General features: G+C 60.7%; 184 protein-coding genes, 2 tRNA genes and 1 pseudogene. 86 read left to right on the top strand and 101 right to left on the bottom strand.

Annotated features, from left to right (window positions below; translation table 11 throughout):
• The 3 genes from N3C12_11205 to N3C12_11195 form a co-directional block, all read right to left on the bottom strand.
• On the bottom strand, positions 1–1,041 hold a 1,041-nt coding region (locus tag N3C12_11205; protein ID MCX8073005.1), incomplete at its 3' end, for an NAD-dependent malic enzyme.
• 115 nt (positions 1,042–1,156) lie between these two features.
• Positions 1,157–2,389 carry an acetyl-CoA acetyltransferase gene (locus tag N3C12_11200; protein ID MCX8073004.1) on the bottom strand — a complete coding sequence of 411 codons (1,233 nt, stop codon included), beginning with the start codon at positions 2,387–2,389 and terminating at the stop codon, positions 1,157–1,159.
• Positions 2,390–2,474: 85 nt separating this feature from the next.
• Positions 2,475–3,782: a 3-hydroxyacyl-CoA dehydrogenase family protein gene (locus N3C12_11195; protein ID MCX8073003.1), complete on the bottom strand. Its 1,308-nt coding sequence runs from the start codon at positions 3,780–3,782 to the stop codon at positions 2,475–2,477.
• 334 nt (positions 3,783–4,116) lie between these two features.
• Between N3C12_11195 and N3C12_11190 the strand changes: the two genes are divergently transcribed.
• The gene (locus N3C12_11190; GenBank protein MCX8073002.1) at positions 4,117–6,120 is read left to right on the top strand and encodes a protein meaA; all 2,004 of its coding nucleotides are present in this window, start codon (positions 4,117–4,119) and stop codon (positions 6,118–6,120) included.
• Between the two features lie 37 nt (positions 6,121–6,157).
• On the opposite strand, the gene N3C12_11185 is transcribed toward N3C12_11190, so the two are convergent.
• The 4 genes from N3C12_11185 to N3C12_11170 all read right to left on the bottom strand — a co-directional run bounded on the left by N3C12_11185 (position 6,158) and on the right by N3C12_11170 (position 11,435).
• Positions 6,158–8,461, bottom strand: coding sequence for a PBP1A family penicillin-binding protein (locus N3C12_11185; GenBank protein MCX8073001.1), 2,304 nt, complete (start codon positions 8,459–8,461; stop codon positions 6,158–6,160).
• Between the two features lie 53 nt (positions 8,462–8,514).
• Positions 8,515–10,017 carry a DegQ family serine endoprotease gene (locus tag N3C12_11180; protein MCX8073000.1) on the bottom strand — a complete coding sequence of 501 codons (1,503 nt, stop codon included), beginning with the start codon at positions 10,015–10,017 and terminating at the stop codon, positions 8,515–8,517.
• Between the two features lie 86 nt (positions 10,018–10,103).
• Positions 10,104–10,544, bottom strand: a complete 441-nt coding sequence (locus N3C12_11175; GenBank protein ID MCX8072999.1) for a DUF1844 domain-containing protein — start codon at positions 10,542–10,544, stop codon at positions 10,104–10,106.
• Positions 10,545–10,580: 36 nt separating this feature from the next.
• Positions 10,581–11,435, bottom strand: coding sequence for a zinc metalloprotease HtpX (locus N3C12_11170; GenBank protein MCX8072998.1), 855 nt, complete (start codon positions 11,433–11,435; stop codon positions 10,581–10,583).
• A gap of 501 nt (positions 11,436–11,936) precedes the next feature.
• Between N3C12_11170 and N3C12_11165 the strand changes: the two genes are divergently transcribed.
• The 9 genes from N3C12_11165 (at position 11,937) to N3C12_11125 (ending at position 20,641) form a co-directional block, all read left to right on the top strand.
• Entirely contained in the window at positions 11,937–12,290 is a 354-nt protein-coding gene (locus N3C12_11165) for an NADH-quinone oxidoreductase subunit A (protein MCX8072997.1), read from the top strand.
• Positions 12,291–12,370: 80 nt separating this feature from the next.
• Positions 12,371–13,462: an NADH-quinone oxidoreductase subunit H gene (locus N3C12_11160; GenBank protein ID MCX8072996.1), complete on the top strand. Its 1,092-nt coding sequence runs from the start codon at positions 12,371–12,373 to the stop codon at positions 13,460–13,462.
• Positions 13,463–13,466: 4 nt separating this feature from the next.
• Positions 13,467–13,976: an NADH-quinone oxidoreductase subunit J gene (locus N3C12_11155; protein MCX8072995.1), complete on the top strand. Its 510-nt coding sequence runs from the start codon at positions 13,467–13,469 to the stop codon at positions 13,974–13,976.
• Entirely contained in the window at positions 13,973–14,281 is a 309-nt protein-coding gene (gene nuoK / locus N3C12_11150; protein ID MCX8072994.1) for an NADH-quinone oxidoreductase subunit NuoK, read from the top strand. The genes N3C12_11155 and nuoK overlap by 4 nt, the downstream gene beginning before the upstream one ends.
• A gap of 4 nt (positions 14,282–14,285) precedes the next feature.
• On the top strand, positions 14,286–16,229 hold the full coding sequence (nuoL, locus tag N3C12_11145) for an NADH-quinone oxidoreductase subunit L (protein ID MCX8072993.1): 1,944 nt from the start codon (positions 14,286–14,288) through the stop codon (positions 16,227–16,229).
• A 17-nt stretch (positions 16,230–16,246) separates the two neighbouring features.
• Positions 16,247–17,797, top strand: coding sequence for an NADH-quinone oxidoreductase subunit M (locus N3C12_11140; protein MCX8072992.1), 1,551 nt, complete (start codon positions 16,247–16,249; stop codon positions 17,795–17,797).
• Positions 17,794–19,251 (top strand): NADH-quinone oxidoreductase subunit N, encoded by a 1,458-nt coding sequence (locus N3C12_11135; protein ID MCX8072991.1) that lies wholly within the window; start codon positions 17,794–17,796, stop codon positions 19,249–19,251. Before N3C12_11140 ends, N3C12_11135 begins: the two co-directional genes overlap by 4 nt.
• A gap of 164 nt (positions 19,252–19,415) precedes the next feature.
• Positions 19,416–19,628, top strand: a complete 213-nt coding sequence (locus N3C12_11130) for a dodecin family protein (protein MCX8072990.1) — start codon at positions 19,416–19,418, stop codon at positions 19,626–19,628.
• A gap of 29 nt (positions 19,629–19,657) precedes the next feature.
• A complete protein-coding gene (locus tag N3C12_11125; GenBank protein ID MCX8072989.1) occupies positions 19,658–20,641 on the top strand; it encodes an MBL fold metallo-hydrolase in 984 nt (327 codons plus the stop codon).
• A 67-nt stretch (positions 20,642–20,708) separates the two neighbouring features.
• Here N3C12_11125 and N3C12_11120 read toward each other — a convergent pair whose 3' ends face one another.
• Entirely contained in the window at positions 20,709–21,356 is a 648-nt protein-coding gene (locus N3C12_11120; GenBank protein MCX8072988.1) for a peroxiredoxin, read from the bottom strand.
• Positions 21,357–21,463: 107 nt separating this feature from the next.
• Positions 21,464–21,916, bottom strand: coding sequence for a methylglyoxal synthase (locus N3C12_11115; GenBank protein ID MCX8072987.1), 453 nt, complete (start codon positions 21,914–21,916; stop codon positions 21,464–21,466).
• Between the two features lie 212 nt (positions 21,917–22,128).
• Between N3C12_11115 and N3C12_11110 the strand changes: the two genes are divergently transcribed.
• Complete coding sequence (locus N3C12_11110; protein ID MCX8072986.1) at positions 22,129–22,950, top strand: DsbA family protein; 822 nt, start codon at positions 22,129–22,131, stop codon at positions 22,948–22,950.
• Between the two features lie 265 nt (positions 22,951–23,215).
• Entirely contained in the window at positions 23,216–24,208 is a 993-nt protein-coding gene (locus N3C12_11105; protein ID MCX8072985.1) for a nitronate monooxygenase, read from the top strand.
• Here N3C12_11105 and N3C12_11100 read toward each other — a convergent pair.
• Positions 24,205–25,281: an AI-2E family transporter gene (locus N3C12_11100; GenBank protein ID MCX8072984.1), complete on the bottom strand. Its 1,077-nt coding sequence runs from the start codon at positions 25,279–25,281 to the stop codon at positions 24,205–24,207. The two genes, N3C12_11105 and N3C12_11100, sit on opposite strands and share 4 nt — an antisense overlap.
• A 53-nt stretch (positions 25,282–25,334) precedes the next feature.
• Between N3C12_11100 and N3C12_11095 the strand changes: the two genes are divergently transcribed.
• The 15 genes from N3C12_11095 to N3C12_11025 all read left to right on the top strand — a co-directional run bounded on the left by N3C12_11095 (position 25,335) and on the right by N3C12_11025 (position 39,407).
• The gene (locus N3C12_11095; GenBank protein MCX8072983.1) at positions 25,335–25,880 is read left to right on the top strand and encodes a shikimate kinase; all 546 of its coding nucleotides are present in this window, start codon (positions 25,335–25,337) and stop codon (positions 25,878–25,880) included.
• Positions 25,881–26,403: 523 nt separating this feature from the next.
• Positions 26,404–26,475, top strand: a tRNA-Val gene (locus N3C12_11090).
• A gap of 40 nt (positions 26,476–26,515) precedes the next feature.
• On the top strand, positions 26,516–28,420 hold the full coding sequence (gene thrS, locus N3C12_11085) for a threonine--tRNA ligase (GenBank protein ID MCX8072982.1): 1,905 nt from the start codon (positions 26,516–26,518) through the stop codon (positions 28,418–28,420).
• 24 nt (positions 28,421–28,444) lie between these two features.
• Positions 28,445–28,642 carry a 50S ribosomal protein L35 gene (gene rpmI / locus N3C12_11080; protein ID MCX8072981.1) on the top strand — a complete coding sequence of 66 codons (198 nt, stop codon included), beginning with the start codon at positions 28,445–28,447 and terminating at the stop codon, positions 28,640–28,642.
• Between the two features lie 67 nt (positions 28,643–28,709).
• Positions 28,710–29,072, top strand: a complete 363-nt coding sequence (gene rplT / locus N3C12_11075) for a 50S ribosomal protein L20 (protein ID MCX8072980.1) — start codon at positions 28,710–28,712, stop codon at positions 29,070–29,072.
• A gap of 93 nt (positions 29,073–29,165) precedes the next feature.
• Complete coding sequence (gene pheS, locus N3C12_11070) at positions 29,166–30,191, top strand: phenylalanine--tRNA ligase subunit alpha (protein MCX8072979.1); 1,026 nt, start codon at positions 29,166–29,168, stop codon at positions 30,189–30,191.
• Between the two features lie 12 nt (positions 30,192–30,203).
• Complete coding sequence (pheT, locus tag N3C12_11065) at positions 30,204–32,606, top strand: phenylalanine--tRNA ligase subunit beta (protein MCX8072978.1); 2,403 nt, start codon at positions 30,204–30,206, stop codon at positions 32,604–32,606.
• 30 nt (positions 32,607–32,636) lie between these two features.
• A complete protein-coding gene (locus N3C12_11060; GenBank protein MCX8072977.1) occupies positions 32,637–32,960 on the top strand; it encodes an integration host factor subunit alpha in 324 nt (107 codons plus the stop codon).
• Between the two features lie 140 nt (positions 32,961–33,100).
• Positions 33,101–33,409: a hypothetical protein gene (locus N3C12_11055; GenBank protein MCX8072976.1), complete on the top strand. Its 309-nt coding sequence runs from the start codon at positions 33,101–33,103 to the stop codon at positions 33,407–33,409.
• 78 nt (positions 33,410–33,487) lie between these two features.
• Positions 33,488–33,561 (top strand) — tRNA-Pro (locus tag N3C12_11050).
• A gap of 63 nt (positions 33,562–33,624) precedes the next feature.
• Positions 33,625–34,374 (top strand): 5'/3'-nucleotidase SurE, encoded by a 750-nt coding sequence (gene surE / locus N3C12_11045; protein MCX8072975.1) that lies wholly within the window; start codon positions 33,625–33,627, stop codon positions 34,372–34,374.
• A gap of 148 nt (positions 34,375–34,522) precedes the next feature.
• On the top strand, positions 34,523–35,275 hold the full coding sequence (locus tag N3C12_11040) for a M23 family metallopeptidase (GenBank protein MCX8072974.1): 753 nt from the start codon (positions 34,523–34,525) through the stop codon (positions 35,273–35,275).
• A gap of 47 nt (positions 35,276–35,322) precedes the next feature.
• Entirely contained in the window at positions 35,323–35,853 is a 531-nt protein-coding gene (locus tag N3C12_11035; protein MCX8072973.1) for an adenine phosphoribosyltransferase, read from the top strand.
• A 17-nt stretch (positions 35,854–35,870) separates the two neighbouring features.
• The gene (locus N3C12_11030) at positions 35,871–37,268 is read left to right on the top strand and encodes a class II fumarate hydratase (GenBank protein ID MCX8072972.1); all 1,398 of its coding nucleotides are present in this window, start codon (positions 35,871–35,873) and stop codon (positions 37,266–37,268) included.
• A gap of 48 nt (positions 37,269–37,316) precedes the next feature.
• A complete protein-coding gene (locus tag N3C12_11025; protein MCX8072971.1) occupies positions 37,317–39,407 on the top strand; it encodes an adenylate/guanylate cyclase domain-containing protein in 2,091 nt (696 codons plus the stop codon).
• Positions 39,408–39,438: 31 nt separating this feature from the next.
• Here N3C12_11025 and N3C12_11020 read toward each other — a convergent pair whose 3' ends face one another.
• The 4 genes from N3C12_11020 to N3C12_11005 form a co-directional block, all read right to left on the bottom strand.
• Positions 39,439–40,434 carry a dihydroorotate dehydrogenase-like protein gene (locus N3C12_11020; GenBank protein MCX8072970.1) on the bottom strand — a complete coding sequence of 332 codons (996 nt, stop codon included), beginning with the start codon at positions 40,432–40,434 and terminating at the stop codon, positions 39,439–39,441.
• Positions 40,431–44,021, bottom strand: a complete 3,591-nt coding sequence (gene nifJ / locus N3C12_11015; GenBank protein ID MCX8072969.1) for a pyruvate:ferredoxin (flavodoxin) oxidoreductase — start codon at positions 44,019–44,021, stop codon at positions 40,431–40,433. Before nifJ ends, N3C12_11020 begins: the two co-directional genes overlap by 4 nt.
• An 80-nt stretch (positions 44,022–44,101) precedes the next feature.
• On the bottom strand, positions 44,102–44,896 hold the full coding sequence (locus N3C12_11010; GenBank protein ID MCX8072968.1) for a CPBP family intramembrane metalloprotease: 795 nt from the start codon (positions 44,894–44,896) through the stop codon (positions 44,102–44,104).
• A gap of 10 nt (positions 44,897–44,906) precedes the next feature.
• Entirely contained in the window at positions 44,907–45,533 is a 627-nt protein-coding gene (locus tag N3C12_11005) for an ATP-dependent Clp protease proteolytic subunit (GenBank protein MCX8072967.1), read from the bottom strand.
• Between the two features lie 260 nt (positions 45,534–45,793).
• On the opposite strand from N3C12_11005, the gene N3C12_11000 reads away from it, so the two are divergent.
• The 11 genes from N3C12_11000 to groL all read left to right on the top strand — a co-directional run bounded on the left by N3C12_11000 (position 45,794) and on the right by groL (position 61,542).
• Positions 45,794–46,486, top strand: a complete 693-nt coding sequence (locus N3C12_11000; protein MCX8072966.1) for a hypothetical protein — start codon at positions 45,794–45,796, stop codon at positions 46,484–46,486.
• A gap of 202 nt (positions 46,487–46,688) precedes the next feature.
• Positions 46,689–47,282: an aminoacyl-tRNA hydrolase gene (gene pth / locus N3C12_10995; GenBank protein MCX8072965.1), complete on the top strand. Its 594-nt coding sequence runs from the start codon at positions 46,689–46,691 to the stop codon at positions 47,280–47,282.
• Positions 47,283–47,447: 165 nt separating this feature from the next.
• Positions 47,448–47,990 carry a bifunctional pyr operon transcriptional regulator/uracil phosphoribosyltransferase PyrR gene (gene pyrR, locus N3C12_10990; GenBank protein ID MCX8072964.1) on the top strand — a complete coding sequence of 181 codons (543 nt, stop codon included), beginning with the start codon at positions 47,448–47,450 and terminating at the stop codon, positions 47,988–47,990.
• A 1-nt stretch (position 47,991) separates the two neighbouring features.
• Positions 47,992–48,981 (top strand): aspartate carbamoyltransferase catalytic subunit, encoded by a 990-nt coding sequence (locus N3C12_10985; GenBank protein ID MCX8072963.1) that lies wholly within the window; start codon positions 47,992–47,994, stop codon positions 48,979–48,981.
• Positions 48,978–50,285 carry a dihydroorotase gene (locus tag N3C12_10980; GenBank protein MCX8072962.1) on the top strand — a complete coding sequence of 436 codons (1,308 nt, stop codon included), beginning with the start codon at positions 48,978–48,980 and terminating at the stop codon, positions 50,283–50,285. Before N3C12_10985 ends, N3C12_10980 begins: the two co-directional genes overlap by 4 nt.
• Positions 50,282–51,406, top strand: a complete 1,125-nt coding sequence (gene carA, locus N3C12_10975; GenBank protein ID MCX8072961.1) for a glutamine-hydrolyzing carbamoyl-phosphate synthase small subunit — start codon at positions 50,282–50,284, stop codon at positions 51,404–51,406. The genes N3C12_10980 and carA overlap by 4 nt, the downstream gene beginning before the upstream one ends.
• Before the next feature lie 12 nt (positions 51,407–51,418).
• Positions 51,419–54,670, top strand: coding sequence for a carbamoyl-phosphate synthase large subunit (gene carB, locus N3C12_10970; protein ID MCX8072960.1), 3,252 nt, complete (start codon positions 51,419–51,421; stop codon positions 54,668–54,670).
• A gap of 1,114 nt (positions 54,671–55,784) precedes the next feature.
• Entirely contained in the window at positions 55,785–58,811 is a 3,027-nt protein-coding gene (locus tag N3C12_10965) for a transglycosylase domain-containing protein (protein ID MCX8072959.1), read from the top strand.
• A 147-nt stretch (positions 58,812–58,958) separates the two neighbouring features.
• On the top strand, positions 58,959–59,411 hold the full coding sequence (locus N3C12_10960; GenBank protein ID MCX8072958.1) for an Hsp20/alpha crystallin family protein: 453 nt from the start codon (positions 58,959–58,961) through the stop codon (positions 59,409–59,411).
• A gap of 182 nt (positions 59,412–59,593) precedes the next feature.
• On the top strand, positions 59,594–59,887 hold the full coding sequence (groES, locus tag N3C12_10955) for a co-chaperone GroES (GenBank protein ID MCX8072957.1): 294 nt from the start codon (positions 59,594–59,596) through the stop codon (positions 59,885–59,887).
• A gap of 32 nt (positions 59,888–59,919) precedes the next feature.
• Entirely contained in the window at positions 59,920–61,542 is a 1,623-nt protein-coding gene (gene groL, locus N3C12_10950) for a chaperonin GroEL (protein MCX8072956.1), read from the top strand.
• Positions 61,543–61,739: 197 nt separating this feature from the next.
• On the opposite strand, the gene N3C12_10945 is transcribed toward groL, so the two are convergent.
• From N3C12_10945 to N3C12_10925, 5 genes are all read right to left on the bottom strand, one after another.
• Positions 61,740–62,585, bottom strand: coding sequence for a metal ABC transporter permease (locus N3C12_10945; GenBank protein ID MCX8072955.1), 846 nt, complete (start codon positions 62,583–62,585; stop codon positions 61,740–61,742).
• The gene (locus N3C12_10940) at positions 62,582–63,343 is read right to left on the bottom strand and encodes an ABC transporter ATP-binding protein (protein ID MCX8072954.1); all 762 of its coding nucleotides are present in this window, start codon (positions 63,341–63,343) and stop codon (positions 62,582–62,584) included. The genes N3C12_10945 and N3C12_10940 overlap by 4 nt, the downstream gene beginning before the upstream one ends.
• Positions 63,340–64,464 (bottom strand): metal ABC transporter substrate-binding protein, encoded by a 1,125-nt coding sequence (locus tag N3C12_10935; GenBank protein ID MCX8072953.1) that lies wholly within the window; start codon positions 64,462–64,464, stop codon positions 63,340–63,342. The genes N3C12_10940 and N3C12_10935 overlap by 4 nt, the downstream gene beginning before the upstream one ends.
• 12 nt (positions 64,465–64,476) lie before the next feature.
• On the bottom strand, positions 64,477–66,033 hold the full coding sequence (locus N3C12_10930) for a hypothetical protein (protein ID MCX8072952.1): 1,557 nt from the start codon (positions 66,031–66,033) through the stop codon (positions 64,477–64,479).
• Between the two features lie 633 nt (positions 66,034–66,666).
• Positions 66,667–67,104 (bottom strand): hypothetical protein, encoded by a 438-nt coding sequence (locus N3C12_10925; GenBank protein MCX8072951.1) that lies wholly within the window; start codon positions 67,102–67,104, stop codon positions 66,667–66,669.
• Positions 67,105–67,247: 143 nt separating this feature from the next.
• Here N3C12_10925 and N3C12_10920 point away from each other — a divergent pair, with 143 nt between their 5' ends.
• Together N3C12_10920 and N3C12_10915 are read left to right on the top strand one after the other, a co-directional pair.
• A complete protein-coding gene (locus N3C12_10920) occupies positions 67,248–67,844 on the top strand; it encodes a DUF3365 domain-containing protein (GenBank protein ID MCX8072950.1) in 597 nt (198 codons plus the stop codon).
• A gap of 66 nt (positions 67,845–67,910) precedes the next feature.
• Positions 67,911–69,017 (top strand): hemolysin family protein, encoded by a 1,107-nt coding sequence (locus N3C12_10915; GenBank protein ID MCX8072949.1) that lies wholly within the window; start codon positions 67,911–67,913, stop codon positions 69,015–69,017.
• On the opposite strand, the gene N3C12_10910 is transcribed toward N3C12_10915, so the two are convergent.
• Together N3C12_10910 and N3C12_10905 are read right to left on the bottom strand one after the other, a co-directional pair.
• Positions 69,014–69,571, bottom strand: a complete 558-nt coding sequence (locus N3C12_10910) for a TlpA family protein disulfide reductase (GenBank protein MCX8072948.1) — start codon at positions 69,569–69,571, stop codon at positions 69,014–69,016. The genes N3C12_10915 and N3C12_10910 overlap by 4 nt on opposite strands.
• Positions 69,559–70,710: a hypothetical protein gene (locus N3C12_10905; GenBank protein MCX8072947.1), complete on the bottom strand. Its 1,152-nt coding sequence runs from the start codon at positions 70,708–70,710 to the stop codon at positions 69,559–69,561. Before N3C12_10905 ends, N3C12_10910 begins: the two co-directional genes overlap by 13 nt.
• Here N3C12_10905 and N3C12_10900 point away from each other — a divergent pair.
• The gene (locus N3C12_10900) at positions 70,709–72,061 is read left to right on the top strand and encodes an ATP-binding protein (protein ID MCX8072946.1); all 1,353 of its coding nucleotides are present in this window, start codon (positions 70,709–70,711) and stop codon (positions 72,059–72,061) included. The genes N3C12_10905 and N3C12_10900 overlap by 2 nt on opposite strands.
• Positions 72,058–72,615, top strand: a complete 558-nt coding sequence (locus tag N3C12_10895) for a response regulator (GenBank protein ID MCX8072945.1) — start codon at positions 72,058–72,060, stop codon at positions 72,613–72,615. The genes N3C12_10900 and N3C12_10895 overlap by 4 nt, the downstream gene beginning before the upstream one ends.
• 118 nt (positions 72,616–72,733) lie before the next feature.
• Here the strand turns inward: N3C12_10895 and N3C12_10890 are convergent, their stop codons facing one another.
• The 6 genes from N3C12_10890 to N3C12_10865 form a co-directional block, all read right to left on the bottom strand.
• Positions 72,734–73,702: a diiron oxygenase gene (locus N3C12_10890; protein MCX8072944.1), complete on the bottom strand. Its 969-nt coding sequence runs from the start codon at positions 73,700–73,702 to the stop codon at positions 72,734–72,736.
• 172 nt (positions 73,703–73,874) lie between these two features.
• Complete coding sequence (locus N3C12_10885; protein MCX8072943.1) at positions 73,875–75,179, bottom strand: carbohydrate porin; 1,305 nt, start codon at positions 75,177–75,179, stop codon at positions 73,875–73,877.
• Positions 75,180–75,333: 154 nt separating this feature from the next.
• Entirely contained in the window at positions 75,334–76,089 is a 756-nt protein-coding gene (locus N3C12_10880; GenBank protein ID MCX8072942.1) for an enoyl-CoA hydratase-related protein, read from the bottom strand.
• A 22-nt stretch (positions 76,090–76,111) separates the two neighbouring features.
• On the bottom strand, positions 76,112–78,100 hold the full coding sequence (locus N3C12_10875; GenBank protein MCX8072941.1) for a biotin/lipoyl-binding protein: 1,989 nt from the start codon (positions 78,098–78,100) through the stop codon (positions 76,112–76,114).
• Between the two features lie 15 nt (positions 78,101–78,115).
• Positions 78,116–79,711 carry an acyl-CoA carboxylase subunit beta gene (locus N3C12_10870; protein ID MCX8072940.1) on the bottom strand — a complete coding sequence of 532 codons (1,596 nt, stop codon included), beginning with the start codon at positions 79,709–79,711 and terminating at the stop codon, positions 78,116–78,118.
• Between the two features lie 11 nt (positions 79,712–79,722).
• A complete protein-coding gene (locus N3C12_10865) occupies positions 79,723–80,880 on the bottom strand; it encodes an acyl-CoA dehydrogenase family protein (protein ID MCX8072939.1) in 1,158 nt (385 codons plus the stop codon).
• A 125-nt stretch (positions 80,881–81,005) separates the two neighbouring features.
• On the opposite strand from N3C12_10865, the gene N3C12_10860 reads away from it, so the two are divergent.
• The 5 genes from N3C12_10860 to N3C12_10840 all read left to right on the top strand — a co-directional run bounded on the left by N3C12_10860 (position 81,006) and on the right by N3C12_10840 (position 86,999).
• The gene (locus N3C12_10860; GenBank protein MCX8072938.1) at positions 81,006–82,322 is read left to right on the top strand and encodes an acyl-CoA dehydrogenase family protein; all 1,317 of its coding nucleotides are present in this window, start codon (positions 81,006–81,008) and stop codon (positions 82,320–82,322) included.
• 1,456 nt (positions 82,323–83,778) lie between these two features.
• Positions 83,779–84,228, top strand: a complete 450-nt coding sequence (locus N3C12_10855) for a hypothetical protein (protein ID MCX8072937.1) — start codon at positions 83,779–83,781, stop codon at positions 84,226–84,228.
• Between the two features lie 197 nt (positions 84,229–84,425).
• On the top strand, positions 84,426–84,575 hold the full coding sequence (locus N3C12_10850; protein ID MCX8072936.1) for a hypothetical protein: 150 nt from the start codon (positions 84,426–84,428) through the stop codon (positions 84,573–84,575).
• Positions 84,576–84,741: 166 nt separating this feature from the next.
• Positions 84,742–85,641 carry an ROK family protein gene (locus N3C12_10845; protein ID MCX8072935.1) on the top strand — a complete coding sequence of 300 codons (900 nt, stop codon included), beginning with the start codon at positions 84,742–84,744 and terminating at the stop codon, positions 85,639–85,641.
• A 20-nt stretch (positions 85,642–85,661) separates the two neighbouring features.
• The gene (locus N3C12_10840; protein ID MCX8072934.1) at positions 85,662–86,999 is read left to right on the top strand and encodes a DUF2029 domain-containing protein; all 1,338 of its coding nucleotides are present in this window, start codon (positions 85,662–85,664) and stop codon (positions 86,997–86,999) included.
• Here N3C12_10840 and N3C12_10835 read toward each other — a convergent pair.
• From N3C12_10835 to N3C12_10825, 3 genes are all read right to left on the bottom strand, one after another.
• Complete coding sequence (locus N3C12_10835) at positions 86,996–87,610, bottom strand: YbhB/YbcL family Raf kinase inhibitor-like protein (GenBank protein MCX8072933.1); 615 nt, start codon at positions 87,608–87,610, stop codon at positions 86,996–86,998. The two genes, N3C12_10840 and N3C12_10835, sit on opposite strands and share 4 nt — an antisense overlap.
• Positions 87,611–87,686: 76 nt before the next feature.
• Positions 87,687–89,087 (bottom strand): TIGR01777 family oxidoreductase, encoded by a 1,401-nt coding sequence (locus N3C12_10830; protein MCX8072932.1) that lies wholly within the window; start codon positions 89,085–89,087, stop codon positions 87,687–87,689.
• A gap of 127 nt (positions 89,088–89,214) precedes the next feature.
• Complete coding sequence (locus tag N3C12_10825; protein ID MCX8072931.1) at positions 89,215–90,402, bottom strand: primase C-terminal domain-containing protein; 1,188 nt, start codon at positions 90,400–90,402, stop codon at positions 89,215–89,217.
• A 104-nt stretch (positions 90,403–90,506) separates the two neighbouring features.
• Between N3C12_10825 and N3C12_10820 the strand changes: the two genes are divergently transcribed.
• Positions 90,507–91,361, top strand: a complete 855-nt coding sequence (locus tag N3C12_10820; protein MCX8072930.1) for a MaoC/PaaZ C-terminal domain-containing protein — start codon at positions 90,507–90,509, stop codon at positions 91,359–91,361.
• A gap of 93 nt (positions 91,362–91,454) precedes the next feature.
• Here N3C12_10820 and N3C12_10815 read toward each other — a convergent pair whose 3' ends face one another.
• The gene (locus tag N3C12_10815) at positions 91,455–93,605 is read right to left on the bottom strand and encodes a DUF3604 domain-containing protein (GenBank protein ID MCX8072929.1); all 2,151 of its coding nucleotides are present in this window, start codon (positions 93,603–93,605) and stop codon (positions 91,455–91,457) included.
• A gap of 49 nt (positions 93,606–93,654) precedes the next feature.
• Positions 93,655–94,695: a HupE/UreJ family protein gene (locus N3C12_10810; GenBank protein MCX8072928.1), complete on the bottom strand. Its 1,041-nt coding sequence runs from the start codon at positions 94,693–94,695 to the stop codon at positions 93,655–93,657.
• Between N3C12_10810 and N3C12_10805 the strand changes: the two genes are divergently transcribed.
• On the top strand, positions 94,694–96,118 hold the full coding sequence (locus tag N3C12_10805) for a hypothetical protein (GenBank protein MCX8072927.1): 1,425 nt from the start codon (positions 94,694–94,696) through the stop codon (positions 96,116–96,118). The genes N3C12_10810 and N3C12_10805 overlap by 2 nt on opposite strands.
• 58 nt (positions 96,119–96,176) lie before the next feature.
• On the opposite strand, the gene N3C12_10800 is transcribed toward N3C12_10805, so the two are convergent.
• Together N3C12_10800 and N3C12_10795 are read right to left on the bottom strand one after the other, a co-directional pair.
• A complete protein-coding gene (locus N3C12_10800) occupies positions 96,177–97,028 on the bottom strand; it encodes a peptidylprolyl isomerase (GenBank protein ID MCX8072926.1) in 852 nt (283 codons plus the stop codon).
• A gap of 7 nt (positions 97,029–97,035) precedes the next feature.
• Positions 97,036–98,691, bottom strand: a complete 1,656-nt coding sequence (locus N3C12_10795) for an isovaleryl-CoA dehydrogenase (protein MCX8072925.1) — start codon at positions 98,689–98,691, stop codon at positions 97,036–97,038.
• A 154-nt stretch (positions 98,692–98,845) separates the two neighbouring features.
• On the opposite strand from N3C12_10795, the gene N3C12_10790 reads away from it, so the two are divergent.
• Positions 98,846–99,235, top strand: coding sequence for a DoxX family membrane protein (locus N3C12_10790; protein ID MCX8072924.1), 390 nt, complete (start codon positions 98,846–98,848; stop codon positions 99,233–99,235).
• A 7-nt stretch (positions 99,236–99,242) separates the two neighbouring features.
• A complete protein-coding gene (locus tag N3C12_10785) occupies positions 99,243–99,716 on the top strand; it encodes a flavin reductase family protein (GenBank protein ID MCX8072923.1) in 474 nt (157 codons plus the stop codon).
• A gap of 289 nt (positions 99,717–100,005) precedes the next feature.
• Here the strand turns inward: N3C12_10785 and N3C12_10780 are convergent, their stop codons facing one another.
• The 3 genes from N3C12_10780 to N3C12_10770 all read right to left on the bottom strand — a co-directional run bounded on the left by N3C12_10780 (position 100,006) and on the right by N3C12_10770 (position 102,285).
• The gene (locus N3C12_10780) at positions 100,006–101,379 is read right to left on the bottom strand and encodes an AarF/UbiB family protein (GenBank protein ID MCX8072922.1); all 1,374 of its coding nucleotides are present in this window, start codon (positions 101,377–101,379) and stop codon (positions 100,006–100,008) included.
• Positions 101,380–101,795: 416 nt separating this feature from the next.
• Positions 101,796–101,936, bottom strand: a complete 141-nt coding sequence (locus tag N3C12_10775) for a hypothetical protein (GenBank protein ID MCX8072921.1) — start codon at positions 101,934–101,936, stop codon at positions 101,796–101,798.
• Entirely contained in the window at positions 101,920–102,285 is a 366-nt protein-coding gene (locus N3C12_10770) for a hypothetical protein (GenBank protein ID MCX8072920.1), read from the bottom strand. Before N3C12_10770 ends, N3C12_10775 begins: the two co-directional genes overlap by 17 nt.
• A 669-nt stretch (positions 102,286–102,954) precedes the next feature.
• Here N3C12_10770 and N3C12_10765 point away from each other — a divergent pair.
• The 3 genes from N3C12_10765 (at position 102,955) to N3C12_10755 (ending at position 105,601) form a co-directional block, all read left to right on the top strand.
• Positions 102,955–103,656, top strand: coding sequence for an isoprenylcysteine carboxylmethyltransferase family protein (locus tag N3C12_10765; GenBank protein ID MCX8072919.1), 702 nt, complete (start codon positions 102,955–102,957; stop codon positions 103,654–103,656).
• An 84-nt stretch (positions 103,657–103,740) separates the two neighbouring features.
• Positions 103,741–104,784, top strand: coding sequence for a thioredoxin domain-containing protein (locus N3C12_10760; protein ID MCX8072918.1), 1,044 nt, complete (start codon positions 103,741–103,743; stop codon positions 104,782–104,784).
• Between the two features lie 46 nt (positions 104,785–104,830).
• The gene (locus N3C12_10755) at positions 104,831–105,601 is read left to right on the top strand and encodes an outer membrane lipoprotein-sorting protein (protein MCX8072917.1); all 771 of its coding nucleotides are present in this window, start codon (positions 104,831–104,833) and stop codon (positions 105,599–105,601) included.
• Positions 105,602–106,410: 809 nt separating this feature from the next.
• Here N3C12_10755 and N3C12_10750 read toward each other — a convergent pair.
• The 8 genes from N3C12_10750 to N3C12_10715 form a co-directional block, all read right to left on the bottom strand.
• A complete protein-coding gene (locus N3C12_10750; protein ID MCX8072916.1) occupies positions 106,411–106,623 on the bottom strand; it encodes a type II toxin-antitoxin system HicB family antitoxin in 213 nt (70 codons plus the stop codon).
• A gap of 690 nt (positions 106,624–107,313) precedes the next feature.
• Positions 107,314–108,597 (bottom strand): tetratricopeptide repeat protein, encoded by a 1,284-nt coding sequence (locus tag N3C12_10745; GenBank protein MCX8072915.1) that lies wholly within the window; start codon positions 108,595–108,597, stop codon positions 107,314–107,316.
• The gene (rsfS, locus tag N3C12_10740; GenBank protein MCX8072914.1) at positions 108,594–109,004 is read right to left on the bottom strand and encodes a ribosome silencing factor; all 411 of its coding nucleotides are present in this window, start codon (positions 109,002–109,004) and stop codon (positions 108,594–108,596) included. The genes N3C12_10745 and rsfS overlap by 4 nt, the downstream gene beginning before the upstream one ends.
• A 5-nt stretch (positions 109,005–109,009) precedes the next feature.
• A complete protein-coding gene (nadD, locus tag N3C12_10735) occupies positions 109,010–109,687 on the bottom strand; it encodes a nicotinate-nucleotide adenylyltransferase (GenBank protein MCX8072913.1) in 678 nt (225 codons plus the stop codon).
• 17 nt (positions 109,688–109,704) lie between these two features.
• Entirely contained in the window at positions 109,705–110,961 is a 1,257-nt protein-coding gene (locus N3C12_10730) for a glutamate-5-semialdehyde dehydrogenase (protein ID MCX8072912.1), read from the bottom strand.
• A 69-nt stretch (positions 110,962–111,030) separates the two neighbouring features.
• Complete coding sequence (locus tag N3C12_10725) at positions 111,031–112,611, bottom strand: AarF/UbiB family protein (GenBank protein MCX8072911.1); 1,581 nt, start codon at positions 112,609–112,611, stop codon at positions 111,031–111,033.
• 79 nt (positions 112,612–112,690) lie between these two features.
• Entirely contained in the window at positions 112,691–113,857 is a 1,167-nt protein-coding gene (locus N3C12_10720) for an acetyl-CoA acetyltransferase (protein ID MCX8072910.1), read from the bottom strand.
• Positions 113,857–114,282, bottom strand: coding sequence for a Zn-ribbon domain-containing OB-fold protein (locus N3C12_10715; GenBank protein ID MCX8072909.1), 426 nt, complete (start codon positions 114,280–114,282; stop codon positions 113,857–113,859). The genes N3C12_10720 and N3C12_10715 overlap by 1 nt, the downstream gene beginning before the upstream one ends.
• Before the next feature lie 140 nt (positions 114,283–114,422).
• On the opposite strand from N3C12_10715, the gene N3C12_10710 reads away from it, so the two are divergent.
• The 5 genes from N3C12_10710 (at position 114,423) to N3C12_10690 (ending at position 121,041) form a co-directional block, all read left to right on the top strand.
• Positions 114,423–115,886 (top strand): transglycosylase SLT domain-containing protein, encoded by a 1,464-nt coding sequence (locus N3C12_10710; GenBank protein ID MCX8072908.1) that lies wholly within the window; start codon positions 114,423–114,425, stop codon positions 115,884–115,886.
• A gap of 178 nt (positions 115,887–116,064) precedes the next feature.
• Positions 116,065–117,753, top strand: coding sequence for a HAMP domain-containing histidine kinase (locus N3C12_10705; GenBank protein ID MCX8072907.1), 1,689 nt, complete (start codon positions 116,065–116,067; stop codon positions 117,751–117,753).
• A gap of 262 nt (positions 117,754–118,015) precedes the next feature.
• The gene (locus N3C12_10700) at positions 118,016–118,447 is read left to right on the top strand and encodes an OB-fold domain-containing protein (GenBank protein MCX8072906.1); all 432 of its coding nucleotides are present in this window, start codon (positions 118,016–118,018) and stop codon (positions 118,445–118,447) included.
• Positions 118,448–118,461: 14 nt separating this feature from the next.
• Positions 118,462–119,601 carry a thiolase family protein gene (locus tag N3C12_10695; GenBank protein ID MCX8072905.1) on the top strand — a complete coding sequence of 380 codons (1,140 nt, stop codon included), beginning with the start codon at positions 118,462–118,464 and terminating at the stop codon, positions 119,599–119,601.
• Between the two features lie 120 nt (positions 119,602–119,721).
• Positions 119,722–121,041 carry an amidohydrolase gene (locus tag N3C12_10690; GenBank protein ID MCX8072904.1) on the top strand — a complete coding sequence of 440 codons (1,320 nt, stop codon included), beginning with the start codon at positions 119,722–119,724 and terminating at the stop codon, positions 121,039–121,041.
• A gap of 170 nt (positions 121,042–121,211) precedes the next feature.
• Here N3C12_10690 and N3C12_10685 read toward each other — a convergent pair whose 3' ends face one another.
• The 3 genes from N3C12_10685 to N3C12_10675 all read right to left on the bottom strand — a co-directional run bounded on the left by N3C12_10685 (position 121,212) and on the right by N3C12_10675 (position 126,315).
• Positions 121,212–123,110, bottom strand: a complete 1,899-nt coding sequence (locus tag N3C12_10685) for a type IIA DNA topoisomerase subunit B (protein MCX8072903.1) — start codon at positions 123,108–123,110, stop codon at positions 121,212–121,214.
• Positions 123,107–125,446 carry a DNA topoisomerase IV subunit A gene (locus N3C12_10680; protein ID MCX8072902.1) on the bottom strand — a complete coding sequence of 780 codons (2,340 nt, stop codon included), beginning with the start codon at positions 125,444–125,446 and terminating at the stop codon, positions 123,107–123,109. The genes N3C12_10685 and N3C12_10680 overlap by 4 nt, the downstream gene beginning before the upstream one ends.
• 398 nt (positions 125,447–125,844) lie before the next feature.
• A complete protein-coding gene (locus N3C12_10675; GenBank protein MCX8072901.1) occupies positions 125,845–126,315 on the bottom strand; it encodes a peroxiredoxin in 471 nt (156 codons plus the stop codon).
• Between the two features lie 89 nt (positions 126,316–126,404).
• Between N3C12_10675 and N3C12_10670 the strand changes: the two genes are divergently transcribed.
• Positions 126,405–128,312, top strand: a complete 1,908-nt coding sequence (locus N3C12_10670; GenBank protein ID MCX8072900.1) for a hypothetical protein — start codon at positions 126,405–126,407, stop codon at positions 128,310–128,312.
• Between the two features lie 57 nt (positions 128,313–128,369).
• Complete coding sequence (locus N3C12_10665) at positions 128,370–129,335, top strand: alpha/beta hydrolase (GenBank protein ID MCX8072899.1); 966 nt, start codon at positions 128,370–128,372, stop codon at positions 129,333–129,335.
• Between the two features lie 48 nt (positions 129,336–129,383).
• Here N3C12_10665 and N3C12_10660 read toward each other — a convergent pair whose 3' ends face one another.
• Genes N3C12_10660 through N3C12_10650 form a run of 3 tightly spaced genes read right to left on the bottom strand, consistent with a single transcriptional unit; the run spans position 129,384 to position 131,401 of the window.
• Positions 129,384–129,689: a hypothetical protein gene (locus tag N3C12_10660; protein ID MCX8072898.1), complete on the bottom strand. Its 306-nt coding sequence runs from the start codon at positions 129,687–129,689 to the stop codon at positions 129,384–129,386.
• On the bottom strand, positions 129,686–130,483 hold the full coding sequence (locus N3C12_10655; GenBank protein MCX8072897.1) for a ferritin-like domain-containing protein: 798 nt from the start codon (positions 130,481–130,483) through the stop codon (positions 129,686–129,688). Before N3C12_10655 ends, N3C12_10660 begins: the two co-directional genes overlap by 4 nt.
• A gap of 33 nt (positions 130,484–130,516) precedes the next feature.
• Positions 130,517–131,401, bottom strand: a complete 885-nt coding sequence (locus N3C12_10650; GenBank protein MCX8072896.1) for a ferritin-like domain-containing protein — start codon at positions 131,399–131,401, stop codon at positions 130,517–130,519.
• Between the two features lie 734 nt (positions 131,402–132,135).
• On the opposite strand from N3C12_10650, the gene N3C12_10645 reads away from it, so the two are divergent.
• Both N3C12_10645 and N3C12_10640 read left to right on the top strand, forming a co-directional pair.
• Positions 132,136–132,642, top strand: a complete 507-nt coding sequence (locus tag N3C12_10645) for a DUF456 domain-containing protein (protein ID MCX8072895.1) — start codon at positions 132,136–132,138, stop codon at positions 132,640–132,642.
• A gap of 11 nt (positions 132,643–132,653) precedes the next feature.
• Positions 132,654–133,697, top strand: a complete 1,044-nt coding sequence (locus N3C12_10640; GenBank protein ID MCX8072894.1) for a zinc-binding dehydrogenase — start codon at positions 132,654–132,656, stop codon at positions 133,695–133,697.
• Between the two features lie 26 nt (positions 133,698–133,723).
• Here the strand turns inward: N3C12_10640 and N3C12_10635 are convergent, their stop codons facing one another.
• The 3 genes from N3C12_10635 to N3C12_10625 form a co-directional block, all read right to left on the bottom strand.
• Positions 133,724–133,924: a hypothetical protein gene (locus N3C12_10635; protein ID MCX8072893.1), complete on the bottom strand. Its 201-nt coding sequence runs from the start codon at positions 133,922–133,924 to the stop codon at positions 133,724–133,726.
• A gap of 287 nt (positions 133,925–134,211) precedes the next feature.
• Entirely contained in the window at positions 134,212–134,619 is a 408-nt protein-coding gene (locus N3C12_10630; GenBank protein MCX8072892.1) for an EVE domain-containing protein, read from the bottom strand.
• 9 nt (positions 134,620–134,628) lie between these two features.
• Positions 134,629–135,351: a glutathione S-transferase N-terminal domain-containing protein gene (locus N3C12_10625; GenBank protein ID MCX8072891.1), complete on the bottom strand. Its 723-nt coding sequence runs from the start codon at positions 135,349–135,351 to the stop codon at positions 134,629–134,631.
• A 139-nt stretch (positions 135,352–135,490) separates the two neighbouring features.
• On the opposite strand from N3C12_10625, the gene N3C12_10620 reads away from it, so the two are divergent.
• The gene (locus N3C12_10620) at positions 135,491–135,931 is read left to right on the top strand and encodes a VOC family protein (GenBank protein MCX8072890.1); all 441 of its coding nucleotides are present in this window, start codon (positions 135,491–135,493) and stop codon (positions 135,929–135,931) included.
• A 186-nt stretch (positions 135,932–136,117) separates the two neighbouring features.
• Positions 136,118–137,152 carry an OmpA family protein gene (locus tag N3C12_10615; protein MCX8072889.1) on the top strand — a complete coding sequence of 345 codons (1,035 nt, stop codon included), beginning with the start codon at positions 136,118–136,120 and terminating at the stop codon, positions 137,150–137,152.
• A gap of 82 nt (positions 137,153–137,234) precedes the next feature.
• On the opposite strand, the gene N3C12_10610 is transcribed toward N3C12_10615, so the two are convergent.
• The 7 genes from N3C12_10610 to N3C12_10580 form a co-directional block, all read right to left on the bottom strand.
• The gene (locus N3C12_10610; protein ID MCX8072888.1) at positions 137,235–138,914 is read right to left on the bottom strand and encodes a tetratricopeptide repeat protein; all 1,680 of its coding nucleotides are present in this window, start codon (positions 138,912–138,914) and stop codon (positions 137,235–137,237) included.
• A 131-nt stretch (positions 138,915–139,045) separates the two neighbouring features.
• Positions 139,046–140,431: an insulinase family protein gene (locus N3C12_10605; protein ID MCX8072887.1), complete on the bottom strand. Its 1,386-nt coding sequence runs from the start codon at positions 140,429–140,431 to the stop codon at positions 139,046–139,048.
• Between the two features lie 15 nt (positions 140,432–140,446).
• Entirely contained in the window at positions 140,447–141,820 is a 1,374-nt protein-coding gene (locus N3C12_10600; GenBank protein ID MCX8072886.1) for an insulinase family protein, read from the bottom strand.
• Positions 141,793–142,497, bottom strand: a complete 705-nt coding sequence (locus N3C12_10595; GenBank protein MCX8072885.1) for a PqiC family protein — start codon at positions 142,495–142,497, stop codon at positions 141,793–141,795. The genes N3C12_10600 and N3C12_10595 overlap by 28 nt, the downstream gene beginning before the upstream one ends.
• Positions 142,494–143,426, bottom strand: a complete 933-nt coding sequence (locus N3C12_10590; protein ID MCX8072884.1) for an MlaD family protein — start codon at positions 143,424–143,426, stop codon at positions 142,494–142,496. Before N3C12_10590 ends, N3C12_10595 begins: the two co-directional genes overlap by 4 nt.
• Positions 143,416–144,198, bottom strand: a complete 783-nt coding sequence (locus N3C12_10585; GenBank protein ID MCX8072883.1) for an ATP-binding cassette domain-containing protein — start codon at positions 144,196–144,198, stop codon at positions 143,416–143,418. Before N3C12_10585 ends, N3C12_10590 begins: the two co-directional genes overlap by 11 nt.
• A gap of 7 nt (positions 144,199–144,205) precedes the next feature.
• Positions 144,206–145,333: an MlaE family lipid ABC transporter permease subunit gene (locus N3C12_10580; GenBank protein MCX8072882.1), complete on the bottom strand. Its 1,128-nt coding sequence runs from the start codon at positions 145,331–145,333 to the stop codon at positions 144,206–144,208.
• A gap of 781 nt (positions 145,334–146,114) precedes the next feature.
• On the opposite strand from N3C12_10580, the gene N3C12_10575 reads away from it, so the two are divergent.
• Genes N3C12_10575 through N3C12_10560 form a run of 4 tightly spaced genes read left to right on the top strand, consistent with a single transcriptional unit; the run spans position 146,115 to position 154,798 of the window.
• A complete protein-coding gene (locus N3C12_10575) occupies positions 146,115–147,482 on the top strand; it encodes a TolC family protein (GenBank protein ID MCX8072881.1) in 1,368 nt (455 codons plus the stop codon).
• On the top strand, positions 147,469–148,923 hold the full coding sequence (locus tag N3C12_10570; GenBank protein MCX8072880.1) for an efflux RND transporter periplasmic adaptor subunit: 1,455 nt from the start codon (positions 147,469–147,471) through the stop codon (positions 148,921–148,923). Before N3C12_10575 ends, N3C12_10570 begins: the two co-directional genes overlap by 14 nt.
• Positions 148,904–152,323 (top strand): CusA/CzcA family heavy metal efflux RND transporter, encoded by a 3,420-nt coding sequence (locus N3C12_10565; protein MCX8072879.1) that lies wholly within the window; start codon positions 148,904–148,906, stop codon positions 152,321–152,323. Before N3C12_10570 ends, N3C12_10565 begins: the two co-directional genes overlap by 20 nt.
• 30 nt (positions 152,324–152,353) lie before the next feature.
• Positions 152,354–154,798, top strand: a complete 2,445-nt coding sequence (locus N3C12_10560; GenBank protein MCX8072878.1) for a heavy metal translocating P-type ATPase — start codon at positions 152,354–152,356, stop codon at positions 154,796–154,798.
• Positions 154,799–154,815: 17 nt separating this feature from the next.
• Here the strand turns inward: N3C12_10560 and N3C12_10555 are convergent, their stop codons facing one another.
• The 9 genes and pseudogenes from N3C12_10555 to N3C12_10515 all read right to left on the bottom strand — a co-directional run bounded on the left by N3C12_10555 (position 154,816) and on the right by N3C12_10515 (position 165,528).
• On the bottom strand, positions 154,816–156,372 hold the full coding sequence (locus N3C12_10555; protein ID MCX8072877.1) for a PQQ-dependent sugar dehydrogenase: 1,557 nt from the start codon (positions 156,370–156,372) through the stop codon (positions 154,816–154,818).
• A gap of 372 nt (positions 156,373–156,744) precedes the next feature.
• Positions 156,745–157,968: a bifunctional glutamate N-acetyltransferase/amino-acid acetyltransferase ArgJ gene (gene argJ / locus N3C12_10550; GenBank protein ID MCX8072876.1), complete on the bottom strand. Its 1,224-nt coding sequence runs from the start codon at positions 157,966–157,968 to the stop codon at positions 156,745–156,747.
• 66 nt (positions 157,969–158,034) lie between these two features.
• Positions 158,035–158,184 (bottom strand): SEC-C metal-binding domain-containing protein, encoded by a 150-nt coding sequence (locus N3C12_10545; protein MCX8072875.1) that lies wholly within the window; start codon positions 158,182–158,184, stop codon positions 158,035–158,037.
• A 78-nt stretch (positions 158,185–158,262) separates the two neighbouring features.
• A pseudogene (gene secA, locus N3C12_10540) lies at positions 158,263–161,667 on the bottom strand (preprotein translocase subunit SecA).
• A gap of 198 nt (positions 161,668–161,865) precedes the next feature.
• Positions 161,866–162,690, bottom strand: coding sequence for a glutamate racemase (murI, locus tag N3C12_10535; GenBank protein ID MCX8072874.1), 825 nt, complete (start codon positions 162,688–162,690; stop codon positions 161,866–161,868).
• Between the two features lie 2 nt (positions 162,691–162,692).
• Positions 162,693–163,772, bottom strand: a complete 1,080-nt coding sequence (locus N3C12_10530) for a radical SAM protein (GenBank protein MCX8072873.1) — start codon at positions 163,770–163,772, stop codon at positions 162,693–162,695.
• Positions 163,769–164,311 carry a hypothetical protein gene (locus N3C12_10525; protein ID MCX8072872.1) on the bottom strand — a complete coding sequence of 181 codons (543 nt, stop codon included), beginning with the start codon at positions 164,309–164,311 and terminating at the stop codon, positions 163,769–163,771. Before N3C12_10525 ends, N3C12_10530 begins: the two co-directional genes overlap by 4 nt.
• Entirely contained in the window at positions 164,308–165,177 is an 870-nt protein-coding gene (locus N3C12_10520) for a glycosyltransferase family 2 protein (GenBank protein MCX8072871.1), read from the bottom strand. Before N3C12_10520 ends, N3C12_10525 begins: the two co-directional genes overlap by 4 nt.
• 108 nt (positions 165,178–165,285) lie before the next feature.
• Positions 165,286–165,528 (bottom strand): hypothetical protein, encoded by a 243-nt coding sequence (locus N3C12_10515; GenBank protein ID MCX8072870.1) that lies wholly within the window; start codon positions 165,526–165,528, stop codon positions 165,286–165,288.
• A gap of 133 nt (positions 165,529–165,661) precedes the next feature.
• Between N3C12_10515 and polX the strand changes: the two genes are divergently transcribed.
• Positions 165,662–167,452: a DNA polymerase/3'-5' exonuclease PolX gene (gene polX / locus N3C12_10510; protein MCX8072869.1), complete on the top strand. Its 1,791-nt coding sequence runs from the start codon at positions 165,662–165,664 to the stop codon at positions 167,450–167,452.
• Between the two features lie 28 nt (positions 167,453–167,480).
• Positions 167,481–167,963, top strand: a complete 483-nt coding sequence (locus tag N3C12_10505; GenBank protein MCX8072868.1) for a hypothetical protein — start codon at positions 167,481–167,483, stop codon at positions 167,961–167,963.
• 11 nt (positions 167,964–167,974) lie between these two features.
• Here the strand turns inward: N3C12_10505 and N3C12_10500 are convergent, their stop codons facing one another.
• Genes N3C12_10500 through N3C12_10485 form a run of 4 tightly spaced genes read right to left on the bottom strand, consistent with a single transcriptional unit; the run spans position 167,975 to position 172,038 of the window.
• Complete coding sequence (locus N3C12_10500) at positions 167,975–168,781, bottom strand: glycerophosphodiester phosphodiesterase (GenBank protein MCX8072867.1); 807 nt, start codon at positions 168,779–168,781, stop codon at positions 167,975–167,977.
• Between the two features lie 59 nt (positions 168,782–168,840).
• Entirely contained in the window at positions 168,841–170,616 is a 1,776-nt protein-coding gene (locus N3C12_10495; GenBank protein MCX8072866.1) for a GMC family oxidoreductase, read from the bottom strand.
• Positions 170,617–170,625: 9 nt separating this feature from the next.
• Positions 170,626–171,570 (bottom strand): gluconate 2-dehydrogenase subunit 3 family protein, encoded by a 945-nt coding sequence (locus N3C12_10490; GenBank protein MCX8072865.1) that lies wholly within the window; start codon positions 171,568–171,570, stop codon positions 170,626–170,628.
• Between the two features lie 9 nt (positions 171,571–171,579).
• Entirely contained in the window at positions 171,580–172,038 is a 459-nt protein-coding gene (locus tag N3C12_10485; GenBank protein ID MCX8072864.1) for a hypothetical protein, read from the bottom strand.
• 446 nt (positions 172,039–172,484) lie between these two features.
• Here N3C12_10485 and N3C12_10480 point away from each other — a divergent pair, with 446 nt between their 5' ends.
• Positions 172,485–174,104, top strand: coding sequence for an ATP-binding protein (locus N3C12_10480; GenBank protein MCX8072863.1), 1,620 nt, complete (start codon positions 172,485–172,487; stop codon positions 174,102–174,104).
• Entirely contained in the window at positions 174,101–175,531 is a 1,431-nt protein-coding gene (locus tag N3C12_10475) for a sigma-54 dependent transcriptional regulator (GenBank protein MCX8072862.1), read from the top strand. The genes N3C12_10480 and N3C12_10475 overlap by 4 nt, the downstream gene beginning before the upstream one ends.
• Positions 175,532–175,600: 69 nt before the next feature.
• Here N3C12_10475 and N3C12_10470 read toward each other — a convergent pair whose 3' ends face one another.
• The gene (locus tag N3C12_10470; protein MCX8072861.1) at positions 175,601–175,969 is read right to left on the bottom strand and encodes a metallopeptidase family protein; all 369 of its coding nucleotides are present in this window, start codon (positions 175,967–175,969) and stop codon (positions 175,601–175,603) included.
• 312 nt (positions 175,970–176,281) lie between these two features.
• Here N3C12_10470 and N3C12_10465 point away from each other — a divergent pair, with 312 nt between their 5' ends.
• A complete protein-coding gene (locus tag N3C12_10465) occupies positions 176,282–176,977 on the top strand; it encodes a hypothetical protein (protein ID MCX8072860.1) in 696 nt (231 codons plus the stop codon).
• A gap of 68 nt (positions 176,978–177,045) precedes the next feature.
• Here N3C12_10465 and sucC read toward each other — a convergent pair whose 3' ends face one another.
• The 3 genes from sucC to N3C12_10450 form a co-directional block, all read right to left on the bottom strand.
• Positions 177,046–178,218: an ADP-forming succinate--CoA ligase subunit beta gene (gene sucC, locus N3C12_10460; GenBank protein MCX8072859.1), complete on the bottom strand. Its 1,173-nt coding sequence runs from the start codon at positions 178,216–178,218 to the stop codon at positions 177,046–177,048.
• A 22-nt stretch (positions 178,219–178,240) separates the two neighbouring features.
• Positions 178,241–179,182: a malate dehydrogenase gene (mdh, locus tag N3C12_10455; GenBank protein ID MCX8072858.1), complete on the bottom strand. Its 942-nt coding sequence runs from the start codon at positions 179,180–179,182 to the stop codon at positions 178,241–178,243.
• Between the two features lie 111 nt (positions 179,183–179,293).
• Positions 179,294–179,962 (bottom strand): hypothetical protein, encoded by a 669-nt coding sequence (locus N3C12_10450; GenBank protein MCX8072857.1) that lies wholly within the window; start codon positions 179,960–179,962, stop codon positions 179,294–179,296.
• A 136-nt stretch (positions 179,963–180,098) separates the two neighbouring features.
• Here N3C12_10450 and N3C12_10445 point away from each other — a divergent pair, with 136 nt between their 5' ends.
• Positions 180,099–181,586, top strand: coding sequence for a glycosyltransferase (locus tag N3C12_10445; protein MCX8072856.1), 1,488 nt, complete (start codon positions 180,099–180,101; stop codon positions 181,584–181,586).
• Here the strand turns inward: N3C12_10445 and N3C12_10440 are convergent.
• Positions 181,536–181,763, bottom strand: a complete 228-nt coding sequence (locus N3C12_10440) for a hypothetical protein (GenBank protein ID MCX8072855.1) — start codon at positions 181,761–181,763, stop codon at positions 181,536–181,538. The genes N3C12_10445 and N3C12_10440 overlap by 51 nt on opposite strands.
• 424 nt (positions 181,764–182,187) lie before the next feature.
• Between N3C12_10440 and N3C12_10435 the strand changes: the two genes are divergently transcribed.
• Positions 182,188–182,991 (top strand): glycosyltransferase family 2 protein, encoded by an 804-nt coding sequence (locus N3C12_10435; protein MCX8072854.1) that lies wholly within the window; start codon positions 182,188–182,190, stop codon positions 182,989–182,991.
• A gap of 139 nt (positions 182,992–183,130) precedes the next feature.
• Here N3C12_10435 and N3C12_10430 read toward each other — a convergent pair whose 3' ends face one another.
• Positions 183,131–185,122 carry an ATP-dependent helicase gene (locus tag N3C12_10430; GenBank protein MCX8072853.1) on the bottom strand — a complete coding sequence of 664 codons (1,992 nt, stop codon included), beginning with the start codon at positions 185,120–185,122 and terminating at the stop codon, positions 183,131–183,133.
• Between the two features lie 64 nt (positions 185,123–185,186).
• Here N3C12_10430 and N3C12_10425 point away from each other — a divergent pair, with 64 nt between their 5' ends.
• The 3 genes from N3C12_10425 (at position 185,187) to infC (ending at position 186,836) form a co-directional block, all read left to right on the top strand.
• Entirely contained in the window at positions 185,187–185,459 is a 273-nt protein-coding gene (locus tag N3C12_10425; GenBank protein MCX8072852.1) for a sulfurtransferase TusA family protein, read from the top strand.
• A gap of 84 nt (positions 185,460–185,543) precedes the next feature.
• Complete coding sequence (locus N3C12_10420; protein ID MCX8072851.1) at positions 185,544–186,095, top strand: hypothetical protein; 552 nt, start codon at positions 185,544–185,546, stop codon at positions 186,093–186,095.
• Between the two features lie 105 nt (positions 186,096–186,200).
• Entirely contained in the window at positions 186,201–186,836 is a 636-nt protein-coding gene (gene infC, locus N3C12_10415; GenBank protein ID MCX8072850.1) for a translation initiation factor IF-3, read from the top strand.
• 126 nt (positions 186,837–186,962) lie between these two features.
• On the opposite strand, the gene purN is transcribed toward infC, so the two are convergent.
• On the bottom strand, positions 186,963–187,634 hold the full coding sequence (gene purN / locus N3C12_10410; protein ID MCX8072849.1) for a phosphoribosylglycinamide formyltransferase: 672 nt from the start codon (positions 187,632–187,634) through the stop codon (positions 186,963–186,965).
• A 327-nt stretch (positions 187,635–187,961) separates the two neighbouring features.
• Here purN and N3C12_10405 point away from each other — a divergent pair, with 327 nt between their 5' ends.
• Positions 187,962–189,053: a ferritin-like domain-containing protein gene (locus N3C12_10405; GenBank protein ID MCX8072848.1), complete on the top strand. Its 1,092-nt coding sequence runs from the start codon at positions 187,962–187,964 to the stop codon at positions 189,051–189,053.
• Here the strand turns inward: N3C12_10405 and N3C12_10400 are convergent.
• Together N3C12_10400 and N3C12_10395 are read right to left on the bottom strand one after the other, a co-directional pair.
• On the bottom strand, positions 189,022–189,657 hold the full coding sequence (locus N3C12_10400) for a hypothetical protein (GenBank protein MCX8072847.1): 636 nt from the start codon (positions 189,655–189,657) through the stop codon (positions 189,022–189,024). The genes N3C12_10405 and N3C12_10400 overlap by 32 nt on opposite strands.
• Positions 189,624–191,384 carry a hypothetical protein gene (locus N3C12_10395; GenBank protein MCX8072846.1) on the bottom strand — a complete coding sequence of 587 codons (1,761 nt, stop codon included), beginning with the start codon at positions 191,382–191,384 and terminating at the stop codon, positions 189,624–189,626. The genes N3C12_10400 and N3C12_10395 overlap by 34 nt, the downstream gene beginning before the upstream one ends.
• 132 nt (positions 191,385–191,516) lie before the next feature.
• Between N3C12_10395 and N3C12_10390 the strand changes: the two genes are divergently transcribed.
• Entirely contained in the window at positions 191,517–191,936 is a 420-nt protein-coding gene (locus tag N3C12_10390) for a YkgJ family cysteine cluster protein (GenBank protein MCX8072845.1), read from the top strand.
• Here the strand turns inward: N3C12_10390 and N3C12_10385 are convergent.
• Entirely contained in the window at positions 191,933–192,148 is a 216-nt protein-coding gene (locus tag N3C12_10385) for a hypothetical protein (GenBank protein MCX8072844.1), read from the bottom strand. The genes N3C12_10390 and N3C12_10385 overlap by 4 nt on opposite strands.
• A 116-nt stretch (positions 192,149–192,264) precedes the next feature.
• On the opposite strand from N3C12_10385, the gene N3C12_10380 reads away from it, so the two are divergent.
• Entirely contained in the window at positions 192,265–192,801 is a 537-nt protein-coding gene (locus N3C12_10380; GenBank protein ID MCX8072843.1) for a Slp family lipoprotein, read from the top strand.
• 150 nt (positions 192,802–192,951) lie between these two features.
• On the opposite strand, the gene N3C12_10375 is transcribed toward N3C12_10380, so the two are convergent.
• The gene (locus N3C12_10375) at positions 192,952–193,287 is read right to left on the bottom strand and encodes a hypothetical protein (protein MCX8072842.1); all 336 of its coding nucleotides are present in this window, start codon (positions 193,285–193,287) and stop codon (positions 192,952–192,954) included.
• A 10-nt stretch (positions 193,288–193,297) separates the two neighbouring features.
• Positions 193,298–194,473: an alpha/beta fold hydrolase gene (locus tag N3C12_10370; protein MCX8072841.1), complete on the bottom strand. Its 1,176-nt coding sequence runs from the start codon at positions 194,471–194,473 to the stop codon at positions 193,298–193,300.
• A gap of 237 nt (positions 194,474–194,710) precedes the next feature.
• Here N3C12_10370 and N3C12_10365 point away from each other — a divergent pair, with 237 nt between their 5' ends.
• The 4 genes from N3C12_10365 to N3C12_10350 all read left to right on the top strand — a co-directional run bounded on the left by N3C12_10365 (position 194,711) and on the right by N3C12_10350 (position 200,661).
• Positions 194,711–196,561, top strand: a complete 1,851-nt coding sequence (locus N3C12_10365; protein ID MCX8072840.1) for a hypothetical protein — start codon at positions 194,711–194,713, stop codon at positions 196,559–196,561.
• Positions 196,562–196,961: 400 nt separating this feature from the next.
• Complete coding sequence (locus N3C12_10360; GenBank protein MCX8072839.1) at positions 196,962–198,284, top strand: hypothetical protein; 1,323 nt, start codon at positions 196,962–196,964, stop codon at positions 198,282–198,284.
• A 24-nt stretch (positions 198,285–198,308) separates the two neighbouring features.
• Complete coding sequence (locus tag N3C12_10355; protein MCX8072838.1) at positions 198,309–199,385, top strand: ATP-binding protein; 1,077 nt, start codon at positions 198,309–198,311, stop codon at positions 199,383–199,385.
• Positions 199,372–200,661: a VWA-like domain-containing protein gene (locus N3C12_10350; protein MCX8072837.1), complete on the top strand. Its 1,290-nt coding sequence runs from the start codon at positions 199,372–199,374 to the stop codon at positions 200,659–200,661. The genes N3C12_10355 and N3C12_10350 overlap by 14 nt, the downstream gene beginning before the upstream one ends.
• Positions 200,662–200,666: 5 nt before the next feature.
• Here N3C12_10350 and N3C12_10345 read toward each other — a convergent pair whose 3' ends face one another.
• The 15 genes from N3C12_10345 to N3C12_10275 all read right to left on the bottom strand — a co-directional run.
• Positions 200,667–202,397 (bottom strand): TM1812 family CRISPR-associated protein, encoded by a 1,731-nt coding sequence (locus N3C12_10345; protein MCX8072836.1) that lies wholly within the window; start codon positions 202,395–202,397, stop codon positions 200,667–200,669.
• Between the two features lie 11 nt (positions 202,398–202,408).
• Positions 202,409–203,341 carry a CRISPR system precrRNA processing endoribonuclease RAMP protein Cas6 gene (gene cas6 / locus N3C12_10340; GenBank protein MCX8072835.1) on the bottom strand — a complete coding sequence of 311 codons (933 nt, stop codon included), beginning with the start codon at positions 203,339–203,341 and terminating at the stop codon, positions 202,409–202,411.
• On the bottom strand, positions 203,341–204,402 hold the full coding sequence (gene cmr1 / locus N3C12_10335) for a type III-B CRISPR module RAMP protein Cmr1 (protein ID MCX8072834.1): 1,062 nt from the start codon (positions 204,400–204,402) through the stop codon (positions 203,341–203,343). The genes cas6 and cmr1 overlap by 1 nt, the downstream gene beginning before the upstream one ends.
• A 4-nt stretch (positions 204,403–204,406) precedes the next feature.
• A complete protein-coding gene (cmr6, locus tag N3C12_10330; GenBank protein ID MCX8072833.1) occupies positions 204,407–205,678 on the bottom strand; it encodes a type III-B CRISPR module RAMP protein Cmr6 in 1,272 nt (423 codons plus the stop codon).
• 68 nt (positions 205,679–205,746) lie between these two features.
• The gene (gene cmr5, locus N3C12_10325) at positions 205,747–206,103 is read right to left on the bottom strand and encodes a type III-B CRISPR module-associated protein Cmr5 (GenBank protein MCX8072832.1); all 357 of its coding nucleotides are present in this window, start codon (positions 206,101–206,103) and stop codon (positions 205,747–205,749) included.
• Between the two features lie 15 nt (positions 206,104–206,118).
• On the bottom strand, positions 206,119–207,075 hold the full coding sequence (gene cmr4, locus N3C12_10320) for a type III-B CRISPR module RAMP protein Cmr4 (protein ID MCX8072831.1): 957 nt from the start codon (positions 207,073–207,075) through the stop codon (positions 206,119–206,121).
• 14 nt (positions 207,076–207,089) lie between these two features.
• Entirely contained in the window at positions 207,090–208,244 is a 1,155-nt protein-coding gene (locus tag N3C12_10315) for a hypothetical protein (protein MCX8072830.1), read from the bottom strand.
• 3 nt (positions 208,245–208,247) lie between these two features.
• Complete coding sequence (gene cas10 / locus N3C12_10310) at positions 208,248–211,301, bottom strand: type III-B CRISPR-associated protein Cas10/Cmr2 (GenBank protein ID MCX8072829.1); 3,054 nt, start codon at positions 211,299–211,301, stop codon at positions 208,248–208,250.
• 75 nt (positions 211,302–211,376) lie between these two features.
• Positions 211,377–212,534, bottom strand: a complete 1,158-nt coding sequence (csm6, locus tag N3C12_10305) for a CRISPR-associated ring nuclease Csm6 (protein ID MCX8072828.1) — start codon at positions 212,532–212,534, stop codon at positions 211,377–211,379.
• A gap of 203 nt (positions 212,535–212,737) precedes the next feature.
• Entirely contained in the window at positions 212,738–213,016 is a 279-nt protein-coding gene (gene cas2, locus N3C12_10300) for a CRISPR-associated endonuclease Cas2 (GenBank protein ID MCX8072827.1), read from the bottom strand.
• 23 nt (positions 213,017–213,039) lie between these two features.
• Positions 213,040–214,047: a CRISPR-associated endonuclease Cas1 gene (gene cas1, locus N3C12_10295; GenBank protein MCX8072826.1), complete on the bottom strand. Its 1,008-nt coding sequence runs from the start codon at positions 214,045–214,047 to the stop codon at positions 213,040–213,042.
• Between the two features lie 87 nt (positions 214,048–214,134).
• The gene (locus N3C12_10290) at positions 214,135–215,874 is read right to left on the bottom strand and encodes a CRISPR-associated primase-polymerase type A1 (protein MCX8072825.1); all 1,740 of its coding nucleotides are present in this window, start codon (positions 215,872–215,874) and stop codon (positions 214,135–214,137) included.
• Between the two features lie 36 nt (positions 215,875–215,910).
• A complete protein-coding gene (locus N3C12_10285) occupies positions 215,911–217,134 on the bottom strand; it encodes a tetratricopeptide repeat protein (protein ID MCX8072824.1) in 1,224 nt (407 codons plus the stop codon).
• Positions 217,135–217,228: 94 nt separating this feature from the next.
• Positions 217,229–218,434 (bottom strand): CRISPR-associated ring nuclease, encoded by a 1,206-nt coding sequence (locus N3C12_10280; protein MCX8072823.1) that lies wholly within the window; start codon positions 218,432–218,434, stop codon positions 217,229–217,231.
• A gap of 634 nt (positions 218,435–219,068) precedes the next feature.
• The coding region (locus N3C12_10275) for a hypothetical protein (protein MCX8072822.1) at positions 219,069–219,275 on the bottom strand (207 nt) is incomplete at its 5' end.

Here is a 219,275-nt window from a genome sequence, read left to right as displayed (position 1 = left end):
CATTTCCTCGTTGATGACTTTGGCTTTGGCGTCGAGCGCGCCGCGAAAGACTCCAGGAAAAGCGAGCACGTTATTGATTTGGTTGGGGAAGTCGCTGCGTCCTGTCCCCACGACCACGGCGCCAGCGGCGCGGGCAAGGTCGGGCATGATCTCCGGCACTGGGTTTGCCATGGCAAACACAATGGGCTCGGGATTCATGGACTGCACCATTTCCGGGCTCACCAACCCTGCCTGCGACAGTCCGATGAAAACATCCGCTCCCCGCAAGGCGTCAGCCAAGTTTCCACTGCGATTCGAACGGTTGGCCCACTCCAGCAGCTCTTGCTTGTATGGGTTTAAATCGCTGCGACCGCGGTGGACAATGCCTTTCGAGTCGCACAGCAGCACGTCGCCGGGCGCTGGAAAGACGCCGAGTTCTGCAAAGCTGCGGATCAACTTGGCACAAGCGATTGCTGATGCACCGCTACCGCTAAAGACGATCGTGCACTGCGACAAATCCTTGCGTGTGACTTTCAGCGCATTGATGAGCGCAGCCAGCACGACGATCGCAGTGCCGTGTTGGTCGTCGTGAAACACGGGGATGCCGAGATCCTGCAACCTTGCCTCCACCTCGAAGCAGCGAGGGGCGGCAATATCCTCGAGGTTGATCCCGCCGAACACAGGGGCAAGGATCCGTACGGTTCGTACGATTTCGTCCGTATCCTGTGTGTCCAAGCAAATGGGAAAAGCGTCAATATTGGCGAACTCCTTGAAGAGCACCGCTTTTCCTTCCATGACCGGGATAGCGGCGGCGGCGCCCAAATTCCCGAGCCCCAAAATGGCGGAGCCGTCGGACACCACGGCCACGGTGTTGTGCTTCACCGTGAGCTCGTGCACCAGTTCAGGATTGCGAGCAATTTCTAAGCAAACTTGTGCAACCCCCGGAGTGTAGGCGAGACTAAGGTCAAGCCGGTTTTGCAAGGGAACCTTGCTCCGCACCTCGACCTTGCCGTGCAATTTACCGTGCAAAGAAACTGATTGACTCCCGAAGTCCTCACTCATATCTGGGTTCAACGGTGATTCGGCTGGCCCCTCGGCTGCTTACGCCTTCACGCGCTCGCACGCCGAGAAAACCCATCGGTGGCAATAAATTGTAGCCGTGCCGCCCAATGTGGGATTAAGCAAAACCGACCACAAAGGATACGCTGGTAGTACCGCTGCCGCCGATATTGAGGGTGGCGACACGCCGTGCATTTTCCACTTGATAGTCGCCGCACTGACCAGTGACTTGCTTGAACGCGTCGAGCACTTGGCGCACACCTGTAGCACCTACAGGATGGCCGCAGCCAATCAGCCCGCCGCTTGGGTTAATTGGGAGTTTTCCACCCATTTCGATCGTGCCGTCCTCGATTGCTTTCCATGACTCGCCCGGTTTGGTGATCCCAAAATGGTCGATTGCCATGTACTCGGAGGTTGTGAAGCAGTCGTGTGTTTCGATGGCTTGTACCGACCACACATCGGGGATTCCTGCACGCCGGAACGCATCCAAGATGGCTTGCCGGGTGTGCGGGAGCACGTAGGGATTGTTTTTGCTCTCGGCGATCTTTGTGTCGAACTCGATGGGCGCGGTACGATGACCCCATCCGAGAATTCGCGGGATGCTTTCGAGGGCAATGCCGCGCTTTTTAGCATAAGCGGCAGCGGCCTTCTCCGACGCGAGGAAAAGCGACACCGCTCCGTCAGTCACCTGGGAGCAGTCGGAAATTTTGATGCGCCCACCAATGACGGTGTTGAACTTGTCAACCGAGCGCGCGTGATCCTCGGTCATGTACCAGGTGCGGGTTTGAGCCAACGGGTTGCGCTTGGCGTTCGAGTAGTTGATCGCTGAGATGTGGGCGAGGTGTTCATCTTTGAGGCCATAACGGCGGTCGTACTCATCCCCCAGGCGCCCGAAGAGCTTCGGGAACGGGAACTCGATGCCTTTCGCCTCTCTCTCGTACCACGCCGCGGTACCGAGAAACTCGCCACCTTTTGCGGGATCCACGGTTTTCATTTGTTCGACACCGACAACCAAGGCGAGGTCGTACCGGCCAGCCTCGATTTCGGCCGATGCTGCCAGGATGGCAATGCTTCCGGAAGCGCAAGCCGCTTCATGCCGCGCGGTTGGCAGCCCGGAAAAAGCCGGGTCGACATCCACAAGAAAGGCTCCCAGGTGCCCCTGCATGGCGTAAAGCTCGGCCGCAAAGTTGCCGACGTGACCGACTTGGACCTCGTTCGGATCGATGCCAGTTGCTTCGAGCCCGCCCTCGACGGCTTCGCGGATCATCGCCACTATGTGCTTGTTTTCCTTTTTCCAATTCCGTGCAAAGTCGGTCTGGTATCCGCCCAAAATGTATACGGGAGCTGCCATGAATCCTCCTAGGGTGTGATTGCGGTGTCGGACGAACGTATCATTGAAGCCTTCGTTGGTGCAACCAGAGGTCGAGGCCAGGGAGCTAGGCTGCAAAAAAACGCCCAATGTTGACGTTTGGCTCGCGGAAAAACTTTTGGCCCGGTTTGGCCGACCGCAGCACCGGTGGCACTGGGAGTTTATAGCGCTCGAGTTGGCGGATGGTCTCTTCTGGCCCGAAGGTGTCGATGAGCACAGAAGGCGGGGCCCAGTTGAAGCCGAAGCCCATGATGCGGTCGATGTCGCGAACCTCGCGGACAACTTCTTGCTCGCCCACTCGGTTCAATGCATAGCTGATGTACCCGAACACCACCTTGCGGGCTAGGTCGGCCTCCGGGCCCTCTGCCGCGACGAATTGTCGCAGGGCTTCGCGGTAGCGCCCTACGTGGTGCAAATCGCGAATTTTTTCGAGCCACGGAAGTTTCCGAACACCAGCGTCGCGCAAATCCTTGTAAGCGCCGGTCTTGGGGTCGAGCACCAACTGCACCGTTTGATTGCCTTCCTTAACGCGCCGGTAGAAGCCGCCGAATTGCGGTGTCTTGTTCCCCAGGTGGCCACGGGCAATGAGCTCCTCCATGTACCCCGGCAGGCGGAAGGCATCGTGTGCCTCGTCCTTGGTATGAGCGTACACATTGTCGACGATGGCTTTGTGAACGTCCCACCCGACGAGGTCCACAGTGGCCAAGGGTGCCATCGCGCGACCTGTGTACGGGCCGATCAGGTAATCCATGAACGCCACGCCGTGCTCTTCGGCGAGTTGCGCTACTTCGTTAAGCACCTTAAAGCCCACGCGATTGCCAGCGAACGCCGGTTTGTCAGCTGCCACGATGGCTACGCGCCCAAAGCGCCGTTCGAGCACTTGCACAATCTCCCGCACAAGCTGAGGGTCGGTCTCCTGGTGGGGAATCACCTCGGTACCGACAATGACGCTGGGTGGGTTGAATAGGTGAATGCCGAGGAAGTTGCGCCGGAAGCTTTCGCTCCGGCCGAGTGCCATCTCCGCGATGGAGAGCCCGGAAGACACGGTAGCGACGATGGAATCCGGGCGGCGATATTTGTCGACCTTGGTGAAAAACGACTTTTTCAGTTCCATGTCTTCGGCTAGCGCCTCGAAAATTAGGTCGGCCTTACTCACGGCTTCTTCGAGGTCCTGGTCGTAGGTGCCGAGCGAAATCCGATCTGCAATCCGCACAGATTTGGCCATGTTTTGCGCCGCGACCAGCCCTTCGTGTGCCTTTTCGATCGTGCGGGCCAGAAATACAACGTCGCAGCCACCGGCAGCGAACACTTCGCCACTGCCGGCGCCCATGGTTCCGTTTGCTCCGAGAACAACCACTTTGTGAATCGGTATCATCCTCACGATCCCCCGGGGGTAGAGTTAAAAACTCGCACTTAGTCGCATGTTTGCTGTTTCATGACAAGGTCAGGCAGCGAGTCAGCGGGGTTCGCCCGCAGCTTGCTTCTAGGCGACTTGGGGGAGCCACCGCCTTCGCGAACATGGGTGGCGCAACGGTACGGCCGTTTGCAAGCAGACTCGCCGCCGTTGGTTCATTGAATTTGGAGTGGCAGTGGGACGATGCCGGCGCAAACGAGCACCTCACGAACCGAAACTAGCTGCCGTGAGACCTTCACTCTGGCAGGCCAGCCTTTCTTGCCACGTTGATGGTGCGCTTGATAAGGTGCACGCCATGACTCAGCGCGACGAACCTTGGTTGATGCGAACCTACGCCGGGCATACCGACCCGCGGGCTGCCAATGAATTGTTCCGGCGGAATTTAGCCAAAGGGCAGACAGGTTTGAGCATCGCCTTCGATTTGCCGACCCAGACTGGTTACGACTCCGACCATCCGATGGCCTCTGGGGAGGTGGGAAAGGTAGGCGTGCCCATTTGCCACATCGAGGACATGGAGCTCCTCTTCGACCAGATCCCGCTGGCAAAGATGAACACCTCGATGACGATTAACGCCACGGCTGCTTGGCTGTTGGCCTTGTACGTTGCGGTGGCCGAGCGCCAAGGGGCTGACCCGCACACCCTGCGGGGAACCACTCAAAATGACATCCTCAAAGAGTTTCTGGCCCGTGGTACGTATGCCTTCCCGCCCGAGCCCTCGCTGCGGCTGACGGTGGACGTGATCGAGTACACGGTACAGCACATTCCAAAGTGGAACCCGATGAACGTCTGCAGCTACCACTTGCAGGAGGCAGGGGCCACGCCGGTGCAGGAAATCGCATTCACGCTGGCCAACGCCTGCGCGGTGTTAGACCGGGTGCGGCAGCGCCCGGGTGTGTCGATGCCCGATGTCATTGGTGCCATGTCGTTTTTCGTAAACGCAGGCATCCGCTTCATCGAGGAAATGTGCAAGCTCAAGGCGTTCACGCGGATGTGGGATCGGCTGACCCGCGAGCGCTATGGAGTGGAGGATCCCGCCAAGCGGCGTTTCCGTTACGGTGTGCAAGTCAATTCCCTCGGCCTCACAGCTCAGCAACCTGAAAACAACGTGCAGCGGATTGTCCTAGAGATGTTGGCCGTGACCCTCTCGAAAGAAGCTCGTGCCCGTTCGATTCAGTTGCCGGCGTGGAACGAGGCGCTCGGGTTGCCCAGGCCGTGGGACCAGCAGTGGTCGCTGCGGATTCAGCAGGTCCTCGCCTACGAGACCGACTTGCTGGAATACCGTGAGGATATTTTCGCCGGGTCGAGAGTGATTGAGGAAAAGGTCCAGCAACTCATGGAAGCCGCGCAGGCAGAGCTGGACCGGGTTTTGGCAATCGGCGACCCGAACGTTGCCATCGAGACCATGAAGCGGGCGTTGGTTGCTAGCCACGCCGAGCGGCAACGGAAAATCGAGTCGGGAGAAATTGTTGTCGTTGGCGTCAATAAGTTCACCGAGCACGAACCATCGCCGTTGTTAGAAGGGGGAGGCGCGAGTGCCATTCTGGTGGTCGATCCAGAGGCAGAACGGCGCCAAATCGAGCGGCTGCGTGCGTTTCGGTCGAAGCGGAACGCTGCCGAGGTTGAAGCTGCGCTCAGGGCCTTGGAAGAGGCGGCCCGAACCGGACAAAACATCATGCCGGTGTCGATCCGGGCAGCGCATGCAGGAGTAACTACCGGAGAGTGGGCGGCCACCCTACGCAAGGTGTTTGGTGAGTACCGTGCGCCGACCGGTTTACAGGGGGTGACGTTTGCAACCGACGGGGAGCGTCTAGCGGCGCTGCGGGCGCACACGCAGCGCGTCGCGCAGCGACTGGGGCATCCTTTGCGACTGTTGGTGGCGAAACCGGGTTTGGACGGACACTCCAATGGCGCGGAGCAGATCGCGGTGCGAGCCAAGGAAGCCGGCATGGAAGTGATTTACGAGGGGATCCGGCTCACACCGGAGCAAATCGCTGAGTCCGCGCTCCAGGAGGATGTGGACGCGGTAGGACTGTCGATCCATTCGGGCTCGCATCTGACACTCGTGCCTCGAGTGGTCGAGCTGTTGCGGCAGAAGGGACTCACGGATGTTCCCGTGTTTGTGGGCGGAATCATTCCGGAGCAAGATCATGAGGCGTTGCGGCGTGCCGGCGTCGCGAGGATTTATACGCCAGGGCAGGCCACGCTGACGCAGATTGTGGAGGACATTGTATCCACGGTCGAACAAGTGCGTGGGCAACTCACGGAGGAGGCCGCGCCCTCGGCTCCTGGCCCGGCGTGAGGCATTAGCTGTCGGAAAGGGCAATGCTGAGTCTCGGTTACTCCTCTTGGGCCGGCGGCGCGGTGGCGTTGTTGCCGTGGAGGGGGCAGGGATGAAGCGGCACGTGGTCTGCGTAAAAGGCTTCGACGACCACCTCAGGGCAATCTTCCGTCGCCAGGGCACCGGACTCTGGGTCGATTCGGACCAAGCGAACGTTCGGTGGAGGAATAAAGTCGCTCGCGGGTAAGCCGGCGGTGGCTTGTTTCATAAATTCCACCCAAATGGGAAGCGCGGCCCGCGCTCCGGACAGACCCACAGGGCGCTGGCTATCGAAGCCAACCCACACGACGGTGAGCAACTCCGGAGTGTAACCGACAAACCAGGCATCTTGGTAATCGTTGGTTGTGCCAGTTTTGCCTGCGGCAATGCCGCGGAAGCCGAGGCGCCGGGCGCTGGCGGCCGTGCCGCGGTCGAGGACGCCGGTGAGCATGTGGGTGACAAGAAACGCTGTATCGGGAGGCAGCACGGACTCGACCTCAATCATGGAACGCTCCAGTGGGACACCGCTTCGGTCGCTGACTCGCCGAAGTGCCAACGGGCGGGTGCGCACGCCGCCATTGGCGAACACGGAGTAAGCTTGGGCAATCTCGAACGGACTAACTTCCGCTGCTCCGAGTACCACTGCAGGGTAAGGGGGAAGCGGCGACGAGATCCCCAAGTCACGAGCCGTGGTAATGATTTCTGGCAGTCCTACCTGGAAGGCTAACCGAGCGGTGGCTGCGTTCAGCGATTGTTCGAGCGCGGTGCGCATGGTGACCACTCCCAGGTATCGCCGCTCGTAATTGGAGGGGGTCCAGGTTCTACCATCGTAAGTCCAGGTGAACGGAGTGTCGTCAATTTGAGTTGTGGGCAGAAGCGGCTCTGGATCTTGGCGAGTGACCCGCAGCGCAGCCGCGTAAATGATCGGTTTGAATACGGAGCCCGGCTGCCTCAGCGCTTGGGTGCAACGATTGAACTGGCTGGAACGATAGTCGCGCCCACCGACCATGGCACGGATAAAACCCGTTTGCGGTTGGATGGCCAACAGGCATGCCTGGAGTGCATCGCCTTCCTCAGCGGCTGCTCGCAAGCGCCGGTGTGCGTATTCCAGACGCGTTAAACCTTGCGCGACTGCCTCCTCGGCTAAGCGCTGGAGGTGCAGGTCCAAGGTGGTAAACACCCGGAGTCCCTCGTTGAATAGAATGTCGGGAGGATAGAGTTCCGCTAATTGGCGGCGCACAAAGTCGGAGAAATACGGGGCGTCGCGCGTGCGCAGGACGTAGGGCGCAGTTCGTAGCGGTTCGGCAACAGCCTTTTGGTAGGTTTGCTCGTCAATGTGGCCTGCCCGCAGCATGCGCCCGAGCACGTGGTTACGGCGCCGCAGTGCGCGGTCCGGGTCGCGGTGCGGGGAGTACAGATTCGGCCCCCGGATGAGGCCAGCAATCATCGCGATCTCGGCCACGGTGAGCTCGCGAGGTGTTTTGCCAAAGTAAAACTGGCTAGCCTCCCACACGCCGTGGATCGCTTGCGCTCCTCGTTGCCCCAGGTAGATCTCATTGAGGTAGTTTTCGAGGATTTCTTCTTTCGAGAATTCCCGCTCGATGAGGAATGCCATCATCGCCTCTTGCAACTTGCGGCGAAGGGTACGCTCGTCATCGAGGAAGAAATTTTTCATGAGCTGCTGGGTCAGCGTGCTGCCCCCTTCCACCACGCGCTGGGCCCGCAAATTAGCCCAAAGCGCACGGAGAATGCCGTAAACGTCGATTCCGCGGTGTTCGAAGAAGCGTCGATCCTCCGTATCGAGGATGGCCTGAACCAACAGTGGCGGAACTTCTTCCACGCTGACGATGCGCCGCTCCTCCCATTCCTCTGCGTAGAGGCCAGAAAGGAGCGCGGGCTCCAGCTCGAGGGTTGGGAGTTCTTCCCCAGTCGTTGCGTGAACGATTCGTTGTAGCCGAGAGCCGCTGAGTTCGAGCCGAATCAGGGCGCCGTTCGGACGCCACGGTGGGAAGGCGCGCTGATAAATGAGCCAAGTATCCGCCGGGCTAATGCAGAAGAATCCGGGCCGGTCTGGCGGCTCGTCGTGCTCTTCGTATCCGAGTTCGAACAGGCGATCACGCAAGCCTGCGGCGACAACATCGATTCCAGGGTACACGAGGTAGGAATCCGCATAAACCTTCGAGGCGATGCGCCAGGTATGGTTGCGAAAGCGGACTGAAAGATCGGTACGCAACCGCTGGAGGTAGAGCCAGCCAATAACGACCAGGCCAGTCGCTGAAACGGCGGAAAAGAGGAACGTGAGCCAGGCAACCCTGCGCCACATGAGCTGTTACCTGGTTCCTGCCCTGATGAGCAGGAACCAGGTCGTGCGTTGGGTTAGGTTTCTCTCTTGATGGCGATGAAAATCGTATTCTCGCCGCGACGCACCAAAAGCAGTACGGTTTTCTTGTTCGCAGCTAATTTCAGCGCCTTCCGGTAGGAGGAGAGGTCCTTCACTGGTTCGCGGTTGACTTCGAGGATCACATCTCCTCGCCGCAAACCGGCCTCATCTGCTGGGCTCCCTGGCTCCACACGGGCAACCACCATACCTTTGAGATCGCGGCTCAACCCGAGCGATTCCGCAATCTCCGGCGTCAGTGGCTGCACCGTTATACCTAACTCTTGCTCGCTCCCCCCTGAGGGTTCGCCGGCCGGCTCTTCTTCTTTCAGCTCGCCGATTTTGACTTCGACGACCACTGGCTTCCCGTCGCGCAGCACCTTGACTTTGGCTGTTTTCCCGACCGGCGTGCGGGCTACGAGCAAGGGAAGCTCGTTGGACTCCTTGATCGTATGCCCATCAAACTCGACGATAACGTCGCCAACCTTGATCCCTGCCTCTGCCGCTGGGCTGTCTTGAACGACGTCGGCTACCAAGGCACCTTCCGGTTTCGCCAAACCGAGGGAATCCGCAATATCCGGTGTCACCCTTTGGATGAGGACACCGAGCCAACCGCGGGTGACTTTGCCCTTGGCTTCTAGCTCTGGCAGGAGTTCTTTGGCCAGGTTAATTGGGATGGCAAAGCCAATACCGATATTCCCGCCGCTGCGGGAAAAAATCGCCGTGTTGATCCCGACGACTTCCCCGCGAGTGTTGATCAGTGGGCCGCCGGAATTGCCTGGGTTGATTGCGGCGTCAGTTTGAATGAACTGATCGTAACTCCCTTGGCCGAGGTAACGGCCTTTTGCTGAAACGATCCCGGCAGTGACGGTGTGATCTAAGCCAAAGGGGTTGCCGATGGCTAACACCCACTCACCCACCTTGAGCTCATCCGAATTGCCCATCGTCACGACGGTAAGGTTGGGAACGTTGTCGATTTTGATCACCGCAATGTCGGTCTTGGGATCACGCCCGATCAGCCGCGCCTTGTACTCTTGCTCGTTCGACAGCCGGACCATGATTTGGTCTGCGTTTTCCACGACATGGTTGTTCGTAAGAATGAAGCCCTCATGATTGATGATGAAGCCTGACCCTAAGCTCCGTTGGCGGAATTGGCGTGGGGGACCGAAAAACCTTTCAAATGGCTCAAAAAACTCTTCCGGACCGCGGCCGAACGGACCGGGGAAGATCTGGCTTCGTCCCTCAGTAGGGGCCGTGGATGTGGTGGAAATATTCACCACCGCCGGACTCAGTCGCTCGGCAAGTTCAGAAAAATCGGGAACACACGGCGTTGCATTGGTTGTCGGGGCGATCACTTGCGGGACTTGTTCCCCAGGCGCCGTCGGGGTCGGGGTGGCGCTCTCTCCCCAGAAGCTAATAGCTCCCGTTCTGACAGCGCTGAGGGAGAAGAGAAGTAAACTGAACAAAAAAGCGCCCGCCTTTAGGCGGTCAAAACGAACCATGGCTCATGAGCCTCCTCATCCGTTAGCTTGTTGTCCCAACCCTCGCGACGCGTGTGCGCCTCAACTCGCCGACGCTCCTACGCCGACTAAGCTTTGGCTTTCTCGACGTACCGCAAACGCAAGTCGTACAAAATGCCGCGCAGGAGTTGTGCCTCGTGCTGGTCGAGATTGCCGCGGGTTTTCTGCTCTAGCATCGCGAGGATGTCGATCATCTGGCTTGCCGCAGCCAGGTCGGCTTTTACCTCACGCGTCACCGGGTCCGGAATCTCGCCAAGGTGGGCGAGAGCTTGTGTACTCAGGCTCAGAATAAACGTGGCAAAGGTGATTGAGGGTGGGGGCGGTGGCGCCTCCATCCGAAACGCTGCCTCTGCGGTTCCCACCGACCGCGCTTCTTCCGAAGCTTGGCCTGAAGCTTGATAAGGTTGCGTCCCTTCTGCTTCCGGACGAGGATCACCGGTGGCTGTGAAGCGCCGCCGATCTTCCACTTTAAAGCTACGTTCGGTTTGCCCTTCTTTCTCGCTCTCCATCGTCGTCAGCACAACGCGCGTGCGGATACCCGATCCTCAGCGCAGCCATTCCATCGAGCGCAAGCGGCGAATGCGTTCTTCCACTGGCGGGTGCGTGCTGAATAGTCGAGCGAAGACGTCGCCGCGGAGCGGATTCACGATAAATAAGTGCGCCGTTTGTGCCGAGGCCGGCAATGGGTAGCGCTGGGCGGCGAATTCTAATTTTTCGAGTGCCCGCGCCAGTGGCTCGCCAGTGCCCAGAATCCGTGCCGCACTGGCGTCGGCTTCGAACTCCCGCGCTCGCGAGATCGCAAGTTGAATCAGCATGGCGGCCAGGGGAGCGACAATGGACAGGGCAATCAAGCCAACCACGCCGCCGGCATGGTCATCGCGCTCGCGCGATGCAGCGCCGAGCATGGCTCCCCAGCGCAACATGTCCGCCATCAGCATGAGCGCACCGGCCAGGGTGGCGGCGATGGAGCTAATCAAAATGTCCCGGTTTTTGACGTGGCTCAACTCATGGGCAAGAACCCCTTCCAGCTCCTCCATGTTCATGATGCGCAAAATTCCTTCGGTTACGGCTACTGCCGCGTGGCTGGGGTTGCGGCCAGTGGCAAAGGCGTTGGCCGCCTCCGACGGGATGATGTAAACGCGCGGCATGGGGATGCCGGCCTTCATGGCCAAGTTGTGCACCATCCGGTATAGTTCAGGTGCCTCGGCCTCCGAGACTGGGCGAGCACGGTACATGGCCAACACGATTTTGTCCGAGAACCAGTAGCTGCCGAAGTTCATCAGTACGGCAAACAGGAAGGCCACAACCATTCCATGAGATCCGCCAAACAACTGCCCGAACCAGAGGATCAATCCCGTGAGTAGGCCCAAGAGAAGCGTTGTTTTGATCGAGTTTGCCATAACCCTAACCTCCGCGCCGGCGTCCGACGCTTCTGCTGTTCGATAGATTCACCGTTTTTCCCGTCAAGTGTGAGACGCCGAGAATGTTTGCAGCTTTCTGAGAAAACGCAAGCTGTTGGTTCGTTCGGCTGCGCTTACGGCGCAAGTCTCTCGCGGTGTGCGTAGGAGGTCGCGAAGCTGCCAGCCCCATCTGCAAAATTTGTTCGGTGGTGGCGGTGGCAAAGAATTCTTTCAATCGGATCCTTTGGCCTAGGCGTTGGTGGCACAACTGGGCGTTTTGAGTGGTGAGGCCGAGGGCGTTCGCTTGCTGGGCGCGGGTACGTTCGCGGCTCGATTAGTAACGTTGCTGAGCGCGGTAAGTTTTTTCTTCCGGGCGAGAAATTCGCCTTGGCTTGACTGAAAGCGGGGCTTTCCCTAGTGCTTGCGCGCGCACTGGCCTGGGTGGGTCCCCCAACAACGGGGAACCTCTGCACTCGGGCAAAGGCTAGGTGGTATAGAGAGATGGAGCAGTCCATTTCGGTGCTCGTGACGTTTGTTCTTGTCGGCGGACTGGTGGCGATCATGGTGAGTCTCGGTCGCCTCCTGGGCCCTCGCACCGAGGCGCCGGCCAAAGGGGAAGCGTTCGAGTGTGGAAACCCACCGAGTGGCAGCGCATGGGGGCGCTTTCCGGTGAAGTTCTACATGACCGCCATCATCTTCATCGTCTTCGATGTCGAGGTGGTGTTTCTGTATCCGTGGGCGGTCCTTTTCGATCGGCTGGGATGGTTCGGTTTTGCGGAAATGATGGTGTTTTTACTGGTGCTCGGCGTCGGGTTGCTTTACGTCTGGCAAAAGGGAGCGCTGGAGTGGGATTGAGGGGTCGCCAGTTGCTTGCAGGCGCCGGCTGGCAGGAACGGGTTGCGTCCCGCAGGAGTGTCGTCGAGTAGGGGTGGGTCGTGTTGGTCGTGGTGTTGGTGTCGGCCATCAAAGCGCTGGTGGTTATCGGGATGGTCCTGAATCTTGCCGGTATTCTCGGCTGGGTGGAGCGCAAGGGTAGTGCTCTGATTCAAGATCGGATCGGGGCCAACCGAGCAGCGATTTTTGGTTTTGCTGGGGCTGGCTTGGTGAACACCTTGCTTGCTGACCCGATCAAGTTCCTGACCAAGGAGGATGTGATCCCGCGGGGTGTGGACCGCTTACTGCACACGCTTGCACCCTGTGTCAGCTTGTTTCCGGCGATTGTCGCTTTTGCCGTTGTGCCGTTTGGTGATCGGCTCCACGTCGGGGAGCTGGTGGTGAACCTGCAAGCGGTGGAGGTGGATGTCGGCGTGTTGTTCTTGCTGGCGATGACCTCGCTGGGCGTGTACGGCGTGGTTCTCGGTGGGTGGGCATCGAACAATCGCCTGTCTTTGCTTGGTGGGATTCGCGGCTCGGCGCAAATGATTTCTTACGAGCTGGCGATGGGCCTAGCTGTGGTGGCCGTAGTGCTCACCTTCGGGTCGTTGGACTTCCAGGAGATTGTACGCAGCCAGGGGCACATGATTGGCGGGTGGCTGCCGGCTTGGGGAATTTTGTATCAGCCGGTGGCCTTCCTGTTGTTGCTCATTGCCGGCATTGCCGAGACGAAGCGAGCTCCCTTCGATTTACCGGAGGGCGAGTCGGAAATTGTCAGCGGCTATTTTACGGAATATTCGGGCATCAAATACCTGATGTTTTTTATGACTGACTTTGTGGAGATTGCCGTGGTCTCCGCCGTGGTGACCACCTTTTTCTTTGGCGGATGGCAGGTCCCGTTCTTGTCTACCGAAGGCTTCCTGTTCCCAGGGGGAGTGACGATTGAGTTGCCTCATCTGTTGGTCGTGCTCCTGCAGGTTGGGGCTTACATGGTCAAAGTGTTCGTCTTTTGCGCGCTTCAAGTGTTGGTCCGATGGACAATGCCGCGACTCCGCTACGACCAGCTCATGTGGTTCGGTTGGAAAGTCATGCTCCCGGTGGGGCTTCTCAACCTTGTGGTGACGGCCTTGGTGCTGCTTTGGGTGCGGGGGTGATGCTGTGAGCCCGCTAGTCTTTTTCTTACTTGCGGTTCCGTTGGTAGCCTTCAGTTTGGGCGTCGTTTTGGCACGAAGCCCTGTGCGCTCAGCCTTGTCGTTGGTTGTGGCCTTGTTCTTTTTGGCCGCATTTTTCTTCTTGCTCGACGCCCGCATGATCGCCGCATTGCAGGTGATCGTTTATGCGGGGGCCATCATGGTGTTGTTCTTGTTCGTGATCATGCTGCTCAATCTCCAGCATGAGCCGATCGAGCAGGCACGTCCGGGACAGAAAACCATCGCCGCGGTATTCTCCACAGTCTTCGTCCTGCTCATGGGGGCGGTAGCGCTGCGGGGCCTCCCGGCCATGCCTGGTCCCGGAGTAGAGCGCGCCGTGGCAGTGAGCTTCGGTTCTGTTGAGGCAGTGGCGGAAAGGTTGTTCACCCGGCACGCACTGGCGTTCGAGGTCACGTCCGTACTTCTGCTGGTAGCGGTGATGGGTGCCGTCGTGTTGGCGAGGAAAATCCAGCGATGACGGTTGTTCCGGCGTCTTGGTACATCGTACTGGCTGCGCTCCTTTTTACGATCGGGGCGCTGGGAGTGTTGGTACGCCGCAACCTCATCATCATGTTCATGTCCATCGAACTGATGCTCAACGCCGTGAACCTCATTTTCGTGGCGTTTGCACGGCAGCAGCAGGCGATGGACGGGCAGGTCATGGTGTTTTTTGTCATGACGGTTGCAGCGGCCGAGGCAGCGGTGGGTTTGGCGATCATCTTGGCGGTTTTCCGCAACCGGGAAACCGTGAACGCCGACGAGATCAACTTGCTCCGGTGGTGACAGGATGCACGAGGTTGCGGCGAGCGCTGTCGTGGAAAGTGTGACCTTTCTGTGGTGGGTCCCCGCACTGCCGGCACTCGGGGTGCTGTTTCACCTCTTCTTTGGGCGCCGTCTGGGCGACAAAGCGGTGAGTGTCGTGGGCCCAACTGTTGTCGGGTTGGCGTTTCTTGCCGCCTGCGTGGCGTTTGGCCGGATTTGGTCTGGCCCGGCAGGACTGGTTTTGGAGCAAGTCTTGTGGACGTGGCTACCGGTCGGTGCGCTGCAGGTCCCGTTTGCGTTGCGCGTGGATGCGCTGACTGCAGTGATGATCCTCGTCGTCACCGGAGTGGGCTTCTTGATCCACGTTTATTCGGTCGGTTACATGCACGGGGACCCCGGTTACGCGCGGTATTTCGCGTACCTGAACTTGTTCACCGTGGCCATGCTTCTGTTGGTTATGGCCGACAACCTCTTGCTGCTGTTCGTTGGTTGGGAAGGTGTGGGCCTGTGCTCTTACTTGCTCATTGGATTCTGGTACGACAACGACGCGAATGCCAGCGCCGGAAAGAAGGCGTTTATCGTCAATCGCGTGGGTGACGCTGCGTTTTTGATCGGGATCTTCTTGTTGTTCTGGCACTTGGGTCCCGGCTCCCATGCACTCTCGTTTGCGCAACTGGCGGAGCGTGCTGCGCACTTATCGCCAGCGGTGGTCACGGCGGTGACTCTCTTGTTGTTTGTCGGAGCCACCGGGAAGTCGGCGCAGTTGCCCTTGTATGTTTGGTTGCCGGACGCGATGGCGGGTCCGACGCCGGTCAGTGCCCTGATTCACGCGGCCACCATGGTGACGGCGGGCGTATACATGATTGCGAGACTGCACATGTTGTACGAGCTCGCGCCGATTTCCATGGAGGTCGTGGCTGTGATTGGCGCACTAACTGCGGTGTTTGCGGCGACGATCGGTTTGGTACAGACGGATATCAAGAAGGTCCTAGCCTACTCCACGATTAGCCAGCTCGGATACATGTTCCTCGCCGTTGGGGTGGGAGCCTTTTCCGCCGGGATTTTCCACTTGGTGACCCATGCGTTCTTCAAAGCGTTACTGTTCTTGGGGAGTGGAAGCGTCATCCACGGCATGGGCGGCGAGCAAGACATTCGGAACATGGGTGGGCTGCGCCGTTATATGCCGGTGACTTATGCGACTTTCTTAGTCGGAACGCTCGCCATTGCGGGATTGCCGGGGCTTTCGGGATTTTTCAGTAAGGACATGATCCTTGCGCGTGCCTTTGCGGCGGCGCCCGCGTTGTGGGTGTTGGCGCTGATGGGTGCCGGGCTCACGGCTTTTTACATGTTCCGCCTCTTCTTCTTGGTCTTTTGGGGCGAGTGTCGTGCCGATGCGCGTACGCGAGAACATTTGCACGAGTCTCCACCGACGATGACGATTCCGTTGATCGTCCTGGCGGTGCTGTCGGTTGCAAGTGGGTACATTGGTCTTCCGGAGTTTCTCGCTTGGGGAGATCGATTTAGTGCCTTCTTGTCGCCGGTGCTCGGCAGTGCGGCGCACACGAGCCACCACTCGAGCGTGGGGGAGGAGTTGGCGTTAATGGGTGCCTCTATCGGTGCAGCGGTGGTTGGGATTGTGCTGTCCCATCAGTTTTACGTGCGGGCTCCTCACCTGCCAGAGCGGCTTGCTGCCAACTTCCGGTCTGTGTACCGGCTCCTCTGGAACAAATATTATGTCGACGAAATTTACGAGGCGCTCTTTGTACGTCCGGTCGTACAGCTTGCCCACATCTTGTGGCGGCAATTCGATGTCGCCGTCGTCGATGGTGCGGTCAACGGTGCGGGGGAGGCAGCCGAAGCGACGGGGCGTTGGCTGCGGCGTTGGCAAACGGGAAATGTGCAGCACTACGCTCTCTCGCTCTTGATCGGAACGCTGCTGTTACTCGGGTATTTTCTCGGTATGGGCTAACGGCGCGCGAGACCACGATGGACACACTTCCGTTGTTATCGTTGATTGTGTTTACGCCGCTGCTTGCGGCCTTCATGCTGCTGTGGGTTCCGCAGGAGCAGGTGCAGGCCTTGCGCCGGGGTGCTTTGGTTTTCTCGTTGATCCCACTGATGCTTGCCGTCGGCTTGTTGCTCGGGTTCGATCCTGCGCGTGGTGAGCTTCAGTGGACGGAACAGGCCGCTTGGATCCCCGCATTTGGGATTCACTACATGTTAGGCGTCGACGGGATTAGCTTGTTCTTGGTGGTGCTGACCACTTTTCTCATGCCAATCGTATTTTTGCAGGCGTGGGATGTGCACAAGCGCGTGAAGGAATACCTGATTCTCCTGCTGGTCATGGAAACCGGCATGTTGGGAGCGCTCGTCGCAACCGACCTGTTCCTGTTTTACGTCTTCTGGGAACTCATGCTCATCCCCATGTACTTCCTTATTGGCATTTGGGGAGGGGAACGGCGTATTTATGCGGCGATCAAGCTCGTCCTCTACACAATGGCCGGAAGCTTGCTGATGCTGGTCGCGATTATCTACTTGTCGATCGCTCATCAGCAGCAAGTGGGTCAATACAGTTTTGCCTGGGAACATCTCCTACAGCTGCAACTTCCCCTCGAGGCGCAAAAGTTGTTGTTCGCTGCGTTTGCCCTGGCGTTTGCCATTAAGGTTCCAATGTTTCCACTCCATACCTGGCTTCCGGATGCGCATACGGAAGCGCCAACGGGTGGGTCGGTTATTTTAGCCGCGATCTTACTCAAAATGGGTACCTACGGATTTCTTCGCTTCGCGATCCCACTGTTCCCAGAAGTGGCCGTGCAGGCGATGCCGGTGATTGCTGCCTTGGCAGTGATTGGAATTATCTACGGGGCACTTGTGTGTATGGTGCAGCCGGACCTGAAGCGCTTGGTGGCGTATTCGTCGGTCAGTCACTTGGGTTTCGTCATGCTAGGCATGGCTGCGCTGAATCTGCAGGGAGTTCAAGGTAGCCTGTACCAGATGCTGAATCATGGGCTCTCGACGGGCGGCCTCTTTCTCGCGGTGGGGGTTATTTACGAGCGCCGACACACACGGCTCATTGCGGAATTCGGTGGGCTGTGGGCGAGGCTACCTATTTATGGCGCTCTTTTCTTGGTGGTGATGTTGTCTTCCGTGGGGCTGCCCGGGTTGAACGGCTTTGTGGGTGAGTTCCTCATTCTGTTGGGGGCATTTGGTCGCTTCCCTTGGGCGGCCGTTTTGGGAACCACTGGTGTGGTGCTGGGGGCGGTGTACCTGTTGTGGATGTTTCAGCGAGTGATGTTTGGCCCAATGACGAACCCGAAGAACAAGGCCCTCTCGGACTTGTCCGCGCGTGAGATTGCCATGTTTGTTCCTCTGGTGGCGCTGTTCTTTTTCATGGGCCTGTACCCTAAGCCGTTGCTAGAGCGAATGGAGCCGGCGGTGCGGGTAACCTTGGAACGGGTGGAGTCAAGAGTCAGAGCCGCTTCAGCCGCCTGTGGGGAGGAAGCGGTTTGTGTAGCGCAGCAAGGGAGCTTGCGATGAACTCCTTGGTGTTTCCCGATGTGGCTCTGCTCCCGTTGCTGCCGCTGCTGGTGATCACAGCAACGGCTGTCGCCGTGCTGATTGCGGACTTCTTCACCGAAGGCCCCGACTACGACGTCTTAGGCTGGATCGGTCTCGTCGGCCTGGCGTGTGCCGTGCTGTGCGCAGTTCCATTATGGAACCAGAGCGAAACGACGCTGGCGGGTGTGCTTGCGTTGGACCGGTACGGTTTATTTTTTACCGTCCTGTTCTGTCTTGGCTCTGGCCTCACGCTGCTCTTGTCGATGAACTACCTGGAGACCACCGACATCCGCTGTGGCGACTATTACACATTGATTTTGTTCTCGACTGTGGGGATGGTTCTCATGGCCGTCTCCCTCGACCTCGTCGTGATCTTTCTCGGGCTCGAGGTGATGTCCATTGCCGCGTATGCGTTGGCTGGAATCTGGCGCACGCAAGTCCGCTCAAACGAGGCAGCGCTGAAGTATTTCGTTCTTGGCGCATTCGCTTCGGGGTTTTTGCTCCTGGGAATTGCCTTCTTGTTCGGTGCTTCGGGGGAGACGCTCCTGCCTCGAATTGCAGAAGTTGCCGCCAAGGGCTCAGCCGACCAACGCCTACTCTTGACCGCTGGTGCCGCGCTGTTGTTGGTTGGCTTCGGGTTCAAGGTGGCGGCGGCACCGTTTCATAGCTGGGCCCCGGATGTTTACGAAGGTGCTCCAACGGCGATCACCGCCTTTATGGCAGCGGGCATCAAGGCGGCGGCGTTTGCGGCCTTTGTTCGTGTGTTTGTGGATAGCCTTGGCCCGTTGGCGGGAGACTGGCAAAACGCGGTGTGGGTGCTCGCTGTTCTCACCATGACTGTGGGAAATGTCAGCGCGCTGGTGCAACGCAACATCAAGCGGTTGCTCGCTTACTCGAGCATTGCGCACGCAGGGTACCTGTTGGTGGGGTTGGTAGCGGGAGGCAAGAGTGGAGCGGCAGCGGTGTTGTTTTACCTGACCGTGTACACGCTGATGACGCTCGGGGCTTTTGCAGTTGTGATTGCACTCGGGCGCCGCGGACAACCGAACGAGGACCTCGACCACTGGGCTGGCGTGGCCCTGCGGCGTCCGTTCTTGGGTTTTGCCATGACGGTTTTCATGCTGTCGCTGGCCGGTGTACCGCCGTTGGCCGGCTTCATGGGCAAATTTTATTTGTTCAGCGCTGCCCTCGAGGCTGGCTACGTGTGGCTCACCGTGATTGCGGTCGTGAATAGCCTCGTGTCCGTGTACTACTATGTCGGTGTGCTCGTGAAGATGTATATGGCTGAAGGGGTTACCGAAGTGGAAGCGCCGACCGCACGTCCGTATCTCTTCGCAGCGCTGCTCGCGACGCTGGGTGGAACGTTTCTCCTAGGGTTGTTTCCAACGCCCTGGTTCGAGATTGCCCGACGCTCAGTGGAGTCGCTGATTTGATGCGTGGGAAGCGCCTCGCAGTTGCGCAGTGTTGAGTGCAAGCCAAGTGGAGCGTTCGAGAACCGGCGCGCGGTGAAGGGCACGGAAGGCCTGAAACTGCATGCCGGCAGGAGCGTTGGTGCCCTGGTTGCTCTCGGCTTGGTCGCTGGTGTACGGGGAAAGTCATGGTGGAAAAAACCATTGAACTTACGGGCACGTCCACGTCGAGCATCGAGGAAGCGGTTAACGTGGCGATCGGCCGCGCAGCGGTCACCATTCAAAATCTGCGTCGCTTTCGCGTGAAGGAAGTGCGGGGCGTGGTGGAGAACGGCCTGGTGTCGCAGTGGCACGTGACGATTGAGTTGTCGTTCGTGGTCACGGAGCGCGTGCACGAATAATCAGGTTGGTCGCTGAGGAGCCGACGGTCATGCGGGCAGAGGGTCCTCAGGAGGTCGCTCCCGGAGTGTTTTTTCTTACGCTTCCGTTGCCGATGAAGCCGAGCCACGTCCATGTCACCTTGCTGCGTGCGGGTGATCAGTGGGTTCAGCTCGATTCGGGGATGTATACCCGTGAGGCTTGGAGTTCACTGAAGCAGCAGTGGGAATGGATTGGCTGCAAGCCCCACATGTTGCGAGCACTGGTAGTCACCCACCATCACCCGGACCATTTTGGAGCCTCTCGCCCGATCGCCGAAGAAACTGGCGCTTCCGTTTACTTGCACCCTGCGGAGGCTACGGCCGCGCAATACTATTTACGAGAGGAACATAGCCCCGAGGCGTTGCTGTTCTTTCGGCGGCATGGGATTCCCTTGGAGCGGCTCGGACCGGTACCTCCCGTCGGGAAATTTTGGGCGGAGTTTTATCGCCCAGCGTTACCGACGAATCCGCTCGCCGATGGGCAGGTCCTGGACTTTGGAGATCGGCGGGTTCAAGTGATTGCCACCCCAGGGCACACGGCAGGGCACTGCGTGTTCTTCTTGCCGAGCGAGCGAGTTCTCGTCGTCGGCGATCACGTTTTGCCGAAAATCACTCCGCACATCGGCCGATTCCCCGCCGGACCCGAAAACCCCTTGCGCGATTACCTGAACTCGCTCCGCAAGATCGAAAATCTGCCAGTGGATCTAGTGCTGCCCGCGCATGGGCGGTCCTTTTCTGACCTCAAGCGTCGTGTGGGCCAGATCCTCCAGCATCACGATTACCGGCTGCGAGAGATGCTTGCCGCCGTGCATGGGCAGGCACGAACAGCGTACGAGGTTGCATGCTTGGCGTGGGGGTTCGATGAAAAGGCACCGCTCCAAGTTCAGTTCCCAGCCACGTTCGAGGCGCTGGCGCACCTCGAATACTTGCAGGCAGAGGGACGGGTAGTGCGCCAGGATGAAGGCGAGCGGTGCTTGTACCGGGCTGTGCAGTAGAAGACTCCGCGTCGCGGCGGGGCGAGGGGTCGAGCAGATGGCGCTCGTCCCCTCGCCAGCTCCGTGTTCACAGAGACTTCTTGGCAAAGTACCAGTCGACCACTTCGACCGACGAGTCTTTTACCCGCTCCTCAGCCGCTTTTAACGTAGTCGGTGCCGGGACGATGACCTTGTCTCCCGGCCGCCATCCCTCGGGTGTTGCCACGCCCTTGGTTTTGTTGAGCTGCAGCCCTTGGAGGACACGCAGGATTTCATCGACGCTCCGGCCATTGGTGAGCGGGTAGTAGATCATGGCGCGGAGGATGCCTTCGTCGTCGATGAAAAACACGCACCGAACAGTAGCGGTGGAACTCGCACCGGGGTGGATCATTCCGTAAAGTTGAGCAACCTTCATATCGAGATCGGCGATCAGGGGATAATCGATCTTCACGCCGAAATGTTGCTCCATGTTCCGGATCCACGCCAAGTGCGAGTACACGCTGTCGATACTGAGACCAATCAACTGCGTGTTGAGCTTTTTGAACTCCTCATGCCGCCGGGCGAACTCCGTGAGCTCCGTGGTGCAAACGGGAGTGAAGTCCGCCGGATGGGAAAACAAGATCACCCACTTCCCGCGGAAGTCGGAAAGTTTGATCGGTCCAAACGTGGACAACGCCTCGAAGTCCGGCGCCGGCTCGTTCAACCGAGGCAGAGAACGTGCGGCTTGGGTTTCCATCGGTTAACACCTCCTTGTGTGCTGAAGGGAATTAGATTTTGCGCACGAAAGGCGCAGTGACTTTGGCACAAAACTATTGCAGAAGGCAAATGGGGCAGGCAACAGAGTCAGTCTCCCTCGATGGCCTTGCTCGGCGATTCGATTCGGACCAGCCGTGGATATGCTCCGGACATTAGGGGGCTCGACAGCAGAAAGTCGGCACTAGCCCGATTGCATGCAATTGGCACATTGTACACTACGGCAATGCGGAGGAGTGCCTTCACATCCACGTCATGAGGTTGGGGTTCTAAGGGGTCCCAGAAGAAAATGACAAAGTCCAGTCGGCCTTCAGCGATTGCTGCGCCCACTTGTTGGTCCCCTCCCAGTGGCCCACTGAGGAACCGATACACCTCAAGCCCAAGCTCTCGTTGCAGCAACGCGCCGGTAGTTCCGGTGGCGTAAAGGTCGTGCTGAGCAAGCGTGCCGCGGTTAAAGCGCGCCCAGTCGAGCAAGTCTGCTTTGCAGTTATCGTGCGCGATGAGGGCAATCCGCTTCCGGGGTTCCATCCAAATCGTCGGCATGGCAGTACTCCGCAACCTTGCTTTAGCAGCCTGCGAAGAAGGAATCGTTTCCGCGGCGTTGAGAAATGAAGACCGGCACATTTCTTAGCTCGGAGCGTTTGAGACAAGTTCAGGGCAAGAGTCGCCCCTACGGCTTGGGCATGGATGCGTGGTTGTGTGGGTGTTGAGGCCATGCTAACCGGCCCGAAACTATCACGCGGGAGGAGAAGCGTATGAAGATGTGGATGGCTACCGGCTGCCTGCTGCTTTGGGGTGCTGCGGCTGCCGCACAGGACGCCGGCAAAGTTGTCGAGTACTACAAGCGCAAGGCGAACGTGCCGCCGAATGCACAAGTAACCGTGAGCGAGCTCACCCCATCGAAGATCAAAGGCGCGAAGGCAGGCACAATCCAAGTGGGAAATCAAAAAGTATCGTTCCTGCTTTCGGACGATGGGCGTTACGTGGTTTTCGGCGAGCTCGAGGATCTTACGGTAGATCCATTTGCGGCGGTGATGCAGAAAATCGATTTGAAGGGACGCCCCTTTAAGGGGAACAAGAACGCGAAGGTGACCATCGTTGAATACTCTGACTTCCAATGCCCGTTTTGTAAGCGCGGTTACGACACCATCGAGAACCAGGTCTTGAAAGAATACGGCGACAAGGTGAAGTTCTACTACAAAAACCTGCCATTGAATTTCCACCCGTGGGCGGAGCCCGCGGCCGTTGCCGTCGAATGCGCTCTGGAGCAAAACGAAAAAGCGTATTGGAAGCTCTACTCCTACTACTTCGAGAATCAGAAGGATATCAACCCGCAGAACATTAAGGACAAGACTCTGGAGGCACTGAAGGACACTGGCATCGACATCGCGAAGTTTACCGACTGCTACGACAACAAGAAAACCTTGGATAAGGTGAAAGCGCAGGCGGCGGAAGCCCAGTCTCTGGGCATCCAGGGAACACCGGGTTTTATCATCAACGGCCGCGCGCTGAAAGGTGCCTACCCGTTCGAGCAGTTTAAAGCCATCATTGACGACGAACTTGCACGGGCAAAGTAGTTGGTGAACTTGCCTGAGGATACGGGCAGTGTTCCGGTGCGGAACACTGCCCGCTTTATTTTGGCTGCCGGGCAAGGAACCGTATCTGGATGTTATGGGCTCGGTGCGAAGTGGTCGAACTTGATGTGAGGGCCAAGCACCAGTTTCTCTGTTGCGAAGAAAACAACCTGAAACTGATCGCCTGGGTACAGGGCTGTTCGAGCTACGCCTCGGAGTGAGGTACTGCCACTTCCTTTAGCGACCGCTCTTGGGTAGCAGGCAAATTATGACAACGATTCTGCGGACAGAGGTATGCGACCGTTTGGGCATTGAGTACCCGATCATCCTTGCCGGCATGGGCGGAGTCTCGATGCATCGGTTGGTTGCGGCGGTCTCCAATGCTGGTGGGCTGGGTGTGCTGGGGGCTGCAACGCTCGACGCCGATGGGCTCCGCCGTGAAATCCGCAAAGTGCGGGAGCTCACTGATAAGCCGTTTGCTGTCGATTTGTTAGCGCCGATTCCCGACATGATCCGGCCGCAGATGCGGGTGATCTTCGAGGAGGACGTGAAAATTTTTGTTGCTGGCTTGGCAGTGCCTCGAGAGTTCATTGCCGAGATGCACGAGCGGGGTATGACGGTCATCGTCATGACGGGGAAAGTGGAGCATGCCATCAAGGCGGAGCAGGCCGGTGCCGACATGGTCGCGGCGCAGGGGACGGAAGCTGGTGGGCACACGGGCGAGGTAGGCACGCTTGCGCTCGTCCCCCAAACGGTCGATGCGGTGCGCATCCCCGTGCTTGCCGCTGGCGGAATCGCCGATGGGCGCGGAGTGGTGGCTGCTTTAGCCCTCGGGGCGCAAGGCGTGATCATGGGCACGCGGTTCATCGCGACCCCGGAAGCGCAAGCTGCTCCGGAGTACCGGGAGGCGATCCTGCGGAGCGGCGAGTCGGACACAATCCGCACCCGCTGTTACACAGGCAAGCCGGCGCGCGCCATCCGCAACCCGTACAACGAGAGCTGGGAACGACGGCGGGACGAGATCTTGCCGTTCCCCGCGCAGGTTGCACGCTCTGTTCAGGAGGGCGTGATGGACTATATGGGCGTGGCTGGCGGGGCAGACCCTGAACGCACGTTCATGCCCGCCGGGCAGGGGCTCGGGCTCATTCGCGACATCAAGCCGGCAGCCGAAGTCGTGCGCGACATTGTTCGAGAGGCAGAAGAGGTGCTCGTGCAATTGGCACGCAGGGTGCCACGGGAGAGGCTCAGGTCGACTGGCTAGTCGACCGCCGCGGGCTCCTGGCTGTTTCGATATTCTTCCCGGTAGATCCGCACGAACCCCACGAGGAGTGCGATGACCGCCGGAGCTAGGAAGACGCCGAGAAACCCGTAAGCTTGCAGGCCGCCGAGGATCCCGAAGAAAAGAAAAATGGTGGGAATCCGCGTGCGGCCACCGATGACCCAGGGGCGAATCACGTTGTCGATCGTTCCGACGATAAGAATCCCCCAGAGCACTTGAATGAGACCTTTGATTGGGTGCCCAGTCGCGAACAGGTACACCGCCACGCTGCCCCAAGCGAGGGGGGTTCCCATCGGTACGAGCGCCAACAGGGCGGTGGCGCAACCCAAGAAGATGGCAAACGGCACGCCCAGGACGACATAGCTAATCCCAGCCAGCGTTCCTTGCGCGGCTGCCGTCAGCAGGCTGCCTTGGACTACGGCGGTGAGCGCGTCAGAGAACCGGCCGAGGACAAGGTCGCGATGATGTGGCTCCATGGGGAGCAGTTCGCGTAACGCGCGCAGCATTCGTTCTCCGTCACGGAGCAAGAAAAAAAGGGCGACGGTGCAAAGAAAAAAATCCACGAGGAAACCCACGATGTTTTTGGCGATGGCCGTTGCTTGAGTAACCAGGAACCCGCTCACTGCGTTTGTGATTTTCACGCCGATGTTCCCCAAATCGATGTTCCACTGAGCCAGCAAAGGCCGCGCGTATGCCCATAGGTGCCCTAGCCAAGAATCCTGCAAGGAAACCCACCAGCGGTTCATGCCCCCCTCGCTGACGACCGCCGCAATGCGCTGGTAGAGCAACACGGATTCGTTTGCGACGAGAGCAAGCAGCAATAGTCCAGGAAGAATTACGCCACCGATCACTAGGGTTGTGAGCGTGAACGCAGCCCAACCGTCACGGCCGCGAAACCAGCGCACAAACCGCTGCTGGGCGGGGTAAAAAACCAGCGCCAACAAGGCTGCCCATGCCAGCGGAGCGAGGAACCCCTCGAACATCCGGTAGAGTTGGTACAAAAGAAAGAGAAAGACGCTAAAGAAGAATGCTGCAAAGAGCTGCGAGCGCGTCATTTGTGAAGGAAGGTACCAGCGCGGGTTTTGAGTCGCAAACAAGTCGCGTTGGCATGAACGGCGGTAGGACCATGGCCCCGGGAGCCTCTTTCGATGCGAATGTTATTTTGATCGGCATGCCTGCCTCCGGGAAAACCGTGGTTGGGCGGCTCCTGGCGCGGAGACTGCGGCGCGGGTTCGTCGATACGGATCTACTGCTCGAGCGTCGCGTGGGCTGTACTCCCGGAGAGTTGCTCGCGGCCGCGGGCCGCGAGGCCTTCCGCCGGGCAGAAGAAGCCGTAGTGCTGAATCTGCATACCCGAGCGGGGGTGATTGCCACGGGAGGCAGCGTGATTTACAGCTTGCCCGCGGTGGACCACCTGCGCCGGATCGGCATCCTGCTGTATTTAAAGGTAGACCTTGCTGTGCTGCGGTGCCGCGGGTTGGATTTAGCGGCGCGGGGCGTCGTGCGAGCACCAGGGCAAGATCTAGAAAGTCTCTATGCGGAGCGGGTTCCCTTATACGAGCGCTTCGCGGATTTGGTGATTGACGCCCATGGTGACGACGCAAGTGAAGTCGCCGAACGAGTCGCACGGGTGTTATTGGCGAAGCCGCATTGAACGAAAATCCACGCCCGGCCAGACCCGTTTGGACGGATCTGCTCGGTCGAGGTTATGGAGCGCGGCGGACTTGCCCGGCGCGATGGCCTATCGCGGCCTTTTCTCAGTTTAGGTCCCCAACATTATATGCCGAGCCGTCAGTGTGTAAAGCCGGTGCTGCGCTGCGTCTCGATCACCTGACGCAAAGCCGAGCTCATGTGTTAGAACACGTGGGCACTTGACGAATGGGCGATTCGCCGACCATGGTTGGCGGACTCTGCCTGGCGTGGGGTAGAGGCTGAATGAACACTCGGCAACGGCTGCGCTGCTACTCCATCTAGGGGCTGAGGGGCCGTTGGAGTTTCGGCGTAGGAGACACTGCTCACTGCACGCTCCGTCTAACAGCGCGCTAGCACATTGGTAGGCTTCGGAGCATACCGACGGGCAGTTCCTTGACGGCGGTCCGGTTGGTTGGTAGCACTGCCGCCACGCCCGAGTTGTGTGGGTTTGGTCTTAGGGCCGACTGGCAACTGGGCGCGATCGAAGGCACGTAGCTCAGTGGGAGAGCGCTTCCTTGACGCGGAAGAGGTCGGCGGTTCGATCCCGCCCGTGCCTACTTTTGGCGGAGAAATATCTTCGTTGAGCCAAGCTGGATCATGAAGGTCACCTATCCAGATGGGAGCGAGTTGGAGTTCGAGCCTGGCACTCCTGCGGGTCGGGCGCTCGAGGCCAAGGGTTTGCGCGGCCCCGACGTGGTCGCCGCTAAGGTGAACGACCAGGTTGTCGATCTCAGCCGCCCATTGACGGGGGATTGCAAGATTGAGCCGATTCCTGCCAACAGCCCCGAGGGATTGGAGGTCATTCGCCACTCCTCCGCTCACCTCATGGCGCAAGCCGTAAAACGGCTCTTCCCGGAGACACAGGTGACGATCGGGCCGGTGATCGAGAATGGTTTTTACTACGACTTCAGCCGTCAGGAGTCGTTCACGCCCGAAGACCTGGAGCGCATCGAAACTGTCATGCGGGAGATCGTCCGGGCTAACTACCCGATCGTACGGGAGGAATGGCCGAAAGAACAAGCCATCGAGTTCTTCCGTGGTCAAGGGGAGCGCTACAAGGTAGAAATCATCGAAGGCATCCCGGAGCCAGTGGTTTCCGTTTACCGGCAAGGGGAATTCGTTGATCTTTGCCGGGGGCCGCATGTGCCGGCTACGGGTTGCATTCCAGCTGTCAAGCTTACCGGTGTTGCCGGTGCGTATTGGCGTGGTGACGCACGGAACGAGATGCTGCAGCGGATTTACGGCACGGCGTGGGCCAGTCAGGAGCAGCTCGAGGCATACCTTAAGCGCTTGGAGGAGGCCCGTCAGCGCGACCACCGCCGGCTGGGCCAACAGCTCGACCTGTTTTCGCTCCACCCAATCTCCCCGGGATCGCCGTTTTTCCACCCAAAAGGCACGGTCGTTTACAATCTGCTCGTACAGTTCATTCGCGCTCTGTACCGCCGTTACGGCTACACGGAGGTAATCACTCCGCTGATTTTCAAGACTGAGCTGTGGAAAACTTCGGGTCACTACGACGCGTTTCGCGACGATATGTTCCTCATCCGGGTGGAGGATGAGGAGTACGGCATCAAACCGATGAATTGCCCCGGGCACTGTTACCTGTACGCAACCCGCAAGTATTCCTACCGGGATTTGCCCGTCCGTTTTGCGGATTTCAGCCGCCTGCATCGCCTGGAACCCTCAGGCACTTTGACCGGTCTCACCCGTGTTCGTTCCATGGCGCAAGACGATGCCCACATTTTCTGCACGCCGGAGCAGATGGACGCGGAGTTGGACCACTTTGTTGCCATGACCCGCGAGGTCTATGACGCGTTCGGATTTACCGATGTGCGGGTGAGTGTGCAGACTAGACCGGAGAAATTCCTCGGTCGCGTGGAACTTTGGGAGCGCGCCGAAGCTGCCCTGATGCGGGTTGCCGAGCGAACGGGCTATCCAGTGGTGACGCTACCAGGGGAGGGCGCGTTCTACGGCCCAAAGATCGGCTTCGACGTGCATGATGTTCTGGAGCGGTCATGGACGCTAGCCACGGTGCAAATCGATTGCGCAATGCCCGAGCGCTTTTCTCTGGAGTATACGACTTCGGCTGGTACTCCAGCGACCCCGGTGATGTTACACCGGGCTGTGTTGGGCTCCTTAGAGCGGTTCATTGCCATGTTGCTCGAACACACGGGGGGCGACTTACCCGCATGGCTGGCACCGGTCCAGGTGCGTGTACTGACGCTGACAGACCGTCAGGAAGCGTACGGTCGCGAGGTGATGGAAAAACTCCGGGCGGAGGGCTGGCGAGTGGAGCTCGATGACCGCAACGAAAAACTGGGGTACAAGATCCGGGAGGCGGAGCTGGCAAAAATTCCCTACTTGTTGGTGGTCGGCGATCGTGAGGCTAAGGAAACAAAGGTAGCCCCAAGGATTCGGAAGGCAGGTGCCGAACCATCAGTGACGTTGGAGGAGTTTGCCGCTCGTTTGCGACGAGAGGCTGCTCCACCGCTTCCGCTGTAACTGGAAAAAAGGAGCAAGAGGAGCATGAAGTTAAAGACGAATCGCGGCGCGGCGAAGAGGTTCAAGGTGACGGCGAAGGGCAAGATCAAACGCCGGAAGGCCTACCACCGCCACATTTTGACCAGTAAGAGCCCGAAGCGAAAGCGAAGCTTGCGGCAAGCCACTTTGGTTGATGCCACGAACGTAAAGGCAATTCGCCGGCTCTTGCCCTATGGATGCTAACTTGCTGCTCTTGTGAGCCGTAGCGGCAGGTGTTAGCAAGGGTGGCTTCGTCAAAAGGAGAGCATCTATGCCGCGAGCAAAGCGAGGGTTTAAAGCAAGACGGCGGCGGAAGAAAATCATGAAGCTCGCCAAAGGCTATGTTGGTGGACGCCGTCGCCAATACCGCCAAGCAAGAGAAACTGTGGAGCGCGGGCTCTGTTACGCCTATCGAGATCGCAAGGTTCGCAAGCGCGAATTTCGCAGCTTGTGGATTGCGCGCATCAATGCCGCCGCTCGTTTGCACGGCCTCAACTATAGTCAGTTCATCCATGGCCTGGGGAAAAGCGGCGTAGAGGTGGACCGGAAAGTCCTGGCCGACCTTGCCGTGTCTGACCCGCAGGCATTTGGCCACTTTGCCACCTTGGCAAAGAGTGCACTAGCTGCCGCTTAGCTGCTGGTCTTCCACCGAGCAGTGGTTCCGACCATGCGCTCACCGCTGTTGGGCGATTTGCGCCAACCAGCGGGAGCGTGGGGTCCTTCGCCGATGTTGGAGCGGTTAGATCATCTTTATCAAGAAGCATTGGAAGCACTGCGCGCGGCGAAGTCTGTCGCCGAGGTGGAACAGGTGCGCGTGCGCTTCCTTGGCCGAAACGGCGAAATCACCACGCTCGTGCGTTCGCTTCGCGACGTGCCGCCCGATGAGCGGCCACGGCTCGGGGCGAGGCTCAACACGGTGAAGGGTACGCTGGAAGCAGAAATCCGCGCGCAGTTAGAGCGCGTCCGCGACGCCGAAGAGCAAGAAAAGCTGCTTCGGGATCAGGTGGACGTGACGATCCCTGGCCGCCGACGGATTCTGGGTGCTTTGCATCCGGTTACCCAAACCATCGAGGAAATTGTCGATATTTTCGTGGCCTTGGGATTCGAGGTCGCTACGGGTCCGGACATTGAAGATGATTATCACAACTTTACTGCCTTGAACTTTCCTCCCGACCACCCGGCGCGTGACATGCAGGACACCTTCTTTGTGAGTGGCGAGCACCTTCTGCGCACCCATACCTCGCCCGTGCAAATCCGTGTGATGGAATCGCGGCAGCCGCCCCTACGCGTGGTTGTTCCTGGAGCCACGTACCGCCACGACGACGATTTGACTCACTCCCCGATGTTCCACCAAATCGAAGGGTTTTTGGTGGACGAGCGTGTGTCCATGGCGGACCTCAAGGGCGTGCTCACGTTTGCGATGCGTGAGCTGTTTGGGGCGGAAACCCAGCTACGCTTTCGCGCTAGCTTTTTTCCTTTCACGGAGCCGAGTGCCGAAGTGGACATTGCTTGCTTGATCTGTGGCGGACGCGATCGGCAATGTCGTGTGTGTAAGGGCTCCGGTTGGCTAGAGATCCTGGGGGCAGGGCTCATCGACCCGAATGTCTTCGCGGCCGTGGGCTATGACCCCGAAAAAGTGTCGGGCTTTGCGTTTGGCCTGGGGGTGGAGCGGGTAGCGATGCTCAAGTACCAAATCGCCGATATCCGCACTTTTACCACCAACGATATCCGTTTCTTGCGCCAATTCATTTAAGACAGCGAATCCATGCGGGTCAGTTGGAATTGGTTGCAGGAATTCGTGGAACTGACACACGCGCCTGAGGTGGTTGCGGATCGGCTGACGCAGGCTGGTCTTGAGGTCGAGAATATCGAGCTCCTCGGGACCGGGTTGGAGCAGATTGTCGTGGGTGAGGTGGTGGCCGTGTTGCCCGACCAGGCGCCTGTCGGAGGGACGTTGTGTACGGTGGCGGCAGGCGCTGAACAAGTCATCACGGCGGTTGCTTCTGCCCCGGTCAGCGTCGGGCAGCGTGTAGTGGTCGCATTGGCCGGTGCGCGGCTACCGGGAGGCGGGCGGGTCGAGGCGACCGAAGTTGGGGGTAGGACCGTACACGGTAAGATCTGTACCGAGGCGGACCTCGACTTGGGCAGTGATGAACGTCTCCCGGTGATCCTGCCAGCGGCGGTGCCGGTGGGCACGCCGGTCGCTGATGCTCTCCAACTCGGCGACACGGTGTTCGAGATTGCCGTCACACCGAACCGCGGGGACTGTCTGAGCATTCTTGGCATCGCGCGCGAAATTGCGGCGCTGACCGGCGAGCGGATGCGCCGACCGCGGATCCGCGTTGTGGAGCAGGGAAGTTCGACGGCTGAGCTGGTGCACGTGACAATAGCTCCGGAGGCGGCGTGTCACCGTTATGTGGCCCGGGTTTTCACCAATGTTCGCGTGGCTCCATCGCCGTTGTGGCTTCGCTACCGCTTGAAGGCTGTGGGACTTCGGCCGGTGAATAACGTGGTGGATATTACCAACTACGTAATGTGGGAGCGGGGCCAACCCCTGCATGCCTTCGACTACGACCGCCTTCCAGCGCGTGAAATTACAGTGCGCCACGCTGAGATTGCTGAGGAGTTTGTCACGCTCGACGGTGTGGCTCGCCACATTCAGCCTGGTGACCTCTTAATTACAAGCGGCGGGAAGACGGTGGCGTTAGCGGGGATTATGGGAGGAGCGGAGAGTGAGGTCACCGACAGTACCCAGAGGGTTTTGTTAGAAAGTGCTTGGTTTGTTCCGGCGTGTGTGCGCCGGACTGCGAAGCGCTTGGGATTGAGGAGCGAGGCTTCATACCGTTTCGAGCGCGGAGTGGATATTGAAGGCGTCGCGACGGCGTCGGACCGTGCTGGAGCGCTCCTTGTGGAGCTGTGCTCTGCGCGGGGAAGTAGCGGGCGCATCGACGTGTACCCGCGGCCCCATGAATCCGCGCCGCTTGCGGTTCGTGTTAGCAGGGTACAGGACCTGCTCGGTCTTCCCGTGAGCCGGCAAGAGGTGATGTCGTCGTTGCGGGCTCTGGGCTTTGACGTCTCTCCCGCGCCGCGCGGGACCATTGTCGTTACGCCGCCGAGCTATCGGCTGGATGTGGAGCGCGAGATCGACGTTGTCGAGGAAGTTGCAAGAATGCTGGGCTACGATCGTTTGCCCAGTACGTTGCCGCTTGCTCCGCTCGGGGGCCGGGGGCTTGGTTCATTGGAGCGGGTCCAGCGCGGAGTGCGGCGCTTGTGCGCAGCGCTCGGGTTTCACGAGGCTGTACCGTTAGCCTTCGCCTCTGCAGAGGAAAATGCCGACTTTCCCGGGCCGTTTCCTGGCCGCAGACCGGTGGCGTTGCGAAATCCCCTAGCGCATGAAGACGGGGAGATGCGCTTGAGTCTGCTATCCAGTTTAGTGCGGGCGGTGCGGCATAACCTTTCGCAAGACATCGAGGCAGTGCCCTTGTTCACCGTGGGTAAGGTGTTTTGGTGCGAGGCCCCGGAGGTTTATCAGGAACGCCTACACGTGGGCGGCGTCGTGTGCCCGAAGTTTGCGGAACACGGATTGGGGTGGCGAAAAAGGCGCGTCGAATTTGCCGACATCAAGGGTGTCGTCGAAACCATTTTAGAGTTCCTTGGTGTTCGCCAGTCGAGGTTTATCAAGGCCAAGGAAGCGGTGGGATTCCACCCGGGGCAAGCAGCGTTCGTTGTTGTTGAGGGCAGGCGCCTTGGCGTGGTTGGGGCGTTGCATCCTCGTTGGGAGCGGCGATATGAGCTCGCCTCTCCCTGCTGGGCCTTCGAACTTGACTTGGAATCTGGCCTCCAGTATCGTCGCGCGCGCTTTGCACCTCAGGCGCTGCCGCGTTTCCCGGCGGTGAAGCGGGATTTGGCAATCGTTGTCGACGAGGGGTTCCAAGCGGGCGACGTCATCGACTTTATCCGGCAATGGAGAGCAGCGGCGTGTATCGTCGAACATGCAGAGCTAGTGGATGCGTACTCTGGTCCTCCAATTCCGGCCGGATGCAAGAGCCTCACGTACTCTGTCTGGTATCGTTCGCCGGAACGAACGTTAACCGATGTCGAGGTCAACGAGGCACACGAGCGGCTGACGCAGGCGCTGGTCGGAAGCCTCGACGTTCGCCTGCGGTAAGTTATACGACGTAGGCGGGCGGGAGGAGCGGTGACCCTCACCAAAGGGGACATCATCGACCGGGTTTGTGCGCGCTTGCACTGCTCCCGCAACGAAGGGGCGCAGCTTGTCGAAGCTGTGTTCGAGCTGATCAAGGAACAGTTGGAGAAGGGGGAGAAGGTAAAGATTTCCGGTTTTGGGAACTTTACGGTGCGCGAAAAGCGGCCCCGGCGCGGACGGAATCCCCAAACTGGCGAAGAAATCGTCATCCGCGGTCGCAAAGTGCTCTCCTTCAAGCCAAGCAACGTTTTCAAGCGGGCCGTGAATCATCGGCAGCCGAGAGCCGGGGTCTCCCGCACCGCTGAGCACGCGTGAGGAGCGCCTTTAAGCGTCAACAGCGTGACTTTGGGCTGACAAAATCGAACATGGTAAGGCGTAACGTGCAGTTGGTGTCGGGGTGCTCTGCTGCTCGACTGGGCACAGCCGTTGCTGGAGGTCAAAGACGGAGCTTTCGCGTGATGGAGCATGAGCGCACAGTTGCCTCTTTGGTTGGCGAGGTTGCACGAACCCTTCTGTTGGCCCGGGCTGTTTGGGGAGCACGGGCTCAACTGCGTGTGTGCGACTTAACTCAGATTACGGCAGGAACCGAGACCGGAATCCGGAGAGTTTTGTACGTGTTCTACCGTTCCCGCTGGATTTGGTACGACTCGGAACGGGGGCTTGTGGGACTCACCGATCGCGGCACTGCCGCACTCGCGGGCGCGACTGAAGGTTTGCCATTTCGAGGCTTGGACACTCGATCACTGGCAAACAATTCTGGGTGAGCCTTTGCACGTGTGGCGCGGCTCGCTATAAGCTGGCGTCCTCAACAATAAGCAGCGATCGGTGCCCGTGGAGCTGATCGGGGCGTAGCGCAGCCTGGTAGCGCACTCGCTTGGGGTGCGAGTGGTCGTGGGTTCAAATCCCGCCGCCCCGATTCCTTCTGAGCATTTGCGACCGTTCGTTTGCCCAATCCGGAAGAGGTTGTTAGCTTGCGGCCGTGGCGATCTTAGTGAGCAATGACGACGGAATCGCGGCAGCGGGATTGCAGGCCTTAGTGGCTGCACTGGAAACTTTAGATGAGGTGTGGGTGGTCGCTCCGGACCGCAATCAAAGCGCCGTGAGTCATGCCCTGACCCTGCATCGGCCGTTGCGGATCGAGCCGGTGGCGGAGCGGCGGTTCAGCGTGGATGGAACACCGACGGATTGCATTAACCTGGCGCTGAATGCCGTACTGCCTGAACGCCCGCGCTTAGTTGTGTCGGGCATTAATCACGGTGCCAATCTCGGTGACGACGTGACATACTCGGGCACCGTTTCCGCAGCGATGGAGGCGACGTTGCTTGGCGTGCCGGCGATCGCTGTGTCCCTTTTAGGCGACGACAACTTTGATTTTACCACTGCCGCAGGATTTAGCCGGGCCTTGGCTGCGGTGGTGATGGCTCATGGCCTTCCTCCTGACACGCTACTGAATGTCAACGTGCCGCCGGGGCCTCCCCAATCAATTAAGGGTTACTTGCTGACGCGCCAAGGAAAACGGCGCTACAGCGATGCAATCGTGGAGAAGGTCGATCCCAGGGGGAAGAAGTATTACTGGATCGGGGGTGGTGAACTGAACTACGTTGCCGCCGAAGGCACTGACTTCGCGGCGGTCCACGCTGGGTACATATCGATTACGCCGTTGCACTTGGACCTGACGAATTACGCTTCATTGCAGCGCCTTGCGACCCTCCAGGTGCCGTGGCCGTAAGGCGGCGGTGGCCGGAACGCGCTGAGCGGCCCCGGGCAATATCTTGCGAACGTTCGACGCCGCCCCAGGCGCCGTCACTTTCCACAGGACAAGGGTGCCCAAAAGAGGTACAAAGTACGTCCCCGAACACAGTCGGCTAGGACGTACCATGGCGTTCCGTGTTGGTGCGTGGGTGGAAGCGGTAAAGAATCCGAAGGCGGCTCGCCTCTTGGTCGTAGCAGTGATGGTCTCCTGCGGGTGCAGTGGCGCCAGTCTTGTTTATCGAGTGCGGCCGGGAGACACGTTGTCTTCGATCTCGGCACGCTTTGGCGTGTCCGTTGCAGAGCTCGCTCGAGTGAACGGATTAGACGACCCGAACTGCATTCAAGCGGGCCAAGAGTTGCGAATCCCTAAGAGAGTTTCTTCCTCCGCTGCCGGGCTGGCAAACGGTCGATTGGCAACTCCTCTGCCGAAGGCTGCGGCTCGCTGGGTGCTTGCACGCTGGCAGGGGCAATTGCGTTGGCCTGTACCGAACGGGGTGCTGTCCTCGTACTACGGCCAACGGGAGAGTGGGTTCCATGCCGGCGTGGACATTCACGCTCCGGCAGGAAGCCCGGTGTTGGCTGCGGCCGATGGGGAAGTCATCTTTGCGGGCGAGTTGCGCGGTTATGGGAAGACAATCATGCTCGCGCACAAGGGCGGTTTGGTGACGCTCTACGCGCATAACCAGGCGCACCTGGTGCGAGAGGGGCAAAAGGTCCGCAAGGGACAAACGATTGCCCTGGTGGGAGAGACCGGAAAGGCCACCGGCCCGAATTTGCACTTCGAGGTTCGGCACGACAACGCTCTTCTCGACCCGTTGCTACTCTTGCCTCGAGCACCTTTAGTAGAACCTCGGCGCACGCAGGCATGGGGCGGTTAGCCGCGTGCTTGTTGGCATGGAATGCGTTCTGGTAGAGACGATTCCATATGACCGGTGAACTCACTGTTGCGGACCTCCGCAAGTGGATTCGTGACGTTCCAAACTTTCCCAAGCCTGGCATCATCTTCCGCGATGTGACGCCGCTGCTGGCTCACGGGCCTGCTTTCCACACGGCGGTGGACTGTCTCGCCGCCCCTTACGCCGGGGCGGTGGACATGGTGCTCGGGATCGAGTCGCGAGGGTTTATTTTTGGCGCCGCCGTGGCGTACGCTTTGCGTGCTGGACTGGCGGTGGTAAGAAAGCCGGGCAAGCTTCCGGCTGAGAAAATCCGCGCCGCCTACGAGCTGGAATACGGGACGGACGCCCTTGAGATCCATCGGGATGCGTTTGGCAGCCCGACGCGGGTGTTGATCGTGGATGACTTGTTGGCCACTGGCGGCACGGCGAGTGCGGCTTGCGAGTTGGTGGAGCGCCTTGGTGGTGAAGTGGTCGCATGTGCATTTGTGATCGAGCTGACGGCACTCGGTGGCCGTGAGCGATTGGCTCCCCGCAGGGTGTTGTCGTTGATCCAGTACTGAACGGCGGGCTGAAAGCGATGGCAGACGTGCGTAGGGAACGCGACTCCATGGGAGAAGTTACGGTTCCCGAGGACGCCTACTACGGCGCCTCGACGGAGCGTGCTCGGCAGGCGTTTCAGATCTCTGCGTTGCGTTTTCCCCGCCGCTTCATTTGGGCGCTTGGCCTAATCAAGGCAGCAGCCGCGCGCGTGAATACCAGCCTCCAACTGCTTCCCCGCCCCCTAGGCGAAGCCATCGAACGCGCGGCCCTGGAAGTCGCCGAGGGCAAGCTGGATAAGGAATTTGTTCTCGATGTTTTTCAAACGGGCTCGGGAACTTCCACTCACATGAACGCGAATGAGGTGATTGCTACGCGTGCCCGCGAGCTCTTGGGGCGCAGCCGCGCAGATCGCGAGGCAGTGCATCCGAACGACCACGTGAACCTTTGCCAGAGTTCCAACGACGTGTTTCCAACAGCGATCCACGTGGCGGCCTTGGATGCGCTCGAGCGCCACACCCTACCAGCCTTGCGTGAATTAGCCGCTGCATTCGAGCAAAAGGCGGAGGAGTTTGCCTCCGTGGTCAAGGCGGGACGCACCCATTTGCAAGACGCGGTGCCCTTGACCCTCGGGCAGGAGTTTTCCGGTTACGCAAGCACAATCCGCCACGGGATCGGCCGCTTGGAAAATACGCGGCCACACATTGCCGAGCTTGCCATCGGGGGCACTGCAGTAGGCACGGGTCTCAATGCTCATCCCGAGTTTCGGCGGCGAGTTATCACCGAACTGCGGCAGCTTACAGGGCTGATGTTCTCCGAGGCGAAGAACCCGTTCGAGGCTTTGCAGCAGCGCGACGCGGCGGTGGAGCTTTCAGGGGCAATTCGCACGGTGGCGGTGGGACTCATGAAGATTTGCAACGACCTGCGCCTGCTCGCCTCCGGACCACGCACGGGCCTCGCGGAAATCGAGCTGCCCGCGATTCAGCCTGGCTCGAGTATCATGCCGGGCAAGGTCAACCCCGTCATTCCGGAGGCGGTGAACATGGTGTGCGCGCGGCTACTTGGGAACGATGTGACGATTGCGGTGTCTGGGGTGAACGGCAATCTCGAACTGAACACAATGATGCCAATCATTGCGTATGCCCTGCTCGAAAGTTTGGAACTTCTCGGGAACGCAGCAGCGTTGCTTGCCGAGAAGTGTGTGCGCGGCATCCAGGCAAACCGCGGGCGTTGCCACGAGCATGCAGAGCAGTCGCTGGCTCTCATCACTGTGATTGCGCCGCGCATTGGGTACGACGAGGCGGCGCGCCTGTACAAGATCGCCCTGGAGCGTAATGCGTCGATTCGCGAGGTCTTGTTGGCGGAGGGCAAGCTGAGCTCGGCTGAAGTGGACGAACTCCTAGACTTGGAGCGGATGACCCGCGGCGGCCGGCTGTGACGGTCGGTGATGTTGCGAGGAAAGTTCGGTGCTTTTTGGGCAAGTCTCTTGACAGCCTTAGCGCTGGCGGCAGTGAGAATCGCTGGATGCGGGCAGCTCGGTTTGCTCGAAGAGAGAATTACCGACTACCGCCTGAATGCCCGCGGAGGCGGAGGCCCGCCCCACCCGGATATCCGCATTGTTGCCATCGATGATGCCAGCATCGAGCAGTTAGGGCGATGGCCATGGCCACGGAACGTTGTGGCAACATTGCTCCGAAAAATTGCTGCAGCCAATCCGCGGGTCGTGGCTATCGACATTGTGCAGTCGGAACCTTCGCTGCATCCCGGCGGTGAGGCAGAGGACGGCGCGTTGGTTCAAGCACTGGCGGAATCGCCGCTGTTTGTGCTCGGTTACTTCTTTGACTTCGAACGGCCCGCCCCTTCGGCACTTTCTGAGTTGGTTCGCCCCTATGATTTCGTTCGGGTGCAGAGCCCATTAGGCTTAGAACGCTTGCCCCCGCGCGGCGTGCAAATACCAACGCTCACCCCGAACCTCCTACCCTTGACTCGTACAGCCAAGGATCTTGGTTACTTCAATCTGATCCCTGACGGAGACGGCACGATCCGGCGTGCCGCTTTGGTTGTCCGTTATGGGGATCAGCTTGTGCCACCGCTCTCGATTGCCGCGCTTCGGCAAGCAACCGGCCGCCGTGCGCGTGTGCAGGTGAATGGCACCGGTGTGGCGGAGCTGGCGCTTGGAAATCAACGCTTGCCTGTGGATCGGATGGGGGCGTTACGAATCGATTTTCGGGGTGCGGGGCAAACCTTTCCGCATATTTCCGCAGCCGACTTGCTGCGGGACCGAGTGGCGCCTGACGGGCTTCGGGACAAAATCGTGCTCGTCGGGGTGACTGCCACGGGAGTATACGACCAGAGGGTCACGCCCTTCGACCCCGCGTTTCCTGGCGTGGAGATCCACGCCAATGTCATCGACAACGTTCTCCAAAATCGTTTTCTGATCGACCCCTGGTGGGGCGGATTGGCGGAGGCCCTGGCGTGGTTGGCGCTCGCTTCGATGATTGGATGGCTCGTGGTGCGTCTGCGCGGCTTGACGGGGGCGCTCACCGCGGTGTCGATCGTTGGCCTTTACGGGCTGGGTTGCGAGGTGCTTTTGCGCCGACACGGCTTGGTGGTGCCGGTGCTCTGGCCCACGCTCGCGGCCGTGCTCGCACTGATCTCTGGAACTGTACACCGGTATCTTTGGGAAGAGCGAGAGCGGCGTAAAATCCGCCGCGCACTGGAGTTGTATTTGAGTCCTGCGGCCGCGCAGTTGGTGAGCGAGCATCCGGAGCGTTTGAAACTGGGAGGAGAAAAGGTCGAGTGCTCGGTGCTGTTCTCCGACGTGAAGGACTTCACGTCCCTGTCGGAGCAACTAGCACCAGAGGTGCTCGTTGTGTTGCTGAACTCCTATCTCGGCGCAATGACCGACGTTGTATTTGCCCACGAGGGCATGCTCGACAAGTACATAGGGGATGGGGTCATGGCCGTTTGGGGTGTGCCGCTCCCGCAACTCGACCACGCCGCCAAGGCCTGCCGCGCCGCATTGGCGATGCAGGATCGCGTGCAACACCTGCGTGCGAAGTGGCGATCAAAGGGCTGGCCCGAGCTACAGGTGCGGATCGGCATCAACTCTGGACCGGTGGTGTTCGGAAACATGGGTTCCACGGAGCATTTGAGCCTCACGGTAGTCGGAGATAACGTCAACCTCGCTGCACGACTGGAAGGGCTGAACAAGATCTACGGGACGCGCATCCTCCTCACGGAGGCGACAGCACAGGCTCTAGGAGATCAGTTTCTGATTCGCGAAATCGACACCGTTCGCGTTAAAGGGCGCGAACAACCGGTTCGTATCTTCGAGCTCATGGCCGAAGGTGAGGCGGCCTTGGACGAGGGAAAGCGTGCGGCTTGCCGTCAATTCGAGCTTGCGTTGAGCGCCTACCGGCGGGGCGAGTTCCAGCGAGCCGCAGAGGAGTTCGCCCTGCTGGCCAATGGGCCTACGAGCGATCCAGCGGCCCGATTCTTTTTGCTCCGCTGCCGGGCATTGCTGCAAAACCGCCCGCGCGAGTGGGCGGCAATCACGGAGCTCGACGAGAAATAACCGGACAGATCCAGGAGTTGGAACACAGCCTCTAGTAGGACCACGTTTGCAGGAGCCGCATGTAGTTGCCGCGCTCGAACGCAGAAGGGTTTGGACAGCGCGCCAAACTGAGGCAGCCCCGCAGTTCGCCAACGGACGAGTAGCCATGTTCCTGCATCCAGCGCTGCACATCGCGCAGGATCTTGGTCAAATACTGCGGCCCGAATTGCAGGAGGCAGGAGACGAGTTGGACAACATCGGCGCCGGCCATCAGGGCCTTGATTGCGTCGGTAGCCGAGTGGACTCCTCCGGTCGCGGCGAGGGAGACATGGATCTGGGGTCGTAAAATCGCCAGCCAGTGCAGACGTAAGAGCAACTCCCCTGGCTCCGAGAGGCGTAGTCGCGGCACGACCTCCAGTGCTTCGATGTCAAAGTCCGGTTCGTAAAAGCGATTGAACAGCACGAGTCCCTGTGCACCAGACTGGGCTAGCCGATTCGCGAACGAGGCTAGCGCAGAGTAAAAGGGGGAGAGTTTCACCGCGATTGGGATTCTCGTGCGCTGCCGTAGCGCGTGGAGCACATCGAGCACGCGGCGCTCCACGGCTTCGGCCGTCTCCATTGGATCGGTGGGCACGTGGTAAATGTTGAGTTCCAGGGCGTCTGCCCCCGCCTGCTCGATCAGTTCGCCGTACCGCAACCAGCCCGCTGGCGTGACACCGTTGAGCGAGGCAATCACCGGGATGTTCACGGCTGCCTTAATGCGGCGGATTTGTTCGAGGTACTGGTCGGGGCCTAGGGCAAACACGTCAGGACGCGGAAAGTAAGACAACGCTTCCGCATAAGCCTCCGCGTGACCTTCCATGCTCCACACGGTACCTTGCTCCTCGAGCTCGATCTGTTCCTCGAATAGCGAATGCATCACGATTGCGGCTGCACCAGCATCCTCGAGTCGGCGAACGGTGTCGAGATCGTCCACCAACGGGGACGCGCCTGGCATAATCGGGTGTTCGAGGGAGATCCCTAAGTAGTTCGTACGTAGCTCGATCATGAATGCCCTCCTGTAGGCTCCTGAGCGTTGAATTGCGGCACCTTGATTCGGGCGATTTGCTCGTAGAGTCGGAAGCGTTGCATAATTTCTTCTTGCTCACGCTGTAGGAGATTGCGGAAGCGCTCGCGGTCGAGTTGCTCGACCATGCGGAAGCGCGTCTCCTGGTAGGTAAATTCGTGCAGGGGGAGGCGCGGCTCCGGCATGTCGATCTGCAGTGGGTTTTCCCCGCGGGGGATGCGGCGGGGGTCGAACCGGTAAATGGGCCAGTATCCGGATTGCACAGCACGACGCTGCTGCTCGCCGGCGTAGGCCAGGTCGTAGCCATGAGCAATGCAGTGACTGTATGCGATGAGCAATGAGGGGCCCGCGTACGATTCGGCTTCTAAAAACGCGCGCAGGGTGTGCTGATCCCGCGCGGCGAATGCCAGGCGCGCGACGTACACATGGCCGTACGCCATAGCGATCATTCCGAGGTCCTTCTTAGGGGTCGACTTGCCCGCGATGGCAAATTTCGCTGCGGCGCCGAGCGGGGTGGCTTTGGATTGCTGCCCGCCGGTATTTGAATATACTTCGGTGTCGAGAACCAGGATGTTCACATCAGCGCCCGATGCGAGCACGTGGTCCAGGCCGCCAAAGCCGATGTCGTATGCCCAGCCGTCACCGCCAACGGCCCAGACCGTTTTTCGCACCAGATAGTCGGCAAGCTCGCTGAGAGTCTTGGCTGCAGGTTCCGGGCGCTGCGCCAATCGGCGACGAAGTTCGCTCACCCGAAACCTTTGCTCTGCAATGTCTGCCTCGGTGCTCTGTTTGGCGTGTAAGATCGCGTCGGCGAGCTCGTGCCCAACGGCCGTGGCGAGTTGGCGCAAGAGCAGGCGTGCGTAGTCGGCCAGGTGGTCGAGCGCAAGCCGCATGCCGAGCGCGAACTCGGCGTTGTCTTCGAACAGCGAGTTTGACCATGCTGGGCCTCTGCCGTCGGGGTTGACGGTGTACGGGGTGGTTGGGAGGTTGCCGCCGTAAATGGAGGAGCAACCTGTTGCATTGGCAATCAGGAGGCGATCGCCAAAAAGCTGGGTGAGAAGCTTGATGTACGGCGTTTCTCCGCAACCCGCACAGGCGCCAGAATACTCGAACAGGGGCTCTAAAAACTGTGAAGTTTTGATATCGATCTGCAGTGTGGTGCGGTCAGGATCGGGCAGGGACAAGAAGAAGTCGTAGTTGTTGCGTTCTTCCGCATGGCGGCTGAGCTGCGGCACCATTTCCAATGCCTTGTGCCGCGGGTTGCTGCGATCTTTCGCGGGACAGATTGCATAGCAAAGTCGGCAACCTGTGCAGTCTTCGGGTGCAACTTGAATCGTATAGTGCCACCCCGGGAAATCGTGCCCCTTGTAAGGCACGGACAGGAAGCTGGGCGGCGCTTTTTCGAGGGCCTCGCTCGGATAGACCTTGGCGCGAATTGCCGCGTGCGGGCAAGCCAACGCGCATTTGTTGCATTGAATGCAGACCTGCGGGTCCCAAGCCGGAATTTCAAGCGCGATGTTCCGCTTCTCCCATTTCGCTGTACCCGTGGGCCAAGTGCCGTCGACCGGAAATGCGCTAACGGGCAACCGATTCCCCAAGCCGGCAAGGAGGGCAGCAGTAACACGCCGGACAAATGGCCGGGGGTCCTCCACGTTCGGTGCTTGGCAACGGCGCTTACTATTCTCCTCGCCGACGGGAACTGCATGCAATTGATCCACGGCTGCACGGACCGCGCTCACGTTGCGTGTGGCGATGCTGTCGCCGAAGCGGCCATAGGTTTCGAAGATTGCCTGCTGTATGGCCTCGAATGCCTCTTCAAAAGTAAGCAGGTTCGTCAATTTGAAGAAACAAATTTGCATGATCGTGTTGATACGCCCCCCAAGTCCGAAGCGGTTCGCGAGTGCCTGGGCGTCGACAGTGAAAACTCGTAGTTGGCGTTCCAGTACGATGTCCTGAACTTCCCGAGGGAGCTCGTTCCACACCTCGTCAGGCCGAAAGGGCGCGTTTAACAATACCGTGGCGCCCGGCGCGGCAACTTCGAGAAGGTTTTGGCGATCGAGCAGAGAAAAACGATGGCAGGCAACAAAGTTGGCTTCACGGATTAGGTAGGCCGAGCGAATTGGTTGTGGCGAGAAACGCAAATGCGAAACCGTAACCGAGCCAGCCTTTTTTGAGTCATAAACGAAGTAGGCTTGCACGAAGAGCGGCGTTCGTTCGCCGATGATTTTCACCGAATTCTTGTTGGCGCTTACGGTTCCATCCGACCCGAGGCCGTAAAACACGCCGCGCCAGACGTGTTGGGGCTCCGGCTCCGGCTGTTCGCTCACGGGCAGGGAAAGATGGGTGACGTCGTCCACGATCCCCACGGTGAAGCGTTTCCGATGTGGCTCCTGGCGCATCTCGGCGAAGACGGACTGGACCATCTCTGGCGTAAACTCTTTGGACGCAAGCCCGTATCGTCCCCCCGTCAGCGAAGGGAGCGGCTGCGAAGGAAACTCGGTCGTCCAGTGGTCCACCAGTGCGGTGGCAACTTCTTGGTACAGGGGCTCGCCGCCGGCGCCGGGCTCCTTTGTGCGATCGAGTACGGCGATCGCGCGCACAGTCTTCGGCAGGGAGCGCAAAAACGCCAGGGCGGAAAAAGGTCGAAAGAGGCGCACGCGCATTAGACCCACGCGTTCCCCCCTCGCGGTGAATCGGTCGACAACCTCTGAAGCTGTTTCGCAGGCAGAGCCCATGGCCACGATCACGCGCTCTGCCTCCGGGTGCCCGTAATAGTCATACAACCTGTAGTTGCGGCCAGTTCGGGCCGCGAATCGGGCCATCACGCTTTCCAGCACGTTGGGCAGGCCGTCGTAGAATGGGTTCACGGCTTCGCGGGCCTGAAAGTACGTGTCGGGGTTGTGCGCGGAGCCGCGAAGTACAGGTCGGTCGGGCGTTAGGGCGCGAGCTCGGTGGGCTGCGATGGCACCGTCTGGGACCAGTGCCCGCAGGTCGTCGTCGCTCAGCACATAAATTTTGGCGATTTCATGGGAAGTGCGAAAGCCATCAAAAAAGTGGAGGAACGGAATCCGGCTCTCTAAGGTGGCGCAATGGGCGATGCAGGCCAGATCCTGCGCTTCCTGTACCGAGGAGCTACACAGCAAGGCAAACCCGGTTGCGCGGCAAGCCATCACGTCTGAGTGATCACCAAAGATCGAAAGAGCGTGGGTGGCGACGGTGCGCGCAGCGACATGCAGGCAAAAGGGAGTCAGTTCTCCCGCTATTTTGAACATGTCCGGGATCATCAGCAGCAACCCCTGTGAAGCTGTGAAACTTGTGGCCAACGTCCCGGTTTGGATTGCCCCGTGAATCGCCGCGATTGCCCCAGCCTCGGATTGCAGCTCGATCACGCGCGGCACGGCACCCCAAAGATTTGTTCGGCCTTTGGCTGCCCACTCGTCTGCCCACTCGCCCATGGGCGAGGCGGGCGTGATCGGATAAATTGCGATCACCTCGCTAAGCCGGTAGGCAACGGAGGCAACGGCCTCGTTGCCGTCCATGGTTGCTATCGATTGGGTGGCTTTGGTCATGGCGTAGTCCTTCCTCATAACCGCAGCCCTGCCAAGCCCCGTTGTGTCTTGCGAATCGCGCCGGAGAGTGTGTCCCTGGGTCAAAGATAGCCGCTGTGTTCAAGCGCCCAGGGTAGCACAAGGAAGAGTTGTACAGCGTCGAAGACGCCGTGGGCCATAATGCTCGGCAGCAAGTGTTTTGCCCAACGAAACAGCAAGCCAAAAAGGAGGGAGACGACGAATACGCCGAACACCGCTAAAGGCAATCCGTAACTAAAGTGGCTTAGGGCAAAGCAGAGGCTCGACATCAAAAGCCCGAGGCGCGGCTGCAGAAAGGCGCGAAAAAAAGCCTCTTCAATGGTCATGGCGATCAAAATGATGGCCGCCTTCTGGCTGTAGGAGAGGCCTACAATCCACACGAACACTTCAGGAACCTCTGGGGGCGGTGTCTTCGTGGTTTCCAGCCAGATTCCGGCGAACACCCCCACCGCGGCAAGAGTCGCAACCCAAGCAACGAATCCACCGAAGAGGCCTACAAGGACACGCGTGCGGAGTAGGGACCGGTCCCAGCGCAAAAATAAAAAGGCGGCGAGTGTCTCGAATGAGCGCGTTTCATCTCTGCGGAACCCCCACCAAAGGAGCAAAAAAAGCGCGAGAACAAAGTGGTTCAGGAATAGCAGAGGGAACGCTCCGTGATCGATCAGCGAAATGTCGTGTTCTTGAAAGGAAAAGACCGGCCAAAAGACGACAAGTGCGAGTACAGAAACCCACAGGCAAAACGCTGCTGCCTGGCGGAGGCGGGACGAGAATTCTGTTTCGTAGGGGGCGATACCTTTTAGGCGCAGGAGAAGGACGAAAGCCAGGCTCGCCAGGAGCGCTCCAAGCCCCGCTGGCATGGAACAGCCGTCACTTTTTGGGGGTCAGTTCGTCGATCGAGCGAATAATTTTGCTTACCAGCCCGTACTCGAGCGCTTCCTCCGCGGACATCCAGAAGTTCCGTTCGGTGTCTCGCTCCACCCGTTTGAGGGGCTGCCCGGTCTTCTCCGCGATAATCCGACTCAGCCGAGCCCGCATCTTGAGGATTTCCTGCGCCTCGATTTCCAGGTCGGTTGCCCTTCCGCCAGCTGTGCCCGCGGGTTGGTGCAAGAGGAAGCGAGTATTGGGCAGGCAAAAGCGATCGGGTTTGTCCGCGGCTAGGAAGATGTGCGCACCAGCGCTGGCCACCCAGCCGGTGCCGATCATCCGCACCCGCGGACGAATGAAGGTAAGGATATCGAAAATCGTGTCCGCTGACTCTACGTGCCCGCCGGGCGAATGAACGATCACAGTAATGTCATCATCGGAGACTGCCGCCAACGCCAAAGCCTGTGCGGTAATCGCATGGGCAAGCGGCATGGTGATTTCTCCGCAGATGATAATGGTGCGGGTTTCGAAAAGCTTTTGACCAATCGCCTTAGCCACTCCGCGTGCCTCGAGTGGGAGCGCGGCGGCAAAGGTGTCGAACGGTAGGCTCTGTTCACTGCCTTGGCTCATGCGCCGCATGTAGAGCAGGGCTTGGTGTTCAGCAACCAAGACTTTGAGATTGCCCCTTACGCCATCCGAAGCACTCCCCGAGTGCTCCGGCCAAAAAGGGTGCGCGTGAGCAATGAATGCAGTGGTTCGTTCGCTCGGTGGTCGTGCCGCGGGTGGCTCGAGCGCAGGCGGACTCCTGGACTGAGGTCGCCACCTGGGAGTGCCGATTTCGACGATGGTGAGTTGCCCTCGGAAAGATTCTGTGGTTCGGCTTACCCGGCGTGATGATTTACCTGCACGAAACCATCGAAATTCGGGGTGACGGCGCGAGACCGTACATGGCCGCAGTATTGGAGCGAGCTCGTTATTCCGAGGAGAACAAAGTATCTCGTTTGGTATGTACCTGGCAGGTGATCGGAAGCACATCTCGTTGGCCGCGGGTGGTGAACTTGTGGGAGATAGACGGTTGGGGCCACTGGGCGCAGTCGCTGGCACGGCAGTTTGACCCCTCGCTGCAGGATACGCACTTGCGGCCGTGGTGGTCGGCGATGGTCCGCTATCGACGCGGCGGGTTCGACCGGATTTTGGCGCCGGCCGCGTTCTGCCCAACTCGCTCTGACATCCTAGCAAGAGAAGTGAGAGGCTGGGTAACGGAGCAGCAGATATATGTTCTGCCTCCGGGCTCCTTGCCCCAGTTTTTCGAAGAGGTCGAGTTCGTTTTGCGCCCCCTTTTTCAATTGCGATCGATCTCGCTTGTCGGCGCCTACTCGGTGCCAATGCGGCCAGGAGAGGCGCTCATCCTCTGGAGCGCCCCGGACTTTGCCTCGCTTTGCCACTGGTGGGAAGAGAGGGAAGCAGTTGAAGGCTGGCGGGCATGGCAGCAGCGACTTTCGCGCTGGAAAGCGCGGCAACGGGTCAGTTGGCTGGTGCCGTTTGCGGGAACGATTTTGAGCCCGCAGAGGGAAGCCAGATGAGCAGCGGTTTGCGGGAGAGGCCCGGGGCCGGTTGCTCGGCCCCGGGGGTTGCGAGGAGGGGAGGGGCGAGCTGGTGGGCGGGGGGAGGCACCCACCAGCTCAGCAGCTCGCGGAGGGGGATCCGCTTCGGCTGCACGGACAGTCGACGCAGTGCGCCAGAAAATATTCACGGCGAGATGCAAAACACCTCGTTGGAGGAAATGTGATTGAAGGGCCGGCGGGAGCACAGTGGCTGGTCCTGGGCTTGGGGAACCCGGGGGAGGAATACGTTGGTACGCGGCACAACGTGGGCTTCGAAGTCGTCGACGCGTTGTGTCGAAGGCATGGGATTGTGTTGCGCCAGCGCCTTCCATCCTTGCTTTACGGACAGGGGCGAATCGTTGGCCAAGAGGTCATTTTGGGTAAGCCCCGAACGTTCATGAACCGCTCTGGGGTTGCAGCCCGTGAAGGGCTGAAACGGTGGATGCTCCGTCCTGAGCAGCTCCTGGTCGTGCTCGACGATGTTGCGCTCCCGCTCGGAAAGATTCGGGTGAGAAAACAGGGGTCCGACGGTGGTCATAAGGGGTTGCGCTCCGTCCTGGCCTCGGTCGGGAGCGAGTTGGTGCCCCGAATTCGAGTCGGGATTGGCCAGCCCAAGCATGGAGATATCGTGGAATTCGTGCTGAGCCCATTCAGCCGGGCGGAGAGGCCCGTGATTGACGAGGCGATTGAGCGGGCGGCGGACGCTGTCGAGACCGTGCTCTCTCAAGGCGTCGAAGTTGCAATGAACCGATTCAACGCGCGCTCTGCCAGTTGACACTGCTCGGCGCCGCAGATACAAGGTCTAAGCGTTGACGCGGTCCTTTAATCTGGTCCTGTGAGGCCAGAAAGGAAAATCGATGACGAATTTTCAAGCAAGCCTAACCGACACAGACGTGGCCCCCGCGAATCGTGGGGGCTTTTTTTTGCCTCCGAGGTGGCCATGAGAGGGGGGCGTGTCGTTTTAGATGCTCGCGGCATCGACCGTGCCCTCACGCGCATTGCCCACGAAATTGTCGAGCGGAACAAGGGCGTGGAAGACTTGGTGCTCATTGGGATTCGCTCGAGAGGGGTGCATTTGGCAGAACGGCTCAAGCGAAAGTTTACCGAGATTGATGGGACGACCGTTCCCACAGGGATTATGGACATCACCTTGTATCGCGACGACCTGAGCCGCAGCCGCCAACAGCCGCAAGTGAAGGGGACGAAGGTCGACTTTCCTGTGGACGATAAGCGTGTGGTCTTGGTCGACGACGTATTGTTCACCGGGCGCACTGCACGTGCGGCCCTCGATGCGCTGATGGATCTTGGCCGGCCGCGCAACGTGCAACTCTGTGTGTTGGTGGACCGCGGGCATCGGGAGTTACCCATCCGTGCTGATTACGTGGGCAAGAACATGCCCACGGCGCTCGACGAGGAGGTCCAGGTGCGGCTCGTGGAAAGCGATGGTGTGGACGAAGTCGCCCTGGTGCGGCAGGGGGAGTGAAATGGCTTTCCTGAGGCGTCACTTGCTCGGGCTCGAAGGGCTCACGCGCGAGGAAATTCTCTTTCTCTTGGATACCGCCGCTTCATTTAAGGAAATCTCCGAACGCGAGATAAAAAAGGTGCCGACGTTGCGTGGCAAGACGGTCATTGGCGCGTTCTTCGAGCCGAGCACCCGCACGCGTGTCTCCTTTGAAATCGCTGCCAAGCGAATGAGCGCCGATTTTATCAGTCTCGGTGGAACTGGGAGCAGTGCTGCAAAAGGGGAGAGCCTGCTGGACACAGCGCGCAATCTCGGAGCGATGCGCCCCGACGTATTGGTTTTGCGGCATCCCAGCGCGGGTGCGGCTCACCTGTTAGCGAAGTACGTCGATTGTGCGGTGATTAACGCAGGGGATGGAGCCCACGAGCATCCCACGCAGGCTTTGTTGGACCTAGTGACGATTCGCGAGCGAAAAGAGCGACTTGATGGCTTAACTGTTGCGATTATTGGCGACATTCTGCACAGTCGTGTAGCGCGGTCGAACCTCTATGCCTTGCGTGCCCTTGGAGCCGAAGTGCGACTTGCGGGGCCGAGAACACTGCTCCCGCCCGAGTGCGCGGCCTACGCCCATACGACGACGGACTTGCGCGAGGCGGTACACAACGCCGACGTGATCATGCTTCTCCGGCTGCAGCGTGAGCGGCAAGTAGGGCATTTCATTCCGTCGGTTGAGGAGTACGCTCGCTATTACTGCTTGAGCGAGCGGCATCTGGCAGTGGCGAAGCCTGATGTGATTGTCATGCACCCAGGCCCGTTGAACCGGGGGATCGAAATCTCGAGTGAAGTTGCCGATGGGCCGTACTCGGTGATCTTGGACCAGGTCAGCAACGGTGTCGCGGTGCGCATGGCCGTGCTGTACTTGTTGGGCACCGGTGCCCGCGAGGGGGAGGCGAAGCGCTCCGTCCAACAGATCACAGTCCTCGGACGCGCGGAGCGGAGGGCGACGCAATGAGTCTGTGGATTCGCGGGGGCTTGGTGATCGACCCAGCTAACGATCTCGAAAAGGTGGCGGATCTTCACATTGTAAACGGAAGAATTGCCGCGTTGGTTCCAGCTGGAGCCGTGGAACCGGAGAAGACTGACTTGGTCATCGATGCCACAGGCCTCTGGGTTGTCCCTGGTCTCATCGACATGCATGTGCATTTGCGCGAGCCCGGCTACGAGTACAAGGAAACGATAGCCACGGGATGTGCGGCTGCCGTTGCTGGCGGTTTTACCGCAGTGGCCTGTATGGCGAATACCATGCCGGTCAACGATTCGGCTGCAGTAACCGAGTTTATCCTGGAGCGTGCGCGCCTTGCCGGAACGGCCCGCGTGTACCCGATCGGCGCTGTGAGCAAGGGGCTTGCTGGACAAGAACTCGCAGAAATCGGGGAAATGCGTCGGGCTGGAATTGTTGCAGTTTCGGATGATGGGCATCCCGTGCAAGACGGGTTGCTCATGCGACGGGCCTTGGAATACGCGTCGATGTTTGGGCTTCCGGTGATTGCGCACGAAGAAGATCGGAGTCTCTCGGCGGGCGGGGTGATGAACGAAGGCGAATGGTCCTTTCGGCTGGGGCTGCCGGGAATTCCAAATGCTGCGGAAGAGGCCATGCTCGCGCGGGACTTGGCAATTTTAGAGCGGAGTGGCGGGCACTTGCACGTCGCCCACGTGAGTACCGCGGGAGCTGTGGAACTCATTCGGGCAGCCAAACGTCGGGGATTGCCAGTCACTGCCGAAGCCGCGCCGCACCATTTCTCTCTCACGGAACGTGCGGTGGCAGAATACAACGCGCAGGCAAAAATGAACCCGCCGCTGCGCACCGAAGCAGATGTGCAGGCGGTTCGTGAAGGATTGCTTGACGGCACGATCGACTGCGTTGCGACCGATCACGCCCCGCACCACGAAGACGAAAAACTATGCGAGTTCGACCGAGCGGCCAACGGCATCATCGGCTTGGAGACTGCCCTGGCATTGACGTTGGCGATGGCTCGAGAAACCGGCTGGAGCCGCAAGCAAATGATCGCCGCGCTGAGCACCAACCCGGCGCGCATTTTACGCATCCCGGGTGGAGCCCTTGAAGTGGGGGCCCCGGCAGATGTCACGGTGATCGATCCCGATTTGGTTTGGTGTGTAGAGGCGGAAGACCTGCGTTCACGCTCTCGCAACACCCCATTTCTCGGTTGGGAATTGCGGGGGCGGGCGGTCATGACCGTTGTGAATGGCGAGATCAAATGGCGGCTTGGGGAGCCGCTCAACGGAGAGCGACAGTGAAGGCAATTTTAGGATTGGCTGATGGCACTGTATTCGAGGGGGAATCCTTCGGCGCTGAAGGCGAGGCAGCAGGCGAGATCGTGTTCAACACCTCGATGACGGGATATCAGGAGATTTTGACCGACCCCTCCTACTGCGGGCAGTTGGTCTGCATGACGTACCCTGAAATTGGCAATGTTGGTGTCAACGAGGAGGATGTCGAGTCCAACCGGCCGTGGGTCGAGGGCTTTATTGTGCGCGAGTACTGGGAAGAGCCGAGCAATTGGCGCGCAAAGAAATCGCTTGCGGCTTACTTGCGCCGCCACGGAATTCCCGGAATTCAAGGCATCGATACGCGGGAACTTGTGCGTCACATCCGCGATCGCGGCGCCCAGTCGGCGGTACTGTCGACAGTGGAGAGCGACCCGCGCAAAGTCGTGGAAAAGGCTCGACAAGTGCGGCCCATGGTCGGGCAGGACTTAGTGCAGCGAGTGAGCTGTACCACGCCCTACGACTGGCATCAGTCAACTTGGCGCCTTGACGGTGGCTACGAGGAAAGGGTGGATCCCCAAGGCCCCTTCGTGGTGGCGTATGACTATGGAGTGAAACGAAACATCCTGCGCCATCTTGTGCGGCTCGGTTGTCGGGTGAAGGTGGTTCCCGCTACAACCAGTGCGCGGCAAGTCCTCTCTTGGAACCCGGACGGTATCTTTTTGTCCAACGGCCCGGGTGATCCGGATGTTGGTCCATACGCGCGCATTGTGCGGGAGTTGATCGGGGAAAAGCCAATTTTCGGCATCTGTCTGGGACACCAGGTCCTCGCCCTCGCGCTCGGTGGCCGGACGTACAAGCTCAAGTTCGGCCATCATGGTGGCAACCAGCCGGTGAAGGACCTAACCACGGGCAAGGTCGAGATCACGGCGCAAAACCACGGCTTCGCTGTGGACGTCGATTCGCTTTCCGGAATCGCGGAGCTCACCCATGTGAACCTGAACGACCAGACGGTGGAGGGCCTGGCGCACGCGCGCTTGCCATTGTTCTCCGTTCAGTACCACCCTGAGGCTTCACCAGGGCCTCACGACGCAACGTACCTGTTCGAGCGCTTCCTCAACGTCATGCGCCATCGTCAACCTGTCGTGTAGGAGAGCGAGTTCATGCCGAAGCGGACGGACATCCACAGCATCTTGTTGATCGGTTCTGGCCCGATAGTGATCGGCCAAGCCTGTGAGTTCGACTACTCCGGAACCCAGGCGTGCAAGGCTTTACGCGAGAACGGCTACCGCGTGATTTTAGTGAATTCCAATCCGGCCACGATCATGACCGACCCGGGGTTTGCCGACCGCACTTATGTCGAGCCCCTCACCGCGGAGATGGTAGAAAAAATCATTGCTGCAGAGCGGCCGGACGCGCTGTTGCCCACCGTCGGTGGACAGACGGGACTGAACATCGCCCTGGAGCTGGCAGAGTCCGGAGTGCTCGACCGGTATGGGGTGGAGCTCATCGGCGCGAAAGTCGAGGCGATCAAGAAGGCCGAAGATCGCCACCTTTTTAAAGCGGCGATGCTACGGATCGGGTTAGACCTGCCCCGATCGGGTTATGCTCGCAGTCTTGACGAGGCGGAGGCCATCCGCAGGGAGATTGGGCTCCCGCTCATCATTCGCCCTTCGCGCACCTTGGGGGGGACGGGCGGCAGTCTCGTCGAAACCGAGGAAGAGTTCCTCGATCAGGTCAAGTGGGGATTGTCTGCATCGCCAGTGCATGAGGTGCTGCTGGAGGAGTCAATCGCCGGGTGGAAGGAATATGAGCTGGAGGTGATGCGCGACGGGAAGGACAACGTTGTCATCATCTGCTCCATCGAGAACTTCGATCCCATGGGCGTTCATACTGGCGACAGTATCACTGTTGCCCCGGCGCAGACGTTGACCGACAAAGAGTATCAACTGATGCGGGATGCCGCGATCCGCATCATCCGCGAGATCGGTGTGGACACCGGTGGGTCGAACATCCAGTTTGCCGTCAATCCGAAAGATGGCCGGATGGTAGTGATCGAAATGAATCCGCGGGTCTCCCGCAGTTCGGCTCTGGCCAGTAAGGCGACGGGCTTCCCGATCGCGAAAATCGCCGCGAAACTGGCCGTCGGATATACGCTCGACGAAATCCGCAACGAAATTACACGGGAAACACCCGCGAGCTTCGAGCCGACGATCGACTACGTTGTCACCAAAATTCCCCGATTCACTTTCGAGAAATTCCCATCGGCTAAAGACGAACTCGGCCCCCAGATGAAGTCCGTGGGTGAGGTCATGGCGATCGGGCGAACCTTCAAGGAATCGCTCCAAAAGGCCATCCGCTCGTTAGAGATCGACTCGTACGGGTTTGATGCGCGGGGGCGCGGGCCCGCGGCGGCTAATCAAGCGGAACTCGAGCAGAAATTGCGACGACCAAACGCCCGGAGGCTTTGGTACCTGGCCGAAGCGTTTCGTGCTGGGATGAGTGTTGAGCAGGTTCATGCGCTGAGCCGCATTGATCCTTGGTTTCTCGCCAACGTGAAGCAAATCGTGGATGCAGAGGAGCGTATTAAGGTAGAGGGCCGAGGCAACGGGCGACTGTCCGCGACAACCCTGCGGAGGGCAAAAGAACTCGGCTTTTCCGACGTGCGCATCGGGCAACTGAGCGGTGTTTCCGAGGAGGAGGTGCGTCAGTGGCGGAGCGAGGAAAATATCCAGCCCGTATACAAGATGGTCGACACCTGCGGGGCGGAGTTTCCAGCTTACACGCCTTACCTTTACTCCACTTACGAACGAGAGGATGAAGCGCTGCCCTCGAGTCGGCCCAAGGTGGTGATCCTGGGTGGCGGGCCGAACCGGATCGGGCAAGGGATCGAGTTTGATTACTGCTGCGTTCACGCAGCTTTCGCTCTGAAAGAAGATGGTTTCGAAACCATCATGGTGAACTGCAACCCCGAGACCGTGAGCACCGACTACGATACTTCCGACCGGTTGTATTTCGAGCCGCTGACGATCGAGGATGTGCTCGCCATTGTGCAACGAGAAAAGCCAGTCGGAGTGATTGTGCAATTCGGCGGACAGACGCCCCTGAAGCTTGCCGTCCCGCTCGAACGTGCTGGGGTGAAGATTTTAGGGACGCCACCAGATGCGATCGATCGTGCCGAGGACCGACAGCGTTTTGCCGCGATGCTCCACAAGCTGGGTTTGCGCCAACCACCAAACGGCACTGCGTTGCAGGTCGACGAGGCTTTATCCATCGCGCACGAGATCGGTTATCCCGTGCTGGTCCGCCCGTCCTATGTCTTAGGTGGTCGGGCGATGGAGATCGTGTACGACGACGTCGGACTGCGTCGCTACATGGAGAAGGCGCTGGACGCCGCTCCAGGGCGAACGATTCTGATCGATAAGTTTTTGGAAGACGCAATCGAGCTTGATGTGGATGCGCTCTGCGACAGCAAGCGCGTCGTGATTGGCGGCATCATGGAGCATATCGAGCGCGCCGGGGTACATTCCGGGGACAGCGCTTGTGTTCTCCCGACGATGTCGCTTTCAGCCCGCGTGATCGAAAAAATCCGCCGGCAAACGGAGCAATTGGCGCTCGAACTTGGCGTGGTTGGGTTGATGAACGTGCAGTATGCGGTGAAAGGTGACGAGGTGTACGTGTTGGAGGTGAACCCCCGGGCCTCGCGGACCGTCCCTTTTGTGAGCAAGGCAATTGGTCTACCGCTCGCGAAAGTGGCCGCGCGGGTGATGGTGGGAAAAACTCTGGACGAGCTCGGGATTTCGCATGAGATCGTGCCGCCCCACGTGTCGGTAAAGGAGTCCGTATTCCCATTTTCGAAGTTCCCTGGCGTCGACACCTTGTTGGGACCCGAAATGAAGTCCACCGGAGAGGTCATGGGCATCGACATGACCTTTGGTGCCGCGTTTGCGAAGGCGCAAATGGCCGCTGGTAACCCCCTGCCCATGGAGGGGACGGTGTTCATCAGCGTACGCGACGAAGACAAACTCGCTACCCTGGGGATAGCGCGTCGCCTGCAGCGCCTTGGATTTCGTTTGTTGGCAACCCGCGGTACTGCGGCGTTTTTGCGCGCCCAGGGGATTGCGGCGGAACTCGTAAACAAGGTGCCCGAAGGCCATCCGCACTGTGTCGACGCAATTCGCGCTGGTCAGGTGCAGATGGTGATCAACACCCCGCAAGGGTATGGTCCGCAGCTCGACTCGTTCTCCATTCGTCGGTCTGCCTTAGAGTGCCGGGTTGCTTACTTTACTACGATTGCGGGTGCCGAGGCGGCTGTTGAGGCGGTGGAAATTCTGCGCCGGCAAACGCTAACGGTAAAGCCCCTACAGGACCATTACCTCCACGCCAACGTGATTGATGTGCGCACGGCTGGTTAGGGCAGCAGGCGGTCAACGGGGCGGCCTGGGAGGTCGGGGAGCCCGCGGTGGCCGTTGGGGAACACATCGCCCAGGTTTTGTCCCGAATCCCGTCTCACTGTGAGATGAGCAACGGCAGGAGGGGCAAAACGTTGCCCCGGGGAACGCCTGCAGGCAAATTGCGCGTGGAATGTCATTGCCACAGAAGGAAGAGCCGGGGTTGCTCGCGCTCACCGGGATTTCACAGCAACCGCTCGCAGGGGTGGCAGTCGCAGTCGGGGTGTGAGTGGCTCGCGGTTTCGTGCGGACTGATGGCATGCGAGTCGGCGTGGGCGTTGGCCTGCGCTCCACGGTTGGGGTCGGCGAGATGCATCCGCCGGGAGCTACCTGAAACCCTGGGCCGTCATGACTGGAGCAGCGGCATTCCGGGCAAAAGGATGCACGAAAGCCAAACGTTCCGAAGCAATCTGTGGCGGTTATGTCGTTCCCACAGAATCCAAAGGGGACAGCCCGACTGGCTGCTACCTCGCAACACCCGCCGGGTTCTGCCGTGGCGGTAGGTGTGGCCGTTGGCACCGGAGTCTTGGTCGCTATCGGTGATGGGGGTGTGGTCGGCAGCAGTTGAAAAACGCACCGTTGCCGGATCCTGTCACATCGTTGCCCGCGGAAGAACGTGGCTGCAGGCCGAAGCGCGTTACACTGCTCGCGTGTGAGTGTGGCGCAGCGAAGCCCAGGCTGGTTCGTGTTGGTTAGGAACTGACAACAGCCTATTTCTGCTCGTCCTTCGGAAGTAGCGAGCAGCGACGAGAGAATTAGGGCAGAAAAGATGGCGCGGAAACCGAGCCATCGTAGAAACTGGTCCTTAAAACCCCATCCTCTGTCTGGTTGCTCGATGTATTGATCTCTCACCGTGTCCCCACTCAACGTCGTTTCGTCGTGTCTGGGTGCACTCCGAACACTGTGCTCGCCTACTCCGATGTCTCACCCAGAGTCAAGATGTGAGTTTGCGTCTTCGTTGTTCGTCCCAAGTCGCCTGCCACGTCCGAGGGCCTGTCTGGAAGCGTGGCGGAGAGTTCCGCTAGTACAAACAGGCACGGTGTAGTAAGCTGCAGACAAGCTACAGCGTGGGTGGGTGGTGGAAACGACGGCGCCTCCCTTAGCGGAAACAGTTGAACTGAGCCCGACTTCCCCACGGCGGGAGCGTCAGAAGCGGCTCAAGTCGGCAGCATTCGTTGCGACTTGGGTGTTCGAGTTCCTGTGTGGCGCTTTGTGCGGGGCGATTTTGGCGTACGAATTTGAAACCTCGGCCATCCAAGCGCGCGTATTCAGCGATTTCGCAAAGAAGGCAACGTTCGCCGTGGCCCCGGGGATTAGTGATTCGGTTGCTTTCCCTGTCGACGGCCCTTTCGATGCTCGCCGAGGATATGTCCGCATCCCCGAATTCATCGCCCGGCTTTATGAGGCCGGATACCGGATTACAGCGCAAGCTCGCCAGTCTCCGCAGCTAGCCTGGCTCGTCCGAAACGGTATCGCGCCTCCGTACCAGGAACCAGCGGTTGCGGGGCTCGTTTTGCGGGCCTCGGACGGTACTGTGCTGCTCGACGCGACCAGCCGGCGCGGAGTGTTTCAGGCCTTCGAGGAAATTCCGCGCGACGTGATCGAAGCGCTGCTGTTTATTGAGAACCGTGAGCTCCTCAATCCTAGAGACCCGCGGAGCAACCCTGCGGTCGAGTGGGATCGCCTGGCCCATGCGACGGTGTCCTATATCGGTCGTCGTTTGGGGTTTAGGCTGGATTTGCAGGGGGGCAGCACTCTCGCGGTGCAGTTGGAAAAGTTTCGCCACTCTCCAGAGGGCCGAACCGCCGGGGCAGGTGAGAAACTGCGGCAGATTGTGGCGGCGTCGCTTAAAGCTTACCGTCTCGGGGAGGATACCACGCTATCGCGCCGTCAAATTATCCTCGACTATTTGAACACGTTGCCGTTGGCGGCTGTACCGGGTGTCGGCGAGGTGAACGGCTTGGGAGAGGGTTTGCGCGCATGGTTCGGTGTCGAGCTTGAGGATGTGCTGCAGCAACTTTCCCTACCCCACAGCTCGATCGAGCGCGCGAAGGCGTTCAAGCAAGTCCTCTTGCTGTTGTCCGCAGTGCGCGCCCCCTCGGACTACCTGCTGAATCATCGCCAGCAACTCGAGGAACGTGCCCATGGTTACTTGGAGTTGCTTGTGCGGGAAGGGAAACTCCATCCGGATTTTGCGAGGAGTGTCCGTGCTGTTCAGGTCGAGTTTTCTCCTGGAGTTCAGCCCGCGGAACCTCCACCACTGATCGAGCGGAAAGGCGTGAACGCGCTACGAACCCACCTGATGCGTCTGTTGGGGATTTCCAACGTTTATGACCTTCACCAACTGCACTTGACCGCGGACAGCACTGTGGATACCGAGCTTCAGCAGCAGGTGACGCAACTGCTGTTGGACCTGAAGTCGCCGGAATTTGTGAGTGCCAAGGGCTTAAAGGCCGAACGGTTGCTGCGCTCCGGCGACCCGAGTCGCGTGACTTATAGCTTACTGTTGTTCGAACGAACTCCGCAGGGGAATGTTGCCCGCGTTCACGCCGACAATTTGGACCAGCCGTTCGACATCAATGACGGTGTGAAGCTCGAACTCGGAAGTACGGCCAAAGCCCGGACCCTCGCGCACTACCTAGAGATCGTTGAGGAGCTCTATAAGGACCTGCATGGCCGCGAACCGGCGCAGCTCATCGAGCTCGCCAAACTTGGACCTGACCCCCTAACCCAATGGGTAGCAGGAGAGCTTTCTAGGGAGCCAACGATCGACTTGGAGGGCATCCTGAATCGGGCACTGGAGCGCAGGTATTCCGCCAGTCCTGGAGAGGTGTTTTTTACTGGCGGCGGTGTGCACACCTTTAGCAACTTTGACCGGTCCGACGATTCGCGCATTTTGTCAGTGCGGGAAGCGCTGCGCCGATCCACGAACTTGGTGTTCATCCGACTGATGCGCGACCTGGTGCGGTATCACCAGGCTCGGCTGAATTACAACGTGCAGGCCGTGCTGACGGACCCCCGGCACCCTGTGCGCCAGCGCATGCTGCAGGAGATTGCCGAGGGCGAGGCCTTGCAGCACTTGCGCCGGTCGTATTGGCGTTTCCGCCGTCACGGCGAGGGTGATGTGGTTCACCGGCTGCTGGGCTCGAAATCGCAAAGCCCGAGGCACCTAGCCGTGTTGTTCTTTGCGTGGAACATCGGTTCGACAGAGCCGGAGCTTGAGCGCTGGCTGCAACGTCGCGGTGCGTTCCCCGAGGGTGTTGATGTTGGACGACTGTTTCGAGCCTATAGGAACCCGCGGCTGAACCTGGCTGACTTCGGTTATCTTCTAGGCCGACACCCGGTTGATGTTTGGCTCGCCGGGGAGCTGTTTCGCGAGCCCACGATGCCGTGGGACGTGGTGGTGGAGCGAAGCACGGCCGTTCGGAATCTCGTGTCAAGCTGGCTACTGCGGCCCAAGAATCGCCGTGCGCAGGACTTGCGCCTGCGGATTCGCATCGAGCAGGACGCCTTCGCCCGCATGACGCCCTACTGGCAGCGACTCGGGTTCCCCTTTGGGAAACTGGTTCCCAGCCTAGCAACCGCGATCGGCAGCTCTTCGGATCGGCCGATTGCTTTGGCCGACTTTGTTGGGATTTTGGTCAACGACGGCGTGCGAAGGCCACTGCTGCGGGTCAGCCGACTCCACTTTGCCGCCGACACCCCGTACGAGACGGTGCTGCTACCAGCGTCTGGAAACGGTGAGCGAGTACTGAGCCCGGTGGTTGCCCGCTTGCTACGACAGTCGCTGGCCGAGGTCGTCGAACAGGGCACGGCGCGGCGGTTGCGAGGAGTTTTTGTGCATCGTGATGGGACGCCGGCCTTAGTCGGGGGTAAGACCGGATCTGGGGACAATCGTTACAAGACCTTTCGCAAGGGCGGGGGCGTGATTTCGGCAAAGGCGGTGAGCCGTACGGCAACGTTTTTGTTTTTTATCGACGATAGATTCTTTGGCGTAGTGACCGCTTCTGTTCCGGGACCGGAGGCCGCCCAATACGAGTTCACGTCCGCGCTCCCGGTTACTGTGCTTAAGCTGGCGGCCCCAGCGATCAATGCGCGCATGTGAGCGCGGGTCCGTCCTGCTCGCCTGGGAGCAAGCTCGGGCGGGAAGCAAAAATCTTGCAGGATGGCCCCTTGAAACTTCAAAGAGCGTGATTATTTGGGCGGTCGCCGCGTTGCGGCTAATCCTTTTCAGAAAGGAGGTGAAGCGACGATGACGGCCTTAGCTCCTTGGCGTCCCTTTGCCGAACTGACAGCCTTGCACAACGAGATTGATGATTTGTTTGCCCGTTTCTTCGGCGAGGAGGATCGCTGGTGGGTTCGGCCGTTTGAGCGCCCGCTCGCGCCGGCGGTAGAGTCGTTCGTCCGAGGGGATGAGTACGTCGTCCGTGCTGACCTCCCTGGGGTTGACCCGAAGGACGTGGAGGTGAGCGTCGAGGGGGACCGCCTGACGATCCGGGGCGAGCGCAAGGAGATGCGTGAAGGCAACGGTTCGACCCGGTTCTATCGCGAGGTTCGGTATGGGCGGTTCGAACGGAGTTTAACGTTGCCCCCAGGTGTGGATGCAGATTCTGTCCGAGCGACCTACCACAACGGGGTGCTTGAAATCACCATGAAGGCGCCGCGGGAGCTGGTGAGCAAACGGGTTCCCATCACGATCCACTGAGCGGCTAGGTCAGGTCGCTGTGGGATAGTAAAGCGCGCTCGGCAGTGCCGAGCGCGCTGGTGTTCACCCAGTCGAAGTCAGATTTCGCGGGTTTAGGAGATTTTGCCTAGTACGAAGCAAATGCAACAAATTGGCCGCGCAAGCGGCCAAGCGCTGAAAGCAAAGGCTGGAAGGAGGAGAGAATGGCAGTGAAGATTCGTCCACTACACGACCGTATTTTGGTGAAGCGGATCACGGAAGAGGAAAAGACCAAGGGCGGAATTATCATCCCGGATACCGCCAAAGAGAAGCCGCAGGAGGGAAAGGTAGTGGCGGTAGGCCCTGGCCGGATGGAGGACGGGAAGACGATCCCCGTGAGCGTCAAGCCAGGGGATCGGATCCTCTTCGGGAAGTACGCGGGAACGGAAATCAAGCTGGATGGTGAAGAGCACCTCATCCTTCGGGAGGACGACGTGCTCGGCGTTATCGAGGGATAATTTGAACAATCGAACGGGTAGAGGAGGAACGTATGGCTGCGAAGGAAATCCGATTTGGTGAAGCTGCGCGCCACAAAATCATGCGCGGCGTCAATATTCTTGCGGATGCTGTCACTGTTACCTTGGGCCCCAAGGGCCGCAATGTGGTGATCGAGAAGTCCTGGGGTGCCCCCACGGTAACGAAGGACGGCGTTACGGTTGCCAAAGAGATTCAGCTTGAAGACAAGTTCGAGAACATGGGCGCCCAGATGGTTAAGGAAGTGGCGTCCAAGACCTCGGATGTCGCTGGTGACGGAACTACCACTGCTACCGTGCTTGCCCGCTCGATTTTCATCGAGGGGTCGAAGATGGTCGCTGCTGGCCATGACCCGATGACGATCAAGCGTGGGATCGATAAGGCAGTGGCCAAAGCCGTCGACGAGCTCAAGTCGCTGTCAAAGAGCACAAAAGGCCGCGACGAGATTGCGCAGGTGGCGACGGTGTCGGCCAACGGGGATAAAGCCATTGGCGACATCATCGCCGAGGCGATGGATAAAGTGGGTAAGGAAGGGGTCATTACCGTCGAGGAAGCGAAGAGCTTGGACACGACCCTCGAGGTCGTCGAGGGTATGCAGTTTGACCGTGGCTATCTCTCGCCGTACTTCGTCACGGATCCCGAGCGCATGGAAGCGGTTCTGGAGGATCCGTACATCCTGGTCCACGAAAAGAAGATCAGCTCGATGAAGGACCTGCTCCCGCTGCTCGAGCAAATCGCCAAGGCGGGTAAGCCGCTGCTGATTATTGCGGAGGATGTCGAAGGCGAGGCGTTAGCCACGCTCGTGGTGAACAAGATCCGCGGAACCCTGCAGGTCTGTGCGGTGAAGGCCCCCGGTTTCGGCGATCGTCGCAAGGCGATGTTGCAAGACATCGCGATCCTCACCGGAGGCAAGATGATTGCCGAGGAACTCGGGATCAAGCTCGAAAATGTCACGCTGCAGGACCTCGGCCGTTGTAAGCGGGTAGTAGTGGATAAGGATAACACTACGATCATTGATGGTGCCGGAAAGAAGGCAGATATCGAAGGCCGCATCAAGCAGATCCGAGCACAAATCGAGGAAACCACCTCCGATTACGACCGGGAAAAGCTGCAAGAGCGGCTCGCGAAGTTGGTAGGCGGCGTTGCCGTGATTCGCGTGGGGGCAGCCACCGAGGTGGAGATGAAGGAGAAAAAGGCTCGCGTGGAAGACGCGATGCATGCAACTCGCGCAGCCGTGGAAGAGGGAATCGTGCCCGGTGGTGGGGTGGCCCTGGTTCGCGCTGCTGCCGCCTTGGAGGATCTTGACGTGCCCGAGGATGAGAAGGTCGGCGTGCAGATCGTGCGTCGGGCAATGGAGGAGCCGGCTCGTCGCATTGCCATGAACGCGGGCCACGATGGCTCCGTGGTGCTCGAGAAAATTCGGGCAGGAAAGGGTGCATTCGGCTTCAACGCGCAAACCGAGCAATTCGAAGACTTGATGAAGGCCGGAATCATCGATCCGACCAAGGTAGTGCGGACGGCGCTACAGAACGCGGCTTCGGTCGCCGGGCTGCTGCTCACCACGGAAGCCATGGTGGCGGAGAAACCGGAGGAGAAAAAGACGCCGACCCCGCCAACGCCCAACTACGACGAAATGTAATCCGGGTGGCGATCGATCCTGCGCTCGACGGGGCACGCTTCGTAAAGCGTGCCCCGTTTTTTCATCCAGGGCCCAGGACCTCGGCTGGTGGCGTGCTTTAAAGGAGCGGGCACTCCCCGTTTGCCCTGCCGACTGAAGGTTTGTCAGGATAACATCCCGAGAAAGGTTCGTGTTGCTTTGATTCGGACAAGGGCATCCTAGCCGCGGCGAAAGACCCACTTCAGGGTAAGCAGCCCTCCTTGAAGCGCCACCGCCACTTGTCCTGGAGGAAAATCGTAACGGTTAGCGATAATGAAGGCGCAGAAGGTCGTGACTACGGCGACGAGTGGTGCGACCCAAAACATCGACCGAACTTCGCGCACACTGTTCTTGGCAACGAGGGGCGGAAGGATGAGACAGCCGAACGTGAAGAGCAGGCCCGAAACACGCATGGCCAGTCCAATGATGATTGCCCCCCACAGGGCAAGACAAATGTTCCAGCGGCGGACGGAAATGCCGACGGCGCCGGCCATTTCAGCATCCATGACCAGCAGCGTGATGGGTTCGTACCACCGCACCGCTGCAAGCGCGGTGGCGGCCAGCAGAGCCGCAAAGACGAGCACATCGGACGGCGTTGCTCCGATGATGGTGCTCGACAGCAGTCGATGGATCTCCTCCAGACCGTGGGGGCTGCGGGAGAGAACCAGCACAGCAAGACCGCCAGCGAACGCGTAAATCCAGCCGGTGATGGCCTCAGGGCTGTCCCTTCCTGGGCGGCGAGCGCGGCTTGTGGCCAAGGCTGCGAGCATCGCGAACGCCATGCCACTCAGGGAGAGCCACCACTCCCCGTCCGCGACAACGGTGAGCAGATGCGGCCAGGTTGCGAGGAGCCACATGCCGAAGGCAACTCCGAGAAGAGATGCCTGGGAAACCGCCAGACCTAGGAATATTTGATCTCGAGCCACGATCGCCACGCCAACCAAGGCGAGGAGCCCAGCAAGGCACCAGCCGGTGATGTACGTATTCTGGAACAGAGGCCAAGAATCGATAAACGATTGGATCACGGGTGGCGTCCTAACGTCGGCCGGAAATATCCTGCCGCAGCCGTGGCCCCAAAAACGTCTTGCAGCCGCTCGCGGGTGAGCACTGCCTCGACAGGTCCCGCTTCGACACGCCCGTTGTGTAGAAGGGCAACGTGAGTCGCGTAGCGGAGGGCAAGGCCGAGGTCATGGGTCACTACGACAATCGTGCGCTCTTCCTGCTGGTGTAACCGCCGCAAGGTCTCAAACAGGGCGTGCTCGGCGCGGGGGTCCAGTCCGGTTGTGGGCTCGTCCAAAATCAGTAAGCGAGGCTTGCGTACAAGCGCCCGAGCGATCAGGCAACGTTGGCGTTGTCCACCGGATAAGGCCCAGTAGCTCTTCTGCTCGAGACCTTGGAGACCGATGGTTTCGAGAGCCCAAGCGAGCCGACGCGCACGCTCTTGACGCCGAACGTTGAGGCCAACGAGGCCAAGAACGACGAACTCGCGCACGGTGGTGGGCAAGCTTTGATTTAGGTCGCACCGCTGAGGGACGAAACCCACGGTCTTAAAAATCGGGCCATTCGACTGCGTCTGTATGCGGCCGGCCAGCGGAGCAAGTAGTCCCAGCAAGGACCGCACTAAAGTAGTTTTACCCGCGCCGTTTCCACCGAGGAAGAACCAGAACTCTCCCTGCCGGATTGTGAAACTCACCTCGCGAAGCACGGGCTCTCGTCCGTACCCGACCGTGACTCCGACCAAGCTGAGGAGTGCAGGAGGGAGCGAGTTTGCCGATTCTCTCACCGCGAGTCTCCGGGAGTTTTCGCCGCCGCTTCAAAGGCAGTTTTCACCGCCCTCACGTTGTACTCGATCATCTCGATGTAGTCCTCAGTTCCGGGACGGCTACCAGTCAGATGCGCCAGGGGAACAATCGTTGCTCCGGTTGCCTCGGCGAGAAACCGCGCGTGGCGCGGATCGTAGTAAGGTGCTGAAAAGATCAAGCGGACGTGTTCCCGGTGCATCAGCGTTACCAACAGCTGAAGTTGCGTGGTGGTCGGGGGAATCCCCGGCTTCGGCTCCATGTGACCGATGATGGCGATGCCAAAACGGCGAGCAAAGTAGGGCCAAAGATTGTGATCGTCCACCGCTCGGATCGGTGCGTTTGGGAGCAGCATGCCCCACCAACCGGCCAGAAACTCACGGTCGCCCTGGGTGTCGAGAAAGGAAAGAAGTTGTCCGCGATGTTGCAGCAGTGCGAGTTTGCCCACGTCGTATTTCGATGCCAGCACCTCTCCGGCCAAGTGTGTGTAAATTTGCTGCTGGAACTGAGCGGCATTTTGCTCGAACAGCGAGCGCTGCTCCGGCCGTAACTGCGCGAACACTGCAGCAAGCCGCCAGGCGATGTGGACGCCGTTGATGGGGTCCAGCCAGTAATGGGGATTCCCGTAGGGATGAACATCTCCCATGGAGCGATCTACTGGACCAGCTGGCACCTCAAGTTTTTCGATGTTGACGGAGCAGTCGACGTAGCCGGCTTGACCAGGGAGGACACGAGCGTTGCGCGCGTTGTTCAGCAGCAACGGTAGATAGCCCACTTCCAAATCCATGCCTGCAACGACCAGGATGTCGGCAGCGGCTAAGAGTTTGACGAAACTTGGCTTCGCCTCGACAAAGTGCGGATCCTCACCGCCTTTTGTAAGCGAGGAAACTTCCACGGATGGTCCTCCCACGTGGCGGGCGATGCTTGCAAAGTCGGAAAGCGAGGTCACGACCTTGAGGCTCTCTTGCGCCAAAGATTGTGCGGCCGCAGCACACAGCAGTAACCCCAGGGCGAGGAGTTGCCCAGGCACACCCACGGAGAACCCACGGTTTGGCGATGGTGGACTGGCAACCTCTGTGGTTGGCAAATCGTTGAACACGACCATGGCGAACTCCTTTCAGTACTTATGCGTAGGATGGCGGCCGTAGAGAATTTCGGCACTGAGCCAGACGGTATGGGCGTCACGGTCCGGCAGAAACTGGGCTCGGTCGTAGTTGTACTGGAGCCGCAGGCGCGAGTACTCCGTGGGGAGCCACACAAGTAACGGCGAAAGACGCCAGCGGTCACTCCTCAAAGGGTCCAAGGCGCGTCCGGCAAGGCTTTGCCCTTTGCCGCTGGCAAACTCTAAGCGGAGCCCCGCGGCCCATCCATAACGAAATCCGTAAAGGCCTTGGGCGTAAAAACCTACGTCGCGAAGGATTGCTCCGGGTAACGGGACTTCGGGGAGCGGGGTCGGGATGTCCGCGCTCCCATCGCTGTGGCGAGGAACAAAGCCGTGAAGGGCTACGGTGTGTGCCCCAGCTTCGCTCGCTGGCAAGTAGTAGGCTGCAGTGAAGTCTCGTTTGTGAACTTCCCCCTGAAGCAAGAAGAAAGGCCACCCGCGAAAATTGTTTTCCGCACGCCAGCGGTATTTGAAGTCGGCCCCGTAGATCCAGGTGGTGCCATCACTTCCCGTGGAGTTTGGCCCATGGAGGATGTTGGCACCCAACAGCAACCCGCCCGACGGGGTGACGTTCCAGAAGTTTTGCCAGCGCACAAGGTAAAGTAGGTCTGCCAACGAACGAGTGCTCAGCCGCGTGGCAGGCCTTCCCCCGACGGGCTCCGATGTGAGGAAACTGGCCGTAGTTTCACCTTCGTTGGCATTTTGTGCCCCGAGATGCACCTCGGAAAACCAGGGCAGAGGACTTAACCAGCCGACTCGAACCCCGGGCGAGCGTAAACCTTCGGGACCGAGCAGGCGTGACAAAATGACGGGTTGATCGATCCAGTCCCACGCATGGGGGTGGAGCGGATTCAGGAGACCATATTCGGTCAACATGTGACCAGCCTCGACCTGGAGACCCCAAGGGAGGCTCGTGGTGGTGAGAAATGCTTCTTCGAGTTCTGCACCGTGGCTCGAGAACAGCACGTGGGCTTCGCCAACGAAATATGGGTCGACGGCGCCGATCAGCGACAGCTCTGCCTGTTGCAGTGTAAAACCCCTGCGGATCGGGTCATGCCCCCCAGCTTGCAGCCCACCTTCGAGTTCTGCATCGGTCGCGGTGGATGCCCCTGCGGCTACCATGGCGTCGAGCGACAGGTCGAGCAGCCGCAACGGTGTTCCACCGATCGTCGTCGACCAAACCGAGGTGGCCCCCGCGCCTGGCAAGGGAGACGATGGTGCTGTTTCGCTGAGAGCTCGGTCTAATGCCTGCGCGGCTGCGTCCTTCGTCGTAGCCCTCTGATTTTCTTGCAAACCACGCAGTTCCTGCTCGAGTGCCTTGAGCCGTTTCGCCTGCTCTTCGTGTCCTTGCCGCAACTGCTCGGTCTCGCGCTGCAGGCGTTCGAGGACTCGATCTTGGCTCTGTGCGATGCCTGGTGCGCCGAGCCCCCAAGCTACGCTTAGGGTGGCCGTGACCAAATACGCCTTCGCAAGAGCAAACCGCGGGCGTTTGGATAAGGACCCGCATTGCATACTGACCTCCTATTGTGAGCGATTAGACAGCCCCCCATCGCCTCTTGATCCAAGAAGCGACGAGGGCCTGCACTGACCTCGGTTCTCAGAACTTACGCGAGATCAGCTCGCAACGGAGGAGCTCGGGGCGCTGCAAGCCGGGGGGGCTCAGGCGCCGCTGGTGCGGTTGTCGCGTCGACCGCGGAAGACCTCTCCGCATTTGGCAGGGAAACGAGAACGATCGGCCCGAAACTGGAGCGCCCCGAATCTTGTGCGGCACGGCATGCGGCGCAGCTAAACGGGTCGTGCGAAACCTGGCTAGTGTTGCTCGTGCTGCCGCAGCTTGCTGCCCACACTTCGTCTGCTGCCGGCGATTTCCCGCAACCTCTTTTAGTGTGCACCAGCCCGTGGAACAGCAGCGATAGTGCTTGCAAGGTAAAGACAGCTGCTAGAAACAAGCCCAACCGCTTTCGGTACGAGGGAAACCGCAACAGCTTGAAATGGCCTGTTGCACGGTCGGACATGGCGCCTTCGGTTAGCGGCGGGACCTCTACCGGGCAAGGGCGCGGGCACGCACACGCGCACACGCATCGCAGGCCGAGCCGGGCGCGTGCTTAGCGCCAAGGAGGACTGAAGAGATGAAAAGGAAACGCCCTATGTCGCTCTGGACCGGCCCTCGGTTGGGGTGAAGACTTGGTTGGTGAATGGCCAAGCGCTTCGTTGGTTTTGCAGGTTGTCTAGCTTCGTGAGGAGTTGGGCACCGACATTTGCCGGGTGCAAAACCACATCCGCAACCTCACTCAAGCCGGAGCGCACTAGCCGCGATGTTTCTTCAGTGACTACGACCACACGGATCGGGTCAGCCGCGGCGCGAATGAGGTCTTGGATCGCGTCGTGCAAGTTGTCGCGCGCTGCTTCATCTTCGAGCTTCACATCCAGCAGGACAACTCGACCGTGCTGGAAGAGAAAGCAGCAGTCCCGCAGATGGTCGCAACCGCAAGTCCTGCATGTTTCGCCCCTGGAGTCCAGCAGCACCTCACAGACGACGCGCGCGTTGACGTTGTCATCCACCAGCACCAGCACTCGTTCCATTGGCACCTCCAGACAGTGCAGCTTAAGACGCCTGTGATTGCCGGTGCTTCAAAAATATTGGCGAAAACGATCGCACCGGCTCCGTGGTTGTGCACGACAGGTCGCGGGCTACCAAGTCAAGGAATTTCAAAGGAGAAGTAAGGATGAGGAAAACACTTGCAGGAGCAATGTGGGCCCTGGCGGTCGTAGCTGCGGTTGTCCCTATTGGCGATGCCTGGCAGCTCGCTCGCGCGCAGGCGAATGGCGTTCGAGACATCCGGCCCGAAGTACGCACGGCGGAGCGGGCGATGAACTTGCTGCAGCAAAACCTACAAACCCGTCTGCTCGCCGCCCTCCAGGAGGGAGGAGCGGTTGGCGCGGTAAGGGTGTGTCGGGCTGCTGCGCAAGAGATCACGGATACCGTTGCGCGCGAACAGAACATCGAGTTGGGGCGCACGAGTCACCGCCTGCGCAATCCGGTCAACGCCCCGCGTGCTTGGATCGTCCCCTACTTGGAAAAAGCCGCCGGAAAGCCAGCAAGTGAGGTGCAAGGGGCGGTGGTCGACATGGGGGACAAGATCGGGGTGTTGCGACCGATTGCGACCGGCGGCATGTGTCTCGTGTGCCACGGTGATCCTCGAGCATTCACTCCCGAATTGCGAGAGACTTTGGCGGAGTTGTACCCTCAGGATCGCGCCGTCGGTTTTCGCGAGGGCGAGTTTCGCGGATTCATGTGGGCCGAGGTCAAGAAGGCAAAATAAGGAGTACGTGCCCGCAGCCGACCATGGGAGGGCGGGTCCGTCGCGAGAAAGGAATCGAAGCTGCCGATGGCCCACGAAGTTGGGAACGAGGTGGCCACGGAACGAACAGCATTGACGAACACCGGACAGCGCTTTTATTGGCACGTCGGTGCGGCGGCAGCGCTTGGCTTTGCGTGTGGAACCCTAGCGGTGGCCGCGGCAGTCATTCTGCAGGCTTGGGTTGAAAACTGGGTGTTCAGCTTGCTCGGCAGCCTCCTGCTGTTGCTCCTAAGCCCACTCCTGGCGCTGCGGCTGCTCGCTTTACTCGCCGAAACGGGCAATGCGGACGAGCCGAAGTTGCTCGCATCCGTGGGCCACCTGTGGATGCGGCTCGTTCCCAGTGTGTTTCCGACCGCGACGGGCGCGGCAGAACAAAGCGACGGGGAAAGAGCTGCAACTGCGGTCGACGCGAAATTTCCCAACCCTCCCCCACGCTTGTCTCACCGGGTGGTCCGCGAGGTCATGGTTCCGCGACCCGACGTCATTGGTGTACCAGCCGATGCCTCGATATCTCGTGCGGCGACGATCATGCTCGAGCACGGAGTGTCTCGTGCGCCGGTTTTTGAGTGGGATTTGGACGGGACCGAGGGCGTCGTTCATGTGAAGGACCTACTCGCCGCGCTCATGCGCGGCGAAGGTGATCGACCGGTGAAAGAGATCGCCCGCCCAGCACAGTTCGTTCCCGAGACCAAGCCGCTGTCTGAGCTTTTGCAGGAAATGCAGCAAGGCGGGTTTCACTTGGCAGTCGTGAGCGACGAGTATGGATCGGTGAGCGGTGTGGTCAGCTTGGAAGACTTGATCGAGGAACTCGTAGGTCAGATCGCCGACGAGTTCGACCACGAGGCTCCGGAAATCGTACCGCTGCCGGATGGGTCGTATCGGGTCCAGGCGAGCCTGCCGATTGTGGATCTCAACGAACTCCTCGGAGTCGAACTACCGCATGCGAGTTGGAACACCGTCGGAGGCCTGGTGTTCGGTTTGGCAGGGCGGATCCCAGAAGTGGGAACATCCGTCGAGCTCGAGGGAGTTCGGTTCGTGGTCGAGCGCGTGCAAGGACGGCGGATCGTCACGGTGCTCGTGTACCCGCCGCAGCGCGCTGCGGGCACAAGCAGTACCTCGCGAACGGCAAGCTAGCGAGAAGGTATCCCGGCAGCTTGTTCTAACGCTTGCTTGAGTGCAGGCATGACTTCAGCGGCAGTGCCTGGCTGATATCCGGAGAAGGCCGCGCGCACGACGCCGTCAGCCACTATAAATATGACAGGCATTCCTGGTGCGGCGAGGCGGAGGAACTGCTCTCCCCCTGGATCGAATCGCAACTCTACTTTTGTCAGGTCGCCCACCCGTTCCTCAAGAAACGCGCGTGCCCGAGCGGTGTCGCTGTCGATATTCCATAGGATTATTTTAACCTTCGACACGTCGGGGTCCGATCCCAGGCTCCGGAGCAGAGTCGGGATCGATTCGTGGCAGGGAGCGCACCACGTCGCCCAAACTTGAATCAAGGCCACGCCAGGTCGCGGAAGTTCCAGTGAGGAGCGTTGCCCGGCGGCGTCGAGCAACGTGACCTTGGGAAAGGGCGTCCCTGCGCTGATACCGGTGGCGCGTGCCGGGCAGGAGCCAAGCGAGAGGCAAAGAAGCAGGATGAGTGCCCGCCCATGTCTGAATTTGGCCCTAGTGTTCAGAAGCGCCACACGACCCCTCCACGCAAGCGGAAATCAGGGACGATTTGTACCGCCGTGTTGTTCCGTACCGCGGGAATGTCGAGTGCGAAATCCGCACTCAAGGAACTCCTCCAAGTCCAGTGTAGCGCAGGCCCCGCGTAGAGGAACGTTGCGCCCGTATCGCCCACCCGCTCTCCGTTGAGAGAGTCGGTGCCTTTCGTGTCCAGCGTCAACAACGATTGGAAACCAAGGGTGGTGTCGTGGCGCGTGAGGAGGAAGAGACCTGGACCTCCGGAGAGAATGGTTTCGTTCGAATACCTGTACCCGTATGACCCAACGGTGCGGATAAAGTATTGGAGCGACGCCGTGCCGTAAAAACGTCGATAGGTTCCCAGCCACTGTGCGCCGAGGATGACGTCCGTGGACCCTGTCCCCAATGCAAGATCGTGGCCGTGGATCCCGCTGAGCGCGCCTGTGGTGCTGTGCCGGGGACGGAGTGTCACTGACCGAAAGACAGGTGGAACCTCGGGCTCCACATGGTCGGGTGTGTCGGCGAGCTCCTCCTTTAACCGCTCGGGACTTCCCGTGGGCAGCTTGACGCCGAGCGAGCAGGAAAGTCGATGCACGCTGGTTTCATTGACAGTGTGGAACACTGTAGCAATCGCGTGCACGGATATGTCGCCGACACCGCTTTCGGTGCCCCGTTCCGTCCCCGCCTCAGTGCCGCGCTGGAAGCCACGATGGATAACTGGTGTGTTGAGCTGCAACAGGAACCGGGATGTCCAGCCAAAACTTACCAGCAGTTGGGTGATGGAGCTATCCAGACACTCCTCGTTAGGATTCGGGATGCGTTCTCCATCCTGTTGCAGGGTGCCAAAGTGAGTGAATTGCTCGGCAACCCCGATGCGGGGGCCTGTCCGACCTTCTTGCAGTTCGGTTGCCGTATAAATTGCGCAAATGTCACAAGCTTGGCTCGGAGCAGGCGGGTTGAGGGTTGCGAGGAGCAGAGGGCATAGAGCGCAGATCGCGCGCCCGAAAGACAACGCGTGGTGTGACATTGCGAGTGTTGCCATAGCAAGGGCTGCTCGCGCGTCGATGCGGCGAATTGTCGCCAACGGATCGGGAATCTCGCCGGCTTGAATCGCTAAGGTTAGTGTATCAGGGTCCATGAGGTCTGAGTTTGGAGGGACACCGGCATTGGGGCCGGAAAATATTCAGCTTTTGTGGTTGGCTCGCCTCCGCTGGTTGGCCCTTACGGGGCAATTGCTGGTGGTCACCGGAATCGAGGCACTGTTGTCGATGGCACTGCCCTGGGTGGCGCTCGGCATCGTCTTTGGAGTGGAAGCAGCAAGTAACCTCTTGTGTACCTGGTTTGCGAGACGCCGGCCGGTCAACGAGTGGTGGCTCGTCAGCGTGCTCGCGGTTGATATGGTCTTACTGACCGCGCTCTTGCACATGACGGGTGGGCCGGTAAACCCGTTTAGCTTTCTGTATTTGGTTCACATTGCGCTTGCGGCCGTGACCTTACGGCAACTTGCCGCTTGGGGATTGACCGCACTGGGGCTCATCGGCTTCGGCCTCTTGTTTGTCCTCCCGCCCTGGCCAGGTTTCACTCCACCCGCAGCTCACCACGACCACTTGTGGCTCCACTTGCAAGGCATGTACGTTGCCTTCGGGATCAGCGCAGTATTCATCGTCTACTTCGTGCAACGTGTTCGTGAAGCCTTAGCGCAGCGAGAGCGCGAGTTGGCCGCAGCCCGCGATCTTGCCGCACGCCAGGCGCGGTTTGCGGCGCTTGCAACGATGGCGGCGGGCGCGGCTCACGAATTGGGAACTCCTCTCTCCACAATTGCGGTGGCAGCGCGCGAGCTGGAGAAGGCATTGCGGGATGCACCCGAGGAGGCTGCTGCGGACATCCGCTTGATCCGACAGCAGGTGCGGCGTTGCCAGACCATTCTTCAACAAATGGCCAGCGAGGCGGGACAGGGCTTTGGCGAGAACATGGAGATGGTATCCCTTGCCGAGTTCGCTGCCGCGATTGAAGAAGGTGGAGCGACTCAAGGAGCGAAGATCGCAGTGGAGGTTCACGGCGCGGACACGGCGCAGCGGATCCCCATTGCCCGGCAAGCATTGTCCCGGGCCATTGCGAACTTGCTGCGCAATGCGCGGCAAGCATCCCGCGAGGGTTGCCCGATCCAGGTGCGGATCCACACGGTCGACGGTTTGCTCCGGATCGAGGTGCGCGATCACGGTCATGGGATGCCCGCTGAGGTACTCGCGCGGGCAGGGGAGCCGTTTTTCACGACGAAGCCGCCCGGTGAAGGGATCGGCCTTGGCTTGTTCCTCACCCGCACGTTGGTCGAGCAGATGGGCGGACAATTGGAACTGGAGTCAGAGGAGGGCCGGGGTACGACTGCGCGCATCTTGGTGCCTGTCGGGGTGCGACAAAAAGCCGCCTTGCAAATGCGCAACGATCCGCCAGCAAAGGGGCAGGGCTTGCATGCGAGGGAAACGGCATGACTGCTTCGGAGCCGACCACGGAACGCAGAGCACTACTGATTGTCGATGACGACGAGGTTTTTCGCGAGCGCTTGGCACGAGCATTTCGGCAGCGTGGATACGAGGTGATCACTGCTGCAAACTACGACGAGGCTATGGCAGTGGCTCGACAGGAAGGGCCGGACATGGCGGTGGTGGATCTCAAGATGCCTGGGCGCTCGGGGTTGGAACTCACGCGCGACCTCCACGCGCTCGACCCGACGATCCGTATCCTCGTGCTGACCGGCTATGGCAGCATCGCAACGGCGATCGAGGCGGTGCGCTTAGGCGCGGCGTATTACGTGAGCAAACCTGCTGACGCTGACGACATCCTGGCGGCTTTCGCCCGGGCGGAGGCGCCGCCATTGGAGGTCAGCCCCGAGTATACTGCGCCTTCGCTGGCTCGTGCAGAGTGGGAGCATATCAACCGGGTGTTGACCGACTGCGGTGGCAACATCTCCGAGGCTGCCCGCCGCTTGGGAATCCATCGCCGCTCCCTACAACGCAAATTGCGCAAGTACCCGCCGCGTCAGTGACGCCGCTTGGCCGCGAGGGCTGTCCCATACCTCGCGCTGCGCCGCCGGTGGGTTTTCGCCAACCGCCAGTGATGTCTGCCTCGTGAAGGGGACGCTCACCGGGTTCAGACGATTTCCGCTAAACCACTGCTCCGCCAATGCCGACCTTGGCCCACAACCAGCTCGAGCTGGGATTCAATAAGCCCAACTCGGCGCAAAGGTCGTGCACCTTTTTTACGGACGCAGCCAAACGAGCGCGATGCACGGGGTTGTCCCAGTAAGCTTCTCGCAGGACCTGACGTGGGATCCCGTATGTGAGTGCCAGTTGTCGCGAAGGCTGCAGCATCAGTTGCGCCATTTGTCCCAGCAGGAGCGGTACGCGTAAGGAAAGCAGCACCCGGCGGTGGTACGGCAGTTGCGGCACGTGCAAGCGCAAGAAGGCACGGGCAAAGCACACATGCCGCGCTTCCTCGGTGACGTGGATTTGCATGATCCGGCGGAGCAAAGGATGGACGGCGTCGGCCTCCCGCAGCAAGGCCCGTTGTACGTAGTCAATGGGCTCTTCGCCGCCCAGCACGAAAAAGAAGAAGAGCTCGGGAAACCGGCGTGCCAGCCGCACCACGAACCGCGAGGCCAACAGCAGCGGCTTGGGCATACCTTGGACCGGCAGACCCGTGCGACGAATGAACTCGTGGAACATGAGCGAGTGCTGCGATTCTTCGATTACTTCATGGTGCAGGTAGCGGAACTCCGGGGCCCTTGGAGGCAGAGTCAGGGCGAACTCGAGTAGGCCCCGCTGCAGCACGTTCTCGAATTCGATGCCGATCTTCATCAGCGATGCATAGTGATGGAGGCCAATCCGAGCCCGGACCTCCACAGGTAAGCTGCGGTACCACGAAGTGGCTCCGAGCGGCTCCATCGGGTTCAGAGACCACCGCGGGTCGTCATCTCGGATGGCATACTCCTGGTCATCCCAGGGCACGTCCGTGAACGCGTCGTAGTGTTTCGCAACCGATTGGCGCGCCAGGCGGTCGACCAGTACGGCAAAGGCCTGCTCGTTGCTCTCGCGCTTGGTGGCTTGGACGGACTGTGCGTAAGCCCTTTGCATGGTTGCCCTCCTTGCACTTGTGGCGCTAACGTGACGCACGGCGTCATATAGGAGGCAAGACAAACCGTCAAGCGAGCCGGTAAGAGCTCCGCGTCCTTGGCTACCGATCGCTGCGCGGGTGGCCACGCCGCGGTCCGGCCAGTTCTCGTGGGCCGGGAAGCGCCCCCCTTTGTCACAGAAGAACGTGCACGCGGGTAGACCACACTTGCACGGGGCCACGCGCCGCGTTGTAGCCCGGATTCCAGATGTGCTGGAAGTCGAGCGTGAGTTCCAGGATTGGAAGAAGCGGCACGGCATAAAACACCTCGGTGATGGCTTCTGGCCGATAGTCGAGCCCCCCGTCACCCAGGAAAAAACCCCGCCCGCCTCTTTCCAGATAACGGCGGTGCGAAGGGGACAGCCAATTGACCCCGGCGGCGTAGCCGATTCGGTCGAGGCTTCGCCCCCACCAGGAACCCGACATAACGAGGCCAGCCGCGAGACTCCGATCGGCCTCTGTGAATGCATAGGTTTCCGTTGCCCCATCCGCCCAAAATCCGCGTGCAAATAGGCGAAGGTCGGCGGGAAGTGTTTGCTCGAGGGAGAGCCCCACGCCGAGCTTGTCGTGTGTATCAGTCCGCACACGGTCTAGGGACGGCGTCCCGCCGTCGCGTTCGGCTGCCCGCAACGCATCGAGATAGCGCGCCATACGAGCGCGATTTCGCATCGCGAGCAACCGTAAAGCCCCACCATAGTTGGCGAGCGTGTATCTACGCTCGATCTCGAGTTGATCCCCAAAGTGGCGAAAAATGCGCGAATCTAACGGAAGCTGGTTGGGTTGCTTCGGTTGCGCGAACCGACCCAGTCGAACCGCCCAGTTGTCCCAGTACAGTTCTGCAACGGCACCCCAGGAATAGCCGCGGGCGTCCGCCGCGTAGTCATAAGCGGCGTACGTCATGAATGCCCAGTTGAGAAAGTCGGTGCGCGGGTCGTGGGCCACGCTATTGTTGTCGAAGAGGTCGAGCAGCGAGAGGTTGCCGGCCGTCAGCACAAGGCGACGCGAAGCAGTCCCGAGCCGCAATTGGTTTTCGGTTTCCTCTACCGTTTCGCTGCTGCGGTCTAAAGCGATGTATTGCTGCATATAGAGGCGCGCTCGATACAGTGTCAGCCGCGGCCCCGCAGTCCGAGAAATCTCCCCATTGGTAAAACCGCCGAGCCCGGTTAGGCGTGAGAGGGGCACACCTTGGGCAGCTTCGGGATTGAAGTACAGAGCAGCCCCTTGCCAGAGCCTGAGGCCAAGCATGGCGGTGATGGTCCAAGAGTAACTGTCCTCGTACCGCGGCGATAAACTGTTCGGCCCGGAGTACGATGCGGAGAAACCGGGTTTGGCTTGGAAAATGTAGGTGGTCTGGGCATGAACCTGCCAGCGCTGGTCCGTTTCCTCCGCGTCGCTCGAGCCTGGCATGCCGAAGCAGAGAACGCCGCTGAGCGTAGCCACCGCCCACCTGCGAGAGCACACGCCCACCATCCGTTGCTTGAACCTCAGTCGTGCAGGCTCGGCAGCCGCAAGGGAGGCGCGGCCGCTGCCATGACAGCGGCAACTTCGCCCCCGCGCGTGTCGCGGGTTCGCCGAGTTTGCCGTCCGGCTCGCATCACAAGGCCCAGCTTGGCTTCCGCTTCTCCGCGAACGCCCGCATGCCTTCCAACGCTTCTGCAGAAGAGAACAATTGGCCGATCAGCTCGCTGGTGAAGCGGAAGGCTTCATCCATCGACATGTGGGGTACCTGGCGGACCAACTCCTTCGCATGCTGCAACGCTTGCGGGCCGGCCAGGCGAAGTGCCTCCAAAATCTCTTCCACCGCAGCCTCGAGCTCGCCGCGCGGGCGCACGCGATGAATCAAGCCGATTTCGCAAGCGTGCTCGGCTGAGAAGCGCTCCGCAGTGAGGAACAGCCACATCGCGTTTTGAATGCCGATCTTGGGCAGGACAACCACAGAGATCATCGCCGGAACGACTCCTACCCGCACCTCGCTAAAGGCAAATTGCGCCTCGCGCGCGGCAACGGTGAGGTCGCAAGCCGCAATCAGGCCTAGGCCACCCCCATAGGCAGATCCCGCGATTTGTCCGACGATGGGTTTCGGGCAGTGCCACATGGTGCGCAGCAACGTTACGAAAGGCTGTTCTCCGGCGCGCTGTTGGACGCCACCGCTTTTGAGATCTGCTCCAGCACAAAACGTATCCCCAGCCGCGCCAAGAACGATCATGCGCACCGCCGCATCGTCGATTGCTCGACGAAACGCCGCCAACAACCCCTCGATCATCTCCTCGTTCAACGCGTTCCGTCGCTCGGGGCGCTGTAGGGTAATCCTCGCCACACCTTGGGTTGCGGTGTAGTTTACCGGCTCCATTTTTGGTCCCCTTCGCTGCGGCTTACTGGCCGCTCGTCTCTTGTTCCTCGATCACCACGAGCACAGCTCCAGCCTCCACTTGTTGCCCGGCCTCCACGCGAACCTCCTCGACGCGTCCGGGATACGGGGCGACGACTTCGTGCTCCATCTTCATGGCCTCGAGCACAACCAGCACTTGGCCGCGTTCGACATGTTGGCCCGGCTCGACACGCACGGCGACGATCCGCCCCGGCATCGGTGCCGTGCAACCCCCGCGCAGGGTCTCCGCTTCGGGCAATGGGAAACGCGGTAGCTCTTCCAATGCCGAACTCCCCAACACACTGTCGACGTAGCGCATGCTTCCTGCCGCGGTGAGGCGATAGCGGCGGCGGATACCGTCGATCTCCACAGCCATGCCGTTCTCGTCCGCGGCCAACAAATGGCCTTTATGGGTTTCGCCATTTACCATGCCCTCGAATTGGTCGCCCTTGACAAAGCGGTACTCCACCCGGAATACGTCGTCTCCACAGCGGTACTCCGACCACTGCCGCTGGCTCGGATTGTTGCGCCAGCCGGAGGGAATCGAGGGGAGCACCGAGGCCTCGCGCCGGCGGCGGTGCTGGTCCCAAAGTGCGGCGGCTAGCGCGTGAACGGTGCCGACTTGTTTCCAGTCGGGCGGACTCAGCAGTTCGGGGTGGCGGGCGATAAAATGCGTATCGAACCGGCCGGCCTGAAATTCCGCGTGCCGCAGCACACGAAGGAGGAACTCCCGGTTGGACGCCACGCCATGAACCCGCAGTTGTTCGAGAGCCCGCTGCAGGCGTCGGATCGCTTCGGCGCGGCTCGAACCGCGAGCAATGATTTTGGCGAGCATCGGGTCGTAGAAAATCGTCACTGCCGACCCCGTCTCCACCCCGCTTTCGTAACGAACGCCGGGAATGGGCGCGGGCTCCCAGCAGGCGATCGTGCCCGTGGAGGGGAGAAAATCGTGCCAGGGGTCTTCTGCATAGAGCCGTGCTTCAATCGCATGGCCGTGCAAGCCGAGGTCTTCCTGGGCAAACGGCAAGGGGAGGCCTTGGGCGATCTCCAATTGCAGGCGCACCAGATCGAGCCCGGTGACTTCTTCGGTCACCGGATGTTCCACCTGCAGGCGTGTGTTCATCTCGAGGAAATAAAAGGCACCATGGGGGTCGACGACAAATTCCACCGTGCCCGCATTGACGTAACCAATGGCCTTGGCCAGTGTCACCGCCGCGTGCCCCATGCGTTCGCGCAGCACATCGTTGACGAAGGGCGACGGCGCTTCCTCGAAAATCTTCTGGTAACGACGTTGAATGGAGCACTCGCGCTCGAACAAGTGCACGACATTGCCGTGCTCGTCGGCGAGCACCTGGATCTCGATGTGGCGCGGATTTTCGATGTAGCGCTCAACCAGCAGGGCAGGGTCACCAAACGCGCTTCGTGCTTCGCGGCTGGCCGCCGCTAGCGAGGACTCGAGATCTTCCGGCCGCTCGACCAGACGCATGCCCTTCCCCCCGCCGCCGGCCGAGGCCTTCACCAGAATCGGGAAACCGATGTCGCGGGCACGGTGCAAAATTTCTTGCTCACTGAGTCCCCGAGTAGCGAACCCGGGAATCACGGGAACACCGACGTCGACGGCAATTTGCTTGGCCTCGACCTTGGTGCCCATCGCACGTATGGCCGCGGGCGGGGGCCCGACGAAGACCAGCCCAGCATCTTGACACGCCTGGGCAAAGTCAGCGTTCTCCGCCAGGAACCCGTACCCCGGGTGCACCGCATCTGCACCGGTGCGACGAGCCGCAGCAATGATCGACTCGATTGCTAAGAAGCCTTGCCCAGTCACCGGGGCGCCTAGCGCAACCGCCTCGTCGGCCTCGCGGACGAACGGAGCTTCGCGATCGGGGTCGGCATACAAAGCAACCGTTTGCAGCCCGAGCTCGCGGCAAGCGCGAAAAATCCGCCGGGCAATTTCGCCACGGTTCGCAACCAGAACCTTATGAAATCGAGACACTCTCAACCTCCCCACTTACATGCGAAAGACCCCGAAGGAGTCGCTTCCTTTGACCACGTTGTTGAACGCGGCGCTGATGGCAATGCCGAGCACGGTGCGGGTTTCTCGCGGGTCGATAATGCCATCGTCCCACAAACGCGCCGTGGCGTAAAAGGCGTGCGACTCCTGCTCGATTTGTTGCACAACCATTTGCCGGATTGTGCGATCCTGCTCCTCGTTGTAGGGCTGCCCGGCGCGCTCAGCGGCTTGCCGGCGGACGATGGACATCACACCAGCGAGCTGTTCCGGTCCCATGACTGCGATCCGGTGGTTGGGCCAGGTAAACAAAAAGCGCGGATCGTACGCTCGCCCGCACATTCCGTAATTGCCCGCTCCGTACGAGCTGCCGATCATGACCGTGAACATCGGCACCGTCGAGTTGGCCACGGCGTTGATCATCTTGGCGCCGTCTTTGATGATTCCGCCTTGCTCGTACTGCACCCCGACCATGTAGCCGGTGATGTTTTGCAAGAACAAAATCGGCACGTCGATTTTGTTGCAGAGTTGGATGAACTGGGCAGCCTTTTGCGACGAGTCGGAGAAGAGGATCCCGTTGTTGGCAAGAATTCCTAATGGGTAGCCGTGCAAGTGCGCCCACCCACACACAAGTGTGGTGCCGTAGTTGGTCTTGAACTCCTCGAAGTAAGAGCCATCGACGATCCGAGCGATGACTTCGCGGACCTCGAACGGCTTCCGTAAGTCCACAGAAGGAATGCCCAAAAGTTCTTCCGGATCGTACCGCGGCTCTTCCACCGCTCGCGTGCGCGCCTGCCCGAGTTTCCGCCAGTTCAGGTGCGCCACAATTTCACGGGCGATGCGAATCGCATCGCGTTCGTCTTCGGCGAGGTAGTCGGACACTCCGGAGACGCGGCTATGCATCTCCGCACCTCCGAGGCTTTCCTCATCTGCATCTTCGTTGGTTGCCATTTTCACGAGCGGCGGCCCGCCGAGAAACACCTTGGCTTGGCCTTTGACCATCACCACATAGTCGGACATGCCTGGGACATAAGCTCCACCCGCAGTGGAACTACCGAACACAATGCAAATGGTCGGCACGCGCTCTGCCGAACGGCGGGTGATTTCTCGGAAGGTTTTTCCGCCGGGCACGAAAATCTTTGACTGCACGGGCAAGTCAGCCCCAGCGGACTCGGTGAGGTGAATCAAGGGCAGGCGGTTCTTCGCCGAGATTTCTAAAGCCCGCAAACTCTTCTCCAGGCCGTACGGGTTCACCGCGCCACCCTTCACGGTGGGGTCGTTTGCGACAATCACGCACTCGACTCCCTGCACGACCCCGACGCCCGTGACGACGCCGCCGCCCACGGTATATTCCGTGCCCCACGCGGCCAGCGGCGAAAGCTCGAGAAACGGAGCGTCAGGATCGAGCAGCAACTCGATGCGCTCGCGCGGCAGGAGCTTGCCCCGTTCCCGATGGCGGGCAACGTACTTGTCACCGCCACCCGCACGAGCGAGCGCAAGCTGCTCTTGCAGGTAGCGAACCTGCTCCAGCATCGCCTCGTAATTAGCGCGAAAGGTGGCGGACTTTGGGTCGATCCGCGTCGACAGCACTGGCATGGCACTCGGACTCAGATTTGCAGCATTTTGGCCACGATTTGTTTCATGACCTCGTCGGCCCCACCACCGATCGTGAGCAAGCGAGAGTCCACGAACGCCCGCGCCGCAGGGTTTTCCCAACAATATCCCGCGCCTCCGAAAAGCTGCACGCAGGTGGTGGCCACGTACTGCAGCATGTTGCTGTTGAACACCTTCGCCATGGAGATGTCGCGCGTGGCATCGACGCCGCGCATCATGAGGCGAATGCAGCGGTGCGAAAACTCCTGCGCGGCGGTGATTTGGATAAGCATGTCGACAAATTTGTGCTGGTTCACTTGATGCTTGGCGAGCGGCTTTCCGAACACCACGCGTTCCTGGCAATGCTGTAGGGTGATCTCCCACAACTGCTTCGCTTGCACCGGCGCCATGACCACAGGGACCATGCGCTCGTCCTGAAATTGCATCATCTGTTGCTGGAACCCGCGCTGCGGGTCGCCAATGGTGTTCGTGATCGGAACCCGCACGTCGTCGAAGAAGAGCAGGCCTGTATCCGAGCCGATGTTCCCGATCTTGTCGAGCAGCTTGTAGCTAAAGCCGGGCGTATCCGTGGGCACGATAATTTGGGTAAAGCCGTTGTATTTGGCTTCCGGGTCGGTCACGGCAAGCACGCAGAGCCAATCGGCCGTGGCGGCGTTGGTGATGTACATCTTGGAGCCATTGATGACCCAATAATCGCCGTCACGCACCGCACGGGTTTGGATGCGCGCAACGTCGGAACCCGCGCCTGGTTCCGTAACCGCGATGGCGGCCACCATCTCTCCGCGGATCGCCGGCACGAGGTACTTTTGCTTGAGTTCTTCGCTGCCAAAGCGGTGCAGTGCCGGGGTGGCCATGTCCGTTTGCACCGAGATGCCCATGGCTACCCCAGCGTTGTCGCACAGAGCGATCTCTTCGAGAAAGATGGCCTGGTAAGAATAGTCGAGGCCGAGCCCACCGTAGCGCGGATCGTAGCGGATTCCGAGAAAACCCAACTCGCCCATTTTGCGGTAGAGGGACTTGTCAATCCGCCCCATCTTGTCGAATTCGCGGGCGCGGGGGACGAGTTCCGTTTGTACGAAGCGGCGCACGGTCTCCCGGAACGCGCGATGCTCTGGGCTGCCGTAGATGTCTTCCCCTGGTTCGTATGTCACGGTCGTCACCTCCGTGGCGTGACCTTCTAACGAAGCGCCAACGTTTGGGAAACACTCCTCAGGCTTCGCCTGCATTGACTTTCCGTGGCCCCTGAGGAACGCCCCAGCCGAGGAGGTCTTCGCCCATGGCTTGGGACTTTTGCACGGAGCCGGAATTCCAGCAGAAGTTGGATTGGATGGATGCCTTTGTGCGCGAGCGCGTGGAGCCGCTCGATGTAGCGTTTCCCGACCCGGCCGCCCCCTACGACCGGCGGGATCCCACGTTGCGAGCGCTGACGCAGCCAATGAAAGAGGAGGTCAAACGCCAAGGGCTGTGGGCGTGCCACTTGGGGCCGGAACTTGGTGGACCGGGTTACGGGCAGGTAAAGCTTGCGCTGATGAACGAAATCCTCGGGCGCTCGCAGTGGGCACCGACCATTTTTGGTTGCCAAGCGCCGGATTCGGGCAACGCGGAAATCTTGGCGGCCTACGGCACCGAGGCGCAAAAGCGCCGCTACTTGGAACCGCTACTGGCGGGCGACATCGTATCCTGTTTCGCCATGACGGAACCCCAGGGCGGAAGCGATCCGAGAGGCTTTCGTTGCCGGGCGTTCCGTGACGGCGACCACTGGGTCCTGAGTGGCGAGAAGTACTTTGCCTCGCACGCCGACCTTGCGGAGTTCTTGATCGTGATGGCGATCACTAATCCGGACGTGCCCGTGCACCGCGGCGCCTCCATGTTTTTGGTACCGCGCGACACCCCCGGGTTGAACATTGTGCGTCGCATCGGACTAGGGACCGAAACCCTCGGCGCCGGTCACCATTGTCTCATTCACTTCGAAGACTGTCGGGTACCTGCCGACCACTTGCTGGGGCCGGAAGGAGAGGGCTTCGCCATTGCCCAGACGCGGCTGGGCGGCGGGCGTATTCATCACGCCATGCGCACTGTGGCCATGGCTAAAAAGGCGCTCCAAATGATGTGCGAGCGGGCCCTTAGCCGCCAGGTACAGGGAGAGCCGCTGGCCAGCAAGCAGTTGGTGCAACAAATGATTGCCGATTCGTTCGTGCAACTCGAACAGTTTCGGCTACTCGTCCTATACGCCGCCTGGCACATCGATCAAGGCCACCGCGAGCAGGCTCGGCTGTACATTGCTGCGGCAAAAATTCAGATGGCTGAGGTCTTGCACGACGTCATCCGTAGAGCGGTGCAGCTCCACGGTGCGCTCGGGTGCTCGAACGAGCTGCCGTTGATGCGTTGGTGGGTTGCGGTGCCGGTGATGGGCATTGCCGATGGGCCGACGGAAGTGCACAAACTGACGGTTGCCCGCCAAGTTCTTAAGCAACACAAGCCGTACCCGGGTCCGTGGCCGCCTGAATTTTTACCCACACAGCTCGAGGCAGCACGGCAACACCTCGGCCTCCCATCTCGAGCTCGGAGCTCGCGGAGCGAGACAAAAGCGTAGGCAGCCGCCGCAAAGAAGGTGGCAACTCGCCTGGGACCACTGGTGCGGTCGGGTTACCGATAGCGGTCGCGTCGGCGGGCGCTCGGCCGCCGCCCGAGAGTCGTTGTGGCGCAAAGGGCGCTACAGGGCCGCTCTGGCACTCGTACGTGTACGCCCTGCGGTTGCCCTCGGCCCGAAGGGCCACCAGTCCGCTTCGGCATGGCCTTGAGAGGGTTTGCGCGCCACAGCCGCTAGGGTCGCCTCCAGGTGGGAGGCCTCGTTGCGTCGGAAGGCAGCGCGAGAAGGCCCCCAAAATCCCTGAGAGTAGCGCAAGCGAACACCTGCGTCGCTCCGGGAGTCCTGAACGACAGCTCAGTGTGCTGTGTGTTCATCCCGGACGACGCCCCCAGCCGCGGCGCTACACAGCTCAGTTAGGTTCCCTGCCGCCTCGCGCCGTGCCTCCCACACCTTATTTACACCGCCCGCACACATCCGTTGCAAAGCCCCCGGCCCGTCCGTGGAGGTGGTCGAGGAACCACACGCCAACGAGTAGGGGCATGTGAGCGGCGGACATGCGAACCCGTGGTGCAGATGGGGAGTGGTAACGCTGCGGTCGGGTCCAGCAGGGCCCCCGCGCGGTTTAGCGATGGACAACCAATCCAGCTCCGGGCATAGAGCGACGCCGTGGGTGCTGGACGGTGACTGGGCGAGAATCCTCACGGGCACGGTCGCAGCAGCGCGTGCCGCGGGCTCGCGGTGTTGCCTCGTGCTCGCGCATGCGGCCGCTGCGTCGTCACGCCAGTCCAACACCACGCGCGCGTTGCCTCCAGTCCGCATCGCCGCGGGAGAGTAGCATCAATGGCTGCCGTCCGAACTTCCCACTTGACCCACCCCCGCCGCCAGCGCGCTACAACTGGCCACCAGTGCGTACGCGTCGTTCTCCAGGCGCTCGCGCATGGGTCAGCCAGCCGCAGGGCAAGGGGAGGAGGGCATCTCGGACGAAACGTGCTGGGCTCACTCGGAGCTGGAAACGGTTGAGGCAAGTCCGCTTAACGATCGGCAGTTGGTCAACATCGGCTTCAAAGAAAGGCGCTCATTGTCGGGACGAGGAATCGATGCCGCGCGTGCTGATATGGCGAGCACGATCATGAATGCCGACGAAACCTGGGAACGTCTACGGCCAAAGTGTGCACGTACGGGGTCGTCGTCCTTGCCATCGAATGCATGCCCAGCTGAATAGCGGACGCTCACGTCGATTCGCTCAGTCGTGGCCCGAGTACTTGCCTTGCGCGAACACGGCATAGATCCCACCCACGGCGCAACGAACTTCAACCTTAGACCGTATCCCGGCCCGAAGCCTCCATGGTGGGGGGGCCAACGCTGTGTCTTCAAGGAATCCACGGTCCGTTCGCGAATCCGCTTGCACCGCCGCAGTATATTCACATTTGGCGGAATCCGAGCGTCAGGCATCCATCTCATGGCGTGTAATCCTGCTGGTTTGCATTTCGTTATCGCTGTACTGCTTACATCATTGCTCACAGGTACGGCGCTTTCACGGCACGTAGGTGCCGACAAGGCTTCGGGCGGGGCGGTGGACGTGCACAACTTCCTCGGATCCAAGCTCGATGAGACCGTCGAGATCCTGCGTTCTCGATACTCGGGGGCGCGGGGATTGTTCTTCAGCGCTTCCAAGATCGGTGGTTTAAGCCAGGCCTCGCCAGAAAATTATGTGCTCATTATTCCGGCACCCGGGCCAGAAGCGATCCTGGCGGTAACGTTTAGGGTGAGAGAAGCAAACAAGGACGAATGGCTTACCGCCAACATGGTAACGCTCTCGCTGAGTGGGGGGGGAGGTTTTCAGACAAGGAAGCGACGGGAGGAGTGTAGGCCAATCGGCAACTGCAAGCGGTGGCCAATGATCTGCTGACCAAGAACTTCCGCCTCGTGTTCGACTATGCTCTGTCCTTCGAGTAACAGCCCATGGAGGAATGCGCTGTTCGCGAGTGAACAGCGTACTGTTGCTGTCAATTCCCGCTCGCCGCAGGAGAACCTAAGCTGGTGGGCCCGAAAGCTGGGGGGCGTGCTATCGAGATCTGCATCGCTTGCCTCCTGCGACGAGGGAGCATGCCGCGCGGATTGCCAACGATCAAGGCGAAGTTGTTCGTTCTCACGCTGTCCGGGCAGCGCCTCGACCTCTCCGCCGAATTTCATCCGCGCTTTCCGCATGGGCGAGCGTCGCCGCGTTTTGTACTTCCGCTCGGACATGGTCCATGACGAGCTTGCAGCTCTGCTTGTGTGCGGTTGGTGCAAATGCTTCGCCGCCACAATGGGGGAGGAAGGGATTGGTTTTGAGCAATCGTCGTGCTTAGAAGAGGCGGCGGTGGTGCATGGCGGGCGTGTGTGGTGTCTAGTGTTGCGCGCCCGCCAGGTGTAGGCATCGATGTTCATCGGGATCGATTTGGGCGGTACCAAGATCGAGGGAGCGGTGCTCGACGAGCAGCGGCGTGTGCGTTTCCGCGAGCGGCTTCCCACCAACCGCGATGCTGGCTACTCCGCCATCGTTGCCCGGGTTGCTGAGATGTTTCGCGCCTGCTGCGAGGTTGCCGGACGTATCCCGCCGTTCGTCGGCATCGGCACTCCGGGTGCCGTGTCGGTGAGCGATGGCCGGATGAAGAATTGCAACACGACGTGTTTGAACGACCAGCCCCTGTTGGAAGACTTGCAGCGTGCGCTCGGAACCACGGTCCTGCTGGAAAACGATGCGAATTTGTTTGCTTGGGCCGAAGCCCTGTGCGGTGCGGGGCGTGGCTACGAGTTCGTTTTTGGCGTGATTTTGGGCACCGGCGTGGGTGGGGGGATCGTGTGGCGTGGGCAGATTTGGTCGGGAGCGCAGCGCCTTGCTGGTGAGTGGGGCCACCATCGCATCGCCCTGCACGGGCCAGAATGTTACTGCGGGCAGCGCGGCTGCGTGGAAACCTTGCTCTCGGGGCCGGCCGTGGAAGCCGAGGCGCTAAAGGAACGAGGCGTTCGGGCTCCACTGCCCGACGTGGTGAGAGCGGCGCGCAGCGGAGAGGCTGCGGCGCGGCGCGTGTTGGCAAGGTTCTTCGAGAATTTTGGCCGAGCTCTCGCTAATGTCATCAATATCTTAGACCCAAGTTGCATTGTGCTGGGTGGCGGCGTGTCGAACATCGAGGAGCTTTACACTCTGGGCCGCGAGGCGGTGGCGCGCCACGTTTTCGGGCGGGACTTCGCCACGCCCATTCTCCGGCACGAACTGGGTGACTCGGCGGGTGTGATTGGCGCAGCGCTACTGGCTGCGGAACGCGAGCGCGGCGGATGAACAGCAGGGAGCAGGCGCTCGTGACCCGGCAACATGGTGAGGAACCTCCGTCCATAGTTCGCCGCTGGTGCGCCAAAGTGGCGGAGTCCGCTGCGGCTCAGGTGTGGGTTCGCCGCGCCATCGTTGTCTATGTGCTCGCCGTCTTTATCGTGCGTATCCACCACGAGGGCGATTTCGCGGGTTACCTTCGCGCCGGCGAGCTCGTGCTCGCCGGACAAGATCCCTACCGCTCGACTGGAGTGAACAACACCTGGCCGCCGTTTTTCAGCGTACTTTGTGTGCCGCTGGCTGTGCTTGCCCGGCCAACCGCGTACCTGGCTCGCTGTGTGTGGTTCGTGTTGAACTTTACCGCACTTTGGTGGGTGGCGGCGATGAGCGCGGAGCTCGTTTACGGGAGGCGCATGACCTGGCGCGACCCATGGGGGCTCTCGATCAGCAGCCCGTGGGTGCTGGTGCCATTGTTGCTGAGCGAACGGTACGTGAGTAGCAACTTCGACCACGTGCAAATCAACATCCTCTTGTTCGCCCTCGTGTTGAGTGGGCTCAAGATGCAGGCCGAGGGCCGATGGCTGTGGGGCGGCTCCCTCATCGGTTTGGCGGCCGCCATCAAACTCCTCCCGCTGACGTTTCTCGGATACTTCGCGTGGCGACGGCGTTGGAAGGTGTTCTTCAGTACCGCAGGCACGTTCGTGGCGCTCTCGCTTAGCCCGATGCTAATCTGGGGTTGGTCACGGTTCTGGGATTACTTCGCTGGTTGGCGGGAGCGGGTGGAATCTGGATGGGGCGTTGGCCGGTTGAATCAATCGGTGTGGGCGATGTGGGACCGCTGGCTCGGCCACGGCATGGTTCCATTGGTGACCCCGGGCGCCCACGACATCCCTTCCTCTGGCTCTCCTTGGGTGCCAGTGGCGGTAGCAGGCACGCTCCTCGTGTTTGCTGGCGCGTTGTGGTGGCGAGCCTGCCGTACAGCACCCACAAGTTGGCAATCGTTGTGCGAGTGGAGCTTGGTGTTTGTTGGCACGGCGCTGTTCTCGCCGGTGACGTGGAAGGCGTATCTCGCTGTTTCCTTGTTGCCGAACATGCTGTTGTTCGCGGCTTGGTGGAACGCCGCACCTTCGAGCGTGCTCGGTCGCGCAGCCGCAACCGGCCTGATCGCGAGCGCAGTGACGAATTTGTTGTCACCCGGAATTCTGGGGCGCAACCTGGCAGCACGCCTGGAGATGGCCTGCGTACCTACGTTGGTCGGACTCGCGTTGCTCGCTGCGTTGATCTGCGCCTATCCGTACCTCGTGCCGCCAAGCGGGGAGGCGCCGCAATCGGCGGCGCAGACAAGGCCCGGCGGCGCAGCTCGCGGCTAGCGCCGAGCTTTTTGGTACGTACCCACGAGCTCGGCGTGCTCGAGTACGTGGCCTTTTATTGCTTGCTCGACCTGCGCTTTTGTAGCCGGACCGAGGTCGGGAAGCGTTGTGTCGAGAGCGTACAGCTTGAAAAAGTAACGATGGCGTCCGATAGGCGGGCAGGGCCCCCCGTAGCCCGTGCGCTTCCAATCGTTGAGCCCCTCTTTGGTGCCAGGCGGAAGCTGTTGCCGACTGACTCCCTCGGGCAAGGCGGTTGCGTCGGGAGGCAAGTTGTAAAGTACCCAGTGAACCCACGTCATGCGTGGCGCCGCCGGGTCGGGAGCATCGGGGTCGTCGACGATCAGCACCAGACTCTTCGCCCCTTGAGGTACGTCAGACCAGCGCAGCGGCGGCGATATGTCGTCGCCGTCGCAAGTGTACTTCGCGGGAATCGCGCCATTGTGCGAAAATGCTGGCGACTCGATTTTGAGTGCCATGGCCTGTCCTCCCTTGAATGCCAAAGCTGCAACCAAAGCGAGCAGAAAAGGCACCGCCGGAACATGCCGCCGTTTCCGCCCGAGTGATTGCCGATCGGCGCACTTCACATTCAGCACCGCTCTCTCGACCGGCATCGAACATACACCTCTCGATTGCTTTGGAAAAGAGCTTTGCCATGACCTCGCTCGGCTGGAGATTGGGCGAAGAACGTTACTTGCCGTTGGAAACTCTCCCTGCATTTCGAGCGCCGAGAACGTGACTCAGGGCTTGATCGATCGTGTCGTAACGGAAGCGAAACCCCGCCTGGAGTAGCCGGGCGGGGCGGACGCGGGTGCTGGAGAGAATGAGCTCCTCACCCATTTCACCGAATACGAGGCGTACGGCCGCAGCGGGGAAGGGGACGAGCGCTGGGCGGCGAAGGGCGCGGCCGAGTGCACCAGCAAACGCTCGGTTGGTAACTGGGTTCGGGGCCACTGCGTTTACCGGTCCTTCTAACTCTTGGTTGTGGGCGCAAAACAGAATCGCCGCCGCGAGGTCGTCGGGCGTGATCCAACTCATGAACTGATCGCCGCTTCCGGTCGGGCCGCCGAACCCGAGCCAAAAGGGCCAGAGGAGTCGTTTGAGCGCGCCGCCGCGTGGACTCAGAACCACGCCAATCCGCAAGCGTACCACCCGAATGCCCGCTTGTTCGGCTGGTTGAACGGCAGCCTCCCATTCTTGGCAAACGGAGGCGAGGAACCCCTCTCCGGGAGAGCTGGTTTCTTCCATCCAGGCGTCGCCACGGTTCCCATAAAACCCAATGGCGGAGGCAGCAATGAGCACCTGCGGACGCTTTTTCCACCGTGCCAGTTGCTCCGCCAACTTGGCGGTGGCCGCGACTCGACTATTACGGATCTCCGTCTTGCGCTCCGGCGTCCACCGACCTTCGCCGACGTTGGCACCGGCAAGGTGCACGACCACATCGACGGAGCCGCTCGATGGCGGGGCAATCTCTCCGGTGGATGGATTCCAGCGGACCTGCGATTCCGAGCGTGGCCGCCCGCGCACCGCGGTGATGACCGTGTGTCCGCCAGCGCTGAGAAATGGGCAGAGCGTGGAGCCGATTAGGCCACTGGCGCCGGTTACAAGGAACCGCAGCGGTTTCGCGGAAAGCTCGCGGTGCCAGCTCAAGTCATGAGCGAGTACCCGGTGGCGGTAGGCAAAAGTTCGCTTGAGCTCGCTGCGCACCACGGCAGCGTCGAGCAACGGATCGAGAAACTCCGGGCGCCGCAGGATCCGATAGTGCACCTCGTCCTCCATTCGAAACTGCTCTTTCCCTAAGGATACGAAGCGATGCATGTGATCCCACGCGGCAAACGGACCGCTAAGCATGCGATCGCGAAACTCCACTCCGGGCTTGCCGTCGAGATGACGAGCATGCCAGCGCAGCCGAAGTGGACCCGCGTGGAACACTAGGAAGACGTCGCCTTGTTCAAGGGTTCCGCTGCGTCGCTCCACGTCCACACGAATCCAAGGTGGGGTGAGGCGTTCGAAGGCACCGGGGCGCGCGTGCCATGCATAGGCAATGGAGGCGTCAACCGGGATCGTCGACTCGTATCTGAACTCGGGCATGAGGCCCCATCATGGATCGTGCTGAGCGTGGCGACAAGCCCCGCAAACCCGCAGGCTTTGGGCGTGAGCAGCCTGCGAGCTTGCGATTCGAGGCGAGCAACCCTCAGTCTGCCCGAGGACCCGTGGGTTATTCCGCGTGCCGTTGCGGGTGCTGCTGCCGGTAGAGGTCGCACGCCAACAGGTGATCGCGGAACGGACAGAAACGGCGCATCACTTCGTCGTGACAGCCGTAGGCGTAGGGGAACGGGCGGGCGTACGCCGAGCGAATCACGCTTTGCAGTTCGCGCTCTTTTAGCGGGCGGGTGAGTCGCTGATTCCAAGCGCGCAGGATGTTCCTGGTATGAAGCTCGCTGTAGCCCGCGCGCCGCAAGGCAGAAGCAAGCCGAATAGCTACATTGTTCCGAAAGCCTTCGGGGATGTCCTGCTCGAGCATGAGTTGCCGTGCTGGGCACAAGGCTGTTTCGACATCCGCGGGGGGTGCCGGAAAGCGATAGGGGTGCACGCGGCCGCGGCGCACCATGCGCCGGGCCTGTGCGAACACCTGTTGCGCCGATACAACCGAGTGCACCGGCTCGAGCGGAAGCAGCCCCTGGCATTGTGTTCGGCTGAGAGCACGTGGTGCGCGAGCCAGCTGCACAATGTCCGGTGGTGAAAGTGTGAACAGCTCTTCAGGAGAAAGAGGAATCTTGTAGAGTTCACTTCGATTGTGGCGCGTGTTGGCAAGCCGCAGCAAACGCACTTTGTCGCCGATCGCGAGATCGAAGCGGGCTGCGGTCGCGGGAGCGCGCAACGCTTGCCAAAGGCGGAGGCGGAACAGCGAGAAGACTCGGTGCAGATCCGTGGCCGGCGCAACGCGGCCGAACACGCGGGTGTCTACCAGCAGGTGGAAGCCCTTGTGGCCGCTGAAGTAGACATGCATCGCTGTGTCCGGAATTTGCCATGACTTCCGGAGGAAGGCGTAGGTGTGCTGTGTCAGCCGAAGGGCCTCGCCGAGCCCGGCCAAGGAAGCTTCGGCGTCGACATCGATTGGGAGAAACGAGGCCCATACCTTGCCATCGAAGCCGGCGATGGAGGGATGACCGTCGACGCGGTGCTCGGCGAGGTAGAGCAGGGCTTCTTCTGAAAAGAAGAAGATTGTGGCGAAGCATTCGTCCGGTCCAAACCGAGACACGAATTCCCCCACTTGCTCCACAGGCAACAGGTGATTCCGGAAACCCGGGGCCTTTGCGGCCGCACAGTCCACAAAGCGGTAGCGGCGCCTCCACGACTGTGGCTGGCGAGCGTCGGGTTCGCGTTGTCGGTTGGCATCGGTCATCTTCCTGGCGCACCTACCCTTGCGCAAACAAGGGCAGCGTGGCAACGCCAGAGCATCTGCCTCGGTGGCAACACTCTGCCGAGAATCAGAAAGGAGGAGAAGCCATGCCGATTGACGTGCAAAAAGCAATGGGGGCGCAGCTCCCCGCCACGACGGGCGCGTGGAATCCAGACCAAGTGATCCTTTACCACTTGGGGATCGGGGCTGGGATGAACAAACCCACAGACGCGAAGGAGCTCGAATACACTTACGAGCGCTATCTCAAGGTTCTGCCCAGCTTTGCGGTGATTCCGGTGTTTGGCGCGCTCGGCGGGATGAACAACATCCCCGGCATCAGCATCAATCTCGCAATGGTGCTCCACGGCGAACAGGAGATTGTGCTCCATCGGCCGCTGCCAGTATCGGCCGAAATCGAAAACACGGCCCGCGTGGCCGGCATTTACGACAAGGGCAAGGCAGCGCTCATTGTGTTGGAAGTGAACACGAAAGAAAAGGGCGGGGCGCCGCTGTTCACCAACCGGTTTACGATTTTTGCCCGCGGCGAGGGCGGCTTTGGTGGCGACCCTGGGCCCAAAGCTCAGCACGAGATGCCAAGCCGTCAGCCCGACGCTGTGACCGAGTCGCCCACGATGCCCCACCAGGCGCTGCTCTATCGGCTCTCCGGGGATAAAAACCCGCTCCACTGCGACCCGGAGTTCGCCAAGCTTGCCGGCTTTGAGAAGCCCATCCTACACGGGCTCTGCTCGTTTGGAATCGTATGTAAGGCGGTGGTGGATACGCTGCTCGATGGTGCGGTGGATAAAGTGGCATCGTACGCGGCTCGCTTCTCGGGTGTGGTGTACCCGGGGGAGACCATCGTCACCTCGATGTGGAAAGAGGATGGCAAAATCGTCATTGCCGCAAAAACCAAAGAACGCGACACACCCGTAATCAGCAATTCTGCTATCCAATTGCGCTAACCCGAACGGATCGTGGGGCCGGCTTCAACTTGGCCGACCCCACATCGCCTACGCGAAGGATAGTGCCGCCCGGGTGACATCAGCCGCGCTCGGTTAAGGAAGGTACCAAATGGGTGATGTCCACGCCCGCTCTTGAATCGTTTGCGGCACCGAGGGGTCGGTACACGCGGGCGGACGCTGGTCAGGCGGCAACTGATTGCACGCGTAAACGTGCCAGCGGCAAGAAGGATTCTCGAGAACGCGCACGTAGTAAAACGCCGGACTCGCGGGATCGAAATCCGGGTCGGTCCATACGCTGCACAAGCTTTGGAAACCTGGTCCGGATGTGGCGCAGGTGCGCAAGTCCACGGTCGCGCCCGTATCTGCACTCCCGGCAACGTCGTAAATTCGCAACTGCGGTGCGCCGTTCGCAATCCATCCTTTGATCACCTGGATGCGCTGCAGGAGCGTGCCAGGATGCTCGGGAGTGCCTGGGTCGTACTCCGCGGCAATCGCGAGTTTGGGCGGGCCCGCGGGTGCAGGTAGCGCGCGCAAATCACCGCCCATGGGCACCCCCTGTGCGTACCCGACTGCGATGCGGTCGGCACGATCGCACCAGTTGTCTGGTAGACTCCAACCCGCGAACAGGCGAACCACGATCCGAGAGCCGCTTGTGGCAAATGTTTCCTTCCGCTTCAACGCCGCGAAAATGGCTTCGCGTGTGTTTTCTTCGGCCCACACCGCCGCCAGTCCGCCCGGGTTGAACAGGATGGGAGTATCCCCGAGTTCATCGAAGCCCATCAAACCGGAAGGCGTTGCTTCGGCGGAACCGCGATGTCCCTGAAATTCGTACTCGGCCACTCGACCCGGCGTTCCATTGTGAGTGTCCGTGCTACCGATGAAGCCAAAGGCAAACGGGTTCACACCGAGACGCAAGAACTCTTGCAGGCCCATTCCCAGCACGTTGCGCACGTAGTCGCGCTTCGAAATGCAGCCGCGCCCGGTGGCGCCGAGCTGCCCCACGCCTTCGCCGCAGTCTTCTAAATTGTTGTCGCGCCGTCTTGGTTCGAAATTACAAGCTTCGTCCGGCACGCCGAGCACACTCGGCAAACCGGCAAAGCACTCGCTCGAGCCCTTGTGCTGGAAGATTTCCACCAACGGCTCCATGCGGGCGCGCAACGCTGCCTGTTCGCGCTGTTGGTCGAAAGACGAAGTCCCCGGATACTCGACGGTAAACATGCGCCCGGTGCTTTCGTTGGAGTTATGGGGGATGGCAATGACATCGCACCCTGGGATCTGCTGCTTGCATACCCGCTCGAGTTCGCGCCAGAGCCCTTGTGGGGTGCTTTGCTCGAACACACTGACAGGCGGTGGCACCCGATCGTTGGCGAACACCACGTTGCGGTGCAACGTGCTGCCCGCAAGGGCGTTGGTGTATTCGTAGGCGATGAAGGTCGTGAAGCGACAAGGCTCGTACGCCTGCGCGGCAGCACCACGGATTCGCTCCCAAACATCGCCGGCTGTTTGGATGCAACGCTGCAAGTCCGTGCCACAAACGTCGGCTGCCCGCTGCGGCCGCCGTACGGAGAGACGTGCCCCGAAGTCCAACTGCGACTCAGCGAAGCCGCGGCGAAAGTTCTGACAGGTCAGCGTTTCGTACGCTGGCGATCCTGGAGTGGAGCACAAGGAGACCTCGCCGAGGAACTCGGAGTGGTCCGTCACGGCAGCAAAGTCCAACGGCCGGTCGATGCGTGCCAGGCGCGTGCCCTGACCATTCGCATCCAACGGTGGAAGCGCGATCGGTGTTCCGCGGGCAAATCGATAGGCATCGGCAGGAGAGGTGCGCACGTCCCACGTATAGGCGTCGAAAGAGTTGGCCGTGTGGACGTGTAAATCCCCGAAAAACACCTGCCGTTCCTCCGTGTAACCGCTGCACTGGGGAACGGGAGCCGACGGGGTGGGGGTGGGTGCCGGCGGCGTGGGTGTCTCGGCGGAGGGGCAGCCGGTCAGCAACGCGTCGACTGCGGCCACGATTTCATCCACCGTGATCGAGCCATCCCCATCGCGGTCCCCGGCGGGGCAGGCGCTCGTCGGCTGATGGCCGAGAGCAACGTTGACCATGCGCACGACTTCGTTGACTGTAATGACGCCTGAGTTGTCACAGTCGCCGACGCAACGCGCCTCGCTGCGAGTCGCCGTCGCAACGGCAAACCCAGCGCTCAGAAGTTGTGCCGCGACCAACCACCGCGCAAACGAAGCCTGCATCGCTCTCCTCCACCGTTTGCCTTCGCCTACTCTCGAAGTGCGAAACAAATCAAGGCCAATCTACCGGTGGGCTCAGCAGAAAGAGCACTCGTTCCAACGTAATCCACGCGCCCGCAAGACCTACGGCGGCGGCAGTGCTCCTTGCAGCGAACACGTGCATCCGTGGGCGCTGCCGGATTAGTAAGACGACGACGGTGAGTGACGCGACCCACAGGAGCTGCCCGCACTCGACCCCGATGTTGAACGCGGCAATTGCGGGCAGCAGCTTGACGCCGAGATCTTCGAGCGCGCTTGCAAAACCCGCTCCGTGCAGCAGCCCGAAAGGGAAGCCGAAATACCAAGCGGCACTGGCGGAGGACGCAAGTCGGTGGCGCCAGAGTTCGCGGGCAACCAGCACAATGCTTCCACCAATCAGGACCTCGACGGCGCTTTGTTGTAGGTGCCACCACTGCCCAGCCGCAAGCACGAGGGCAACCGTGTGTCCGAGCGTGAACATGGTGACCGTGGCGACTAGTTGGCGTAGGCCAGAGCACAGCCACACCAGCCCAAGGAGGAACAGGAGGTGATCCGCTCCGGTTACGACGTGTTCAACGCCGCGGGCAAAGTAGGTGCGCAACACCGAGACGAGCGGCAACAGATCAGGCCGGATCACAAGAAAGTGGCCCGTCTCCGGGTCCGCACTCCCCGCCACTTCAATCCCGTCGAGAAAGCGGATGCGCAGCCAAACATCCCTCTCGAGGCTCCCGTCGCCTGTAACCCCAATGGTTTGGTTTGCGAGGGCGTCGGAGTCGCACACGAACGATGCCGATGGGGCAATCCGGATTTCTCCGGGCGTACAATTCGCGGGGAGTTGAAGCGCGAGCGCCGCTGGCGCCGCTCCAGAAAATTTCCACGATGCTGCCTCCCAGTTGCGCGGGTCGAGCTGCCGGAGCTCGACGATTGTCGGCTCGAGCGGATGCGCTTCCGCTGGCGACATTCGGAGGAGGCCAACAATCGCCAAGGTAAAGCCTAGGCCGGCGGCACGCTGAAACAGTCGGAGGAGGCGGCTGAGCGGCCCGACGTGCAGAGCCAACCGGCAGAACCAGCGCATGATGTTTCTCTCTGGTCGCAAACTGCGGGTGATGCAACTGGGTAGAAGAGGGCAGGCTGCATTTGACTTTGCGCTTGGGGGCATGCCAAAAGAGGCGCGGTTCGGGAGTTGGCTTTTGGTGTGGTGGGTGTCGGGTAGACGCAAGCGGTCGGTCGCTCTGCTGTTTGCGATCAGTGTGGTCGCAGGTTTTTTGGCGGCGCCCCACGCATTTGCGCAGCCGGTGGTACCGATCGCGGAACAACTGCTGGCCGCCCAGCGCCAAGCTTTGGCGGCGGAGCGCGCTGCCCGCCTGGCGGAGCGCGCCGCGCAAAAAATTGCCGACGCGGTGCGTGCGGAGCGGCGCACCGTTTGGTTGGAGCGCACCGCTCAGGGTCTCCGTGCACGCGGTGGGCGGGAGTACTTGGCAGCGCGGCGCGGAGCGGACCTAGCGCGCCGCGAGCGGAACGCAGTGGTCGACGAAGCCCGAGCGCTGACGCGTAAGGCACTGGAAGCAATGGATGGGCTTTTGGAGACTCCTGCGGGGTTGCAACGTGCCTTGCCGGGATTGGGAGAGGGGACGGTCGGACTGTCGGAACGCGTTGCCGAGCACGCCGCCCGCTTGCGCGAAGCTGCCTTGGCGGCGCGCGAGGCGTTGCTGAAAACGCAAGCGGTGCAGGTGCGCGTAGAGCTCACTCGGGCGCAACTCACAGAAACCAGGGCAGGACAGCTCGAGGAATCATTGGCGCGGCGGCGAGCTGCATTAGCAGACTCGCTCGATCGCTTGGTGCGCACTGCCGAAGCGCTTACCCAGGCCGCGGAAGACCTCGACCGTGCCGCCCGGTTGTCGAGCGGGCGGGCAGTGGCCAAAGTGGGACGGCGGGCAGCGCGCCGTTGGGGCGCTGGGCTTGGCATTGCCTTCAATGTGGACATCGGGGGCAAGGACCGCGTCGAGACAGCGCGCATTGTCGAAGATCCGAAAACCGGGACGAGCGTTGTCCGTGTGGATCGCACTTCGGCCAATGTCCCGCGGGCGATGGCTGAAGTGCACTACCTGTTCCCTCTCTCCGGCAGTCTCAAAGCACCACGGGCTGGTGAGCAGCGCTCGTCGGCCGAGCTCGGCGGTGGTGCGGAAAGCAACGGGGCGCCCGGGCAGGAAGCGGTGAGCGAGGGATCGAGGCTGGCGGTCGGGCCGTTTTTCGGGGTGCAGTTCGGTGATGACTTTGTGGACGCAGTCGGCGCAGGCATGATGGTGGGCTGGCGGCTCAATGCCTTAGTACCGAGAGACCAGCTTCAAGTTGGCGTTGGTTACTTTGCTGATCCGAATACCCGCGTGCTCGGCGATGGGTTTTCTCCGGATCGGCCGCCGCCTGCGGGCGAAACGCAGGTGCGGTACAAGGAAACGACGAAGGGCGGGATTGTCGTCTTGATGACGTACGGCTTCTGACTCGGGCGGGTTCCGCTCAGGAGTCTACCGCGAGCCACCGGGGTGTTCGCTGGGATCGTTAGCGGCCGGTCTCGATGCGCACCGCGTATTGTTGGCGAAGTTTTCGTAACCCCTCCTCCCGCGCACGCGCTCGCTGGTGCTCAATCCAGTCTTGCTCGACGCGGTGCCGCACAGCCTCGAACGGAGGCAGAGCGGGAGGAATCCATTGGTCGACGCGGACGAGATGCCAGCCGAGGAGAGAGGAAACCGGTGTGCTCCACGTTCCGGGGGCGAGAGAGCGCAGCGCTGCGAGGAACTCAGGGCCGAAGGTGCGTTCCACTTCATCCACCGGCCGCTCGCGCCAGCGCAGGCCACGTAAAAACGGCGCCGAAACTTGCTCCGGTGCCTCCCCGGATTGAAGGCGCCGCAGCAAATTCTGCAATTGCCCGTTCAGCGAGCCGTTCGAAACCGAGTCGTGGTCAGCCGCAGGTGTCGGGCGTGGCCAGAAAACGTGCAAGAACGATACTCGTTCAGGCGAGCGGTAGCGGTCTGCATGCGTCTCGAAAAAGGCGCGCAAGTCTTCTTCCGCTGGCGGCCGCCCGCTCGCGGCCGCTTCGAGGATAAACGTCATTTTTTGCACCACCCGCCGGCGAACGATCGGATCACCGCGATCCAAACCGAGCCGGCGGCCTTCTCGCCAAAGCAGTTCCTCGCGGATGAAGTCCTCGATCAGCGCTTGGCGCTCCCCCTCCCTCGGCGGTCTACCCCACTGTTCGGTAAACGATCGCTCCAAAGCAGCAACGTCCTCGGTCCGTATGACAAGCGCAGTGGGCTGCGGAGCCGCCGCCTGCCACAGGGCGAGGCCCGCACCAGCAACGAGGAAAAACCACACTGTGGGTTCGCGAACAAAGGAACTGACAACGCGCCGCATGGTTCGATCAGGTCGGCAAGGCTCGCTCGATGATTGCCTCGGCCTGGACGTCCTGCGGTAAGGTACCAAAGGCGCGGCCGCTGTCACCTTGCAAGCGGGCCCGACAAAACGCCAGCGCAACTGTGGGCGGGCTGTGACGGAGGAGCAGTGATGCCTGTAACAACAGCGCCATCTGCTCCACTAACCGGCGAGCGCGGTACTGGATGCCGTCGTGGTCCCCGAGTTCCCCTTGGAGCCGCTCAAGGGTACGATCGAAAATTGGTTCGCCGCGAGCCGAGTAAAGTTCCTCGAGGAAGGCGGGCAGCGTTTCCGGCTCCTTGCTCAGGGCACGCAGCACGTCGAGGCAGATCACGTTTCCCGAGCCTTCCCAAATGCCGTTCAGGGGTGCTTCGCGGTAGAGGCGGGGCATGATCGCCTCCTCGACGTAGCCTGCCCCGCCGAGGCACTCGAGTGCCTCGGCAACCATCATCGGCGTACGCTTGCACACCCAGTACTTCGCCACTGCAGTGGCGATGCGGGCAAAATGCTTTTGCGCGGGATTGCGGTCAGCCTCGTCATAGGCCCGTGCGAGACGCATCATTGTGAGCGTGGCCGCTTCGCTCTCCAACGCGAGATCCGCGAGCACGTTTTGCATGAGCGGTTGCTCCGTCAGGCGCTTGCCAAAGGCCGAGCGGTGGCGGCAGTGGTGAATGGCCTGCACGAGTGCTTGGCGCATTGCGGCCGCCGAGCCGATCACGCAGTCCAAGCGGGTGTGATTGACCATCTCGATAATCGTGCGCACGCCGCGGCCCTCTTCTCCCACCATGCGCCCCCAGGCGCGGTCGAGTTCGATCTCGCTCGAGGCATTAGATCGATTGCCGAGTTTGTCCTTGAGGCGCTGCATGAGAATGGTGTTGCGCACCCCATCCGGTCGCCACCGTGGGACGAAGAAACAGGAGAGCCCTTTCTCGGTGTAAGCGAGCATGAGGAACGCATCGCTCATCGGTGCGGAGCAAAACCATTTGTGCCCGGTGATCCAGTAGGCAGCGCCGGGGCCGCCGGAGTCGACCGGTTCTGCTCGGGTCGTGTTCGCGCGTACGTCGGATCCGCCTTGTTTCTCGGTCATCGCCATTCCGCAAATCACCCCGCGCTTGTTGCGGGCAGGCAGCGAGCGCGGGTCGTATTCGCGCGAAACAATCTTGGGTTCCCACTCCGCGGCAAGTTCCGGCTGGTGTCGCAATGCAGGAACGATCGAATACGTCATCGAGATCGGGCAGCCATGACCAGCTTCTACCTGCGACTGCAAGAAGAACTTGGCTGCGCGGGCAACGTGGGCGCCGCTGCGCCGAGCCCTCCAAGGGAGGGCATGAAGTTCGTGAGCGACGGCAAGTTCCATCAAGTTATGGTACGCCGGGTGGTACTCGACCTCGTCGATACGGTGCCCGTAACGATCGAAGTTGCGCAGCACCGGAGGATAGGTGTTCGCGAGCACCGCCCAGCGGAGCGGCTCGCCGGTGAGCGTGCGAGCAAGTTCGGCAACACTGTCCTCGGCCCAACTAGCCCCTTCGCGAACCAGTGCCTCCCGCAAGACTCCGTCGGTGGCGAATAAGTCGTGCCCTTCGAACGGTGGTGGCTGATTGAGCACATCGTGGGTCTTGTGGCTTGGGATGATGAAGTTTTCCATGCCATTGCTCCTCTCTGTGTCAAAGTACTCTCAGCAGCGTTTTCTATCACCGCCATCTGCGTGGAGGGTCTTGTCCGCCAGCATTGTTGCCGATTGCTTCAAGCGCGTGCTCTCGGATAAGCAAGCAGAGCTTGGATAATAGGAGGTGTGGCTGATGGACGCGAACATGATCGTGCGATTTTTGGCGACGGCGTTTTTTGCGGTAACGTTTTTGCAGTCCGGCCTCGACAAGGTGCTGGACCGTGACGGGAATTTGCAATACCTCACGGAACATTTCCGGAACAGCCCGTTGAGCCCATTCGTGCCGCAACTTTTGACGGTCATCACCGTCATTGAACTAATTGCGGGCGGGCTGTGTGGCCTTGGGTTGTTGCTCTTCGATTTTCGCCAACCGGGCTTGCGTGTGGCGGGCTGGGGTGTGGCCATGTCGGGAGTGGCGCTTCTCTGCCTGCTCTTTGGCCAGCGGCTTGCGAAGGACTACGCAGGTGCGGCGGTCATTGCCGCGTACTTTGCTGTGGTGTTGCTCGGCTTGCGAGCCTTTTGAGGTCGCCATGGGAGTAACGCGCGAAGAGTTCCGGCGTTGGCTCGGCAGCTTTGCGGCTGGGGTGACGGTGGTAACCACACGGTCGCCGGCGGGGATGCCGTACGGGCTCACGGTCACGGCCTTCACCTCGGTTTCGTTGGATCCGCCCCTAGTGTTGGTGTGTGTGGACAAGAAATCCGAAAGCCACCCTCACTTCCTTGCCTCAAGAGTGTTTGCGGTCAACTTTCTCGCCGCCGAGCAGGAGGAGCTATCGCGGCGCTTCGCTGTTTCGGGCGGGGACAAGTTCCAGGGGGTGACGTTTTCTTTTGGGCGCACTGGCGCCCCGTTACTAGCTGGCGCGCTGGGGTTCGTGGAAAGCGAGGTGGAGCAGGAGGTCGATGCGGGAGACCACACCATTTTTATTGGGCGCGTGGTTGCTGGTCACTGCGTGGACGACAAACGCCCGCTTCTCTATTTCCGCGGCCGCTACTACTCGGTTTGAGCAGGTTGATTTTGAAAGGCCCACGACCGCGGCCAGGAGGCCGGCCGCGTGGTGCTCGCTTACGGCCAACTGGTCCCGCGCACGGACGTCCCCTCGCTTTTGTTCTCTTGCGTGGCTCTGCATCCGAATTTTCCGCTGCACTTAGTGTCGATGCTGGCACGCACCCGAATGCCTCGCCCTGGCAAATCTCCGCTTTCAGGTCTTCCTCCAATTCTCAGGAGCAAATCCTTTTCGCTGCCAGGCCAGCTTTGACGCCGAAGCGACCAAGCGGTGCAAGGCTGCTGTTTGCTCAAGACCCAACTGACCGCCCCTTCTTTTTTTCTTTTCTCAAGGCTTGCTCCACGCAGGCGCGAAACTCGCGGTGCCAATTCGTCACGGTGCCAGCTTGCTTGAGGTAAGCGTCGAGGCCCATCAAGGCGCGTACGAGAAAGACGCGGTGTCCCGGGTCTTTGAAAATCTTATGCTCAATGGCGATCTTGGCGATTTGAATGCCCCGCTCCACCGTATTGTAGTCGCGCGGATGGTATGGGCGGTCGACGAGCAAGGGCTCGAAGACGATTTTCATGATTTCCACCATCGGTACCGGGTCCTGCTCAGGATCGAGGAAATCGAGCGCCACAAAACAACGCGCCATCGCCGCGCGGTCGTCGCGCAGCATGGCGTCGGCGAGCTCTAGATAGGCGCGGCGAATATGGTCGGGAAAAATCCGGATGGAGCCGAAGTCGAGAATCACCAACTTCGGGTGGAAGGTGACCAAGTAATTTCCCGGGTTAGGGTCGGTGTGCAGGGTGCCGTACTCGAAGATCTGCCGCCACACCACCCGAAAGTATTTCTTGGCGATCCAGTCTTTGAGTTCCTGATCGACTCCGGGAGAAAGTACGCTGGCCAGTGGGTAGCCCTCGACGTACTCCATGGTCAAAACCCGCCGCGAGGTCAGTTGCCGGTAGACTCGCGGGATGACGACTTCCGGGTCGTCCCCAAACATTTTCTGGAAGCGCTCGATGTTGCTAGCCTCGTTGAGGTAATCCAACTCCTCGTACAGCCGCTCCTCGAGCTCGCGGTACACGTCGGAAGGGTCTACCCGTTGCCGCATAACGTCGCGCGCGATCAGAGTGAAGACGTTGAGCAGGGCTTTGATGTTTTGCAGGTCTTGTTTCACGGTGTCTTCCACGCCCGGGTATTGCACTTTGACCACCACGTCTTCGCCGGAGTGCAAGCGGGCGTGATGGACCTGGCCCAGCGACGCGGCGGCAAATGCGTCCGGATCGAACCAGGCAAACAGCTCCTCCGGATATTGACCGAGCTCGCGCCGGATTTGCTCGCGGATGAGCTCGTAGTCCATCGGCGGTACTTGCGATTGGACCGACGATAGGACGCTCAGGACCTCTGCCGGGAGAATGTCGTCCCGCATCGACAACATCTGCACGAGCTTCGTGAAGGCACCGCGGAGCTCTTGCGAGCGCTCGACAATGCGCATGGCATTTTTGATGTGCGTTTCGAGCAGCGCCTTCTCCCGTTCTCCCGCTGACTGAAACGGGGCGCGGATGGCGTTCCATAGGTAGCTCGTCCCCACGGAGGTGGCGAGCTCGCCGACCTTGAGTACGCGCCGCGCTCTGCCGCTGGTGATTTGGGTGGCCTTCTTTTTCGATTGGTCCGTGCCCATGCGCGGCCAGCTTTGCAAACAAACCCGCCGCCGAAAAGGCCGGAGAGGCCATGCCACCGGTGTTTTGCGATCACACTCCGAAACTAGCCTGGCCATCGCGGGTCTGGCGGTGGCGCTCGGCTTGTGCAGTCGGTCACGGGTAGACTGTGGGGCTGCGGCTGAAGATTCTCGACGCCTCGGAGGCGTGCAAAGAAATATGAACGGCGCGACCGAGGCTCACGCGGATTGTGACGCAGTTCCGAAATGCGAAAAACGGGGTGGAGGGCGACTCGAGCGCACCGCGCCTTTCAAGCTGACTCGTTTGCGGAGTGCGCACGCTGGCTGCACGCCAATGCCCGAAGACTCGTTGCCAGTGACGCGTTCGCTCCTTGGCTGAGTTCGGCGTGAGTGTTGGAGAAAGGCCAGCGATGAGCCCATTAGGTCGCGATGAACAATTTGACCAGAAGGACCAGCAGCGCTGGTAGAAGAATGAAGATCAGGACGACGCGGAGAAAGAGCATAGAACCGGAAGGAGGCTCGTTGCCCAATCCCTTGTTCGGCTCAACTTTTCTCGTCATGGCTCTCGGCCCTTCTCTGGTTCTCGGTAATGTAGTCACGAAGAATCGCGATCAGTCGTTCGAACGCCGCAGCCGACTCCGGCGGGTACATGATGGTGACGACTTCGCTGCGGGATGCTCCAGAGAACTGTAACTGTAAAAGGTTCGCGCTGGGGTTGGGGAAAGCCCGCAAATCGACGAGCTCCTCCAGAGGAAACCGCTCCACGCGGCTCCACCGGCGAATCATGCCGGCCTTTGCGGTGATGAATTCGCGATCCGTGATGGCGACGGCGAATCCAATCGCGTCGGCACTCAGCCGCAACGCTGAGCCCTCGACCTGTTCCCGTAACAAATCCAAATGCTTGGACATTGCACAGCTCCTCTCGACAAAGAACATGCTCAGGAACGACAGCAGCGTGCGTGTCGCCGCTCGCGCTCCTGGGGCGTCGTTGACCGTTGACGGGCAGAACGATCTCTGCCCGAGCCCTTTGCTAACTACGTGCGGTGAGGAGCTGGCCCGGAGGCTCTTCCGACGCAGCACGAGCCAAGCATTGGCGCAAGAGACGCCGCACCGAGTTGGCCGGCCATGGAGGAGCATCAGCCCCACGGAGCCGGTTCAATCGGCCGTTGTGACGGAGGTCGCTTCGAGGAAGCGCACTCGCTGGAAGCTTTCCCGATTGCTCTTGAGGGAGCGGGAGCAGTTCGCGAGCGTCGGAGCTGCGTGGCCCCCAAAGCGGCTCGATGGGAGTGACAGCCGAGAGCGACGGTGCTTTTGCGGCACGAGAATTCGGCTTGGCTGGCAAGATTCGCAAGCCAGCAAGCTGTGGTAGGAGACAGAAAGTGATGAGCAGCAGCCGAGCGATCATCGGCAGGTGGTCCACGCCTATAGCCCATTCGTGGATCGGGACAAGAGCGGGGGCGCGGAACTTCGCAGCGTGGCGAAGGGGGCGAAGGGCTTGCCGCATGGTTCGGGATCGCCCTGTGGCTTCGGTTGGGGACAAGCCCCGCGCTCCCCGTTGGAAGGAGACCAGCTTTGTCGGTGAATGACTTGGCACCGCCCGCGCAGCGCGCCGCGGGTTGGGAGCGGGCGGTAGGCCTCATCGGTGGGGCGCTGTTCGTCGGCTGCCTCGCGCTCCTGTTGTTTGCGAGCGCTGGCCGCAACGATCTTCTGGAACATTGGGCGTACCTTGCGCTGTGGGCGACGGCCAGCGTGCTCGGTGTGCTCTCCGCACCTGCAGGCTTGATCTACGAACGGCTTCGGTCCGCCACCGCAGGAGAGGATCGAGCGACGGCGAAAGTACTGGTGTTCGTCTGGTTGGTGCAGCACATTCTTGCCGGCTTGGATGCGGGGCGGATGCATTGGACCGATACGGTGCCGGCAACGTTTCGTGGAGGAGCTTTCATCCTCATGGCCCTTGGCCTCGGTGTGATCGTGTGGGCCCAGGCGGTCAACCCCTTCTTTTCCTCGGCTGTGCGGATCCACAGTGAACGGGGACACTATGTTGTGGCGCAGGGCCCGTATCGCTGGGTAAGGCATCCAGCCTATGGTGCATCGCTACTCGTTTTCGTGTTTGCTGGCCTTGCCCTCAATTCTTGGCTTGCCGCTGGCGTTGGTGTCCTGCTGTTCGCACTCATCCTCCGGCGCACCATTGTGGAGGACGAGTTGCTTCGGCAACACCTGTCAGGTTACGCGGCTTACGCGGAGCGGGTCCGCTATCGTCTGTTTCCGTACGTTTGGTAAGGCGTCGATCGCGGGGTCGGGCCCTCGAACGCGAGGAGAGCAGCCGACGTAGGGTTGACCCCCACGTTCTCGGCTCCTACGCTCGTGCACTCGTTGTGTAGCTCCCGGCAGGAGAGGAGAAACTTCATGAGACGGATAATGTTTGTGCTTTGCGGATTGATGTTCGTTGTGCCCCAGATGGCCAGGAGTGCGGATGAGGTCGTCGCCACCGTGGGTGAGCGCAAAATTACGCGCAGCGAACTGGAGAAACACGTGAAGCCTAAGCTTGTGCAGCTTGACAATCAGCGTTTCCAGGTGTTGCAGGAGGGGCTCGAAGAGCTGGTGGCCGACGAGCTGTACAAATTGGAGGCGAAGACGCGCGGGATCTCTGTGGATGCCCTGGTCAAGCAGGAGCTCGAAGCGAAAGTCGGCGAGCCGAGCCAGGAAGAGATTGAAAAGCTCTACGATGACAACAAAGAGGATCTCGAAGGGCAGTCGCTCGAGCAGCTTCGGCCGCAGTTGGTGCAATACCTAAAGCAGCAAAAGCTGGCCGAACGCCACCAGCAGTTTTTGGGGGAGCTGCGCAAAAAGTACAAGACAACCGTCGCCTTGAAGCCGCCCGTGGTGGAAGTTGGGGACGGAGGGCGTCCCTCCCGTGGCCCCGCATCCGCGCCGGTGACGATCATCGAGTTTTCCGACTACGAATGCCCCTTCTGTAAACGGGCCTCGAGCACCGTGGCTGAAGTGCTCCGCCACTATGGCGATAAGGTGCGGTTCGTACATCGGGACTTCCCGCTGAGCTTCCACCAGCATGCGCGGCTTGCGGCCGAGGCGGCGGCTTGTGCCAACGCCCAGGGCAAGTTTTGGGAGTATCACGACCGCTTGTGGAAGGCGCAAGACTTGTCGGAGCCCAGCCTGAAGGGGCTAGCTAAGGAGATCGGTTTGGACGAAGGGAAGTTTGCCGAGTGCCTGAAAACCAAGCCGCACTCGGCTGCCATCGATCGCGATCTCGAGGAAGGGACTGCGGCAGGGGTGAACGGGACGCCGGCATTTTTCATCAACGGACGCATGTTGTCCGGAGCCCAGCCGTTCGAAGCATTCAAGCAACTCATTGACGAGGAACTGAGCCGCGCTGAGAAGAAGAGCTGAGGGTGCGAAGCGGACGCGGGTGGTTCGAGCGCGGGAGGACGCGGCGATGCAGTGGCAACTACTGTTCGTATCGTTGATTGCTGTAGCGGGAAGTCGCGCAGCGGTGGCGGGTTCGGCAGAAGAGAACCTATATCGCAAGGCGATTGGGAACATCATCCGAACCAGTTTCGAGGCAGCCGGTACGGTGGAGGGGACGCAAGGAAGGAAGCTCGCTTTGGTGCTCCGGCACACCCTACGCGATGGCCGGCGCACCGTAATTGAGGTCACGGCGCCGGCTGAGTTTCGCGGACAGCGCTGGCTGATTGTGGATGAAGACGGCGCGGCCGACAAAATTTGGCACTTCGATGCGAAGACCAAGCGGACGAGGGAGGTGCCAGAGGAGCAGTGGAACGCACCTTGGCTTGGCACTGATTTCACGCTCTCCGATTTCCTCCTGCCGGATCCGGGTGCCTACACGTACGAGCTGGGTGGCGACGAAAACATTGGTGGGGAAACGTTCACCGTAATTCGACTCGCCCCAAAGGATAAGGAGAAAGACCGATTCGCCGTTCGCGTGTACTCAGTAGACCCACGTGGTGGTCGGCTCGTTCGGGCTTTGTTCTTCGACCAACAGGGTAGGGCGGTCCGCCGCTGGATCGCAGAGCGCACCGAGCAGCGTTCCGGCGAGTGGTTCCCAGCTCAGCAGCGCGTTGTCGATTTGACGACCCAAAAAAGCTCGCTGCTCACCCTCAGTGAGTTCCGTTACGAGCCGAAGTTGGCGGCCGACGCGTTCGACGCAAAAGGGCTGGCAGCCGAGCCTACGCCCGCACCGAAGTGAGGGATTGTTTGCGACGGTCGTATCCGGGCGACCAACAGAAAGCCGCCCGCTCCCCAGCCCGGGGGGAGAGGGCGTTAGGATGAGGGGCGCCATCGCTTCACTGTCGACTCTGGTGCGCTCAGGCGGCACGGGCGACGCCCGCATCGCCCGTGCGAGTCGCAGCTCGTAGAGGTACCCGGCGGTGCGGGAGGGTGTCGCGGTAATCGACAGGGTCATCGCGGGCCCGAAAAGCGGGGTTAGCAATGGCGCCGGTTTACGCCTTCGCGGCCACGCAAACAGGCCATCAGCCTCACCCAAGCCGGGAAGAGACCCGAACTTGCCTCGGGGCGTGGTGCTGGGTGGAATCCAAGTCCACCACAATCTTGCGATATTTGCTGCGAAATAGCCCCACTTGACCTCTGTCGAAAGCTCCACTCGCGTACGGCAACGGAATCATCTCGACCGCGTTGTTCTACTCTGAGGTCGCCACCGCGCGGGAGAAGCGTTTGCAAGAGCGGCCTAGAGGGCCAAAGCATTGCTCACCAGTGGTCGTGAGCGGGCTGTCACTGACTAACGGCCAAGGGCCACAAGCCAGTTCGCAAGCGACAGCGGAATAACGGTCGTGTGTCGTGCCCTTCTCCGCGTTATTTGGGCGGTGGTATGCGGAGATCCTTGCATATCTTCCTTGCGAGCGTGTCCGCTATTTCAGCGGCTGCCTTGGCACCGCTGATCGTTGGTTCAGCTTGGGATCATGCCACCACGAGTGCCGGCGCCCCTCCTCAGGAACTCACACTTATGCGAGCGCAGATGCTGGAGCAGCTCCTTTCGCCTCATAGGGCGATCTTTTGTTCCTGGTAATCGGCTCCAGCTGCGAACAATGCATCCTGCCCGTTGAGCTCCAAAGCCTCTTTCAAAGTGATCCGGAGAGTTTCCAGGAGCTCCTCACGTGTGCGCTCCTGGCAGTTCACCCCAGGGATTTCTTCGATCCATCCGATCCACCAATCGTTTTCTTTCTTGATTATTGCTGTGCATTCTGTGTTCATACCGCACCCCCCGATTTTGTCTTAGGCTGGTCGGAAAGGGGGCTCTTTCACGAAAGCAAGCCCAAATTCCCCGGCAAAAATTTCAACGATGGTGACCGACCGACGGTAGGCACCACCCTTAGATTTGCCGATTTGTCACGACGAAAGCCAGTGGCTCGATAAAATCGGCGAGTTCGCCGCGCTGCCCTCCCGCAGAAGCGGTAGGGTGCGGCGACGGAAGCTACCTGGAGGGAGACGTCCGTCACTTTGCGGGGAGCAGCTACCGTATCTGCCGGCGGCTGACGACTGGAACCAAGACATAGTCGGGTAATGGCCTCGGGCAGGGTCGTATCCCGGTACGTCCGTGCCGCGATAGGTTTTCGCCGCGCCGACCGTACTCCAGATGCGTCGTCACCCAAGGGTGTGGTGGCATTGTGCCACGACGGCACCACGGTCGACGCATGCGTCACCCCTGGCGGTCGCCGCTCGTTCGCCATTCGCGGTGCACCACACGTTACTCGTCATTTGTTTTACCGCGGCACCGGAGGCGAAGCTTGCCACAACGAGCGTGGGTGTGGTCCGTTTGCCCCGCGAGGATCGTGGCTTGCTAAGCGAATCTTGGGCGGAGAGGAGTCCCTCTGCTCTGTGGTACGGAGAGACGTAAGGATGGGTGGTGACGTTGCCCAGGAGTCGCAAACAGAGCGGCGCAGTTTACGCGCGCGCAATCTCGATGCGCGCGCGCAAGGTGTCCCAGCCATGGCACTTTGGGCACACGCCGATCCAATCGGCGGAGACGTGTTCGCACTTTTGGCAATGATACAGTGGTTGCTCTCGGCATGCGCGCGCATAGGCGTGGATGGATTGGTCGAATTGCCCGCGCAGCCGGTGAACCTCGCCCCACAATCGATCGATATCAGGCACCACAGTGGCCGGAACTTCGATGGCCTCTAGCTCGCGTGCTGCATTCTCTGCGTCTTGGTCCGCAACAAACGTCTCCGCGAGCCAAATGCGCACAGCATCGGCATCCACCCCATCGCGCAGCTTGCGCAGCAGGGTGCGCAGGCGGTCGCGGTGCTTGGGCTCGCTGGCGATGCGCAGCAGGCGATGAACGAAGACGCTGCGCGCGTGTTGCTTGAGCCCTCGCTCCCAGGCGGCTGAAGCGTCAGCCAAGCGGTGCGCCGCCGCGAGTTCGTCTCCCAACGCAACGTAGACCGGAACCGGCGCACGGCGTGAGGACGCCAGGTTCTCGAGCGCGAGCACCCGTTCCTGGGGATCGCTCAAGTGGATCGCAGTTTGGTAACGTAAGCTCAGCAAAAGCTCTTGCTCGCGCGCCACAACCTCGGGGTCGGGAAGTACAGGAATCAGCGTCTCTTGCACCTGCGCAGCCGGACCCCAGCGCTCGGCGTCGATGTACGCGTCGCGCAGCGCTCGCAGGGCTTGTGGAGAACGCGGATACAGAGCCCGCAAGCGCTCGAGGACCTCGATTCGTGGCCCCAGCTCACCAAGCTCACGATGAACTTCGGCCAACGTCATGAGGACTTCCGGGTGGGTGTGATACTGAGCAGCGGCATCGTGCAGGACTCCACGTGCGCGGTGGAGTTCCCCAGTGGCGCGGAAGGAGTTTGCCAAAAGCAGCGCGGCGTGAGGGTCTTCTGGGCGCCGCTGCCACGCCTTATGCAGCAGGGCTCGGGCGCGAGCAATTTCGCCGCCCCACAGGAACTTCGCGCCGCTTTCTTCCCATTCGTCAACACGCAACGCTCGCCGCTCGCGACGACCGCTCCGCCACGCACTCCATGCGCGCAGACCGGATTGGATGCTACCCACCACAAAAGCCAGGAGAACGCCCGCCGCAAACGCCCCGCCCACGAGCGCGCCCGTATTCCACTGCATGACGATGTCGGGCGCCAAGCGAAAAGTGGTGGTCTCGTTGTTGAGGAAGACCAAGTACAGGAGAAGAGCGACGAGCAGTAAGCTGACGACGACAGCACGTCTCACCAGCAGCTCCCCTCATCGTTCCCACTAGCGACTGCCCGTGACACGCGCAGCGCCGAATGCTCGGTTTCCGGCAGCGGTACGCGAGGGGCCTTCGCCCATAGGCGTTCGAGATCATAGAAGTCGCGCACCGGTTCGAAGAAGATGTGCACGACCACATCACCAAAGTCTTGCACCACCCAGTGGCCATGGCGGTAGCCTTCGATTGATAGGGGTTTGCGGCCTGCTCGATACATGGCTTCTTCGATCGCCTGCGAGATTGCCTGTACCTGGGTGTCCGACCGGCCGCTGCAGATCAAGAAATAGTCAGCGAGCGACGTTAACGATCTCACTTCGAGCAAGACTAAGTCGTAAGCCTTCTTGTCTAACGCAGCCCTTGCGCAAATGAGAGCGCTGTCGCGTGCTGACAACTTCTTCACGATGCAGTCGACCTCCTTTGGTAGATCCCCTCGCGCAGGATGTAGCGCTCGACCGTAGTAGGCACGAGGTAACGGATAGATCTTCCCCGTAGTAAATCCCGGCGAATCGCGGTCGCCGACACGTCAAGGCCAGTGACGTGTTGAAAAAGCACCTTGTGTCCCGAGCGGTGGATCAGCGTCAAACCGTCGCGCGCATACCAGAAGGCTCGGCGCGTGACAACCGGCAGGACACGGAGCAGAGGCTTGGCCGGTGTGCCGGGACGCGAGACGACGACGAAGTGGCTGAGCTCGAATAACTGCTCGTACTCTTTCCACGTGGCGATTTCCGCAAATGCATCGATGCCTAGAATGAAGTAGAGCTCCCAGTGGGGAGAGCGTTGTCGTAACGCGCGGAGCGTGTCGATGGAATACGACCGCCCGGCGCGCTTCAGTTCGATGTCGCAGACGCGGAAGAAGCGGTTTCCGGCAATCGCCAGCCGTACCATTTGGAGTCGCTGTTCCGGCGAGGCAAGGCGTTGCCCGTGTTTGTGCGGCGGCAGAGCTGCAGGAATGAACAGGACGCGGTCGAGCTGCTGCGCTTCCCGAACTTCTTCCGCCACGCGCAGGTGGCCGATGTGGATCGGGTTGAAGCTGCCGCCGAACACGCCGACACGCAAAGTCAGCCTCGCGCTCACGTGCTTTCCTGGTGGCCTCACGTGCGGATTTGCCCGTGTCCAGAAATCACGTACTTGTAGGTGGTCAACTCCCTCAAGCCCATCGGGCCGCGTGCGTGCAGGCGGTTGGTCGAGATTCCTACTTCCGCACCAAAACCGAACTCGTAGCCGTCGGTGAAGCGTGTCGAGGCATTCACGTACACCGCAGCGGAGTCGACCTCTCGTTGGAAGCGGCGCGCGTGCTCGTAGTGGTTGGTGACGATGGCGTCCGAGTGCCCAGTGCCGTAAGTGTTGATGAAGGCAATGGCCTCGTCGAGCGAGGAGACGACCTTCACTGCCAGGATGAGGTCGAGGTACTCGGTGCGCCAATCTTCCTCAGTGGCCGCGCGAACATGTGGCACAATCTGGCGTGTGCGCTCGCAACCGCGAATTTCGACGCGGGCGGCTTCGAAGCGGCGAATCATTGCGGGCAAAAATTCTGAGGCCACGCGTTCATGCACGAGCAGGGTTTCCATCGCGTTGCACACCCCAGGGCGTTGCACCTTCGCGTTGTAACAAATTTCCTCTGCCATGCTGAGGTCAGCGAACTCGTCCACATACGTGTGGCAGATGCCTGCGTAGTGCTGGATCACCGGCACGCGCGACATTTCCGTAATCGCGCGAATCAGGCTCTCCCCACCGCGCGGGACGATGACATCGACGTACTCGGTCTGCTGCAGGAGCGCGTGTACCGCCTCGCGGTTGGTTGTCGGTAAGAGTTGCACGGCTTCGCGCGGTAGACCGTGTTCGTCCAAAGCGTCAGCAAAGATGGCGGCGAGCTCGCGGTTCGTATGCCACGCCTCGCTTCCGCCCTTCAAAATCACTGCATTGCCCGACTTGAGGCACAGTGCCCCGGCATCGACCGTCACACCCGGTCGCGACTCGTAGATGATCCCCACCACGCCAATCGGGATGCGAACTTGAGCAATCTCCAACCCGTTTGGACGGCGCCAGCAGGCAATGGTTTCCCCTACCGGGTCTGGCAACGAGGACACAACCTCAACCCCACGAGCCATAGCTTCGATGCGCTGCGGGTCGAGGCGCAGGCGGTCGATCAAGGCGGCTGACAAACCTTGCTTGTGGGCTCCCTCCACATCGCGTGCATTGGCTTCCAGTACGGCGCTCTGCCGCTGTCGCAGTTGGCGTGCAAGCGCATCCAGGCAGGCGTTCTTCCGGTTGGTGTTTACCGTGGCAAGCTGCCGCGCCGCACGTCGTGCGTTCCGGCAGAGCTCGATGACCGCAGCTTTCACGTCCATGGGTCGGAAATATCGCAAGCGAGAGGTTTCGCCAACTGCTACCGCGGGCGGTGGAGCCCGCGAGGGAGCTTACGCACTGCGTTGATCGTGCTCCGTGAGCTTCGCGCGAATCACGCGTCGGCGCTGTTCGAGATCGCGGTGCGTGATGTGTTCCACTTCGGGGCGCAAGCCGAGTCCGGCCTTGAAGGTCTCGAGGTCGAACTGATACTGGCTCAAATCGATGCCGATCTCTTCCGCTATTCGCTCGCTGTAGGCTTCTGCGAAGTACGCATAGATGCGTAACACCTCGGTAAAGATGTTCACCTCGGGGGCCAGGTGAGCCACGGCGTCGTCGAGAAAGATCAAGTTCTTCACGAACAGCATCAGTGGCTTCGGAAGTTTCGCGCCGAACTCCAAGAGAGTTTTCGTGAGGTACTGGATTTCCCGCGCTAGTTCGTGACCGCTGAGCGCTGTTGGATCTACGACGGGTTGATCGAGCTTGAGCTTGCGGACGACCTCGTCGATATCTGTGGTCGGCGAAAGGGCGCCGAGATCTTTGGAGGCAGCAATTTGCGCTCGTACGTTCCCGAGCATGCCGTGCACCATGAGCCGGAGGAAGGCCAAGCGCTGGTTGTGATCCATGCGGGCGGTGATGCCGTAGTCGAACAGACCAATTTGCCCGCTGGGCGTGACCACCATGTTGCCGCCATGGAGATCCCCGTGAAACACCCCGTGGAGCATTGCACCCTCGAGAAGGCAGACGACCAGCGTCCGCAGCAGCGCTGCGGTGTCAATACCGGCGGCGCGAACAGCATCGGCTTGTTCGTATGGCATCCCATCGATTTGCTCCATCACGAGCACGCGTTCGGTCACGTAGATCGGATGGGGGCGCGGCACAATGATGTTACGCTGGCCGGTGGCCGCGAGTAGCGCAGCAATGTCGAGCATGTTCGCGGCTTCTAGGCGGAAGTCAAGCTCTTCGAGAATGGTTTCCGCAAAAAGCTCCACCAAGGCGGGTGGGTTTGCCAGCGCCGCCACTGGGATACGGCCCACCAGCCAGGGTGCGATCCAAGCCATGGCCTGGAGGTCTTGGCGCACGAGGTGCGCTACCTGCGGGCGCTGGATCTTGACCACCACGTGCTCACCGGTGCGCAACCGCGCTTGATGGACTTGAGCAATGGAGGCTGCAGCCATCGGCTCAGCAGCGAAGCTGGCAAAAACATCCTCGAGGGAAGAACCCAGGTCCTCCTCGAGGACGCGCCGCACCGCGGAGAACGGTTCGGGGGTGACACGGTCGCGCAGCGTGCGAAACGCGCTGACGAGCTCATCGGGGAAGATGCCGTGCCCGCTGGAGAGAATCTGGCCGAGTTTGATGTACGGGGGCCCGAGCTCTTCGAAGGCGTCGCGCAAGCGCTGCGATAATCCCGCACGCGACACGCTGCCCCCGCCTCGTCGTTCTTTGGCATACCAGCGCACCAGCGCACCGCCCAGAGACAATGCTGCTTTGGCGAAGCGGCGGACCGGCGGAGTTCCTCGCCGCTGGGTGAGAACGGGCACGAGAGCCCGCAGCTGCTGGCGCCGCTGGTCTACGCAGCGGAGCCAGCAGAGCTCGGCTGGATCGATTGTCCAGGGGCCGTGCGACGAAAAGGCGTACGCTTTTGTGTCACGCACCAAACTGTTCCTTGCCGCCGCACGCTAACTACTTCCGAGAAGTGCGGCAATGCTCCGTGCGGCATTGTCCGCGAGCCGCTCAGGGAAGCTCGCTGGACAAGATCAGCGTGGCTGCGGAGCTCCACGTTCCGCCGGTGCCATGGCAGAGGGCCACCTTGGCGTTCGGTACCTGGCGCGGCCCACACTCTCCGCGAAGTTGGCGAACTGCCTCGACGATGGCGAACATGCCGTACATTCCCGTATGGGTATAAGAGAGGCCACCGCCGTTGGTGTTCATCGGAAAGTCACCGCCTGGGGCGGTACGCTGGCCAGCAACGAAGGGCCCACCTTCTCCCGGCTTGCAAAAGCCTAAGGCCTCGAGCGCCAAAATGGGTACGATCGTAAACGCATCGTACAGCTCGCAAACGTCTATGTCCTCGTGTTTGACCCCGGCCATACGAAATGCTTGAGCTCCGGAAACAATGGCTGCGTCCCAGCGATCGAAGTTGGGCATTTGGCTGACCATTTGGTGCGACACGGCCTCGCCTGTACCCAAGACGTAAACCGGCTTTTTCGGCAAGTCTTTGGCCCGTTCCGCAGAAGTTACCACAATCGCGCCGCCACCATCGGTGACTAAGCAGCAGTCGAGCAAATTGAACGGCCACGCGATGAGGCGAGAGGACAGCACATCGTCGATGGTGATCGGATCGCGCATCAGTGCGCGCGGGTTCAAGGAAGCCCACTTGCGGGTGGCCACCGCGACTTCTGCCATCTGCTCTTTGGTTGTTCCGTACACGTGCATGTGCCGCGTGGCCACCAAGCCGTAGCCGGTCGTCGGCCCTGCGTGGCCGTAAATGAGTTCGAACTGGGCGTTGTTCGAATCCTCTCCCCAGCGTGTCGCCGGCATGCCGACGCGCGAGTAGCCGCTCTCGCCGTGCGTGATCAAGGCGACGTCGAATAACCCGGCGACAATCCCTGCCATCGCGTGCTCAACGTGGGCCATGAACGAGCAGCCGCCCATTTGGGTTCCGTCCACGTATTTGGGCCGAATTCCCAGGTACTCGGGCACCTCGTTCACCATGTTGCGGCCTGCGGTGAACACCGCGTCGACGTCTTCCTTGCGCAGTCCAGCATCAACCAGCGCGTTGTGGGCTGCTTCCATATGGAGCGTCAGCGCTGATTTGTTCGGCAACCTGCCCACCCAATCGGATTCTGCCGCGCCCACAATCGCAACGGCGCCGCGCAGTCGTGTACGTTCGTCCCGCATCACGAAACCGGTTTGAATTTCGGCAACGCGAACTGCTCGTCGATGTCTTCGAACACGACCTCGACGGGCATATCACAGCGGATTGCCCTTGGGTCAGGCTCGACTCCCACGATGTTGGTCATCAGCCGCGGGCCTTCTTCCAGCTCCACGATACCGAGGATGTAGGGTTGGTCTGCCGGGAGGTGACGTGGCGGACGGTAATTGATCACGAACGTGTGCAGCCGACCGCGACCGCTACAGGTCACCCATCCCACATTGCGGGACAAACAGTACGGGCACAGGGGACGCGGGTAGAAGTAGTGCGCGCCGCAGTCGTGGCACTGCTGAACGCGCAGCTCGCGCCGCTTTGCAGCCTCCCAAAATGGTCGCGTCTCCGGTGTCGGTTTCAACAGGGAATTGCGACTATCCGAAACTCGTGTTTGCATGCCGCGCGGCCTTATAGGAAGGGTGCACATCGGAATCAACGCGGGGTCCTGAGCATCTACGCAGGGGTGGTTGGAAGAAAACTGCATTGAACGAATTTTTCCGCCTCTGCTACCGTGGACTCATGCGGAGGGAAGCCAGCATGCGCGGATGGGTCCGAGCAGTAGCGGTGGCAGTAGCAGGTTTGGTCGGAGGGCCGAGTGTGGTGCGACGCGCTCTGGCAGTGACGTTCGTGTGGCTCGTGCCGGAGTTGGCCTGGGCTGCGCTTCCCTACCCCCCGGAACTGCGCCCGCAGGTCGAGTTTTGGAAAAAGATTTTTGCTCACTACAAGCAAACCGAAGTGGTGGTTCATGATTCGCTTGTGCCCGAGCGTATTTACTCAGTGCTGGATTTCTCCGCCGATGCGGCGGAGCTGCAGAGCGATGTCCTGCCTACCTATGTGCAAATCCGCGTCGACCAGGAGAAGGAGCGGATTCGCTCTTTGTTGGTGAGATTACACCAAAACGGGGGGCAACCTTCCGCGTGGAGCCAAGAAGAACGACGGCTGGCTTGGCTGTTCCGTAGCGATCGGAGTGAGGACAAGTTCCTCCTGGCAGCGGATCCCAAACGGATCCGGGCCCAGCGCGGTCTGCGGGAGAAATTTGCCGAGGGAATCCGCATCTCGGGGCGGTACCTGCCAACGATGGAAGCGATCTTTCGTGCCGAGGGACTGCCCATCGAACTCACGCGGCTGCCACTGGTGGAGTCGTGTTTCAACGTGCGCGCCTATTCGAAGGCTGGGGCTGCGGGGATCTGGCAGTTCATGCCCGAGACTGGCCGCCGGTTCATGCGGGTGGATGATCTGGTTGACGAGCGGCGAGATCCTGTGGAGTCGACAAAGGCAGCGGCGAAGTTTTTGAAGCAGAATTACGCGAAGCTTGGCACGTGGCCGCTTGCGGTGACGGCTTACAATCATGGCCCGGCCGGAATGCAGAGGGCCGTGGAAGCCGTGGGTACGCGCGACTTTGTGGAGATCTTGCGCCGCTACCAGGGTCCGGGCTTTGGCTTTGCCTCGAGGAACTTCTACGCTGAGCTGTTGGCTGCAATCGAGATCGAACGCGAGGCAGAGCGCTACTACGGGCCGATCGAACGGTTGCGCCCGTTCGATCTCGAAGCAGTCGAATTGAGGGGTAGTGTGCCGTTTTCCGTCTTGGCCCGGCTTGCAGGTGTGGATGGCGAGACGCTTGCGGAGTGGAACCCGTCGCTCACCCCTAGGGTGACCGAGGGGCGCGCTCCTGCACCGCAGGGGTTTCGTTTGCGTTTGCCGAGGGCCAACCGAGCGACCTTCGAAACCCGCTACGCGGCGTGGCGGAAAGAACGGGAGGGCCAGGTGCAGTTGGCCCGCCGTCAAGGAAGCCGCAAGAGCCGATCGCAGCGAGAACCAGTTGCGGCTGTTGCGCAGTCAAGTGCTAAGGCGAAGCGCACCCATCGCGTCAAGCGTGGGCAAACGCTGACGGCGATTGCGCGAATGTATGGCCTCAGCGTGGCGGAGATTGAGCGCGAGAATCGGTTGCGGCGTGGGGCGCGCCTGCGGGCGGGTCAGGTGCTCATCATCCCTGAGGGCTGAAGCCTTGTCCTACCGGTGCGCAGGGGCTTCTGGCTGGAATTGACCGGCACCATGAGCCAGGGGCACACACCGTCGGGGTTGTGTCCCGCGCGTGACGCCGTCTCTGCGTTCGCCACGTTTACGACACTTGCGTCCGTCACAAGGGAGAGCCAGCCGAAACAGGGCTAACCCAGCGCGCGTGGCACTTCCGTTGCAGCTTCGAAATGTCACTGTGAAAACGGTGGATCCGACTGAAGCCCTCTCGGCCGGTGCGGCGGTGAGCAGCGCTACACAGCCGCAGTCTTTGTTGACAAAAAAGCGCACAATTTTGTTGCTCCGCACGGTGGTGTCGATTTCCACCGCATACCTCATTCTGTTTGGGCCTCAAGGTACGAGTCCGCTAGCCCTCGCCTACATCGCTGTACTGCTGGCGACGAACTTGGCCTTGGGTTGGGTTCCGGAGAGCCGCTTCCACGAGCCGAGTTTCTCCGCCGGACTGCTCTTGGCAGACACCTTCATTGTGTTGGCGGGCCTCTACTTAACCGTTGGCTGCTTTTCTCAGGATTTTCTTGTCATTTACTTCTTCACCATTTTCCTGACGGCGGCGACTCAAGGAGTGGCGCAAATTGCCCTGGCAGCAGCGGTTGTGAGCGGGCTGTACGCTTATTGGCTGTGGCTGACTTCGGGGGGCCACCTGGGCAGCGGCGAGTGGTTGCGGCTGCCGTTCTTTTTCATTGTGGCGGTGTTCTACGCCTATGTGACCGAGGAAACGAAACTCGAGCGTTGGCGGAGGCAGCAAAGCGAGCGGGAGGCGGCACGGCTACGCGCGCTGCTGGGACTTCTGGATCCGCAAGTGGCGAGGAGCACCACCCGCGCTTGGATCGAAATCGCCCGGCAAGCGTTGCAATGGGCGTTTCCTCACTTGCGTTGCGACTGGGTGGAGCGCGACTCGCTGTCGGGTAGCAGAGAAGTATTGTTCGCGCCTGCAGGAGAAGGCAACTTGCTCGCTGTCTGGCGGGAAGACGGCGAGCCGCTCGAGCCAGTGGAACGAGAGTTTTGTCGGGTTGCGGCGGCGCTCGGAGCGGAGCTCGAACAGCGCCAGGATGCTTTGCAAGCAGAGCTCGGCAGAATGCGGCGGGACTTGCTGGGACTGGTTTCTCACGAACTTCGCACTCCCCTGCACGCCATCCTTGGCTATGCGGAGATTTTGGAATCCGACCCCGAGTGGAGCCGCACGCGCGAAGGTGCGGAAATGCTGGCGCGACTGCGCAGCAACGCAGAACACCTGAACCAGGTGGTCGGCGACTTGCTGCTGCTCGCGGAGGTACGCTCTGGCATGGCGCAACTGCGCACCCAACGTTTCGACTTGCGCGATCTGGTGGAGGACCTGCACAACTGGATTAAACCGCGTCTGATGGAAAAGAGAATAAAGCTGCTCGTGCACATCGATGAAGCCGTGCCCAAGCTCTCGACCGACAGAGACAAGCTCGCCCGCCTCCTGCGCTGCCTGCTCAGCAATGCGGTGAAGTTTTCGTCAGAAGGGATCGTGCGCCTCGAGGCGAGCCTTGTGGAAAGTGACCGTGTTGAGATTCGGGTGCGGGACAACGGGCCAGGAATCCCACCGCAAGAGCGCGACCGGATTTTCGAGCCGTTGTGGCTGCGCGAGTCGTCGCTGAGCCGGCGTGGTACCGGTTTGGGCATTGGCCTCGCCTTGGCCAAGGACTTGGCGATTCGCCTGGGCGGCGAGGTACATTGCACGAGCCAGCCGGGAAATGGCACCACGCTGCACGTGCGCTTGCCAGTTCGCTTCGAAGAGGAAGGCGAAGCGCAATGGCAGGAGCTCGTTAGCCCCCTCGTGTGGCGCACGGTTTCCCGTATCGCCCACTGAGCCTCCCGCCGCGGTGTTGCTGGGGAGTTGGGCGTAATCGGGCGAGTCCTGGCCTGCTGGCGGCCACAGAGGCTCTGCTGCCGAACGTTGCATGGTTGCGTCGTGCGGCGGCTGGGTTTGCCGACGAGAAAATGATTCCAGCAAGCGAGCGTGAGGGTGGGAGGATCGTCAGGGGCTTGGCTCCCAGCGGTTGAGGCGACGTTGCGACGGCGGGGGCCGCTCATTGCATCATCCAGCGTTGCCGTTGTATGCGCTCTCCGGCATGGCAGCAAAACCAGTGCGCGAGGGACTGTTTGACGTCGATCCAGCCTCTGGTTGCGTTTCTTTGCTCGGCAGCGAGTGCAACGACTGCACCCGTCTTGCCTTCCCCGCGACCGACTCTTGCCCCTATTGTGGGGCAGAGTCTGTGAAGGTCGTGCGGCTGCCGTCGCGGGGTGAGGTTGAACTCTGCACAGTTATTCGCAAGGCGCCACCGGGCTACAACGGGCCAGTCCCTTACGGCTTGGCCGTCGTGCGGCTGATGGAGGATTTGTTGGTCATCGCGCCGGTGGAGACGGAGCACGTGTTGGAACGTGGTACACCGCTCGTGTGCGCCCTGCGCGAGGTGGGTTGCGACGAGCAGGGCGCCCCCTTGTTCGCGTATTGTTTTCGCGCTGCAGATCCGCCACGTGCCGAACACCCTACGGTGCGTTGAGGAGCTGCGCTGCAATGGACGCGGTTTACATTGCCGGGGTGGGCATGCACGCCTTCGGCCGTTTTCCGGAGAAATCCCTCACCGCGCTGGGCGCCCACGCCCTCCGGTCGGCGCTGAAAGATGCAGAGATCGAGCTTGCGGCGGTAAACGCGTTGTACTGTGGAACGTGTTATGGCGGTGTCGGTGCTGGACATAAGGTGCTTGGCGCTCTTGGCGCGACCAGCATCCCGATCGTGAACGTCGAGGCAGGATGCGCCAGTGGTGCGGCGGCGCTCGCGTTGGGTGTCATGGCCCTGCGTGCCCAGGCTTACGATTGCGTGGCTGTTCTTGGAATGGAAAAGATGCCCAAGGGGATGATCCGCTCGAGCTTCTTCGAGCGGTGGCACGAGCAGGCTGGCTTGGCGGTCACGCCGGCGTATTTTGCACTGCGCGCCCAGCAAGTGCTGAGGGAAGAGGGATTGGACGTCCCGCATTTGGCCGAGGTGGTGGTCAAGAACCGGGGAAATGGCGCGGCCAATCCTTGTGCCATGTTTCGGACGGCGGTCACAGTCGAGGATGTGCTGGCCTCGCCCGTGGTGTGCGAGCCATTGCGTTTGTGGATGCTGTGCTCGCCAAACGAAGGGGCGGCGTGCGTGATCTTGAGTCGCAAGCCGAAGGCGGGCCCGCGCCCTGTGCGCGTGGCCGCGGTGGCGTTGCGGTCGCATCACTTCGGGAATGTCTTGGGGGAACACACGCCTCTCAGTGGTTGTTCCCGTGGCGTGCCGCCTTCGGCTTCTGAACTGGCTGCACACGACGCTTATGAGGCATCGGGATTTGGTCCCGGAGACATTCATGTGGTGGAATGTCAAGACACGGACGCCGCGCGCGAGCTTTTAGCTTGGCGAGAACTTGGGCTCTGCAAGGCCGGAGAGTGCGCGCGTGCATTGCGCGAGAAGTGGTTCCACGCTGGCGGCCGCACTCCGGTGAATTTGAGTGGCGGCTTGCTTTCTAAAGGAGAGCCGCTCGGGGCCTCCGCCCTTGGCCAGGTGGTTTATTTGGCTTGGTTACTTCAGGAGCGCGCGCCGGGGCAGTCGCGATTGAACTTGCGTGTGGCACTCGCGCACACAGTGGGGCGGGGAGCGAACGCGTCGGTTGCCATCTTGGTGGCGGAATAGCGGTGCGAACAGCGCGCCTGCGGACTGGCTGGCTCCGCGCGGTGCTTGAGTCGGGTAAAGCAGCCGTGGTAGGAGTCAATCAATTGATTGAACGCCCGCGGGAGTAAGGAGGGCTCGGCCATGCGCATGGAGGACATGATTCTCGTGAGTGTCGACGACCATGTCGTTGAACCTCCGAACCTCTTCGACCAACACCTACCCCTGCAATGGAAGGCGAAGGCGCCGCGCCTCGTACGCAAGAAGGACGGGAGCGATGTTTGGGTCTTTGGGGGCGAGCAATTTCCCAACGTGGCGTTGAATGCGGTGGTTGGCCGCCCGCCCGAAGAGTATGGAATGGAGCCAACCTCATTCGACCAGTTGCGCCCAGGCACTTACGATGTTCGCGAGCGGATTCGCGACATGAATGCCAACGGCGTTTTGGCCTCGTTGTGCTTCCCGTCGTTCCCCGGATTGTTCGGCGAGAAGTTTGCAAAGCATCCCGATCGAGAAACTGCGCTGGTGATGCTCAAGGCATACAACGATTGGCACGTGGACGAATGGTGCGGAGCCTATCCAGGGCGGTTCATTCCCCTCGGGTTGCTCCCCTGTTGGGATCCGCAACTGATGGCGGAGGAGGTGCGCCGACTAGCGAAAAAAGGCTGTTACGCGGTCAGCTTCACGGAAAGCCCGGAGGCGCATGGTTGGCCCAGCATCCATAACGACTACTGGAAGCCTTTTTGGACGGCGTGTGTGGACGAAGGCACGGTGATTTGTATCCACATCGGCTCCGGCGCTGGCATGAAGTTCTCGGCGATGGATGCGCCCGTGGATACGATGATCACTTTGCAGCCGATCGCTTCGGTGGACTGCGCGGTGAACTTATTGTGGTCGCCCGTGTTGCGGGAGTACCCAGAGATTCGCTTTGCACTGTCGGAGAGTGGCATTGGATGGATGCCGTACTTTTTGGAACGGGTCGACTATGTGCACGAGCGACACCACGTGTGGACCCATCAGGATTTTGGCGGCCGCAAGCCGAGCGAGGTGTGGCGGGAGCACTGCATCTCGTGTTTCATTCACGACCCGGTCGGCATCCGCAATCGCGACGTGATCGGAGTGCACACGATCACCTGGGAGTGCGACTACCCGCACTCTGACAGCACTTGGCCAACCTCGCCGGAACGTTTGTGGAGCTGCCTGCAGGACGTGCCCGACGCCGAGATCAACTTAATTACGCACGGGAACGCGATGCGATTTTTCCGCTTCGATCCGTTCGCGCATCGGCCACGAGAGCAATGCACTGTAGGTGCGCTGCGGGCGGAGGCAAAAGACGTTGATCTCTCTGTGCGCTCGCGCGGCGGCAAACCCCCGACGACAGAAAAGCGCCCGGTGACCACGCAAGACGTCTTGCAACAGCTGGCCACGGTGTATGCCTCGGTGCCGGATGACACAGCGACCGCGTGAGTTGGTGCAAAGGCGCGTCCGCTCTGTGGCCGACGATGTGTGGAAGCGGATGCCACAGGCGGTAATGCTCGTCCAGCCCGGCTGAGATACACGTCGTTCTCTGAACAGCGGAGTTGCCGGAGGCCGATTTAGCCTTGGGCTGGGGCTGGCGTCGGCTGGGCAGTTAGCGGCTAAACGTCCAGGTCCTGCACTTGGCGGGCACGTTCCATGATGAAGCGAAAGCGTGGCTCCACTTCGCGGCCGAGCAGGGTCTGGATGGTTTGGTCGGTTCGCTCATCATCCACAACTTCCACCCGAAACAGCACGCGTTTGCGCGGGTCGAGGGTGGTTTCTTTTAAGGTTGCCGGGTTCATTTCCCCGAGGCCCTTGAAGCGTTGCACAAGCACCGGTCGCCCGTTGGCGCTGGTCACCAGGCGCTCTTTTTCCTCGTCTGTGTACGCCCAATGAACGTCTTTACCGATCTCGACCTTATAAAGAGGCGGTTGTGCGATATAAGCGTGCCCACGGCGGATGAGCTCGGGGAGCTGGCGGTACAAGAATGTGAGGAGCAACGTGCAAATATGATGTCCGTCCGAGTCCGCATCCATTAACAAGCACACCTTGTGATAGCGGAGCTTGCTCGGATCGAAGTCCTTGCCCACGCCGCAGCCCAGCGCCGAGATGATATCGTTGAGCTCCTTGTTGGAAAACACTTTCGTTGCCGAGGCCTGCTCCGCATTGAGGACTTTCCCGCGCAGCGGAAGGATGGCTTGAAACTCCCGATCTCGAGCCTGCTTGGCCGAACCCCCTGCGGAGTCCCCCTCGACAATGAAGAGTTCGCTCACGCGCGGGTCGGTGGAACTGCAGTCCGCCAGCTTACCCGGAAGATTGAGGCGGTGAGAAACGGAGGTTTTCCGCTGGACGCTTTCCGCGGCGGCTCGCGAGGCCAGTCGTGCGCGAGCCGCCAAGATCACACGCTGGGCGATGGCCCGTGCCTGCGTAGGATTCTGCAGGAGGTAGTTCTCCAGCGAGGTGCGGATAAAGTTGTCGATCGGGGCTGTGACCTCGGGATTGTTGAGCCGGTCTTTGGTCTGGCCCTGGAACTGCGGCTGCTGCAGGTACACACTCAGCACCCCCACCAGACCTTCACGGGTGTCCTCGGCAGCCACGGTTACGCCCTTGGGCACGAGACTTTGCACCGCCAGGTAGTTCCGCACCGCCTTGCTCAACCCGGCTTTGAAGCCGTTTTCATGGGTGCCCCCGGCCGGTGTGGGCACACCGTTGACGTAGGACTGCACGCGCTCACTAGTGGCTGTCGTCCAACCCAGGGCGCATTCGACGATCAGACCGTCACGCCGCTCGAGGTAAATGGCGTCCGCCACGATTTGCGCACCGGATTGTTGCAAAAGTTTCTCGACATACTCGGCAATGCCGCGTTCGTGGGCGAACACCTCGCGGCTACCCGTTGTCCGGTCTTCGAAGATCAGGCGCAAGCCGCGGTGGAGGAAGGAGCGGGCTTCCAGCCGCTCGCGGATCCAAGCGGAGTCGAACTTAGGGTTTGGGAAGATGTCAGGGTCTGGGGTGAACGTGATAGAAGTTCCCGTGCCACGAGCGGGGCCGCGCTGTTGCAGCTTGGTTTTGGCGGTGCCCCGGGAGAACTCTTGTTCCCACTGGAAGCCGTCGCGTTTGACCCGGGCAATCAACCAGGAAGAAAGCGCAGTCACGACCGATGCGCCGACTCCGTGCAGGCCTCCAGAGTGGTAATAGTTTTGATTCTCGAATTTGCCACCAGCATGAAGCGTGGTGAGGATCAGTTCCAACGCCGGTCGCTTGTACTTCGGGTGCTCGTCGACCGGAATGCCGCGGCCATTGTCTGTAACGGTTACGGTGGTGCCGTCTTCGTGCAGGGTGACGGTGATCTCGTCGCAGTAACCGTTGATGGCTTCATCGACAGCGTTGTCTAGAATTTCCCAGAGCAGGTGGTGGAGCCCGGCGCGGTCGACGCCGCCAATGTACATGCCGGGGCGTTTCCTTACCGGCTCGAGACCTTCCAAGACGGTAATGTCTTTGGCTGTGTACTTCCGACTCATGGTTTCTTTGCTGGGGCTTGAGGTTGCAAAGAAAGCTGTCTTGCTGGTTGGCCATCGGTGGGCGCATTGGGCGCGCTCGCATCGTGGTCGCGCGGCACCAGGGCAACCGGTTTGAACCGTTTCAACGTGGGTCGGCCCTTTTGCCCGCGATGGCCAAGTTCGGGCATTTGGAGCTTGCGGCTCTCGCCTTGCTCGTCGATGGCGATGGGCGGGTGGTCGGGGCTGTGGCAGACTGCACCGACCACGCGGTCTCCAGGACTCACGCGGATCGCCCACACCCCTCGGCCAGCTCCAGCCAATTCAGGTAACTCGTTGCTGGGAAACGAGAGCACGTAGCCGGCGGAGGTCGCTACAGTGCACACTTCGCCAGTCAGGGGAACGACGGCTGCAATCTCATCGCCCTCTTTGGGGCGCGCGTAGCGACGGCCGTTTTTCGTCGTCTCGCTCATCTCCGGTTTCACACGCGCGCCTAGGCCGGCGGCAGTGATAGCGACCCAGCTGCCTGGAGAAGAATCGTCCTCTGCACCATTTCCGCCTTTGGTGAGCGTGGCGGCAATGACCCGTTCGCCGTCACCGAAATTCAAGATCGATTGCACGGGTTCGCCGTAGCCCGTGGTGGCTGGAACTTGGAGCACCTTCACCACGTATAAGGAGCCATGGTTCGTGAACAGAGCAAGGTTGTCCTTGGTGGTGCCCCGCAGAACCCATTGCACGTGATCTCCTTCGCGGACCCGAGTGGAACTCGGATCCTTCAATTCGCCGAGTCTCTTCATCCAGCCATCGCGAGTGATGACGACCACCGCGTCTTCGTGCACGACGTACGCCTCCGCGTCGTACACGAGTTCCGCACCGGCGCGCAGTTGAGTGCGCCGGGGGTCACCGTAACGTTGGGCAACCGCCAGCAGCTCATGTTCAACGATCTTCCAGCGCGCTTGGGGGCGAGCAAGCAGCCGCTCAATTTCCTTCGCGCGTTCTGCCTTTTCCTTTTGCTCCTGTTGGATCCGGCCGATCTCGAGGCGAGAAAGCTGGTACAGGCGGGTGTCGAGTATTGCATCTGCCTGTTCCGTATCCAGGCCAAAGGCATCCATAAGGCGCTGCCGCGCGTCTTCACGCGAGGCAGCGTTACGGATGATCCGGAGGGCGCGGTCGAGATCGCTAAACAGCTTGAGGAAACCAGCCAAGATGTGCAGCCGGGCCCGAAGTTGTTTGAGTTCGTACTCCAAGCGCCGCGTGACAACTTGGAAGCGGAAATCGAGAAAGTGTTGGCAGAGCTCTTTCAAGCTCAGCCGTTGGGGTTGGCCGATTCCCGGATTGGCGGTGGGAACCAAAGCTGTGAAGTTGGCGTGGTAAGTAATTTGTAAGCTCGTGTGTTTAAACAGGTATGCCATTACCGCTTCAGGGGAGGCATCGCCTTTGAGCTCAACAACGATCCGCACGTCGTCAGTGGACTCGTCGCGCACGTCGGTGGCCAGCGGTAATTTGCGGCTGGCGATGTGCTCGGCAATTTCCTCGACAATTTTCGCCTTGTTTGTCGTGTACGGTACCGAGGTAATGACCACGTAACGACGCCGGCCGCTGCTTTCGACCTTGAACTGACCGCGCAGGCGAATCGGGCCCTGGCCTTCCTCGTAAATTCGCCTCAGCTCGGCTCGGCTATTGAGAATCTCGCCACCCGTAGGGAAGTCCGGACCTTTGATAAAGCGACACAGGTCTTTGGTTTCGAGTTTCGGGTCGCGCACTAACGCAACCATCGCATCCACCACTTCCTTGAGGTTGTGGGGAGGGATGTTCGTTGCCATGCCGACCGCAATACCGGTGCTGCCGTTGATCAAGAGCTGTGGGATGGCCGCAGGCAGCACGATCGGTTCGCGCAACGTGGAGTCATAGTTGTCGCGGAAGTCAACGGTTTCTTCACGCACGTCGCGTAGGAGTTCCTCGGCGATCGGTGTAAGGCGCGCTTCCGTGTAACGCATGGCAGCGGGGCTGTCGCCGTCGAGGGAGCCAAAATTCCCCTCACCGTGCACCAGTGGGTAGCGCATGGCGAACGGCTGGGCCATGCGCACCATGGCTTCGTACGCTGCCAGGTCGCCGTGGGGGTGGTACTTGCCGAGCACTTCTCCGACGACCGCTGCTGACTTCCGCGGCCGTGCCGCGGCGGTGAGGCGGAGGTTTTGGAACATGGCGTATAGAATGCGGCGCTGCACGGGCTTAAGCCCGTCACGTACGTCGGGAAGTGCCCGCGAAGTGACGACACTGAGCGCATACGCCAAGTACCGCTCTTCGACGGCCCGACCGAGATCGATGACCGGAGTTTCGTGATGCACCTGTTCTTTCACTGGCATTGCCTCCCCGGTTAGGCCACTGCTGGCCTCACTCGACAACGACCTCCAACAACCAACCGCAGGGGAAGAATATAGGCAAGTTCTCTGAATGGCAAAAGAGCTCAGGCCTGTTTCGGTGTGACCGGACGTACCGACAGTGAGTGAAAAGTCCGGTGGCAGCTCGAAGGATCCGAGGATAGTGCTTCAGGCAAAATTCAAACCGCAGGGAAGTGGCGCGGCGGCTAGTGGAGAGGATCTCCGCGCCTGGTCAGCCCCGGTTGAACTTCACGGCTGAACTGGAGGTAGCTTGGCGCCTGGGCTCCGCGGTTCGGTGTGCAGTCAACAGGTTGCGCGCTCGGCAGCTAGGGACCGCCGCTGCGATCCGGATTGCCAGCGAGCCGCGAAACATGCGTTCAACTCGCTGGTTCCCCCTGCAGACGTCGCAGCGTGGCTAGGGCACGATCGATGTGCATGTCGATCCCGAACTCGCTGTGAATCACTTCTTGAATCACCCCATCCTTGTCGATCACGAACGTCACCCGTTTGGAGGGTAGCCATCCACCGAGCCGGGCAACGCCATATTTTTGGGCAATCCGCGCCCCCACGTCGCTCACGAGCGGAAAGCTCAGCCGGTATTTCTCTGCGAACGCTGCATGGCGTTCCACCGGATCCAAACTCACGCCCACGATCTCGCCATCCAACCTGGCAACTTCGGCTCGATGGTCACGAAAGGAGCAGGCCTCTTTCGTGCATCCCGGGGTGAAATCGCGTGGAAAGAAGTACAGAACCACGTGGCGCCGGCCGAGATAGTCGCGCAGGCGAAAGTGCTTGCCATCGCCGGTGGGAGCCTCGAAGTCCGGAGCGCGATCGCCTTTTTTCAGCATCGGCAACCGCTTATGCCACACGGCGGCCGGACAATCCAGCACGTCAATTATTCGATTGACAGCCGATCGTCGGCAGCGACAATGGTGGCGTGCGGCAAATCGTGCTGAGCAGGCAGTTAGGGCTCCTTCTTGGGGCAATCTTGTCGTCGGTCGGCCTTGTGAATGCGGAGGTGGTGCAGGTGACGAACACCCCTGCGGGTCGTTCCGTTGGTGGGGCCTCGGTTGACGCCAGTGGGCGCTGGATTGTGTTTTCTTCCACGGCCAACGTGGCTGGGTTGAACCCCACACCGCTGAACAATGTGTTCGTCTACGATGTGCAAGAAAATCAATTTACGCGAATTACCTCCGAGGGGGGCAATGATCCGGTAATTTCCGGCGACGGGCGGTATATCGCATTTTCGTCCGACGCCAATTACACCGGTCGCAACGAAGATGGGAGCGAGGAGATCTTTCGCTACGACCGCACACGCAAGCGCTTTTACCAAGTGACCCGTGATCGGCTTGGCGATGGTTCGAGCGTGTTGCCATCGATCGACTTCAAGGGGCGGATGATCGCTTTTGAGACCACGAGCAATCTCCGCGCGCGCAACCCGGACTTCAGCAACGAAGTCTATCTGTTCAACCGTTCGGGCAACATGCCGCTGAGCCGAGATCCTGAAGGGGAAGGGGAGAGTTACACACCAGCCGTATCGGGCGACGGTTCGCTGGTAGCGTTTGTGTCCACCAGTAACTTGACCGGGCGGAATGAGGATTTCAGTCAGGAGCTCATGATTTACGATGTGAAGGAACGCATGCTGTATCAGGCGACAAACGACGTCGAGGGTTTCGGCGAGAGCAGCGCACCTGCTGTCAGTGGTGACGGGCGTTTCATCGTCTTTGTCTCCTCGAGCAACTTGGGCGGTGGGGACAATCCAGATAACGTTTCGGCGGTCTGGATTCGGCGGAAGAGTGGCTATTCGACCCTCGTAAGTGTGACCTCGGAAGGCCCGTTTGATGCAGAGCAGCCGACAATCGATTGGGAGGGAGAATGGATCGGTTTTGTGGCGCGGGAGGACCTTGTGAGGCTCAATCCCGACCGATCAGCCGAAATCTTCCTGTACAACCGCCAGCGCAAAACCTTCACGCAAGTGACCTCGCACCCACCCGGTTGCATGATCCTTGGCCCAAGACTGACCGCGAGTGGCGGAAGGGTGGTGTACCGTTCGAACTGTGATCCCCTCGGGCTCAACCCCGACCGTGGGTATGAAGTCTTCTGGGCCACCAACCCGGCGAAGCACCTTGTGATTCGGGCGCGAGGGGAAGTGGAACTTGTGGTGTTTGACCCCGAAGGCCGGCTTATCAACCGGCTGACGAGCACGATTCCGCTGGCGCGTTACGAGAGCGGCGACTTCGACGGGGACAGCGTGCCCGATGTGCGGGTGACGGTCCCGGAGGCGGTCGAGGGTCGCTATCGGATCCAACTGCTTGCTGCTTCCGGGGCCGACGTGAACGGTGCTGCTTCCTTGGAGGCGAGCTTGTCGGGTGTTGTTGTGCAACTTCTAGACGGTACCGTTGGCGAATTGTCGGGCAGAGAGGCGAGTGTCGCAAACCAAGGGTTCACACGTCGCAGCTCAACGATTAACCCGCTCCCCGGAACTGGCAGCAAGGCCACATTAGGGGCGCGAATTCCTTATCCGGCGGCCAGCGCCGGGCCGATCGAGATTCGCTGGTCCGATGGCCGCAATGAGCAATCGTTCCCTTGCGGCTCGATCGAATCGTTGGACAGTCGCGGAGGGTTCACCGGCATGGTGGACGGTTTTTCTGTCGCACTGCGACTCATTCCGCGTGCCACAGGGGGCGTTTCCTTGCGCTTTAGCGCGGCAGGAGGCGATCTCAGTGAGTTTGCTGGTACGGAACACCTGGGGATGACGATGGTCGTCCGGTTGGGTCCTGATGCCTACATTTACAACTGGCGGTTCACGCGAAGTCAGCAAACCGGCAAGCTAACCCTCCGTTAATGGCCGCATGAAGTGGGGTAGCTTGCATGACGTGGGGAGCCGTGCCAGCCGGGAGCTATGGCTGAGTTCTCGCATCGTTACTTCGAGGTCAATGGCATCCGTATGCATGCTGTGGAGGCCGGGTCCGGGTTCCCGGTGCTCTTGTGCCACGGGTTTCCGGAAATTTGGTATTCGTGGCGGCATCAGCTCCGCGCGCTGGCGGATGCCGGCTATCGTGCCATCGCACCCGATCAACGCGGCTACGGAGAGACCAGCGTTCCGCGGGAGATCCACAAGTACTCGATCCACCACCTCGTGGGGGATCTAACGAGCTTGCTCGATGCTCTCGAAATCGAGCGGGCTGTGATCGTGGGGCATGATTGGGGCGGGATCGTCACCTGGCAGATGGCGCTCCTCGCTCCTCACCGCGTAGCTGGCGTGGTGGGGGTGAACACACCTTTCTTCCCACGCCTGCCAGTGTCGCCCCTCACCGTGATGCGCCAGATGGCTCAAGGGCAATTTCATTACATTCTGTATTTTCAAGAGCCCGGCGTTGCGGACGCGGAGTTAGAGCGCGATGTTCGCCGCAGCCTTCGGGCGTTCTACCAGGAGACTCGACGGGAGCTTTCCGAGGCAGCGCGGCAAACTCCTCCGGGGGTCTTTGGTCCGGCGGGCGGGGGGATCCTCGACAGGCTAGGCGACGCCGCACTTCCGCCCTACATCAGCGCGGAAGACTTCGAGGTCTTTGCGCAAGCGTTCGAGCGGACTGGGTTTACCGGCGCGCTCAACTGGTACCGTAACTTGGACTGGAATTGGGAGACAACGGCCTATCTGTCGGGCGCGAAAGTCCAGGCGCCTGCGCTCATGGTTACCGCCGAGTGGGACCCTGTGCTGCGGCCGGAAATGGCTGCAGGGATGGAGCAGTGGGTGCCTAATCTTAAGAGAACCATATTGATCCGCGGCTGCGGTCATTGGACGCAGCAAGAAAAACCAGAGGAAGTTAACGCTGCGCTGCTGGATTTTTTGCGAGAAATCGGCCTGTAACGTGGAGATCCGGCATACGGCCGATGGGCTACTGCGCTGTCGAGCGACTCAGTAAGCTACGCGTGCTTCGAGGCGCCCGTCCTCACCGCGGACGATGATCAAGCGCGACATGCAGGGCATGCAGTAGACGCGGTCGCCGGGGCGCAGCTCTCGCGTTGAGCGGATCACCACTTTGCACACCGGGCAGATCACTTCGTTTGGACCGAGCTGATCGCCGGGCCCCTTCCACCGCCGATAGAATTTGCGAAAGCGAGGCGGCACCTCGTCGAAGCCCGTGTCTTCCAGGTCGAATCGCTGGCGTGGTCGGCTGTCGCCTTCTTCAATTCGTACGTCTTCCTCCAAAGTAGTGGTCATGACTCCAGCCCCAATCGCGCTGCTGCTTCTAAGTACGCGCGACCGAGTTTGTCCCTCTCGGAGACATCAGCTCCTACCTCGAGGAGTGTTTCTTCGAGGGTGTCCAAGACTAGATGATCGAGCTCTCGCTTGACCTGACCCAGCCGGGCGCGGGTATGCGGAGCCAAGCGTAGGCGGCGGCCGAGTTCATTTTCACCGAAGCCGATGTGCCGGCGTTCGTCTTTGATGATCCCGAGTAGAAGATCGCGCGTTACCGGATCCGCCTCCCGCGCGTGGCTTTGAAATACCGTGAACTCTAACGACTCGAGGATTACGTTTTGGGCGAAGATCGCGGCCTCCCAGTCCTTGCCGTGCACCAGCTCGAGCAGCCGGCGCTTGAAGAGCAGTAAGCTCCGACTCGCTCGCCGTTCGACTTCGCGTTCTGGATCGGCCACACCGAGCATCTGCAGGCGATGCAGGAACACCTCGAGATGGCGACCCTCATCGACCACTTGCGTGGAGAGAAAGATCTTTGTCTGGCGGTTTGGCGCGATCCCGATCAAACCACTCGCGCCCTCTAACGCTGCAGTTTCCCCGACGCAGTAGTTGCACAGCACGGTAACCAGGCGATCGCGGTCTAAATCCGGCAGAGCATGCGCTGTAATGTTCGGGTCTACGCCGTAACTCTTGTTGGATAGGTAACCCTGAACGGCTTGGAACCAGAACTCAAAGGAGTGAACCTGCTCATAGAAGACCTCAGGCGGCAGGTCGTGAAGCTCCGTCCGCGTTTCCCCTTCATTGGTAGGAGGCGGCATGCGTCGGCCCTCGGTGATCCACGAATGGAAGAATTACGGGCGAGCAGGGGTTTGGTATTCGATGCCAATGCGCCCGAGGCGGATTTTGAACTCTTTCAAAACCGTGTCTGCCAGGAGCTGCTCCATTTCCTCGGGTTCCATGGTGAGCAAGTCGGCCCCTTGCCACTGGGCATGAACGCCGGCCCGGCCGAGCTCCACTTCGATCCGCTTGAATTCCGCACGTGCGGGATTGTTGCGGAAGGCATCGGCAAAGGTGGCGAGCATCCAGTAGGACATTTCTTTTTGTAGCTTTTCAATGTCGGGTTTCCGCTCGGGGTGTTGCTTGATCAGAGAACCAATGCGGTTTTCGCCGAAGCCCACGTGCCGCCGCTCGTCGGCGATTGTGCCAGAAAGCGTGTGGGCAAATTTCGGGTTCGTGGGCTCGGAAATGGCATACATCATCTCGAACACGCTGAACGCCATGCCCTCGAGTACGATGTTTTGCCCGACGACGCCTGCCACAAAATCCTTTTTATCGACTTTTTCCAACAGCACCTCGGCGAACTTCACCAAATTTGGATTGGCAAAATGCTGAATCGTGCTCTCGATGTCCTGCTTGGGAACCCCGAGATCGAGGAGCCGCTGGGTGAAGATTTCGACGTGACGAGCCTCGTCCAGTGTTTGCGTGGCAAGGAAACGCTTACTCGCTTCGTCCGGCGCTGCGTTGATCAGCCCGGAAGAGGCCGCCAGCGCGCAACGCTCGCCCACCACCAACTGCACGGTCGTGCGAATCGCCTCCTCACGCAGGATGTCGTTTTCCATGAGCGCTGCCGGCTCCTCCTCGCCTGGCCGATGGCCATACACGGTCCCCATGAGGTACCCTTGGGGACACGACTCGAGCCAATTTTGAATCGAGTAGGCCGCTAAAAAGTCCGCCATGTCCTTTCCCTCCTTGCCTTGTGATTTTCGAGCGGGCGAACTGCTCGCACGCCGAAACCACCTAACAAACGCTGTGCCGCCTGGGTGGCGACCGACCGGTCGGGCGGGACTGCAGCCCGTGTGGTTGTCGTTTCTGGCCGATGCGAAAGATTGGCCCGGCTCATTCGTACATTCAGAAATCGTATGCACTCGGTTTGCTCCCGCGGCGCCGTGAGGGGCACGAAACGAGGAGACATGAGAAGCTAGCGCACGCCGCTGGATCTCGGCGGTGGCAGCTGGGGAGCGCGGGGGACTCCAAAGGGGCCGTGCTCACTGGGGCGAATGGAGTCGGGTGCACTTTCGCCCTCGGTTTCCTTCGCATGGTACAGATTGGTCAGCCAGACCATCCCATCGCAGAGCCACGGCTCGGGAAACCAGGGGGCGTGCGGGTGTAGAGGGAAAGAGCGGTACGGCGAGAAGGAAGAGAGGTGATTTCCTCCGACGTCTTCGGAGATCATTTCCGCAAGTTCGGAGAAACAGCTCGGGCCAGAGTTAGCGCTCGTCGAGAACCGGTACCGCGCGAGCCGACGAAGCCTCGGGCGCAGCGAACATCTGAGCTGAAAGGCACCACGTAGACGTTGGAGTGCTCGCCAGTGCCTCGGAGCAGTTCTTCAACGGTTGTCCTGGAGAGGTGGGGGTCGGTGCGCAGCGGGCTTGACCAACGTGGGTAGATTCCGCCAAGCCCGAGTATCGAAATGGAATCGTGGATTGGGGTGCTGCTCGCGCTGCTCGGTGGTGCTGTGGGGGTACTGTTGGTGGTCCTTGGGCTGCCCGGGCCGTGGCTCGTCTTCTGTATCGCCGTTGCGTTTGCGCTGTGGACGGGAATGGTGGCTGTTGGCTGGGCTACTGTCCTCGCCCTGTTCGTACTCGCGTTGCTTGGCGAATGGCTGGAGTTTTGGCTCGGTGCTGCCGCGGCGGCAAAGGCCCGGCGTTCTTGGCGCGTGACCGCTGGAGCCGTCGTCGGTGGCCTGATCGGCGCGTTGATCGGTGCGCCGTTCTTCTTTGGTTTGGGGGCTTTGCTTGGGAGTTTGATTGGAAGTTTTCTCGGGGCAGCGGCTGCGGCCTCTTTAGAGGGTGCGGATTGGCGCGAGGTGTTGCGAGTTGGGGAGGCGGCGATGCGCGGCCGATGGCGCGGTTTTTTAGCGAAACTGGCGGTAACGTTGCTCATGGTGGCCGTGTTTGTCGCCGCCGTGATTTGGTGAAGGAGATGGTCATGCAGGCGGTAGTTTGGCGAGGGGTTGAGCAGGTGCAGGTGGAGGATCTGCCTGAACCGGGGCTTGCGGATCGTCGCGCTGCGATTGTCGACGTTGTCGCGTCCAGCATCTGCGGTTCTGATCTGCATTTGTATCATGGCGCTGTGCCGGTCGTGCCTGGCACCGTGCTGGGGCACGAAGCCATCGGAGTGGTGCGCGCAACTGGGACACAAGTGGAGCGCGTGAAACCAGGGGACCGTGTGTTGATCGCGGCCGTGGTCGGTTGCGGGCTGTGCCCCTCTTGCCGCACGGGATACGCTGTGGGCTGCGAGACGTTGCCAGTGAAGGTGCTTGGAGTTTCACCCTTTCTTGCCGGGGTGCAAGCAGAGCGTGTGGCCGTACCGTATGCCGATTACAACCTGTGGCCCTTGCCTGAAGAGATCGACGACCTGGATGCGTTGCTCCTGACGGACATCTTCCCCACCGGTCTGTATGCCGCAGAAAGTGCCGCGATCGTCCCGGGCGATACCGTCGTAGTTATAGGCTGCGGCCCGGTGGGGCTCTGTGCCATTCAGTGTGCTCAGCTCTTCGGTGCAGGACTCATCGTCGCCATCGACCCGGTGGCGGAGCGGCGCGAATGGGCTGGGCAGTACGGCGCCAGGGCCTTGCCACCGGGTAGCGGAGCGGCCGCCGCAGTCCGTGAGCTCACCGGAGGCCGTGGTGCAGATGCGGTCATCGAGGCCGTGGGCAGCGAGCAGACCCTGCGCTTGGCTGTAGAACTGGTCCGCACTGGCGGGCGGGTCGTCATGGTTGGTGTGCTTGTGCGGGACGATGTTCCGTTTCCTCTGGGTGCCTCTTTTTTGAAGGATGTGACGTTTCGCGCTGGCTTAGTGAGCGTTCCCCAGTACTTACCACGGCTCTTTGCGTTGGTTCGCCACGGGCGGCTCCAGCCACGGAAGATGATCACGCATCACTTCTCGTTGAGCGATGCCGTCGCGGCGTACCGTACGTTCGACCGGCGCGAGGGCGGTTGCCTCAAAGTATGCCTGCGGCCTGGGCCATAGAGCGCGGGTATGACCGGCGGTGTCGGCTACCAGCGGTAACGCACGAGTACCCCGAAGTCGCCGGGTGTGAATAACTCTACCTGCACCCCTTTCCGTTGAGGTCGCGGCACGTTGGCGTTTTTGTCTAGATGACTCTCCAACAGCATCTCCCGCGCGAGCAACCCCAACGGCTTTTGCACGAAGACTTCCACAGGTAGTCCGCGAGGATCTTCCCCGACTTCGCGCATGTCTTGATTCGTTTTGGCGACCTGCGCAACGCACGGACAAAATAGACCTCCAATGACGAAAACGGCGAGGCCGAGTGAGGTCGCACGCCGCGAACTCCACTTAACCGATATCGGTCTCACGCCACACCGTGCCGCCATAACGCCGAGCCAACCTAGGAAAGTTCTTGCGGCATCTTGGGAAGAAAGGCAAGGGGTTTTTCTTGCCCGGCGATACCTTCCCCGCCGTCCTCTCACGCGTTGGCTAGACGGTCTTGGTGCCCCTGCTCCGTGGCGGGTGTTGGTGCCTTCTAAGAGCCGCTGAGGGAGAGAATTCCGTGCCAAATTTCGTCGGGCACGGGCATGACGGATAGCCGTGGTAATCGCACGAGTTCCCAGCGCGACCAGTCCTTCTGCTGTTTGATTTCCGATAGGGAAACAGCCCGCGGCAGAGCGCGCACGGGAACGATATCGATGACCACGCGTCGACCGTCGCTGCTTTTAGGGTCAGGGTACGCCGGTCGTGTGCACCGGGCGATTCCGACCACCGCCTTTTCGCTTCCAGTGTGATAAATAAAGAGCTCGTCGCCAACCTGAATTTGCCGGAGAAAGGCGAGAGCCTGTGGATTTGTCACCCCATCCCACACCGTAGAGCTCTCACGTTGCAGGTCTGCAAACGAATAGGAGCTCGGTTCCGTTTTAAGAAGCCAGTGCCGCATCGTTGTCTCTCACTTCTCGGTCTCGATCGGAACGGCCCCGTATCGCTCTTCGAGGTACGCGACGATCTCATCGGACTCGTACATGGCTGTGCTTGTGTTCGGGTCGATGAGAAACGGCACTTGGACCTTGCCGCCAATTCGCTCGAGCTCCTGCCGCTGCGGGCTCCCTTTCGGGACATTGCGTACCAGGTACTCGAGATCGAGCTCCGATAGGGTTTCCCGTACCTTCCGGCAATACGGTGAGCCCTCCATGTTGAAAAGTTCGAGAGGCTTGAGCCGCCGGCGACTATTGGGCACGCGACAACGGCTCCCGCCTCCGAAGCGCGCAACACTCGCCAGCATGGACAATCCGTCGTTGACCAGCCGCGGTATTGGAGGCCCGTGCTGACGGAGCCGGTCCGCCCCGTACTCCTTGAGGAGATAGGCCACAATATCCTCGGACTCGTACATCGCGGTTTGCCGGTTGGGGTCGATGAGATACGGAACCTGGACCTTGCCGCCGATCCGCTTGAGTAGTGCCCGACGAGGACTCCCCTGTGCCACCGGCTTACACACGTAATCCAGATCTAACGCGCACAGGATCTCTCGCACCTTGCGGCAATAGGGGCACGCCTCGAAGTCAAACAACTGGAGAGGTTGCACACGTCGCGACCTCTGAGAACGGGTTACCACCGCAGTCAGCCCACGTGGGTAACGCAGCGCCGATGCGAGAAAGGACGTTGCATCATTCACCCAACTCACCGCTATGCCCCTCGAGTTTTTCTTCATTTACAACGGACTTGAGCTCGACTGCAAGGCAGCTCGGAACGCACAGTGAGCTTGTTGCGGCGGCGTTTTTCGGGCAGTGGATGCCCGAGAGAAGGGAGCGAAGATGGCCTGGCAGTTATCGCATATCGGTCTCTGTGTTGCCGATCTCGAGCGTGCTCGGCGCTTTTACTGTGAGGGCTTAGGATTCCGCGAAGTATCCACCCTAGAAGTGCGCGACGAGCCTGCCGCAACGTTGCTCCAAATTCCGAATGTCGAGCTGCAAGCGGTTTACTTGGAGCGGGATGGCTTTCGTTTGGAGCTGCTCTATTACCGGCACCCGGGGGCAATCGTGGGCACAACACCGCACCAGATGAATGCCTGTGGGTTGACGCACTTGTCGTTCCAAGCGGACGACATCACAGAGCTGGAACAGCGGCTGCTGGCGCTCGGCGGGCAGCCCCTTCCGGAGACGCGTGTCGAGCTCGATGGTATTGGGTTGGTGGCGTTGTTCGTCCTGGATCCGGACGGAACCCGAATTGAACTGGTCCGCCGACTCAATGGCTGAGCTGAAAATGACTTTCCGGGGGCCTAGGTGAGGAAATCGGGCAGCTTGCGATAAAAATTTGCCACTTGACTTGCCGAGAGGCGGCACTATCAACGCGTCATTGTCTGTGCTGGCATGAACAAGGTGGAACCGCGACGCTCGGGGTCGTGGGCCCCAAGCGTATCGTAAAAGAGGAGGATTACTACGATGAGGAAAAAACAATGGCGTTGGACTCGACGGGTTCCCGTCAGTCTGGGTGTGGCAGCCATCCTCGGTCTTGGCGCGAGCGCACGGGCTGAGGGCGGCCCCTTTGTCGGGTTGGAGCTGGGGGCGTCGGTTCCTACGAACAGCAACTATCGTGCGCACGCCGAAGCTGGAATTAGCGGGGGCGCCTTCCTGGGTTACATGTGGAACGATTACCTAGGGTTGCAAGGGAACCTTAGTGTGGCTGGCCAAGAACCGGACAACTTCCCGCGCCGCGGCTTTCGCAAGGAAAACCAGTGGACGAGCTTGCTCGGCTACACGATTGGTCCACGGGCCCAAATCCCACTGGGCGAGAACGTGGAAGTTTATGCCACCGTACAAGGAGGAGGATTTACTGGCCTGAGCGGCCGTTTGACCCAAACCTCACCTGGCTTCTTGGCTGGTGGCGGTGTGGACTACTACCTCAGCGACCACGTCGCCGTTGGAGTGTTCGGCCGGTGGAACCGTGCGTACCAAGCGCCTCGTCCTACATTCCTCGTCGGATTGGCTCCGGAAGATCAGGGACCTGCAGACGCGCGTTGGGCAGTGGGTGGCATCACGATGAAGTATCGATTTGAGGCACCGGCAGCGCCGCCTCCTCCTCCGCCGCCCCCGCCCGTAGCGCAGGCGGCTCCTCCGCCACCGCCCCCGCCGCCCGCAAAAAAGAAGATCGTGTTGCGTGGTGTAAATTTCGACTTTGACAAGGCGACGATCCGACCCGATGCAGCCCGGATTCTCGATGAGGCGGTGGCCACCCTCAAGGCCGAGCCTGATGTCGATGTGCTAATTGTAGGGCATACGGACAGCGTGGGATCGGAAGCTTACAATCTCAGGCTGTCGCAGCGGCGCGCTCAGGCGGTGCGGGACTACTTGGTAAAGCATGGCATTGCCCCGGCCCGCCTTCGGGTAAAGGGCATGGGTGAAGCCCAGCCGGTGGCCAGCAACGAGACGGCCGAGGGACGCGCACAAAACCGCAGAGTCGAACTCTTGGTGGAGTAGTCGGAGCACTTCCTGGGCTCAAAGTTGCTAAGCAGTAGCAAGAGGGCGCTGCGCGAAAACGCAGCGCCCTCTTTGCATTTGCTCAGCGCGTTGATTCGGCGAGAAAGCCTCTCGCGTGTTGTGCTTGGGGATCCCGAATCCCAAGTTCCAGAGCACGCTGAAAGTGACGTCGGGCCGACTCGCGGTCGCCGAGCAGAGCCGCAACCTGTCCGTAGCCAAAGTGCACTTCCGGATCGTAAGGGCTCAGCGCCAGCGCACGTCCAAACCAGCTTTGGGCCTCGAGCAATTGACCACGCCTGGCTGCGTCAGGCAACGCCTCCGCACTCTTCAAGATCGCAGCCCCCAGGTTGTACGCTGCATCGGCAGTTGGCTGCTGCGCGTAGGCTTTGCGATAGTACTCCCCCGCGGCCCCGTAATCGTGACGGAGGAAGGCCACAGTCCCGAGATTGCTGAAGATGCCATAAAGGCCCGCAGGAGAATTCCGCCGTTCGAGCGCCTGCAACAACATCTTTTCTGCCTCAGCATGGTGCCCCCGTTCGAGAAGGGCGGCGGCCAGGTTCCGCAGGGGGAACCCCTCTTTAGGGTTTTTGGCCGAGGTGTCCTGCCACAGCGCGACGTCGTTTTGCCAAACCCTGCTGCGACTAACGGTGGTTACCGCAAAACTGGCAAAGACCGCGACGACCAGGGCAACGAATGCCGTGCGGGTGATCCCTGAGAGACCTTGCGCCAAGCGCACGATGCCCTCGCCCACCAGCCAACTGAACGCAACCGAGGGAACGTACAGGTATCGCTCGGCGAGCTGTGCGTTTGAACTGCTGAGCAAAAGGGCCAGCGAGGGTAGCAGCGTGAGCCAAAACCAGGCAGCGCAAAACAGCCAGTATTCGCGACGCCAATGCAGGGCGGCCCGCATCAAAGCGAACGTGGCAGCAAGGCCCACGAGGGCGAGCGCCGGGTAGGTCGCGTGCTGCGGCACCTCAGCCACAAACGCGTTTTGTGGAAACGGGCACAAGACCTTCCAACTGTACCAGCCGAGTGCGGCAGGGAACAGAACTGGCGGTGGAAGCGAAACCTCCGGGGTGAGGAGGCGGTAATTCGCCAAGCCAAAAACACGCAGCACGGCGTACGCAAGAGACGCCGCCAGCACCGCGGTAGAAGTTTGAAGCACCTTGCGATGCCCCTGCTGGGGTAGACGGCTGTCTCGCCCACGCCACCACGCGGCGAGTGGTAGTAAACAGATAGCGGCAACGGCGTTTTCTTTGCTCAGCAGGGCAGCCAGCACAAGAGCTGCAACTGCAGCCGCGCCAACAAAAGGCAGGGGTCGTGGCGACAGAACCAAACAAAGTGCGGTCAGCATGAAGGTGGCAACCATCGGATCAGGCCGTGCCGCCATCCAAGCTACCGACTCGGTATGAATAGGGTGAACCGCGAACAGCAGTGCAGCGACGAAACTTGCGCGTGCGGCAAAAGGCTCGCCACGCCAGAGGCTCAGCCCAACGATGTACACCAGAGTGGTGGCAGCAACGTGCCACAGCACAGAAGAAAGGTGGAACGCCCATGCTCCGCCGCCGCCGATGGCACGATCGAGTTTGTACGACAGGAGCTGGAGCGGACGATAATAGTCAGGAGGAAACTGCGGGATATGCGCGGGTGGAAAAAACACCGCGGTCACCGAGTCGAGTGCCGGAAGCCAACGGTGGACGCTTATCGGATCATCCCAAACGAGCTCGTAACCCAGCGTTGGCGCATAAAGAATCCCAGCCACGAGAGCGACCACGGCCGGAGGGAGCAACGAAGAGCGGCGGGTGGCAGCAGTTCCGGCGCCTGTCGTTGTTAGCCCCCTGACACGTCTCGCTCCGTGCTTGCTCGCGCCGGCTGCGGGCGACCGATCTAACCTCACGGCCCCTCGGAACAGACCGCGGCTTGAGGAAGTTTTGCTTCGCTGAGGTTGCCAATCGCGACCAGATGAACGTCCTCTGGGTGGAGATAGCGCTGCGCCACGCGCTGTACGTCCTCGCGGGTCACAGCTCGGATGCGTTGCATGTATTGCTCGATATAGTCTTGACCAAGCCCGTAGAACTCCACTTGCGCAAGGAACGCAGCAATCTTCGTATTGCTGTCCAAGCGCAAGGGAAAGCTCCCCGTGAGGTATTGTTGCGCGTTCGCCAGCTCGTCTTCACTGACAAGGTCCGATTGGATCCGGCGGAGCTCAGCGCACGCGCGACGAATGGCGTCTCCAGCGGAGGCATTCTTCGTTTGCATGGTGATTTGGAATGTGCCCGCCGATTTGTGCGCAGTGAACTGACTCCCGACCGAGTACGCAAGCCCTCCCTCTACCCGCACGCTTTCGACCAACCGGGAGGTGAAACCGCCGCCGCCGAGGATGAAATTCATCACGGTAATCGCGTAAAAATCTGGGTTGTCGCGTGCTACGCCGCGGTGACCCATGACGATGTTGGTTTGCGTCAGAGGCTTATCGAGAGTGAATACCCTGGAGCTCGCGTTAGAAAACGTTGGCTCCGGAAAGCCCGCAACTTCCTGGGCGCGCCAGCTCGAAAGGGATTGCTCGAAGCGCTGCACAATCTTGGCTGTTTCCACATCGCCTGTGACGGCGATTACCGTTCCATTCGGACGATAGTAGCGGCGGTAAAAGTCAACAACGTCGCTGCGGGTCAGCCGCTCCACGCTGACGCGCTCCCCAATGGGTGGGTGACCGTAGGGACTAGGTCCAAAGATTAACCGCAGGAAGTTCCGGTACGCCAACTGGCCTGGATTGTCTTGTTCCGCCGCAATTGCCGCCAAGGCCGCTTGCTTGCGGCGATTTACTTCAGCACTCGGAAACGAGGGTTGCAGCAGAATCTCGAAGAGAATGTCCAGCCCGCGATCGAGATACTTGCTCAGCACAGTTAGCGACAACTGCGCAAAGTCAACGTCGGCGCTCGTGGAGAGGCGAGCACCGAGGGCATCGGTTTCCTCGCTGAGCTGAACGGCAGAGCGCTTCTTGGTGCCCTCAGTGAGCAAATCCGCAGTTAGCGAAGCCAGCCCCTCTTTGCCCGCTGGGTCGCGCCGGGATCCAGCTTCGACGAACATCTGCACCACGACCATGGGGACGCTGTGCTGTTCGGAAACGAGCAGCACAGCTCCGTTGGAAAGCTGGTGCCGGCTGAACGAAAGCTGAGCAGCGAAGGCCAGAGCCGGGATCAGCGCGCCAAGCACCGCGGCCGGAAGCAGCGGCGTGAGTCGAGCATTGCGCAGGGTTCGCGGGAGTATCGAGGTGCTCACGGTTGCGGTCCTCGCCTAGTGGAGCTGCCGGCCAAACGGCTCGTTTCGCGGTGGTCGTTTCCCCGCCGCTATGGGTAACGGGTCTAGCGTGGCGACCGTTCGGTTGTCGGGCACTAGGTATTGTCGGGCGACGCGTTGCACGTCCTCAGCGCTCACCGCGCGAATGCCCGGAACATAGTCGTCCACCCGTTGCCAGCGCTCGGCAATCTCGTATTGCCCGAGAACAAGGGCTTGGTAAAAGAGCGAGTCTTGTGCGAGTAAGAACGCAGCTTCGAGCGCGTTCTTCACTTTCTCAAGCTCCGTGGTAGGCACGGGGCCCCGTTGGACCGATTCGATCTCGGCTAGCAGTGCACGTTCGAGTTCCTGCACGCTTTTGCCCGGCATGGGTTGGCCGTACACGTAAAATAAGCCGGGATCGATGGTCAGAAAGTCGTAATGCGTGCCCACACTGCGAGCGAGCTGTCGTTGGTAGACCAAGCGGTGGTAGAGGCGCGAACTTTTTCCGTCTCCGAGCAGGCTTGCGAGAACCTCGAGGGCAAATGCATCGCTGTGCCGAAGATTGGGCACGTGAAACGCCAACGCCACCATGGGAAGTTCCGCCGGACGGCGCAAAGTTGCCCGTCGTTCACCTTGTTGCGCTGGCTCCTGAGCGCGAACGGGTGGCGGTGCTGGTTTCGCTGGAACAGGACCAAACCAGCGTTCAATATCCGCGCGCAGTTGTTCGGCTGAAAAATCGCCCACTGCCACCACGAACGCGTTGTTGGGGGCGTAATAAGATCGGTAGTACGCCAGCGCGTCCTCGCGAGTTGCCTGTCGCAAGTCGTTCATCCACCCAATGATCGGCCACTGATAGGGGTGCGCGGTAAAGGCGGTGGCCGAAAGGAGCTCAAAGAGAGCGGAAGCAGGGTTGTCCTCGGTCCGGAGCCGTCTTTCCTCCACAACCACTTGATGCTCGGGCACGAAATGCTCCTCGTCGAACTTGAGGTTTTCCATCCGATCCGCTTCCAAATCGAGAACCACATCTAGCCGATCTGACGCGATGGTGGCGAAGTAGGTGGTGTTGTCGGTGTCCGTAAATGCATTCTCGTTGCCGCCGTTCCGCTGGATAATACGCGAGTACTCCTCCGGTCCGCGCTTCTCGGTGCCTTTGAACATCAAGTGTTCGAGCAAGTGCGAGAGCCCGGTCTTGCCGAGTTCCTCATTCCGCGAGCCGACGCGATACCACACTTGGAACACCGTCACCGGAGCCTTGTGGTCTTCGAGGAGCAGCACTTTGAGCCCATTGGCTAACGTGTACTCTTGTACGCGACTGCTGTACGAGAGGTCGCGCGCCAAGGCGGCGAGTGGTGAAGCCAGCAACACTACGCCAAGGATGAACCACGAAAGCATGGAACGGCCGCGTTAGCAGCGCCTACCGGCCATGACAACGACATCGGCTTTGGAAGCTGTGCCTCGGTGTCCGCCACTGCCCGGTACACATCGTCCTGAAGTTGACGCGATAAGCGCGCGAGGATCCGACTCACCCCGGCCACGAACGCGTCGGGCGAATTGCAGGCGACGGGCTCGCTTTCCTCGTACACTCGCTGGAAGCGCACGGGATCCGAAACCCCGCTGCGTAAGCTTTGCAAGCTGGCGTGAAGCACCAGGGAGGCGCGGCAACCAGACGAATCGATTTCTTCCTCGAAGCGATCGACCCGAAGGTCGAGTTGGTAGTCGGCAACCAGAACCGAGGGCCCCTGCTGCACGGCGCGATAGAGGCCGCTCACGGTAAAGTCGCGAACAAAAAAATCCGTGAGCAACTGCCCCGGGGCCGTTGCCCAGCGGTGGTAGTAGTAATAGCCGATGCGATAGGGGCCGCGGCGGTAGGCAAACGGCTCACGATCGTAAATGGCCGCGACGCGCACCGGAGCCAAACGCAAAACCACGGGAAGGCGCTCATGTTGCATTTGTGGCGGCGGGTAGTCCGGGCGATAGTCCCGCGGTGCCGGCGCAACAGGGACGAGCGAAAGGCAACCAGCGGTCCCCAAGATTGCCCACGCCAAGCCCGCCAGACGCGTGGCGCTCATCGTTCCTCCTCGGTGTCCGTTGGCGGGGCGCTGAACAGCAGGCGTGAAGGCTGCACCCGGAGTTGGTCGGTTAAGCCTTGCAGGTTGGTCGCCGTGCGGTCGAGGCGCTCTAAGGTATACTGCATGGTGAGCACCGCCTGCTGTGTGCTTTGCACTAACGCGTTGAGCTGCACGATCGCGCGCACGAGCTCCTGTCCCGTCTTGCCCTTGGTCAGGTCGGTGAACAGTTGCTTTGCCTCGGCAGTCGCGGCCGTGGCGTTGTTCACCGCCGGTGCCAGTCGCACCCCGGCCGTCATCGTTTCTAAATTTTTGGCGACTTGCTGCGCCGACTGGGTGGCTGTCTTTAAGTTGGTGAGGACTGCATCGATGCGTTCGTCTTGGAGAAGCGCAGACGCTGCTTGGAGCGCGCGCCGAGCATCGTCGGAAATTCCCTTGTAATCGACCTGCATGAATCGGTCGTAAACATCGCTCAGCGCTGCCTGTATGGCCTTAAAGCTCGAGCGGGCCGACGGGATCACTTCCGCAGGTGGAGCGAAGCTAAGGACTGGGGATTGGTTCAAGGCCTCCCCTTGACGCCGGTCAATCTCCACGTAGCGGAGACCCGTAATGCCGCTCAGCTCTAACGTGGCCCGCGCGGTGGGATCTTTGCGGATCGCTTGCGCGACGGCGGGATCGATTTCCATGCGCACCTCGATCAGTTCATTGTCCGGCGCAATGCCGATGGCCGACACCCTTCCGGCCGTGACTCCCCGGAACTTGACCGCCGCCCCGACATCGAGCCCCTGTACGGACTCGTTGAAATATGTCACGAAACTCTCGGTCTTCTCGAAGTACCGACTGGCTCCGAGCCAAATGATGCCTGCTACGCCGATGATCGACGTCGCAATTACAAACACACCGACTTGAAACTTGTGCGTCTCAGTAGCCAACGGCCGCCCTCCTTGTTGTTGTTTCGGGCTGGCGATTGAAGAAAGCACGCACCCGAGGGTCCGGGCAACGATCGCGGAGCTCGCGTGGGTCGCCCTCGGCAATGATACCCTTGGCACTGCGATCGAGCATAATGCAACGCTGAGCGATGGTGAAAATGCTCGACAACTCGTGCGTAACCGCAACGATGGTTGTGCCGAGGCTACGGTTGATTTGCAAAATGAGCTCGTCGAGGTCGGCGGATGTGACCGGATCGAGGCCGGCAGAAGGCTCGTCGAAAAAAAGAATGGCGGGGTCCAGCGCCATGGCGCGAGCTAACCCGGCCCGCTTCTTCATTCCGCCGGACAATTCCGCAATGCGGAAGTCTTCGAAGCCATCAAGCCGCACCATGCTGAGTTTCAACCGCACAACCAGTCGAATGAGTTCCGGTGGTAAAGCCGTAAACTCCTCGAGTGGCAGGCTCACGTTTTCCCCTAAGGTGAGCGACCCGAAGAGCGCACCAGATTGAAACAAAACGCCAAACTTCCGTTGAATTCGCCGTAACTGCTCCTCATCGGCGCGCCCCACCTCTTCCCCATCAATCCAAATCGATCCTGCCGCCGGCTTTTGCAAACCAATGAGATGGCGAAGCAGGGTGGTTTTTCCGCAGCCCGAGCCGCCGACGATGACGAACCGCTCCCCACGCCGAACCTCAAAGGAAACATTCTCCAGAATTACCCGCTCTCCGTACGAAGCGGTGAGGTTTTGCACCGCGATGACGACGTCCGTTGCCATGCCGGCCTCACCAGTAGTGGAAAATCACGGTGAACACCGCGTCAGCGAAAATGATCAGGAAAATCGCCGCCACGATTGCAGAGGTCGTGATGCGTCCCACACTCTCCGCACCCGTGCTGGCTTGAAATCCACGAAGGCAACCGATCCCCGCAATGAGTACGGCAAAAGCCACAGTTTTGATTAGCCCGGAGATGACGTCCCACGCAGTGACAGCGGTGCGCAGTTGCCGAAAATACACCTGTGCCGGAAGATCCATCCCCCCCACCGCGACCACCAACCCACCTAGAATTCCCACGAGATCGGCCACAATTGTCAAACAAGGTAACATCAGGACCAACGCCACAACCTTGGGAGTGACCAAAAAACGAGTGCGATCTAGGCCCATGGTAGTCAATGCATCGACTTCGTCGGAAACCTTCATGGTACCGATCTCCGCGGCGAAGGCGGCGCCAGAACGCCCAGCGGCGATGATGGCCGTCATGAGTGGTCCTAGCTCCCGGGTAATTGAAAGCCCCACCAAGTTGGCGACGAAAATGTCGGCACCGAACTGGGTCAGTTGGATCGCCGCTTGGAACGCGGTGATGAGCCCCATGAGGAAGCTAATGAGAACAACGATGGGCACGCCGTCCACGCCCGTTCGCTCCATGTAAAGCCAGGTTTCCCGCCAGCGGACTTTTCTCGGATGGCGCACGGCCTCCGATAAACCGAGCACAAGCTCGCCAGTGAAGCTGATCAGCTCGTAGGCATCGGCAAGCACCTTGAGAGCCCCTTCCCCAACCTTCACGGCGAAACTCTTCGGTGGCTCTCGTGGTGGTTCCGCAAAGATTGCACCTTCATCGATCAGGCCCAGTAAACCGTTGATGGCCGGCGTGGACGCGACGATTTTGAGATCGCCGCCGCGCGCGCGAAGCTCGTGGCGGAGCGCCAGCACCACGGCGCCGCCCGCACTGTCGAAATAGGGCACCTGTGACAGGTCGAGCTCCACGAGTCCGTTGAACCTCTCCACCGCGTTGCGCGCCGCCGCCAGTAGCGAAGGTGCGCACGCCATGTCCATGCGCTGCGCAATCCTCATGCGTATGACGCCGTCGCGTTTCTCGATGCTCACTGGCGCCGCGCTCACCGTCTCGACTTGCATTGCCGCGAGATGCTGCAAGCGAATCCACGGTGGGTTCGCAAGGCGCAGCGAGCCCGTTTTTTTAACGCTCGTTAGCGTCGCTCGCCCAACCAAAGCGCATCCCGTAGGCTGGAGCACCGCTCAGGCGCGGCCTTGGGAGAAGCGGCAAGAGAGTGGCTTCAGGGGTCGGCGGTGTGAGAACGCGGGGCAGTACGAATCCGAAGCGGATTACGGCGTGCCTACTCACGGCTGACAGGCTGGGCGGGGAAAGGGCCGCGAGAGGGCACCAATGTCGGCTCGACCGTTCAGGTAAAGTTTCGCTTGACGCGCGGACGCTTTTCCCCTTAAGGTTGCCGGCGTGTCTCGGGCGCTTGCCACAGCCTGCTTGGTGATTCTGGCAGTATCGAACCTGCAACTGCAGCACAGCTGCGCGCAGGCCAGTTGCGAGCGCATGTCCCGGTCTTCGATCAGGGCGCATCGCTGCTGCGGCGAAGCGCAGTGGAAGGCCGCCTGCTGCTGTGGACAAGAGCGTTCCGAACCGGGTTCCAGCTCGTCTGTTTCAGAGCGACCTCAGCTGAGGTTAACCTCCACGTCTGCTCCTTTGGTGCCGCACGGGCCGAGCCTCGAGACGAACAGCATAAGCTCTGCTGGCTTTGGCAGAGTGCACTTCACGCCTGTCTCTCAACGCGTACGGCTGTTGCTTTGACGCACTCCCGCCCGCCGCACACTCGTAGTGTGTCTGGCGTGGCTCCCTCCGCCTCGTGGCAATTTGTGAGGACCTTCGTTGTGGGAGGAGTGCGTCATGGAGTATCGAACTGTTGCGTCCACATTGCTTTTGCTGTTGGCTTGCCCTGGCTGCCTGTTACTGCCTGCCGGCTTTGAACAGCAGCGGCAGCGCAGTGAGCAGGCCGCGGCACGCGATCGAGAGTATCTACCTGAGCGACCGCTGCCGTCGCTCGACGCCAAAACCGACTTGGAGACACTGACTGAGTACGCGTGGCGGGCGAATGGGGAAATCAGGGCTGCTTTGCTCGACTGGGTGGCAGCGGTTGAGCGCGTACGGGATCAGTCGGGTTACCCGAACACCAACCTTCATCTGGCACTTCAGGCTATGTGGGCCAATGGGGACCCGGATTGGAACGATGTGACTTGGAGTCTCGGCAACGACCCGATGACGAATTTGGCCTTGCCATTCAAGGTCGCGGAAGCCGGCCGCGTGGCACTTGCGGAGGCCCGTCGCGCGGAGGCGGAATTCCACGCACGGCGACTGGCTTTGCGGGAGCAGGTCGCAGAGCGCTTCTTTGCATGGGTTTCGGCGCGTGAGCGTGCTCGCCTTGCCCGTGAGAAAGCTCAGTGGCTCGCCCGCGCGGAGGAAAGCGCTGCGGCGTTGTTTGCCGCTGGCCTCGAGAGCCAGGCCGATTGGCTCGCAACGCGGACTGCCCGGATCGAGGCAGAAAACGAGGCCGAGAACCTCAGCGCTGAAGTTGAGGAATCCCGCCGCCGGTTGAACGCTCTCCTCGGGCGGCCAGCGGATGCCATACTCGGTCCTCCAGCGCCGAATACGTTTGCCGCCGAGCCGCCCGCGGCTGTGCGCAATTTTACCCAAGCCCTGAATCTGCCGAATCCCGAGTTGGCCGGATTGCGTGCGGAAGTCGCCCGTCGGGAACACGCTCTCGCTTTTGCCCGGCTGCAATTCTTCCCCGATATCAACCCGATGATTGCAATCACAGGGGACGTAAGTCGAGCCGTCGGTGCCGGTTTCGTACTGCCTTTGACTTGGCGGAAACTGCAGGCCCAGGTGGCGGCTGCAGAAGCACTCGTTGCTGCCAGTCGCGCCCAGCTTCAGCAAGGCGAGCGCAACCGGGAAAGCGAAGTGGCCGCTGCCCTAGTGGTGTTTCAAAACGCCGAAAGGCAACGCCGGTTGTGGTCCGAGGTGCTGCTCCCACAGTGGCGCTTACGCTGCGACACGTTGCGCCGCGGGTACGAGGCTGGACGCGAACCCCTAGGTGCCTGGGTCGACGCGGAGGTGGCGCGGCTGGAGGGAGAGACCGTTCTCGTAGAACTGCTCGCCTTGCGAGAGCAGCAGGCGGTGCGGTTGCAAAACCTGCTGGGCCAGGACCCGGAGTGGCTTCGGCTGACGGAAGCGGAGGCTAGCGATGTGGCGCGCTAAACGATGGCAGTGTTCCAAGAGATGGGACGTTGTCGTTGTTGGATGGGTTTCGTCTGTGGCCCTGTTCGCGGCGAGCGGCAACATCACAGCAGGCGGTGAAGAAGTCCACATTGCCACCGTCACGCCTGCGGCAGAGTCCGTGCGAAGCGCGTCGAGAACGCCCCAAGCAGGTTCGCCACAGACGTTGTGGACGTGCTCGATGCACCCCCAGGTTGTCCGCGACCAACCGGGCAACTGTCCAATTTGCGGCATGCAACTGACACCGCTTGGGTCGCGCAAGGAGGTGGCCAAGCGAGAGGCGGGGGAGCGCAAGATCAAATACTGGTGGGATCCGATGATGAGTCCCCCGTACATTTCCGACCGGCCGGGAAAAAGTCCCATGGGAATGGATCTGATCCCGGTCTACGAAGACGAAGTGGTGGCGGGGCAGGTAATCGTCATCGATCCCCGGCTCGAACAAAACATGGGGCTGCGGGTCGAAGAGGTGCGCCGAGGACCGTTGCGCACCAGCGTGCGCGCCTACGCGCAGGTGCGCGAGCCGGAGTCGACGGTGCGTGAATTCAGCTTGCGGGTGAGTGGCTGGATTGTTCGCTTGTACGCCAATTACACTGGTGCCCACATGGCCAAAGGAGCGCCGCTCCTTGAACTTTACAGCCCAGAGCTGCAGACCGCAGTTGCCGAGTGGATCGCTGCCGTTTCTGCTCCTGGGGCAACGCCGAGTGTGCGTGCCGCCTCGCGGCGGAAGTTAGATCTACTCGGGTTGGAGGCGGCACAGATCGATGCGCTGAGCCAGCTGCGGGAACCTCCGCCAACAGTGACGTTCCGTGCTCCGTACAGCGCTCACGTGGTGGAAAAGCTTGTGAACGAGGGCGTGCGCGTGGAAGCGGGCCAGCCGCTGCTGCGGCTAAACGACCGCTCGCGCATGTGGCTGGATGCCGAGGTGTACGAGCAGGATCTGTGTGCCGTGCGCTTAGGACAGAGCATTGAAGCGCGCATCCTTGCGCTCCCAGGCCGGGTATTTCATGGGACCGTCACTTTCATCCACCCGCACGTCGAGGGCCCGGCCCGAACCATCGTTGTCCGGAGTGAGCTCCCGAATGACGAGGGGCTACTCCGCCAGGGCATGGCTGCAACGGTGGTGATTTCGGGAGAAATCCTACCTGAAGCGGTGCTTGTTCCGCGCGAGGCCGTGATCGACACGGGAGAGCGCAAAGTGGTTTTTGTCGTGACGGATCCGGGCCACTTCGAACCGCGTACGGTCGAGACCGGTCCGGCTGGAGCGGATGGCCTCGTTAGCATAGTTAGCGGCCTAGCACCTGGGGAGCGGGTTGTCGTCAGCGGGCAGTTTTTGCTCGACGCAGAAAGCCGCTTGCGAGAGGCGGCGCGCAAATTTGTTCGTCCCGCGCAGGAGGCAGGGAGTCATGGTCGCCACAGTCATTGAATGGAGTGTGCGTAACCGCTCGCTCGTTGCGCTTCTCGGCGTGGCTGTGGCGGCGCTTGGGGTTTGGAGCGCTCGTGTTCTGCGGCTCGATGCGATTCCGGACCTTTCCGACGTACAGGTCATCGTGGTCACGGAATACCCTGGCCAGAACCCGACTGTCGTGGATGATCAAGTGACCTATCCCCTCGCCACAGCCATGCTGTCCGTGCCGGGGTCGACCGATGTGCGCGGGATCAGCATGTTCGGCCTTTCCTTCGTTTACGTGTTGTTCGAGGATGGCACCGACCTTTACTGGGCGCGCAGTCGGGTGTTGGAGTACCTAAACTACGCGCGCGACCGGCTACCCCGCGGCGTGGAACCGAAGCTCGGCCCGGATGCCACCGGCGTGGGCTGGGTCCTGCAATACGTGTTGTTTCCCGGCTGGTACTGTAAAGAGCATCCGCGCGGCATCTGGCGCGACGCGCTGGAAGACCGTTGGTACGCCAAACTGGAGGATGCGCCGCCGGGCCGTCGCTCGCACCTCGAACGTGTGCGGGGCTTCGAAGAGCCGGGGGTCTGCCCAGTGGATGGCAGTCCCCTCATCGGTGCTGACCAGGATCTCGCCGATCTCCGAAGCCTTCAGGACTGGTTCCTCCGCTATCCGCTTGCCGCAGTGGAGGGAGTGGCCGAGGTGGCTTCGCTCGGCGGTTTTGTCCGACAGGTGCAAGTGACTGTCGACCCCCACGTGCTTCATGCCTATGGTGTTTCGGTCGACGACATCGTGCGCACCGTCGAGCGCTCGAATAACGATGTCGGCGGGGCGGTGGTGGAACGTGCCGAGCACGAATACATGGTGCGCAGCCGCGGCTACGTGCGGCTGGGTGAACTTGCCGACCTTGAAAACAGCGCAGTGGGCACCGCACCAAACGGCGCCCCAATTCTCTTGCGGCAAGTGGCGCGCGTCGAGACCACGGGCGAGATGCGCCGCGGAGTCGGCGAGTACAACGGGCGCGGCGAGGTCGTAGGCGGCATCGTGGTGGCCCGTTTCGGTGAGAACGCTTACAAGGTGATTCGCGACGTCAAGCGGCGTTTAGCCGAGTTAGAGGAAGGTCTCCCGCCAGGTGTCTTCCCGATCATCACGTATGACCGCTCGGCGCTCATCGAGCGCGCCGTCGACACACTGCGCGAGGCACTGTTGGAGGAATTGGCAGTTGTCGTGGTGGTGTGCGCGCTGTTCTTGCTGCATGTGAGGAGCGCCTTGGTGGTCGTGCTCGTGCTGCCCTTGGGGCTTTTAGCTTCGCTGGCCGTGATGCAAATGCTCGGCATGAACGCCAACATCATGAGCCTAGGGGGATTGGCGCTCGCCATCGGGGTGATGGTCGATTCGGCCATCGTCATGGTGGACAATGCTCATCGGCATTTGAGTCTCGAGACTGCGCGTGTGGCGGGTGGAGGTGAGCCGCGCGGCCGTGTGGACATCGTGCTCGAAGCGGCCAAAGAGGTGGGGCCGAGCCTCTTCTTTTCGCTGCTGATTATTACGTTGTCCTTCCTGCCCATTTTCACACTGGGCGAGCAGTCGGGACGGCTCTTCAAACCGCTCGCCTACACGAAGACCTTTGCCATGGCAGCAGGGGCGTTACTCGGGATCACCCTGGTGCCGGTGCTGATGGTCTGGCTCATCCGCGGGCGGATCCTCCCGGAGGAGCGAAATCCATTGAACCGCTGGTTAATTCGGCTGTACGAACCGACGTTCTGGGCGGCTTTGCGTTGGCCGTGGCTGACGGTTGCTCTGGTTATTTTGATTGGCCTCTCCACGTTGTACCCGTTGAGCCAACTCGGGGAAGAGTTCATGCCAGCCCTGGACGAGGGGGATCTTTTATACATGCCGACCACCGAGCCGAGCATCAGTGTCACGAAGAGCCGAGAACTGTTGCAGCAAAGTGACAAGCTGCTGCGCCTCTTCCCGGAGGTGCGCACGGTGCACGGAAAAATCGGCCGCGCGGAGACTGCTACCGACCCGGCGCCTCTCTCGATGATCGAAACCGTGGTGCAGTTACACACCGACCCGGCGCAGTGGCGGACCCGGCCCGTTCGCTACTTCTTCAGCGACTGGCCGGCTTGGCTCAAGTGGCCACTCACCGCGACGTTTTGGCCGGAACAACGGCGGATCACGACAGAGGAACTCAAGCTTGGCTGGACCGATCCCGACGGTACGCGTCACCCCGGGTTGAACGAAGTCGTGCACTTTCCCGGCGTCGCCAACGCCTGGCCCTATCCGATCGAGAACCGGATCAACATGCTGACCACCGGGATCAAAACCCCCGTGGGGGTGAAGATTCTCGGTGCCGATCTGGCCGTTCTCAATGAGCTCGCCGAGCGCACTGCGGTGGTTCTGCAGGAGCGTGTGGCGGGAACGTTGAGTGCCTATCCGGAGCGTACCGTGGGGGGCTACTACCTCGATCTCGAGGTGCGACGCGAGGAGGCGGCGCGTTACGGCCTGACCGTGGCCGATGTACAGGATGTGATTCAGACCGCGATTGGCGGCCGGGAGGTCAGCACAATCGTGAGCGGGCTCGAACGCTACCCGATCGTTGTTCGCTACGCCCGGGAATTGCGCGATGATCCAGAGTTGCTGCGGCAGATTTTGGTTAGGACTCCATCGGGGCAAGCCATTCCGCTGGGGCAGCTCGTGGACATCTCCGTTCGTCCTGGCCCCTCAATGATTCGTAGCGAAAATGGCCAGCGCACCGCGTGGGTTTATGTGGACATGGCCGGGCGCGACCTCGGTGGATATGTGCGGGAGGCCAAACGGATCGTTGCCGATGAAGTTCCGCTGCCGCAGGGATATAACCGCGTGTGGTCGGGCCGCTTCGAGTATTTACAGAAGGCCAACGAGCGCTTGATGTTGGTTGTGCCGCTGACGCTGCTGGTGGTAGTGGTGCTCCTTTACATCGCCAACGGGAGTTGGTTCCGTGTCGCGGTCGTTCTGCTCGCAGTACCGCTCAGCCTCGTCGGTGCGTTCTGGCTATTGTGGCTCCTTGGCTACAACTTGAGCCTTGCGGTGTGGGTGGGAATCATCGCGCTGTTGGGACTGGATGCGGAAACGGGCCAAGTGATGCTCCTTTACCTTGAGAACAGCTACAAAGCGCAAATGGCCGCGGGTAAACTGCAGACGCGCGCGGATCTTCTGCAAGCGATTCACGCCGGAGCCGTGCAGCGCATCCGCCCCAAATTCATGACGGTGGCGACGGATTTATTGGCCCTCCTGCCCTTGTTGTGGGTAACCGGAACCGGGGCGGAAGTCACTCGGCGTTTGGTGGCGCCTCTAGTCGGGGGAATCGGAGTCAGTTTCGTCATGGAGCTGCTGGTGTATCCGGTGGTGTTTTACCTCGTAAGGCGTCGAGGCTTGGCGCCCGCGTGAACGTCGAGAGACGCCGAGGAGTAGTTGCGAATGAGTGAACAAGAGCTGACGTTCGGACACTGGCGGGGGGTCGACCCCGTTTGCGGAATGAAGGTGGACCTTGAGCAGCCCAAGGGCGGCACGGCAGACTACCGCGGTTTTCGTTTCGGCTTCTGCAATCCCCGCTGTCGGGAGCGTTTTGTCGCCCAACCTGAGAGCTATTTGTACGCCACCGATCCAGTGTGCGGCATGCGGGTACAACGAGGCGCGGCGGCCGGTGGCTGGGTGGAACGGGTTGGGAAGACCTACTGGTTCTGCAGCGCCTCTTGCCGAGAGCGTTTTCTCGCGGAGGCGCCTTCAGCGCCAACCGCCGCAGAGACTGTGGAGTACACTTGCCCGATGCATCCGGAAGTGCGCCAGCTCGGGCCTGGTGCGTGTCCGAGCTGTGGAATGGCCCTCGATCCCTTGTCCGGCGCTGCGGAAGGTTACGAGGCCGAGCTTGCTGACCTGCAAAGGCGCCTTGTCGTCGGCGCGATATTCGCCCTTCCAGTGGTCTTGTTGGCGATGTGGCCGATGGTGAGGAGTGGTGCCAGTTTTCCATTTCTCGGCGCCCGCATTCAGCACTGGGTCGAGCTGGCCCTAGCGACTCCGGTGGTTTGGTATTCTGGTTGGCTGTTCCTCGAGCGTGCTTGGGTTTCGGTGCGAATGCGCTCGCCCAACATGTTCACGCTGATCGGCCTCGGCGTCCTTGCCGCATGGTCGTATAGCGTCGTGGCCACTGCAGTCCCGAGCATCCTGCCGGCGGCGGCCCGGGGTCACGGGGGGCACGTGCCGGTGTACTTTGAAGCGGCTGCAGCCATCGTGGTGCTGGTATTGTTCGGGCAGGTGTTGGAAGTGCGTGCGCGGCGACGAACTGGCGCAGCGCTGCGTGCGTTGCTGGCCTTGATGCCCGCCACCGCCGTCCGTTTGGAGGCAGATGGGAGCGAACGGGAGGTGCCGGTGGCGGAGGTGCGTGTCGGTGACGTGTTGCGCGTCCGCCCCGGGAGTAAAATCCCCGTCGATGGTGTCGTCATCGAAGGAGAAACCGTCGTCGACGAGTCGATGCTGACCGGAGAATCGCTGCCGGTGGAAAAGAAGGTCGGGACGCGTGTTGTCGGGGGCACGTTGAACGGTAGTGGAAGCATCCTGATGCGAGTGGAACGGGTTGGCGAGGCGACCGTGCTTGCGCAAATTGTCCGACTGGTCCAGGAGGCGCAGCGCACTCGCGCCCCAATTCAACGCCTCGCGGATCGCGTGGCAGGTGCGTTTGTCGTCGGGGTGTTGCTGGTGGCGTTGGTCACGTTCGTCGCCTGGGTCGTGGTTGGGCCTGAGCCGCGGCTTGCCCACGCGTTGGTGAGCGCCGTGGCCGTGCTCATCATTGCCTGCCCGTGCGCGCTCGGCCTTGCAACGCCGATGTCGATCATGGTGGCGAGAGGGCTTGGTGCGCAGGTTGGCGTGCTGATCAAGAACGCGGAGGCGTTGGAGGTGTTGGACCGCGCCGATGTTTTGCTCCTCGACAAAACGGGCACACTCACGCTCGGAAAGCCTCAAGTCATGCAGGTGGAAGCTTGCGGCAAGCTTTCCCCGGAGGAGGTGTTGCAGGTCGCGGGCAGTCTGGAACAGGCGAGCGAGCATCCCTTGGCGAAGGCGGTGGTGGAGGCGGCACGAGAACGCAACGTCCGCTTATCGACCCCCGTGGATGTCCGCGTGGATGCGGGGGGTGGCTTGGTGGGGAAGGTGGACGGCAGAGAAGTGTTAGTGGGTTCGCAAGCGTTTTTGGAAAGGGAGCGAGTCGTAGGCTTGTGTGCAATCGAGAACCTCATTGAGAGTTCTCAAGAACAAGGGGCTGCGTTGGTGTTGGTGGCCGTCGAGCGGCAATTGGCAGGGGCGCTGGCCCTCGTCGATCCAATCCGGGAATCCGCCGAGGAGGCGGTGCAGGGCCTCCGCGCCGAGGGCGTGCGCCTCGTCATGCTGACGGGGGATCATCGCAAGGCCGCAGAGCGTACCGCGCGGTTGTTAGGCATCGAAGACTTTGTCGCCGAAGTATCGCCAGCCGATAAGGCGCGCTGGGTCGACGAATACCGCACCAAGGGTCATGTGGTGGCCATGGTGGGCGATGGCATCAACGACGCTCCTGCCTTAGCCCGGGCTGATGTGGGGATGGCGATTGCCTCAGGGACGGATATCGCCGTCGCCAGTGCTAGCGTGGTCTTGTTGCATGGGGACCTGCGGGGTGTGCTCCGCGCCCGTCGGTTGAGCCGGGCGACGATGCGGAACGTGCGCCAGAACTTGTTCCTCGCGTTTGTGTACAACGCGGCAGCGATCCCCGTTGCTGCGGGCGTGTTGTACCCAAGTTGGGGACTGTTGCTGGACCCGATAATCGCAGCGGCGGCGATGAGTTTCAGCTCCGTGTCGGTGATCGCCAACGCCTTGCGGCTTTATCGAGTATCCCTGTAATCTCGCCGACGAGTGGCCTAAGGCGTTGCCGGAACGATCTTAAAGACCTCCCCACCCAGGTCGGCGATATAAAGCTCCCCGCGCGCATCCTCGCCAAATGATGCAACCTGATCGATGGAAACGCCGCTACTCTCGAGCTCAGCCGTGTGGTCCTGGTGGTCCGTAGCCACGCCACTGACGACTCGGAACGACCGCACAAAAGCGGTGCAAAAATCGGCATAGAAATATCGTCCGCGTAGGTCAGGCATCTTACAGCCGCGGTACACGTAGCCGCCTGTCACAGAGCACCCCTGAGAGTGATCGTACTCGTGAATCGGCTGGGTGAGCCCGGTTTGGTCACACGTGCTGCCTGATGGGAAGCAGTGCGCGTTGCCTTCGACGATGTTCCAGCCATAATTCTCGCCCCCGGGAGAGCTGGCGGGCTGGAAGTTAATTTCCTCGAAGCGGTTTTGGCCCACATCCGCAATGTACAAATCCCCTGTGATGCGGTCGAAGCTGTAGCGCCACGGATTGCGGAGCCCGAGGGCCCAAATTTCGTCGAGCGGTGGCCCTGCCCCGACAAAAGGATTTGTCGGCGGCACCGCATAGGGAGCAGCATGATCGACGTCGATGCGCAGCATTTTCCCCAACAGGGTTGCCGGGTTCTGACCATTACCTTGAGGGTCGCCGGCGCTCCCCCCATCGCCCAAGCCGATATAAAGATACCCGTCGGGCCCGAACGCGAGATGCCCACCGTTATGGTTGGCGTACGGCTGAGAAACTTGCAGGATCACCTGAACTGGCGTGGGGTCAGCAATGTCGGGGTTGGAGGAGACTCGATACTCCGCAACCACCGTGTTGCCCGCGGTGTCCGTGTAATTGATGAAAAAGCGCCCGTTGTCGGCGTACTGTGGGTGAAATGCGAGGCCAAGCAAACCTTGCTCGCTTCCGCTGGAGACGAGCGCGGAGATGTCGAGGAAGGGAGTGGGGAGCAAGGCTCCCCACTTGAGAATGCGAATGCGCCCGGTTTTCTCCACGATGAACAGCCGGCTCACGTCGCGGGGAGGAGCGGTGAGTAACAGTGGCCGGCTCAAACCACTGGCAATGCGCTCCGCTCGGATGGCCGTGCCGGGTACGGGAACCACGCCAGCGCACACGTCATTGCACGCACCACCTTCGATTTGGCAGGTAGGAGAACAGTTGTCGCCGCCGGTGGTGTTCCCGTCGTCGCACTGCTCACCCGGCTCGAGTACACCATTGCCGCAGGCAGCCGTGGTGCACACGTGGGTGAACCCGCTTCCAATCAAGGAGCTGTAGGGGAGGCCAGTGGGCAGGAGAGCCTGTCGCGCAGTGCAAGCCAGCCGGGCAACCGTGTCGCTCGGACAAAAGCTTTGCACCCGCTGGGCCCGGAGGTTTGGAATTCGATTGTTAGGCGTGCAACTTCTGCCTTGCGGCAACTGGCGGACCAAACAATTGCGAGCCGCGAGAATGACCGCGGAAACGTATTTGGCTGAGGCGCTCGCACAGGTTTCTACGGCTAGGGCGCGGCCCGGAAGCGCCGCTAGGGACAGAAGAAGCCATTTGACCGGTCTCATAACCCCTCCACGCTCGACTGGCGAACTTACCCTACCACGGGGAAATGCGGCAACGAAGCAGATTTCTCACCGCGCAAACATCAACCGCGAACTAACGGCGCAGGCACAGGAACGAGCTAGGGCTTGGCAGGCATGCTTCGTCGGGCGGGAAGAGGAAGCTGTTCAGCAACTCCGCGGAATGTGGGTATTTTCCCCGTTCGCTGGAAAACACTGCCCAGACGAGGTGCGCGTTAGCCTGCGCTGTTTGCGTGGCGGTGACGCAACCTTCCCCAAAGGGCCGGAGTTCTGGTGGCGGACTGTGGCCCACCGGAGGCGCCAACGCGTGGGAAACTCGCCCACGAGTGGCTTTCTCTTAGCCAGAGAGGAGCCGCTTTAGGTACGGTATGCTGAGTTGAAGCGAACGTACTCTTCGGTGAGGTCGGAACAAAAACGCAACGCCTGAGCGGATCCCGCGCGGAGGTCGACAGTGAGCCGAAATTCCGAGCGAGCCGCGATGGCCTGGGCTTGGCCCTCGACTTGAGAGACCAGTTCGACCCCACGATCGACGACCAACAGGTCATCGAGGTAAATGCGAATCCGGGACGGGTCAAATCGTGCACCACTGTAGCCCAAGGCACAGACGACGCGCCCCATGTACGGGTCACCGCCGTAAAAGGCAGCCTTGCATAGGGGAGATCTCGCGATCGCGTCGGCCGCACGCTCGGCGTCCGCTTTGGTCTGCGCACCGCGAACCACCACGTCGATGATTCGCGTCGCTCCTTCTCCATCGCGCACGACCATGCGAGCGAGTTCGCGTGCGACTTCCGTTGCTGCTTGAGCAATGGCACCAAATGCTGGCGATCGTGGCGCAATCGGGGCCAGGGAGGCGACACCGCTGGCGAGGAATGCCACGGTGTCGTTGGTGCTCGTGTCGCCGTCCACGACCGCCGCGTTGAAAGACTCGGGCAAGACGGCGCGAAGCAGCGCGCGCAGCGCATCGCGTGTGAGCGGAGCGTTCGTGAAGAGAAACGCCAGCAAGGTTGCATGGGGTGCCAGTGAGAGGCGGGGAGCGATCATGCCGGCACCTTTCGCCATTCCGGCGACGACAACCTCTTGGCCCGCCAGAGGCACTGTGCGGGTCGAAAATTTCGGGAACGCATCAGTCGTCATGATGGCCGCAAGAGCGCTGTGAAAGCCGTCGGGCGATAGCGACTGACAGGCCGCGCGGATGCCGCTTTCCACGCGATCCATTGGCAGGGGCACGCCAATGCGCCCGGTGGAACAGGGGAGCACCTGAGCTGCAGGCACACGTAGGTGCTGTCCCACGAGGCGACACATCGCGCGCGCAGCCTTAATTCCGGCAGCCCCTGTGAAGGCGTTCGCATTCCCGCTGTTCACCACGATCGCACGTAAGCGCCCCGCGCGCGTGTGCTCCCGGGCAATTTGCACCGGGGCTGCCTGCACGCGATTGCTGGTGAAGGCGGCTGCCACAGCGGCAGGCCGTTCCGCATAAATAACGGCGAGGTCGGGCTTGCCGCTTTCCTTGATGCCGCAGGAGACCCCGGAGAACAAGAATCCGGGTATGCGAATGGGGGTCGTGGGAAGGTCGACTTTCATGACGCGATCCAGTCAAGTGCCGCGCGGCTTGGCTCGCTAGCGAAAAACACGGCCGGCAACCGCAAGTTAGGCCCCGTGGCACTTCTTGTACTTCTTGCCGCTCCCGCACGGGCAAGGGTCATTCCGCCCCACCTTCGGTCCGGCGGCGGAAACCGCGGCTGCGGCTCGGCGCGTGGGCGCGGCGGCCACAGGCTGAGCCAACCCCCCGCCGCTCATTACCAGCCGTGCCGGTTGTGGGCGGCGCTGCCGTTCGAGCTGCTCCACGTCCTCTTCGCGGGCGATTTGCACGGTGAAGACCTTTTCCACCACGTCGCGCTCGAACTGCGCCATCAAGTTTTCAAAGAGCTCGAACGCTTCCTTTTTGTACACCTGCAGGGGGTTCTGCTGGGCATAACCGCGCAACCCAATACCCTCTTTGAGGTGATCCATCGACAGCAGGTGGTCTTTCCAGAGTGTGTCGAGAGTTTGGAGCAAGACAATCTTTTCCAAATGCCGGAGCACGGGTGCGGTGAACTGCTGTTCTTTGGCCTCGTAGTGAGTATGCACGGCCTCGATGAGTCGGTTCTCCAGTTCCTGGAACGAGATGTTCTTGCGTTCCTCCGGAGAAAAATTCGGGCGGAAGGCAAAGGTCTTGAACACCGTGTCTTCGATTGCCTGCCAGTCCCACTCTTGCGGCGGAGTGTCCTTGTCGGCGTATTGTTCGGCAATTTCGGCCGCTACATTTTCGGCCATTTCGAGGATGTCCCGTTTGAGGTTCTGTCGGGCGAGGATGTCGCGGCGGCGGGTGTAGATAATCTCCCGCTGCTGGTTCATGACATCGTCGTACTCGATCAAATGTTTGCGGATATCGAAGTTGTGAGCTTCGACCTTCGCTTGCGCGTTGGCAACGGCACGGGAAATCAAGCGGTGCTCAATCGGCTCTCCTTCCTCCATGCCCAGACGTGTCATGAGTCCTTGAATGCGATCGGCCCCGAAAATCCTCAGGAGGTCATCTTCGAGCGAGAGGAAGAATCGGGAAGCGCCTGGGTCACCCTGTCGGCCCGCACGGCCACGCAGTTGGTTGTCGATCCGGCGGCTTTCATGGCGCTCCGTGCCAATGATCATCAAGCCACCTGCGGCGACCACCTTTTCGCGCTCCTCGGCACAAACCTTGCGGTAGTGCGCGAGGATCTCCTCGTAGCGGGCGCGGAGCGTGTCCGGCGACTTTTCCATCTCCTCGCGTACGTCCTCCACGACCTTCGTGTATTTGCGCCGCATCTCCTCGTATTCGTGCTGCGCCTTGGCTACCGCTTCTTCGTAAGGCTTGCGGTGTTCGAGGTAGGCGATCTCCGCTTCCCGAAACTCGCGTTCGGTTTCCTCGTAGACGCGCCGCGCCTCTTCGAAGTTCGCTCCGTCGCCCTCGGTTTGTGAGAGCGCTTTTTGGATTGCGCGTTCATACTCCGACCGTGCCCGCTCGAACTGGGCAAGCGCGGTTTGTAGGCGGCTGCCGTTGCCAGTGCCGTTGCGGCTGACTTCTTCCAACGCTGCTTTGAGCTCGTTCAGGGCCCGAGAAAAGCGTCCTTGGCCTTCCTCGTCGAAGAACGGACCGCAGACACGGTCAATTTCCTGCAGCGCCTCGGCGTAGGCCGCAACTTGAGCCGTGCAGGCTTGCACGTCTGAGGGTGTCGGCTGCTGCGGCCAAGCAGATAACTGGCTGAGCATGGCCTGGCGCTCTTTCCAAAAACGAGCCTCGAGGTAGGCGCGGTGTGCTTCGGTGAGGCGATGTAACGCATCGGCTTGTTTGTCCTCGAAGGGCTTCCACAGTGGCTCATATTGCTTCCGTGCGCGCTCCACGGCTTCGTCGTAGGCATCGCGCAGTTTTTGGAGCACGTCTTCGTAGCGTTGGCCTGCCTGAGGGAGACCTTGGACGCGCTGCAGCCACTCGTTTTCCATGTCGGCGCGCGCCAGAAATTCTGGGTTGCCGCCGAGCAAGATGTCCGTGCCCCGGCCAGCCATGTTCGTGGCGATGGTGACGGCCTTGTAGCGCCCCGCCTGCGCAATGATGTTGGCTTCGGCCTCATGGTTCACGGCATTGAGGACGTTATGTTTGATGCCGCGCTGCTTGAGGAGTTTGGAAAGCCGCTCGGACTTCTCGACCGATACCGTACCGACGAGTACCGGTTGCCCGCGCTCGTGACACTCGACTACCTGTTCGACGACCGCGTTGAATTTTTCTCGCTCGGTTTTGTAGACGACGTCGGGATAATCCACGCGGATCATCGGCTTGTTCGGCGGAATCACGACCACATCGAGGTCGTAAATTTTCTTAAACTCGACTGCTTCCGTGTCCGCCGTACCGGTCATACCGGCAAGTTTCTTGTACATGCGGAAGTAGTTCTGGATCGTGATCGTCGCGAGGGTTTGGTTTTCCCGTTCGATCGGCACGCCTTCCTTGGCTTCCACCGCTTGGTGCAAGCCGTCGGACCACCGTCGGCCGGGCATCAGGCGACCGGTGAACTCATCCACGATGATGACCTGACCGTCCTTGACGATGTAGTCGACGTCTCTGCGGAAAATGGCATGCGCCTTGAGCGCCTGATTGACATGGTGCAGGATGTCGATGTGGCGAGGGTCGTAGAGGTTGGTAATCCCCAGCATGCGCTCGACCTTGGCGATCCCTTGTTCAGTGAGCACCGCAGTCCGTGCCTTTTCATCCACCCAGTAATCGCCCGTTTCTTCGGGTCGTTCGTCGGGACTTTTCTTCTCCTTGCGCTCGCCGCGCTGAAGCCGCGGGATGATCCGGTTGATCCGCTCGTACTTCTCGGTCGACTCTTCTGCTGGCCCGGAAATGATGAGCGGCGTGCGGGCCTCGTCGATGAGGATGTTGTCCACCTCGTCGACGATGGCGTAGTTCAGTTCGCGCTGGACGTACTCTTCCAGACTGAACTTCATGTTATCGCGCAGGTAGTCGAAGCCGAACTCATGGTTGGTCCCGTAGGTGATGTCCGCCAGGTATGCTTCCTTGCGCTCGATGGGGCGGAGGCTGAGGAAGCGGTAGTCGCGGACGACGTAAGCGGGATCGTACAAGTAGCTGGCCTCGTGGACGATGGAGGCAACGGAAACGCCGAGGAGGTGAAAGATCGGGCCCATCCACTGCACGTCGCGCCGGGCGAGGTAGTCGTTTACGGTCACTAAGTGGCACCCCCGGCCCGTGAGAGCGTTGAGGTACAGGGGAGCGGTAGCGACCAGAGTTTTGCCCTCTCCGGTTTTCATTTCGGCGATTGCCCCGCGGTGCAGGACAATGCCACCGAGTAACTGGACATCGTAGTGTCGCAAACCAATGGCGCGCTTGGCGGCTTCGCGGACCAGTGCGAATGCCTCCGGGAGGATTTCAAGCAACACGGCCTCTTCAGCCTCGCGCAGCCGCTTTTGCGCTGCACGGATCGCCTCGCGCAAACGGTCCTCTTCCTCGGGGTCTTCCACCGTCGGGGCTTCGGCGAGCGCCCGCTGCCGTTCCAAAAGCTCTGCGAGTTCGCGTCGCTCTTGGGCCGTATCGTCCTGCACACGCCGGCGGAACTCCTCGGTTTTGTTCCGGAGTTCTATGTTCGACAGCCTGGCCACTGAGTCTTCCAGTACATTGATGCGCTCGACGATAGGCCAGAGCCGTTTGAGCTCACGTTCGTTTTTCGTTCCAAAGATTTTTTTGATGAGGTTCAACATTGGTGTGTGTGGTCTCCGCTATTACCGACTCGTTTTCTCTATGCACCCCAACCTCCCTCCGCAAGCGACAGTGGTTTTGCCGCTGACTGCTGCTTTCGGGCTGTTTTCAGGTAGGACCGTCCGGGCGTTCGTCAGGAAGCGTCAATACGACCTGCAAGGCTAGCAGCGTCCGCCGCCTCCTGCATGGCAAGGGGCGACTTAGCGTTCCAGTCGAACCGCCGACTCCACCGGTTGACCGAGAAAAAAACTCCCGACTTTGATGAACCGTTCTGGCGCGTCGGTCACGAAGAAGCTCAACGATCCGCTGCCGTTGCTGCGCAGCAGCTTGTGCCGTTGCAGTTCTCGGCGTACCGTCTGGGCGGTGGTGCCGGCGGAATCGACCAAGGCGACCTGGGGGCCGAGAATTTCACCGATGACTGGAGCGAGCAACGGATAATGCGTGCAGCCGAGCACCAATGTGTCGATCCCGCTGCGGCGCAAGCTTGCGAGATAACGCCGCGCCGCCGCGCGCGCGACCTCGTTGTTGACCCAACCTTCTTCTGCAAGCGGGACGAATAGGGGGCAAGCACGGGTGTAGATCTCCAAGGTGGGGGCGAACTGTTTCAGTGCCCGCGTGTAAGCACCACTGGAGATGGTGGCTTCCGTGCCGATGACGCCAACTTTCCCGTTTCTCGTTCGGCGTGCGGCTTCCCTTGCGCCTGGCTCGATGACCCCGACAACCGGTACGGGTAGTTGTTGTCGCAAGAGATCGAGGGCTACTGCCGATACGCTGTTGCAAGCCACAACGAGAAGTTTGATTCCCTTGTCGAGCAAGAACGCTGCGTTTTCGGTTGCGTAACGGCAAATGGTTTCGGGCGATTTGGTCCCATACGGTGTGCGCGCCGTGTCGCCAAGGTAAATAATGTCTTCTTGCGGCATGAGCCGCATCAACTGTTGGACAACGGTGAGCCCCCCAATTCCGGAGTCGAACACGCCAATAGCATGCCGAGACTTCGCGGCGGGCGAGGACGGGCGTGGAGGCATGGCTACAACGTGGGCCCGACGAGCCTTGCCGCAACCTCTTGATCCGTGGGCGCCTCGCCGAAGGTTTTCTCCCATACCCCGGCCGGCTCCATGCAGATGTAGCGAGGGATTCCCTCGTTCCACTCTGCCAGCCAGCGCAGCAGGGCACGGTACATTTGCAAGCGGATTCCGCGCCATGCACGCTGTTTGCCGTCCGCACCTGGGACAAGCTCTCCCGCAAGCAGTTGCGCCCCGCGCTGCCGTTCTTTCATGGCGCGCTTGAGTCCCGGACTCAGCCTGAGGTGCCCGAGACTGATCCATGCCACCCGGTGTGGATCGAGCGTAGCCTCCAGGGCGCGGACCACGTCGCGGTAGGACTCTTCCCAGTTTTCGATCGCAACCAAAGGATCGAAATGGAAGGCGACGCGATAGCCCGCTTGTTGTAACGCTTGGGCCGCAGCCAACCGTTCGCTAAGCGAGGCAGTGCCAGGTTCCTCCTCGTCGATGATGGATGCTGCGTTGAGGGACCAGGCAACGACCACGTTTTGGGTTGCCGATTGTTGGAGGAGACCGTCGATGGCAACGCTCTTGGTTTTGAGTTCGAGGACGGCATTCGGCCGTTCCGCAAAGAAGGGAATGAGCAATTGGCTGTGCCCGGTGAGGTGATCGAGGGCGAGACTGTCGATCAGCTCTCCGGTGCCGATCCGAAAGCGCCGCTGCGGGTGACGGCGCAATACATCATCGATTTCCGCCAGTGCATCGGCCACGTTGGCAAACAGGCGGAGCCCTGGAGTGTGGGCCAGATACTCTTGCAGGAAACAGTAGCTGCAATCGAACGGGCAGTTAGCCCCCAAATTCACCACGAGATAGTTGCAGCAAACTAGGCCGGGTGTGCCTGCCGGGCAGTGATGGAGGAACGAGCCACGGTGTCGCTGAATCACGAGTTGGCGTTTGCCGGTGGCAAAATCGCTCGCTGGCAGCGGAGGTGGGGGATCGAAAGTGTATTGAGGGACGTCCGGATAAAACTTGTGCACGTTGCCCGCAATGTGGCTCGTTTCGAGCCCACGCTCGATCCACACAGTGTCGGGTTGCCAGGCAATCACGCTTCACCCCCTAGCAAAGCAAAGAGCCTTGCGCAGAAGTCGCCCTCCGCCCAGCGGGACAACGCTGCGAGCTGCGCCCGGAGTTCCTCTGGAGTCTTCGCGCGGCAAGTGACGAGAATTTCGTCGCCCTCGAGAAATTGTGGTAAGGAGATGCGAATGGTCGGGGGGAAGCCTCCCGCTTGGATGAAGGTGCGGGCGCGCTCTTCAGCCGCGGTGAGAGTTGGGAAGCGGCGGCGACGGAGAAGATGCTTGATGCGTTGTAAGCGGTCATTGCGGCTCAACTTTGCCTGCAGGACCTGTTCGATCTCGGGCGCTCGGAGTACCGCCGCTATGGTCGTTTGATCCCGCAGGGCAATTTCCGCGGCAATCTCCCAAAGATCCCGGAGTTGGTTACATCCGAGCCGAAGGCTCGAGGCCAAATGGAGAAGCGCTGCTGCATCGGGTTGCTCCAAAGAGATCCACTGTTCGACGGTTTGCGGGCGGTAGTGGCGTTCGGCAGCGAATTTGCGGATAGCATCGGCAAGGGATCGATCGGTCATGCTCGTAGGCCTCTTTGCGCTTCAGCCGGCCAACGTAGGTGCACGTAGTTCCGAGCCGTTTCAAATAGCAATCGGTAACGCGCAGCTTCCTCCACACGCCCCCGTTTTCGGGCACCGTTGGCCAAGATGTGGGTCTTACGGTCGATCACCGCGAGCAGCGCGTGGGCGCGCACGTCGTCGAGCGGATGACAAAACAGGATGCGGAGCAGGCTGGCAACGCGGAAGCGGTCCATCCCCCAAAAGCGCCGGGAAAGTTGGTCGGCATGGCCACCGCGCTTAATGACCAGCGGTTCCACAAGCAGGCCCACCGGTTCCTCGCAGGCTATCCGCAGCCACAAGTCATAGTCTTCACAGGCCGGCAAGCTGGTGTCGAAGCCCTGGTGGCGTTCCCACAGCTCTCGTCGAAGCAGCACCGCTGAGGGACTCACGAGGCAGCGCTCCAATGACGGAATGAAGATATCCCCTTGCGGTTTGCGGTGATGGTGGCAGGGATTCACCACGCGGCCGTTGCGGACCCAAGTTTCCTCGGTCTGACTGATGGCGTAATGGTGTTCCTCCGCAAAGCGCAAATGTCGGGCAAGCTTGCGGGGGTGCCAGAGGTCGTCGGAGTCGAGAAACGCTAGCCACTCCCCCCGCGCCCACGCCGCACCGGTGTTGCGTGCTGCCGCCACGCCTTGGTTGGTAGGCAACTGGACCAGCCGGATCGTGTCGCCAAACTGACTTCGTAAGAAATCGCTGGTACCGTCGGTGGAACCATCGTCCACGACTATGAGCTCAAAGGCATCGGCGGGCATACCCTTTTGCGCGAGGACGGAGCCGATCGCCTCGCACACGAGCGTGCGGCGGTTGTACGTTGGGATGACCACGCTGGCCCACACGGGCGAAGGTGTTTAGAGCATTCGCCGCGCCAAGGAAATGCCAACGCCCGGGACCCTTTGCAGGGCGAGTAGGAAACGCTGGCGAGCAGGGGTGAATCAGGCCTCGCGGAGTCGTTGCGTGGCTGGACGCGGCGCCCTTCGTACCTCGCGCTGGCGAGGAGCGTTGCAGCGCTCACCCTGGCGCTCGTGGAATTCGCGATTGAGGAGCCAGAGCAGGCCGCTGGCAACGACCACGAGCATCAACACCACCAGCCAGGCGATGCTGGGGTCAAGAATCAGCGTTTGGTCCGCATTGCCTGCCCAGGTAGGTAAGGTTGAATAGTTTTCGAGGGCCATCATCGAGCACCTCCTTTGCCGAATTCTATAACGCGATGCATAAAAATCGCAACGCGCTGCGTTAGGACGTTGTCCAACGCCCGTCCTTGCCAGCAAGAGGTGATTGGGGAAAAAGCGTTGCGGTAGGTGGACGTCGATGGCCAGAGCGAAGCGGGTAATCTCCAATGCAGAAGTGGCGCGCATCTTGCGCGAGATCGCCATGTTACTCGAGATGGACAATGTTCCGTTCAAGCCGCGGGCCTACGAGAAGGCCGCGTATGCGGTGGAGAGCCTTTCGGAACCGATTGCGCAGGTGCTGGAAAAGGGCGGAGAGCGCGCCATCGAAGAGCTTCCCGGAGTCGGAAAAAGCATTGCCAAAAAAATCGTGACCATGGTGCGGACGGGCAAATTGCCGTACTACGAAGAGCTGCATGCCAAGGTGCCGGTAGATCTGAGTGGCTTGGCCGCGATCGAGGGCTTGGGGCCGAAAAACATCAAGGTGTTGTACGAAAAGCTCGGTGTGCGCACGGTGGAAGATTTGGAGAAAGCGGCGCGCGAGGGGAAAATTCGCAGTCTCCCGCACTTTGGCGAAAAGAGCGAGCAGAAAATCTTACGCGGAATTGAGTTTCTCAAACGGAGCCAAGGTCGCTTCCTGCTGGGGACGGTGTTGCCGCTGGTGAGGGAGATTGAGGGACGGCTGGCGCGGGTTCGCGGGGTGCGTCGTGTGGCGATCGCTGGGTCGATTCGTCGCTGTAAGGAAACGGTGGGTGACGGCGATTTGTTGGTGGTGGCGGACGACCCGGACGCCGTGATGGACTTCTTCGTCAACATGCCGGAGGTGCAGTACGTGCATGGCAAAGGCCACACGAAGTCGAGCGTGAAGCTGCACATGGGTATGGACCTGGACTTGCGCGTTGTGCCTGCCGAGAGCTGGGGTGCAGCGTTGAATTACTTCACCGGTAGCAAAGCCCACAATGTGGCGCTGCGGCGCATTGCGATGGAAAAGGGACTGAAGCTGAACGAGTACGGGCTATTCCGCGGCGAGCGGGTCATCGCTGGCCGAACCGAGGAAGAAGTCTACGAGGCCTTGGGCTTGCAATTTATCGCGCCTGAGTTGCGGGAAGACACCGGAGAGATCGAAGCTGCGCGGGAGGGCAAGTTGCCGAAGCTAATTGAGTACGGCGAGGTCCGCGGCGACTTGCAGGTGCAGACCAATTGGACCGACGGGGCTCATTCCATAGAAGAGATGGTCGAGGCGGCGCGGCGGCTTGGTCGCGAGTACATTGCCATTACGGACCACACGCGCGCCCTCGCTATGGTCGGCCTGGACGCTGCCAAGTTACGCGAGCAGATGGAGTACATTGACCGCTTGAACAGCAAGCTACGAGGCTTCCGAATTTTGAAAGGGGCCGAGGTCAACATCGACCGTGACGGCAGTTTGGACATCGATAACGAGACATTGTCTCAACTCGACGTGGTGGGAATTGCCGTGCACTCTTACTTTCACTTGCCCCGGGCTGAGCAGACCCGCCGCATCGTGCGGGCGATGGAAAATCCCCATGCCGACATTTTATTCCACCCCACCGGCCGGGCCTTGCTAAAGCGCGAACCGTACGATGTCGATCTCGATGAGATTTTTGCCGCCGCCGTTCGCACGGGAACCGTGCTCGAAATCGACGGCTATCCAGAACGTCTGGACTTGCGCGATGAGCACGTTCGCAAGGCAATCCAGGCAGGGGCGAAACTGGTGATCGATACCGATGCCCACAGCATCCATCACCTCGATTACCTGTTTTTCGGGATCGCCACCGCTCGGCGCGGCTGGGCGACAGCGGCTGATGTGCTGAACACCCTGCCGGTGGATGAGTTTTTGGCGCACCTAAAAGGCGCGCGCGGTGAACGGAAGACCGCGCGCAAAGGGGCGGCCAAGCGCGCGCGCCGCGGGTGAGTGGTGGACGTGCTTGGGAACGTTCAGTATGACGGCACTTATGGACGTTCGTTGTGGCTTGGCGGCGGAGACGCTGGTGGAAACGCCCGAGGGGCCGATGGAAATTCGCAAGGTGGCGGGGAAAGCAATTCCTGTTTTCACCCGCGATGCCACCGGGCGGGTGCGTTTCCGGATGATGCGCGACGTGCAAATGGTAGCCACCGCGCCGGTCTTACGCCTCCGGCTCGAAAACGGGGCTTGGTTCCGCGCGGTGCCCTCTCAAGGTGTGTTTTTGGCCAGCCTCGAGTGTGTGGCTTTGCGGGATTTGCAGCCCGGCACTGTGCTCTGCGCGGCATTTCATTACCCGGCGGGCTACCGCTACCGGACAGATTCCGGTGAGGAGCGCCTTTCCGTAGCGGGTTGGCAAGTGGCGGCGGTGGAGGCTGACGGGGAGGCGGAGGTATTTTCTCTGCACGTGGAGCCCGAGCAGTGCTTCTTTGTGAGTGCAGGAGTCTTGCTGCAAAGCGCTTGAGTGTTCGTGCCTCAGGCTACGGAACCTGAAAACTCCCGCGCAATCACCTGCGCAAGCCCGGGCAAGTCGGAGACCACGCCATCGACCCGGAGTTCGAGAACACGGCGAATCTCGTCCGGGTCGTTCAAAGTCCATACATGGACTTCCAAGCCGAGCTGATGGGCTGCTGCGATCAACTCTGGTCGCACAAGTTCGATATCGCCAACTCGCGGCGGCACCTGGAGGGCGATTCCGGGCGGTGTGTAGCCGTCCCATCGCTGGTGTTGTAGGCGATCGAGGAACGTGAGTACGTCCTGAGCGGAGAAGCTGGTGGTGATGTCGGGTGCACGGAGGCGGACCTGTTCGAGGATTGCGCCGTTTTCCGCGGCAACGAGGACCCGATGCACGGCATCGAGCCGGCGCAGTGTGGCGATGACTTCATCGATCAGTCCACTATCGTTTTCTTTGATTTCGACGTTACACGTTGCCAACGGAAACTGTTTCAGCACGGCCTCGAACGTCGGCACCCGCACACCGTGGCCACGGAACGGAAAATCGCGCCCATCGCGGGAAAAGTGGTAGCCAGCATCCAGGCGCTCGATCTGGTGCAAAGCATGGTCGCGCACGAGTCCGCTGCCGTTGGTCGTCCGGTCGAGGGTGTCGTCGTGAATGACGACAATAAAGCCATCGCGCGTTGGATGGACATCGAATTCCAAAATGTCGGCACCGAGCGCGAGGCCCAGCGCAAACGAGGGCAGGGTGTTTTCCGGTGCCTGGCCGGCAGCACCTCGGTGCCCGAAAATCCGTGGCGGTGGGTTGCGGTAAAATGACTGGGACATGCCTTCGCCCCTAACGGAGCGTGCCTTCAAAAGAAAGCGCGCTGAACGGCGAGCCGGTGCTAAAGAGGACCGTCCTTGCCGAGCACGCGCTCCGGAGAGCTGGGCGCGACCAGGTGCGCGGCCGCGCGTAAGGCCAGGGCAATAATTGTCAGCGTCGGGTTATAACCAGAGGAGGTCACAAAGACGCTGCCGTCCACAGCAAACAGGTTCTCCACAGTATGAAATCTTTGCTGCGAATCACAAACCGAGCTCGCTGGATCTGCGCCCATTCGTAACGTTCCGAGCACGTGGCGCGACTGCGGCGGGGTGTCGAGCGGGGCGAGAAAACCGTACTCCGCGCCCGCCGCGCGATGGAGTTCCACCAACCGAGGGCCGTAAAACTGTCTGGCTGCGCGCTCGAGCGTCCCGAGCCGGTACGTGATGCGCGGCACGGGCTGACCGAACACGTCGCGCAACTGAGGATCGAGGTCGATCCGGTTGTGGAAATACGGCGCATCTTCAGCTTGCTGCAAGGCGACGGCGATATGTCCTTGGAAAACATTTGCGCGCAGCAGCCGCCAGAGCGTAAGCCCCGGAATGTTTTGCAGCCGGGCGAGTTCGAATGCTTGCACCGCAGCTTGCGCGCCGGAAATCGCGCCGGAGTTGGTGCCGAATTCCACGATGCCACCCAGGGGCATGGATGGATCAACTTCGTCTCCGCCGGGCCGCACCCCGCGAAGATCGGAGATTCCGTGCGTCACAGAGCGGCCGCGTTCCCCGTGGAGCCGTTGCCGATAGAAGCCCACACTGATGTTCTGCGTGTGGAACATCAGGAATCGCCCGACGAGGCCGCTCTCGTTCCCGATCCCGGAAAGCAAACACAAGCGCGCACTTTCGATCGCGCTTGCGGCGAGAAGGAATATATCTCCCCGAGCACGCTGTACGGTGCCATGCTCGTCGACGTATTCGACCTCCGTGACCCGACCGCGACCATTGTGAAGCAGCCGGGTGACATGAGCATTGTAACGAAGCTGGCAGCGGCCGGTGAGTAACGCTTCACGCAGCGTGGTGACCGCCGGGCTGCCTTTAGAATTGTTTGGACAGCCGTAGCCGGAGCAAAACCCACAGTCGTTGCAGGGCGGTCGGCCGCGATAAAAGCGCGAATTTTGCGCGCCGGGATACGGAAAGGGGTGGTAGCCGAGGGTCGTGGCGCCGCGGCTCAGCACTTCCGCCACGTACATGGGCAAGCCGGGTGGCATGGGGTAGTCGGAGGTGCGGGGGGAGGCAAAAGGATCGCTGCCAGCCAACCCCTGCACCCCGGAAAGTCGTTCTGCCTCCGTGTAGTAAGGCTCCAGTTCATCGTATGTGAGCGGCCAATCAGCAAAGGCAGCGCCTTCATAGTGGACCCCCTTTGCTGCAAGCTCCGAGGCCAGGCGGAAGTCCACACGGTTAAAGCGCGGGTACTTCATATCGGCGTGGATCGCTGCGCCGCCCACTGTCTTCGGGAGTGTATTCACGTCATGGTGGAAAGCCGCCGCGGCCATCTCTGACTCGCGGAAGGTACGCGGCTCGAGTAATGGATCTTGCGCGACGAACCCGCGGATTGCGAGTTTGAGTTCATCGTTGCTGAACAGTGGCTCAGGCTTGTTGGGGTCCGGGTCGTCGAGGCCCAGAAAGTAGTTAGGCCCATGCTCCAAAATCAGCACGCGCTTCCCGCCCACTACGGTAAGAACCCGTGCTGCCGCCGAGCCGCCCGCGCCCGCACCAATGATGACGGCGTCGAACTGGTCGAGCGAGGTATTCCCAAGAACACCAGGAACCCGTGAGGGCAACTGTGCACGCGCGCCGGTGGTCACGGTCGTCCCTTAGGGAAAGCGGGGAGCCCCAGCCAAGCGAGTGAGAGTCCGTAACAGCGTCGCAATTTCAGTGGGAAATGCTGCAAAGGTTTCGTTTGGATTGGCGGTCGATGTCGGCTTGTCGGGTCGCTCGCGATAGGTGTCCGCGCTCCGGTCGAACAGTGCATAGCCGAGTGGCTGACTATCACCGTCGTAGCCTATGAGCTGCCAACCCAGGCCGTTGGGATTCCCGCCGTACTCGGGCGCAGAGAATAGGCCTTCGAGAATGTGGCCGGTCACCAAGGCCACAAAATCCGCGTCTGCCCGTTGTAGCGTGGCTTGGCGTTCCGCCACCGTTAGCTCCGTAAACGGGCGGCCGAGTGTGGTTTGGGAGAGATCCTCCAACTCTTGCAGCCCAACTCGGTACTGCGTCCGGAGGCCGGTCACGGGACCGAGAACCGAGGCGTTAAAATCGAACTCCGGCACTGCATCTGAGCCGAGCAGGCGGGCCCGCCAGCTCAGCCGTTGCCAGCGGTTCAGTGGAACGAACTCGCGGAAATTATTGCGCGGAAAATTTCCGCTGGGTGCACCTCGATCATAGTCCGGGAACGGATTGCGGCCGCTAAACGGCCCTCCGGCAAAAACGAATCCTGGATTTTGCTCGGTCGGAATTGTCGAAAGGAGGCGGGCAATGTAGTCCTCGACTCCGTACAGGACCGCACCGCTCTCCTCGTCCGGCGTGAGCACCGTTTCAATGAGCGCTTGCAACGTTTCGCGCTCCCGTTCCGTGAGAAACGAGGGAGCTTCGGAGTCGAGAGGCGGTGCGGCCGGTTCGCCGTCATCACCACATCCGGGGACGGTAACCGGCACGAGCGCCGCAGCGCCCCCGAGCAAGCCCCAGCGCAGCACCTGCCGGCGCGTGAAACCCTTTGTACGCGCACGCTCGGCACGCTCGAGCTCGGGGAGTAGACGCATAGGACGGGGTTAGGCATTCTTTTTTCGGGGAGACAAGTCGAGGTCGGGTGGTGGGTGATCGGGCAATTTCCAGACGATGTACGGCTTGTCTTTCAGCTCATGATAGGCATTGGCCGCATCCACCGCTTTGTGGAACGCTGCTTCGAACGCAGAGAAGTCCTCTTTCTTGATGGCCTCCTGAAGCGGCGTCCAGTGTTGCTCGAGAAATTCCACAAGCGCCGCTTCGTGCTTTGGGCGGGTGAACGCGCCCAGCTCCATTAGTCCGCGGATTTCCTTCGCTTGAAAGTTTGCCAGAGCCCAATTGCCCGCCTTCGCCGCATAGTAGAGCTTCCAGGTTCGTTGACCGATCTCGGGCATGATGCGGCCAAGACCAGGCTGGATGGCAGCCAGGTCTTCGATCGACATTTCTCGATGCCCGCTCCAAAAGGTCAACGCTTTGAGTCGTTCCAACAGCTCGTCGTTTTGCATCCCCATACTCCCAAGTGAACAGTTGTTTGGCGCCGCGTCCTAGCACGTTGCGCGCGCCCCTGTAAAGCATGGTGGCGATTCTTTCGGTGAGGATCGACCGCATGGGTTCACGATTCGCCCCACCTGCGGCGCCGGGTTCGTTAACGCTTACGGAGGGGAACCACGCGTGACACGAGTCCGGGCCGGTGCAGAGTTTCGGCAACGCTCGTACCAGCCGCAAACGCAAGGAGTACGCATTCCATTCCCGTTCGGGAAACGAACGCGAGTTTAAAGCACCCTGCCTTTTAGTTCTGAAAGGGCGTCGGCGATTCCAGCGCGGCCCGAGGGCATTCCGAGGTACGACACCTAAGATCAGCGAGAAGGGCAGCTCGGGCGACACACACCCCAGCGCTGGAGGCATGTAGCATAGGTTGTTATTTTGCCGGCTTCGAGGCGAATTGCGAGGCATGGGCGCTGCTCGGGATCGATTGCTGGACGAACAACTGACTCGGGTGCGTAACTACATGCGCGGCTGCGGCCTGTACCTGGTGCCGGAAGGGGAACGCGGGTTGCGCCGTGAATTGGTAGCCTTGCTCGAAGCGGCGATGCCGCAAGTAGTGGAAGAATGGATTCGCATCGTCGGCCGCGCCTTCCAAATTCCCGAGCCTCAGTGGGCAGAGGTGCGCGACTGGATGTTGTCTGCGCTCCAGCGTTGGTTTCGGCACATCGAGGACCCGGAGGACGTGGAAACCTACGTCTTTCTTCGCAACCACGCGCGGCGCGGCTTTATCTCTCATTTTCCCGCCTCGCGCTTCCTGAGCGGGCAAATGCGCTTAGTGAGGCTGTTCGAGGAACGGATCGAGGAGCAACGCAAGCACGACCCGGTGCGGGCGGCGGCCTTGTTGCGGTTGTTACGGCAGGAGTTTGAAGAGCGCATCCTCCATGTCACGGACTTCTTCGTGGCTGGGCGCGAAGCCGATTTGCGAGAGCAAGAAGCGAGCTACCGTCAGGCAGTGGACAATGCGCCGGCAGCGATTTTCCGGGTGGACTGTGACTTCGGCACCATCTTGGGAGCAAGCCGAGTTGCGGAAAAACTCGTGCAACTTAGCCGCGAGGAAATGGTTGGGTTGCGCTTTTGGGACCTCGTCCCAGGCGAAGAAAGACAGCGGGTCCAACGCTTGCTGGACGAGGCGAGGCGCCGCGGCCACGCACGCCGCGACGACCTGCACTTGCTGCAGCGGGATGGGGAACGTATCCCCGTGTTCATCAACGCGGGTCTGATTGAGTATGCGGGGCAGCGCTTTTTCCAGGTAATTTGCGTGGATATTTCGGAGCGCAAGCGGCTGGAGAGCCAGCTGATTCAGTCGGAGAAGATGGCCGCGATCGGCCAACTCGCGGCTGGGATTGCCCACGAGATCCGCAACCCCTTAGGCATTATTGCCAACGCGTTGTTCGACCTCAAAGAAATTCTGCCTCCAGGACAACCCGAGGTGGAAGAGGACTTGCGCATTGCCTTGGAAGAAATGCGGCGGGTGCAGGAAATCATCGACAATTTGCTCGAGTTTTCGCGGACCTCGCGGGCGGAGACCGAAGTGGTGGATGTGAACGCATTGCTGGGGAAAACCTTGCAACTGATGCAAAAGAGCTTGCAAACGCGGGGCGTGCAGGTGCACACCGAATTTGGCGACGTGGGCCTCTGTGTGGCGAACCAGAACGCGCTGCGGCAAGTGTTCCTGAATCTTATCACGAATGCGGTGCAGGCAATGCCCAACGGTGGCGAACTGCGGATTCGCACGATGCCTCTGGGCAACGATCGCATTCGCCTCGACTTTAGCGACACCGGCGTGGGTATCCCGCCGCAACATTTGAGCAGCATTTTCAATCCCTTCTTCACGACCAAGGAGCCGGGGCAGGGCACCGGTTTGGGACTCTCCGTGGTGCACTCGGTGGTGAAACAGTTTCGCGGTGAGATTCGGGTGCAGAGTCAGGTGAACCGGGGAACGACCTTCACGATCGAGCTGCCTCGCGGTGAGGTCGACGAGGAGTTCGTCGGTTTGCTGGGCGTGCCGGGGCGGGTAAGCCAATGAGCGAGCAAGCGCACCTTGCGGGAGATTGCCAACAGCAGGGCGAGCCGCTGGTGTCCCAACGTGTTGGCTCGATTCGCACGTTGCTGGTCGAAGACGAGGCCAACATGGTGCGGACCTTGACGAAAATCCTCGAACGGCGGGGTCACTCCGTTGATAGTGCAGCCAACGGTAAGGAAGCATTGGAACGCTTGGGAGAACGAGCGTACGATTTGGTGATCACGGACCTGAACATGCCCGTGATGGACGGGCTACAACTTCTCCGGGAAATGAAGGCTCGTGGGCACGAAACGGCGGTGATTGTGCTCACCGGCCATGGCACGATTCAGTCGGCGGTCGAGGCACTGAAGCTCGGGGCCGGGGATTATCTGATTAAGCCCTGTCATCCCGAGGAGCTGCTGTTGGCGGTTTCGCGACTGCTCGAGCTGCGCAATTTGCAGCGCGAGGTTCGGTTGCTCCGTCAGGAGGTTCGGCACCGCGTTGGCTTTGGCGACATCATTGGCCGCAGCCCAGCGATGCAGGAGGTTTACCGCATCATCGAAGCGGTGAGCGAAAATAAAAGTAACGTGCTGATTTCGGGGGAACCGGGCACAGGTAAGGAACTGGTTGCTCGCATCATCCATCAGCGAGGGCCGTGGCGGGACCGTCCGTTTGTCGCTGTGAATTGTGGCGCACTGTCGGAAACTCTGTTGGAGAGTCAGTTGTTCGGTCACCGCCGGGGCGCATTTACGGGAGCGATCGACGATCACGAAGGTGTTTTTCAGGCGGCGAACGGTGGTACGTTGTTTCTGGACGAGGTGACCGAGATCCCACTTCCGCTTCAGGTGAAGTTTTTGCGCGCGATTCAGGAGCGCGAAGTGACTCCGTTGGGTTCGACGAGGGCGGTGAAAGTCGACATTCGCTTGATTGCGGCCACAAATCGCGACGTGGAGGATGCGGTGCAGCGAGGGGCGTTCCGCAGCGATCTCTACTACCGTTTGAACGTCGTGGCCATTCACCTGCCACCACTGAGGGAGCGGCTGGAAGACGTCCCCTTGTTGGTCGAGCACTTCGTGCAGCGCTTTAGTCGCGATTATGGGGTTGAACCGAAGCGGGTAACTCCAGCCGCCATGGAGCGGCTGCTGGCGTATTCCTGGCCTGGGAATATTCGAGAGCTGCAAAATACCATCGAAAGGGCATTTGCGCTGTCGCGGGCGCCTGAAATCGGCGTGGAGGATTTGCCAGACCGAATCCGCTTTGGCGCCCACGTCAGGGAGCCGCTTGCCCCTGAGGGGCGGGACGATGAGATCGTCCCGCTTGCGGAGCTGGAGCGGCGCGCGATTGCTGCAGCATTGGCACGAACCGGAGGGAACAAGTCGGAAGCGGCTCGCCTGCTAGGCATCGAACGCCAACGGCTTTACCGCAAGTTGGAGAAGTACGGTCTGCGTTAGCCGTTCACCGAAGTTGCTCGAAAGAGGCTCAACGGAGCTGGACGCGCAGGTTGGTGAGGAGCAAGCGAGTTAGTACCCGAGTTTGCGGATTTCCGCCTCGCTCATTCCAAAGTGATGGGCTACTTCGTGAATGATCGTGCGTGCAATCTCACGGCGGAGTTGGGTCTCGGTGTGAAAGCGTTGAACCAGCGGCCGGTAAAAAATGGTGATAGTGTCCGGCGGGTGGTTTGCAAACGTCGCTCCGCGCTGCGGAAGTGGCACGCCGCGGTAAAGACCAAAGAGGGTGTCGCGCCTCGGGTTCAGCCCCATGGAACGAAGTAGCTCAGGGCTGGGCGCGTCCTCCACGATGAGTACGACGTTTTCCAGTTTGGAGGCGAAGGGCTCGGGGAACTGCTCCCAGACCTCTTGAACCAAATCGATAAAGCGATCGCGCTCCATTGCTCCTACGGGTTAGCACGCTGCCTCAAGCTTGGTATCGCAGCGCTTTCCGCAAGACCTCGCTTGCGATGTTGTCCGAGTTAGGCTGGGAGCTGCCAGCGAGAAATCTCACGCGGCGGGTTCAGTTAGGTAAACGAATGTGAATCCAGCGGGCGTTGGCGGCAATCCGTTCGCATTCCCCTAAGTGATAGGAATCGGCGCTTAGCTACGGAGCGTGCTGTCTCTTGACCCTGCAATGCCGCGGTGCGAACAGCGACACGCATGTCAGGGCGCTGTCCACTGTGGCCGAGACAAGCTTGGCGGTGTTTGGGGGTGTTGGTGTTTGTCGCGTCGGTTTTGGGTTGTGGGGAGTCGGGCTCCAATCCGCCGAACTTGCCGGAGATCGCCTTCGAGGTGTTGCCCCAAGTGGCAGGGCCCATCCGCTTCGAGGTAATCGAGGTGCACGCCGGGGATCGGGTTTTCCGTTCCCTGGCCGGACAGGAGATTGTCGCCAGTGCCCCGTTTCAGATCTTCGTGGAAAACGGAGCCACACCTTTTGGCCTTACCTTGCGCTTGCTCGACAGTGCGCCAGCATTGGTACGCTATCGCCTGACGGGCACTGCGGGCCCAGCGGCGATCATTGTCGATCAGCCAGGCGTGGCCGTGGCGGTGGGTGCACCGCTTCCGAGTACGGCGGTGGCACCGCGCCCAGAGGCACGGATCGATATTTGTGCTCCAGCGCAGGGTCAAACGGATTGCTCGCCATTCGATGGGCAAAGTACTTTTGGTGTGGCGTTTTCGGGCACCGTGGGGGACACCCAGATCACTCGTGCCCTCGGGCGTGCATCGAGCGATGAAACGAGTTCCACCACGCCTGCGGTGATTTTTCTTCCCGACCCGCAAGACACCATTGCCGCGGTGATTCGCGCAGTCGATGCGCGGCGCTTGCGTGTGCAGTTGGTTCTCGACGGGGTTTTAAGCGCGGCCTCGCTCGGCTCGGGAACCGTTGTGGTGCGCAAGGACCTGTAAGCCCCAGCAAAGGCAGTAACACCGTCCGGCAGTCTTGCCGCTATCCAGGCATGCTTCCCAGAGTAGGGTTACTGCCCCGCCGCTCGTCGAGCTGCGTCTACTACCTTGCGGCCCGCATCGGCCATGTCGCTTGCCGGGATGATGTCGAGACCAGATTCGGCCAGGATTTTCTTACCCAGCTCGACATTTGTACCTTCGAGGCGGACCACCAGCGGGACCCGGAGTTGTACCTCGCGCGCCGCCGCCACCACCCCTTCGGCGATCACATCGCATTTCATAATGCCACCGAAAATATTGACGAGCACAGCTTTGACGTTGGGGTCGGAAAGCAGAATCTTGAATGCCGCCGTCACTTTCTCCTTCGTCGCACCACCGCCCACGTCCAAAAAGTTCGCTGGCGAGCCACCGTACAGTTTGATGATGTCCATAGTCGCCATGGCGAGCCCGGCGCCGTTCACCATGCAGCCGATGTTGCCATCGAGCGAGATGTAGTTCAGATCGTACTTGGACGCCTCGACCTCGCGCGGGTCCTCCTCATGAATGTCGCGGAGCTCGCGTAAGTCGGGATGGCGGAACAAACCGTTATCATCGAAGCTCACCTTGGCGTCGAGAACAACGAGCTTCTGTTCCCGGGTCAGTACGAGTGGATTCACTTCGACCAGCGAGGCATCCGTTTCTACATAAGCGCGGTAGAGTCCTTGAACCAACGAGACAAACGAGCCCACGATTTCTTTCGGCAAACCCAGGCCGAAGGCCAGTTTCCGCCCTTGGAATGGCTGCACACCGACCGCGGGATCGATGGGCTCGCGCAGGATCTTTTCGGGGGAGCGCGCTGCCACCTCCTCGATCTCGACACCGCCTTCGGCACTCGCCATCATGGTCACCCAGCCACGGCCGCGATCGAGAGTCAAGCTGAGATAAAACTCCCGCTCAATCGCGCACGCTGGCTCGATGAGAATTTTGCGAACAATACGCCCGCTCGGCCCCGTTTGGTGGGTGACGAGTGGCTTCCCCAAGATGCGCTCCACGAATGCTTTGAGGTCCGAGGCTTCGCGGCACACCTTGACGCCACCGGCCTTGCCTCGGCCTCCAGCATGAATTTGAGCCTTGGCGACCACCGGATAACCAATTTGCTCCGCGCCTGTGAGCGCTTCTTCGAGCGTGGCCGCGACGCGCCCCTCCGGCACCGAGATGCCAAAACGCCGCAGAACTTGCTTCGCTTGATATTCGTGGATGTTCACTGTGCTGCCCTCTTCGAGAAAATCAGGCTGCCGGTAGAAACTTTTCCATCGCTTGCACAAGCTCGCGCACGTGACTGACCGATGCCTCGAATGCTTTCTTCTCAGCCGGCGAGAGGTTAATCTCAATAACCCGTTCGACTCCCTTGCCGCCGATGAGCACGGGAACACCGACAAAGAAGCCGTTCACGCCGTACTCACCTTCCAGCAATGCAGCACAGGGTAAGATCTGCTTGCGGTCGAATAAGTAGGCCTCGGCCATTTGAATCGCGGCGTGGGCAGGAGAGTAGTACGCAGAGATCTTCATCAAGTTGACGATTTCCCCGCCCGCTTGGCGAACGCGTGCTTCGATGGCATCCAAACGCTCCGGCGAGATAAGCCGTTCCACGGGAATGCCGGCGACGTGGCAATAGCTGCGCACCGGCACCATGTCGTCGCCATGGCCGCCGAGCACGATGGCTTGCACGCTATCGACGGACACTCCAAGTTCCATTGCCACGAAGGCTCGGTAACGAGCCGAGTCGAGCACGCCAGCTTGCCCGACGACTCGCTGCTTGGGGAAGCCGGTAATTCGGTGCATGCATGTGACCATGGCATCCAGCGGGTTGGTGATCACAATCACAAACGAGTTCGGGGCGCGGTCGCGGATGTTGCTAGCCACCTCGACCATGATCTTGGTGTTGACCTGCAGCAGGTCGTCCCGACTCATGCCCGGCTTGCGCGGCAGCCCGGCGGTGACGATGCAGACATCCGCACCTTCGATGTCATCGTACTTGTTGGTGCCGATGATTTGGCAGTCGAAGCCTTCGATGGGGCCGGCTTCCAGCAAATCGAGCGCCTTCCCTTGGGGAAGTCCCTCGACAACATCGAAAAGCACAATATCCCCCAAACGCTTGAGGGCACAAAGGTGAGCGAGTGTGCCCCCGATCATGCCGGACCCGATGAGTGCAATCTTCTTGCGTGCCATGTTTGCAGTTCCTCTCCCTTCGCTGAACGTGCGGCTCGCTCGGGTCAAGACGGCGGTGGGAGCCACACAGCGCGGCGCCTTATAGCGAGAAGAAATCTTGCCGGGCAAGGGTTACGGCGTCGGCTTCGCTGCTGGGCCTAGATTGTTTCCACTTGCAGGCGAAACCTCTTGAACCATGAACACCACCGTTCCCACAAGGTCGGCGACGTTGTCCGGGCGAAGCTTCCACGGTCCGACCATGTCCAGCGGAAAACGCGTGTCCGGTAGCGCGATGTCCTCGATTCGCACTTCATATCCCCGCCAGCGTACAGCGCGGGTGGCGGCTCGGGCGGCAAGCAGCTCCCCATCCAAACCCAGCGGCCGCAGCAAACGGTTATCGTGAGTTTCCTCTCCCTCGGTTTCCAGCGCCAAGGCTGGTTCGCTTGCCCCGTCGAGGAAGAACGCGACGACAAACCTTCGTGCCTGCCCCCAGGTGGTGGTGTGAAAGGTGAAGCTTTGGCGCCCTTTGGCAAGGGTGATGTGGATCGTTCCGCGTGTCGGTTCGTTCCACAGCAGCGTGCCGGCCTTGGGGGGACGCCCTGGGCGGACGCCAACGACCGGCAACGGGGGGCCGAACACCGTGCGGGCTGCATAGACTGGATCGGGCTCTCCTTGCTCGTTGACCCCTGCGACGGTGATGGCCGAAAGCGCTGGTGGATGACTGCCGATGCAGCCGTTGGACGAGAGGGTGGTAAGGGCGAGCGCAATGAAGAACAACAAGTGCGGCGGGCGGGCACACACGAGAAACTCGGTTATCCTGCGGGGTGTGCGTACGCAACCATGGCAAGTCTGGATTCGACCGCGGCGCGAGGTTGGGGTGAATTCTGCAACTCCAGGTTGCTTGCTGGGCGACGCGTCGCTAGCCGCCTAGGCCGCGATGAAGCTGACCGTCATCGTACCCGTGTACAACGAGCGCAGCACCATTGCCGAGCTGCTCCGCCGCGTGTGTGCGGCGCCCTTTGATAAAGAGGTTCTGGTATTCGACGACGCGTCGACCGACGGTACAGTCGTGGAACTCCGATCGATCGGCCTTGTGCCTGGGGGCCCTCCGCTCCGTGTTCAAGGTCCGCAAGGGCAGTGCAACGAGATTTCCTTGTTCGTACGCACGGTGAATAAGGGGAAGGGTGCGGCCGTGCGCGATGGCATTGCGCGAGCCACTGGCGAAGTTGTGCTCATCCAGGATGCCGACTTGGAGTATGACCCGGCTGAGTACCCCACGTTGCTGCAGCCCATCCTCGATGGGCGTGCGGATGTGGTTTATGGCTCCCGCTTTACCGGATCGCCGCGGCGCGTGTTGTTGTTTTGGCATGCGGTGGGGAACCATTTCCTCACCTTCCTGTCGAACATGTTCACGAATCTCAACCTGACGGACATGGAGACATGTTATAAAGCCTTTCGCACCGAAGTGGTGCGGGGCTTGCGTTTGCGTTCTAACCGTTTTGGCATCGAGCCGGAGATCACCGCCAAGGTCGCACGAAGCGGCGCGCGAATATTCGAGGTGTCCATTTCGTACTCTGGCCGCGGCTACCTGGAAGGTAAGAAAATTGGCTGGAAGGATGGCGTGGTCGCGTTGTGGACAATCCTAAAGTACGGGCTCGTTGCAGACCGCCGTCGGGTTCGTGCAGAGCTGTTGACTTTGCAGCGGTTGCGCGGGCTGCGGCGTTACCAAGCCTGGCTCTACGGGCACTTCGTTCAGTTCGTCGGTCGCACGGTGTTGGAAGTCGGTGCGGGTATTGGAAACATGACGCGCCACCTTCGCCACGCTCGTGAAATCGTGGCCACCGATGTGGACCCCATTTGCCTCAAGTTGCTCCGACAGCAGTTCGCAAACGACCCTCGCGTGCACGTGGAGCGGCTCGACCTTACCCGCGACTTGCCCTCTGAGTGGCGCGGACGATTCGACACCGTCCTCTGTTGCAACGTGCTGGAGCACCTGGAGGACGACGTAGATGCCTTGCGGAAGTTAGCCAGCGCGCTGCAGCCGCAGGGGCGTGTGATTCTCGTTGTGCCTGGGACGCCGGCGCTCTTCGGAGAGCTCGACCGCACCCTAGGTCACCACCGGAGATACAGTGAACAGGAACTGCTCTCGAAGCTCACGGAGGTGGGGTTGGTTGCGGAAAAAATTGCCTGGCTCAACCGAATCGGGGCACTCGCTTGGTGGGTGAACAGCCGGCTACTTCGGCGCCGGAGCTTTCCTCACGTTCAGGCAAAGATCAACGGATGGATCGCGCCATGGCTCGAGGGTCGTGAGGGTGGAGCTCATCGCTGGGGATTGTCGCTCCTGGTCATTGCTCGGAGGCAGCCTTCCGCAGAGTTAGCCGCTCAAGAAAAAAATGTAGAAGACGATGGCGAGCGTGGTCACTAAGCCGAGGAGCAAGAGCCGATCGAGCCACTTCTCGAACTGCTGCGGCTCGGCCCGAAAACTCAAAAGCTGCGCCCGCCACCGGTTCAGTCGGCTTTCTGCACTGCGGGCGTCGGCCGCAGTCTCTTGAGCAGGGCTAGGCGCCTTCCGTTCGAAGTTCGTGCTGGAATTCTCAGCCATGCCGTTCCTCAGCATCTTGCTGTTCAGTTCCCGCCTTTTTGCCCGAAAATCTCGTGTTCTCCAATACTCTTGAGTGGGCTCCGTTAGCGCTTTCTGAGAACGAGTACGGGTTGGCGCACTGACGCACGGAAGAAGTGAGCATGCAGGCACGATCGCCGAGAGGATCCGTTTGCTGGTGCAAGGCATTTGCGTCCTTGGCCCGCGGTAGCACCCGTCGTTTGCCAGTTGACAATCAAAGCTGTGGTGCAAACAGCGGGAGCAGGGGGCGTTTTGAATGACAGCAAAGTTTGTTCCGACCGGGTGATGCGCATTCTGAGTTTGTGCGCGAGAGAGCTGTACGTTAAGCAGGGTCCTCTGTTGCGTGTGTAGTTAGTGATGCTTGCTTGCTTTGCTCCTGTGCCGTGGTAGAGTCGGAGATGAAATCATGGGCACGCCTCGCAGTGATTTTTTGGCGTCGGTGGTGGTGCCGGTGTTCAATGAGAGGGGCACTGTTGGCGAAGTCGTGCGCCGGCTGCAGGAGTTGCCACTGCGTACCGAGATTATTGTCGTGGACGATGGCTCCACGGATGGGACCTCGGAGGTGCTCCAATCGCTCTCTGGCATCCGAGTGCTCACTCACGCTGTCAACCGAGGAAAAGGCGCTGCAATCCGCACTGCTTTGGAGCATTGCACCGGCGATGTGGTAGTCATTCAGGACGCCGATTTGGAGCTGGATATCGAAGAACTGCCGAAGGTTGTCGCACCGGTGGCAAGGGGCGAGGCAACGATCGTTTTTGGGAGCCGCTTTACTTACGGTATGCCTAAAGAAATGCCATGGCCAAACAAGGCAATTAATATCATTTTGCGGCAGCTTGTGCGGGTTCTCTACGGAGCACATCTGACCGATGTGGCAACCTGCTACAAAGCGGTGCCTACGGAGGTGCTACGTGCCCTGCAGTTGCGCTGTGAGCGGTTCGAGTTTTGTCCGGAGGTAACCGCAAAGGTGATCCGTTACGGTTTTCAGATCGTAGAGGTCCCGCTCGTCGGTTACCGTCCGCGGAGCGTGCGCGACGGTAAAAAAATTCGCTGGAAGGACGGCGTGGGTGCTATCCAGACCCTGCTCTATTGGCGCTTGAGAAGTCTGCCGCCGCTGCCTCCGCATATTCTGAGCAGCGCACTCCCGCAGCGCACGATCCAGCCGTCGGGGGCACGTTCGCCGCAGGCAGCGAAACGAGTTGGCGGCATGTAACTGCGGGGCGATCCGGTTTGTCGGCCCGCAGGTCTCGTTTGGGGTTCGAGCGGCTTACGCCATGGCGCCCAGAGGTCGAGCCGGTGGGAGTGGCCCTAGGGTGCTGCCCGAAGATCTCTTTGATAACCACACGTGGCGGTTAGGCCGGGGTGGAGTCGGTAAAGACCACGCGGGCGGGCACCAAAACGTGTTCGGGGATGTCCTCAAGGAAGCGGGACACCTTCCCGAAGGTGAGCCCCCGGCTGCGGTCAAAGACTTGAATCGGGTACGTAATGTACAACCGTTCTTTGGCACGGGTGACGGCAACGTAGAGCAGCCGGCGTTCTTCCTCGAGTTCATTGGGACGCAAGCACAGCGCCGACGGAAATCGACCTTCGGTTGCCCAGATGAGGAACACGGCTCGCCACTCGAGCCCCTTTGCAGAGTGGATGGTCGAGAGCACGAGGAGTTCGTCGTCACGTTCCGCAGCCATCACCCCGTCGACTGCATCGGTTGGGGGGTCGAGCGCCATGCGGGTGAGGAATGCGGCGAGTGAACGGTGTTGCGCGGCTAACCCTACGAGGTGCTCGAGATCACGCCGGCGGCGCGGGTGATCTTCGGGGTAGTGTCGCTGCAATAGCGGCTCGTAGTAGCGCAACACTTCGTCTGCTTGGGCCTCCGGAGCTGAGAGGCGGTCGAGGCGGTCGAGTAGTGTGGCCAACGCCACAAGCCGCTGCCGCACCTCAGTTCGAGGGAAGGATTGCAAGGCACCGACCGGCTCTGGATGCCGCTGGATCCAATCTTCAATGGCAACCGCGGTGCGTGGGCCGATGCCGTCGATCAACAAAAGCACCCGGTGCCATGAAATTGCATCGAAAGGATTGACCGCGAGGCGCAAGTGAGCGAGCACGTCTTTCACATGCGCAGCTTCGACAAGCCGATAGCCCCCACGCTTGACGAAGGGGATGCGATGTTGGGCAAGCTCCATCTCCAGGTCAAACGAGTGGAACCCGGAACGCATGAGCACGGCGATGTCTTGCAACCGGTAGCCTTGCTCTCGTAGTTCGAGGATTTGCTGGCAAACAAACTGCGACTGAGTACGCTCATCCGGCAGCGCCACGAGAAAAGGAGGCTCGCCCTCGCGTTGGGCGGAAAAGAGCTGCTTTCCGTATCCCTCACTTGCGCGCGCTAAGACCGCATTTGCGAGGTCCAAGATAGGCTGCGTGCTGCGGTAATTTTGCTCGATAGTGACCACCCGCGCGTCCGGAAAGCGCTGGGGGAAATCGAGGATGTTCCGGTAGTTGGCTCCGCGAAACGAATAAATGCTTTGCGCATCGTCGCCAACGACCATCACGTTGCCGTGTTCCTGCCCGAGGAGCCAAACGATGTCGGCTTGCAGCCGATTGGTGTCTTGATACTCGTCTACCATCACGAAGCGGTAGCGGTCCGCCAGGGCACGGCGAATCGCGGCGTGCCCTCGCAACAGCTCCCGCAAGAGCACGAGCAAATCGTCATAGTCCACAAGCTGTCGCTCGCGTTTGTATTGTTGGTACAGCCGCGCCACGCGCTCGATTGCCTCGGCATGCTCGAGGAAATGCGGATAGAGCTCTTGCAGCGTAAGCGAGATCGGCTGTTCCTTGTTCACACTCATGCTGATAACTTCGGCAATTGCCTGCTTGCGGGGGAAGCGAACCTTGCTTCGGTCAAGTCCGAGTTCGCTGCGCACCCGTTGGATCACGTCTTCCATGTCGCCTTGGTCGAGGATGGTGAAATGCGGCGACAGGCCAATCACGTTCCCGTACTCTCGTAACACGGCATTCCCGAAAGCGTGAAAGGTGCCTCCTTGCACGGCGCGACACCGGCCATCGAGCAGGAAGGCCGCCCGTTGCAGCATCTCCTCCGCAGCCTTGCGGGTGAACGTGAGGAGCAGGATCTGTTGAGGCGGGACCCCGTGCTCCACCAGGCGCGCAACCCGGTACACCAGTGTACGGGTCTTGCCCGTGCCAGCTCCGGCCACGACGAGGAGGGGGCCGCGCAAGGTCGTAACCGCCTCGAGCTGCGCCGGATTGAGGGCGCTTTCGTAGTCGATGCGGTAAAGCCGGTCGCTCGGGATGCTCGCTGACCGGAGAATGAATTCTTTTACGCTAGCCATGCTGCACGCCTAAGACCTTGCCGCTATACGATGACCGCCCGCAAGCGGGTGAGTACCGGAAAGAATGAACGACCCGAGCCGCGGCCAGTATAGCAACGAGCCCTACGGCAACAACGCGGAAGTCTACGACCTCCGCGGAGTTCGCTGCCCGATGAATTGGGTGCGCGCCAAGGTGCGCCTCGAACAATTGCCGATCGGCGCCATCCTGTGCCTGCGGCTTGACGACCCGAAAGGGGCTGCCGAGCTCCCGCGTGCGGCTGAGGCAGAGGGATACGCGGTACTGGAGATCTGTCACGATGCGCAGGCAAACGAATGGCACATCGTGATCCAGAAGTAACGGGCACGGCTGTGTCTCCAACTTCCCCTCGTTTGTCCCAAAGCCAAATTGCGTTCTGGCATAGGGGTTGCTGGCCAGAACGGTGTGATTCGCAGAGAGGCTGAAGCCATTGCCCGCAAACAACGGTTTTTGCTGATCCGCTACGCGCTGATCTTGGCCACCGGTGCGTTGGCGTTTTTGGAGCTTGGGCGCGATGCCTCGCCTCTCCCCATCGCCATCCTGATGGTGGTGGCCATCGCTTCCAACGTCGTCCTTGGGTCGGCACCACCGTTTAGCTTTTTCGATGCGCGCACGCAGGCGCCTGTGCTGGTGGGCGATACCGTGATGGTGTCGTTTGCGCTTTTGTTCACGCGGGCAAGCCAGGAGTCGTTCCTCTTCTTCTTCTTTGTGTTGATTATGGCTGCCAAGGTAGAAAACTTTATCCTTCTCGGGGTCGGGGCAGCGTTGATCGGGGTGGCAAGTTTCCTCCTTGCAGACACGGGTCCGAGCCTCGTGTCTCCCAGCCTGATGCGCATTCCGTTTTTGTTCGCGTCGGGAATCTTTTTTGGCTACGTCGTGTTGCCGGAACGCACCGGTGAGATGGTTCCACTGGTTCGCCAAGCGAGTGCCGCAGCGCAGGCACGACAAGCAGCGTGACGGTGCGAGGCCCGAACTTGGGAAGAGGTCGGACTACGGTTGAGTCCGGCCCACATCCGGTGTAAATAAGGCTTCCTAGCGCGAGCAAACGAGGAAGGAGACATTTTGGCGTTTCGCGGACGAGGCCCACGGTTCATTCCCCCACCCCCAGACCAACATCGCATCAATCGTTACATTCGCGCACCTCGGGTTCGCCTCATCGGTCCGGATGGCACCCAGATTGGCATCGTACCTATTGAGGAAGCCCTGCGTCGAGCCGAGGAAGCCCAACTCGACTTGGTCGAGGTAGCACCGAATGCGGACCCGCCCGTATGTCGCATCATGGACTACGGGAAATTCAAGTACCAGCAGCACAAGAAAGAGGCCGAAGCGCGGCGCAAACAAGCCACGACCACAGTGAAAGAGCTGCGCCTCGGGTATCGCACGGATGTGGGGGACCTGGAGAGGCAGATTCAAAAGGGGCGCGAATTTCTGCTCGAGGGAGACCGTGTGAAGTATGTACTTCGCTTCCGCGGGCGCGAAATGGCGTATCAGGACCTCGGGCGTGAGAAACTGCTCAAAGTGTGCGAAGCCCTGTCGGACGTCGCCTCGCCAGAGGGCACGCCCAAGATGGAGGGGCGAATGCTGAGCGTGGTGCTTGCGCCGCTAAGCAAGAAGAAGCCGAAAAGCGGTGCCACAGCGGCTCCTCCCCCGGTGGAAAATTCTTCGTCGGAGCGTGCCGAGGGCTCAACCGGGAGTTAACCCGAGTCGATTTTGGTTAGTCCGCGTGCGCAGCGCCTGGTCACGGCGCTCGCTTTCGCCACTGCTCGCTGGCCGCAGACGACGTCGATCCCCGACGGGTCCTGCACGGCCCGCGAGCATCGGAACTCAGTCGGCGCGAGCGGGCAAAATCACCACGCGCCGGCCACGCAAGCCCAAGCGACCCTCGGCCCACAAACGGATCGCCGCGGGGTACAACCGGCGTTCCACGGCCTGCACTCGGGCGGCCAGAATTTCGGGAGTGTCGCTCTCCAGCACGGGTACGCACTCCTGGAAGATGATTGGCCCCTGGTCGTACTCGTCGTCCGCGAAGTGCACCGTGCAACCGCTGACTTTTACCCCGGCAGCGAGAACAGCCCGGTGAACGTGGAGGCCGTAAAAGCCTTTGCCGCAGAACGCAGGGATGAGTGCCGGGTGTACATTGAGCACGCGGAGCTGGTAGCGCCCGCGCAGTTGAAACGGGGAGAGGAAACCGGCTAGCACGACCAGATCGACCTCCGCAGTGTCCAGTACGGCATGCAACGCATCGTTGAAGGCGTCCACGCTCGTAAACTCCTTGCGCGGCACAACTGCACTACGGAGTCCGGCCTGCTGTGCGCGAACGAGGCCGTAGGCGTCGGCGCGCGAGCTCACTACCAGCTCGATACGAGCCTGCAGTTCGCCGCTGCCGATTTTCTCGACCAAATTCTGTAAGGTCGATCCGCTGCCAGAGAGCAAGACCGCCAAACGAGGCGGGCGGCCCCGAGTGCCAGGGATTCTTAGGATGTCGAACTCACCCATGGAACACCGCCTCTCCAACCGATTCGCCCCCGTCCTCGATGCTGGAGGGTGGATGGTCCGTGCCGAGGTGTCTTAAAGCCGTGTAGGACTGTTGCTGCCGCGTGCGCATGGCCCACCGGGGTGGCCTGAGCAGTTAACCAACGGGGCGCTTGGTTGCCAGCTTGTGACCACTTGTCTCTGCCGAGCAATAGGGCGGAAAGAAGGCCGCGATGAGGAACAGAGGGTTGCGGCATGCGGCCAATGGGTGGCACGAAGACTTTTTGCTTGCGGCGTTAACGCACAAGTTTTATAGGGACACGCACGACCGTGAACAGAGGGAGGTGGGCCATGTTTCGAGACATCGAGCTACCCGCGTCCGGCGCACGCGAGGCCGTTCCAGCGAGCTACGATGCCGTGTTCGATTGGGAGTATAAGTTCCGGCGCGAAGAGCTCGTGCGCTTGTACGAAAAGGGTAAGCGCCTGCAGTGGAACGCGTCAACGGACATCGATTGGTCCATCGATGTCGATCCCGAGCGGGTACGGCAGGAGAACGTGGAGGCGTTCGATGCCGTTCTGCAGCCGCCCCAAAAGCTCGATGTCGCCACGCGCCGAAAACTCAAACATCACATGGATGCGTGGATGCTCTCGCAGTTCATGCACGGGGAGCAGGGAGCGTTGTTGGCCACAGCTCAGCTCGTGTGTGCGGTGCCGTTTACGGAGGCAAAATTTTACGCGGCAAACCAAGTGGCGGACGAGGCACGGCATGTGGAGGTGTACCGGCGCTACCTGACGGAAAAGCTCGGCTTGAGCTACCCGGTGAATCCCCATTTGCACACGTTGTTGAATCAAATCATCCGGGATTCCCGGTGGGACATGGTCTACCTCGGCATGCAAATTATGGTCGAGGGGCTGGCGCTGGCGGCCTTTGGGCTGATGCGGTTTATCCAGCCGGATGAGCCTCTTATTCAGCAAATTACCAGTTATGTCATGCGCGACGAAGCGCGCCATGTGGCCTTCGGCGTGCTCTCGCTCGAGGACCTCTATACGAAGGAAATGTCCGCAACCGAGCTCAAGGAACGCGAGGAATTTGTGATCGAGGCCACTGTGCTCATGCGCGACCGGCTGCTGATGGCAGAAGTTTGGGAGCGTGTCGGGCTCGACCCCAACGTCTGGTTACCTTGGTCTCTGAACACTCCTTTCATGGTCGGCTTCCGGCAGATCCTGTTCTCGAAGATTGTCCCCAATCTCAAGCGACTAGGCTTGCTGACCCCACGGGTGCGCGAAAAGTTCCAGGAGCTTGGCATCTTGAGTTACGAGTCGTTGCCCGATTCCACCCAGGAAGAAGAAACGGCTGTGCCACCGGCGCTGCTACAGTTCTTCTTCCAGCTGCAGGCGGCTGGTGCGAACCTCACGGCGCCGAAGCCGGTACCCCACCACTGATGTGTTCCAACAGGTGGCGGATCGCCGGGTCCGTTTCGGAGTGGAGAATTGCGGCAACTTGCGCCCGTTCGGCTGCGTCCAAGTCACGGCGTTGGGTGGTGGTGGCGAGGGTGACCGCGGCGTGGTAGCGCCAGGTTTCATCCTTTGCGGCTAGCAGCCTCAGAGCCGCGTGGCGCCAGGCGGTTCGAGTTGGGGTTGGACGCTCCTTCCACAATCGAACGAGGGTGCGGTGCAGCAGCCGCTGGTCGCTGCGGTTGAGGGGTAGCACGATCCCGGGAGCAGCGAGGTCGCGCCAACCGGAAGCGTCCTTGCGCGCGAAGAATACAAAATGACCACCCGTTGGCAGCGCAGTCGCCGTGCGGATTCGCAGGGGCGCGGGCAAGGTGGCACCACACCAGGAAGCCGGCTGGCGGATGAGGGCGACGCCCCGTCCACGAGGGTCCGCTTCGCTGGCGTCGACGCGGCCGGTGATGATGCAATCGCTCTCCTGTAACAATTCAGGAAGCGCGGCGCGCACCCAGGGAACGTGAGCGTTCGCCCAACGAGGGACGAGAGAGTACGTGATTGCGACTAAGGCGCCGACAAGCCAAACGTTCGCCGACATGCAGCATTTGCCCGCATTTGTCCCTCGAAGCCCAGGAGCTCGAGAATCTTACAGTTCACCGCTGCGGCGATGTCGACGCCGACCGAAAGGCTCTCGTGGTAGTGCGTGGGCACTCGCCGGCCCGGGAAGTTAGGATCGTAAGAGCGCCCCAGGCAAGGATCCGCCGCTTCTTCGTCGATCGACGGGGCAGGGTAGAAGTCGTAACCGGGCACGATGTACCCGAGCTCGTCGGGCGAGAGCCCGAGAAAGATTCTATACCGTGCGTTGAGGAAGGAGACCACCGCCGGTTCGTACGGCTCTCCAGTGTGCGCCTCACGACAGTCTCGCCGGCGGTGTTGTTCGACGCCGTACATCAGCTCCGGAAAGACTTCTCCCGGTAGGGTCACCACTTGTACCTGTGCGCGGCCCTGCCGATCGAGCATCTGCAGCACCTGCTGCTCCATTGGCACACAAATGCCCGCAGTTGGCGGGCACCGGCTCTGGTCAAACACCGCAGTGTCGAGGTCGAGAATGCCAATTTGGTTGGCAAAAAAGAACAGCGCGTTGCTGCCTGCGAGGTAGTACCGGGTGGAGCGAGCATCCAACGCGCTCACCTCGAGGTCCTCAGCGTTCGCGAGCGCTCTCAGCACCGCGTCGCCCACCACCTCGCCAATACGCTGCGTGCGAGCAAACCCGAGGTCCGTGCGTCGGTCGAACTCATTGCCTCCGCCCGGGCGCGGATCGGCGTTGCCCACGCATGTGTCGCCGACGATTTCTACAGCGCCCAGGTCACCAGAAAAGTAGACCGCAGTTCCGCCAAGGGCTTGCTCGACGCGTTGGCGAATAAACCCAGGAAAGTCAGAGCTGACGTACAAATTCTGATCCTCGAGAGACTCCGGATGGGTGTTCCAGTTGATGAGCGTGGCAATGGTTTGCCCGGCTTCATCGACGAACTGCAGCGCTCGCAGCTCTTCGTCGAAGAACCAAGGCGGACGGCAGCGAGTCCGCACTTGGAGACCCCGGAGCTGGGGATCGAGCTGCGGATTTGTCGTTGCCGCGCGCACGCGCGCTGGGCGCATGTTTGCTGGGTTTGCGGCCCGGTTGATAGCGCGCGCAACCTGGCGATCAATGAACGCCAAATATAGAGGGAACTTGCCGTCGCGGAACGCCTCCGATCCCCACAGGCCGAGCGAGTCCGGTGCCTCGTGGTTGTGCGTGCTGCTGTAAAAGAACGCATTGATGCCCAGGCTCGGGTCGACCTGTCCTTCGGCTTTGGCAAAACCGTAGTATCGCCCATGTTTGAGCGTTCCCACGAGATCGACGCTGACGAGCGCGACCTTGGTCTCCCCCGCCTCTAAGACCAAAACGCGTGCCCAAATGTCGTCGTGACACCCAAGCGCAATGCGGTTGCTGCCAAAACCGGCGAGGAAGATACCATCGTACTTCGTCCGCGAACTCGGGTCGAGCTCCGAGTTTCGCGCGTCGTTCTCGTAAGGCTCACCCAAATCCCAACGACCGTTGCTGTTGCGGTCCTCAAAGTGTTCCCCCCAAACTCCGGTGGAAGTGATCGGACCGTCCCACTCTGGGTTCTCTCCACAGGGGGTGATGGGCACTGCAGCGACGCCAACCCGAAGGTTGGTCGAGGGCGCGGACTGGGCCCCCGGAGGCTCATGATCATCTCCGCAACTTGCCAAAGCGACGAGCACTAGGGCCAGTGGGAGCAATCGAGTCGATGGTCGCTGTGGCATGGCGGTGCGCTTACCTGCACGAACATCGCGAAGTCAACCGGGAGTGACTGGAGCGGTGTGGACTTCTCTCTGGTGGTAAGGCCAACCGTGTGCCACTTCAACAGAGACTGCGTTGCGAGTAACAAAGTTTCCATGGCTGAACTGTGTACTGCATGCGGCGCCTGTTGTCGGGTGATTTACGTTGACCAGTCGCCGGCCGAAATCCGGGCAATTGCTCAGCTCACACGGGTGCTCGGAATCCCGTCGGACATGCAGTTTGCCGCGGAGCATTGGCGGCCATTAACGCGCGAAGAGGCGATGCAACGGAACCCGTTTTATACGCGACAACTCCCAGCCGACGCGCACCTGTACACCTGCGACCAATTGGGGGAGGACGGGAAATGTCGCGCTTACGAGACGCGTCCCCTAGTCTGTCGCGGCTACCCTTGGTACGGGAAGCGCCCGGAGCCGATCCCCTTGGCTGACCCGGAATGTGGCTATCGGGTAGAACTGCCAGATCCAGGAGACGAGCCGAAAGATCTTCGTGACGAGGACGCTGAGGAGGATCGCTAGACTTTCCGGTTTGGCGGGGGTTCGAGCACGTCCTCCCCGCGTAGGTCGGTGAGTAAACGAGCTGCTTCATGTCGGACTTCGATGAGCTTGGGATGTTGCAGGATCCATTCGAGCAACACCTCGACTCTCCGAATCCAGAGCGCGGCTTCCTCTGCCGCCTTCGGATCGGGCACGGACTGTAAGGCCTCTTTCAAAGTGCGATCAACCGACATGCAGCTCCTCGGCTTGAGAAGTTGTACGATCTGCGAAATCGGACTTTCCAACAGAGTTTCACTTTCAATAAAACCGTTGGTGACTCGTCAAGGGATTTGCTGCTGAGATTTCCGTGATGAGGGCCGTACTGTCGCTCGTTCTTTCGCTGTTCCTGCTGGCTTGTAGTGGCCGCATGCCGCAAACATTGCGGGCAGGGGAGGCTTCACCGTTGAGCTTGAGTGAGGCTTTGACGGGCCGTGGGGTAGGGGAGCGAGTTCGTTGGGGCGGTACAATTGCCATTGTTCATGTGCGCGAGCGGGAGACGTGCTTGGAAATCGTGGCGCGGCGGCTCGATTCTTCTGCGCGTCCGATTGTGGAAGACGCCAGCGAAGGTCGCTTTTGGGCATGCCGGAGCGACTTTCTCGACCCGGAGATTTATGTCCGGGGCCGCAGCATCACGGTCGTCGGTGTGCTCCGCGAGCTGCACAAGGGGAGCATCGGCGAACGGTCGTATCGATTCCCCGTAGTCCAGGCGGAAGAACTCAAACTGTGGCCAGTGGTTGCAAGGCGAACCACCCAGTGCGCGTGCCCCGCGTCCTATGTTGTCGACCCGTGGCTTTGGGGCCCTCCGTACTGGTGGCCATCCTGGTACGGCGGGAAACTGCATCGCTAGGCTAAGATTGGCGACGGATGGCTGGGGTGGCGAACAACAGCGTGCGCTAGTTTGCGGCAAGGGTTGTGGGCGCGCGGAGCGAAGTTTCCGCCTCTTCCTGACCTCCAACGCTGCGCCGGTACCGACCGAACACCACGTTTCCCGCCGCAATTACGATCCGCGTTTCTTCGCTTGCGATGGCTTGGGCGCGGCAGGCGCTTTGCCCACCCGCTCTCCGGTAGCGCTGGCAATCGCCGAGAGTACGTCGCTGGCGGGATGCACGCGCATGCGCAACGTCGCTCCGTAGTGCAGCACAAAGCTGTTCACAGCGTCCACGGAGTCCGCCTCGAAGATCGCAACCCCGCGGAATGCTGGCTCACGGTCGGGCCAAACGTACTCTCCGACAAAGCGGAATCCCTCGGGCATGTGCTCCGACCACTCCAACCGCTTGGCAATTGCGGCGTCGAGATCTTCCCAACGCAATTCGTACTCTGCCACAAATAACATACCGAGTGCCTTACCTCCGTCCTCCCGCCGCTCGCTTTGCAGCGCTATTTGCGCTGACGCCCCGTGTTGCCTTGGCTCTTCGTTGCCGGGTTGGCTGCGCGAGCACTTCTTCCGATCGCGGCGCGAGCCACTTCACCATCGGCTGCCAAACTTGCTTGGGGGCCGAAGCGCCCGCCAAAATTCCCATGTGCCCCGCTGGGACGAGAACAAAAGTCTTGTCGCGGCTGCCCACTCGATCCATGAGTGCGCGAACCGAAGGCGGCGGAGCAACTTGGTCGGATTTGCCCGCAAACACCAGCATCGAGCTCTGAACGTCGCGAAGCTGAACTACGCGGCCGCCGAGAGTGAGCTGACCGCGCACGAGTTTGTTTTGCTGCATGAAGTCGCGCGTGAACTGCACGAAGGCGTCCCGCGGGTAGTCGACAAATTGGCTTACCCACTGATTCATCGCCTCGAAGCCGGTGACGTATTCGTGATTCCAAAGGTTCAGAAACAGATCCGTGTAACGGGTGAAGTTCTTCATCGGGGTGAGCAGACGAAAGGCGGTGCTCGATAGCCCACCGGGTACATTACCGATTTGTCGTGCAAGCGTTTCCACCTGCCGGCCAGCGAGCTTGGCGACCCAGGCCAAAAGGCCCATTTTGCTCATATCGACTGGCGTGGCGATGCACACCAGGTTCCGAACGTAGGCGTCATGATGGGCCGCTACGTACATGAGACAGAATACCCCGCCCATGCAGTACCCGAGCATCGTGAGTTCCTCACTCTGCGCATCCCTCCGAACCGCTGCACAGGTAGCCGGTAGCCAGTCGAGCACGTAATGGTCGAGCCGGACCAGTTGATCCGCCTCATCAGGTTCGCCGAAGTCGACAACATAAGGCTGGAAACCATGTTCCAGGAGAAACTCCACGAGGCTTCGACCAGGAAAGAGGTCGTAGATGAACGGCTTCACCATTAGCGGCGGCACCAGGACCACTGGTGTTCGGTAGCGCATTGTCACGGACCCCAGGTGATACTTCCGCACCTCTAGTTTGCCCTTTCGGAGCACGACCGTGTGCGGCGTTCGCCCCACCACCGTCTTCGGGTCCCGGAGCAACCAATCCATGCCATTGAGAAAACGCAAAAAGGCCCGACGGGCATCGATCCTGGCACGGTGCTCAGCTTGCTCCAAAAGTTGGCGAAACATGTGCCCTCCGACCCTAAGGTGCTGCCCGTAGGTTGTCAACTTGACCCGCAAGCAGTCGGATCCTTTTGCGAGCGATCAGCGCGGCTCCCTGCTTGCTTCGGGATTTTTTAGTTGTCATTTGACGGGCGATCCCTCAGGATGGTACGGGTAGCCGCCGCGCCGGTGGGAGGTGGACGGGAGTTGCCGGCACCGGGAGCGGCTGAGCAGAGTGACGGACGGGAGACGATGAGAGCACAGATGAGAGCTTCGATCGCAGCCGTGGGCTTAGCCCTCGCGTTGTCCGCATGTGGCACGGAATCGAACTTGGACATTCGCCATCCGCCGCCGCCAGCGACACCAGGTGTGCAGGTTCAAATCGGCGGGCAGGTGCGCATGCCTGAAGGACGGGTAGCTTCCGCCGAACATTGGCTGGTAAGCGCGAGGCGAGCGCTGATCAGTCGGGCAGAGGCATTGTTTGCTGCCAACGTTAGACCCGTGGGTTCGGGCGTGCGCGTGGCGTTAGCGGTTGTCGGAACCGACGGCTCCTTTCAGGCGCCGGTGGCAACTGCGGCAACAGATGCCGAGGGCCGCTATCGACTCTCACTTCCGGACAGCCGCGATCCCGCCTCGGTGTGTCGCTACGTGGTGTATGTGGGGGATCCCGGATCGGCGGCATGGACGCGCGCCTTCGTGACCGCAGCCGACGATCAGCAAGACATCGACTTCCAGACAGAGGCGCTCGTCCGCCTGGTGCTCGACCGCGTGAGCGCTGGCTTCGATCTTTGTGCAGCGAACGTGACCGAACTCCGTGCGATGCTTTCTCGCATCCGCTCGCTGCCCGATACGCTAGCAGCCAGCAACGCTGGCGACCTGAACTTACAGGCCCGGCAAATTGCCGGGACGGACGACACGCTCCAGTTACTCCTCGATGCCGCCATGGCGCCAACGCCCACGCCGGTACGCACCCCGCGCTTTACGTTCACCTCCAGCCCGACCCGCACTTCGACCCCAACCCGAACGGCAACCGGTACGCGCACACAAACGCCAACCCGTACGCACACTCCGACAGTAACACTGACCCGCCCGCCAACGCGGACACCGACACCTGGCGGTCCGTCACCAACCGCGACGGGCACAACCGCTCCGGGTGAGGGTAGTCCAACAGCCCCTGGCGCTACCGGAACTCCCACTCCCACGCCAACGGCGACGGCAACGGGAGGTGGTGGAGAAGAGTTCAGCCGTACCTGTGTTGTGCGTCCCGGTACTGCGGCCTCGCGCGTGTTCATTCAAACGGCCTCGTTCGGCCTCGGCGTCAATTTGGCTGGCCGGCAGGAGTGGCGTTTTGGTCCGATGAACGAAGAGGGCGTACGGCAAATCACCATCCCGCGGGAGGGTACGGTATTCAATCGCGTTGCGCTTCCGCTGGGAGCCGGGTTTGCCTGCGTTCGCCTCTCTGCCGACAGCTCGGGTTTCATCGACTGCGACGGCGGTGCGCCCGGATACAACACCCTGGTAGAGCAGGACCACAACACCTCCAACCCACCAGGCCCTGAGGGAGGCTTGCCGGAGGATCCTGATTGCTCGGCTCAATTCACGCTGCCCGACGGACAAGTGAGCCGCGCCATTCGAGAAGGAGAAGGAGACCCTCACCCTGGAGTGTGTCGGAGTCCGGTCCGGATTACGCGCACGGATCCGTTCCCGCCGGGCGGAATGTTGTTGTTCGAGAACTTGTGCCTGCGCATTCAGCCGGCCGGAAGTACCGATCCGTGTCCCAGCCCCACTGAACCTTGCGACCCGGATGCTGGAGAACTGGCGGTGAGTGGCTCGATCACGTCGGGCACGACGGAAGTTGTCATTTACGACGTCGACAACACGACCAGAGTCCTGCGCGACGGGCCCACGGGGTGCGGAGCCGGAGCCTGTGTCGCGAAAGTCGTGGGCGCTCCCTTTGGGTGTGCCAACGTCGAAGCCGGAAACCTGAGCCAAGGGAAAATGGGTTTTGGATTCCCGGTGCTCGACCTTTCGTTGACCGAAGCCCTCACGCTGGACTTGGCTGGCACGTTGAGCGTCGTGTGCGGAGGACCGACCCCATCTCCCACACCGCAATGATGATCGCCTGCGACCAAACGCCGGAGGGGTGGATGAGGGAAAACCCCGCCCCTCCGACTTTTCGCGTTCGAGCGGAACCTCACCCGGCAGCGTGACACGCTTGGAGCCCTTTCGACCTTAGAGTTTGTACATCGCAGGAATTTTGCGCAGCACCGGTTGCTGCCCCCTCTGGGTGCGCTGCTGAATGGCAACATTGCCAAACCCGGTTGGCCTCTTGAGTTGTGGCCCCAACCGCGTGTAGGGTTTGCGCTCGTTGAGGGCAGGTTGGATGCAATCGCTAAGTGTTGCTCGACGAGAGGCCGGCCTCGCGTTGCGTGCCGCGCCTGTTTCCCGCGGGAGGGGTTTTGCGCGCATGGAGTCTGCTCACGCAGAGGCGCCCTTGGTGCAGGAGCTCAGGCGAATGCACGTGGTCATCCCCGTGTACCGTCGACAACTTGTTTGCCATCGCGGCCACCGTTTAACGGTCGATGTCGGTGGGCGAATCGTGCTCGATCCGGAGCTTCGGCAGCCACGGAAAAAAATCGACCTTGCAATATTTGCGCGGACCGCGCAGGGAGTGTGCGACTGCTTGGTGTTTCTCGATAGCCTCTGGACGAACGACAACCAGCTCAGCCGGGTTGTGGCCCAGGAGCTGCGCCGTGCAGGGGATCGGCGGGGCAGCCAAATCTATTGGCGTTTAGCCCAACGGGGCCGGTGGATGCGGTCGGTGCTCACGGATTTGTCGCGCGCTCGCTTGTCCCGACGCGGTTGGGGAACGCCACGGTCGACCCTGTTGCAGAAATTCGGCTTAACGATCCCTTGGCGCACTTTGTGGCGTACGATGACGAGTAAGCGCCGGAATCTCTTTGGCTACGCATTTTCCCCGTCGACAATCCGCACCCTGAAGGATCTCGGTATCTTTGATTTGGCTGTGCGTGCGCAGGCTTTGCCTCTACGCCGCTACCGGGACGGCACACTTGCATTCGCATTTGCACAAGCAGAGGGCGTGTGGGTTTTGCGGGTGCCACGACGCCGTTTGCGTTGCCTCTTGGTCTTGCGGCACGGAATCGATGTCGGGCTGGGCACAGCGCTCGGAGGAAGGTGGGTGCCGTTTCAGAATCTGCTGAGGACACACTTGCGGGGCGTGAGCACGCGCAAGGCTCTGGTTGTGCAACCACACGCAGTGTTCCTCGAACGGTTTGTGCGGAAGTCCATCGGGCGCATGAACCGCGGCTTACGACGCAGGGTCGACGGGCGGCAGTTTTGGCTCATTTGCCGGCGCCGGACGAAGGTGTTTGGCGGTCCGACGTTTACATTCTTCCTCTCCCATACCCAACCGCACCCATACCAAGCGTTGCAGCGGCGGGTAGAGCCTCTTCGCAGGAAGGTAAACGCATTGTGGCACATGGGTTTCGGTTTGCGTCGCGGAACTTTGGTGTATGCCCGCGTTCGTACCGATGGTTCAATCGATCTACGGGAATTCTTCACCTTTGTTCCCTACGGGCGTCAACGTGTGCCACGGGTGCAGAACCCGCAGACTGGCGTGTTCGACTCCTGGGAGGAATTGGCGGCGGAGATAGCCAAGTGTGGGCGGGAACTGCACAAGGTTCTAGACGTGGCCGTCGGCAGTGCCTGTTTGGTGCGCTGGGCAAAGACCTGTCGCGACCGGAACCACAGTCGTTTCATGAAACGGTTTGCGCTGAAAGAACTGCACGCCGCGACTGCTGAGGAAGCACAGGCGTGAGCTGATTAAACACGGGAGTAATTCATGGCTCAAATCGATGAAATTTTGCAGCGGTATTACACGGCGCGGATTCCGACGATTTTGTGGGGGCCACCCGGCGTCGGGAAAACCTCCACCATCGAGGCCTTTGCTAGGCGGCTGGGGCTCAAACTCATCATCCCAACGGTTCGGACGGCGGAAGATTTCGCGGTTCCCGTCCCCTCGGCTGATGGCGTGCGCACGATGCCCGTGAACGACTTTATCGAAGCGGCCAGCTTAAAAGAGGGCATCGTCTTCATTGACGAACTGAGCACCCTTTACGAAGATGCCCAAGCCGGGATTCTACGGTTCCTCGACTCCGGGCTCGTAGGCGGCCGGCGAATTTCGCCGAACGTGTGGCGCGTCTGTGCTTCCAACCGACCCGAGGATGCGGTGAACGGCACATACCTTAGGGCTCCGACCTCGTCGCGTCTTGCACACGTGGAATTTCCCGTCCCGCCGGAGGAATGGGCAAAGGGGTTCGCTTCGTATTGGGGCAACCCACCAAAGATTGGCAACCTCGACGAACTGGCGTGGGGGGAAGAGCGGGCGCGTGTGGCGACTTTCATCGGCCAGTGGCGACCGAACTTGCTAGTGCAAATTCCGAGAGATGAGGTGGCGCAGTCGGGCCCCTTTCCCACGCCGCGCACTTGGGATTACGGGTCGCGCCTCGCCGCGAGCCTGGGCTCCAACCCGAAGCGGGATGAAATTGTGGAGGCATACGCCACTCTGGTCGGCGAAGGCGCTGCGAGCGAGTACGGTTCGTGGTGGAGCAACGCGCGCGAGTTGCCGTCCCCGGCAGAGATCCTCGCTGCTCCGCGCAAGTGGCCGATTCCGAAGCGCGGCGATCTTAAGTTCGCCGCCATCCTCGGTGCAGCAGTGCTTGCTTCGTCACGCAAAGATTACGGCGCGTGGCTGGCCTGCTGGGAAGCGATCGATTACCTGGCGAAAAACTCGACGCTCGACGTACTCGTACCTGCGGTGCTGACCCTATGCGAATGTAGGCAAGAGGAGTGGGACTACCCGAGATACGGCACCCGGTATCTCGAGCCGCTGCTGAGGGCGCAACGTGCCGGGGTCTGACGAAAAGACGGTCCAAGCGGCGCTGCGTGCGCTCCACAACGCGCGCGCCCTACTCGTGAGTCGCCTTCCATATTATGCACACGCGGCCTTCGCCTTACGCTTCGTGCCTTCGGACCGCGTGGCCACGCTCGGTGTACGGCGCGATTGGGCGTTGGAATTTTCTCCCCGGTTCGTGCTTCAGCAAAGCGAAGCTGTACTTGCGGGGCTCCTCTACCACGAAATTTTGCATCCACTTCGGCGCCACCACGAGCGGATGGTCGCGGCGCTCGTCGGTCGGGGCATCGTGATCGACGAACACAGCCTGCTCTTGGCAAATATTGCTGCCGACTTGGAGATTGCCGATGATATTGAGGAAGAATCCTTTGATTTACCGCGGCAAGCGATTCGTCCTTCGTTGTTCTTCTCGTTGCCGCGCGGCTTGATCCTCGAGGAGTACCTGGCGCAGCTGCTCCGCGGAGAACCCGATCGCGACAGCGTGCACGTTCTGCGAATCCGCTTTGAAGACGGCTCGGCCCAGCGCGTTAGACTGCCCTTCCGCGTTTCCCTGAAGCGGGACCTTTTGGACGGCGACGACATCGACGCGTTTCCCGAGCACGAACGCGAGCAAATACGGAAGATTACAGCGAGTAGGATTCTTGACTCCGGAGGCAGGGGTACGATCCCGAAGGGAGCGCGCCGCTGGGCGGCGAAAATTCTCTGTCCGGCGACGCTGGACCCATTGCTCATCGTGTTCAGTTTTTTCCGTTACGGGATGCAGCTTGCGCATGGTCGGGCACGGCGTTCGTTCCGCCGCTTATCGCGCCGGCCGGCTCCGGGCATTCTAAGGCCTGGCTGGGTGGCGCCACGACCGAAGACTGCGGTGATCATCGACACCTCGGGATCCATGACCGATGAACTCCTCGGTATCGCCGTGAACGAAGCCCAGGCGTTGGTGCTCCGCTCCCTCCATTCGCTGGGCACGAGAGAAGTGCATCTCATCGCGTGCGACGCCGACGTGCACACGAGCCAGCGTGTCGACGTGCGTCGCTTGGGGGAGTTTTTGCGGGGAGGTGGCGGCACGGATTTGCGGGTCGCCTTCGATGCTGCAGTGAAAGAGAGATGCGATAACATCGTCGTGTTTACCGACGGCGAAACTCCCTGGCCTGAACTGCCTCCGCCGGCCAACACGCTGACAGTGCTCCTGGGCTTTGGGGCTTCCGGCCCTGACTGGCCGGAGCGCACGGGCGTCTTCATCCATCGGCAAGTTGCGATCCAATTGGGTCAAAAGTTCCGGTAGTTCGCTCACGCCGAGGAGTTGGAACCGTGTGACTCTGGAGGTCCATCGATCCATTCGATGGCACCGAGTTGGAAAGGATCCGCCTGCTGCGCTGCTTGCGGCCGTTCATCTAACACGGCAACCCGTTGCACCGGTGTTCCTAGCCGTTTTGCCTCGTCTGCAACCCGCTCGGCGAGGTACTGCATGGCGGTCGTACCGCCGGTGAGATTGACCACCAGCCTGCTGGCGACAAGGAGGGAAGGGCGGCACTGCTCGATCACACGTTCGGCTTGGCGAAATGCGCGGTAAGGATCTTCCAAAACAACGGGTAGGGTCTCGATCGTTGTTGCGTCTGCAGCAGCTAAGGTTGCCTCCAGCCGTGCGACACTCTCCTGAGAGGTCAACACGATGAGCATTTGTGGCCGCACATGGTGAAGCGCGGTAAACAAGGCTCCCGGCGATCGCCCCAAGGCAGCCACGAGTACAGTCCGTGTGCCGACAAGTCGAACATCCATTTCGGTGACACTCGTGAGAAGCTCTTCGGCTTCCTGAAGTAGAGCCGCCACCGGCTGTGGAGCCACTTTGACTTCCGTTGCCTTCATCCCCGCATGGGCGAGTAAATTGCGCTTTTCCGAAATCTTGTCCCAAGTGCTGGCCAACGCCCTTTGAGTCGCAGTGCACTGCCCAAAGTTGTTCCGGACGCGGTAGCTCAGCGCGTTGAGAAGCCGTTCCGCTGGCTTGCGCTGCGAGTCGTAGTCGAGCCAATTCGCGGTTCTACCTTGTCGCCACAGTACAAGGTTCACGACCCACTCGCGCAAGGCCTCGAAGCAGTTGGCAAAGTCGTTGTGCTCAAAGCACCAGCGGATAAACGCCCACTGCCGGCGCAATTCTCCCTCTGTGAGCGCCACGTTGCGCTTGTTCTCCACAGCGGCATCGAGCGCCCAACTTTGCACAATTCCGGCTAACTTCTGGCCGGCAAACAACCCCTCATCGGGGGCTTCCTGCGCAGCTCGACCGAGAAGAGCCAGCAGCTTCGTCGCGGCCATGCCGGACTCGAGCGGAAGCCCGCAGGCAAGAGGAGTTGCCAAGGATTCCGCCGCGTCGCGCAGTGAAGATAGCGTGCGGGAAGGGGTCGGCGTCCCGGGAGACGAAACGAACAAGTTGCGCACGTGATGGCGCAGAACTTTAGCCAGCCCTTGTGCCCGGCCAGTCTCGCTGAGTGCTGCCAGCGCCTGGTACCACTGGAGGAACTCGAAAACCCGAGTCAGGTCGAGAATGGGGCAGGCTTCTGGCGGCGGGACTAGGTCCGCGGCGCCGTAGTAAATTCCGCGGACGCGTATGCCAGTGAGTCCAACCAAGTACGCCAAAGCCGCAACATAAAGCAGAGGGAGATGGCGAAAGCCGAGGCTCACATCCGCCGCCACGCTCGCCGTTTCATCGGGTGGAACAACATCGACGAGGGTTCGTAAGATGGTTGAGGTGCCCTGGAGGTCAGCTCCTTCCGGAACTTCCCGAAATTCCACGTCTTCGATGTTTAAGTCGCGGAAAGCCTGTTGAATGCCGCCGAAGTGCTTTTCCTTTGCTTCGGTTGTACTGAGCAGGCGCACGGACAAGTCGGCCCTCTCTTCTGGCTCGAAAGCCAAGGCTGCCGTTGCCACAGGTGCGTAGGAGGTAGTGTATGTCCGGTCGTGGTATTCGTAGTCGCGCTTAGAATAATTCCCTTTGCCGAGCGCACTGAGGAGGATCGTCTTTCCCATACTCTGCTGTCTTAGGCCACCCCGCCGGCGTCAGCTCCCGTACGGGAGTACCGCAGTTGGCCGAGATCGTAGCGTCCGAAGCCGAACGTGGATGCTTTGCCAATTTGTGCCAGTGAACCGAAGTGCAACAAGGGAAGCAGCTCATTTACAGCATCGCCGCTGAGTCGCATCGTCCCGACCAATCCGGGCCATAACATCCACCGCCCTTGCCGGCCGGAGTAACGGCCGACCCGCACTAAACGCAGGTCGGCAACCGAGTGCAAGGAACCGGCGAGCTGCTGCCACTCGGCTGGCGGCTCCCAAGGCTGGGCTTCGAATAGCGACAGCAAACGCGCCCGCCGGACGATGGCTTCGAAAAGCATGGACGGATCGAGCTGCGAGGCAATCCGTCCCTGATGTTTGATGCGCAGCGGAGTAACAAAGCTCAGCGTGACCTCCTGCACCGGCTCCGTCGGCAGCAGTTTGGTCAACTCGACCACTTCCGCCAACTCCAAGGTCGCTCGCGAGCCATGGGGCCCGAGACCACGGTGGCCGACACGTTGCAAGGCTTTGCGGAGCGCCTTCCAGTATTGCCACACGCAGCCTGTAGCGACGATCCGGAAGGTGAGGATGTCGCCCCTCTTGACGGCGAAGGGGCGTTCGCTTGTGGGAAGAAACGGTTTGTCTGGTGCGATCGCTAAGGGCCTCGGCGGCTCCGTGGTGACGCCGAAAGGCCGCGCTCGTGCGCCATTGCTGGCGGTCGGCTCGAAGAGGGTCGGATATGCACACGAAAGCTGCGCTGGACAGCCGTCGCAGTGGAGGCGCGCCGGAGCAACGCAAACGTCGTCGTACAAAGTCCGCGCAAGAGCGCCGTGCAGTGCGGTTGTTGGCAGTGGCGGCAAAACCCCTGCACGGGTGACTTCGTAGTGGACGAGCCAAACGTGCAGGCGCGGGAGTTCGGTCATCAGACGCAGTGCGGTCGGATGTGGTCGAGGAACTGCTCAAGGGCGCGATCCCACTCTCTCGGCGGCTGGTCCGAGTAATGGCCTGAGTACGACAGCCGGAGCTCTTGCTTTGGCACGAGTGGGCCTGCCGCGCGCCAGACCATCGGGTGGTAGTTGCTCCCGATTGGAACCACCCGAATTTGCAACGGCGAGGCCGCGCGATTGAACTTCTCCGGCCGCGCGAACCGGGCAGGGTGGCGGCGGAAACGAATGGGCAACCCAAAGGCGGCAAGAAGCTCCGGCCGATGAATTTCCGGTCTTCTCCGAAAGTCTTGGAAAACCTTCCCGATTTCGTCGAGAGCCTGATCCCAGCTCCGCTTGCCCGTTCTCCACAGATACACTTGCAGGTTCTGGCTCACGTGCTGATGCAAAGCGCCGGTCGGTGCCGGAAACCATTGACCAATCTTTTGGAATCCGCTGTCGAAGCGCTCCTTCCATTGCTCTGGCGACGCGGCCCCGTGTGCGGTGCCGAGTAGACCCGTTTCCTCCTCCCAGCCGGTCCAATTTTCCAACGCGAGGGTGCCGAAGCCGCGACGTGCCCGAGTGCCCAAGCCGCCCAGGTGACCGAAAAGCCACAACGACGCAGCCCAGGCCCTCCGGATGTATTGCTGCCTCTCACTTGACGCGGGCTTCCAATTCCACCGGAGTCGGAGGGTGACTGGCTCTTTACCCGGAGTCACCGCCTTTCTGTTGTTGCTGCCGAGGTACAAGGTGTAGCCCAGGTACGCTGCCCCTGACTCCGGTGCCCTTTTTGGTTGCAATCGGTCGTCCAGAGGAGTTTCTTCGGAAAGCCAGGACCCGAGTTGCAGAGCGATCGGAGAGGCCGTGCCGTTGCCGGTCGTAGCGCCGAATACAGAAGCCTCTTCCTTAAGGGAATCTCCCGCAACTGCCCGATACCACCAGCGCAGCGCCCCGCGAATACTGAAGGGGCGGATTTCGGACGCACCGTTCTGCTCCGCGCCAGCACAGAACACTGGTGTGACGATGCGAAGTTGTGCCTCTAGTGTTTCTTGGCTCTTCATCGCGTCACTCCCTTTTTTTGTACGCGGCGACGACCGTCGTACCCTCGACGTGGATCTCGAAGCGCACCTTCCTGGTACGCAGCTGGTTTAGACCGGAGCGGTTAAAGCCAAATCGCTGTTCGCATTCTTTGATGGAGGCATGGAAAAGATTTCCCTGTTCGTCAGTGAACACGACTAAATCCTTGGCGATATCGAAGCTGTCGATTGTTGCCCCGGCGATGGTTCTTCGCTCGACAACCCGCGCCGGCTCGCCCGCGGTCGTTTCGTCACTCGCAGAGGGGCGCGCATGCTCTTTGGCGGGACTAGCCAGTGCGAGTTTGAAGAGGCCATAGCCGGAAGATGTTTTGGCTCCCACGCCAAGCTCTTCGAGGCCGCGCAGGAGGTAACGCTCTGCTTGGTCGAGATACTTCTCAACCTCCGTATCGGTGCGGGCAAAGAGCGCAATCTCGAACCTGCTCGTCGGCTTGATCCGTAGGAAAGGCAGGGGGATGGGGTCCTCGCAATCGTGCGGAACTTTCGACTCTCCTTGGTAGTACTTAGGGTGGTGCGGACTCATGACCTCTAGTTCCAGGCAGCTTGCATCCAGCGGAATGCCATCCAGGAAATCTACCTTCCCGACTCGTCCGTCGTGTCCGCCCGCGCCGAACAGTTCGTCCACCTTGTCCGTTGTGCTTGCCCCCTTCTTTTCTGGCTCGTCATCGGGGACCACGACAGGAACGCCCAGTTCCTCCCGGAGCATGGCCTTGCGCGCCAAGCCTTTCAGTGCAGAGCCGGGGAGATACGGCAAGCCGTAAGTGTGGTGCAAACAAAACCCCAACTCGAGCGGAGTTGGTGCAGCCAACCAGAGGACGCATGGGGATAGCGCCTCGACCTCGATGACCCGCGCCCGCTTACCCAAAGCCTCAAGCCAAGCCTTGCGCCGACGACGCCAACTTTGTGCCAGTGTTGCCGACCCCTTCAAGCAGTCAATAACGTAACCGTAGGCACGCCGCCGATTCGGTTCCAATTTGCGCTGTGTTTGCTGCCATTCCACAAACTTCGAGAGCTCGAGGGCAGGGTGAACTACGAACTTCTCACGACGTGCGTGCTCGACGAGTTCCTGCGTGCTTTGGGGGAGGGTTGCCACCTCGAAGCCGTCGCCCTGGCCACCACCCGCGCCGCCGCCATGATGTCTTCCCCCGCCTTGTCCCCGGCCAGGGCCGCCTGTGTGGCCTCCGCCAGCCGCGGCACCCCGCCCCGCAGGCCTTTGCGCACCTCCGCGTGTACCGTTTGGCATTAATCCTCTCCTTGCGTGGAAGACAAACTCAGTAACCGGCGAATCATGACGCCTTAGTCCCGTTGCACTTATTTCAGTTCCACTTCCGCAAAGCGCTTGAGCCACTGCGCCGCGTTGAGTGCATCGCGTGTCTTCTGGCGCACTCTGGCTGCGCTTCGCACAAGCTCACTGACCGCGTGGGCGATATCCGCGTTGCCGTTGGCGTCCAGTTGCAGGTGCCGGACGAGCGCCTCGGCAATGGCCGGCTGTTTTTGGCCATAAAACAATAACGTTTGCGCAAGCCCCGACGTCTGGATGTGCGAGGGCAGCTTGCGGATGTGGCTGAGCAACTCGTCCTTTTTGCCTACTTGCTTCTGGAGCTCGCGCACCGTCTCAAGTGCCCACTGAGCCCGTTCCTGCTCGATGTGTTTTGCTTTCTCCGGCATGATGGGCCCTCCTGATTAGTTGGCCGCCGCTGGCCAAAGTTGGAGACGGAAGAAGCCACGCCCCACCGTTTCCTTTCCGCCAAACTGAGCCACGGGGTTCTTTTGCACGAGGTCGGCCACCCACTTCCAACCATCGGCGGGCCCCGTGGGTTGGCCCTTCTTGGCCCACTTCGTGGCGAGGCGGCGGCTTTCCAGCCCCAGCACGCTGTAGAGGAGGGAGTCCGCCGGCAGGTATTCCTCTGTCCACAGCGCTCCTTTCTCGACGGTCTTCTCGTCGCTGAGGCGCACGCGCGTGACTACCTCGGTGCCGTGCAAGGCGAGGTCCGAAAACACGTCGTCCGGAACGATGAGCAAGTTCTTCGGCAACAAATCCCGCCAGTACTGCATTTCCGCCCCACCGGGCAGCATTTGCTGCAGCAGGCCAATGAGCTTATTTAGGTCTTTCTTCTCCACGGGTAGCTCGAGTTCCTCGATCATCGCCGCGGAAAGTGGAAATGCAGTGTGCACCACTCCCTTGTCCGTGCTTGGAATCGTGCTTGCCTTGATTGCGGCCTCAATGTCGCCGCGTTTGTCCGGTTGGCAATCGCCAGCGTCGCGCAAGAAGCGGCTCAGCAAATAGGGGCACGTAACCCACGCGAATGCATGCCCAACACTGCGCACCGGTAGCAAGAGCAAGCGAGCATCGGCGACCACTAAGGATCCAGCCTCGAGGCCCTCTCCGCCGGCAGCTTTTGGCGGGGGGCTTCCAAAGAGCACGGTCGTTACCGATTCTTTGCCATTGCCGTTTACCCGCTCCGAAAGGTCGCGCAACACGCCTTTTACTCCCGACCCATGGATGGTGGGAAACCGTGTGTGACGTTCCCTTTGAATCGGTAGGTCGACCGCCCCAAGCTCTGCGCCCGTGCCAGCGTGCACCGGTGTTTCCGCTAGCATCACGAGGAGCCGTGTATCGAACATCCGTTGCTCTGCCATGAAATGACCTCCTCCTAAACTTGCTCTGGCCACTGCCCTACGAGTGCGAATCCAAACCCTGCAGCCCGTTCTTCCTCGCATTGGGCGAGGTTTTGCCCGTGGAGCTTTCTCAAATCGCCGTCCGACTCGACGTACAGCACCGTTCCCGCCGGATAGTACGTTCGCAAAGTGCGGGGGCCTTGCTCGACTTCCGCTCCGTTGCGCCGCACAGTCAGCAGCCGCCAGCCGCCAATGCGTACCGGCTTCCCTGCCGCGACCGCGAGAACGCGGACCTGATGGCCCTCCACCTCGATGTTGTCCAAGTCTCCTGGGTGGATCGGTGCAGCACAAAGGATGCGCGCGCGCTTGAGCGGCCGATCTCCCGGCGCCGGCGGAAGGTTGAACGGGCGCGGCGGCCGAAGGCGTACCAAGTGCCCGTCGGCCCCGAAGCGCGCAACTTGGCCCTGCAGGGCCTCCCAAGGCAGGCCGTCGCCTCGATCGAGCAATGGAACCGCGAGGCTGCGCCCGAGAGCAAGCTGCACGGCGCTACGCATATAGAACAGGCCTTCCCGTACTGTGTTCGCTGTCGAGTCCATGCAGATCCCGATGCGCGGCTCGGTGAAAAAATCTGGACTGGAGTCTTGTGCGCTGCGGGCTCCGAGCTCCAACGTCTCCTTGCCGGATAGCCACTCCAAGAGCAAACCTGAGTCGAAGGCTCGGAGGGGAAGAGATTTTTCCGGGTGCGCTGAGAGATCCGAAGGCGGAGCGAGCACGCACGTGCGTCCCTGCTTGAAATTGCACTGGCATTCGCGCGGCAGGAGCGTGGCACGGAGACGCCGCAGTTTGAGGGTGCCTTCCCGCACGGCGAAGACATCTGCCGGTACAGGCCATCGCAGGCTCTGCGTTTCGACATCCAACACGAGTGCAGGGCCGATGACAAACTTGGCAGGGCCATCGGGCTTGCCGATGCGGTCGACCACGTTGGCGAACCGCGGATGGTTTGACCCAGCTCGGCCATACTCCACCGCGGGGAGGCCGAGGAGTTCCGCGAGCACGCCGCGGAGCGCGCCGACTACAGTCCAAGCTGGTGGCGGCCACACGAAATCCGCATGCACGACGCCGCCGACATCGAACGGGCGCGCCGAGCGGATGGAAAACACATCCAGCGGTTCCAATTCCAGAATGTCCATGCCTCACCCCCGCTCCCCAGGTCGTGCCAAAAATGCTGCCACAGTTAACGCTTCGCTCCATTCGAACAGAGCCTGCACTGGGTTGTCCTTACAGGTTGCCCGTACACCGCGGCCGAGGTCGAGGACCACTCGCTCGAGGTAATCGCGCACGGGATTTTCTTTTTTCGACTCGTCCGACCGCTTGCTCCCAGCCAAGTCTCGCCGGAGAACCACACGCCGTGCCAGTGCTTCCCCAATGTCCCAGAGTTGGCTGTCAGCGCGCTTTGTTCCGGGCAGTCTGCCCGCTCGCGGTTCGATGTGGAGGGCTGCGATCTCCTCTCGGAACGCGGTTGCAAGGCGCGCGGACACCCCTTGTTCCTCCTTCATGAACGCTGCGGTTGCCTCGATGAGGCTCAGCACCGGAAAGATTGTTGGCGAGGAGGCTTGGTCCGATGTGTCTTTGAGGAAAAAGGGCAAGACGGTCCGACTGATCGAACCCGAACGCCGCTGCACGATGATCCCGAGCGAGTTCCGCGCTACCTGCTTGGCAGCATTCAGGGCCTCCCGAGCCATTCGCAACGCCGAACCCAAGGGCCAGCGGTAATGGAACACGCACATCCCAGCGGATGCGGTTGCGTTCGTGCCGAAGGCAAGGCCCACTTTCCTCACCTGTTCCCACTGGTCGGCAGGCTCAGGGCGACCACTTTGCGTACCGAACGTCGCCAAGGTCCAAGCGCTCGGCGTATTGAAGTGGCTACGAAGCAATTCGCGGAACCCTGCAAAGTTACTCTCATCCGCTTTGAGAAGGAGTGATTCGAACTTCTTGGGCCAGCCGGAGAAACGCAGGCGCAACCGCAGAGCAAGCTCTAGGGCGACTGGAACGGGGGCCAGGAACAAGGCATCGTCGCCGCCAGCGTAAATGAGGTGTCCCGGTAGCGCCTCCCCTTCGATGGTCATCGGTGCTGCCACGCGAGCAAATGTTGCAGCGGCTGCACTCAACGACGCGTGGAAGGCGGGGCTGAGGAAGCGTGGGCGTTCGGCGAGGGCTTGCCAGCCCGCGGGGTGGTCGGCCTTGAGCATCTCGACGACCTTCGTGTGTAGAGTCTGTAAGACTCTCGGGAAGTGTTCATGCGTCCCCGAAAGCCACTTCCCCATGCTGTCGCCGTCGAAATCGATCACCGCCAAGTACGGGCGCGGCGCATCGATGTTGGCGTCAGCAGCCGCGCGCCGCAGCTCTCGCGCCGCGCGCAGCGTTTCCTCCGGCTTCGCCTCTGGTGCCTCTTCGCGCGGGAAGTCCAACAGCCACTGACCGTCGATTCGGGCAAACTCAATCAGTGTCTTTTCCTCCGATTTCCGCGCTGCCAGATCCACCGCCTGGGGGCAGAACACTCGGGTATCCCCTTCATCTAGCCTTCCTTCGCTCACATCAGCCTGTACCGCGTCAACGAAAGCTTTCACCTTCTCTAGGAGCTTCTTGTTGCCGTCTCTGCAGGCCAGAATCACGTCCAGCTTGAACTGGGCTGCGGCAACATCTCCGGTGGAGGGGTGGCGAGGGCCGAAGGGGCCGGAATCCTCCTCGCGCAAACCCTCCAGTTCGAATAGGCGCTTCCATGTGCAAGGTCCGCAAAGCTGTTCGCCTTCGGAGAGCCGCTTGCGGTCCTTGCGTTTGGCAAGCCCTTCGGTCCGTTGGATCCAAAAGTCATTGCCGCCAAGCACTTGCCGCTCGCCGCAGCAACTACACTTGAGCCCACCTTCGTCGCTAACGTGCTGCGCCCGCTCACGTTTCACCGCGTCAACCAGCAACGTGGCCTGGTCGGTTATGTCCGGATACAGGAGGCCAGCATTGGGTTCGTACCCGGAGAACACTTCCTCTACGGTGTCGATGGTTGCCAGCGCCTCAGAAACAATCGGGGTACGCTTGTGCCAGCAAGTCTCATGGGTTGACGCGACCCAAGTTCGAGGACTTTGGTCGAGCGGCCACGGCACCACGCTCCAGAACACTTGCAACAAGGCTTGCGCTTGCTCGCGCGCCCGTTCGCCGTACTCTTGTCCTTCGCCTGCGCAGTCCCCTGCTTGGCGAACGCTGTCTTCCCAAAACGCACGCACTTTCTTCTCAACCTTTCGGGCTATCTCTTCGGCCTGCTCGTAGGGAATGACAGCGGTGAACACGTTCGGGAGCGAAGGCGTACGCAGCGCACGGGGGAGATAGCGCTCGGTCTCATCGAACACGGCCCACAGCGGCGACTGCTGCCGCTTGCCAGGATCCTCCGGTGCGCACTCCCGCAGCTGTGGTTGGCCAAGTAACCAGCGGTCGAAACGGGGCTCGTCGCGTAAGCTGGGGAACAGCACGTGATCCGGACCAAACTCCTCGACGATTGTTTCCATGGCGCACCAAGTGGTTTCGGCCAGGATGCTCGACGAAGCCCAGAGATCGCGAAGTTTTCGCGAGGCTTCGATGAAGTCCTGCACGGGTGCAAACTGTACGCGGAGAAGGGCAGCTTTGGTGCCTTGGTCTAAAATCGTCGCCAAGGCGGAAACCAAGGAATCATGAATGAGAACCGAGTGATCGGGCATGCGGGAATCGGCAGGTAAGAGCGGCCAAAGCAAGCCTAGATTTCGCTGGCGTCCTTCCATCCGTGCGAGGAGCTCAGGCAGGAAACGCCACAAGACTAGGAAGCGCAGGCGGTTATTCGGTAGCTCTCCGATCACCCCTGGCAGTTGTGCGCCGATGCGTTCGGCCGCATCGACGCACTCAGTCGGAAAGACCAGCTCGAACGCTTGGCCCCTGCGCGTTCCGGGTTGCAAGATGGGCTTTCCTTCGAGCGGATGGATGAGTTGCAGTTGCTGTTTCGGGTCGACGCGAAATTGCGCGAGCCAGCTCTGCCGGTCAGCCCCTGCGGCCAGGTGGTCCGCTGTCGCAATGAGGCTGGCAGTGCCGTTGCTGAGTGCTTTTTCGGTGATGCGCTCGGCGATGCTGGCTCCTTGTGCCGCGTGGCCCCGCCCCAAAGCAAGTGGCTTATGGGGTGGGTCGTGCAAAAACGCGTGAATCTTGAGAGTCCAGCGATCGACGTTCGTCACAGGTGTTTCTCCTTCTGAATCGCTTGTGCGGGCTGCCTCCCGTGCTGCGGTTTGTTCATGATGGATCCTGACCGATTACGCAACCGCTGTGGCACTCGTGGCAACATTGCCACCAATGGTTGGCAGGCCACTGACTATCAGGAGTTCTGGTGCCGCGGCGATACCGTAAAGACGTTGGCCGCGTTCTCCTCTGATTTGCACTTCGTACGGTTTGCTCGCACTGCCCAGCTTTTCTTCGAGGAGCGCATTGAGTTTGGAAATTTCCGGGCGGAAGTTGCGCTCTGACCACGTTTTCCCAACTGCCACACTCTTCAGCTGTTGCATGAGCGTGCGGAGTTCTTCTCTGAAACCCCGCCCGATTTCTTCAGCCGGCAGGAAGCACCTAGAGCAACCAGCGCAAACGCTCCCGGGAAGATGGCTCTGCCGCCGCCGCGCAAGAAGCGCGTAGATCCCTACCCGCAGGGGAGAAACGTGGATGGCTTCACCACCACACACCAAGCGGCAGAGCGCCACATCGATTTCAACAGTAGGCCGCACAACCTGGCCCAAACGCTGCTGCAAACGCTGAACAAGCTCAGAGAAACTGTTTGCGGCGAGGTCGCGGCTATCTTGCCAAAGCCGCAAGCGCAAAAAGGGGAGTTCGGCAAGATCGATCGACACGTCTTTCAGCTGAACCTCAATTGTTTTGCCGGCCGGGGTCTCGGCCTTCACAAAGCGGCCCCGTGGTGGCGGGTAGAAAAATGAACTGCCCTCCAGCTCCGGGGGACGCACCAGCACATGCGATAAGCGGTCGTCCACGCGGCCAAACAAAACCATTGCGGTGGCGAGCAGATAGCCCATCGTTTTTCGCCCGCCCGCGATGGAAGCGTGCAGGGGAGGGTGCTCCGGTCTTGTGTGGTTGCGAACGAAATCCAGAATGAAGTCCCCGGCAGCCTTGCTGTCGGCTTCGCTGCGAACATCATCGAGCGGCTGCCGGTCCGGCCCTGGCAGCACGAGCACCTGCTTGCGATTGAAGTGGAAATTGCGTGCGGCTGGGTAGTCGCGTTGGAGCCTCGACCACGGACCGCCCCTCCTCAGTAGTCGTTGTTCGATGTGGTCTCGCCCCGCAGTGGTGGTAATGACGAACACTTGCGTGCGCGGCACGGGCCGTTGCCGGCAGAGAGCCCACACAGTTTCGGTGATCACCTGCGGGGACGATCCGGCAACGAACAGCAGCGTCCTCTCCCACCCCATCGTCTGCACCACTCGAGGCGGGCACATACGTGGAAAGGTGCTGCGTTGTCAAGATTTGCCAAACCATTGTGTGCTGCGGGCGAGACCTGGCAGGGGCGCTCAGCAACCCGCCTGTCGTTGTGCCCTTCGGCTTTTGGTGTGGCCAGGTGCAGCCCGCGACTCTGGACTGCTCTTCTGACCGGTGTCCTCGGCAGAGGGTGAGTTTAGATCACGCGAAATTCCTCGTACTCTGTGACCTCGCCACGCCCCCAACTTTCGATTCGCGGTTTGCAAGCGGCGCAGAGAAAATAGTAGCGTACTCGGTCCGTCTTCGGGTCGATCAGCCTCTCGACCTGCCGTTGCAGGCGCCGCAGGTGATTTTCCGGCAGCCGCGGTGCCTCGAACACAGACTTTTGCACGCGGACCGCGTACTTTTTCAGCGCTTTCACCACACGGTAGCGCACACGATCGTCGGAGATGTCAAATGCGATCACCGTGAACATTGCCCCCTCCTTCCAGGTCTCAATTAGCGCACGACGAATGGTTCGTAGCGTTGCTCCTGACCGAGAACGCACCGAGCGAAGTGCCGCACTTGCTCCTCGATCACCTGGCGGTACTTGAGCCGCTGATTCCTTGGCGGATACAAAATTTCGTTGCGGAGGCGCCGTTCAAAGAGTTCGATGAAGTACTTCATCGCCTCTCGTTTGAAACGGATGGGCTCTCCTTCTTGCCCGGGTTCGAAGTCGTTGGTGGTGAACACTCGCTGGTTGATGCATGCGACCACCATCGGATCCACAATCATCGCCCGGTATTCCTCCATGAGATCGCACACCAGCGACGGTCGGCCGTAAGCAATTTCGTGGAGGGCGCCGACGTACGGGTCGAGCCCCACGATTTGCACGGCCGTTTCCACCGCGTTGGCCAGCAGGGTGTAGCCTAAGGAGAGCAAGACGTTCACCGGATCCAGCGGCGGCCGCCGGTTCCGCCCGGAGAACTCGAAATCCGGATTCTTCAGGAGCACGTTGAACACTTCGAAATACAGAGCGGAAGCGCGCCCCTCGAAGCCGCGAACTTCATCTAGCGTCGAGGCTTCGGCAAGCTGTTCCTGCACCGCTCCGAGTCGGTGGGCGGTTTCGGTCAGTGGCGCCCCAGCGCTGTGCCGCCGCGCAGCCTTGAACAAGAAGGCGCGCATATTGGCAATTTTCCCGTGCACAATCCGCCGGGCAAATTCGAGCGCGCGCCCCTTGTCGCGCAGCGCATCGTACTGGGCAAGCCGCAAGGTGACGTTCTTCGAGTGATGGTGCATGAGCCGCCCGCGAAACTTGCCGTGCAGGGACAAAAACACCGTGTCGATCCGTTCGTTGACGAGAAAGTCGAGAACTGCGGGCGTAACCAAGATGTTGCCCATCAAGACAAGCTGATCCAGATCATGGACGAGAAGTTCTGTGCGCTTGATGTTTCCGAGCCAGACTTCGAGTACGGGGCCGTTTCGGCGCACGGTGGCCCCCGGTTCTGTGATGTACGCTGTTTTCATCCTACCCCCCAAGAGTCGAGTGAATTTGTCCGTGTATCGAACGCAAACCGCCCGACAAGCGACACTGTGTCCCAGCTCGCTGTCACATCAGGTCTTGGGAGACCGTCCACCCGAAGGCGAGGTTTCGGCAGCTTCGGTGGCGGGCTCCCAAGGCGGTGCGGAGCTCTCCGGAGTAGATGGGTTGGATGGCGGACGCCCGAGAAGTTCACGCAGGATCTTTTCGACCTCTTCCAACCGGGCGATGATTTTGCGCAGTTCCTCCTTCGAGCTCCCCGTGTCGGGGAAATCCGATCCCAGCCATTCATCGGCTGCTACTGGAGACAAAGGTTCGCGGCGGTGGAAGTGGGGCGAACCCGAGAGTGCAAACAGCACCGGAGTGGCGTAGCCGGCCTCCGGTACCTCAGGGCAGCTACATCGCTCGGCAAGTTGTGGAAAATACTCCTTGAGGCGCCTGCAGCCCACTGGCGACTGTAGGCCACGGCGGACCCGCTCTAGCTCCTTTCTGCTTGCACCCGTGCGCGCAAAAATTTGCTCGATGACGGGATTGTCGCGGCCAATGAGGCCAATGCTGTAGAGCAGGCACCTCAACCCCGTCGTAGGTAGGGGCTCCCCTTCGAGCGCCCTCCGCGCGAGCTCTCTCAGCACGGCGCAGTTTTCCAAAACGCGGTCGACGGCTTCCGCCACGGGCTTCCGGCTCTCGATGGCCGCGAGGGCTTCGGCTAACGCGCGGGGAGAACCCAGGGGACTCGTCGGAAGACTTGGCTCTTGCGGCGTTGGAGTTGGCGCTTGCAGGGGACGCAGCGGTACCACTCTGTCGTTCAGCAGTCGGTCAAAGATCACCGGATCCACCGGGCAAACGCTCCGCAGGGCAGACAGCTCTGGTAGGGGTTCCAGACTTTCACCTTGCAAGAAGCGCGAGGGGCGAAGGGTTGCTTGATGTACCCCGAGCGGCAGCTTCACGAGGTTGCCGAGACCCTTGCCGGTAAGTTCGTCTTGCTTCGGGAAGATCTCCACCACGACACTCGCCGGTTGCGACCCACTGCGCCAGAGCAGTTCGCGCACGAAGGCACGGGCACGGCGGGCAGGAACACGCGGGGCAAAAAAGATCCAAATGTGCAACCCTGCCCCACCCGTGTCCTCCAGCAAAGTGGGCACGTCGAGCTCTCTCGCCGTACGGACGATGCGACTGGCGTACTCACGCAGTGCGGGTAAGCCCAAGCCGCCAAGCTCATCCGTTTGTTCCAGGCGTGCTTGCTCGAGGGCTGCACTTGTCGGGTCAAGGTCGATCACGGCAAAACTTACGTGGTGGTCTGGATATAGAAGGTACTGACCAATGGTGATGCGCCCTTCGAGGTGTTGGGCAATCACGCGATCGTCGAGCGGCTCTCGCACAGGGACATAGCCCGTTCGATCGTTGCGAGCGTCGTACCATTGGCGCGCGTAAACATCGCCACGGCCGGCGAACCAACGTCGAAAGAGCTCAATCAACGCAGTGTCCGTGGATGGTGTCTTCCCCTGATCCACGCGGGGAGTGGCCTCGAAGGTGAGAAAGTCGTCTCCCGTGTCCTCTGATTCCGGCTGCGAGCCCTTCTCTTGGCTCAGGATGCCTTCCGGCTGCTGGCCCTGGAGCCTCCAGCCCTCTTCGAGTTCGCCCGCTTCGATCAGGAGCAAGGCCCACTTCGCGCGCTCGCCCTCTACCGCACCCGCTGCTGCAGCAGCCGCGTAGAGCTCTTTGACGAGCGCATAATTGCCCTCCGCTGCTGCACGCGCAGCGAGTGCGAGATGTCCTGAGGCGACTGAAGAGGAACTGCTCTCTCGCGTTGCCATTGTTGCCCCCAAAACAAATTTGCTTGCCCGCTGTTGCTAGCCTGCCAGTCGGGCGAGTTCAGCCTGAGCACGATCCGCAAACGTTGGCAGCAGAGCCATTCTCTTGTAAGCGTTACGTGCTCCTTCGATGTCTCCTTGCTGCTCGCAGAGCTTGGCAAGCGCCTCCAGTGCTTCCGGATACTCGGTCACGTAGCGCCGGCGCCGGAAGTCGGCTGCCTGCTCATAACAGCGGCGCGCCTCGCCGAATTCGCGGATGCTCTCGTAAATCTGCCCCATCTTGAACAACGTCAGGTGGCGGCCGACGTGATCTTTCAACAGCGAACTTTTGTAGAGCTTCAATGCGCGCCGCCGCTCCCCGCGGGCGAGTTCCGCATCGCCCAGCAGTCGCCAAATGTACGGCTTTCGGTGGTGCGGTCGGACGTTCGACTCCAGCCAATTGACGGCGTCGGCGGGTCGGTTCGTCGCTAAGGCAATTTCTGCCAGGAGGGCATAAACGAAATCGTGTTCGCGATGTCGGGCATGCTCCAACGCGATCCGCAATGCGCGTTCCGCGTCGGCATGCTCGCCCAGAGCAAACAGGACTTTTCCCGCCAGGAAAAATTTGAAGAGGGGTTCTTGGTGGTTGCGATTCTTGTCCACGCGAATGCAGCGATAGATGTACCGGCGTGCATCTTCGTAGCGCTTTAGGCGATAAGCGGAGCGAGCCGCACCGTAAAGCGCCATGACGTAAGTTTTAAAGTACCGGTGCTGTTCGTTCCGCACCTCTTCTGGCAGGGCCTCGAACAGACCGATCACTTCGCGGAACAGCCGGAGGGCCACTGCATCTTTTTGCGCCAGGATACTCGCGTGGTAAACGGCTAGCCGATACTTGTCTTTCAGGGATTTCGGTTCCAAGCGCAGCGCTTCCGCAATCCAACGTTCGAAACCCCTTCGCCAGGATTCTGGGTCGTTCAGCCGCGGCTTTTTGATTTTGTGCTGCAGCAGAGCGAGGTAGTGGATGTAGGCCAGTCCGCTGGCGATGCGATGGCTTGGGGCAGCTTCGTACAACTCGGTGTAGAGAGCCCGGGCCTCTTCCAGGCGCCCGAGTTGGGTAAGCGCAAATCCCACCTCGCTTGCGAGGTCGGCTTGGGCTACCTGGACGGGTCGCTGAATTTCCGGTAATTGCTTAGCGATCTCTTCCCAATTCCCCTGGTTCTTCCACTGCCTCACCGCCTCCACTCCGGGGGATTGGCCCGTTTCGTGGATGCGTTGCTCTGTCATGGCAACGAAGCCTATTGGAGGAAGGAAACCCGAGGAAAGAGGGGTGGGGGAGTTGGCAACGTTGCCACCAACCGTTGGCGCTTGCAGATCTGGGTTAGGGATTGGGGGTCCGGATCGTGATGCGGTCGGGGTCGAGATGGATTCCGTAGGACGTATGCGGGCGGCTCCCAGCGCCGCGAAACCTGACAGCCTCGAGGTGAGCCAAGGGCAAGCCGAACTGGGATAGGGCGCGTTTGATGCGGGACATGGCTTGCCGGACATATTCGTCGGGAAGCTCGCGGTCACTCTCAGGCACGAACGCGGAAAGCTGAGCAGCCTCACGGAAGCAACAAGGGCAGGGGCGGATCGGGGAGCCGTTGGCGGCGCCGGTGTGCGGATCCAACCCCGAGCGAGCGCCCTTGGCCTCTGGCAACGGTGCCCACTGCGCCGTTTCCGCATCTTTGGGGATTTCCTGCGCATCGGCCACGCGGTGGCAGGGAGGAGCGGTCACCACGGATGAGGGCGCTGGGCAGTGCTGTTTCCGCAATTGGGCGAGGTGAAGCCAAAGAACAAGATCGCGTTGGCGCAAGCGGATCCGCAGCCGATTGGGCCAAAGCGTGCGACCGTCCACGACTACGCGGGTGAGCGTTCCCCGTTCGTCCAGGTGGAACTCCAGGCTCGGCTGGGGATGATCGTCAAGCCCCGGTTGCACAGCGGCGACGAGGGTAGGTTGCTCGAGGGCGTCCGCGCGGCGGGGTAATTCCTGCACACGTAGAAACGGAAGCTCGCTGAGGACCACTCTTGGTGTGGAGCGCCGTGCACGGCCCGCGGTGGGACGCGCTTCGGCAAGCAGTCCGCGCACGCGGATGTCGAAGAGGCGATCTTGCGGTCGGGCCAAAAGTTGAAAGGCGAGGGTCAGCGCTTGCCGCAGCGCTTGGCGGGCGCCAGCACATACCCCAAGCAGGGTGCTGCTCTCGGCGATGAGCGTCCGAACGATTTCGAGGACTTGTCGCCATGCTGCCATGTTATCGTCGGTGGTCAGCAAATCGCGGAGCGGCTCTGTGCCCGAGGGGTTCGTGAGGAGATGGAAGCGGAGTTCGGGTACACAGATCCCGTGTTGCCGAGCGACCTTTGAGAGAATGCTCGCGTGAGGCCCGAGTGTGGCGCGGTAGGCATCCCACACGCGTTGGGTTCCGATCACGTCGATGCGCTCGATCTTCACGGGTTTGGGTGCTGCGACCGTGAGTGCATAAAACGCCTCGACAATCCGCTTCGCTTGCACGCCGGCGACGGCGACCAAGTAAGTGGAGCCGCTGTACATCCCTGCCTCCCAAAGGCCTCGTGTTGCCACAGAACCAAGGGGCAACGCAAGTTCTTCTCGGTCGATTCCGAGCCAGGGCGGGTTCGGAGCAAACGGGTCCGCGGTTCGGTGTGAATCGCCGTCGCGCCGGGATGACGCGCTGCAACGTTGCCGCGAGCCTCGAGCACCTGTTGCAATTTGCGCGTCGGGTGTAAAAGCTCGTCTCCACACAGGGCCGACAGACATCATGGGCCGAGGCGCTGCCATGGGGACGAAACGCTCGCCAGGACTTCCCAGCGGGGACGGCATTGGGGGCTGTCCCGTTGCATCGACCGTGGCTTTCGTGCAAGAGCGTGCTTGCGCGAGAACGCGCAAAAGGGCCTTGGCGCCAAGAAGGCGGGTCCTGCTCTTTGAAAAGTGGGTTACGGTGCACGTAGGTCCGCTGAGCTCGCCTGAGGTCTGCACTGGGACGGTTAATCGCGCCAGTCGCGGGCCTCTGACGGCTTTGCGGGGTTTCTCCGCGATTTTCCGCAATGCCTCGTGTCACGAGTGGCGCACGCGGCAAATTCTGTCAATTCCGGGGCTTAAACCGTATACCCCCTGTAGAGTCACAAGCATTGTGTGGACGCAGGCGGCGACTGGCGGAAACCCCAGGCTAAGGGCGCAGAACTTCGACCGGAGCGGCTCCCACTGCCCGAGGGCACACGTTCCCCGAGAGGGGTTTGAGACGAGAATCATTGACGACTTCAATCTTTTTAATCATCAGCCCGAGGGCACACGTTCCCCGAGAGGGGTTTGAGACCAGAGCGGGTTCATGCACCCGCTCGGTGGAGTAGCCCGAGGGCACACGTTCCCCGAGAGG

The organism is Candidatus Binatia bacterium, assembly GCA_026415395.1.
Classification (GTDB): domain Bacteria; phylum Desulfobacterota; class Binatia; order HRBIN30; family HRBIN30; genus HRBIN30.
This window is presented reverse-complemented; position numbering and strand designations above follow the sequence as displayed.

Excerpts from the sequence above, each read along its gene's own strand:
- N3C12_10870 (MCX8072940.1), bottom strand. The coding sequence starts at position 79,711 with ATGCCAGTGCTGTCGACGCGGATCGACCCAAAGTCCGCCACCTTTCGC.
- N3C12_11115 (MCX8072987.1), bottom strand. The coding sequence starts at position 21,916 with ATGCCGACGATTTGGATGGAACCCCGGAAGCGGATTGCCCTCATCGCG.
- N3C12_11180 (MCX8073000.1), bottom strand. The coding sequence starts at position 10,017 with ATGGTTCGTTTTGACCGCCTAAAGGCGGGCGCTTTTTTGTTCAGTTTA.
- pyrR (MCX8072964.1), top strand. The coding sequence starts at position 47,448 with ATGAGAGGGGGGCGTGTCGTTTTAGATGCTCGCGGCATCGACCGTGCC.
- N3C12_10915 (MCX8072949.1), top strand. The coding sequence starts at position 67,911 with ATGGCCCACGAAGTTGGGAACGAGGTGGCCACGGAACGAACAGCATTG.
- N3C12_11040 (MCX8072974.1), top strand. The coding sequence starts at position 34,523 with ATGGCGTTCCGTGTTGGTGCGTGGGTGGAAGCGGTAAAGAATCCGAAG.
- N3C12_11170 (MCX8072998.1), bottom strand. The coding sequence starts at position 11,435 with ATGGCAAACTCGATCAAAACAACGCTTCTCTTGGGCCTACTCACGGGA.
- N3C12_10480 (MCX8072863.1), top strand. The coding sequence starts at position 172,485 with ATGGGCGCTGCTCGGGATCGATTGCTGGACGAACAACTGACTCGGGTG.
- N3C12_10715 (MCX8072909.1), bottom strand. The coding sequence starts at position 114,282 with ATGCAAACACGAGTTTCGGATAGTCGCAATTCCCTGTTGAAACCGACA.
- N3C12_10405 (MCX8072848.1), top strand. The coding sequence starts at position 187,962 with ATGTTTCGAGACATCGAGCTACCCGCGTCCGGCGCACGCGAGGCCGTT.
- N3C12_10385 (MCX8072844.1), bottom strand. The coding sequence starts at position 192,148 with ATGTCGGTTGATCGCACTTTGAAAGAGGCCTTACAGTCCGTGCCCGAT.
- N3C12_10425 (MCX8072852.1), top strand. The coding sequence starts at position 185,187 with ATGAACGACCCGAGCCGCGGCCAGTATAGCAACGAGCCCTACGGCAAC.
- thrS (MCX8072982.1), top strand. The coding sequence starts at position 26,516 with ATGAAGGTCACCTATCCAGATGGGAGCGAGTTGGAGTTCGAGCCTGGC.
- N3C12_10920 (MCX8072950.1), top strand. The coding sequence starts at position 67,248 with ATGAGGAAAACACTTGCAGGAGCAATGTGGGCCCTGGCGGTCGTAGCT.
- N3C12_10375 (MCX8072842.1), bottom strand. The coding sequence starts at position 193,287 with ATGTTATTTGTGGCAGAGTACGAATTGCGTTGGGAAGATCTCGACGCC.
- N3C12_10470 (MCX8072861.1), bottom strand. The coding sequence starts at position 175,969 with ATGGAGCGCGATCGCTTTATCGATTTGGTTCAAGAGGTCTGGGAGCAG.
- N3C12_10695 (MCX8072905.1), top strand. The coding sequence starts at position 118,462 with ATGGACGCGGTTTACATTGCCGGGGTGGGCATGCACGCCTTCGGCCGT.
- N3C12_10560 (MCX8072878.1), top strand. The coding sequence starts at position 152,354 with ATGAGTGAACAAGAGCTGACGTTCGGACACTGGCGGGGGGTCGACCCC.
- N3C12_11135 (MCX8072991.1), top strand. The coding sequence starts at position 17,794 with ATGAACTCCTTGGTGTTTCCCGATGTGGCTCTGCTCCCGTTGCTGCCG.
- N3C12_10855 (MCX8072937.1), top strand. The coding sequence starts at position 83,779 with ATGGCGTGTAATCCTGCTGGTTTGCATTTCGTTATCGCTGTACTGCTT.
- N3C12_10935 (MCX8072953.1), bottom strand. The coding sequence starts at position 64,464 with ATGGTCGTGTTCAACGATTTGCCAACCACAGAGGTTGCCAGTCCACCA.
- cmr5 (MCX8072832.1), bottom strand. The coding sequence starts at position 206,103 with ATGCCGGAGAAAGCAAAACACATCGAGCAGGAACGGGCTCAGTGGGCA.
- N3C12_11020 (MCX8072970.1), bottom strand. The coding sequence starts at position 40,434 with ATGATCGAGCTACGTACGAACTACTTAGGGATCTCCCTCGAACACCCG.
- N3C12_10490 (MCX8072865.1), bottom strand. The coding sequence starts at position 171,570 with ATGCGTCTACTCCCCGAGCTCGAGCGTGCCGAGCGTGCGCGTACAAAG.
- N3C12_10805 (MCX8072927.1), top strand. The coding sequence starts at position 94,694 with ATGATGTTTCTCTCTGGTCGCAAACTGCGGGTGATGCAACTGGGTAGA.
- N3C12_10395 (MCX8072846.1), bottom strand. The coding sequence starts at position 191,384 with ATGCCACAGCGACCATCGACTCGATTGCTCCCACTGGCCCTAGTGCTC.
- cas2 (MCX8072827.1), bottom strand. The coding sequence starts at position 213,016 with ATGTTCACGGTGATCGCATTTGACATCTCCGACGATCGTGTGCGCTAC.
- N3C12_11095 (MCX8072983.1), top strand. The coding sequence starts at position 25,335 with ATGAACGGCGGTAGGACCATGGCCCCGGGAGCCTCTTTCGATGCGAAT.
- N3C12_10770 (MCX8072920.1), bottom strand. The coding sequence starts at position 102,285 with ATGTCCAAGCATTTGGATTTGTTACGGGAACAGGTCGAGGGCTCAGCG.
- N3C12_10355 (MCX8072838.1), top strand. The coding sequence starts at position 198,309 with ATGGCTCAAATCGATGAAATTTTGCAGCGGTATTACACGGCGCGGATT.
- N3C12_10830 (MCX8072932.1), bottom strand. The coding sequence starts at position 89,087 with ATGCCCGAGTTCAGATACGAGTCGACGATCCCGGTTGACGCCTCCATT.
- argJ (MCX8072876.1), bottom strand. The coding sequence starts at position 157,968 with ATGAAAGTCGACCTTCCCACGACCCCCATTCGCATACCCGGATTCTTG.
- groES (MCX8072957.1), top strand. The coding sequence starts at position 59,594 with ATGGCAGTGAAGATTCGTCCACTACACGACCGTATTTTGGTGAAGCGG.
- N3C12_10810 (MCX8072928.1), bottom strand. The coding sequence starts at position 94,695 with ATGCGCTGGTTCTGCCGGTTGGCTCTGCACGTCGGGCCGCTCAGCCGC.
- N3C12_10895 (MCX8072945.1), top strand. The coding sequence starts at position 72,058 with ATGACTGCTTCGGAGCCGACCACGGAACGCAGAGCACTACTGATTGTC.
- N3C12_10930 (MCX8072952.1), bottom strand. The coding sequence starts at position 66,033 with ATGCAATGCGGGTCCTTATCCAAACGCCCGCGGTTTGCTCTTGCGAAG.
- N3C12_11195 (MCX8073003.1), bottom strand. The coding sequence starts at position 3,782 with ATGATACCGATTCACAAAGTGGTTGTTCTCGGAGCAAACGGAACCATG.
- N3C12_10575 (MCX8072881.1), top strand. The coding sequence starts at position 146,115 with ATGGAGTATCGAACTGTTGCGTCCACATTGCTTTTGCTGTTGGCTTGC.
- N3C12_10570 (MCX8072880.1), top strand. The coding sequence starts at position 147,469 with ATGTGGCGCGCTAAACGATGGCAGTGTTCCAAGAGATGGGACGTTGTC.
- N3C12_11120 (MCX8072988.1), bottom strand. The coding sequence starts at position 21,356 with ATGGAAACCCAAGCCGCACGTTCTCTGCCTCGGTTGAACGAGCCGGCG.
- N3C12_10440 (MCX8072855.1), bottom strand. The coding sequence starts at position 181,763 with ATGGCTGAGAATTCCAGCACGAACTTCGAACGGAAGGCGCCTAGCCCT.
- N3C12_10685 (MCX8072903.1), bottom strand. The coding sequence starts at position 123,110 with ATGAGTCGGAAGTACACAGCCAAAGACATTACCGTCTTGGAAGGTCTC.
- N3C12_10730 (MCX8072912.1), bottom strand. The coding sequence starts at position 110,961 with ATGGACGTGAAAGCTGCGGTCATCGAGCTCTGCCGGAACGCACGACGT.
- nuoK (MCX8072994.1), top strand. The coding sequence starts at position 13,973 with ATGACGGTTGTTCCGGCGTCTTGGTACATCGTACTGGCTGCGCTCCTT.
- N3C12_10380 (MCX8072843.1), top strand. The coding sequence starts at position 192,265 with ATGAGGGCCGTACTGTCGCTCGTTCTTTCGCTGTTCCTGCTGGCTTGT.
- N3C12_10635 (MCX8072893.1), bottom strand. The coding sequence starts at position 133,924 with ATGCGCGAAGTCGGGGAAGATCCTCGCGGACTACCTGTGGAAGTCTTC.
- polX (MCX8072869.1), top strand. The coding sequence starts at position 165,662 with ATGGCCAGAGCGAAGCGGGTAATCTCCAATGCAGAAGTGGCGCGCATC.
- groL (MCX8072956.1), top strand. The coding sequence starts at position 59,920 with ATGGCTGCGAAGGAAATCCGATTTGGTGAAGCTGCGCGCCACAAAATC.
- N3C12_10825 (MCX8072931.1), bottom strand. The coding sequence starts at position 90,402 with ATGACCGATGCCAACCGACAACGCGAACCCGACGCTCGCCAGCCACAG.
- N3C12_10505 (MCX8072868.1), top strand. The coding sequence starts at position 167,481 with ATGACGGCACTTATGGACGTTCGTTGTGGCTTGGCGGCGGAGACGCTG.
- N3C12_10315 (MCX8072830.1), bottom strand. The coding sequence starts at position 208,244 with ATGGACATTCTGGAATTGGAACCGCTGGATGTGTTTTCCATCCGCTCG.
- N3C12_10655 (MCX8072897.1), bottom strand. The coding sequence starts at position 130,483 with ATGCCGCCTCCTACCAATGAAGGGGAAACGCGGACGGAGCTTCACGAC.
- N3C12_10660 (MCX8072898.1), bottom strand. The coding sequence starts at position 129,689 with ATGACCACTACTTTGGAGGAAGACGTACGAATTGAAGAAGGCGACAGC.
- N3C12_10790 (MCX8072924.1), top strand. The coding sequence starts at position 98,846 with ATGGACGCGAACATGATCGTGCGATTTTTGGCGACGGCGTTTTTTGCG.
- N3C12_10580 (MCX8072882.1), bottom strand. The coding sequence starts at position 145,333 with ATGCAAGTCGAGACGGTGAGCGCGGCGCCAGTGAGCATCGAGAAACGC.
- pheT (MCX8072978.1), top strand. The coding sequence starts at position 30,204 with ATGCGGGTCAGTTGGAATTGGTTGCAGGAATTCGTGGAACTGACACAC.
- N3C12_10630 (MCX8072892.1), bottom strand. The coding sequence starts at position 134,619 with ATGCGGCACTGGCTTCTTAAAACGGAACCGAGCTCCTATTCGTTTGCA.
- csm6 (MCX8072828.1), bottom strand. The coding sequence starts at position 212,534 with ATGGGGTGGGAGAGGACGCTGCTGTTCGTTGCCGGATCGTCCCCGCAG.
- N3C12_10620 (MCX8072890.1), top strand. The coding sequence starts at position 135,491 with ATGGCCTGGCAGTTATCGCATATCGGTCTCTGTGTTGCCGATCTCGAG.
- N3C12_10345 (MCX8072836.1), bottom strand. The coding sequence starts at position 202,397 with ATGGGAAAGACGATCCTCCTCAGTGCGCTCGGCAAAGGGAATTATTCT.
- N3C12_10280 (MCX8072823.1), bottom strand. The coding sequence starts at position 218,434 with ATGTACAGCGGCTCCACTTACTTGGTCGCCGTCGCCGGCGTGCAAGCG.
- carB (MCX8072960.1), top strand. The coding sequence starts at position 51,419 with ATGCCGAAGCGGACGGACATCCACAGCATCTTGTTGATCGGTTCTGGC.
- N3C12_11005 (MCX8072967.1), bottom strand. The coding sequence starts at position 45,533 with ATGAGCCAAGGCAGTGAACAGAGCCTACCGTTCGACACCTTTGCCGCC.
- purN (MCX8072849.1), bottom strand. The coding sequence starts at position 187,634 with ATGGGTGAGTTCGACATCCTAAGAATCCCTGGCACTCGGGGCCGCCCG.
- N3C12_10700 (MCX8072906.1), top strand. The coding sequence starts at position 118,016 with ATGGCAGCAAAACCAGTGCGCGAGGGACTGTTTGACGTCGATCCAGCC.
- N3C12_10445 (MCX8072856.1), top strand. The coding sequence starts at position 180,099 with ATGAAGCTGACCGTCATCGTACCCGTGTACAACGAGCGCAGCACCATT.
- N3C12_10585 (MCX8072883.1), bottom strand. The coding sequence starts at position 144,198 with ATGGCAACGGACGTCGTCATCGCGGTGCAAAACCTCACCGCTTCGTAC.
- cas1 (MCX8072826.1), bottom strand. The coding sequence starts at position 214,047 with ATGAAAACAGCGTACATCACAGAACCGGGGGCCACCGTGCGCCGAAAC.
- N3C12_10515 (MCX8072870.1), bottom strand. The coding sequence starts at position 165,528 with ATGATGGCCCTCGAAAACTATTCAACCTTACCTACCTGGGCAGGCAAT.
- N3C12_10615 (MCX8072889.1), top strand. The coding sequence starts at position 136,118 with ATGAGGAAAAAACAATGGCGTTGGACTCGACGGGTTCCCGTCAGTCTG.
- N3C12_10720 (MCX8072910.1), bottom strand. The coding sequence starts at position 113,857 with ATGCGGGACGAACGTACACGACTGCGCGGCGCCGTTGCGATTGTGGGC.
- N3C12_10750 (MCX8072916.1), bottom strand. The coding sequence starts at position 106,623 with ATGAACACAGAATGCACAGCAATAATCAAGAAAGAAAACGATTGGTGG.
- N3C12_10400 (MCX8072847.1), bottom strand. The coding sequence starts at position 189,657 with ATGTCGGCGAACGTTTGGCTTGTCGGCGCCTTAGTCGCAATCACGTAC.
- N3C12_10555 (MCX8072877.1), bottom strand. The coding sequence starts at position 156,372 with ATGAGACCGGTCAAATGGCTTCTTCTGTCCCTAGCGGCGCTTCCGGGC.
- N3C12_11185 (MCX8073001.1), bottom strand. The coding sequence starts at position 8,461 with ATGTGGCGCAGGGTTGCCTGGCTCACGTTCCTCTTTTCCGCCGTTTCA.
- N3C12_10980 (MCX8072962.1), top strand. The coding sequence starts at position 48,978 with ATGAGTCTGTGGATTCGCGGGGGCTTGGTGATCGACCCAGCTAACGAT.
- N3C12_10815 (MCX8072929.1), bottom strand. The coding sequence starts at position 93,605 with ATGCAGGCTTCGTTTGCGCGGTGGTTGGTCGCGGCACAACTTCTGAGC.
- N3C12_10675 (MCX8072901.1), bottom strand. The coding sequence starts at position 126,315 with ATGCTGAAAAAAGGCGATCGCGCTCCGGACTTCGAGGCTCCCACCGGC.
- mdh (MCX8072858.1), bottom strand. The coding sequence starts at position 179,182 with ATGGCACGCAAGAAGATTGCACTCATCGGGTCCGGCATGATCGGGGGC.
- rpmI (MCX8072981.1), top strand. The coding sequence starts at position 28,445 with ATGAAGTTAAAGACGAATCGCGGCGCGGCGAAGAGGTTCAAGGTGACG.
- N3C12_10775 (MCX8072921.1), bottom strand. The coding sequence starts at position 101,936 with ATGACGAGAAAAGTTGAGCCGAACAAGGGATTGGGCAACGAGCCTCCT.
- N3C12_11200 (MCX8073004.1), bottom strand. The coding sequence starts at position 2,389 with ATGGCAGCTCCCGTATACATTTTGGGCGGATACCAGACCGACTTTGCA.
- N3C12_10435 (MCX8072854.1), top strand. The coding sequence starts at position 182,188 with ATGGGCACGCCTCGCAGTGATTTTTTGGCGTCGGTGGTGGTGCCGGTG.
- N3C12_10565 (MCX8072879.1), top strand. The coding sequence starts at position 148,904 with ATGGTCGCCACAGTCATTGAATGGAGTGTGCGTAACCGCTCGCTCGTT.
- N3C12_10600 (MCX8072886.1), bottom strand. The coding sequence starts at position 141,820 with ATGCTTTCGTGGTTCATCCTTGGCGTAGTGTTGCTGGCTTCACCACTC.
- N3C12_10665 (MCX8072899.1), top strand. The coding sequence starts at position 128,370 with ATGGCTGAGTTCTCGCATCGTTACTTCGAGGTCAATGGCATCCGTATG.
- N3C12_10900 (MCX8072946.1), top strand. The coding sequence starts at position 70,709 with ATGAGGTCTGAGTTTGGAGGGACACCGGCATTGGGGCCGGAAAATATT.
- N3C12_11165 (MCX8072997.1), top strand. The coding sequence starts at position 11,937 with ATGGAGCAGTCCATTTCGGTGCTCGTGACGTTTGTTCTTGTCGGCGGA.
- N3C12_10525 (MCX8072872.1), bottom strand. The coding sequence starts at position 164,311 with ATGACCGATCGATCCCTTGCCGATGCTATCCGCAAATTCGCTGCCGAA.
- murI (MCX8072874.1), bottom strand. The coding sequence starts at position 162,690 with ATGCCTCCACGCCCGTCCTCGCCCGCCGCGAAGTCTCGGCATGCTATT.
- N3C12_10880 (MCX8072942.1), bottom strand. The coding sequence starts at position 76,089 with ATGGAGCCGGTAAACTACACCGCAACCCAAGGTGTGGCGAGGATTACC.
- N3C12_10645 (MCX8072895.1), top strand. The coding sequence starts at position 132,136 with ATGGAATCGTGGATTGGGGTGCTGCTCGCGCTGCTCGGTGGTGCTGTG.
- N3C12_10795 (MCX8072925.1), bottom strand. The coding sequence starts at position 98,691 with ATGGAAAACTTCATCATCCCAAGCCACAAGACCCACGATGTGCTCAAT.
- N3C12_10710 (MCX8072908.1), top strand. The coding sequence starts at position 114,423 with ATGCGCGGATGGGTCCGAGCAGTAGCGGTGGCAGTAGCAGGTTTGGTC.
- N3C12_10785 (MCX8072923.1), top strand. The coding sequence starts at position 99,243 with ATGGGAGTAACGCGCGAAGAGTTCCGGCGTTGGCTCGGCAGCTTTGCG.
- cmr6 (MCX8072833.1), bottom strand. The coding sequence starts at position 205,678 with ATGCCAAACGGTACACGCGGAGGTGCGCAAAGGCCTGCGGGGCGGGGT.
- N3C12_11175 (MCX8072999.1), bottom strand. The coding sequence starts at position 10,544 with ATGGAGAGCGAGAAAGAAGGGCAAACCGAACGTAGCTTTAAAGTGGAA.
- nifJ (MCX8072969.1), bottom strand. The coding sequence starts at position 44,021 with ATGACCAAAGCCACCCAATCGATAGCAACCATGGACGGCAACGAGGCC.
- N3C12_11030 (MCX8072972.1), top strand. The coding sequence starts at position 35,871 with ATGGCAGACGTGCGTAGGGAACGCGACTCCATGGGAGAAGTTACGGTT.
- N3C12_10365 (MCX8072840.1), top strand. The coding sequence starts at position 194,711 with ATGAGAGCTTCGATCGCAGCCGTGGGCTTAGCCCTCGCGTTGTCCGCA.
- N3C12_10850 (MCX8072936.1), top strand. The coding sequence starts at position 84,426 with ATGCCGCGCGGATTGCCAACGATCAAGGCGAAGTTGTTCGTTCTCACG.
- N3C12_11035 (MCX8072973.1), top strand. The coding sequence starts at position 35,323 with ATGACCGGTGAACTCACTGTTGCGGACCTCCGCAAGTGGATTCGTGAC.
- N3C12_10430 (MCX8072853.1), bottom strand. The coding sequence starts at position 185,122 with ATGGCTAGCGTAAAAGAATTCATTCTCCGGTCAGCGAGCATCCCGAGC.
- N3C12_10475 (MCX8072862.1), top strand. The coding sequence starts at position 174,101 with ATGAGCGAGCAAGCGCACCTTGCGGGAGATTGCCAACAGCAGGGCGAG.
- N3C12_11125 (MCX8072989.1), top strand. The coding sequence starts at position 19,658 with ATGCGGGCAGAGGGTCCTCAGGAGGTCGCTCCCGGAGTGTTTTTTCTT.
- N3C12_11100 (MCX8072984.1), bottom strand. The coding sequence starts at position 25,281 with ATGACGCGCTCGCAGCTCTTTGCAGCATTCTTCTTTAGCGTCTTTCTC.
- nuoL (MCX8072993.1), top strand. The coding sequence starts at position 14,286 with ATGCACGAGGTTGCGGCGAGCGCTGTCGTGGAAAGTGTGACCTTTCTG.
- N3C12_10820 (MCX8072930.1), top strand. The coding sequence starts at position 90,507 with ATGCCGATTGACGTGCAAAAAGCAATGGGGGCGCAGCTCCCCGCCACG.
- N3C12_11110 (MCX8072986.1), top strand. The coding sequence starts at position 22,129 with ATGAAGATGTGGATGGCTACCGGCTGCCTGCTGCTTTGGGGTGCTGCG.
- N3C12_10985 (MCX8072963.1), top strand. The coding sequence starts at position 47,992 with ATGGCTTTCCTGAGGCGTCACTTGCTCGGGCTCGAAGGGCTCACGCGC.
- N3C12_10360 (MCX8072839.1), top strand. The coding sequence starts at position 196,962 with ATGCACGTGGTCATCCCCGTGTACCGTCGACAACTTGTTTGCCATCGC.
- pheS (MCX8072979.1), top strand. The coding sequence starts at position 29,166 with ATGTTGGAGCGGTTAGATCATCTTTATCAAGAAGCATTGGAAGCACTG.
- N3C12_11010 (MCX8072968.1), bottom strand. The coding sequence starts at position 44,896 with ATGCCAGCGGGGCTTGGAGCGCTCCTGGCGAGCCTGGCTTTCGTCCTT.
- cmr4 (MCX8072831.1), bottom strand. The coding sequence starts at position 207,075 with ATGGCAGAGCAACGGATGTTCGATACACGGCTCCTCGTGATGCTAGCG.
- N3C12_10905 (MCX8072947.1), bottom strand. The coding sequence starts at position 70,710 with ATGGACCCTGATACACTAACCTTAGCGATTCAAGCCGGCGAGATTCCC.
- cas6 (MCX8072835.1), bottom strand. The coding sequence starts at position 203,341 with ATGACCGAACTCCCGCGCCTGCACGTTTGGCTCGTCCACTACGAAGTC.
- N3C12_10500 (MCX8072867.1), bottom strand. The coding sequence starts at position 168,781 with ATGTCCCAGTCATTTTACCGCAACCCACCGCCACGGATTTTCGGGCAC.
- N3C12_11130 (MCX8072990.1), top strand. The coding sequence starts at position 19,416 with ATGGTGGAAAAAACCATTGAACTTACGGGCACGTCCACGTCGAGCATC.
- N3C12_10890 (MCX8072944.1), bottom strand. The coding sequence starts at position 73,702 with ATGCAAAGGGCTTACGCACAGTCCGTCCAAGCCACCAAGCGCGAGAGC.
- N3C12_10860 (MCX8072938.1), top strand. The coding sequence starts at position 81,006 with ATGGCTTGGGACTTTTGCACGGAGCCGGAATTCCAGCAGAAGTTGGAT.
- N3C12_11105 (MCX8072985.1), top strand. The coding sequence starts at position 23,216 with ATGACAACGATTCTGCGGACAGAGGTATGCGACCGTTTGGGCATTGAG.
- N3C12_10835 (MCX8072933.1), bottom strand. The coding sequence starts at position 87,610 with ATGCCGGTCGAGAGAGCGGTGCTGAATGTGAAGTGCGCCGATCGGCAA.
- N3C12_10925 (MCX8072951.1), bottom strand. The coding sequence starts at position 67,104 with ATGGAACGAGTGCTGGTGCTGGTGGATGACAACGTCAACGCGCGCGTC.
- N3C12_10640 (MCX8072894.1), top strand. The coding sequence starts at position 132,654 with ATGCAGGCGGTAGTTTGGCGAGGGGTTGAGCAGGTGCAGGTGGAGGAT.
- N3C12_10845 (MCX8072935.1), top strand. The coding sequence starts at position 84,742 with ATGTTCATCGGGATCGATTTGGGCGGTACCAAGATCGAGGGAGCGGTG.
- N3C12_10595 (MCX8072885.1), bottom strand. The coding sequence starts at position 142,497 with ATGAGCGCCACGCGTCTGGCGGGCTTGGCGTGGGCAATCTTGGGGACC.
- N3C12_10690 (MCX8072904.1), top strand. The coding sequence starts at position 119,722 with ATGCGCATGGAGGACATGATTCTCGTGAGTGTCGACGACCATGTCGTT.
- N3C12_11190 (MCX8073002.1), top strand. The coding sequence starts at position 4,117 with ATGACTCAGCGCGACGAACCTTGGTTGATGCGAACCTACGCCGGGCAT.
- N3C12_10755 (MCX8072917.1), top strand. The coding sequence starts at position 104,831 with ATGCAGTGGCAACTACTGTTCGTATCGTTGATTGCTGTAGCGGGAAGT.
- rplT (MCX8072980.1), top strand. The coding sequence starts at position 28,710 with ATGCCGCGAGCAAAGCGAGGGTTTAAAGCAAGACGGCGGCGGAAGAAA.
- N3C12_10370 (MCX8072841.1), bottom strand. The coding sequence starts at position 194,473 with ATGTTTCGCCAACTTTTGGAGCAAGCTGAGCACCGTGCCAGGATCGAT.
- cmr1 (MCX8072834.1), bottom strand. The coding sequence starts at position 204,402 with ATGAAGAGCCAAGAAACACTAGAGGCACAACTTCGCATCGTCACACCA.
- N3C12_10960 (MCX8072958.1), top strand. The coding sequence starts at position 58,959 with ATGACGGCCTTAGCTCCTTGGCGTCCCTTTGCCGAACTGACAGCCTTG.
- N3C12_10285 (MCX8072824.1), bottom strand. The coding sequence starts at position 217,134 with ATGACAGAGCAACGCATCCACGAAACGGGCCAATCCCCCGGAGTGGAG.
- N3C12_10290 (MCX8072825.1), bottom strand. The coding sequence starts at position 215,874 with ATGGCAACGCGAGAGAGCAGTTCCTCTTCAGTCGCCTCAGGACATCTC.
- N3C12_11140 (MCX8072992.1), top strand. The coding sequence starts at position 16,247 with ATGGACACACTTCCGTTGTTATCGTTGATTGTGTTTACGCCGCTGCTT.
- N3C12_10390 (MCX8072845.1), top strand. The coding sequence starts at position 191,517 with ATGGCTGAACTGTGTACTGCATGCGGCGCCTGTTGTCGGGTGATTTAC.
- N3C12_10780 (MCX8072922.1), bottom strand. The coding sequence starts at position 101,379 with ATGGGCACGGACCAATCGAAAAAGAAGGCCACCCAAATCACCAGCGGC.
- N3C12_10485 (MCX8072864.1), bottom strand. The coding sequence starts at position 172,038 with ATGCAAAACGACGAGCTGTTGGAACGACTCAAAGCGTTGACCTTTTGG.
- N3C12_10800 (MCX8072926.1), bottom strand. The coding sequence starts at position 97,028 with ATGCGGCGCGTTGTCAGTTCCTTTGTTCGCGAACCCACAGTGTGGTTT.
- N3C12_10545 (MCX8072875.1), bottom strand. The coding sequence starts at position 158,184 with ATGAGCGGCGGGGGGTTGGCTCAGCCTGTGGCCGCCGCGCCCACGCGC.
- N3C12_10650 (MCX8072896.1), bottom strand. The coding sequence starts at position 131,401 with ATGGCGGACTTTTTAGCGGCCTACTCGATTCAAAATTGGCTCGAGTCG.